The organism is Bradyrhizobium sp. 137, from assembly GCF_023074095.1.
Taxonomy (GTDB): Bacteria; Pseudomonadota; Alphaproteobacteria; order Rhizobiales; family Xanthobacteraceae; genus Bradyrhizobium.
The window spans coordinates 1-201,463 of the sequence record NZ_JADPKU010000061.1 but is presented as its reverse complement, the minus strand read 5'-3'; the positions used below and the strand labels follow the sequence as shown (position 1 = coordinate 201,463).

Genomic DNA, 201,463 nt, shown 5'->3' with positions numbered 1-201,463 from the left:
ATCCATCGGCCGCTCCTTCCAACTCAGGAGCCACCTTCAGAATCGATTTCTGCCCAATTCGCAATGCCTTACAGAGAACGCTCACATGCGATTCCCCTGCCCTCAAGGGGCGGGCGGGAGCGTGCGGCACGCGCGGTGCTTCAACAAAAGAGTTTCGTGAAATCTTTGCGCGGACCGACTAATCTTGTTCCATGCGATATCGATCCATCCTTGCCGCCCTCGCTCTCGCCAGCACCCTCCCCGCCTCAGCCGAGACCGCAGCCCCGGTCGAGCTGCGCATCCTCGCGATCAACGATTTCCACGGCAATCTGCGGCCTTCGCCAGGGGGCATTCGCATCAATGATCCCGAGGACAAGGCCAGGAAGGTGATGGTGGCGGCCGGCGGCGCCGAATACATGGCGACGCTGGTGAAGCAGCTGCGCGATGGGCACAGGAACACGATCTTCGTCGCCGCAGGCGATCTGATCGGCGCGAGCCCGTTCCTGTCGGCGATGTTTCACGACGAGCCTTCAATCGAGTCGCTCTCGAAGATGGGTCTTGCGATCAGTTCGATCGGCAATCACGAATTCGACGAGGGCAAGGCCGAGCTCTTGCGGATGCAGAACGGCGGCTGCCATCCGGTCGACGGCTGCCAGGGGCCGCATCCCTTCACGGGCGCCAAATTCCACTATCTCGCGGCCTCGACCATCGAGACCGCCACCGGCAACAGCGTGCTGCCGCCGTACGAGATCAGGGAGTTCGACGGCGTCCCCGTCGGCTTCATCGGACTGACGCTGAAGGGCACCGCCGGCATCGTCTCGCCCGCCGGCATCGCCGGTCTCGAATTTCGCGACGAAGCCGAGACAGTCAATGCGCTCGTGCCGCAATTGAAGGCGCGTGGGGTGGAAGCGATCGTCGTGCTGATCCACGAAGGCGGCGAGCCCACCGGCGACTACAACGAATGTCCCGGCATCTCGGGTCCGATCGTCGACATCGTGAAGAAATTCGACCGGGCCGTCGACATCGTCGTCAGCGGCCACACCCACCGCGCCTATGTCTGCGATATCGATGGACGCCTCGTCACCAGCGGCGACAAATACGGCACGCTGGTCACCGCGATTGATCTCAAGCTCGATCCCGCAAGCCGGGATATCGTCAGCGCCAGGGCCGAGAACGTCATCGTCGCCAATGCCTCGCTTGCGGAAGATCCGGACCAGACCGCGCTGATCGAGGCGTACGACAAGCTGTCGGCGCCGATCGCCAACCGGCCGGCCGGATCGGTGACGCAGACGCTGTCGCGCATTCCGAATGAGGCCGGCGAAAGCGCGCTCGGCGACGTCATTGCCGATGCGCAATTGCTTGCAACCCGCGATGCCAAGGAGGGCGGCGCCGTGATCGCGCTCACCAATCCCGGCGGCATCCGCACCGACATCGTTCCCAAGGAGAACGGCGCGATCACATTCGGCGATGTCTTCGCCAGCCAGCCGTTTCGCAACCGCCTCGTCACCATGACGCTCACGGGCCGCCAGCTCAAGGACTTGCTCGAGCAGCAATGGTTGGACCCGAAGCGGCCACGGATCCTCCAAGTGTCGAACGGGTTCAGCTATGCCTGGGATGCGGCGAAGCCATTCGGCGAGCGCGTGATCGCCGACAGGATGAGTCTTGGCGGCAAGCCGATCGAAGCTGGAAGCGGCTACCGCGTCACCCTCAATGATTACCTCGCCGTCGGCGGCGACGGCTTTACCGTCGCCAAACAGGGCACCGCGCCACAATATGGCGGTTACGACGCCGACGCGCTGTTCGCGTTCTTCCGAGCGCATGGGCCGATTGGACCGCTGCCGCCTACCCGCATCCTGCGCCTGAATTGATCCGGATCGAACGGGCCGGCCCGGGACCGCCCTTTGCCATTGCCGCCCAAACGCCTAGATTTGGGTTTTGCATTTGCGTTTTGGCGCCGGATGCGCCAAGCGACGCCAAGAGCCCGCATCCCATGAGGCCGACCTGATGAGCACGCTTCTCCTCTCCCACAAGGCCTGCCTCGACCACGTCACTCCGCCGGGACATCCTGAAAGGCCGGATCGCCTGCGCGCGGTGGAGGAAGCGCTGTCGCACGAGCGTTTCCAGTTTCTGGTGCGCGACCAGGCTCCGGAGGGCGATCTCGATCTGGTCACGCTGTGCCACAACGAGCATTACGTCACCGAGTTGCGCCACATCGCGCCGACCAGCGGCCAGGTCTACATCGACGGCGACACCTCGATGTCGCCGGGCACCTGGGAAGCGGTGATGCGCGGCGTCGGCGGCGCGGTCGCGGCAACCGAAGCGGTGATGACGGGCGAGCATCGCAACGCCTTCGTCGCGGTGCGGCCGCCCGGACATCACGCCGAGATCGGCAAGCCAATGGGCTTCTGCTTCTTCGACAATGTCGCTATCGCGGCGCGCCATGCGCAGCGCAAATACGGCATCAAGCGCGCAGCGATCGTCGATTTCGACGTGCATCACGGCAACGGCACGCAGGACATATTCTGGTCGGACCCGACCGTGATGTACTGCTCGACGCACCAGATGCCGCTGTTCCCGGGTACCGGCGCCAAGGGCGAGCGCGGCGACCACGACACCATCGTCAATGCGCCACTCGCGTCGGAGGACGGCGGGCCGGAATTCCGTTCCGCGTTCGAGCATCTGATCCTGCCGCAGCTCGAAAAATTCAGCCCCGAGCTGCTCATCATCTCAGCAGGTTTCGACGCGCATTACCGCGACCCGCTCGCCTCGCTGAACCTGCGCGCCGAGGACTATGCCTGGGTGACCCGCAAGCTGATGGACCTCGCCGACAAGACCGCAGGAGGCCGCATTGTTTCGGTGCTCGAGGGCGGCTATGACCTGCAAGGACTGAAAGAATCTGTTACGGCGCATGTCGGCGCCCTGATGGGCGCGTGACGCACCCGCCACATTAAGCCCGCAAAATTCTGCTTTTTCTCATGTGAAGCGAACCGGGCAATCGGAAACGGATATGGCCGAAAATACCCAAATCGACGTCTCCAGGCTCACCTTCGAGCGCGCGATCGAGGAACTCGAAACGATCGTGAAGCGGCTCGAAGACGGCAAGGTGCCGCTCGAGGAATCCGTGACGATCTATGAGCGCGGCGAGGCCCTGAAGCGCCGCTGCGAGGATCTACTGCGGCAGGCCGAGGCGCGCGTCGACAAGATCACCACCGATGCCAGCGGCCAGGCCACCGGCGCCGCGCCGCTCGACGTCCAGTAAGCTAAAGGCCTCCCCTCGGTTTCTGACCGCGGTTGGCCCTGTAATAGGGCAGGTTTGGAGCGTAGCTGCACCTTTCGTGATCGCACCCTCGCCGTCCATGAACGTGACGGCTCCAGCCGGTGCGGCCGGTACCCGAATCCGGGTCCTGAGAGACCAAAAAAGACCCGATTCTTGCCAAAAAAGCCCGCGAAGGATCCGGCAGGCCCGGAACCCTGCGTCAAGGGCCGCAGTTAACCACTCCGGCCCGCCGGTTGCACCTGCATACCCCCAATCGGCCCAGCGGGTTGGCTTTGGCCCAAGGTTTGGTGTAAAGCTGCGCGGAGTGTGGCTTTTTGTAAGCCTTGCGTGGGCATCGATTACCGACGACAAGAGCTTCAAACTGCTAAAGAATTGGCTGGGACGGGCGAAGCCGATCTAAGTGACAGGGATCACAGAGACTGAACCGGAGCGCACTTAAGCTTACCTAAGCTGAAGACGGGGCCTTGCCCCATGCAGGTGGCTCCGACGGTTTGAGGACTCGCGCTGCGCCGATATTGAGCAAACCCATCGCGCACCGGAATGATCTTCCGGCGCTGACAAATTGGAAATGGCCGTGAACGCATACAGTAAAACGCCGCTTCTCGACACCATCCGGACGCCGGAAGACCTGCGCAAGCTGAAGATCGAGCAGGTTCGCCAGGTCGCCGACGAGCTGCGGCAGGAGACCATCGATGCCGTCTCGGTGACCGGCGGTCACTTCGGCGCGGGTCTCGGCGTCGTCGAACTCACGACCGCGATCCATTACGTCTTCGATACGCCGCGCGACCGGCTGATCTGGGACGTCGGCCATCAGGCCTATCCGCACAAGATCCTCACCGGCCGGCGCGACCGCATCCGCACGCTGCGCACCGGCGGCGGCCTGTCCGGCTTCACCAAGCGCAGCGAGAGCGATTACGATCCGTTCGGCGCGGCGCATTCCTCGACCTCGATCTCGGCCGGCCTCGGCATGGCCGTGGCGCGCGATCTCTCCGGCGGCAAGAACAACGTGATCGCCGTGATCGGTGACGGCGCGATGTCGGCGGGCATGGCCTACGAGGCCATGAACAATGCCGGTGCGATGAACTCGCGCCTGATCGTCATCCTCAACGACAACGACATGTCGATCGCGCCGCCGGTCGGCGCCATGAGCGCCTATCTGTCGCGCCTGTACTCCGGCAAAACCTATCGCACGCTGCGCGATGCGGCCAAGCAGATCAACAAGCGCCTGCCCAAGATCATTGCCAACCGCGCCAACCGTGTCGAGGAGTACTCCCGCGGCTTCATGATGGATGGCGGCACGCTGTTCGAGGAGCTCGGCTTCTATTACGTCGGTCCGATCGACGGTCACAATCTCGATCACCTTCTGCCCGTGCTGAAGAACGTGCGCGACATGGAGGAAGGACCGATCCTGGTCCACGTCGTGACGCAGAAGGGCAAGGGCTATGGCCCGGCGGAAGCGTCCGCCGACAAGTACCACGCCGTCGTCAAGTTCGACGTCGCGACCGGCACGCAGGCCAAAGCCAAGCCGAACGCGCCGGCCTACCAGAACGTGTTCGGGCAGAGCCTCGTCAAGGAAGCGCAGAAGGACGACAAGATTGTCGCCATCACGGCGGCCATGCCGTCGGGCACCGGCGTCGACATCTTCAACAAGGCGTTCCCCGACCGCACCTTCGACGTTGGCATCGCCGAGCAGCACGCGGTGACGTTCGCCGCCGGTCTTGCGACCGAAGGCTACAAGCCGTTCTGCGCGATCTACTCGACCTTCCTCCAGCGCGGCTACGACCAGATCGTGCACGACGTCGCAATTCAGAGCCTGCCCGTCCGCTTCGCCATCGACCGCGCAGGCCTGGTCGGCGCCGACGGCGCGACGCATGCCGGCTCGTTCGACAACGCCTATCTCGGCTGCCTGCCGAACATGGTGATCATGGCGGCGGCGGACGAGGCCGAGCTCGTGCATATGGTGGCGACGCAGGTCGCGATCGACGACCGTCCGAGCTCGTTGCGCTATCCGCGCGGCGAAGGCCGCGGCATCGAGATGCCCGAGGTCGGCATTCCGCTCGAAATCGGCAAGGGCCGCATGATCCGCCAGGGCAGCAAGATCGCCCTGCTCTCCTTCGGCACGCGCCTCGCCGAGTGCGAGAAGGCGGCCGACGAGCTCGCAGCCCACGGCCTGTCGACCTCGATTGCGGATGCGCGCTTCATGAAGCCGCTTGACACCGAGCTGGTGCTCAAGCTCGCCCGCGACCATGAGATCCTGATCACGATCGAAGAAGGCTCGATCGGCGGCTTCGGCTCGCATGTCGCGCAGTTCCTGACCGATCAGGGCGTGCTGGACACCGGCATGGTCAAGTTCCGCTCGATGGTGCTGCCCGACGTGTTCCTGGATCACGATACGCCCGCCGCGATGTACGCCCGCGCCGGTCTCGACGCCAAGGGCATCGTCGCCAAGGTGTTCGAAGCGCTCGGCAAGGACGTCAAGGCCGAGACGGTCAAGCTGGCTTGATGCTCACCTCTCCCGCTTGCGGGAGAGGTCGACGCGTCGGGTGAGGGCTCTTTCCTCTCGGGGGTTCTCGATCGAAGACACCCTCTCCCCAACCCTCCCCGCAAGCGGGGGAGGGAGCAGAGCACGCCCCGCGGCTCGGGTCTCGATCCACGATTTTCGGGCTTTATCTCCCATGAAAATCTATCTTGCAGGCCCCGACGTATTCCTGCCGGACGCGATCGAGATCGGCCGCCGCAAGATCGATATCTGCACGGCTCACGGTCTCACCGGCCTCTATCCGCTCGACAACGCGATCGACCTCACCGCGCCCGACGCTTCGCGGCAGATCTTTTGTGGCAACGAGGCGATGATGAACGAGGCCGACGCCATCATCGCCAATCTCACGCCGTTCCGCGGCGCAGGCGCCGATCCCGGCACCGTCTACGAGCTGGGCTACATGGCCGGGCGGCGTAAACTCTGCCTCGCCTATTCCAATGACGGCGCCGCCTATGCCGACCGCGTCGGCCGTTTCATGGACGTCGCCTCCGAGGACGGAAGGCTGGTGGATGCGCAGGGACTGACGGTCGAGGATTTCGGCCTCATCGACAACCTCATGATGATCCATGCGCTGGAGCGGCATGGCTGCCCGCTGGTGACGCCGGCCGAGATGCCAATCGATGTCTGGCACGATCTCGCCGCGTTCGAGACTTGCGTCCGGATGGCGGCTGCGCGATTGATCGCTACATAAGCAGCTCAGTCGTGCCCATGAGAGCGTAATGTCTACTCCCCGCAAGCGCGCGGACGTATTGCTGGTCGAGCGCGGCTTGTTCGAAAGCCGGGCGCGGGCGCGCGCGGCGATCGAGGCCGGGCTGGTCACGGCCGACGACAAGCAGGTGACCAAACCATCGGAGACGATCCCCGAGGACGCGGTGATCCAGGCCGAGCCGGCCCACCCCTATGTTTCCCGCGGCGGCGTCAAGCTCGCCGGCGCGCTGGAGCATTACCCGATTGAAATCGAGGACCATGTCTGCCTCGACGTCGGCGCCTCCACCGGCGGCTTCACCGAGGTGCTGTTGGCGAACGGGGCCAGCCTGGTGTTCGCCATCGACGTCGGCACCAGCCAGTTGCATCCCTCGCTGCGCGATCATCCAAAGATCGTGTCGATGGAGGAGACCGACATTCGGTCCTACGAAGGCAAGCGCCTGCCCGCGCGGCCCGATATCGTCGTCATCGACGTCAGCTTCATTTCGCTCAAGGCGGTGCTGCCGGTGGCGCTGTCGCTGGCAGCGGCGCCCATGAGCCTGCTGGCGCTGATCAAGCCGCAATTCGAGGCCGACCGGAAGCACAACAAGAAAGGCATCATCCGCGACACCGCCGTGCACCGGGAGATCTGTGACGACATCGCAGCGTTTGCGGCCTCGCTCGGCTGCATCGACATCGAGGTGTTTCCGTCATCGATCACGGGCGGTGACGGCAACATCGAATTCTTCCTGGGCGCGCGGCGTGGTTGAGCGCCTGACAATCGATCATGTCGGCCATCGCGGCGACGGCGTCTCGCTGGCGACGGGCGAAGCGATCTATGTGCCCTATACGCTTCGAGGCGAGACCGTCGAGGTCGATCACGCGGCAGGCCATCATCCCGATCGCCGCAAGCTGCTCGCGGTGGACGTCGCAAGCCCCGAGCGCATCGAGCCGTTCTGTCCGCATTTCGGCGTCTGCGGCGGCTGCGCCATCCAGCATTGGGCGGCTGAGCCCTATCGCGCCTGGAAGCGCGGCATCGTGGTCGAGACGCTGGCGCAGGCCGGCGTGGATTGCGAAGTGGCGCCGCTGGTCGATGCGCACGGCGCCGGGCGCAGACGCATCACGCTGCACGGCCGGTTCGGCACGCATGACATCCTCAAGGTCGGCTTTTCCGCGACGAGTTCGCACGACGTCATTCCGATCCATCGCTGCCCCATCCTCGATCCCGCGCTCGCCGGCGCGCTCGATGCCGCCTGGGCGCTCGCCGAGCCGCTGACGTCCAAGATGCCGGTGACGAAACCGCTCGACATCCAGGTCACCGCCACGGCCAACGGCCTCGATGTCGACGTGCGCGGCTCCGGCCCGCTGCCGACGCCGCTGGTCACGGCGCTGTCGCGCGTCGCCGAGCAGCACCGCTTGGCACGGCTGACCCGGCATGGCGAGCTGGTGCTGCAACGCCTGCCGCCGACGGTGAAGATGGGCCGCGCGGAGGTGACGCTGCCGCCGGGCTCGTTCCTGCAGGCGACGGTGGCGGGCGAAGAGACGCTGGCCGCGCTCGTCGCCGAGCGCGTCGGCAAGGCCAAGGAGGTTCTCGACCTCTTCTGCGGCGTCGGCCCGTTTGCGCTCAGGCTGGCCGAGAAGGCCCGCGTCACCGCTTATGACAGCGACGCCGGCGCGATCGCTGCGCTCGCGAAAGCTGCGCGCACGCCCGGCCTGAAGCCAATCAAAGCCCAGCCACGCGACCTGTTCCGCCGCGCCCTAGTACCGCAGGAGCTGCGCGACTTCGACGCGGTGGTGTTCGACCCACCGCGCCAGGGCGCGCAGGCCCAGGCGCTGAAGCTCGCCGCAAGCAAGGTGCCCATCGTGATCGCCGTGTCCTGCAACGTCGCGACCTTTGCCCGCGATGCGCGACTGCTGATCGACGGCGGCTACCGGCTGGACGCGGTGGTGCCGGTCGACCAGTTCCGGCACACGCCGCATGTGGAGCTGGTTGCGCGGTTTACGCGCTAAAGCGCAATGAGAGCAGGATGAATCGCCGCGCTTTAGGTCTTGTTTTGAGCATGATCTTTTCGGAAAACCGCTGCGCACTTTTCCGGATCATGCTCTAGCGCCGCAGGCCGCCCAATGCGGGCGACTCGCCGGGCAGCATCGAGGAGTTGATGTCGCTGTCCATGCGTCCCGATTGCTGCTGGCTGAAACCGGCGCCGAACGACAGGCTGAGATTGGGGGTCGGCTTGAACTCGACACCCGCGAACGCACCATAACCGGGTGCGGCGTTGGAGGTGAGCGGCGCCAGCGAGCTGCCGATGCCGTTGCCGTACTTCAACGTGTCGAAACCGGCGAAGAACGTGACAGGCAAACCACCTGCCGCTTTGGTGGCGTAGCCGAACTGCGTGCTGTCATAGGACAGCGCGCTGAAATTGCCGGCCGAGCCGGCCTGGTTGAAGCCGCTCAAACCAAAATTGCCGCGCTCGCTGCCAACAAAGAAACCATTCGCATAGCTGGTGCGCCACCCCGCATCGCCGGCATTGAAGCTTGAGAAGCCGCCGTAAGTATCGGAGCTCTGGCCGGCACCTCCACTGAGGCCGAAAGGCCCGCCGGGGATCCAATATCTCAGCGGCGCAACTTGCGCATGAGCCGGTGCGCCGGTCAGGCAGAGCACTGCGAGAGTTGCAAGTGCACATGAAGCTGCGAGGTTGAACATTCAGATGACCGTCAAGAGTTTTGCAAATTATACTCGTCGAACATGACCAATGCCAGCGGAGCGATCCGGCCGACGTCACGGCGCGGGGCTCCCGGAGAGTTGCACCTGATGTTCCCCGATCCCTTGCGCACCCCGCCTAACACCCATTCTTGCGGAGGTACCGGGCGTTCAGGCCGTGGTGCTCGGCGACTCACGCGCGTGGGGTAACGTGCATCCCTCCTCCGACTACGACGTCGGGCTATGCCGAGCTCGCGGCCGCACGTACGCACGTAACGAGCGGACCCACGTCGCGGGATGCCTCTACAGGATGAGGCGCAAGGGGGCTTGAGGGCGTTCGTGGAGCGGCCACCGAAATGGTGAGAGGCAGCTTTCAGGCGGTCTTGTCGACCGAAGACGAGGAGTCCGCCGGCGGATATTTCGTCACCGGCACCATGAAAGATTTTGTGCCGACCTGATAGATGACCTTGCCATTCTGTCCGTCGTCGGTTGCGATCTGCGCCTGCCCGAACATGATGACGTTCTTGTAGACGGTGCCGGTGCCCTGGCGGGTGACGCCGTCGGTGGTGACGCTGACCTGGGCTTCCTTGCCGTTGACCGAGAGCACCTTGAAGCTCGCGCTCTTGCCGTTATCGCTGGAATAGCCGCCCCAGCTTCCCATGAGGCGGCTGTCGGAAGCCGGCGGTTCCTGCTTCTCGAGATTGGCGGTCTGCTTGCCAGCGCCGCCCGCCGAGAACAACAGCACCATGCTCTTACCGTCCTTGGTGCCCACCGTGACCCCGCCAAAGGTGATCAGCGAGCCATTGACCTCGGCAAAGCCCCGCTCGGTATGCCCGTTATGGGTGTACTCGACCTGCGCCCGGGCACCGCGGATGTTCACGACCTTGAAGCCGACGGGCTGGTTGTTGCCGACCCAATTGCCCTTCCATTCACCGAGCAACTTGCTCTGGTGAAAGACCCGCTCATTGGCGGGCGAAATCTGGCTGCTGCTCGACGTGACGATGGCCATGGTCTGCTCGGTGGACGGGTTCGACGAACCCGCTCTCGATCGCGCCCGACAGCAGGGTCAAAACAGCAATCGGGAACGAACTGAAACAATCGGATTAGGGCCATGTGCCGGTTAACGAGCGGTTAAATTCAACCGTCGGGTGGGATGAGGCGAAAGGTCCCAATCGCGCTATTAGCGGCCCCAGCGGTCCGACCAGATCTTCTCGCCGATCATGCAATTGACGCGCGGCTCCTTGTCCGCAACCCGCATCACGGGGCGCTCCGGCCTGCGGCCGGCGACCTCCATCAGCAGCTTGGTGCGGATCGCTTCCTTGAACTTGTCGCGGTCCTTGATCGTGATGACGAAAGAGCCGGGACCGCCGATGACGCAGTCCTCGTAGTAGAAGTCGAGATTGTCGATATCCATGGTCGAATAGGATGGCTCCTTGACCATGATCGGCAGACCGTTGATGACGATGCCCTTCTCCAGCGCGGCATCGCGCGCCACCGTGACCGGGCCGCCATTGTTGTTGGGGCCGTCGCCGGAAATGTCGATCACGCGACGCAAACCCCGGTAGGGATCCTCGTCGAACAGCGGCATCGCGAACGTGATCGCGCCGGAGATCGAGGTGCGCGAGGCGCGCCGGATCGGCGTCTTCATGATCTCGGCGGCGACCGCATCCGCGGTCTCGGGGCCGTCGACCAGCCGCCAGGGGATGATGATCTTCTGGTCGCTGGAAGCGGCCCACTCGAAATAGGTCACGGCGATGCGGCCGTTCGGACCGAGCTTCAGTGCCTGGAGGAATTCCTTCGACTGGATTGCCTGCGCGTAGCCTTCGCGCTGGATCGCGAGCTCGTCCATGTCCATGGAGTAGGACACGTCGACGGCGAGGATCAGTTCGACGTCGACCGCCTGCGCATCCTTGTCGGCAACCGGCCGCTGCGCCTGGGTCTCGGGCAGCTCGAATTTTGGTCCTGGCGCCGCGATGCCCGCGACGTCCCCTCCGGCAAGCACGCCGGTCACCAGTACAGCCCCGATCGAGAACAGCAAGCGCATCGCACCAGTCTCCCGTCGTATGACGCGATGGTGACATGCAATCGCCTTGCCGCAAAGTGCGAAGATCGCTTGCGCTTCACATTCGAGTTAGGATCGGCCCAACGCAAAGCTGCCGCGCTGTTGCCGCGCTCGCGCCGCCGGAACACCAGCGATCACATACGCACCGCATTCCGGGGCGCCTCGCAGAGCCGAGCCCGGAATGTCGAGATTCCGGGGTCTCGCTCGCGAGCCTTGGTTCGCGAGCCTTGGAATGACAGGTGTAATGATGTGGTGTGTGGGGGCACTTCCCCGCCCACTTGTCCGGCGCAATTTCCATGCTAGGCTGGACGCACAGATGGGGATGGAGTCCCCCGACAACCGCCCGGCGGTCGATGATCGTAGTGGGCTGATGACTCCTGCTTGAGGTGGGGCAATCTTTAGGCCTCCGCCTTTGGTGGGAGCATGGACCAACCCGCCGATGGCGGGTTTTTTGTTGTCTGGTGACGAAGGCCATCAAGCCAGGGCAGGAGAAGGCGAAGACGTGACGACGACGACACCGAATGCCGCGCGCGCCTCACTGCCCAGGGGAATCTGGGTGCTCGGCTTCGTCTCGATGCTGATGGACATCTCCTCCGAGATGATCCATGCGCTGCTGCCGGTCTATCTCGTCACCGTGCTCGGCGCCTCCACGCTCACGGTCGGTTTCATCGAGGGCATTGCCGAGGCGACCGCCTCGATCACGAAAATCTTCTCCGGCGCCCTGTCGGACTGGCTCGGTCGGCGCAAGCTGCTCGCCGCGCTCGGCTATGGGCTAGCCGCCTTCACCAAACCGCTGTTTCCGCTCGCGTCGAGCGTCGGGTGGCTGGTGGCGGCGCGCTTCATCGATCGCGTCGGCAAGGGCATTCGCGGCGCGCCGCGCGATGCCCTGATCGCCGACATCGCTCCCATCGGCCTGCGCGGCGCGAGCTTTGGCCTGCGACAATCGCTCGACACGATCGGTGCCTTCGTCGGGCCGCTCGCGGCCATCGGCCTGATGTGGTGGACGGCGGACAATTTTACGATCGTGTTCTGGGTTGCGGTGCTGCCGGCCTTCCTGTCCTTTGGACTGATCGCACTTGTCGTGCACGAGCCGGCGGATCCGAGCCGGGAGCCTGCGAAGAACCCGCTCAATCTTGCCGCAATGCGGCAGCTCGGATCGGTCTACTGGCGCGTCGTCGCGGTCGGCATCGTCTTCACGCTCGCGCGCTTCAGCGAGGCCTTCCTGATCCTGCGCGCACAGAACATCGGGCTCAATGCGATGTGGGTGCCGGCGGTGCTGGTGCTGATGAACGTCGCTTATGCGCTTTCGGCCTATCCGGCCGGCGTGCTGTCGGACCGGATCAACCGGACCGGCCTGCTCGCGCTCGGCCTGGTCCTCCTTGCCGGCGCCGACCTCGCGCTGGCACTGCTCCCGAGCCTTGCAGGCCTCGCGCTCGGCGTCGTGCTGTGGGGGCTGCATATGGGATTGACGCAAGGCCTGCTCTCGGCCCTCGTCGCCGACGCCGCGCCGCCGAGCTTGCGCGGCACCGCGTTCGGCTATTTCAACCTGTTCACGGGTCTGGCCCTGCTGGCCGCGAGCGTGATCGCCGGCGCGTTGTGGGATGCCTATGGTCCGGCAGGCACGTTTCTGGCAGGGCTCGGCTTTGCGCTGATCTCGCTCATAGGACTGCTTGCCGTCGGCAACGGTCTGGCAACGGAGCAAATCTGATGACGAGGAGCTTTTCGTCGTGCTGAGTGGAGTGCTTGCGATCATGATCGGGAGCGTGCTCGGCGGCTGCGCGCGCTATTTCGTGTCCGGCGCGATCGCGCGGCGGCTGGGCGAGACGTTTCCTTGGGGTACCATGACGATCAACGTCACCGGCGCCTTCCTGATCGGCATTTTTGGCGCGCTCGCGGCCCATCCCGGCTCGGTGTTCGCCACGCCCAACCCTTGGCTGTTCGCGGTGACCGGCTTTCTCGGCTGCTACACCACAGTGTCCTCGTTCAGCCTGCAAACCCTGACGCTGGCGCGGAGCGGCGAGCCAATGCACGCACTCGGCAATGTCGTGTTCTCGGTCGGGCTGTGCCTCGCCGCCGTTAGTTGCGGCTTTCTCCTTGCGGACAGTCTTGGAGGATAGCAACACATGACCGTCCCCTCCTCCGCCGATCGCTGGCGTAGCGCGATACTCTACGCCTGGGTTGCCGCCGGCAGCATCGTCGGCGGACTGACCCGCTATCTGGTCGGTCTCGCGCTCGACATCGGGCCGGGCTTTCCCTTCGCCACGCTGTTCATCAATGCGACGGGCTCCCTGATCATCGGCTTCTACGCGACGCTGACCGGCCCCGATGGCCGCATGCTGGCGCGGCCCGAGCACCGACAGTTCGTCATGACCGGGTTCTGCGGCGGCTACACCACTTTCTCGGCGTTCAGCCTGGAGACCTTCCGCTTGGCCCACGGCGGCATGAAATACACGGCACTTGCCTATGTCGCGGCGTCCGTCGTCTGCTGGCTGGTGTCGGCATGGCTCGGGCATATGATGGCGAGCCGCACCAACCGCTTGACAAGGAGCTGACCATGCAAGTCCCCGCTCAGGCAGTTTCGCTCCGGATCTTCATCGGCGAGAGCGACCATTTCGACGGCAAGCCGCTCTATGAAGCGATCGTGATGACGGCGCGCGAGCGGCACCTCGCCGGCGCCACCGTGCTGCGCGGTCCGATGGGCTTCGGCAAATCGAGCCGGCTGCACACGTCGAAGATCCTGCGACTTTCCGAAGACCTGCCGCTGCTGATCGAGATCGTCGACAGCGAGGACAACATCAACGCATTCCTGCCCATCCTCGATGGCATGATGTCGAGCGGCCTGATCACCTTGGAGAAGGTGCAGGTCCTGCAATATGGTGCGAAGGTCGCGAGCTGATCGCTCCAGCAGGAACCCGAGCCCGCCGAGTCCGGGAGGCGGAATGAACGACACCGTTACCACACCGAAAACCAGGACGAAGACCAAGGTCGAGCGACCACGGCTGCACAAGGTCATCCTGATCAACGATGACTACACGCCGCGCGAATTCGTCACGATGGTGCTCAAGGCCGAATTCCGCATGACCGAGGATCAGGCCTACAAGGTGATGATCACCGCCCACAAGCTGGGCGCCTGCGTCGTCGCAGTGTTCACCAGGGACGTCGCCGAGACCAAGGCGAAGCGCGCCACCGATGCCGGACGCGCCAAGGGCTATCCGCTGCTGTTCACGACGGAGCCGGAGGAATAAGGCTCAGCTCACCAGCGCATGCGTTTCTTCTGCCAACCCGTACACGCGCTGCGCCTTTGAAAATCCTGCGATCGGAAATTCGCCGAGCTCGTGCCAGTCGTGGCGGCAGACATTGGCAAAACCCTCCGAGGCGACGACGGTCCGCCCCAGCCGGCCCGTGATCTTCTCAAGCCGGGCCGCGAGATTGACGGCGGGGCCAATGCAGGTGAAGTCCAGCCGGTTGCCGCCGCCGATATTGCCGTAGAGGATGTTGCCGACGTGCAGCGCGACGCCGAAACGGAAGCGCTCGACGGCGTCGCCGACCGGAAACGCGAGCGACTCCACGCTGGCGCGCGCTTCGCGCGCGGCCTCCAGCACGCGCGCGCAGACATGGGCAGCGTCGCCGACATATTCATCGATCGGAAACACCGCGAGCAGGCCGTCGCCCATGAATTTCAGCACCTCGCCGCCATGGCCCCGGATCGCGGTGACCTGGCAGTCGAAATAATGGTTGAGGATCGCGACCACCGTCTCGGCCGGCAGCCGGTCCGACAGCGCGGTGAAGCCGCGCAGGTCCGACAGCCAGATCACCGCCTGCATGATGTCGGTGTGGCCACGGCGAATCTGGCCTCCGAGAATGCGCGCGCCGGCGCGGTTGCCGACATAGGTGTCGAGCAGCATCTCGGCGGTGCGCCGCAGGCTGATGATCTCGCTGACGCGCGCCAGCGGCGCTATGATGGTTCGGATCGCCGCGATGTCGTCGTCGCTGAAGCCGCCGGGATGCTGCGTGATCCAGCTCGTCGCGTGGATGGAGCCATCGAGAAACGGCACCGGCACCGCGATGTAGTCGGTCGCGCCTTCGGCACGCATGTCGTCGAGGAACGGAAATCGCTTGCTGTCGGGATCGCTCGCCCGTCCCCTGACCTCCAGCCCCTGCTCGAAGACGATGCGGAGCGGGCTGCGGGCGAATTCTGGCGTGTCCAGAATATCGAAATCGACGCTGCCGATTTCGACCTCCTCGCCCTGCCGCCATATGAAGTTGCGACCGAAGATTTCCGGATGCAGCGTGCGGATGAAGATACCGAAGCGCCACAGCGGCAGACCGGCCGCGACCAGACGTTCGCAGAAATCGGCGATCATCTCGGCCGGCTCTTGCGACGACCAAGCACCGTCGATCAGCCAGTTGGTAATGCGCTGGAGCTCGGAGCTGTTCATGTCCGCATTTGCGGACGAAGTTGTGGGCCCGTCAAGCTGCGCGGAGAGCTAGTGCTGCGACACCAACGCCGGCGGCGGCGTTCACCTCTACCCGTCGGGGAGAGGTAAAAAACTAGCGTCCCACCTGCCCGCGATCGCGCAAAAAGTGATCGGCCAGCACGCAGGCCATCATGGCCTCACCGACGGGCACGGCACGGATGCCGACGCAAGGGTCGTGGCGGCCCTTCGTGAAGATCTCGGTATCAGCGCCCTTGCGATCGACCGTGAGACGCGGCTGGAGGATCGACGAGGTCGGCTTCACCGCGAAGCGCACCACCACCGGCTGTCCGGTGGAAATGCCGCCCAGAACGCCGCCGGCATGGTTGGAGAGAAAGCGCGTGCCGTCGTTGCCGGTGCGCATCTCGTCGGCGTTCTCCTCGCCGGTCAATTCGGCCGCGCCAAAGCCGGCGCCGATCTCGACGCCCTTCACGGCGTTGATGGTCATCATCGCGGCCGCCAGATCGGAGTCGAGCTTGGCATAGATGGGCGCGCCAAGGCCCGCCGGCACGCCTTCGGCGACAACCTCGATCACCGCGCCGATCGAGGAGCCGCTCTTGCGGATGCCGTCAAGATAGGTCTCGAAAAAGGCGGCCTTGTCCTTGTCGGGACAGAAGAACGGATTTTTCCCGATCTCGTCCCAGTCCCATTTGGTGCGGTCGATCTTGTGCGGGCCCATCTGCACCAGCGCGCCGCGCACCTTGACGTCGGGCAGCACTCTTCGCGCGATCGCACCGGCGGCAACGCGCGTCGCGGTCTCGCGCGCCGAGGAGCGCCCGCCGCCGCGATAGTCGCGCAGGCCGTACTTCGCCTCATAGGTGAAGTCGGCATGACCGGGCCGAAACTTGTCCTTGATCTCGGAATAGTCCTTCGAGCGCTGGTCGGTGTTCTCGATCAGGAGCCCGATCGGGGTGCCCGTCGTCACCTGCACGCCGGTCTCCGGATGCGCCATCACGCCGGACAGGATTTTCACCTGGTCCGGCTCCTGGCGCTGGGTGGTGAAGCGCGACTGGCCCGGCCGGCGGCGGTCGAGGTCGCCCTGGATGTCGCTCTCGCTGAGCGGGATCATGGGGGGACAGCCGTCGACCACGCAGCCGATCGCCACCCCGTGGCTCTCGCCGAAGGTGGTGACACGGAACATGTGGCCGAAGGTGTTGAAGGACATGCTTGGCTGTCGCCTGTGCTTAGTTTTTATATAAACGTTGTATGTCAACGTCGTAGCCCCGAGGGCCACGGCATTCAACCCTAGTTCCGTTATTCCGGGGCAATGCAGAGCATCGAACCCGGAATCTCGAGATTCCGGGTTCGCCCTTCGGGCGCCCCGGAATGACGAAAATCTCGCCTAACTGAACTTCTCCAGCCGGCCGTCGCGGAACACGTAGACGGCGCCCTGCTGGATATAGAGATCGGCCGCGCTGGCGGGGGTCTCGATGCCCAAAGCCACCATCAGGGCCCGGCAGGTGCCGCCATGAGCGACCGCGACGGTATCGACCAGAAGCGACTCGTACCAATCGAGGACGCGCAGCTGTACGGCCGCATAGGTCTCGCCGTCAGCGGGCGCGACCGTCCATTTGTCGGCGAGGCGCCTTGCATAGACATCGGGATCGGAGGCCTCGCTTTCGGCCAGTGTCAGCCCCTCCCACGTGCCGTAGCCAATCTCCCGCAGGCGGTCGTCGAGCGAGTAATCGGTGAGCGGCAATTCAAGCTTGCGGCGGACCAGTTCCATGGTCTGGCGCGCACGCCCGAGCGGGCTCGAGACGTAGGGCAGCGCCGACTTGTCCTTGCCGTCGCGCCTGAACAGATCGGCCAGAACGTCAGCCGCGTGCACGGCCTGGCTGCGGCCACGTGCGTTCAGCGGGACGTCCTGGGTGCCCTGAAGCCGCCCGAGCGCGTTCCACTCGGTCTCGCCGTGGCGAAGAAAGTAGATCGTAGGCACGGGCATTGCCGCTGAAAGTTAGTCCTTGCCACCCAGCGAGATATCAGGCGCGTCCGGGCGCTTCATGCCGAGCACGTGATAGCCGGAATCGACGTGGTGAACCTCGCCGGTCACGCCGCGCGATAAGTCGGAGAGGAAATACAGCGCGCTGCCACCGACGTCTTCGGTCGAAACGTTGCGCCGCATCGGTGCGTTGTACTCGTTCCACTTCAGGATATAGCGGAAATCGCCGATGCCGGACGCGGCGAGCGTCTTGATGGGACCTGCCGAGATCGCGTTGACGCGGATGTTCTTCTCGCCGAGATCGGCGGCGAGATAGCGCACGCTGGCTTCCAGCGCGGCCTTGGCCACGCCCATGACGTTGTAATGCGGCATCCATTTCTCGGCACCGTAATAGCTGAGCGTGATGAGCGAGCCGCCGTCCGTCATCAGCTTCTCGGCGCGCTGCGCCACCGCGGTGAATGAGTAGCAGGAGATCAGCATCGACTTCGAAAAATTCTCCTGCGTGGTGTCGACATAGCGGCCGTCGAGCTGCTCGCCATAGGCGATCGCGTGCACCAGGAAGTCGATCTTGCCCCATTTCTCCTTCAGCACCGCGAAGGCGGCGTCGATGGTGGCAGCGTCGGTGACGTCGCAATGGCCGAGCACGAGACCGCCGACCTCCGCGGCGAGCGGCTCGACGCGCTTCTTCAGCGCATCGCCCTGATAGGTGAAGGCGAGCTCGGCACCGGCCGCGCGGCATGCCTTGGCGATGCCCCAGGCGATCGAGCGATTGTTGGCAACGCCGAGGATCACGCCCCGTTTGCCCTGCATCAGACCTGAATTCTGCGCCATTTCTCAACGTCCCATCGAGCGGGTTAAGGTCTGGAGGTACACCAGCCCTCCTTCGCGGTACAGTCCTAATACACGGCGTTTACGCTGTTTCGAGCGCCGGAATAGCCGTTTCATTCGGGTGTTATGATCGTTGAGGCGCTCGCGCCGGACACCGGGACGTGAAAACCGCAATGAATGCGTTTCGCCAGAGTGTGGAAGCCATGATCCCGGCGTTGCGCCGCTATGCCCGCGCGCTCACGCGCGACGGGGATGCGGCCGACGATCTGGTGCAGGATACGTTGGTGCGCGCGCTGCGCTCCGAGCGCTTGTTCCTCGGAGGCGACGTCAGGAGCTGGCTCTACACGATCCTGACCAACCTCAACAAGAACCGGCGGCGCTCACTGGCGAGGCGTCCGCAATTGATGCCGCTGACGGACAACAACCCGGACGCCAGCGGGACCGAGGCCGAAGGGCGCGATATCGAGAAGGCGCTGGCCACCCTCGTCGAGGAGCAGCGTTCGGTGCTGCTGCTGGTGATGCTGGAGGGCATGAGCTATCGCGAGGTCGCCGACATCCAGGGCGTGCCGATCGGCACCGTGATGTCGCGCCTGGCGCGCGCCCGCGCCCACGTCAAAGCCTCGCTGAACGGCGAGCGCCCGGCGCTCAGGCGGGTGAAATGATGGCAGAGTTGATGCATCGCGTGTTGTCCGCCCACATGCCGATGGAGCGAGCGACTTTGAGCCACGAAGAACATTTTGGGCCCCAGAGCCAGAGACAACCGATATGAACGATCGCAAGATCCCGGTGACCGAAGACGAGCTGCACGCCTATGTCGACGGCGAGCTGCCGGCCGAACGTCGCGCCGATGTCGAGGCCTGGCTTGCCGCCAACCCTGACGAGGCCGAGCGTGTGCAGTCGTGGCGCGCCATGGCCGAGATGCTGCACGCCCGCTACGATTCCGTCGCCCACGAGCCGGTGCCGGCACGGCTGGAGCTTGAGCGGCTGGAGCGCCGCCCCCGGCAATGGCTCTATGGCGCCGCCGCGGCTGTGCTGGTTGCCTTCGTTGCCGGCGGCATGGCCGGGTGGGTGGCGCATGGCGCCGCCAACGCGCCCTCGACTTTCCAGAGCTTCACGGCCGACGCGCTCGACGCCCACCGCCTCTACGTCGTCGAGGTCCGCCACCCTGTCGAGGTCGGCGGCAACGAGCGTGACCACCTCCAGGCTTGGCTGACACGGCGCTGCGGCTGGACTGTGTTCGCTCCGAACCTGGAGGCGAGCGGGCTGAAGCTCGTCGGCGGCCGGCTCTTGCCGGGCCCGAACGGTCCGGCGTCGTTCCTGATGTATGAAGGCGCCTCGGGCGAGCGGTACACGATCTACGCCGCCAAGACCGAGAACGGCGCGACGCAGATGCGCTATGCCAAGACGGATAAGGACGGTGCGCTGTTCTGGGCCGAACGTGGGGTTGGCTACGTCGTCAGCGGCGGTACCGACCGTGACCGGCTGACCAAGGTGGCCCAGGCCGTGTACGACCAAGCCGAGAAGAACGGCAGGTAGACAACCCGAGCAAACGGGTGCCTCGATTCCGTCATTGAAAATTTGGAATCACGACATCGGCGCGTCTCATTATCGCACCGGATGATCACGCGAAAATGCGCAGCGTTCGATCCGCCGATCGACGCGGGCGGCCTCGATTGGGGTTTTTGGTACCGCGCTGGTCCCCCTCTCGAGGCCGCACCTTTTTGTCGGCTGCCCCGCCGGACAGCTGACACGTCTCAAACATCTGCGTCGAAGCGCGACTACGCTTCAGGCGTCTGTTGAGCATCATCCTTTCGGGAAGAGAATGCTCCGATCGTCGAGGCGGGCTCGGATAGCGCCCTGTCGTTCGCGCATGACCTTTTCAGAAAACCGCTGCGCCGTTTTCCGGATCATGCGTTAGCCGAGTCCGCTCCGTGGATTGTAGGGGTGTTGGTCTCGCCACTTTTCCATCAATGCTTCAAGCTCAGCGTCGTTCCCGTCCGGTAGCATAATCCTGATTGTCACCAAGAGATCCCCGGTTCCACCCGCCTTCGGCAGTCCTTTGCCCTTGAGGCGGAAGGTCCGGCCGCTGGAGGTGTTTTTCGGCACCGAGAGCTCCACGGCGTTGCCGAGCGTGGGCACGCGGACCTTGGCGCCGAGCACCGCCTCGTACAGCGTGACCGGCAGATCGATGCGCAAGTCGGCGCCTTCGACCTTGAAGTAGGGGTGGGGCGCGATGTTGATGGTGATCAGGAGATCGCCGGGCGGATGGCCTTGCGCGCTTTCGCCCTGCCCCCGCAGCCGGATCTGCTGGCCTTCGGTGACGCCAGCCGGAATCTTGACATTAAGCTCCTTGCCCGTGGGCAGCCGGACGCGCTTCTCGCCGCCCTTGACCGCCTCTTCCAGCGAGACGGACATGGCAACGTTCACGTCGAGATCGAGCCCGATCCCGCCGGTGTCGAAGTCGAACTGGGCGGCCCCAGCCCCAGGGCGCGCGCCACGCATCCCGCCGCCGAACATGCTGTTGAGGATATCCTCGAACGCACCGCCGCCCGGGGCGCCACCCGGACCGCCGCTCCGGAATGTATAGCTCTCGAAACCGCCGGGCCCTGCGCGGCCGCGCGGCCCGCCGCCACCCGGAAAGCCCTGGAAGCGCGGCTTGCCCTCGGCGTCGATCTCGCCGCGGTCGAACTGCTTGCGCTTGTCCTCGTCGCCCAGAATCTCGTTGGCCGAATTGATCTCGGCGAAGCGCTCGGCAGCCTTCGGGTCACCCTTGTTGCTGTCGGGATGATGCTTCTTGGCAAGCTTGCGATAGGCGCTCTTGATGGCGGCAGCGTTGGCGCTCCGCGGCACCCCCAAGACCTCATAGGGGTCGCGCATCCGTCACGTCTCCTTCAAGAAATCAAATTGTTCAAAGGGCTCCCTGCCCCATCTGGCAGTCATGTGGGGAGAGAGTGGCATTTTTGCAACTAGGGGCGTGTGCCGACCCTAGATGATTCGAGCATGATCTTAGCGGAAGACCGGTTCCCACATTTCGCGAGCGCGGCCCTTCGGGTCCCGATCATGCTCAGCTCCGCCACGGCTTTAGCGTATGAATCTCCCAACGGCCACGGCTGCTTTGGCAGCCGGCGCCCTGGAGCCAGCTTTCGGTATTGCCGTTGACATAGCTCGCCAGAAAGTCGCGGCACTTGCGGCCGTCTTCGGCGGCATAGGATTGCGCGATCGGGGTGACCGAGCCGCGCGCGCCGGTCTCCGGGTTCTCCCAGTGCTGGCTCGAATCCTTGTCGCCCTTGCTGAGGACGTCCGAGGCGGCGTTGCGGGCGAAGGCGAGATCAGTCTCGGTCGGCGGGGCGTCCTTCGCTGGCCGCGCGATCGATCCAGTCAGGTCGCTGTCGTCGGCCTTGGCATAGGCGCTGCTGTCGTTGCGCGAAAAGCTGCAGCCGCCGGCACCAAGGCCGATCAGAAGCAGCGTCATGACGAAGCCGGACGGTCGGATCGTCGATAGGCCAACGCGTCGCCATGCCCTATATAGGGCGGTAGCGGACAACAGCGCGTTTTGGGCCGCGGGACGCAACTCGGACTCCAGACATGACCGACACGACCTCGATGAAACACCAGACACCCTTAACATCCGGTGATTTCACCACCGCCGACGAGCCATTTGCGTTGTTCGAGGCCTGGCTGAACGAGGCGATCAAGAGCGAGCCGAACGATCCGAACGCGATGGCGCTCGCGACCGTGGACGCGGACGGGCTTCCGGATGTGCGCATGGTGTTGATGAAGGGCTTCGATACCGAGGGTTTCGTCTTCTACAGCCATATCGCAAGCCAGAAGGGCCGCGAACTCGCCGCAAATCCTAAGGCAGCGTTACTTTTCCACTGGAAGTCGCTGCGCCGTCAGGTCCGCATCCGCGGCAACGTGACGCCGGTGACCGACGCCGAGGCCGATGCCTATTTCGCCACCCGCCCCAAGCAGGCGCAGATCGGCGCCTGGGCGAGCAAGCAGTCCGAGCCGCTGGAGAGCCGCTTCGCGTTCGAACAGGCCATCGCAAAAGTCGCGGCCAAATACGTCATCGGCGAGGTGCCGCGGCCGCCGGGCTGGAGCGGCTGGCGCATCGCGCCGATGCGGATCGAGTTTTGGCACGACCGCCCATTCCGGCTGCACGACCGCATCGAATTTCGCCGTGACGCAGCCGGCCGACCGTGGTCCAAGATGCGGATGTATCCTTGAGCCTTGTCTTCAGCTTTCCGACCTGAAAGATGTCCATGCCGCATTCATCCAATGTGCCGCGTCGTACGCTGCTCCTGACCGGAGCCAGCCGCGGCATCGGTCACGCCACCGTGATCCGGTTCTCCTCGGCCGGCTGGCGCGTCATCACCTGCTCACGGCATCCTTTCCCGGAAGACTGCCCGTGGGACGCAGGCCCCGAGGACCACATCCAAGTCGACCTCGGCGATCCCGAGGATACCGCGCGCGCGATCACCGAGATCCGGCGCCGGCTCGAGGGCGGCACGCTGCATGCGCTGGTCAACAACGCCGCGATCTCGCCGAAGGGCCCGGGTGGCGCGCGGCTCGGCTCGGTCGACACCGACCTCGATACCTGGACGCACGTCTTCAACGTCAACTTTTTCGCGCCGATCATGATGGCGCGTGGACTGATCGAAGAGCTGAAGGCGGCAAAGGGATCAGTCGTCAACGTCACCTCGATCGCGGGCTCGCGCGTCCATCCTTTCGCCGGCGCCGCCTACGCGACGTCCAAGGCCGCGCTCGCGTCTCTGACGCGCGAGATGGCTTCCGACTTCGGCCGCATCGGCGTGCGCGTCAACGCGATCGCGCCGGGTGAGATCGACACCTCGATTCTGTCACCCGGCACCGAGAAGATCGTCGAGCAGCAGATCCCGATGCACCGGCTCGGCACCCCTGACGAGGTTGCCAAGATCATCTACGTGCTGTGCACGGAGACCAGTTCCTACGTCAACGGCGCCGAGATCCACATCAACGGCGGCCAGCACGTGTGATTGCTTTTGCCAATGATTGGGCTGTTAGCTGCTTAGGGAAGCAAGGCGATCCAGACAACGCCGCCGCAAGACCTGGATCGCCCTTCCTTCCGTTCCTCAATCGAGTCGAATCCGACGCGACCTCTCGCGCGGCCGCGGAGCGGCCGCGTTGAATGCTGTCGAGCAGTCGTCGTCGTTCTCGCCGTCGAGCAGCGGAGCACCACAGTGCCGGCACATGCGTGCCGACAACGACGGCGCCTTGCCGCTCGTCACGACCTGTCGATAGTTCGCCAGATCGATGACGTTGCGGGGCGTCGTTATGTGTTTTTCAACCATGGCTGTTCCTCGCGGCTAACACGCTGCTTATCGCAGACAAGTTTCGCGCAAACGTTCAGCCCACCGCTCAAATTTTACCGGAGGAATTGGGGCACAGAGCACAGGTCACCGCACCGCCTCAATCCCGCTCTATTCTGCGACACGATCGACCATGTCTGTGCGACTGGCGTAAGGTCTCAGTAGGGATCTTTGCTTGAGCATGATCTATTCGGAAAACCGCCGCACAGTTTGCGCTAACGCGGCCCTCCGGGTCCGGATCATGCTCCTACAGCCACTTCTTCCACTTGAAGATCCAGTACGGGACGATCGCCGCGATCAACATCATCACCAGCGCCATCGGATAGCCGTGGACCCATTCGAGTTCCGGCATGATCTTGAAATTCATGCCGTAGATCGAGGCGATCAGCGTCGGCGGCATCAGGACGACGGCCATGACCGAGAACAGCTTGATGATGTTGTTCTGCTCGAGATTGACGACGCCGAGCATGGCGTCGAGCACGAAAGTGATCTTGTTGGAGAGATAGGATGCGTGATCGGTCAGCGAGGCCACGTCGCGCTGCATGGTCTTGAGCTGCTCGCGCATGTCCTTCGACCATTTCACGCCTTCGACCACTGCGGACAAGAAGGTCACGACGCGGCCGATCGACACCAGGCTCTCGCGAACCTTCGAGGTCAGATCGCCCTTGCGGCCGATCGAGATCAGGATCTGGGAATATCGCTTGGCCTGGCCGTGGCGCTCGCTCTCGGGCTCGAAGATGTCGTGCGAGACCTGGTCGATCTCGGCGCCGCAGCGCTCCAGAATGTCGGCGCAGCGGTCGATCACCGCGTCCAGGAGCTCCATCAGCACCATCTCGCCGGTGATCGCCGGCGTGCAGGAGCGGGCGAGTTTGGCCTCGACCAGGGCGAACGGCTTCGGCAAGTCATAGCGCACCGTCACCAGGCGGTGGTCGCCGAGAATGAAGGTCACTGCCGTGGTCCGGGGCATGTCGGTATCGGAGTGGCACATCAGCGTCGCAGTCATGTAGCGCGCGCCGTTCTCGATATAGAGCCGGCTGGAGATCTCGATCTCCTGCATGTCTTCGCGGGTCGGGATCGCGATGCCCGCCAGCCGCTCCACCGCCTTGTCCTCGGCCGCACTCGGGTTGACGAGGTCGATCCAGACCGCGCTCTCCGGCAGCGCAGTGAGATCCTCGATGACGGCCTTCTTGAGGGAGGCCTCGGAGGGAACAAACACCGAAAACATGACAACTCCAGAGAACCTGCGACAGAATGACAGCCACGCCCTTAGCGCGATTCTGACAAGTTCATGATGACAGCCGGATTAACGGAGCGTTGGTATGTGTGGCGGGGCTCCGGCTCAACTGTGGCACGGAATCGACAGTCCGGCGCCCTTTGCCGCAAAACCCACACAGGACCGTAAAACTTGCGGCAGAAAAGCCACAGCTTGGCTCTTGCAGCGCGGGATAACGGCTTCTGTGCTGGAATTGTGGCAGATTTCAACCATAATGGGATTAGCGGAGTCGAGGAATTTGGGCGCCAAACTCAGGCCTTCCGCACGGTATTGTTTTGATTGGAACCAAACCATGTCGTCGCTAAAAGTTAAATTTGGGATTTTGGCCGTTGGCCTGATGCTGTCGGGCTGCATGCAGGCCACGCATTTCGAGGCGACGGACACGAAGGCCTTCAAACCGAAGGACAAGGAACTCCTCGCCAAGGTCAAATACGAGAACACCCCCGTCGCAGAGCCGTTCCGCCGCGCCATCGTCGAGTATCACCGTAAGGAATCGCCGGGCTCGATCGTGGTCGATTCCGACAATCACTACCTCTACTACGTGCTGGAGGGCGGCAAGGCGATCCGGTACGGCATCACCGTCGGTGAAGAAGCCATGGCTTGGTCGGGCATCGCCAAGGTCGGCAGCATGACCGAGTGGCCGGCCTGGCATCCGACCCCCGGCGAGATTTCGCGCCTGGGCGTGCCGACCTATGTCGCGCCGGGTCCTGACAATCCGATGGGCTCCCGCGCCATGTACCTCTATTCGGGCGGCAAGGACACGCTGTTCCGCATCCACGGCACCAACCAGCCGGAATATATCGGCGCCTCGATCTCGTCGGGCTGCATCCGCCTGACCAATGAGGATGCGATCGATCTCTACAACCGCGTCAAGGTCGGCACCATCGTCGTGGTCCTCGAGCCGAAGCATGGCGACTCGCCGTATAATTCGCGGCTGGCGCTCGGCAGCAGCCAAACTGGCCAGGCTGGCAGCTACTGATCGGCTTCGATCTCTGACATTCAAAAGCGCCGGTTTCACCGGCGTTTTTTTGTTGCCGGCTTGTGCGACCGGGCTTTGTTGCCAGCAGCCGTCGGTTTGTCCGCGGGCGCACCGGGTTTCTCCGCCCCGTCGCCCGCGTCCTCGTTCGCTTCGGGCTTGGCCGCGACCTCGCGCGGCGGCGCCTCCTCGGGACGTTCCGCCGGCAGCAGCGGGGCGACCTGCGGCAAGGGATCCCAGACGTTCCACTGGCAGATCCGATAGTCATTGCGCCGCTGCGCCAAATCGAGATGGATGTGGTCCTCGTGGTACCAGTCCGAGCCCGGGCCGAGCACGGTGGAAAAGCGCGCGCATACGGACTGCAGCACGCGCTCGCGCACCTCGCGCGACATGGTCCGGTCGGTGAGGCCGATCGACTGCCCGTTGGCGAGCTTGATCGCGCGGACGTCGAGCGCATTGGCCTTGCCGTGCTCGGACAGCATCGCGCCGACGACGCGGTTACGGCCGCGGCACTCGAAGCTGTCGAAATTGTCGAGGTCGCTGATGGCAGAGCCGAGGCTCGCGGCGAGCGGCGCCATGTCCTTGCGCACCCAATCGGCGACCGCCGACGCCATGGTGCAACGGAGGATCGCCGCCGGTTTGACCGCCACCTTCCGCTTGTCCGGCAGCACGATGGCCTCCAACCGCACCAGATCCTCGCCGCCGCAGGCGCCGGGGCCGCGGATATCCGGAATGGAGGGCGCGACCGCGATCTCCTCGGTCAGCGCTAGCCGGCAGGCCGAGACCTGCTTCTCGGGCGGCGGCGCAGCTTCGGCCGGCTTGTCGGCGCTTGGCTTGTCGGCAGAGGCCTTGTCTTCCGGCTCCGACGCCCCCTCGTCCGCTGCCTTGGGGGCCTCCTCAGGGCGGGGTCGCGGCAATGGAATCTTGGCGGGACGAGCGGCTGCGCGCGGCCGTGGCGTACCAAGGCCGAAGATATCCAGCGGCGCAGGATATTTCCGCGCCTCCGCCCTCTCGGCGAGCACAAGCGACAGCCCGATCGCAGCGGTAACCATTGCTGCGCCGGCGGACATATAGCCGCGACAAGACCATTTGCGGCGAAAGTCCGGCAGGCTAAAACTCATGACAATTCTTTGGCCCAACGCTGAGAGCGATAACGCGCCCAGCGACTTCTCGGAGGAACGTCAGAATGCTCGGTTTGATGCAAGATTGGCCCCTGCTCTGCCACCGGATCATCGAACACGCTGCCAGGATTCATGGCAAGCAAGAGGTGGTGACGCGCTCGGTCGAAGGACCGATCCATCGCACCAACTACGCCCAAATCCACAAGCGCGCGCTCAAGGTCTCGCAGATGCTGGAGCGCGACGGCATCAAGCTCGGTGACCGCGTCGCCACGATCGCCTGGAACACCTGGCGCCATCTCGAGGTGTGGTACGGCATCATGGGAATCGGCGCCATCTGCCATACCGTCAATCCTCGCCTTTTCCCCGAGCAGATCGCCTGGATCATCAACCATGCGCAGGACCGCATCGTGGTGACCGACATCACCTTCGTTCCGATCCTGGAGAAGATCGGCGACAAACTTCCGAGCGTGGAACACTACGTCGTGCTCACCGACAAAGCGCATATGCCGGAAACCACGCTGAAGAATGTGGTCGCCTACGAGGACTGGATTGCGCAGGCCGACGGCAAATTCAAATGGAAGGACTTTGACGAGAACACGGCAGCCGCAATGTGCTACACGTCGGGCACGACGGGCGACCCGAAGGGTGTGCTGTATTCGCATCGCTCCAACGTGCTGCACGCGCTGATGGCCAACAATGTCGACGCGCTCGGCACCAGCGCGTCCGAGACGATGCTGCCGGTGGTGCCGCTGTTCCACGCCAACAGCTGGGGCATCGCCTTCTCCGCGCCCTCGCAGGGCACCAAGCTGGTGATGCCCGGCGCCAAGCTCGACGGTGCCTCCGTCTACGAACTGCTCTCGACCGAGAAGGTGACGCACACGGCGGGCGTGCCCACTGTGTGGCTGATGCTGCTCCAGCACATGAGCGCCAACAACCTGAAGCTGCCGGACCTGAAGATGGTGATCTGCGGCGGCTCGGCGATGCCGCGCTCGATGATCAAGGCCTTCCTCGACATGGGCTCGAACGTCCGCCACGCCTGGGGCATGACCGAGATGAGCCCGATCGGCAGCGTCGCGGCGCTGAAGCCGCCGTTCCAGAACGCGACCGGCGAGGCGCGGCTCGACGTGCTCCAGATGCAGGGCTACGCGCCATTTGGGGTGCAGATGAAGATCACCGACGATGCCGGCAAGGAACTGCCCTGGGACGCCAAGACCTTCGGCCGCCTCAAGGTCGCCGGCCCGGCCGTTGCCAAGGCCTATTACCGGGTCGACGCCAACATCCTCGACGAGGACGGCTTCTTCGACACCGGCGACGTCTCGACCATCGACGAGGACGGCTACATGCGCATCACCGACCGCTCTAAGGACGTGATCAAGTCCGGCGGCGAGTGGATCTCCTCGATCGAACTCGAAAACCTCGCGGTCGGCCATCCGGCCGTGGCCGAAGCCGCAGTGATCGGCGTGTTCCACCCGAAATGGGACGAGCGGCCGCTCCTGATCGTGCAGCTCAAGCAGGGCCAGCAGGCCACGCGCGAGGACATCCTGAAGTTCATGGACGGCAAGATCGCCAAATGGTGGATGCCCGACGACGTCGCCTTCGTCGACGGCATCCCGCATACCGCGACGGGCAAGATCCTCAAGACGGCGTTGCGCGACCAATTCAAGGATTACCGCTTCCCGAACGCGGCGGCGTAGGACATCACGCGCGTCGGTCCGGGCGGCTCAAGGAGCCGACCCGGAATCTGGAGATTCCGGGTTCGATGCTCCGCATCGCCCCGGAATGACGGGCCGTAACAGTCCGGTCTCCCTTGAATTTGCCCCCGGGCCATGGTCTCAACGGCGCATCGTCGCGCCAGATCCGGCCGGCATCGCCTTCAAAACCCCGGCAGAGCTCATCCGATGGCCCGCAGGTTTTCAGCTCCCTATCAGTCGGAGCCCGTGTCCAGCCTCGCAAGCTGGGCGCGTAATCTGGCCGTGTTCGCGGTGGTGGCGGTGTTGGTCTCGATCATCATCGTCCGCTTCGACTTCCTGGAGATGAAGCCCGCGCTGATGGCCTTCTTCGGCGGGCTCGCGATGGCCGTCCTCTCGATCCTGTTCGGGCTCGCCGGCTTTGCCGCGATCTGGCAGAACGGCTCGCGCGGCATGGCGCGCATCCTGCTCGCTTTCCTGATCGACGGCGCGATCCTCGGTTATCCGGCCTATCTCGGCCTGCAATACCGCAAGCTGCCGGCGATCCACGACATCACCACCAACCCAATCGACCCGCCGCGCTTCGACGCGCTGGCGCCCGTACGCACCGGCGATGGCACCAACACCGCGGTCTATGCCGGCCTCTATTCGGCCGAGCAGCAGCGCCAGTTTTATCCCGACATCGAGCCGATCGAGCTGGAGATCCCGGTGGACCGCGCCTATGCGATCGCGCGTCAGCTCGTCAATAAGCGCAAATGGCTCGTCATCGACGAGCGCGCGCCCCAGCCGCCGCGCCGTATCGGCCGCATCGAGGCAGTCGCGCGCACGCCGATCATGGGGTTCCGCGAGGACGTCTCGATACGGGTCGTGCCTGATGGCGATGATTCGCGTGTCGATATCCGCTCCGCCTCGCGTTATTTCGAGAGCGACCTTGGCAGTAACGCTGCCCGCGTCAAGAAATTCATTGATGATCTCAACACCGCCGCCGATGCCGATGCGCTCAAGCCGGTGAAGAAGACCCCGGTCGCGCCGCCAAAGGCGCCGGCGAAGACGGTGAAGAAGTGACGCGCTAGCGTCATCCCGGCGCGCCGGAAAGCGACGAACCCGGGATCTTGAGATTGTGGTGCGAAATACCCCGGGGTCGATGCTGCGCATCGCCCCGGATGACGAGGCCAGTCTAGCTCGCCATCCGGTACGTGCCGCCGATCACGGGATCGCCGTCCGTCGCAACCACGCCCCGCGCGACCAGGTCCTCCAGGTGCGCCAGCACGGAGTAGCCGGCGGCGGTCGTCAGCCTGGGGTCGATCCCGATATAGATCGCACGCACCATGGTCGGGATGTCGGTCTCGCCCTTGGCGAGGCGATGCAGGATCGAGGCCTCGCGCGCCTTGCGATGACGGATCAGGAAGCGCACGAAGCGCGGGCCGTCCGGAATCTCCGGGCCGTGGCCGGAGAAGTAGAGATCCTCCTCGCGGGACGCGAGACGGTCCAGCGAGTCCATATAGTCGATCATCGAGCCGTCGGGCGGCGCCACGATCGATGTCGACCATCCCATGACGTGATCGCCGACGAAGTTGAATTTCCGCTCGGGCCAGGCAAAGGCGAGATGGTTTGCGGTGTGGCCGGGCGTCGCCACCGCCTCGAGCCGCCAACCGGCGCCTTCGACAACGTCGCCATGGGCGATCCTGACATCAGGCGTGAAATCGCGATCGGCGCCAGATTCCGGATTGTGCTTCTCGCTCTCGAAGCGCGGGCGCGAGGCACGGTGCGGGCCTTCGGCATAAACGGGCGCGCTTGTTACCTGCTTGATCCGTGCGGTGTTGGGCGAGTGGTCGCGGTGGGTGTGGGTGACAAAGATATGGCTGACCGTCTCGCCGCGCACGGCCTCCAGCAGCGCCGCCGCATGCGCCTCGTCGTCCGGGCCGGGGTCGATGATGGCGACGTTGCCCTTGCCCACGATGTAGCTGACGGTGCCGGTGAAGGTGAACGGGCTCGGATTGTTACAGAGCACGCGCCGCACCCCGGGGCGGACCTCCTCGACGATTCCGGGCGTCAGCGGAAAGTTGCGGTTGAACGGGACGTCGTCATTGTCGGACATGGGACTTCCTGTGCACTGCCGAACCCTCGCCGTCATAACCCCGCGAAGGTGGGGTATCCAGTACGCCGCGGCGTCTGTGGCGAAAGGCGCGGTCTCTGGAATACTGGTTCGCCCGCCCCAGTGCGCAACTGCGCACAAGGCGGGCGATGACAGCTGAGCAAGATAATAGCCACGGAAGACGTGGCTAGAAAAACGCCTGAATGCCCGTGATCGCGCGGCCGAGGATCAGGGCGTGGACGTCGTGGGTACCCTCGTAGGTGTTGACCGTCTCGAGGTTCTGGACGTGGCGCATCACGTGGTACTCGATCGAGATGCCGTTGCCGCCGTGCATGTCGCGGGCGGTGCGGGCGATGTCGAGCGCCTTGCCGCAATTGTTGCGCTTCATGATCGAGATCATCTCGGGCGCGAACTTGCCCTCGTCCATCAGGCGGCCGACGCGAAGCGAGCCCTGAAGGCCGAGCGCGATCTCGGTCTCCATGTCGGCGAGCTTCTTCTGCACCAGCTGGGTCGCGGCAAGCGGCTTGCCGAACTGCTTGCGGTCGAGCGTGTACTGGCGGGCGCGGTGCATGCAGTCTTCGGCGGCGCCTAGCGCACCCCAGGAGATGCCGTAACGGGCGCGGTTGAGACAGCCGAACGGGCCCTTCAGGCCGGAGACGTTGGGCAGCAGCGCGTCCTCGGGAACCACGACCCCGTCCATCACGACCTCGCCGGTAATTGAGGCGCGAAGCGACAGCTTGCCGCCGATCTTCGGCGCGGAGAGGCCCTTCATGCCCTTCTCCAGCACGAAGCCGCGGATCTGGTTGTCGTGCGCCGCCGACTTGGCCCACACCACGAATACATCGGCGATCGGCGCGTTCGAGATCCACATCTTGCTGCCGGTGAGGCGATAGCCGTCCGAAACCTTCTCGGCACGGGTCTTCATGCCGGCGGGGTCGGAGCCGGCGTCGGGCTCGGTCAGGCCGAAGCAGCCGACCCACTCGCCGCTGGCGAGCTTCGGCAGGTATTTCTTGCGCTGGTTCTCGTCGCCATAGGCGTAGATCGGATACATCACCAGCGAGGACTGCACCGAGTTCATCGAGCGATAGCCGGAATCGACTCGCTCGATCTCGCGCGCGACGAGGCCATAGGCGACGTAGCTCGCATTAGCGCAGCCATATTCCTCCGGCAGGGTGATGCCGATCAGGCCGAGTTCACCCATTTCGTTGAAGATCTCGCGGTCCGTCTTCTCTTCGAGATAGGCCTGGGAGACACGTGGCAGCAGCTTGTCCTGAGCATAGGCGCGAGCGGTGTCGCGCACCATGCGCTCGTCTTCGGTGAGTTGCTCGTCGAGCAGGAACGGATCGTCCCACTGGAATGAAGCCGCAGCCGGCTTGTCCTTGGCCTGAGGGCGCACGCTCATGAAACGTCCTTTCGCGTCTGGTTCCGTCATAAATTGCCGGACAAATTAGAGCGCCGCGGCAACAAGTGCAATTGCATCCTGGTTTCGATCATTCCGGTGCGAGGCGAAGCGTCGAACCCGGAATCTCCCGCTTCTACGACATCGAGATTCGAGGTCTCGCGCTTTCAGCGCAATCCCGGAATGACACTGCGTGTCAGCTTTCGAGCTGCTCGTTGGCGACGATCTCGATGCCGAAGCCCGACAGGCCTTTGTAGTCGTGCACCGAGGACGTGAGGTGCCGGATCGAAGTGACGCCGAGATCGCGCAGGATCTGCGCGCCGACGCCGACCTCACGCCATTGGCGGTTGCGGTCGGCTTCCGTGGACGACTCGTCCGGCAGCGGCGCGACGGGCACACCGGCTGCGCCGTCGCGCAGGTAAACCAGCACGCCACGGCCGGATTTCTTGAAATGCTCGAGCACTGCCGCCATGCGCTTATGCCCCGTGAAAGTGTCCTTGACGATGTTCGGCTTGTGGAAGCGCGTCAGCACGTTCTTGCCGTCGCCAACGCCATTGTAGACGAAGGCGACGTGGGCGATGGAATCGAACGGCGAGCGGTAGGCATAGCCCTGCAAGGGTCCGATCGGGCTCTCGGTGACGAAGGTCGAGACCCGCTCGATCAGCTTCTCGCGCGCCTGGCGGTAGGCGATCATATCCGCGATGGTGACGTGCTTGAGCTTGTGCTCGGCGGCGAAGCGGGCGACTTGCTCACCCTTCATCACGCTGCCGTCGTCGTTCATGAGCTCGCTGATGACACCCACCGGCGGCAGGCCGGAGAGCTTGCAGAGGTCAACCGCGGCTTCAGTGTGGCCGGAGCGCAGCAGCACGCCGCCGTCCTTGGCAATCAGCGGGAAGATGTGGCCAGGCCGGGCGAAGTCGTTAGCGCCGACATTGGGATTGGCCAGCGCGCGACAGCACGAGGCACGTTCCTCGGCCGAGATGCCGGTGCCGCCATCGGGCTTGTAGTCGATGGAGACCGTGAACGCGGTGGTGTGCGCCGAATCGTTGTGGGCGACCATCGGATCGAGCCGCAGACGGCGCGCGTCCTCGGTGGTCACGGGCGCGCAGACGATGCCGGAGGTGTGGCGGATGATGAACGCCATCTTCTCGGCGGTGCAGAGCGAGGCGGCGACGATCAGATCGCCCTCGCCCTCGCGATCCTCATCATCGGTGACGACGACGAGCTCGCCTCGGGCAAAGGCCTGCAAGACTTCCTGAACGCTGTCGGGCATTTCCCAATCTCTATTGGTTATGGCCGGGAGGCTTAGCCGGACTTGGCCCGGGGCGCTAGTCTCCCCAGCGCAACCACATATGCCGGGCGGCAGGCCTGCCAGGGTAATTCAGGCTTGCAGCGAAGATATCAAGGATATAGGCCGCGAGCGCCGGAGAGGAAGGCCGGCCGGTCAGGGCAGCACTTCGCGCCGCTCGCCGAGCCGTTGATCGAGCTCGGCGCGCTTGTCGGCCAGAAGGCCGGCCTGGGCGGCTTCGATCACCGTGAACAGCTCGTGGGCGTCGCTGAGCCGGGTCACCGTGACATAGCTGGCGCCGGCCTCGTAGAGCTCGCCGACGTCAGCCAGGAGGTCGGCCGTGGCCACGATCAGGGCGGTGGGGTTGAGCGCGCGGACGTGGCGGACCAGCTTCTCGTTGGTGGCGCCTTTCAGCAGCGAATCCGGCACACTGAGGATGATGATCTCGGACTTGCCGATGCCGGCATGGAGGAGCGTGTCGACATTGCTGATGTCGCCATAGATCACGTGCAGTCCCCGCGAGAGCAGGGTCTGGTACACATTCGGGTTGAAATCGACCACCGTGATCTGCTCCAGCAGCACCGGAGCCTGCCGCTCGATCTCGGCTAGCAGCGCGCTCGCCGCACGGAAAAAGCCGAGGATGACGATGCGGCGGGCCTCGCCGTGCCCGCCCTCATGGGCCTCCTCGGCATGGCCACTGCCATGATCGAGGTCGCGCAGGCCAATCCGCTTCAGGGGCCCGATCATCCAGCGGGTGATCTCGTCACTGCGCGTCATCACGAAGGTCGAGAGCACGGCCAGAACCACGAAGGCAAAGGAGGCCGCGTTCGCCGTCTCGGCTGCGATGTGGTGGTCGGCGATGCCGGTCTGGATCACCACCAGCGAGAACTCGGAGATCTGGGCGAGGTTGAGGGCCGGCAACAGGCTGGCGCGCAGCCCCTGTTTCATCAGATAAAGCGGGGTAAAGGTGGTGACGAGGCGGCTCACCACGGTAAACGCCGCGATCATCAAAGCGAGCCCGATCACGGAGAGGCCGGGCACGGGGATGGTCATGCCGAGTGCGACGAAGAACAGGGTGATGAAGAAGTCGCGAAGCGTGGTGACCTTGGCCGTGACGTCGAGCGCATAGGGAAAGGTCGAAAGCGAGACGCCGGCGATCAGGGCGCCCATCTCGCGCGACAGCGACAGCCGCTCCGCCATCTCCGCGACAAGAAAGCACCAGGCCAGCGCGCCGAGCAGGATCAGCTCGGGCCGCCGGGCGATCTGGTGAAACAGGCGCGGCAGCACATAGCGGCTGACCAACAGCGCGGCAGCGACCAGCACCGCGACGCGGCCGATCGAGAGCAGGATGACGCTGACTTGCAGATTAGCCAGGCTCGGCTGCACCGCCAGGAACAGGATGGCGAAGATATCCTGGAGCACCAGCACGCCGAGGGTGATGCGGCCCGGCAGCGTGTCGAGCTCGCGCTTCTCGTAGAGCACCTTGACGATGATGACGGTGCTCGACAACGCGCAAGCGACGCAGAGATAGACCGCATCGAAATGCCCGCCGCCGAGGGACAAGCCAATGCCGACGAAGAACAGAACCCCGAGCAGGCAGCCCCCGAGCAGCTGGCCGCCTGCCGCGAACAGGATCACCTTTCCCGCCCGCACGATCTTCTTCAGGTCGATCTCCAGCCCGATCATGAACAGCATGAAGATCAGGCCGAGCTCCGAGATGACGCTGATCGATTCCTGCGATTTGACCCAGCCGGCGCCGAATGGACCTATGCAGAAGCCGGCGATAAGGTAGGCCAGGATCAGGGGCTGCCGGGAGAAATGGGCGAGCAGGCCCAGCATCCAGGCAAACAGAATACAGAGAGTGATGTCGCGAATGAGCTCGTGCATGCCAAATTGGTCCGTTTTGCCGCACCCTAGAGATGGGTCGCGGTGCGGCAAGCGAGCAATTCGTCACATGCGCGAAGGGCTCTTCGCAGCAATGCTGCTATGCCCCCTCGCCTATGCCGTGCCCGCCGCCGCGCAATCGAAAATCAGTATCGAACAAAGCTTTGCCGATTCGCTCACCGCGCTGCCGAAGGACGAACTCGCCGTATCCGGCGGGTTCTACGTGCCCGCCTATTCCAGCGTCGCGATGAGCCAGGGCAAGCTGCGTGTCGACTTCTCGGTGACGCTGAGCGTGCATAACGCCTCCGAGACCCAGCCGCTGGTGGTCAAACGCATCGCCTATTTCGACACCGCAGGCAAGCAGGTCGAGAGCTATCTGAAGGCGCCGGTCGCCTTGAGACCGCTCGCCACCGTCTCGATCTTCATTCCGACCGACGACGTACGCGGCGGGACCGGAGCCAATTTTCTCGTCGACTGGGCCGCAACAAGCGAGATCGCCGAGCCCGTGGTCGAAGCCTTGATGGTTGGCGGCGTCGCCAATGCGCATTACGCTTTCATCAGCCAGGGACGTCCGACCCGGACGGCCGGCAAGAAGTAAGACAGGCCGGTGCAACGTCGGCCGCCCAACAAGAACAAGACGAGGAACGCCCATGACGTCCAGCTTCGACTTCGCACCCCTGTTTCCCGCGGGGCTGCCTGCCCCCTCCGCGCGCTGGACGGGCCTTGCCAAATACAGCTTCATCGGCGGCAACAACGACTCCGAACAGGTGCCGCTCGAGGGCCTGATCGAGGCGACAAACCTGGCACTACGGCGCGAGGGCCGCTCGCTCGCCACCTATGGGCTGGCGCATGGACCTCAGGGGTATTTGCCCTTGCGCGAATTCCTGGTGACAAAGCTCAAGCGCGATGCCGGCATCACCTGCACGGTCGACGACCTCCTGATCGTCTCCGGCTCGCTTCAGGCGCTCGATCTCGTCAACGCCACGCTGCTAGCGCGCGGCGACACCGTCATTTTCGAGCAGGAGAGCTATCAGGGCTCGCTGACTCGCCTGGCGCGGCTCGGCGTCAACGTGGTGGGCATCCCCCTCGACAAGGACGGCATGCGCATGGACGTGCTGGCCTCCACGCTCGCCGATCTGAAGAACCGCGGCATCCGGCCGAAATACATCTACACGATTCCGACCGTGCAGAACCCGACCGGCAGTATCATGCCGGAGAGCCGACGCGCCGAGCTGCTGCGCCTGTCATCCGAATACGGCGTGCCGATCTTCGAAGACGATTGCTATGCCGACCTCGTCTGGTCCGGGCAGCGGCCGCCGGCGATCCATGCCATGAGCCGAAACGGCGGCGTGATCCATATCGGCTCGTTCTCGAAATCGATCGCGCCGGCGCTGCGCGTCGGCTTCGTCGTAGCGCCCTGGGATGTGATGTCGCGAATGCTGGCGCTGAAGACCGATGCCGGCTCGGGCGCGCTGGAGCAGATGGTGCTCGCGACCTATTGCAAGCCGCACTTCGCGAGCCATGTGCCGGCACTGACGAAAGCGTTGCGCACCAAGCTCGATACGTTAATGGAGGCCCTCAACGAGCAGTTCGGGACGGCGGCCGAGTTCGAGGAGCCCAAGGGCGGCATCTTCCTCTGGGTGAAACTGCCCGACCAGGTCGATACGCTCAAACTGTATCAAGCCGCGCTTGCCGCCGGCGTCTCGATCAATCCGGGGCCGGAATGGTCGACCAACAAGAACCATTCCAGCTCGCGACTAAGGCTCTGCTTTGCGAGCCCCACGCATCAGCAGATCCGTGAGGGTGTCGCCGTACTGGCCGAGGTTTGCCGCAAGGAATTTGGCGTGCCGGCCCGCAGTGCCAACGTCGAGAGGAGGGCCTGATACCACGCCACCTGGGACTGGCCGCCGCGGATGCGGAGGCTAGCCGCAGCAAGAGGCAGCAAGAGGACGACCGAGACGTTGCCCTTACCGGCCTCGATCTGGGCGACGTAGCGCTCGAAAATCCCTTCGCCCCGCAAGATTGACGACTTGATTCAGCATTGGTCTATCCACGTTCGCCTTCGGAAAGTGCATGCTACCCGGAAACGGCCGCCCTCATTGACCCGGATCCGATTCGCGCGCGATCGGCAGCCAGCGTGGGCGGCCGTGAGCGGGATGCTCTTCTTTGGAATTCTACGAGGCGGAGGGCTTGCCAGGACATGACGCGTTGCTTGAGCCGCTGGATCGCGGCTGCGCTGCCGTGGGTCGCACTCGTGTCCGCGGCGCATGCCGAGACGCTTGCGGTAAGGGTCGAACAATGGGGCCTGCTCGGCTCTTGGGCCGTCGACTGCGCGGCTCGGCCCGACCGCGACAAGGGCGCGCTATTGACTTACGAGATCAGGAAGGACGGCCGGGTGATGTACCGGCGCAACTTCGGCGACGCCAAGGACGAGAGCGAGGTCGTCTCCGCTACGGTCAATGCCGAAGGCCTGCTCAGTGTGATGATGTTCTTCCCCTCGCTCCATCAGACGCGCGAATTCGGACTCCTCTTGCAGAAGGATGGCAGCCTGCGCGCGATCTACAATCGCAGCGAGCGCGGCGAGTACACGATCAGAGACGGCAAATACGTCGCGACCGGCGCGCCAACACCGGCACAGCAACGCTGTGATTAACAGCCGTTCAGAATTCTCCCGCCGTTCCTCCGGAACGTTCGCGTGCATGCACGGTTTAGATGTGCATTCGATTGGAGGAGGACATCATGAAGAAGCTTGGTTATGTGGTTGCAGCTCTCGGCGCGATCGTGATCGCAGCGCCGACGCTGGCGAGCGCCGAGACGGTGGTGATCAAGCGCGGTCATCATCATCACGGCCCGTACGGTGCCCGCGCCGAATACGGCATGCATCGTGACCACGGCTTGCATCGCGGCTGGCACCATCGCGGCGACAAGGTCGTCGTGATCAAGCGCAGTCATCGCCATCATCACTGGGACTAAAGCGCAACGCAGCATGGAAATGGCCCCTCGCGGGCCATTTCTTTGCGTTCGAAAGCACTCCAGGGCTAATCCCACGCCGGCGCGAAGCCGGGATTGACGCAGCGCCTGTCCTTCGGCAGTGCGGCGATCTTGTCGCGGTCGGCATCGTCGAGCGTGATCTTCAGGGCATCGAGATTGGCCTGCTGGCTCTCGCGCCGCGACGCCTTCGGGATCGCCACGACGCCGTCTTGATCGAGCAACCATTTCAGCGCCACTTGAGCCGCAGTCGCGTTGTGCTTAACCCCGATCTCGCTCAGCACCGGATCCATTGCGAAGCGCCCCTGCGCCAGCGGGCAATAGGCGACCAGCGGAATGCTCCTGGCATTGAGATAGGTCAGCACCTTCGATTGATCGAGCATGGCGTGATATTCGACCTGGTTGCAGGCGATTGGCGCCTTGATGTCCTCGACGGCAATCTTGAGCAGCGCGGTGGTAAAGTTCGCAACGCCGATCGCCCGCGTCCGCCCCTCCTCCTTGAGCTTCATCAGGGTCTCGAACACCGCGCCCCAATTGGCGAATTTCGACGGCCAGTGCACGAGATAGAGGTCGACATGGTCGAGCCTGAGCTTCTTCAGGCTGGCGTCGAAAGCGCGACGGATCGCCTCCGGTGCCAGATTCTCGTGCCAGACTTTTGTGGTGACGTGCAGTTCGCCGCGCGGCAGGCGGGAAGCGGCGATGGCCGAACCGATCGACTCCTCATTGGCGTACATCTCGGCGGTGTCGATGTGGCGATAGCCAATCGACAGCGCGCTCTCGACCGCGGCGCGGCAGGCATCGCCCTGCATGCGGAAGGTGCCGAGGCCGAGCTTGGGCATGCTGATGCCCTGTGTCTGCAGATGGTGCATGAAACAGACTCCTGACGTAGTTCATCGCGCCAGACGCGCGGTGATAGACTCTTCGCTGATGGAAAGGAAGTGGCGGGAGTAGCGACCATAGCGCGGGAGACGCCGGGCGGCCAATCAAGATCGAGTTAATGGCCTACGAATGCTGCGCCACGACGGCCGGTCGTGGCTGCTGCTGCGGCTGGATATCGACTGACCAGAGATCGCGATTCTCGACGTCCTTCAAGGTCACTCTCATCACACCGCTGCGGCCGTCGATGTCGACCCGGCCGAAGAACTGCAAGCCGAAGCACGGCGCCAGATTCTCGCCCTGCGCAGCGCTACAGCCGTGCTGGTACATTGCGACCGGACCAAAGGTGTCATCGAGTTCGCCCGGGCCCCAGGTGCCGGCATGCAGCGGGCCGGAGACGAACTCCCAGAACGGATCGAAGTCGTGGAATTGCGCCTTGTTAGGATCGTAGTAGTGCGCGGCGGTGTAGTGCATATCGGCAGTGAGCCAGACGATGTTGCGGATTCCGGCGCGCTTGATGAACGCCAGCAGATTGGCGATCTCGTGCTCACGCCGGTCGGGCGGCCCACTGCCGAGCGCAACGGCGTCCAGGCTGATCAGGCCGATCGGCAAATCGGCCGCAATCACCTTCCAGGTCGCGCGTGAGGCAGCGAGCTCGCGCTTCAACCAGGCGAGCTGCTCGGTGCCGAGGATCCAGCCGCGATGGTCGCTTCCCTTATTCCAGGTGCCATCGCGATAACTCCGCATGTCGATCATGAAAACGTCGAGCAGCGGGCCGTAAGCGATCTTGCGATAGACCCGACCCTGCCGCGCGCCAACGTCGCGGATCGGCATGAAATCGAAGAACGCGCGGCGGGCGCGCGCGACCAAGAGCGGCGTGCCGTCGTGCTCGTAACCGGCGGCGTCGTAGCTGCCGGTCGGCGACCAGTCGTTGGTGACCTCGTGATCGTCCCACTGCGCGAACATCGGCACCTCGGCATGGAAGGCGCGAAAGTGTTCGTCGAGGTGGTTGTATTTGTAATTGCCGCGGAACTGCGCCAGCGTGTGCGCGACCTCGGATTTTTCCTTGGTGACGATGTTGCGCCAAATTTCGCGGTTCGGCAGGTTTTGTTCGGCAGGAATGGTGCAGTCCGCATAGATGTGGTCGCCGGAGTGGATGAAGAAATCCGGGCGGTTGTCGAGCATGGTGCGATAGCTGCGATATCCGCCGCGCGAGACGTCGATGCCCCAGCCCTGCCCCGCGGTGTCGCCGGACCACAGGAACGAGATCGACTGGCCCGCGGCCGGTGCGGTGCGAAAATGGCCGACGCGGCTTTCGCCGGCAATCCCGGTCGCGATGTCGTCGAAGCGGACGCGATAGAAGATGTCCTGCCCGGGAGGCAGATCCTTCAGCAGCAGTTTTGAGGTGAAATCGGCCTCGGGCAGCGCATCGCCGGAGGCCAACGCGACGATCGCCTTGAAGCTCTCGAGGGTCGAGCACTCCACCTGCATCCGCGCCGCTCGGTCGGCGCGCGCCCAGATCACGGCGGAGCCGCCAGAGACATCGCCGGACTGGATGCCGCTCGTGATCTGCGGACGGTCGGCAGCGCGACTGAGATGCGGCTTTGCGAGCGTCCCAAGCGAGGCGACGGCGAGACTGGAGGTTGAATGGACCAAAAATTGCCGCCGGGTCCAGGCCCGCGCGGCGCGGAGCGTTGCCATTCAGGAAACCTTCGTCGAATCGCAACGAAAGGTGCCTGCGCTCCTTGACTCTATCCTGACGGTTTCTTGACTTCGCGCCTACGATTTTGCGACGCGCGCATGACGGTTTCGACTGGCAAGCGTAACCACGGTGCAGATGCGCTTCCTCGCCCGCTTGCGGAGGCGAGGTGAAGAGGCAGCAGCGCTGCGACTAACGCTTCCAATTGCAGATGCCGCCGGAGCGGCACGGCCAGGTCTGGATGCGCGTGTCCCTTGCCTGCGCGTCCAGCGGATTGCCGTGGCGATGTGAGAGTTTGGTGCGCGCCGTACCGCGCGGCTGGGCGCTCCGGGCATGCCCGACCTTGGGCTCGGCCACGTGCACGCGTTCGGCGGCAACCTTCTTCGGCACGTCCATCGGCTCGGCGCGCGCCTGCGCCTCGTTGCCGCCGCGTGCCTCCAAAGCGACCGGCGCGAACTGCGTCTCCGGGCCAAGCCGCTTCGGCGACAGTACGGCCTTGGACAGATCGAGACCCAGATATTCGTCAGGCTTGTAGCCGTCAGCATGCGCGAGGTCCGCCCCTGCGAGCACGAGCGCCACGGCAATTGCAAAGGGAACGCTTTTCAGGACCACGAGCACCTCCTGAAATTGATGAAGGGGTAATTTAGCCCTATTTAGGAGGCGCCACGCGCAATTCCAGCGGCCAATTGCCGCCGTGGTTAAGAAGTTTGGCGGAGTCAGGCGACTTTTCGCGTCGTCTCCGTCCCATCCAGGAACCCCATCAGGCGGCTGCGGATGATGGTTTCCGCCTCACTCATGATGCGGTCGACGAGCTCCTTGCAGGAGGGAATGTCGTGGATGAGGCCTGCGACCATGCCGCAGCTCCAGGCGCCCGCGTCCATCTGACCATCCAGCATGATCCTGGGATAGACACCCGCGACCTGGTCGTGAATGTCGTCGATGGTGAGCTTGGTGCCCTTCTCGCGCTCGATCTCGAGCAGGCGATCGACATTGGCGTTCTTCAGGACGCGCTCGGTATTGCGCAGCGCCCGCATGATCAGGCGGGTGTCGAGTTCGGTGGCGGCGACCAGCGCGTTCTTGACGTTCTGATGCACCGGCGCTTCCTTGGTGGCGATGAAGCGCGTGCCCATGTTCATGCCGGCTGCGCCGAGTGATAACGCCGCGACCAGGCTGCGCCCGTCGGCCATGCCGCCAGAGGCGACGAAGGGAATCTTCAACTCTTCCGCCGCGCGCGGCAGCAGGATCATGTTGGGAATGTCGTCCTCGCCGGGATGGCCGCCGCATTCAAAGCCGTCGACGCTGACGGCGTCGCAGCCGATCCGCTCCGCCTTCAGGGAGTGGCGCACCGAGGTGCATTTGTGGATGACCTTGATGCCGGCCGCCTTCAGCGCCGGCATGTATGCTTCCGGGCTGCGGCCCGCGGTCTCCACTGCTTTGATGCCACCTTCGACGATGGCCGCGATGTATTCCGGATAAGGCGGCGCCGAGAAGGTCGGCAGGAAGGTGAGATTCACACCGAACGGCTTGTCCGTCATGTCGCGGCAGCGCGCGATCTCCTTGGCCAGCAGCTCGGGCGTCTTCTGCGTGAGCCCGGTGATGATGCCGAGCCCGCCGGCATTGGAGACGGCGGCGGCCAGCTCGGCAAAGCCGACGAAATGCATGCCGCCCTGGATGATCGGGTGCTCGATGCCGAACAGTTCGGTGATCGCGGTCTTCACGTCAGTTTCCTCCCAGGGCTTTGCTTGATGTCAGGTTCAGTCTAGCCGCAGTCTCGTGCCGCGGTCACCCTTTCTCTCTGAACGGGGCGGAGAGCCCGTCAGTGCCCCCGCGCCGGCGCGCGCAAATCGATCCTGCGGAGCACGGCTGCGGTGGGGATCATCAGCAGGGCGACAATGGCAAGCGTCCAGAACACGTCGATATAGGCGAGGAGGTCGATCTGCTGCTGCAAGGTTTTGCCGACCCATGCGACCGCCTGCGACGCGGCATCGCTTGCATTGGAGCCCTGCGCTTGGAAGTAACGCGTCATGGCGTCGATGGTCTGCTGGTAGCCGAGATCGGACGGCGCGGCATGCTCGATCAGGCGGCTCTGGTGGAATTGCTGGCGCTGCGCCAGAATGGTCTGCGCCAGCGCGACACCCATGGAGCCGCCGATATTGCGGGCGACATTGATCAGCGCCGAGGCCTGGTTGGTCCTGTCCGGCGGGATGCCGTCATAGGAGGCGGTCGTCACCGGCAGGAACAGGAAGGGGAGACCGAGCGCAAGGAAGATGCGCGACAGCGCAGCGTAGCCGTAGGTGATGTCGCCGGTCAGCCCGGTGAGATGCCACATCGAGAACGCGACGATGGCGGCACCACACATGATGAGATATTTCGGCTGCACGATGCCGACGAGGCGGCCGACCACCGGCATCAGCACCAGCGTCGCGACGCCACCGGGCGACAACGCGAGACCGGCCAGCATCGCGGTGTAGTTCAGCTCGGTCTGGAGCAGCTGCGGCAGGAGCTGCGTCGTCGAGATCAGCACCGCGCCGGTGCCGAGCATGACGAGGAAGCAGGCGGCGAACTGACGCCGGCCAAGCAGGCGAAGGTCGACGATGGGCTGCTCCCGCGTCAGCTCCCAGGGAATGAGCGAGAGCAGCGAGACAGTCGCGAGCACCGCGAAGACGACGATCATGTTCGATCCGAACCAGTCATTGCGTTGGCCTTCGTCGAGCACGAATTCGAGCGAGCCGAGCCCGATCGCGACGAGGGCGAAACCGACATAGTCGACACGCAGACCCTTGCTGAGCAGCTTCTCCCTCTCCTCCTCTGCGCCCGACGGCTCTTTGACCAGCGTGCCGACCAGGAACAACGACAGCAATCCCATGGGAACGTTGATCAGGAACACCCAGTGCCAAGTATACGTATCGGTAATCCAGCCGCCGAGCGTCGGCCCGATCACTGGCGCGACCACGACGGCGACGCCGTAGATGGCAAAGGCCTGACCACGCTTATGCGGTGGGAAGGAATCGGCGAGGATCGCCTGCTCGCTGGTCGCCATGCCGCCGCCACCAAGGCCTTGCAAGATCCGGAACAGTACAGCGATTGCAAATTCCAGGCGAAGCCGCACAGGAGCGACGCGATCGAGAACGTCGCGACGCACATCATGTAGAAGCGCTTGCGGCCGATCACGGTCGACAGCCAGCCCGAGATCGACAGCACGATGGCGTTGGCGACGAGATAGCTGGTGATGACGTAGGTGCTCTCGTCGATGCCGACCGCGAGCCCGCCGGCAATGTGGCGCAATGCGACGTTGGCGATGGTGGTGTCGAGCACCTCCATGAAGGTCGCGATCGAGACCACGAAGGCGATCAGATAGGGATTGTGCCCGCCCGCCGCCGACCGCTCCGGCGACCAACCGCCGGCGGCCGCGCCGCCTTGCGCGACGTCCGTCATCGCACCCTGGTCCAGGGCACGACCGACATGCCCGGTCCGACCGGCAGATCGGGCGGCCAGTTGTCGACCACGATCTTTACCGGCACACGCTGCACCACCTTGACGTAGTTGCCGGTGGCATTCTCCGCCGGCAGCAGGCTGAACGCGGTGCCCGAACCCGGTTGCACCGAATCGACGTGGCCGGTCAGCTTGCGGCCGGGATAGGCATCGATGCGTATCTCTACCGGCTGGCCCGACCGCATGTCGTTGAGCTGGGTCTCTTTATAGTTGGCCACGATCCACACCTGGTCGGGCACGAACATCATCAGGCTCTGCCCGGCGGTGACGAATGTGCCCTTCGCGCCGGAGAGCTTGACGACGCGACCGGACTGCGCCGCAACGACGCTGGTATATTGCAGGTTCAGCTTGGCCTGATCGAGCTGCGCCTGCGATTGCCCGAGCTGCGCCTTGGCGCCTTCGAGCTGCGCTTGTAGCGATTTGATGCTCAGTTGCGCGGCCGTCACCGCGGTCTTGGCGCGCTCGGTGTTGGCCTGCTGCGCCTGAAGGTCGGAACGGGTCTGTTGCTGGCGCTGCACGGTTCCGGCTCCCTTTTCGGCCAGATCCTGGGCGCGCGCGAATTCTTCCTGCGAGAACTGGAGTTGCGCCTGAGCCTGTTCGAGCTGCGCCTGGGCCTGCTTGATCTGCTCCTGCTGGGAGTCGATTTGCGCCCCGACATTGGCGATGTTCGCTTTGGCCGCCGCGACCTGCGCATTGGTTTGATCGATGGCGATGCGATAGTCGCGCTCGTCGAGCTTGGCGAGAAGGTCGCCGGCATTGACGTGCTGGTTGTCTGTGACCGGGATGTCGGTCACGTAACCGCCGACCTTCGAAGCCACCGAAAAACTGCGCGCGGCGACGAAAGCGTCGTCGGTGGACTCGTAATGGCGGACCTCAAGCCAGTAGAGCAGACCGCCGACGAGCGCCGCGATCAGTACGATGGCGCCGACAGTTGCTAACAGCCAATGCTGGCGAAGCCTCGCGCGCAACGGCGGCGCCGGTTCGCCCGACTGCTCTTTGACGTCGCGGGATCGATCAGGATTCGTTCTCGGAGCTTCTTTCGTCCGCTGCGGCTGCTCCGCGGACGGCCGACGCTCCCGGGTTTGAGCATCCACGCTGACCACCTTTTGTCGGGACTACCGGCCGCAAGCCAATTGAGCCAAGCTTGCGCGCCGGCAGCCCAACCGCAGCGCCGAAGCATGGTTCCGACTTGCTGGAGCACCGCTGTCATTCGTGAATGCGGTGCTCAGAAAAAGCGCAGCACCGCCGCGCTGCGCTTCTCGATCGCTCTTACGGAAAGTGGACGTTAGTGCGTCTTGGTCTCGTGCCATTTCTCGAGGTCGGGCTTTACTTTGTCCGATCCCTGCTCTTTTTCCGGATTGCCCTTCCAAGGCTTGTCCGTCTGCCTGTGCGAACCCCAGTCGTTCTGAGTCCGGGGATCATCGGTCGGCCGTTCCTTACTCATCGCATCGTCCTTTGCTACGCGAAGGGGACGCCGTAATAGGCATTGATACCGCGTACGGCAGCGTCATCACCCCAGTTCCACTCAGCCTTCTCACCATATTTCGGAGCGCCTTCCAGATCCTTCGCGGTAATCGCGGTAACATAGCCGCCAAGCTCGGTGTCGTATTTCAGGGACTGCCAGGGCAACGGGTAATGATCATTGCCGAGGCCGAGAAATCCGCCGAAGCCAAGCACTGCGTAAGAGACCTTGCCGCTGATCTTGTCGATCATGACGCGTTCGATTGAACCGATCCGGTTTCGATCGGCCCCATAGACCGATGTTCCTTCGACCTTGTCGCTTCCGATCAGCCGGCCCATCTCGTTTTGGTCCAGTTCACCCTGATTCAGCATCGTAATTCTCCACTCAGCCATTTGTGAATCAACGGCGCGAGGTCAGCGATCGTTCCGACGCGGTTCCGCAAGAGCCAAGGAACATCGCCGAAAACAACAGGTTCTCTGAGTCTACCCAGGTCCGAACCGAGAGAGCCGCCCCTAATGTCTCAGACCGTCTCAGACTTCATCGTTCAGCGCCTGCATCAATGGGGCGTGCGTCACATCTTCGGTTACCCCGGAGACGGCATTAACGGCGTGTTCGGCGCCATGAACCGGGCTGAAGGCAAGATCGGCTTCGTGCAGGCGCGGCACGAGGAGATGGCGGCATTCATGGCGACCGCCTACGCGAAATTCTCGGGCCAGCTCGGCGTCTGTATCGCGACCTCGGGGCCCGGCGCTTCGCACCTCGTCACTGGCCTCTACGATGCACTGCTGGATCACCAGCCGGTGCTCGCCATCGTCGGCCAGCAGGCGCGCAATGCGCTGGGTGGGAGCTACCAGCAGGAACTTGACCTGGTGTCGATGTTCAAGGACGTCGCCGGCGCCTATGTCGCACAAGCCTCTTCGCCCGCGCAGGTCCGGCACTTGATCGATCGCGGCGTGCGGATCGCCCTGGCGAGACGAGTCCCGACCGCGATCATCCTGCCAAACGACATCCAGGAGGAGCCTTACGAGGACCCGCCCCGTGCGCACGGCACGTTGCATTCCGGCATCGGCTACAGCGCGCCCAGCATCACGCCGCGTGACGCCGATCTCGACCGCGCGGCGGACATCCTCAATGCCGGCAATAAGGTTGCGATGCTCGTCGGGGCCGGCGCGCTTGGCGCCACCGATGAAGTCATCGCGGTCGCCGACCGGCTATCGGCCGGCTGCGCCAAGGCGCTGCTCGGCAAGGCCGCACTCCCCGACGAGCTGCCATGGGTCACCGGCTCGATCGGCCTGCTCGGCACCGAGCCCAGCTACAACATGATGATGGAATGCGACACGCTGCTGATGATAGGCTCCGCCTTTCCTTACGCCGAATTCCTGCCCAAGGAAGGTGCGGCGCGCGGCGTGCAGATCGATATCGATGCCAGCATGATGTCGATCCGCTTTCCGATGGAGGTCGGTCTCGTCGGCGATGCCGCCGACACATTGCGCGCGTTGCTGCCGCGGCTCGCGCCAAAGAGCGACGGCGCCTGGCGCAAGGCCATCGAGCAGGATGTCGCGACATGGTGGAAAACGCTGGACGACCGCGCGCATCAGCCCGCCGCGCCCGTCAATCCGCAGCTCGTTGCCTGGGAATTGTCTCCGCGCCTGCCCGACCGCGCCATCATCACCAGCGATTCCGGCTCCTGTGCCAACTGGTTTGCGCGCGACCTGAAGATGCGCCGCGGCATGACCGCCTCGCTTTCCGGCGGCCTCGCCTCGATGGGTGCAGCGGTGCCTTACGCGCTCGCCGCCAAATATGCCCATCCGGACCGACCTGTGATCGCATTGGTCGGCGACGGCGCCATGCAGATGAACAACATGGCCGAGTTGATCACGGCCGCGAAATACTGGCGCTCTTGGCGAGATCCGCACTTCATCGTCTGCGTCTTCAATAACGAAGACCTCAACCAGGTCACTTGGGAGCAGCGCATCATCAACGGCGATCCCAAGTTTGAAGCCTCGCAGCGCATTCCTGACGTCTCCTATTCACGCTTCGCTGAGCTGATCGGCCTGCGCGGCATCTTCGTCGACAGTCCCCAGCTGCTCGGCTCGGCCTGGGAGCAGGCGCTGGCGAGCGATATGCCTGTCGTCCTGGAAGTGAAAACCGATCCCGAGGTGCCGCCGCTGCCGCCGCACATCACTTTGCAGCAGGCGAAGAATTTCTCGCTCGCCCTGATGAAGGGCGATCCGAACGAAAGCGGAATGATCAAGGGAGCTGCGCGGCAGGTGTTGGAATCGATTCTGCCCGGAAAGCAATGAGGTGAACCATGAGTGACTTCCGCGATATTCAGCACGGCGTCAACGACCCGGTCGACGGCGTCGACGTGAAGTGGCATTTCAACGACAACCGGACACCGCATGAGCGGGCGCAGCGTCATGCCGACGTGCGCGCCGACGCCACCGCCGCGCCGGCCGAGCCGTTTCTGCCCGAGCGGCTTCGGCGCAAGCCGACCGACCCCATCAACCCGCGCACCGGGCGTAATCCCACGGACTAGTCGTTAGGAACCTCGGCCCTCGCGGCGTGTTGATCGGCGCAACACGGCGCGGCAGGTGGCCGCGCGACAATTGGAGAGACGGACCATGAAACGAACCATCGTCGCCATTGCTTGCGTGCTTCTCGCAGGTCCCGCATTGGCCCAATCGCTGGGCGAGAAGACCGGCGTCAATTCGGCACTCGGCGTCGCGCCGGCAACCGCCGACTTCGTCAAGGAGGTCGCCATCAGCGACATGTTCGAGATCGAGTCGGGCAAGCTCGCTGAGCAGAAGGGCAATGCGCAGGAGAAATCGTTCGCCCAGCAGATGGTGACCGATCACACCAAGACCAGCAGCGAACTGAAGGGACTGGTCGGCAACGGCAAGGTCCAGGCGACGCTGCCGACGGCGCTCGACAGTTCGCACCAAAGCAAGCTCGACAAGCTCAAGAGCGCGACCGGCAAGGACTTCAGTTCCGACTACAATTCCTACCAGGTCAGCGCCCATGAGGACGCCGTCTCCCTGTTCGAGCGGTATGCCAAGGGCGGCGATAATGCCGCGTTGAAGGATTGGGCCGGCAAGACGCTGCCGGCGCTCAAGCACCATCTCGACATGGCCAAGGAGCTCGGTAAGGCGCCGAGCGTCGGTCAGTCCAAGTAGGCAGCGGCCGAGGACGGCGGCTCCGCCGGCGTCCTCGTCTGAGCCACGACGCCATTCTCCGCACGTTGGATCGCAAATGCGGAGATCCTCAGGGCGCAGCAGGACAACACTTCGATATCGCGCCGGCACATTGCCACGCCGCGAGCGGAACGCTCGCGGCGGCTTCGCGCTTCCGCAACGGCGCAAGGAAATACGTCCACAGCTGAGCACGAGTTGATCAATCCCGTCAGCCGCTATCCGAAGCCGCCGAAGAAGCACTCGCAGCCCTGGCCGGGCCCTGCCGGCAACATGGAGCCGCGGCCGGATCATGGCGAGACCAGCTACTAAGGCTCCGGCCGGCTCGGCCGCCACAGGTCGCGCCCGGAGCGATCTGGATGCCGCTCCAGGTCTCCGGCGGCGCCACCATGGAGAAGCTGGAAAGTTCGGCGGCACGACATCCCTCGGTCGTCCCGGTCAGCCGGGCGAGCTAGCCTCGATCTACGTGCAGCTTGCCGCGGCAGACGCAAGCTATGCGACAGGCCATGTCTAGGGCGCCGCGAGGGGGGCTCGGGACAGCCCTGGCAACGGCGCTCGCTGGAACCTTCATTGTCATACAGAATTTACAAAACAGTCATTGAAGGATAGCTCGCCAGACCGATGGCCCTCGTAGAAGTAAAACCCACGCGGATCGATCAGGCGCTCGCACATGAGATTGCGGACCACACCAATTCGAGCATCGAGCAAACCGCGCAGACTTTGACGTGGGCTGCGGACGAGCACGTGATGCTTGCGCTCGCCGCGGCTGGATGGCTCTACGCGCAGCTTCGACGGCCCGAGGCGCGACCTGCTGCAAATCACGTATTGGCAGTTTCCGTGGCCACTGCAGTGCTCCCGCACCTGCTAAAGTCCGTGTTCGATCAGACAAGACCCGATCGCCTGACGCTGCGCGGCCATTTGCACGGTATCCCTATCTCCGGAAAGCCACGTGATGCGTTTCCGTCCGGCCACGCTCTGCACATGGGCGCGCTCGCCTCGGCGGCTGGGCTGCTGGCCCCTGCTCCCCGCCGGCTGGTGCGCTCGCTTGCCGTGGCGCTGTCGTTGACGCGCGTCGCGGTGCTTGCACATTGGGCCAGCGACGTGGTGGCGGGGTTCACCCTCGGAATCGTCGTCGAGCGACTGTTCAGGCCATTTACGTTCGGAAAATCGCAGCGGCAGCGGCATCAAGCCTCGCGAGTAGGGCCATGACGGAATATCTCCTGCGCTTCGTCGCGGGCGGCATCATCGTCTCCGCCTTCGCGATCTTCGGAGACATGCTCAAGCCGAAGAGCTTTGCCGGGCTTCTCGGCGCGGCGCCGTCGGTCGCACTCGCCACGCTTGGCATCGCGGTCGTTCAGCACGGCCCGCAATATGCCGCGGCCGAGAGCTGGACCATGATCTACGGCGCTGTCGCCCTCGGCTGCTACAGCCTCGCCGTCTGCCACCTGCTGATGAGATTTCGTCTCGCGGCGCTCCCGGCCACCATCCTCGCATTTGTGGTTTGGCTCGTGGTCTCCTTCGGTCTGCTCGCGGGTTTCGGAGGCGCCGCCTGATGCTGGTCAAGCTGTCATCATCCGCGCTGAAGCAGACGCATTGGTACGAATACGTGGTGCGCTTCGTGCTGGGCGGCCTCGCGACGGTAGCGGCAGGCCTCATCGGCAGCCATTTTGGCCTCGCGATCGGCGGACTGTTTCTCGCGCTTCCCGCCATCTTCTGTGCCAGCGCGACGCTGATCGAACGCCATGAGCGCCGCGCCAAGGAAAAAGCCGGATTCAGCGGGCGAAGACGCGGGCAGCAGGCCGCAGCGTTGGACGCTGCGGGCGCCGGCCTCGGAAGTATCGGCCTCGCAGCGTTCGCAGCGGCTTTCTACGCCATGGTGTCGGCAAGCATCACCGGGGCATTCGCGGCCGCCATCCTGGCCTGGGTAATGGTGGCCGTGTCGGCATGGTGGTTGAGGCGGAAGCTGCGCACCACCTCAAATCGCCCGCAGCCCGAGCGCGGGCACGATCAACGAGCGGCTGGAGCTTCTTGCCGTAGCATCAGGAAACCGGGTGCTCACGTCCTTAAATAACCTCTGGGGGCTCGGACGCACCGGCTTCTGTGCTTCTGTCTCCAGAAAGCTCGCGGGACAACCTGACTTCGTCCGTCAGGAAATGCGCCAGCGCACAACTGGTCTCAATATCAAATTATTGATTTTTCTGATGTTTATAGCTTCAGGGATGATTTTTCTGACTCTTGTGGAACTCCTACTTAGTTCGCCCATTGAGTAAACTACTCAACTTGCTCAATTTGCATGATCGACCATGAACGATCTTCGCGCCGAACGCCTTCAGGTCATGCTCTCGCCGGAAGAGTTGACTGCTGTTGACGATTTCCGGTTCAAACATCGCATGCCGACGCGAGCGGCAGCGGTCCGCGAACTCCTCAAATTCGGGCTGGCCGCAGCGGATGTCGATGCGGCAGCCGGCGTGAAGTCGAGCAATTTCGGCGTATTCGGCCGCGGACCCGGCGGACATGTTCAGGGCGAGCCGGACGGCGAGACTAACCCGTAGGAACGGTCCACCAAACAAACGACCCCGGCACGGGCGTGCCAGGGCCGTCCTTGGAGATTGCTTCCGGCGCACCGGGGGCATGACAACCGGAAGCAATCCGTCGACTCTTCCCGCGGAGATTCGTTCCTCCCGAGAACTAGCCTGTTGCATCTCCTGAATCGTCAGGCATCGCGCCGGCGCCCGGTGTTTTGCCATTGTCGTTCAGCTTGGGATCGCGTGTCGCTTCCCGCGACGGTGAGCCTTTGGGATCGCTCTTGTGCACGGATTGCGCACGCTGCTTGTCACGCGGCTGCTCCTCCGCCCGCTTGTCCTTGACGATTCCGTGGTCGGAATGGGCCATGATCTGCTCTCGCCTCTCTTGATGTTTCGCAGCGGTTACGCGCGGGCACGTCGATTGTTCCGGGCGGGAGCCCCCGACGCTAACTGCGCGCCGCGTGGACCGCAGCCGATGCATTTTCCAGATGCACCTGCCGCACGGTCGTGACCGTCGCGAAGGCGACCGAAACGCCAAAAGCGACAATCAGTGAAAGAAGAACCAGACGTGGAGCCATTGCGAAACCTCCTTCTGGAATCGAAAAGCAACGCGATCGACTACTCACGGATGATCCTGGATTGGTCTCTTGCATTCCGTGCGCGGTCTCACACGCGGCTTCACCAGGACGAGAGCGTCTACCTATCCAGCTTTTGAGGGATATGGACCCTCACGGGCGGGATTTCTCCATCGAGCCAATCCTGCTCCCTCGCAAGTGCAGTCCAGGCATCCGCCATGCGCGAATAGCGCTTATAAGCGGGTTGCCCTTCCGCGCGCTCGGCGAGCTGAAGACAATTGTCGGCGTTGTCCCTGAAAATGTCAGACTGTTTCATACCGAAGACGTGGGGGCGGAACTCTCGGGTCGCAATGCCCTTACCGGATCGTAACGTTCGGGGAACTTCGCACGTCATCCGTCATTGATACCGATGCGAGCTCTCGTCGCGATAGTCCTGGTGTGCGTCAGCACCGCAGCGCCTGCCGATAGCACTGGCGAGCGACAGCTTGGTGAGCCCACGCCGAGCGCAATCGACGTCATCAGCGGCCTCTACGCCTTCAGCCGCTTCCAGCAGGGTCTGCTTGAGAGCACCGACCTGAAGGGCAACACGGAGGTCAAGAACCTTGCCGCGCTACGCGCCGAAGAAGCGGCCAAGCGCGACAAGGCGCTGAAACAGATCCAAGAGACCATCGGTGCGGAGCCGCGCGTCAGCAAGGCCGCCTCGGCGAGCGCGAGCCTCGTCGAACCCGAAACTTCGGACGGACCAACTTACGTCCGAAGCTTTTATGCCTCGCAGATTCCCGAATATGAAGCGGCCATCAACCTGCTCGAACGCTATCTGAAGGCGCCCGACAATCCTGCGCTTGCAGCGCTGGCGCGCGAGCAGCTCCCGACGCTGCGTGCGCAGGTCAAGGCGGCCGAGCGCACTATGGCGGACAAGTAGCCGTCTTTTATTTGTCGTTCGTATGATGTTGCTGACTCTCCGGCCGCACAGTCCGGTTGCTCTCCGGCATCCTGTCCCGGCCCGCATCGCCATTGTCATCCCTGCCGCCCGAGGTGGACGTGCCGCTCCCGCTCGGGTTGGATCGGGTCGCCGTCCCCGTGGTCGGCGTATCCGCCTGAGGCGTGGCCGAGCTGGCGGCGGGATCGCCCGTCACGGCCCCTCGGCCGCTGGGCGCCCCGCCCTGGGCGAAGGCCGATCCGGCAAGCAACATGACGACGACCACGGCCAATCCAGCTTTCATCTGCGCTCTCCCTGTCTTTGCGGGCTAACCGCAGGGGTGCCGCTCCGTTCCGAAAGGCGTGGTGCGCGAGGCGCTAATCCATGGTGTCCGCCGAGGGCCGAATTCTCGGAATTTTCGTGGAACCGATCCGACTGTTCGCAGTTAATGCTATTGGGCTGAGCAAAGCAGGTTCCATTTTCGGTGCGCCGCAACCTTGGCGCTTGATTTCGAATTTGGCTGACGCTCTATTTTGACCAAACGCGTCTTGCCATAGATTCGGCCGGCGCCTGCGGGGGAATCAGTATGAGCGACCTCGATCCCGGAACTGCATCACGCTCCGGTCGTCGCGTCCCAAAGCCAAAGACCAACGGTACGTCGGATCCGGATTCCCGGGCGGAATTGCTGCTCGCTTTGCAGGCGATGCGCAGCGGCGATTTCTCCGTGCGGATGAGCGGCGATTATCTCGGCATCGACGGCAAGATCGCCGACACTTTTAACGAAATCATCGCCGCCAATCAGCGCATGGCGCAGCAGCTCGAGCTGGTCGGCCAGGTGGTCGGCCGCGAGGGCAAGACCCGCCAGCGCGTGAAATTCGGCCTCGCATCTGGCTCTTGGGCCGACATGGAAGGGTCCGTCAACACGCTGATCGATGACCTGTTGTGGCCGACCCGCGAGGTGACGCGTGCAGTCGCGGCGGTGGCGCAAGGCGATCTGCTCCAGACCGTCAAGCTCGACGTCGACGGCCGCCCCCTGCGCGGCGAGTTCTTGCAGTCGGCGACCATCGTTAACACCATGATCAAGCAGCTCGGCGTGTTCACCTCCGAGGTGACGCGCGTGGCGCGCGAGGTCGGCACCGAAGGCAAGCTCGGCGGCCAGGCTCAGGTGCCCGAGGTGACCGGCGTCTGGAAGGACCTCACCGAGAGCGTCAACTCGATGGCGAATAACCTGACCAACCAGGTTCGCAACATCGCCGAGGTGACGATCGCGGTCGCCAATGGCGACCTGTCGAAGAAGATCACCGTCGACGTCCGCGGCGAAATCCTCCAGCTCAAGGAAGCCATCAACACGATGGTGGATCAGCTCCGCTCCTTCGCCTCCGAAGTGACGCGCGTGGCGCGCGAGGTCGGCACCGACGGCAAGCTCGGCGGCCAGGCGATCGTGCCCGGCGTCGCCGGCACCTGGAAGGACCTCACCGATAGCGTCAACGCGATGTGCGGTAATCTGACCGCCCAGGTGCGCAACATCGCCAACGTGACGACTGCCGTGGCGCGCGGCGACCTGTCGCGCAAGATCACCGTGGATGTGCGCGGCGAGATCCTGGAGCTGAAAGACACCATCAACACCATGGTGGACCAGCTCAATTCGTTCGCCTCCGAAGTGACACGCGTCGCACGCGAGGTCGGTACCGAAGGCAAGCTCGGCGGCCAGGCCCAGGTGCCCGGCGTCGCCGGCACCTGGAAGGACCTCACCGACAACGTCAACTTCATGGCGTCGAACCTGACCGCACAGGTCCGCAACATCGCCGATGTCGCCACCGCGATCGCGAGCGGCGATCTGTCGAAGAAGATCACCGTCAACGTCTCGGGCGAGATCCTTCAGCTGAAGGAGACGCTCAACACGATGGTCGATCAGCTCAACGCCTTCGCCGGCGAAGTGACGCGCGTCGCCCGCGAGGTCGGCACCGAGGGGCGGCTCGGCGGTCAGGCCAACGTGCTCGGCGTCGCCGGCACCTGGAAGGACCTGACCGAGAGCGTCAACTCGATGGCCTCGAACCTGACTGCGCAGGTCCGCAACATCGCGGAGGTGACAACGGCGGTCGCCGGCGGCGACCTGTCGAAGAAGATCACCGTGGACGTGCGCGGCGAGATCCTGGAGCTGAAGGACACCATCAACACCATGGTGGACCAGCTCAACGCCTTCGCCGGTGAGGTGACGCGCGTGGCGCGCGAGGTCGGCACCGAAGGCAAGCTCGGCGGCCAGGCCGTCGTGCGCGGCGTCGGCGGCACCTGGAAAGACCTCACCGATAGCGTCAATTCGATGGCCTCGAACCTGACCGGACAGGTCCGCAACATCGCCGAAGTCGCGACCGCGGTGGCGAAGGGCGATTTGTCGAAGAAGATCACCGTGAACGTATCGGGCGAAATCCTTCAGCTGAAGGAAACGCTCAACACCATGGTGGACCAGCTCAACGCCTTCGCCGGCGAAGTGACGCGCGTCGCCCGCGAGGTCGGCACCGACGGCAAGCTCGGCGGCCAGGCCGGCGTGCCCGGCGTCGCCGGCACCTGGAAGGATCTGACCGATTCCGTGAACTCGATGGCGGGCAATTTGACCGCCCAGGTGCGCAACATCGCCGAAGTCGCGACCGCGATCGCCGGCGGCGATCTCTCGCGCAAGATCACCGTGGACGTGCGCGGCGAGATCCTACAGCTCAAGGACACCCTGAACACGATGGTCGACCAGCTCAACCGCTTCGCGGGCGAGGTGACGCGCGTGGCGCGCGAGGTCGGCACCGAAGGCCGCCTGGGTGGTCAAGCCAACGTGCCCGGCGTCGCCGGCACCTGGAAGGACCTCACCGACAGCGTGAACTCGATGGCGGGCAACCTCACGGCCCAGGTCCGCAACATCGCCGAAGTCACCACCGCCGTGGCGCGAGGCGACTTGTCGCGCAAGATCACGGTGGACGTGAAGGGCGAAATCCTCGAGCTGAAGAACACCATCAATACCATGGTGGACCAGCTCAATGGCTTTGCGGGCGAGGTCACGCGCGTGGCTCGCGAGGTCGGCACCGAAGGCAAGCTCGGCGGTCAGGCCGAAGTACCCGGCGTCGCCGGCACCTGGAAGGACCTCACCGACAACGTCAACTTCATGGCCTCCAACCTGACGGCCCAGGTCCGCAACATCGCCGAGGTCGCGACCGCGATCGCCGGCGGCGACCTTTCGAAGAAGATCACGGTGGATGTGCGCGGCGAAATCCTTCTCTTGAAGGACACGCTGAATACCATGGTCGAGCAGCTCCGCTCCTTCGCCGCCGAAGTCACGCGCGTGGCGCGCGAGGTCGGCACCGAAGGCCGGCTCGGCGGTCAGGCCGTCGTGCCCGGCGTCGGCGGCACCTGGAAGGACCTCACCGACAACGTCAACCTGCTCGCCGCGAACCTCACCACGCAGGTCCGCAACATCGCCGAAGTCACCACGGCGGTCGCGCGCGGCGATCTCTCGCGCAAGATCACGGTCGACGTGAAGGGCGAAATCCTCGAGCTGAAGAACACCATCAACACCATGGTGGACCAGCTCAACGCCTTCGCCGGCGAAGTCACGCGCGTGGCGCGCGAAGTCGGCACTGAAGGCAAGCTCGGCGGACAGGCGCAGGTGCCCGGCGTCGCCGGCACCTGGAAGGATCTCACCGACACCGTAAACTTCATGGCGGCAAACCTGACCGAACAGGTCCGCGGCATCGTCAAGGTCGTCACAGCCGTCGCCAACGGCGATCTGAAGCAGAACCTCACCGTGAAATCGAAGGGCGAGGTCGCGGCGCTCGCCGACACCATCAACAACATGACCGAGACGCTCGCTACCTTCGCCGATCAGGTGACGTCGGTGGCGCGCGAGGTCGGCGTCGAGGGGCGCCTCGGCGGCCAGGCCAACGTGCCCGGCGCCGCCGGCACTTGGAAGGACCTGACCGGCAACGTCAACCTGCTCGCGGCCAACCTGACCTCACAGGTGCGCGCGATCGCGGAAGTCGCGACTGCTGTGACCAAAGGCGACCTGACGCGCTCGATCCAGGTCGACGCCCGCGGCGAAGTCGCTGAGCTGAAAGACAACATCAACACGATGATCACGAATCTCCGTCTGACGACGGACGTGAACACCGAGCAGGACTGGCTGAAGACCAACCTCGCGAAATTCACCAACATGCTCCAGGGCCAGCGTGACCTCACCACCGTCGGCCGGCTTCTGCTCACCGAATTGTCGCCACTGGTGAACGCCCATACTGGCGTGATCTACCAGGTCGAGAACGAGAACGATCCGCAGCTCCTGCTGCTCGCTTCTTACGCCAGCGACGGCGTCTATCCCTATCAGCGCGTGCTTCAGTTCGGCGAAGGCCTGATCGGCCAGTGCGCCCTCGACAAGCGGCCGCGCGTGGTCGCCGACATTCCGCCCGACGTGGTGCCGATCAACTCGGCGCTGCTTCGTGTCGCGCCGAAGAACCTGGTGGTGCTGCCGGTGCTGTTCGAGAGCCAGGTCAAGGCCGTGATCGAACTTGCTTCGCTGACATCGTTCACGACATCGCAGATGACGTTCCTGGAGCAGCTCACCGACTCCATCGGCATCGTGCTCAACTCGATCGAGGCCACGATGCAGACCGAGGGCCTGCTCAAGCAGTCGCAGCAGCTCGCCGGCGAGCTGCAGACGCAGCAGCGCGAATTGCAGCAGACTAACGACCAGCTCGAACAGAAGGCGCAGCAGCTCGCCGAGCGCAACGTTGAGGTCGAGCGCAAGAACCAGGAGATCGAGCAAGCCCGCCGCGCGCTGGAGGAAAAGGCGACCGAGCTCGCACTAACTTCGAAGTACAAGTCCGAATTCCTCGCCAATATGAGCCACGAGCTGCGCACGCCGCTGAACTCGATCCTGATCCTCGGACAGCAGCTCACGGACAATCCGGACGGCAACCTCTCGGCCAAGCAGGTCGAATTCGCCCGCACCATCCACGGCGCCGGCACCGATCTGCTCAATCTCATCAGCGACATTCTCGATCTGTCCAAGATCGAGTCCGGCACGGTGACGGTCGACGCCGAGGAAATCCTGACCGCGAATCTGCTCGAGACCGTGGGCCGGCCGTTCCGGCACGAGGCGGAAAACCGCAATCTGTCGTTCAAGATCGACATCGATCCGAACCTGCCCCGCAGCATCGTCACCGACTCCAAGCGCCTGCAGCAGGTGCTGAAGAACCTGCTCTCCAATGCCTTCAAGTTCACCGCCGAAGGCGAGGTGCGCCTGAAGGTCGCCAGCGCGGTCGGCGGCTGGGGGACGGATCATCCGGTACTGAACTCCGCACCAGCCGTGATCGCGTTCGAGGTGTCCGATACCGGGATCGGCATTCCCCTGGAGAAGCAGAAACTGATCTTCGAAGCGTTCCAACAAGCTGACGCCGGCACCAGCCGCAAATATGGCGGCACGGGCCTCGGGCTTGCGATCAGCCGCGAGCTCGCAAGCCTACTGGGCGGCGAAATCCACCTGCGCAGCTCGCCGGGCAAGGGCTCGTCCTTCACGATTTATCTGCCGCTGAAATATTCCGGCCCGACGCTCGCACCGCGTGCTGCGCCCGCGCCACAGCAACACACCCAGCCGCCGGCGCTACAGCCGGCCGCGCCTGACCAGCAGCGCGTCATCGAGCAGCTTCCCGACGACCGACTCAACATCGAGCCGGGCGACACCATCCTCCTGATTGTGGAGGACGATCCGCACTATGCGCGCGTGCTGGTCGATCTCGCCCGCGACAAGGGCTTCAAGGTCCTGGTTGCGGCCCGCGGCGCCGAAGCGCTGGAGCTCGCCAAACAGTACCAGCCGACGGCCGTCTCCCTCGACGTGTTCCTGCCCGACATGCTGGGCTGGACGGTGCTGAGCCAGCTCAAGCACAATCCGCTGACCCGCCACATTCCCGTCCAGATCATCACGCTCGACGAGGACCGCCAGCACGCGCTGGCGCGGGGGGCCTTCTCCTTCGTCAACAAGCCGACGACGACAGAAGGCGTCTCCGCCGCGCTGACGCAGATCAAGGAATATGCGCGGCCGCGGCGCAAGCGACTCCTGATCGTCGAGGACAACGAGGCCGAACAACTCTCGATCCGCGAGCTGCTGCACCACGACGACATCGAGATCGTGGTTACCGACACCGGTGCCGGCGCGCTCTCGACGCTGCGCGAGCAGCCTTGCGATTGCGTGGTGCTCGACCTGCGGCTGCCGGACATGAGCGGCTTCGAGGTGCTCGACGAGATCCGCAATGACGAGGCGCTGTCGAACATTCCGGTCGTGGTGTTCACCGGCCGCGAGCTCTCGGCGGAGGAGGATGCAGAACTCCACACCATGGCGCGCAGCATCGTGGTCAAGGGCGTGGAATCGCCGGAGCGCCTGCTCGACGAGACCGCGCTGTTCCTGCACCGTGTCATCACGGAACTACCGGTCGAGAAGCAGCGCATGCTGGAGAAGCTGAACAGTTCCGACGAGGACCTGATCGGCAAGACGGCCCTGCTCGTCGACGACGACGCCCGTAACATCTTTGCGCTGTCGAGCGTGTTGGAACGGCGCGGCATGAAGGTGTTGACGGCCACGACCGGCAGCGAGGCGGTCGCGCTGGTCGAATCCAATCCGGAAATCGCCATCGTGCTGATGGACATCATGATGCCGCAGATGGATGGCTATCAGACCATGGGTGTGATCCGCGAGAACCCGGCCTTCGCGCGATTGCCGATCATCGCGCTGACCGCCAAGGCGATGAAGGGTGATCGTGAGAAATGCCTGGAGGCCGGCGCGTCCGACTATCTCGCCAAACCCGTCAACACCGATCAATTGCTGCTTGCGATCCGCATGTGGCTGCACCGCTGAGTTGGATCCGCGAATGGACCACGAAAAGGTCAACATCCTGCTCGTCGACGACCAGCCGGCCAAGCTGCTCGCCTATGAGGTAATCCTGAAGGATCTCGGCGAGAACCTCGTGATCGCCTCGTCCGGCCGCGAGGCGCTGGAGGTTCTGCTCAAGACCGAGATCGCGGTCATCCTGGTCGACGTCTGCATGCCCGAACTCGACGGCTTCGAGCTCGCCGCGATGATCCGCGAGCATCCGCGCTTCCAGAAGACCGCGATGATCTTCATCTCTGCCATTCAGGTGAGCGACATCGACCGGCTGCGGGGCTACGAGATGGGCGCCGTCGACTACGTTCCGGTGCCTGTCGTGCCGGAGGTGCTGCGCGCCAAGATCAAGGTGTTCGCCGAACTCTATCGCAAGACCCGCGAGCTCGAACGACTGAATCAGGAGCTCGAGGACCGCGTCCGCGCGCGCACCGCCGAGCTGGAGAATTCCACCGCCAAGCTTCGCGAGAGCGAGCAGCGGCGCAGCATGGCAATCGCCGCCGGCAAGATGGGCTCTTGGGATTGGGATTGGATCACCGGCGACTGGATGTGGGACGAGGGACAATATCGCATCTTTGGGGTCAGCCCGGAGAGCTTCGAGGTCAACCCGGCCAACGTTCAGGCGCTGTTGCATCCCGATGATGTCGATCAGTTGCGCAAGGCGATCGCCGAGTTCAACAGCGGCACGCGCTCCTATGAAACGGAGTTCCGCATTGTGCGGCCCGATGGCGAGGTACGCTGGTGCGTCGGCACGGCGGCCGCAACGGTAGACCATAGCAGCCGCGTGGTGCGGGTGAGCGGCGTTACGGTGGACATCACCGAACGCAAGCGCGCCGAAGAGCAGCAGAACCTTCTCGCGCGGGAAGTCGATCATCGCGCCAAGAATGCGCTGGCATTGGCGCAATCGATCGTGCGCCTCACCCGTGCCGACGAGGTCAAGGCCTATGTCAATGCCGTCGAGGGACGCATCAATGCGCTCGCGCGCGTGCACACCATCCTGTCGCTGTCGAGCTGGCAGGGAGCCGAGCTCTCCAAGCTGATCGACGAGGAGCTGGCACCCTATTCGCCGAGTGGCCAGATCAGGTTGGCGGGCCCCGAGGTTCAATTGCTGCCGACGACTGCCCAGACACTGGCGCTCGCTCTGCACGAGCTTTTCACCAACTCGGCAAAATATGGCGCGCTTTCGACACGATCCGGGCGGCTCATGATCGGGTGGCAGGTCGAAGACGAACTCCTCACGCTGACCTGGGAGGAATCCGGCGGCCCGCTCGTCAGGACGCCGAAATCCCGAGGCTTCGGAACGCGAAGCCTGCTCGCGAGCGTCGAGTCCCAGCTCGGCGGACGGGCGAAATTCGATTGGCGCGCTGAGGGGCTGTTGTGCCGCCTCGAGGTACCGTTGACACGCAAGCCGGCCACGATAGCACCCAGCAAATTTGATGCCGCCGCCGCGGCCGAGTTGCAGCGCGCATCCGGTTAGAGCGTTTTCCAGCCAAGCGGTAACCGGTTCGCGTCAAGAAAGCGCGTCAAGCCAAGAATCGAGAGCTTCCGTTTCAATCGGAAGGGAGAGCTTTAGCCGGACGCCGTGTTCGTCATGCGCTGCTCCGTCCTTGGGTCGCGCGCGATGCGTCCTTCGAGCCAAGCTTCCGTTCGAGCGAGATCACGCAACGCCTTCGCGTAGCGCCGGGCCGCGCTTCGCTCCGCGCCGCGCGGGAGCTTGCGCGCCTTGCGCAAGATGTCTGCGGCCGCGTTGCGATAGGCCAGCGAGCGGTACAGAAAGACTACCTTGCCCATATCAAATGTCCCGTGTTGATGGCCTCATGTTCGCAAGCCGGGCATGAACGTCGGATGAAGCTGGCGATGAAAATTCCTTCATCCAGATGGAACTAATGACTATCGCGCGCGTTTGGGTGCCAGATCGGGACATGGTTCCATGCGCGCGAAGAAGTCGTCGGGCCTGGTCTCTCCCACCGGCCTCATCAAGCTGATGACACATGCGATGATGGGTGCAGCCCTCGGCCTCGCCTTCAGCCTCACACTCATTCTTTCCAATCCAGCCGTCGCCAATCTGCTGAGTCATGGCGGAAGCCAAGCCGCTCTTGTGTTCGCTCTCGCACTGGGACGACCTTCGCGATCGGCGCGACGCTCACCGGCATCGTGTTCATCCTGGAAGAGAACAAGCAATCTTGAAGCGCGCGTGACGCGTGGAGAAGCTTTGTTGGGGAACTCCTGCGAGGAACGGCAGTTGGCCGCCTGCGTCAATTTAACCCAGGGAGTTCCTCCATATGAAGACAGTCAAGCTCGCCCTCGCCGCAATGTTGGCAACTGGCCTCGCTGCCGCGCCGTTCGCCGCGGAGGCGAAGTCGCACAAGGCCAAACATGGGTCCTCGATGTCATCATCGCAGACCACGGGCGCGAACACCAAGTCCTCCAAAGGTGCCGATCCCTCCGGTCAAGGCGGCTCTGGCCCCGGCTCCGACCAGGGCGGCACCATGACGAACAACAAGGGCGGCATGAGCAACACCAAGTGAACTCTGCGCGGTAACGTGAGAGTCCCGTGTTCAGCGCGGGGCCCTTCACCAAAGCACGATGACGGTTCATCCAGACCCTCGCGCCATAAAGCGCAATGAGATGGATGAATCGTCATTGCGCTTCAGGTTGTTGTTTGAGCATGATCTTTTCGGAAAACCGCTAGACACTTTGCTACTTTAGCGCCACATGCTCGGCGCGCTGACCAGCGTATCGCCCGCCGGCCCGCTTCACCTCCTCCAGGCATAGCGTCGCCGCACAAGGCCTCGCAGCATCGCGGACGCGCGCCGGCACGTCATCACGGCGGACGAGGAACGTTGTCGCAGATCTCGTCCGGCACCGCCCGCACAGCGCGGCCCGTTAGGTGTCCGAGGGCATCGACAATCGGCAGCATGTCGCTTGCGCGCACGCTTAGTGGCCAGCCAACAGGCGCGCCGCCTTGTCGACATTCTTCACGGAGCGAAGACGCATCTGGCCGCGGACGTCAGGCAGGACGTCACCGCCCCCAGCCGCCTTCCATTCATCGATCAGCAGGTTGATTTTCCGGCGCAGATCGATCTGCGCCAGAGCTCGTTCGGTGCAGTCGCAATCGCCGTTGACGAGATCGCGCACAGACGCCTCGACCTCGGCCATTTCCAGCCTCAAGGCGCTGATTTTACGCCGAATTTCGTTAATTCTGTTGTCCATGGCTTGTTAGAACAAAATAAGAACATATAGTCAAGTCATGTTTTCAAACCGGAGGAGCGACATGCAGGTTCAGGCCAAATACGACGCCAGGGTTTTCCTTAGCGAGCAGATGACACGGGCGCAGGGACTGAGATTGAAGCGGCTGAGCGAAGAGGCGTATCAGCCGGCACAATATGCGCGGGATCTGTCCTTCGCCGAGGCTGCGCGGCGCATCCAGGTGCTGGAGGCCGAGATCGAACTGGCGAATTCGTTCTAGGGCTGCCTTGACCGCCGGGAACATTGCACGCGTGCTGTTCGGAACCATGCCGGTGTCGAACGGTTCTTCCTCGGCCAAGGGAGAAAAGGCATGGCACGTAAGGCAAAGAAGCGCCGCTACTCGCGCAGCTCCGGCAGCGATGTCGAAAGCGAGATGCGGCGTTACAAGAAAGGTACCGCGAAGAGTGGACGTGGCGGTCGCGGCGGACGCGTGAAGAGCCGCAAGCAGGCGATTGCGATCGGACTGTCAAAGGCACGCAAGAAGGGCAAGAAAGTCCCGAAGAAAGCCTCCAAGCGGAAGACGTCCAAGAAATCTGCCAAGAAAACTTCCAAGAAATCTTCCAAGAAATCGTCCAGGGCATCGTCAAAGCGCAAATCCACCAAGCGGTCACGCTGACCTCGGTCAGATCATGCTGCCCGGCATGAAGCAGCGGATCGAAATTCCGAACGCAGTCTTCACCGGCCACACCATGGTGCGGCCGGCGCGGTTCGGCTCGGTGATGACGGCTTCATCCGGCACCTCGACCCATTGCCCGTCCAGCCGAACACGGTAATGCCCGTTGTGCGATTCCCAATCGGGATCGGAGACGGCAAAGCCGTCCGCATCCGAGCAGCACGGACCGAGGTGGCTGCGCAGGCTGTCGAACCATGGCTTCAGGGGCGAGTTCGCATAGCGGCCATCGTCGCGCCCGAGCGCGTTTTCTGCCGGCAGGATGAACCACGCGACGAGCAGCGTACTTATCAGTGAGAGCTTCAATCGATCCATGTCGGCACCGATCAAATGCGAACCACCGGCCAGTTCCACAAAGCGGTCAGGGGGTTCGAAGTTCCACACTCGCGAACCGACCCCACGGCTTCATTGCCGCCGAGCAGATGCGCGGCCAGAAAGTCTGATGGCCGAACACGGCTTTTTCGGACGAACCGGGTCACCCTCCCTGCCGTTAACGAGAATGTTATCGGTGGCCTCGTGTGGGATCTTGAGTGCGAATGCGAAAGGCGGCCGGAAGGCCGCCTTTCTGGATTTGTATTGATCGGAGTCAGCCTTACGCGAGCGGCACCGCGACGAATCGGGTGGCATCCGCACTTCTGACCTGCAACAGCACGCTGCGCTTGCCGGACGATTTGGCCTGCGCCAGCTCCGAACGGACTTCGGCGACATTGCTGATAGCCTTGCCACCGACATTGAGGATGACGTCTCCGGTCTGAATGCCGCGCTGCGCGGCCGGCCCCTCCGGATCAACCTCCGTGACGACGACACCCTCCCGGCCGGCGCCCTGCACATCGCCGGCCGGAGCCAGACCAAGCCCAAGGCGCGGCGTGCCGGTGCCCGGCTGCACCTTGCCGTCATAGGCCTTGCCCTGCGCCTGCCGTTCGTTCGGCAACTCGCCAAGCGCCAGCGTCACGGTCTTGCTTTCGCCCTTGTGGAAGATGTCGAGCTTGATTGAGCTGCCGGGCGCCAGGGTGGCGATGGTGCGGGCGAGATCGCGGGAATCCTTGACCGCCGTGCCGTTGACCGCGGTGATAACGTCGCCCGCCTCGATGCCGGCCTTCGCCGCCGGGCTGTCGGGTTGCGGATTGTCGACGATCGCGCCGCGCGCCTCCTTGAGGCCAACGCTGTCGGCAATATCCGACGTCACCGGCTGCACCTGCACGCCGAGCCAGCCGCGGGTAACTGCGCCCTTGTCCTTCAATTGCGCCACCACGAGTTTTGCAGTCGTAGCCGGAATATCGAAGCCGATACCGACCGAGCCGCCTGAGGGCGAGAAGATCGCGGTGTTCACGCCGATCACATTGCCGCTCATATCGAAAGCCGGACCGCCCGAATTGCCCTTGTTGATCGGCGCGTCGATCTGGATGAAGTCGTCATAGGGACCATTGCCGATGTCGCGGCCGCTGGCCGAGACGATACCCGCGGTGACGGTGCCGCCAAGGCCGAAGGGATTGCCGACCGCGACGACCCAATCGCCGATGCGCGGCTTCTGGTCGGAGAATTTGACGAACGGAAAATCTTTCTTGCCGTCGACCTTGATCAGCGCGAGATCGGTCTTCGGATCTGTGCCGACGACCTTCGCGGCGTAGGTCGTGCCGTCGTCCATGGTCACCTGCACGGACTCAGCGTGATCGACAACGTGGTTGTTGGTTACGGCATAACCGTCGGCGGAGATGAAGAAGCCGGAGCCTTCGCCCGTGATCATTTGGCGGCGCTGACGCGGCATGCCGTTCATGCCACCCGGAAAGCGGAAACCGAACTGTCGCGAGAACTGGTCGAGCGGCGAGCCTTCGTCCGAATCCATCCGGTTCTGTTGCAGCATCGCGCTCTTGTCGTTGCTCTGGTCAATTCTGACCCGCACCGAGATGACGGCGGGTTTGACCTTGGCCACGAGATCGCCGAAGCCCGGCGGGGTCGCAGCCGTTTCGGCGGCTTGGGCCGGCGCGACGAAGGAGGTCATCGCGAACGGCAAAGCGCCGGGAGCAGCCGCCAGCACGGCCACGCCAAGCGCGGCTACGCTGCCGAGCGGCGCGAGCCTGCGCGTCCTCAAGATCTTGCGGGAGGGGGGGATGTCGGAATTGACGCGATCGTTCATGTCGAGATGTCCATGTTGAGCAGCTGTCGCCTTGCGCCCAACATGGTCGTTGCCACCTTACGGCGTCCCGTCCACGCGATTAAATCTTGGCAAAGATTTGGGGACCGGCCAGCGGGCAAGACGATCAACGAAGACGATGCTGCCTGCGCGAAGCTTCAGCGACCGATCTGGCAGGACATGTCTGCCGGCTCTCGACCCGCACAGCCGGCCTGCCGGTCGCCCGCGCCGACATTGAGCCGGGCCGGCCCGCGGCTGTCACGCTGCGGCAGGTGGCTTCCAAGCCACGGCTTCAGGGGCGTCCTCGCCGCCTTGTGCATTGCACGCGTCGAAATGCGCCTTGAGCTCGACTTCCGCGAGATATTCGAAATGTTCGGCCTGGCCGAGAAGCTCCCAGTTCTGGAGCGGCCTGTAGGCTGCCTGCTGACGACAGAGGGACGCGAGCGCCCGGTAGCGACGTACGTTCTCCATGAGACCCTCCCTCGCATTCACAGGGCTTATTGCCTCGATTTGCGTCAGGCCGATGGCGGTCATGCAAAAGTTTTGCTGCGCCCGCCGCGCGCCAGCCTCGGTTAGTTCTAGCAAATGCGGAGGGGAGCCAAAGTTCCAGTCGGCGCGGATTCGCACGCTGAATTCTCCCCGCCCGCCAAGGGCCAGGCGTAGAGGCGGCGATCGATGACGTAGTCTACCGGACAGGGCCTCCATCGCTTACGCGCATCCGCTGCGCAGACCTATCTTGCGGCTTTGGAAGCAGGCTGGCGTCGGCGGCGGCGCGAATGGCCGCAATATTGGCCGCGTATTCCGCGGCGCCTTTGCCGCGAAACACCGCGGAACCCGCCACGAGCGTATCGGCGCCCGCGGCGGCCACCGCAGCAGCATTGTCGCGCGTGACACCGCCATCGACCTCGAGCCGGATTGGCCGGTTGCGGATCATGGTCTTGATCCGTGCGATCTTCGCCAACTGGGAGTCGAGGAAGGACTGGCCGCCGAAGCCGGGATTGACCGTCATCACCAGCACGAGGTCAAGACGATCGAGCACATATTCGATGACACTCTCCGCCGTCGCCGGACACAGGCTCACGCCGGCTTTCCTGCCGAGCGCCCGGATCGCCTGAAGCGAACGGTCCAGATGCGGGCCGGCTTCTGCGTGCACCGTAATGACGTCCGCACCGGCCTTCGCGAACGCCTCGAGATAAGGATCAACAGGCGCGATCATGAGATGCACGTCGAAGACCTTCTTCGTCAGCGGCCGGATCGCCTTGATGACGTCGGGGCCAAAGCTGATGTTGGGCACGAAGTGTCCGTCCATGACGTCGCAATGGATCCAGTCGGCCCCCGCCGCATCGATCGCCACGATCTCCTCGCCGAGACGCGCGAAATCCGCCGCCAGGATTGAAGGAGCAACGATCACCTCTCTCGTCATGACCTTGCACTCCGCGCGTCGGCGCCGCCGCTGAAGACGCGGCTCGCCAGGACGTCGATGGGATCGATGGTTTCGAGGTCGGCGATGTCGAGCATGCGGTCGAGATCGGATACCAGGCGATCGGCCTGCCGCAGGCGGATACGGTCGACGGCGTTGCGGATCGACCGCGCGTTGGAGAAGAACGGCTGGGTCCGGCGCAGCGTGATGTATTTTTCGAACGCCTCGCGCGCGGCCGCCGAGAAGCGATAACCGCGCTCCTTCAGCATCAGCTCGGCGATGACGAGCAGCTCGGCTTCAGCATAGTCTGGAAATTCGATGTGGTGCGCGATGCGCGAGCGGAAGCCGGGATTGGAGGCGAAGAAGCTCGTCATCCGCTCGCCATAGCCGGCGAGGATCACGACCAGGTCTTCGCGCTGATTCTCCATCACCTGGAGCAGGATCTCGATCGTCTCCTGGCCGTAGTCACGCTCGTTGTCGGGCCGGTGCAGATAATAGGCCTCGTCGATGAACAGCACGCCGCCCATCGCCTTCTTCAATATCTCCTTGGTCTTCGGAGCGGTGTGGCCGATATACTGGCCGACGAGATCGTCGCGCGTGACCGAGATCACCTGCCCGCGCCGCACGAAGCCGAGGCCATGCAGGATCTTGGCCATGCGCAGCGCTACCGTGGTCTTGCCGGTGCCGGGATTGCCTGTGAACGACATGTGCAGCGTCGGCGGCGCGGAGGCTAATCCCGCGCGCTGCCGGATACGTTCGATCAAAAGCAGCGAGGCGATCTGGCGCACGCGGTTCTTCACCGGCTTCAATCCGACCAGCTCCTGCTCGAGCTGTTGCAGCGTGTCGGTGATCCCGGCCGCTTCAGCTTCCTTCCGGAGATCGAAATTGGTCTCGCTCTGTTCGGTTGTTGCGTGAGGAATATCAAGCATCGGCACCTCGAAGAAAAGAGCTTCGCCGCAGGGGAGCGGCGAAGCAGTGGTCCGCCAAGGAAACGGAGCAGGGAGTGCTCCGCGCGGAGAGGAATGGCTTACACGGACGCCTGCGCGGCTGGCTTTCGTACCGTGGTGTAGCGGATCGCGCGGCCGCCGACCTCGTGCCGCACCAGCTCGAACTCCGCCTCCTGCGCTGGCCGGTTGACGAGGAAGGAGATGCGCACCGATTCCCAGCCATGGCTGGAATCGAAACCGCTGATGCGGATGTAGCGGTCGCCGTACACTCTGCGGCACTCGGCGAGCTCCATCATCACGCCCGCGGCGTCCTGGAGATCGAACATCGGCAGGCCCCACATCTCCCAATAGGTGTTGCGGGGATGCGGATCGTCGGTGAACTCGATGTTCACCGCCCAGCCATTGGCGAGGCAGTACTGCACCTGGCTGTAGATCTGGTCGTCGGTCAGATCGGGCAGGTATGAGAAGCAGCCCTGGGTCAGTTTCATGTGAATCTCCTCAAACGGTTTCCAGCGCCGTCGGCACGAAGTCCGGCGTATCGGTGGATTGATAGTTGAAGGTGACGTCCTTCCAGACTTCGAGCGCGGCCTTCAGCGGCGTGCAGGTCTCGGCCGCCTTGGCGAGGATCTCCGGCCCTTCGTGGACATAGTCGCGGCCCTCGTTGCGGGCGAGGATCATCGCTTCCAGCGCCACGCGATTGGCGGTCGCGCCGGCCGCAATGCCCATGGGATGGCCGATGGTGCCGCCGCCGAATTGCAGCACGACGTCCTCGCCCAAGAGATCGAGCAGCTGGTGCATCTGCCCGGCATGGATGCCGCCGGAGGCCACCGGCATCATCTTGTTCAGGCTCGCCCAGGATTGGTCGAAGAACAGCCCGTGCTCGAGCTTGGTTGGATTGAAGTCCTCGCGGCAGACGTCGTAGTAGCCGCGCGTTGTGTTGGGGTCGCCTTCGAGCTTGCCGACCACCGTGCCGGCATGAATGTGGTCGACACCGGCAAGCCGCATCCATTTGGCGATGACGCGGAACGACACGCCGTGGCTCTTCTGCCGCGTATAGGTCGAGTGGCCGGCGCGATGCAGATGCAGGATCATGTCGTTGCGCCGCGCCCACTTGGCCATCGACTGAATCGCGGTGTAGCCGATCACAAGGTCGATCATGACGATGCACGACCCGAGCTCTTTGGCGAACTCGGCGCGCTCGTACATGTCCTCCATCGTGCCCGCGGTGACGTTCAGGTAGGTGCCCTTGACCTCGCCGGAGGCCGCCTGCGCACGGTTCACCGCCTCCATGCAGTAGAGGAAACGGTCGCGCCAGTGCATGAAGGGCTGCGAGTTGATGTTCTCGTCGTCCTTGGTGAAGTCGAGCCCGCCCTTCAGCGCTTCGTAGACCACGCGGCCGTAATTGCGGCCCGAAAGCCCGAGCTTCGGCTTCACGGTCGCGCCGAGCAGCGGCCGGCCGAACTTGTCGAGCCGCTCGCGCTCGACCACGATGCCGGTCGCCGGTCCCTGGAACGTCTTCACATAAGCGACCGGGAAGCGCATGTCCTCCAGCCGCAGCGCCTTCAGCGGCTTGAAGCCGAACACGTTGCCGATAATCGAGGCCGAGAGGTTGGCGATCGAGCCCGGCTCGAACAGATCGAGGTCATAGGCGATGTAGGCGAAGTAGGAGCCGGGCGAGCCCGGGACCGGATCGACGCGATAGCATTTCGCGCGATATTTCTCCGCGGCTGTCAGCCGATCGGTCCACACCACGGTCCAGGTCGCGGTCGAGGATTCACCGGCGACCGCAGCCGACGCCTCGATCGGGTCGACGCCCTCCTGCGGCGTCACGCGAAACAGCGCGATGACGTCGGTGTCCTTTGGCGTGTAGTCGGGCTCCCAGTAGCCCATGCGCTTATATTCCATCACGCCCGAGCGATATCTTTCCTTGCCGCGGACGGTTCCTGCGTGTGCATTCATGACTTTCTCCTGCTCTTCTCTCTCTGAACGACTAGGCTGCGACCGGTTCGCGGGCGCCAATGCGCGGATCAAGTTCGCCGGCGCGATAGCGCCGCGCCATCTCGCTCATCGGAACCACCTTGATCTTGCTCGCGTGGCCTGCCGTGCCGAACTGCTCGAAGCGCTCGCGGCAAAGCTCGCGCATTGCATCCATCGCCGGCTTGAGGAACTTTCGTGGGTCGAATTCGGAGGGCGCCTGCGCGGCGACCTTGCGGAACACCGCGGTCATTGCGAGACGGCAGTCCGTGTCGATATTGACCTTGCGCACGCCGCTTCCGATGCCGCGTACGATCTCCTCGACCGGCACGCCCCAGGTCTGCGGCATCTCGCCGCCGAACTGATTGAACATGTCCTGCAGCGGCTGCGGCACCGACGACGAGCCGTGCATGACGAGATGCGTGTTCGGCAACCGGCGATGGATCTCCTCGACCACCCGCATCGCCAGGATGTCACCATCTGGCTTGCGGCTGAACTTGTAAGCGCCGTGCGATGTGCCCATCGCGATCGCCAGGGCATCGACCTTCGTCGCGCGGACAAAGTCGACGGCTTGGTCCGGATCGGTCAGCAATTGGTCGTGGCTGACCTTGCCCTCGACGCCGTGGCCGTCCTCCTGCTCGCCGCCGCCATGCTCGAGCGAGCCGAGCACGCCGAGCTCACCTTCGACGGAGGCGCCGACCCAGTGGGCGAGATCGACGACGCGGCGGGTGATCGCGACGTTGTAATCGTACTCGGCCGCAGTCTTTGCGTCGGCTTTCAGTGAGCCGTCCATCATCACCGAAGTGAAGCCGTGGGCGATCGCGGAGGCGCAGGTCGCTTCGTCATTGCCGTGGTCCTGGTGCATGCAGAGCGGGATGTCCGGATAGGTCCGCTCCAGCGCGTCGATCATGTGCGAGAGCATGAGATCGCCGGCGTAGCTGCGCGCACCGCGCGAGGCCTGGATGATGACCGGTGCGTCGACCTCTGCCGCCGCCTGCATGATCGCGATGCCCTGCTCCATGTTGTTGATGTTGAACGCCGGCACCGCGTAGCCGTGGCTGGCGGCGTGATCGAGCAGTTGGCGAAGGGTGATACGAGCCACGATGAATCCTCATTGTCGCTTGCGAGCGATCGCCCGTCGGGCGGCTTCCGCAATGCTTTGCGGTGTGATGCCGAACTCGCGGTACAGTACGGGCGCCGGCGCCGAGGCGCCGAAGCCGCGCATGCCGACGAACTCGCCGTCCATGCCGATCCAGCGCGGCCAGTCGCCCGCTACGGCCGCCTCGATCCCGACACGCGGCGCAGTGCCGAGCACGGTGGCGCGGTAATCGTCCGATTGTTGCTCGAACAGTGCGAAGCAGGGTGCGGACACGACGGCGGCACGGATGTGCTCGGTCGCGAGCAGGCGCGCCGCCTCCAGCGCGATCGACACTTCCGAGCCGGTTGCGATCAACGTCACGTCGCGGCCGCCGTCAGGCGACACGACGAGATAGGCGCCGCGCGCGACGCGGTTTCTGCCGCGAGCATCGCTGCGGAAGGTCGGCAAGGCCTGACGCGACAGGCACAACACGGACGGACGGCTCTCGGAATTGAGTGCGCAGTCCCAGGCCTCCAGCATCTCCACCGCGTCGGCGGGACGGAACACCAGAAGGTTCGGAATCACCCGCAGCGCGGCGAGATGCTCGACCGGCTGGTGCGTCGGGCCGTCCTCGCCGAGGCCGATGGAGTCGTGGGTCATCACATGGATGACGCGCAGCCGCATCAGGGCCGCAAGGCGAATCGCCGGCCGGCTGTAGTCGGAGAAGGCGAGGAAGGTACCGCCGTAGGGGATGAAGCCGCCATGCAGCGCGAGGCCATTCATCGCGGCGGCCATGCCGTGCTCGCGAATGCCGTAATGGATGTAATCGCCAGTGAACGTCCCACGCGTGACGGGAGCCTGCACCTTGGCGTGTGTCAGGTTCGAATGCGTCAGGTCGGCCGAGCCGCCGACGAAACCGGGAATCGTCCCGGCGACGCCCTCGAGCACCTGTTGCGAGGCCTGGCGCGTCGCGATCTTCGGGCGCTCGCTGGCGAAGCGCTCGCGCAACGTCGCCGCAGCCAGCGCATAGGCGCCGGGCAAGGTGACGGCCTTGCCCTCGATGAACAGGTCGCGCTGCTCGGGCGTCGCACGTTCATAACGATCGAGCCAGGCGAGACGATCGACCTGCCCGCGCTGTCCGATCATCCGCCACGCCTTCAGGATCGGAAGTGGCACCACGAAGGGCTGATAATCCCAGCCCAGCATCCGGCGCGCAGCGGCCGTCTGCTCGGTTCCGAGCGGCGCACCATGCGCCTTCTCAGTGCCCTGGCGGTCCGGCGCGCCATAGCCGATGATGGTGCGGCAGGCGATCAGCGACGGTTTTGTCGTCTCACGCTCTTGCGCAATCGCCTGCGCAACGGCTTCGGGATCGTGGCCGTTAACGCGGCGCACCGACCAGCCGGAGGCGGCGAAGCGCGCGAGCTGGTCGTCGGAGGTTGCCAGCGAGGTCGGCCCGTCGATGGAGATTCCGTTGTCGTCGAACAGCACGATCAAGCGGCCGAGCTGGAGATGGCCGGCGAGCGAAATCGCCTCCTGGCTGATACCCTCCATCAGGCAGCCGTCACCGGCGATCACATAGGTGAAGTGATCGACGAGGCCATCGCCATGCCGCGCATTGGCCATGCGCTCGGCGAGCGCCATGCCGACAGCCGTCGCGATCCCCTGCCCGAGCGGTCCAGTCGTGGTCTCGACGCCCGGAGTGTGGCCGTATTCGGGATGGCCCGGTGTCTTCGAGCCCCATTGCCGGAACGCCTTGATGTCATCGAGGCTGACATCACCGCCGGTCAAATGCAGCAGCGCATAGAGCAGCATCGAGCCGTGCCCGGCCGACAGCACGAAGCGGTCGCGGTCGGGCCAGTTCGGGTGCGCCGAGTCGAATTTGAGAAAGCGTGAGAACAGCACCGTCGCGACGTCGGCCATACCCATGGGCAGGCCGGGATGGCCGGACTGCGCGGTCTCGATGGCGTCGACCGCGAGGAAGCGGACGGCGTTGGCGAGATCGTTGTGCGTGACTGCCGTAAGGTCGGCTTCGGCATGAACCGAGATGTTCATCGGGCCCTCCCGTTATCGTCGTTGCTTCACTTCAGGTTTCGCTTGCGTTCGATGAGCTGCATGATCAGCGGCGTCAGGATCAGCTGCATCGCGAGATCGAGTTTCGCGCCGGGGCAGACGATCGAATTCGCGCGCGACATCCAGCTTTGCGGCAACATCGACAGCAGGTAGGGGAAGTCGATGCCCCGCGGATTCTTGAAGCGGATCACGACCATCGATTCGTCTGGCGTCGGGATCCAGCGCGCGATGAACGGATTAGAGGTGTCCACCGTCGGCACGCGCTGGAAGTTCATGTCGGTCTCGGTGAATTGCGGGCAGATGTAATGGATGTAATCGGGCATGCGCCGCAGGATGGTGTCGGTGACGGCCTCGGTCGAATAACCGCGCGCGCTGCGATCGCGGTGCAGCTTCTGGATCCATTCGAGATTGATCACGGGCACGACGCCGATCTTGAGGTCGGCATAGCGCGCGACATTCACCTTATCCGTGACGACGGCGCCGTGCAGGCCCTCGTAGAATAGCAGGTCCGAATTCTCCGGTAGCCGCTCCCAATCGGTGAAGGTGCCGGGAGGTGCGCCATGCAACGCGGATTCCTCGGCATCGTGGACATAGTGACGCGTTACCGCCGTGCCGGTCTCGCCATAGTCGCGGAACGCGCGCTCCAGCTCCTCGAACAGGTTGGTCTCGGGGCTGAAATGGCTGAAGTGCTTGTTGCCGCGCTCGGCCTCGTTCGCCATCTGCGCGCGCATCTCGGCGCGGTCGTAGCGATGGAACGCGTCGCCCTCGATGTAGACGGCGTTGACTTTCTCGCGGAAGAATATCTGCTCGAAGGTCTTCTTGACCGAGGTGGTGCCGGCGCCGGAGGAGCCGGTGATGGAGATAATGGGATGCTTCCTGGACATGGGACGCCTCGCTCAGAGCCGGAAGAATCCGCGTCGCGCGAACAGCGGCGCGGAGACGCTGGCGACCAGCAGCGGATCGCAATGCAATTCCTCGACCCGCCGCACCTCATTGCTCGAGCCCATGATCAGCGGCACGCGCTGGTGCAGGCTTTGCGCAGACAGCTCGAGGATGCGCTCGCGCCCGGTCGAGGCCGAGCCGCCGGCCTGCTCGATGATCATGGCGATCGGATGCGCTTCGTAGGTCAGGCGCAGGCGGCCGTCGCCATAGCCGGGACGCGCGTCCGAGGGATAAAGGAACACACCGCCGCGGGTGAGGATGCGATAGGCTTCCGCGACCAGCGAGCCGATCCAGCGCATGTTGAAATCGTGGTTGGCGGGGCCTTCGACACCGGCGAGGCATTCGTCGATGAAAGCGCGCACTGGCGGATCCCAGTGCCGGCGATTGGACGCGTTGATCGCGAACTCGTCGCAAGCCTCGGAGATCTGCACGCCGCTGCGCGCGAGGCGGAAGCAGCCGGACTTGCGATCGAGGGTGAAGATATCGACGCCGTCGCCGAGCGTCAGCACCAGCGAGGTCTGCGGGCCGTAGGTGGCGAAGCCCGCCGCAAGCTGGGCCGAGCCGCGCTGATGGAAGGCGAGTGAGGGATCATCGGGTGCCGGCAGGATCGAGAAGATCGTGCCGACGGTCATGTTGATGTCGATGTTGGAGGAGCCGTCGAGCGGATCGATCGCGACGCAGATGCGGCCGTCACGGTCGACAATCTGGGCCTCGCGCATCTCCTCCGACGCCAGGGCAGCGAGCGGCAGCCTGCTGAGGCAGCGGCGCAGGATCGCATCGGCCTGAACGTCGAGATCGCGCTGGAGGTCGCCGTCGCTGTTGCGGCCCGTGGTCAGGCCCGAGGCGTCGGCGAGATCGCCGGAGGCGATGAGATCGGCGATCTCGATCGCCGCTGCCGCGATGGCGTCGACTGCGGCCGCCACGGCGAGCGCATGCAGCGCGGTCTCAGAGTACCGTTGAAGGTGGTCGTCCAACCTCAGTTGCCCGGTCATCTGCGTCCATCCCCTTGCTGGCGCCGCATCTATCTCCCTCCCCGTGGAGGTCGGTGCGGTCAGTCCCAGCACGATGAGATTGACAGGGACGGCTTAATAAGGAAAATTTCTATTCATAATGAGCTCAAAAGAATTTTCTTATAATGGCCCCGGCCACGGGGCGTCCCAGCTCCGGCATCTGACGATCCGGCAGCTGCGCTCGCTTGCGGCGGTTTCGGCCAAGGGCAGCGTGACGGCGGCGTCCGGCCATCTCGGGCTGACGCAGCCCGCCGTGACCCAGCAGCTTCGGCAGCTTCAGGACCTCGCCGGCCTGCCGCTGGTGCAGCGGACCGGTGACGGCATGCTGCTGACGGAGGCCGGCAAGGAGGTGCTGGCGCTGGCCGAACGGGTCGAGGCCGCGATCGTGGATTGCCAGGGCGCGCTCGACCTGCTGGCGGGACGGACCGGCGGCACGGTGCAGCTCGGCGCGGTCTCGACCGCAAAGTACTTCGTGCCGCACGCGATCGCGGCGTTCTCCAAGCGCTATCCCAAGATCGAGATCAAGCTCACCATCGGCAATCGCGAGGAGATCCGCGAGGCCATGCACGGCTACGACCTCGATTTCGCCGTGATGGGTCGGCCACCGGCGGACGTCACCGTCGACGTCCGTCAGCTCGGGCGCAATCCGCACATCATCGTCGCGCGGAAGGGGCACTGGCTGGAGAAGGATTCCGGCCTCAACCTGACCGATCTCGTGCACGAGACCTTCCTCACCCGCGAACCGGGCTCGGGTACGCGGACGCTGATGGAAGGCATGTTCCAGAAGTCGGATCTCGAGCCGATCATCGGCATGGAGATGAGCAGCAACGAGACCATCAAGCAGGCGGTGATCGCCGGGCTCGGCATCGCCTTCATCTCGGCGCACACCGTGGCGCATGAGCTCGCCGAGGGCCGGCTGATCGTGCTCGACGTCGCCGGCCTGCCGATCGTGCGGCAATGGTACGTGATCCGCCGCAGCGACAAGGTGCTGCTGCCGCCGGCGCAGGCGATGTTCGATTTTCTGGGTTCGGAGGGATCGAACTATCTGCCCGACGTGCCCGAACTCGGCGGGGGATAGGCCGCCGAAGTTCAGCCCATCAGCTTCATCGCGATCGTCGCGGCCAGGATCACGATGATCTGGAGCAGACGCTCCGTCGTGAAGATGCGGTTGAAGGTGGTCATCGCGTGCCCCGGCCGACGTGAAGAATCTCGTTGAGCCGTTGCTAGCACAGGCGCTTGCCGAGACAACTCCGTAATTGCACCGTGATGTCCCGTGCACGATCCGACGATCGCACCTTCGGCAAGCTGGATCGGGGCCGTGCCGATGGTTGACGATCAGGCCGCGAGCGGGACGGCGTAGTCTGCGCGCGCCGCGAAATAGGCTTCCAGCTCCAGTAGCGCCCGCGCTTCCCACTCCCTCGCCTGCTCCAGCAACGACCAGCTCTGGCCCGGGCGGAATGCAGCGGTCTGGCGGTAGAGCGATGCGATGCCGCGGTAGCGGCGCACGTTCTCCAAGATGGCGTGACCGGTTATTTGGCCGTTCATGTCCGAAAACTCCCTCGTCATTCCCGCGGGAGAAATTGCGGCCAAATCTTTTTCGAAAAGTTAGCGGCGCGCGGCAAGCTCGCGGATGGTTGCCGAACTGTTGCGCGCGCGCAACGCGCGTGCACAGTCGATCTATTGCGGATTCGTTGCCGTGCTCTCGCCCGGGCGCTTCAGCCCGCCGCGGCTGACGATCGCCATCGTCTCGCGGCAGAGATCGGCGAGGCCGATCACCAGCACGGCCAGCAGGCAGAACAGGTTGATAGAATCGGCATTCGCGCTGGTCAGCGAATTGAACTCGAAAAAGGGCGGCATGAACGCCCACCATACCAGCGGAATGGTCAGCAGCGCGGCGAGCGCCGCCGCCGGCACGCCCGCGACAAGCCCGAGCAGGAAAAGGCCGGGCAGGAATGCAGCGAAATAGAGTTTTGCGCCGAGCGCGACACAGATTCCCTGAAGCACCGCCGACATCGCCACGACGACAAGCCCCAGCAGAAACGCCTGCCACGACCATGGCCGTACCCGCGGTACGCCAAACAGTCCCGTATGCCTCATCAGCCTCCCCCTGCCGCCTGTTAACCAGGTCCGCTTGCGACCAAAGTACTACAGCGGCGAGCGGACCGCGAGGCGGAAATTGCGGCCTCGCGGGGTTGGTAAATGGGCCGCAACGCATAATTGCGGCCATGCCGGCGGCTATTCGGTCGCCGCATAGAGCAGGCCAGCGACGGGCAGGGCAAGGCCAATGGCCGATGCCAGGGTCCAGCCGCCCTGTGCGAAGGCGAAGGCGCCGAGCGCGGAGCCGGCAGCACCTGCGGCGAAGAACGTCGCCATATAGAGCCCGTTAAGGCGGCTGCGGTGCTCGTGCCCGAGCACGAAAATGGCACGGAAGCCGAGCACGACATTGCCCTGCACGCCGATATCGATGGCGATCGCGGCCACCACCAGGCAGGCGAGGTTCAGCACCGATCCGGCCGCGCCGATCTGCGTGATCAGGAATCCGGCGGCTGCGAGCAGCATCGCCACCAGCGTCGCGAGGCGGCTATGGCCGCGGTCGGCGAGCCGTCCTGCGATCGGGGCCGCGAACACGCCGGCAACGCCTGCGAGCGCGAACAGCGCGATGCCGCGCTGGGTGAAGCCGAATGCGCTCGCGAGCTGGAGCGGCGCTACCGTCCAGAACAGCGTGAAGCAGCCGAACAGACTCGCCTGGTAGAGCGCACGGCGGCGCAGCAGCGGCGTGGTGCGCACCAGCTGCGGCATCGACAGCAGCAGCGCGCCATAGTGCATGCGCGCCACCGGCTTGCGCTGCGGCAGCGTCAACCAGAGCACGGCTGCGAGCACGATCATCAGCCCGGCCGAGCCGAAGAACACTGCGTGCCACGACAGCGCCGCCGTGACGAAGCTCGACACCGGGCGCGCCAGCATGATGCCGAGCATCAGGCCGGTCGAGACATTGCCGACGACGCGGCCGCGGATGGCCTCGGGCGCCAGATGCGCGGCATAGGGAATGATGATCTGCACCGCGACCGAGCCGAGCCCGATGAACAGCGCGGCGATCAGGAACGGCAGCGCGTGGGTGGCGAACGCCGCGGCGAGCAGGGCCGCCGCCCCAAGCGCGATGACCGAGCAGATCAGCGTGCGGTTCTCGACGAGGTCGCCGAGCGGTACGATGAAGAGAAGCCCGATGCCGTAGCCGATCTGCGTCATGGTGACGATCAGCCCGCTAGCTGCATGCGACAGGCCGAGCGCGGCGCTGATCGGCGCGATCAGCGGCTGGGCGTAATAGATGTTGGCGGCGACCATGCCACAGGCCGCGGCAAGCACGAAGGTCAGGCGCTGCGACACCGCATCCGGTCCGGGCGCGGTCTCGATCGTGGCATTCATCGTCATTCGTTAGACTCCAGGAATAGGGAATGACTATTCCCTATTATGACAAAAAATTCAGGCGAGCAGTTTCATCGCGACGGCGACGAGGCGCGTCCCGTCGAGCGGCAGGCGTGCCTTGCCGGCGACGCGCATGCCTTGCGTGATGCAGATCATCAGCCGCGCGGTGTCGTTGGCATCGACGTGACGGGGAATCGACCCATCGGCCTGCCCCTGGCGAATGAGGCCGGCGATGAAGCTTTCGTTCGTTTTGAGCTGCGCATTGACGCGGGCGCTGACCACGGGATCGAGCGCGGACAGTTCGACCGCGCTGCCGACGACCAGGCAGCCGCGCTGCCCCTCGGTGCCCTGGGAATGCTCGACATAGGACAAGAGCACGTTGCGGATTTGCTCGCGGCCGTTTGCACCGCACGCCGCTGCGCTGCGCGTCTGCTCCTGGCGCAGCGTGGTGTAGCGTTCGAAGGCGGCGAGAAACACGGCATGCTTGTCGCGAAACGCCTTGTAGACGCTCCCCGTAGCCAGCCGCATCGCCGCGGTGAGATCGCCGATCGAGGTCGCATGATAACCGCGCTCGCGAAACACGCGCACGGCCCTGTCGAGCGCGGTATTCATGTCGAACTCCCGGGGACGGCCGGGCGGACGGGTGGGCTGAGATCGGCGGGCAGCCTTTTGCATTGCGGGATAATAGGGAATGATTGTTTCCGAATAAAGACACTTGGTTGTGAATGGGAATGGATAAAGGTTGGCTGATGGATAGCGGAAACTTAGGAGATCGCGTCCCGGACAAGCTGCAACGCGCAAGCGTTGCGGCGCAGAGCAGGCACCCAGAAAGCGACACGGCAAAATGCGGAAAGATGGGCCCCGGCTCTGCAGCGCATCGCTAAAGGGCGCTGCGCTGCGTCCGGGGCACGAGAGGAGAGTGAGGCATGATCTCTCCACACGTCATTGCGAGCGCAGCGAAGCAATCCAGAATCCCGCCGCGGAAAGACTCTGGATTGCTTCGCTGCGCTCGCAATGACGGAGCAAGGTGAACCGACGTCGTTTTCAAACTCGCAGTTTACTCGCAGACACGCCTTCGCATTCTCGCGGCGCGTTTCGCCCGAGCTTTGCTTCGTCGCTCCACCCTCAAAGCCGGGAGGGCGCAGGGAAGGCCGGGTGCCGGCTGGCACCCACGGTCCGCTGTGCGAAAGGCACACGCAGAAAACTGCACAGCGGCATACAGGTGAAGCCCAACACACGGCCTTCCCTGCGCAGTGGTTTGACGGCTTATGCCGCGCTCTCCTGGGAGCCGAGTTCGTTCTGGCCTCCCTCGCCCTCGTAGAAGTCACGGACACCGCGCCGGTTGACGCCAATGCCGCATCCGCAAGAGCTTGACCGTAGCAACGACGGCCAGGACCACACGGTTTTGCCGTACGCGCGGCTCGCCTGCGCCACAGGGTTCGACGGCGTTGTGCACCTTGCCATCGACATGCTGGCGCGACGAACCTGACAGCGCCGTCCGTCCTGCGCGAAGCTTAAGGGTTCACGGAGAGCAATCCGCCCTGCCCTTGGCCTTTCGCGCCCGACGCTGCCGCGTCCACCGCAAGCCCGGCTCCGCGATCATCACGACACATGATCGCCCCTCTCGGATGAGCCGGGATGGGCGATACATACGTTATTTCCGAATTTCGGTAAAGTGGAATATTTTTGCGCGAGGGAATTGACAGACGGGCGACACAGGCGCGGCTGGAGCGGAAGCGCAAACCGGGAGTGTGCGCGCAAGCAGACCCCGGGTTACGCTGCGTTCCATCGGGCTATGAGGAGCTACGCTGCAAGTGAGTGCGGGCGACCCTTGCCAGCTGCGATCGTTGCGAATTTGCAACGGTTCCCCACGGTCTGAAGCCGGCCAAAAGAAACTCCCATTACGGCCACGAACCGCTCTCACAACGCCGTGAGACTAGCAGGGGAACTACGATGCGTGCACAGCGCGTTTGGAAAGTGAATGGGGCCGCCAGCATCGGGCAACTCCAATCGAGACTGGATGACCTGAACAAGCGGCTTGGCCAGCTCGAAGGCCAGCATCCCGAGGGCTGGAAGATCGAAGAACTGAGATCGAGCGCGCTCAGCCTGTCGCGCGAAATCGACGACATCCGCTGCGCCGAGGCGACGGCCGCGCTGAGCGAGCTGCTGCGCAAGTAATCAGGCCTATCGCGATTCGCTCGCCGAACAAGGAACCAACCTCGCGCACCACCATTTCCATGCTGAGCATGGAGCAAGACCATGACGGGCATCGCGCGCCTCGCACCGTGAGGGATTTCGCATGACGTCCGACCCCGAGGAGTCGGTGAGGCTGCAAGGCTATGGCGAGATGACGTTGCGCACCGCGATCGCGACGCTGATGGCGCTGGCGCCGCGCGAGCGATCCGACGCTGCCATCTTCCGCATCCGCGACGGCTCGCGCCTTGCCAGGCGCGAGATCACCGACCTCGCCTCGGAATTGGGCATGGCGCCGCTCGCCGACGTCAGGTCTCCAAGACTCGTCCCGGAGCAGCACTGGCAGGACATCGTCCGCGGCATGGTGCGCGAGGCGCCGCTGCCATCGCTGATGGTGGCGTTCTTGGTCGGCATGCTTGTGGCGCGGCGGTGAAGCTCACGCGGCGGCGCGGACCGATTTCGCGCGTTGCTCGAGCGCATTGATCGTCGACACGAGATTCTCACGTCGCGCGCGAAGGTTTGTCGCGAGCAGCGGATAGGACGGGTCCTTCACGTCAAACACTCCGGCCTTGGCCTCTTCTTCGAGGATGTCGGAATTCATGAGCTGAACGCGCCACCACAAATCCGCAATCAGCGCGCTGAGCCGAAGCTCTCCAGTGGAGCCAAAACGGGACACTTCTTTCATTGTTTGCCTCACCCTGAAACAGTCCCTCCGCTGGGGACTGCCGATGGTCCTGACTGAGCAAACAGAGTGCCAGGGCTGCGGGCCAGTCAGATGCGCCGACCTGCACAACTTCGTGGCCTGCCCAGGGTCGACCGCAACCGCCATGACCGTAAGGCGCGTTGGTCGGCGCGAGCCATGCCGCCCCGACAGACGTCCCTGCTAGGCCAAATCCATCGTGGACCCGCCGCGAAAATCGTTGCAAAAAGGCGCTCCCGAGGCGCCGGCGGCCGGTCTGTCAAGCCTTTAGGAATACGTCGACTTTTGGAAGAATGGTCGGAGTGGCAGGATTCGAACCTGCGACCCCTGCGTCCCGAACGCAGTGCTCTACCGGGCTGAGCCACACTCCGACAAGAAGGCGGCTTATAGCGTTGGGTTTGGCGCACCGCAAGCGGCCGAGTTGAGGAATTTTATCCCTGTGAAAACGCGTCTTGAAACGCTGATTTTGCCGGCCGGAGAGGCTGCCGCCGCGGCCGCGGCCCGGGCGCTCGCGGCCGGCGGGCTGGTCGCGTTTCCGACCGAGACGGTCTATGGGCTCGGGGCGGATGCCGCCAATGCCGCTGCGATCGCCCATCTCTACGCCGCCAAGGGGCGGCCTGCGTTCAATCCGCTGATCGCCCATGTCGCCGACGTTGCCGCCGCAAAGCGGATCGGCCGGCTCGATGCGCGCGCCCTCAAGCTTGCGGAGGCGTTCTGGCCGGGGCCGCTGACCCTGGTGGTGCCGAAGACGGATAACTGCCCGGTGGCAGAGCTCGCCACCGCCGGCCTCGATACGGTCGCGATTCGCATCCCCGCCCATCCGGTGGCGCAGGCGATCCTGCACGCCTTTGGCGGGGCGGTGGTGGCGCCGTCCGCAAACATCTCGGGCCATGTCTCGCCGACGCTGGCCGACCATGTCAAAAGCGACCTTGCAGGGCGGATCGACCTGATCGTCGACGGCGGGCCAGTCGAGGTCGGCGTCGAGTCGACGATTGTCGGCTGCTTCGAGAGCTTGATGCTGCTCCGCCCCGGCGGGCTGTCGCGCGAGCGTATCGAGGCCGTGCTCGGCGCACCCTTGGCGCGGCCACCCGCGGAGACCGAGAGCGGGGACAGCCAGCCGCTGGCGCCAGGCATGCTGGCTTCGCATTACGCGCCGCGCGCCCATGTACGGCTCAATGCGTACGAGGTCGCACCGGGCGAAGCGCTGCTGGCATTCGGCCCGGGGCGCCTGCCCGGCGTTGAAGCCGCCGCCGCTATCATGAACTTGTCGCCCGCCGGCGATCTCGATGAAGCCGCTGCCAATCTGTTCGGCTATCTTCGCAGCCTCGATGCGAAGGGGCCGCGGGCGATCGCGGTGATGACGATTCCCGAAGAGGGACTTGGCGAAGCGATCAACGACCGGCTGCGCCGGGCGGCGGTTGCCCGATAGCGCATGATCCGGACTCTAAGGGACGCGTTAGCGAAAAGTGTGCGGCGGTTTTCCGATCAGATCATGCGCAAGGTATAAGTAGCGGAATGAAGGACGACCACATGAACATCAACACATCCGCCACCCCGCCGCTTGCGCCCGAGTTGATCGAACAATTCCGCAAGATCGTCGGCGAGCGCCACGCGATCACCGATGCCGCCGACATCGAGGCTTACGTCACCGAGGAACGCAATTTGTTTCACGGCCGCTCGCCGCTGGTGCTGCGTCCGGGCTCGACGGCGGAAGTCTCGGAGATCTGCAAGCTCGCCTCCGCGCACAGGATCGCGCTGGTGCCGCAGGGCGGCAATACCGGCCTCGTCGGCGGGCAGACGCCGCACAATGGCGAAGTGGTGGTGTCGCTGCGGCGGCTCGACAAGATCCGCGAGGTCGACACCGCCTCCAACATCATGACCTGCGAGGCCGGCGTCGTGCTGCAAATCGCGCAGCAGAAGGCGGCGGAGGTCGACCGGCTGTTTCCGCTCTCGTTAGGTGCCGAAGGCAGCTGCACCATCGGCGGCAATCTCTCGACCAATGCCGGCGGCACCGCCGCGCTCGCCTATGGCGTCGCGCGCGAGATGGCGCTGGGGCTCGAAGTGGTGCTGGCCGACGGGCGCGTGCTGAACGTGCTGTCGAAGCTGAAGAAGGACAACACCGGCTACAATCTGCACAACCTCTTCATCGGCGCGGAAGGCACGCTCGGCATCGTCACGGCGGCGACTTTAAAATTGTTTCCGAAGCCGCGGGCGGTCGAGACCGCCTTCGTCGGGCTGAAGTCGCCGGCCGCGGCGCTCAAACTGCTGACGATCGCGCAAGGCGAGGCCGCGAATGCGCTGACCAGCTTCGAGCTGCTGTCGCAGATGGCGGTCGACTTCTCCATCCGCCACGGCGTCGACGTGCGCGATCCGCTCGCAGAAAAGCATCCCTGGTACGTGCTGATGGAATTGTCTTCGCCGGGCGAGGATGCCCGCACGCCGCTGGAGACGATCCTGACCCGCGCCATGGAAGAGGAGATCGTCGACAACGCCGTGATCGCGGCCAATCTCACCCAGCGTGCCGGCTTCTGGAAGCTGCGCGATGAGATGTCGGCGGCGCAGAAGCCGGAAGGCGGCTCGATCAAGCACGACATCTCCGTCCCCGTCGCGGCCGTGCCCGCCTTCATCGCCGAGGCCGATGCCGCGGTGGTGAAGCTGATCCCCGGCGCGCGGCCGGTGCCGTTCGGTCACCTCGGCGACGGCAATCTGCACTACAACGTGAGCCAGCCGGTCGGCGCCAACACGGCAGACTTTCTGGCCCGCTGGCACGAGATGAACGCGGTGGTGTTCGAGATCGTGCTGCGCATGGGCGGCTCGATCTCGGCGGAGCACGGCATCGGCGTGCTCAAGCGCGACGAACTGCCCGAGGTGAAGGACAAGACCGCGATCGAGCTGATGCGCTCGATCAAGGCGATGCTCGATCCGCTGGGAATCATGAATCCGGGGAAGGTGCTGTGAGCGCTCTTGCGATCGACGCCATCGAGGACGCCGATGTCGAGCCCGTCGTGGCGCTGTGGCAGCGCTGCGGCCTGACCCGGCCGTGGAACGACCCGCGTGCCGACATCGCACTGGCGCGCCGCCGTGACAATTCCACGGTGCTGGTCGGCCGCGAGGGCGGCGCGATCGTCGCCACAATCATGGTCGGCCGTGACGGTCATCGCGGCTGGGTCTATTACGTCGCGGTCGATCCTGATTGCCGCAAGCGCGGTTACGGCCGCATCATCATGGCAGCGGCCGAGGACTGGCTGCGCGCGGCCGGAATTCTCAAGCTCCAGCTCCTGGTCCGGCGCGAGAACGCGCAGGCCAATGCGTTCTACCAGTCACTGGGCTTTACGGAATCCACCTCGGTGATGTTCCAGAAGTGGCTCGACGGCCGCGAGACGACTCCAAGCAACTAAGACCGAGCCATGACCATTTCCGACCGTGTCCGCATCAAGGACGTCCGCGTGCTCTCGGACAACTGGACGCCGCTGAAGAACACCACGTTCGAGTACCGGCGCGCCAATGGCGAGTGGCAGACGCAGCACCGGGAGACCTATGAGCGCGACAACGCCGCGGCCGTGCTGCCGTATAATCGGGCGCGGCGCACCGTGATCCTGGTGCGCCAGTTCCGCCTGCCGGCGTTCATTCGCGGCTACGACGATCTGCTGATCGAAGCCGCCGCCGGCGTGCTGGATGACGCCGCCCCCGAGGTGCGCATTCGCGCCGAGGCCGAGGAGGAAACCGGCTATCGCCTGCACGATGTCCACAAGGTGTTCGAGGCCTTCATGAGCCCGGGCGCCATCACCGAGAAGCTCCATTTCTTCGTCGCCGAATACGAGCCGGAGATGCGGGTCAGCGACGGTGGCGGCCTCGCGCACGAGGGCGAGGACATCGAGGTGCTGGAGCTTGCCATCGACGAAGCGCTGGCGATGATCGCCGACGGCCGCATCATCGACGCCAAGGCGATCATGCTGCTGCAATATGTGGCGTTGCACGTGTTCAGGTGAGCTTGCGGCCGGCTTCTTCCCTTCTCCCCTTGTGCGAGAAGGTGGCGCGAAGCGCCGGATGAGGGGTATGCTTCCCCGAACTCCTGAGGGAGTTGGACTCGCGGAGAGATACCCCTCATCCGTCTCGCCGCGACGCGGCGAGCCACCCTCTCCCACAAGGGGAGAGGGAAGAGCGCGGCTCGCTCTATCGAGCCTGCAATTCTGTCCCGCGTCCTGCTCGCCCCCGTTGAGCGCCCCCAAATCTATCTCTAGTCTGGCCCCTAACCAAGAACCAGGAGATGCGCCCATGTCCGCTCCGCGCGACGACGAATTCGGCTTTGCGCCCGACTACGATTCTCCCGTCCCCTACATGCAGCGCACGCGCGACTATTACGCGGCGATCGGCTACACCACGCCGTATCGCTGGGCGCATTACACGGAGGCACCGTTCCAGCCGCTGAAGAAACCATTGGCGCAGTCGCGCGTGACGATCATCACCACGGCCGCACCGTTCGACCCGAGCAAGGGCGACCAGGGGCCGGGCGCGGCGTATAATGGCGGCGCGAAGTTTTACCAGGTCTATGACGGCGATACGTCGAAGCAGCACGATCTGCGCATCTCGCACATCGGCTACGACCGCAAGCACACCAGCGCGACCGACAGCGGCACCTGGTTTCCGCTGCCGCAGCTGCTGAAGGCCAGCGCCGCTGGCCGCATCGGCGAGGTCGCCCCGCGCTTCTTCGGCGCGCCGACCAACCGCAGCCATCGCGTCACGCTCGAGACCGACGCGCCGGAGATCCTGGCGCGCTGCCTCGCGGACGCGGTTGACGTCGCGCTGCTGGTGCCGAACTGCCCGGTCTGCCACCAGACCACCGCGCTGGTGGCGCGGCACCTGGAGCGGAACGGCATTGCCACCGTGATCATGGGCTGCGCCAAGGACATCGTCGAGCACGCCGCCGTGCCGCGCTTCCTCTTCTCGGATTTCCCGCTCGGCAATTCCGCCGGCAAGCCGCATGACATCGCCTCGCAGGCGCAGACGCTGGAGCTGGCGCTGCGGCTGCTGGAGACCGCCAGCGGCCCGCAGACGACGATGCAATCGCCGCTGCGCTGGAGCGAGGATGCCTCCTGGAAGCTCGACTACAACAACGTGGCGCAGCTTTCGCCGGAAGAGCTGGCGCGCCGCCGCGCCGAATTCGACAAGCAGAAGGAGATCGCGCGCGGCAACCGCGCCGCCTGACATCCTCCAATAAACGAAGACAAAAGGGAGAGCGACGTAATGCGACCGTTCGAGGGCGTGAAGATCCTGGACTTCACGCAAGTGCTGGCCGGCCCCTATGCGAGCTATCAGCTCGCGCTACTTGGCGCCGACGTCATCAAGGTCGAGCGGCGCGAGGGCGAGGACATGCGCCGCACGCCGCTCAGCCGCGAATGGGCCGAGCGCGGGCTGGCGCCGGCGTTCCAGGCCATCAACGGCAACAAACGCAGCCTGACGCTGGACCTGCAAAAGCCCGAGGCGAGCGCGATCGTGAAGAAGCTCGCGAGCCAGGTCGACGTCGTCATGGAAAATTTCCGTCCCGGCGTGATGGACAAGCTCGGCATCGGCTACGAGGCTCTATCCGCCATCAATCCGAAGCTGATCTATTGCGCGGTGTCAGGCTTCGGCCAGACCGGGCCGGACCGCCTACGGCCCGGCTATGACGGCAAGATGCAGGCGCTGTCCGGCATCATGGCGATCACCGGCCATCCCGAGACCGGACCGACGCGCGCGGGCTTTGCGGTATGCGACGTGCTGTCGGGCGCGACCGCGGCGTTCGGCGTGTCGAGCGCACTGTATCAGCGCGACCGCACCGGCAAGGGCCAGCTCATCGACGTCTCCATGCTGGAGGCGACGCTGGCGTTCCTCTCGGGCCAGATCGCGGATTGGTCCGTTGCCAGCCATCGTCAAACGCTCTCGGGCAACCAGGCGGTGAGCCGCAGGACCACGGCCAACCTGTTCAAATGCGGCGATGGTCACATCCTGCTCGCCGTCAACAACGAGAAGCAGTACCGCGCGCTCATGGTTGCGCTCGGCCGCGAGGACACGATGAGCGATCCGCGCTTCGCCGACTGGTTCTCCCGCAACGAGAACGAGGGCGCGCTTCGCGCCATCATCGAGGCCGCGCTGGCGGCACGGCCGGCGCGCGAATGGGAGACTATCCTGGAAGATGCCGGCGCACCCTGCGCCAGCATCTGGAAGGTCGAGGAGGTGATCGACCACCCGCAAATCAAGGCGCGCGGCGCGATCCAGGAGCTGGACACGCCTTATGGCCGCCTGCGCTTTGCCGGCAGCGGATTCAAGCTCGCCCATGGCGGCGGCAAGCTGGACCGCATGGCGCCGGAGCTTGGGGCGGATACGGACGCTGTGCTGGGCGAGCTGGGGTTCGATGCGGCGGAGATCGCGGAGCTGAGGGCGAAGGAGATTGTGTAAGCCGCGACATATGCCGCTGCCGTAGGGAGTGGGCAAAGGCGCAACGCGCCGTGCCCACCACCTGTCGATTTCTTGGCGCACGATGGTGGGCATGCTTCGCTTCGCCCACCCTACGGCATCGGCGATCAGAATAACGACCCCTGCCCGTCATCCACCGACCCAACCGCCGCCTTCCGCACTCCCTTCTTCGGCTTCACGACGTCCGCCTCCATCTCCTCGGCGCTGATCGGCAACAGCAACTGCTCGTCGTCATTGGCGACGCGGTTGACGCGGGTGGAGACCGGGTGCCAGGCGAATTCGCCAATGCGCGGAGCGGTCATCAGCGGCAGGATCGCATCGATCTCGTCGCTGCGGCAATCGAGCCAGCGCTCGAAATCGCGCGGGCTGATGGTGACGGGCACGCGGTCATGCAGCCCCGCGAGATCTTCGCCGGCCGCTGCCGTGACGATGGCGACCGTGTCGAGCTCCTCGCCATTCGGCCCGATCCAGGTCTCGAACAAAGCGGCAAAGCCGAGCGGCGCGCCATCGGCGCGATGGATGAAGAAGGGCTGCTTGCGGCCGCCCTCCACCTTCCACTCGAAATAGCCGTCCGCCGGGATCAGGCCGCGCCGGCGGCGAATCGCGTGTCTGAAGGCGGGCTTCTCCAGCACCGTCTCGCAGCGGGCGTTGATCAGGAGCGTAAACCCGCGAGGATCCTTGACCCAGCCCGGCAAAAACCCCCAACGCATCAGGCGGAAATGGCGCGCGCCGTTCTCGATCCATACGACCGGAATCGGCTGCGTCGGAGCCACGTTGTACCGGGGCGGAAAATTCGGCTGCTCGACATAGCCGAACAATTGCCGCAAAGCCGCGGGGGCCGAAGTTATGACAAAGCGTCCACACATCCCAGGGGGTCTATATAGGGTCCGTTCAGGTCCTTTTAACCCCGAACGTTAACACTGCGGCGAATGAGCTCAACGGCCTCCCAGCCCGCGCGGACGCATGTACAGACGGGCCCCGAGGCCGCCGCCTGGGCCGAGCGGCTGCGCGTCGCCAACATCAACCCGCGGACGGGGCTTGCCACCGACTATCTCAACCATTTCAATGAAGCCGTGATGCTGCTGGAAATGGTCCCTGACATGCCGGAATGCGCGGAAGATTTTCTGACCTGGACGCCGCTGTCCTATGCCGAGCATTTCACGGCGTCGAATTTTAAGGCGCGCGACCTCGCCATCGAGGCTTATGAGAAGGCGGATCCCAAGGTGCGGGCCCAGTTCGACCACATCACGGACACCATGACCTCGATCCTGACCGCGGTCGGCTCGGCCATGCGCGAGGTCGACAAGGACACGACGCGCGTTCGGCTCGCCGAGCAGGCCACGGCATGGGTCAAGCCGCTGATCGCGGCCTGCGGCGGCATCATCAATGGCGGCGCGGAAGCCGACATCGACAACATCATGGCGAACTGAACCGTGGCTTCCGCGGTCCAGCTGTCCCATCCCCAGATCGCGGTCAGTGCCGCGATTTTTCGCGACGGCAAGGTGCTTCTGACCCGCCGCGCCCGTTCGCCCGCAAAGGGGTTCTATTCGCTGCCCGGGGGTCGGGTCGAGTTCGGCGAATCGCTGCACCAGGCCCTGCTGCGCGAAGTCGACGAGGAGACCGGGCTTGCCATCGACATCATTGGCCTCGCCGGCTGGCGCGAGGTGCTGCCGGCGGCAGCCGGAGCCGGTCATTACCTGATCATGTCCTTTGCCGCCCGCTGGGTGGCCAAGGAACCGGCTCTGAACGACGAGCTCGACGACTACCGCTGGATCGCCCCGGATGCCATCGCCGGCCTCGGCGAGCTCAAGCTGACCGGGGGACTGGAGGAGGTCATCCAGTCCGCCGCACGCCTGATCGGAGACTGACGCCCCGCCTTGCGTGCAACGCCCCGAGGAGGCATACACCCCGCCAATGTCCATGCGACTTCTGGCCATTTTCGCCCTGATTCTCGCTTGCGCCTCTGCGCCCGGCCGGGCTCAGGACGTGGCGGCGCCGTTTGACGGCGATTTGCAGCGGCTGGCGGAGATCCTCGGCGGGCTGCATTATCTGCGCGGCATCTGCGGGTCCAACGAGGGCAACAAATGGCGCAGCGAGATGCAGGCGCTGATCGATGCCGAAACCCCCTCCGGCGAGCGCCGCACCCGCATGATCGCCGCCTTCAACCGCGGCTATAACGGCTTTCAGCAGACCTACCGGAGCTGCACGCCCGCGGCGACGGTGGCGATCCGCCGCTATATCGAGGAAGGCTCGAAGATCTCGCGCGATCTCACGGCGCGTTACGCGAACTGAGCTCTCCGTCCGGTTCGCACTGCGCGCGGCCGGAAATGACCCGGATGGAACTCTGTCATCGACTTTGTTCACAGGCGTTAACCGTTCTTAAAGATGTGGCCTAGCGGTCGTTAACGCCCGTGCTACACCTCTCGCACAGCGCATCGCCGTGGATCGCGCCCCAGCCCTGACCGAGTTTCATGAGCCAGCCGATTTCCTACGCCCCCGCCCGCGCGCCGCTGCCCGATCACGAGCAGAAGCAGGCTGCGCTGAGCTATCTCAACGAGGCCTGGGCCGAGGCGCGCCATGACGGCGTCGACGGCGATTGCCTGGCGCAGGCGAGCCTGTTCGCGGCGTTTGCCGAGCTCGTCGGCACCTATGGCGAGGACGCGGTGGCGAAGTTCGTCGAGGGCTTTCCTGGCCGCATTCGCAACGGCGAGTTCTCGGTCGGAATCTCCAGACAATAACTCCTGTTCCAAAAATGGCCCCGCCACGGACGGGGCCAGTTGACGGATGAATGACTTTGCGACGTGCTCGCGAAGTCTGCTGCGGATTTATCGCACAGAAGCGATTGAGCGCGGACGAGCTTAGTCTGACGATGACCGTGAGACATTCCCGATGCGATCGGGAATGCGCTCCTGGCGTCAGGGCTCGACTTTCAGAGTCGCCTTCATATTGGGATGATAGCGACAATAGTAATCGACCGTTCCCGCTTTCTTCACCACGAACGTCGCGGACTTCTTCGGCGGCAGAGCGACGTCGAAATCGCCGTTGGTCGCGGTGGCTGTGTGTGCGAAGATGTCCTTGTTGATCCACTCAACGATGTCACCGACTTTGGCCGACATTTCGGCCGGTGAGATCACGAGATTATCCATCGTGATTTGAATGGTCGCCGCACGCGCCGGGACGACCATGGACAGGAACATGACCGCAAGCGCGATCGAAGCGAGGCGTCCCGGCTTCATCGCACTCTCCTATTTTAGCTCGGCCGCGACGTGCTCGGCGTGCTGTTGATGACCCTGGAAGATCTTCAGGCCGGTCTGCAACAGGCTCTTCAGCTCGTTATTGCTCGCGGACGGAATGAGCTGGGTCTCCAGCGCGCCGTTGACCGCCTTGTGGTAGGCGACCTCGTTCTGGACATAGGCCTTGTCGAAGGCGGCGCCGCTCAGCTTGTCGAGCTCAGCCAGCTTGTCGCTCGCCTGCTTGGACAGCGCGCGGCTGGTGTCGTTGTCTTCAGGCGTGACGTTCAGCTTCTTGACCAGCGCGAGCGCCTGCTTGTTGACGGCCTCATGGTCGCGCACCATGTCCTCAGCAAACGCCTTGACGTCCTTGTTCTTGGCCTTCTTCATCGCGTGCTTCGCTGCGTTGATGTCGATCACGCCCGCGGTGTAGGCAATATGGGCGATCTGCGGATCGGTAGGCTTGTCGGCTGCACTCGCGCCTTGCAGCAGCGCAGGACTGGACAGCAGAACGGCTGCGGCGATCGCCGCGCTCGGTCGGAAGAACATGGCTTGATACTCCTGTGGTGCCGGACGTTTGGGCCGGCGCGTTGCTTCACAGGAATTGGATGGATATTTCGCGCAAACGTTCCCGAAAACTTTAGCCGCTGAAGCCGAGCCGCTTCAGCACTGATACGGTCAAGCGCTCACATCGCCATCCCGCGAACGGGAACGCATTCATCACCACTGGCCCGATCTCCTTCTCGACATTCTCGCGCAGCATGGTGCGGGCGCGGTGCAGTCGCGTCTTCACGGTTTCGGGCTTTACGCCGAGCAAATCGGCGGTCTCCTCGATGGTCATCCCCTCCATGACCCGGGCAACGAAGACCATGCGGAAGACATCCGGCAACTCGTCAATTGCGCGTTCGACCACGCGCTGGATTTCACGTTGGGCCATGGTCCTTTCCGGATCGCCTGCGGGAGAAACGGGAAACTTGATGATCTGCGCATCCAGCGCGGCATCATCTGGTATTGCGCCGAGCTCGACATCGGGCTTTCGGCTGCGCACCCGGCCGAGCGCCTCGTTGATGGCGATGCGCGACAGCCAGGTCGACAACCCGGCCTCGCCCCGAAAACCGTCGAGGTGGGTGAAGGCACGGACATACGTCTCCTGCACCACATCCTCGGCCTCGCTGTCGCTGCGCAGGATGCCGCGCGCGAGGCGGTAGAGCCTGCGGTTGTTGGCCTGCATGATCTCGCGCAAGGCGGCCTCGTCGCGACCCCTCGCCCGGTCGATCAGCTCTGCTTCCGCGGTTCTGACGCCGGCGGATAGGCCGGCTGCGGTCGGTTGCATTGCGGTTACCCATCTCCGTTCGATCTGGCTATTGGATGCAGCCTCTGAGGAAAGGTTCCCGAGTTTCTTAGGCGCCACTGGAGGCGAGAAGATAAGAAGCGCCTTCCTTAGTCCGTCTCGATCGGCAGGGCGGGATCCCTCGCCCATTCGCCCATCGAGGCGTCATAGAGCGTGAGCTTGTCGTAGCCGAGCTGGGTCAGCAGGAACAGGTCGATCGTCGCCGAGATGCCGCCGCCGCAATACAGGATCACATTCTTATCGCGCGTAACGCCTTGGGCGGTGAATTTGGCCTCGGCATCGGCCAGTGTCGTCAGCGTTTTGTCGGCATTGGTGAGCGTCGCGGCGGGAACGTTGACGCTGCCGGGAACGCGGCCTGGCCGGCCGTAGCGGCTCGGCTCGAGACCGCGGTGAAACTGCGGACCGAGCGCGTTGACGATCACCGTCGCGGGATCGCCGATCCGCGCCTTCACGATGTTCTTGTCGACGAAGTAGCCTGGGCGAGGTGCAGCCTGGAACGTCGTGGCCGGATAGCCCTTCGGTGCGCCCGATACGACCGGCCGCCCCTCGTCCTTCCATTTGTCGAAACCGCCGTCGAGCACAAGCGCATCGACGCCGAGCGAGCGCAGCATCCACCAGAACCGCGTCGACCACATCATCGTGCCGATACTGTAGAGCACGATGGTTTTGTTCGCGTCGAGTCCATGGCGGCCGAAGGCGGCCTCCAGCTGGGCCAGATCCGGCATCATGAAAAACTGTTGCGCGGAGGCGTCGGAGAACTCGCCTTGCAGATCGAGGAAATCGGCGCCCGGAATGTGGCCGGCCGCAAACGTCTTGTCGCCCGGCACCGCGCGATAAGGCAGGTCGCTGCCCGGTGGCACCGGCTCGTTGTAGGTCGTGCAGTCGTAGAGGCGAAGCTTGGGATTGTCGAGGATGGCTGCGAGTTGCTCGGTGGTGATGAGGGGTGTCCGCGGGGACATTACTCTCTCCCAATTGAACTTGCGCTTCCGGGCACTCTGTCATTGGCCGCGAAGGCGGGCAATCCAGTATTCCCGAGGCGGCAATCGTATCAGCCAAGTATCGCCGCGGAGTACTGGATGCCACGCCTTCGCGTGGCATGACAGCGGAAGGAGAGGCTTGACCGAGCTCTCTACGCCCTCAAGGTCTCCAGAAACCGCACCGGCTCGCCTTGCGAGGCCGTCACCAGCTCGCCTTGCCACATCACGCGGCGGCCGCGGATGAAGGTGCCGACGGGCCAGCCGGTGACGCGCAACCCGTCGTAGGGGGTCCAGCCGGCTTTGGACGCCACCCACTCGTTGGTGATTGTCTCGCTGCGCTTCAAGTCGACGATGGTGAAATCGGCATCGTAGCCGGCGGCGATGCGGCCCTTGCAGGCCATGTTGTAGAGCCGCGCGGGACCGGCGCTGGTGAGATCGACGAACCTCGCCAGCGACAGCCGGCCGGCATTGACGTGATCGAGCATAATAGGCACCAGCGTCTGCACGCCGGTCATGCCGGAGGGCGATGCCGGATAAGCCTTCTGCTTCTCTTCCAGCGTATGCGGGGCGTGGTCGGAGCCGAGCACATCGATGATGCCCTGCTCGATGCCGCGCCAGATGCCCGCGCGGTGATCTGCCCCGCGCACCGGAGGATTCATCTGCGCCAGCGTGCCGAGCCGCTCGTAGCATTCCGGCGCGACCAGCGTGAGATGATGCGGCGTCGCCTCGCAGGAGGCGACGTCCTTGTGATCGCGCAGGAACTCGATCTCTTCCTTGGTCGAGATGTGCAGCACGTGGATGCGCTTGCCGGTCTCGTGCGCGAGCTTGACGAGGCGCTGCGTCGCCATCAGCGCCGCGGTCTCGTCGCGCCAGATCGGATGCGAGCGCGCGTCGCCCTCGATGCGCAACGACTTGCGGTCGTTGAGGCGATACTCGTCCTCGGCGTGGAACGCGGCGCGGCGACGGATGACCTGAAAGATGCCGCGGAGGCTCTCGTCGTCCTCCACCAGCAGCGCGCCGGTTGAGGAGCCGATGAACACCTTGACGCCCGCGCAGCCGGGCGCGCGCTCAAGCACCGGCAGGTCCTGTACGTTCTCGCGGGTGCCGCCGATGAAGAAGGCGAAATCGCAATGCATGCGGTGATGGGCCCGCTTCACCTTGTCGGTGAATTCGGCTTCCGTTACCGTCAACGGAGAGGTGTTCGGCATCTCGAACACGGCGGTGACGCCGCCCATCACGGCGCTGCGCGAACCCGTCTCAAGGTCTTCCTTGTGGGTCAGCCCGGGCTCGCGGAAATGCACCTGCGTGTCCATCACGCCGGGCAGGATGTGCAGGCCCTGGCAGTCGATCACCTCCGCGGCGCTGCCTTGCGACAACGCGCCGATCTCGGCGATGCGGCCGCCCGTGATGCCGATGTCGCGCAAGCCCTCGCCGTCCTGGTTGACGACGGTGCCGCCTTTGAGGATCACGTCGAAACGCTGGGTCATGGCTAAGGGCCTCTCTCATCCCCAAGCGCAGGGCTCGAGGTCTTGTCGTTTGTGGCTTGCGGGCTTACGTTCCGCAGCAACATGTCGCAAGAGATTTTCGTATGAAATCAGCGTTTCTTCCCGACCGGGGCGTGGTCAAGGTCGCGGGCGAGGATGCGCGCAACTTCCTCAACGGCCTCGTCACCACCGATGTCGACAGGCTCAAGCCGGGCCTGGGGCGATTCGGTGCGCTGCTGACGCCGCAGGGCAAGATCATCGTCGATTTCCTGATCACGGAGGTGCCCGCCGGCCATGGCGGCGGGTTCCTGATCGATTGCCCTAAAGCGCTGGCCGAAGGCCTCGCCACCAAGCTGAAATTCTACAAGCTGCGCGCCAAGGTCACGGTGGAAAACCTCTCCGATGCGCTGGGCGTGCTCGCGGCGTGGGACGGCCAGCCTGCCGCTCAGCCCGACCTCGGCTTCGCCGATCCGCGCCATAGCGAGCTCGGCTATCGCATCCTGATCCCCGAGGATCTCAAGCAGAAGCTGTCCGATCTCATCGGCGCCGAGCTCGTCGATGCCAGCGAATACGACGCCTACCGTATCGCGCTCGGCGTGCCGCGCGGCGGGCTGGACTTCATGTACAGCGACGCGTTCCCACACGAGACCAACATGGACCGGCTTGCCGGCATTGATTTCGACAAGGGCTGCTACGTCGGCCAGGAGGTCGTCTCGCGCATGCAGCATCGCGGCACCGCGCGAACCCGCAGCGTAAAAGTGTTGCTCGAGGGCCCCTCGCCCGAGATTGGCGCCACCATTCTCGCCGGCGACAAGCCGGTCGGCACTATCGGCTCGACCGCCGGCGGCAAAGGCATCGCGCTGGTGCGCGTCGACCGAGTCGCCGATGCGCTCGATGCGGGCCAGCCCCTCACCGCGGGCGGCCTCGCGCTGACACTCGCCGAACCCGACATCGTGCGCATTCCAACGAAACAACCCATCGCATGAGCCGCGCCCCTCGCCTGCATCCCGACGGCCTGACACGCTGCCCCTGGCCCGGCGAAGATCCACTCTATGTCGCCTATCACGACACCGAATGGGGCGTGCCGGAATATGACGACCGCGCACTCTACGAAAAGCTGATGCTCGACGGCTTCCAGGCCGGCCTCTCCTGGATCACGATCCTGCGCAAGCGCGACAATTTCCGCAAAGCCTTCGATGATTTCCAGCCGGAGAAGATCGCGCGCTACACGCCCAAGAAGGTGCACGCGCTGATGAACGACGCCGGAATCGTCCGCAACAAGGCCAAGATCGACGGAGCGATCCTGAGCGCAAAGTCCTATCTCGAGATCATGGAGAAGGGGCCGGGCTTCTCGAAGCTCCTCTGGGACTTCATGGACGGAGAGCCCAAGGTCAACCATTTCAAGACCACCGCGAGCGTACCGGCCTCAACGCCGCTGTCGGTGCAGATCTCCAAGGAGCTGTCCGCGCGCGGCTTCAAGTTCGTCGGCCCGACCATCGTCTATGCCTTCATGCAGGCGACCGGCATGGTCAACGACCATCTGGTCGACTGCCATTGTCATGCAAGCTGCGGCAAGACGCAGCGCAAGCCGCGCCTCAAGGTCAAATGACGGCGAAGAAGACCGCGCGCGATGCGCAGTCCCGCGCCTGGCAGCGCATGCTGTCGGGACGGCGGCTCGACCTGCTCGATCCCTCCCCGCTCGATGTCGAGATCGCCGACATCGCGCATGGACTGGCGCGGGTGGCGCGCTGGAACGGGCAGACCGTTGGCGCCCATATCTTCTCGGTCGCGCAGCACACGCTACTGGTGGAGACGGTGATGCGGCACGAGATGCCGCGCGTGGATCAACGCATACGGCTGGCCGCGTTGCTGCATGACGCGCCCGAATATGTGATCGGCGACATGATCTCGCCGTTCAAGGCTGTGCTCGACGGCCATTACAAGGCGGTCGAAAAGCGCCTGCTCGGCGCCATCCACATCCGCTTCGGCTTGCCGCCGGTGCTGCCAGAGGAAATCACGCAAGCCATCAAAGCCGCCGATCGCGGCGCGGCCTATCTGGAGGCAACCGAGCTCGCCGGCTTCAGCGAAAACGAGGCAAGGCGCCTGTTCGGCCGCGATCCGGGCCTGCCCGACGGCGTCCAGCGCGACTATCTCACGCCCTGGACTGCGGCACGGGCCGAGAAGCAGTTTTTGGAGCGGTTCAACGCGGTGTTTGCGTAACACCATCCCTTCGTAGGGTAGGCAAAGCGACTTGTCCGCCGTAGCCCGCAGAGCGAAGGCGGGAGCGTGCCCACCAGCAAGGCGAGATGTACGCAGCGCGAAACGGTGGGCACGGCGCGATGTGCCTTTGCCCACCCTACGGCCGCTCGCTATAATCGGCGCCAAAAAGGTCCGCCATGATCCACGTCTGTTCCCTCGCCGCGCTTCCCGAAACCGTCCGCCTCACCGGCGCCAGCCACGTGCTGACGGTGATGGCCAATGTCGAGCAGGTGGCGCGGCCCGTGTCCGTGCTGCCGGCCAATCATCTCAAGGTGTCGATGGACGACATCATCGAGGAGATGGACGGCTTCGTCGCACCGTCAGAGACGCATATCGAGCAGGTGTTGACCTTCGTGCGCGGCTGGGACCGTAGCGCGCCGCTGGTGGTGCATTGCTACGCCGGCATCAGCCGCTCCACGGCGAGCGCGTTTGCAGCGGTATGCGCACTCAATCCGAACCGCGATGAGATCGAGATCGCCAGGAAGATCCGCGCAGCCTCGCCCATCGCCTCGCCGAACCGGCGCATCGTCGGCCTCGCCGACCGTGCATTGGGACGCGACGGCCGCATGCTGCGCGCGCTCGACGAGATGGGCCCGGGCGCGATGATGGTCGAGGGCCGTCCCTTCGTGATCGAGCTCGAATGAGGCGAGAGTCGAATAGCAGCGGCTATGGGACTGCGCCCCCTCTCCCGCTTGCGGGGGAGGGTTGGGGAGAGGGTGCTTCCGCATCGGGGTTCTCCCGGCTTGGAGAGAGCCCTCACCCGCGCCTTTGGCTCGACCTCTCCCGCAAGCGGGAGAGGTGCAGCGAGCTCGCGGCGAGATTTGTTCAATGAGCCGACATATCTTTTTCGCAACAGCCGCGACATCAGCCGCATGAGCGAGACGCTCCTGACGCCGATCGAGATTGGCCTGACCGCGGCCATCGTCGCGATCGAGGACCACGAGCCGCTGATCCTCACCGCGCGCGGCGGTGATGGGCTTGCCGGCCTGCCGTTCGGGCCGTTCGATGCGCTCGCCCATCGCACCTTCGAGATCGGCCTGCGCGCCTGGGTCGAGCAACAGACGGGCCTGCGGCTCGGCTATGTCGAGCAGCTCTACACCTTCGGCGATCGCGGCCGTCATGCCGGTGCCGGCGACACCGGCCCGCATATGGTGTCGATCGGCTATCTCGCGCTGACGCGCGCCGCCAGCGGCGAGCTCGCCGCGACCGGCGCGAGCTTCGAGCCATGGTATCGCTTCTTCCCCTGGGAAGACTGGCGCGAGCAGCCGCCAGAGATCATCGCCCGCGACATCATCCCGGCGCTGACGAAATGGGCCGAGGAGGAGACGCCGCAGACGACGCGGGCGCTGCCGCGAAAGGATCGCGTGCGGTTCTATTTCGGTCTCGACGGTGCGCCCTGGGACGAGGAGCGCGTGCTCGATCGCTATGAGCTCCTGTACGAGGCCGGGATGATCGAGGAGGCGCGGCGCGACGGCAGGCCTGCGGCATTAGCGCGCAAGAGGCTTCCCGCGCTTGGGACCTCGATGCGGTTCGATCACCGGCGCATCCTCGCCACAGCCATCGCGCGGCTACGCGCAAAACTGAAGTATCGTCCTGTTGTTTTTGAACTTTTGCCCGCCGAATTCACACTTACGGAATTGCAGCATACGGTGGAGGCCATCTCCGGCCGGCACCTGCACAAACAGAATTTCCGCCGCCTCGTCGAAATGGAAGCCCTGGTCGAACCGACCGGGGCGATGTCGACACAGACCGGGGGACGCCCGGCGGCACTCTATCGCTTCCGCCGCGAAGTACTCCAGGAGCGGCCCGCGCCGGGCTTGCGCGTACGCTCCCGGCGCTAGATTAAGAATTTGCGATCGGCCCTGCCCGCCGGTTGCCTGGAGGCTTCATGTTCGACGGCCCGTTTGACGTCTTTGCGTTGATCCTTGCGATCGCCGCCTTCCTGATCGCGATCAAGGCCTCCAGTCAGGCGGCTGAGCTGCGCCGCCGGCTGAGCTCGCTCGAAGAGATGTTTGACGCGCAGCGGAAAGTTAAGCCGCCGCCACTTACGCCGACTTGGGAGCAGGCGCCCGCAACCGCGACGGCCGCCGCGGAGCCGCCGCCGCTTGCGCCGGAAGCCGAGCAGGCGCCCCCGGCCCTCGCCGAACCCGTTTCGCCGCCGCCGCTCGGAACGAGCACCGAGGCCGATGCACCGCCACCCCTGCCTGCACCCGCACCCGGCTTCGAGGAGCGACTCGGCACGCGCTGGGTGGTGTGGATCGGCGGGCTTGCGCTCGCGCTCGGCGGCTTCTTCATGGTGCGCTATTCGATCGAGGCCGGCCTCGTCGGGCCCGGCGTGCGCGTGTTCCTCGGCGGCCTGTTCGCGCTGGCGCTGCTCGGTGCCGGCGAATGGACACGGCGCAAGGAGAGCATCTCCAGCATCGCGGCGCTGCCGATCGCCAACATCCCCGCGATCCTCACCGCGGCCGGCACGGCGGTGGCGTTCGCGACCATCTATGCAGCCTACGCGCTCTACGGCTTCCTGGTGCCCGCCACCGCCTTCGTGCTGCTCGGCCTCGTCGCGCTCGGCACGCTGGCCGCCGCGCTGCTCCACGGGCCCGCGCTCGCCGGCCTCGGCGTCGTCGGCGCGTTCGTGACGCCGGTCCTCGTCTCCAGCGGCAAGCCGGACTATTGGGCGCTCTACATCTATCTTGCCATCGTCACCGCAGCGAGCTTCGGCCTTGCCCGCATCCGGCTATGGCGCTGGCTCGCGGTGACTACGATCGTCTTCGCGGTGCTCTGGACCTTCATGGGGCTCGAGCTCGAGCTGCAGGTGGCCCCGCACGCCTTCCACGTCATTGCGGGCTTCACGCTCGCTGCGCTTCTCGTCGTCTGCGGTTTCATGTTCGGCCCGACCATCGAGGACGGCGAGATCGAGCCAGTGTCGTCGAGCTCGCTCGGCGCCTATCTGTTCGCGGCAATGATCATCGTGCTGTCGAGCGCGCATGCCGATCTGGCGCTCATTGCCTTCACCCTGCTGGTCGCAGGGACGCTGTTTGTCGCCTGGCGCGCGCCGGCGGCAACGGGTGCACTGGGCGCGGCTGCGGCGACCGTCTTCATCGTGTTCGCGGAATGGGCGGTGCGGGCCAATCCCGACATGCTGGTGCTGCCGGGCGGCCCCATGGCCGGCATCGGTCCTGTCCCCACCGATAGTTCGGTGACACTGCATCTGGTCACGGCCGCGATCTTCGCCGCGGGCTTCGGCATCGCAGGCTTCCTCGCGCAGGGCCGGTCCAATTCGGCGATCATCCCGGTGGTGTGGTCGGCAAGTGCGGTCGCGACGCCGATCGCGATCCTGGTTGCGCTCTTCGCCCGCATCGCCCATCTCGACCGCTCGATCCCGTTTGCGATCCTCGCCGTGCTGCTCGCTGCCGCCTTTGGTGCTGCGACCGAATCGCTGACGCGGCGCGAGACCCGGCCGGGCGCCATGATCTCGACGGCGCTGTTCGCGACCGGTACGCTCGGCGCGCTCGCGCTGGCGCTGACCTTCGCGCTCGAGAAGGGCTGGCTCACCATCGCGCTCGCGCTGATGTCGCTCGGCACTGCCTGGATCTCGATGCAGCGGTCGATCCCGTTCCTGCGCTGGCTCGCCGCCGTCTTCGCCGGCATCGTCACGGCACGCATCGTCTATGATCCCTGCATCGTCGGCGATGCCGTCGGCACCACGCCGATTCTGAACTGGCTGTTGTGGGGCTATGGCCTGCCGGCGCTGTCGTTCTGGGGCGCGAGCATGTTCCTGCGCCGCCGTGCCGACGATGCGCCGCTGCGCATGGTCGAGGCTGCGGCCGTCCTGTTCACCGCGCTGCTCGCCTTCATGGAAATCCGGCACCTTGCGACCGGCGGCCGCATGACCTCGCCGCCTTCGCTGCTGGAATTCTCGCTGCAAGTCTGCGTCACGCTCGCGATGGCGATCGGGCTGGAGCGCCTGCGGCTGCGCAGCCACAGCATCGTGCACAATGTCGGCGCGGTCGCGCTCACCGCGATCGCCGGGCTCATCAGCGTGTTCGGCCTGCTGATCCTGGAGAACCCGCTGCTGCTCTCCAGCGTCAATGTCGGCGGCCTCGTGTTCAACCTGCTGCTGCTCGGCTATGCGCTCCCCGCGGTGCTGATGCTGCTGTTGTCCTATGCGGTGGCGGGCCATCGCCCCGCCGCCTATGCCAATACGATTGCGGGCGGGGCACTTGTGTTCGCGCTCACCTACGTGACGCTGGAGATCCGCCGCTTCTATCACGGCCCGGTCCTGCTCTATGGCGGCACCACGGGCGCGGAGCAATACACCTATTCGATCGGCTGGCTCGCCTTCGGCGTGGTGCTGCTCGGCGTCGGCATCCTGGTCAATTCGGAGCGGGCGCGGCTCGCCTCTGCCGCCGTCATCGCGCTGACGATCCTGAAGGCCTTCGTCATCGATATGTCGACGCTGACAGGCGTCTACCGCGCGCTGTCGTTCATGTGCCTCGGCGTCGTGCTGGTCGCGATCGGCTGGCTCTACCAGCGCATCCTATTCCGGCGGCAAACGCCGCCGGCTCCGCAGACGAGCGCGTAGGGATCAGTGGAGGTCCCCTCACCTGGATCGCATCTTCGATGCGATCCGACCTCTCCCTTCGGGAGAGGTGAGCCAAGAGCCTGCGCCGCTTTTAGGCCGCGCGGACCGACTCCAGGAACTGCGCGACTTCGACCCTCAGACGGGTGCTGTCGGTCGCCAGTGATTTCGCCGCCGACAGCACTTCAGTCGAGGCCGAGCCGGTTTCGATCGCCCCGCGCTGCACGTTGGTGATGTTCGACGATACTTCCTGGGTGCCGAGCGAAGCCTGCTGGACGTTGCGCGATATCTCCTGCGTGGCCGCGCCCTGTTCTTCGACCGCGGCGGCGATCGCAGCGGAGACTTCGGACAGACGCTCGATGGTGCCGCCGATCTCCTGGATGGCGCTGACGGATTCCTGCGTGGCGGCCTGAATCCCTGCGACCTGCGCACCGATCTCGCCGGTGGCTTTCGCGGTCTGCTCGGCGAGCGCCTTCACTTCCGAGGCAACGACGGCGAAGCCGCGGCCGGCCTCGCCGGCGCGTGCGGCCTCGATGGTGGCGTTCAGCGCCAACAGGTTGGTCTGGCCCGCGATGGTGTTGATGAGCTCGACGACGTCGCCGATGCGCGAGGCCGCCTGAGACAGCGCGTTGACGCGCTCGTTGGTCCGCGCCGCCTGCTCGACGGCTTCTGCGGCCATCCGCGCCGAGTCCTGCACGCGGCGGCTGATCTCGGTGATGGAGGAGGACAGCTCCTCCGAGGCGGAAGCAACCGCCTGGACGTTGGTGGAGGCTTCCTCCGAGGCGGCGGCGACGACGGTCGCGAGCTCCTGGCCGCGCTGGGCGGTGCCGGTCAGCGTCGCTGCCGATGCTTCGAGCTCGGTCGAGGCTGATGACACGGTCTCGACCACCTCGCCGATCATGGCCTCGAAATTGCGCGTGATGGCATCGACGCGGCGGCCGCGCTCGATCTTGGCTTCGGCATCGCGCGCCGCTGCCTGGTCGGCGGCTTTCTTGGCGATCAGCGCCTCCTTGAAGATCTGGAGCGCATCGGCCATGGCGCCGATCTCGGTCTTGTCGCCGCGATGCGGCACGTCGGCCGAGAGGTCGCCCTGGCCGAGCGACTGCATCGGACGGATGATCGAAGCAATGCCACGAGAGACGTCGCGCACGAGATAATACGCGGCGCCGATCGCGATCACGACCGAAAACACAATGATGCCGACCAGGACGCGGAAGATCGTGGCGTAACTGTCGGACGCCTGCTTGGTCTCCAGCTCGGCGCCCTGATTGTTCAACTCGATACCCTTCTGGAGCAGCGGATCGGCGGCCTGGGCCATTTTCGCGACCTTGGTCTGCAACAGCTCGTTGGCATCGGTCGGGAAGCGGCCGACGCTCTTGCGCGACAGCGCCATCACCTCCTGAACGCCATTCAGATACTCGGCCCACGCCTTCGCCCATTGTTCGTAGAGCGCGCGCTCCTCGGCGGCAGTGATCAGCGGCTCGTAGACCTTGCGGGTCTTCTCGATGCGTTCGCGGAGCGAGGCGAGGCGCTTCTCTGCGGCATCCTTGCCTTCAGCACTATCCTGCATCAGGTGCAAACGAAGTGCGACGCGCAGCTCGTTAATGTCGGCGCGCATCGAGCCGAGCGCACGCACGCTGGGGAGCCAGCTCTGCGCAATCTCGACGGTGTGGGCGTTGATGTTCTGCATCGTGCCGATCGCCGTCACGCCGACACCGGCGAGCGAGAGCACGAGGACTGACAACACGGTCAGCAGCTTGAAGACGATCGACAACTTCGACATCACAACAAATCCCAACGATGCCTGGCAACGCGCACATCACCTGCGCCACAGGCGTCACGACGGACGACCGGGCCGAGGTCAGTTCAACAATGCTGGCTGGTTCTTATCCCGTAAGATTGCGCTCTATCCTCGCAAGCAGGCGTTAACATCGTCCTACGTAAAACTACCGGGCGGGCGGACATTCGTTGTTTTCTGCAATCATCCGCTGCACCTGCACGGATCTCGCGCTGCACCGCGCTTGATGGAGCAACATCTCCAAGGCTAACGGTCGCAGGGCGAAATACGCACGCGCGCGACCGCCGCAGGTTCGCGCGCGGCGGCTGCAAGCGATGCCTATTGAACGTCGTCAGCCGGCGCGCACAGAGCCGAGAAACTTGCCGACTTCGAGCTTGAGACGGTTGCTGTCGCCGGACAGCATTTGCGCGGCAGACAGGATCTGAGAAGACACCGAGCCGGTCTCGCTTGCGGCGCGCTGCACGTCGGTGATGTTGGACGACACCTGATGAGTGCCTGCCGCCGCCTGCTGCACGTTGCGAGAAATTTCCTACGTCGCGGCGCCCTGCTCTTCCACGGCGGCCGCAATCGTCGAGGAGATTTCCGACAGCTTCTCGATGGTATCGCTGATGGCCTTGATGGTACCGACCGAATGTTCGGTCGCGGACTGGATGCTGGCTATCTGCTGCCCGATCTCGCCAGTCGCCTTCGCAGTCTGCTCGGCGAGCGCCTTGACCTCGGAGGCAACCACTGCAAATCCCTTGCCGGCTTCGCCAGCGCGGGCCGCCTCGATTGTGGCGTTGAGTGCGAGCAGATTGGTCTGGCCCGCGATCGTATTGATCAGTTCGACCAAGAAGGTCTCGTCATAGTTGTAAATTGCAACCTGAAGTCGGAGCCTAGGAAGCTTTGCATCCGACGGTCTCTCCAACAAGGCTGACGCGAAAGACCGGCTGCTTGTTCTCGTCGAGCAGCTCCATGCGCCACTCGGCATTCGGCTTCAGGCCGCGGGCGATGCCGCCGAGCAGATTGGCACAAACCTCAGTCATCTCAGTCCAGGCCGCTGCGCGGTCCTCGAACTCGTACGGCTGATCGGCGGCGCCGGAATAGCGACCGGTGCTGATGCGGAAGAAGTACAGCGACATCGTTGAACCCCTTGCGTCGGGGCGTCCCCCGGCCGTACGCAAACTGGGACGCGAACAGCTACCAAGGCATGAAAGCCGCCGTCCGTATGACTACGGCGCGGCGGCTTCGTGCTCGATCGATTCTTCAACGAAAAACTGTGCGGCTGTCCTGTGCAGCCAACTCACTGCGTCGAGCGGCGCAGCTCCAGCGGAGCCTCGGCCTTCGCGGGTTCCGACTTGGCTTCCGACTTCACCGGCTCGAGGCGACCGCTCTCGACACGCGGCGTCTCGACCCGCGCGGCGACTTCGGTGTTGGGTGCAGCGATCGAACCGGTCCGCTCCGAGCTGCGCAACGAGCGCGGACGCGCGGCGGCGCGCGCCATTAGCATCTGATTGCCGCCCTGATGGTGGAAGTCGCAATAGGCGAAGCCCATGCCTGACACCGAGCCGCGGAAGCTGCGATCATCGGTCTTTTCCAGGTTGAAGCAGGGCTCGAACGGAATCCCCTTGATCGAGGCGCAGACGTTCTGGCCGCGGATTTGGAGCGTATTGCCGGGCAGACGAAGATGCTTCACCGGGCCCGCGCCCGAGAATTGCACCGCGCCGGCGGCACCGAGGTCGTCGAGGATGCGGCCCGCACCGCGGGTGCCGTCGAAACAGGTGAAGGCGAACACCTTGCCGGCGACGAAACGGCGCGCCTCGTCAGCATTCATGCTCCCGGCAATGGCCGGCGCAAACGTCGCTGCCGCCGTGACAGCCCCCAACACAATACGCGCAAGCATGCTCAACTCCGAACCAACCCCCGCAGCGGGCGATGCCTTATCTCTCTTTACCCGCTGCTTACCATACCAACCATGGCAACATTGGAGCAGCTTGGTTGGTAAAGTCTGAACGCCGTCAGACAATTTTTACCACGATGCGGCCGCGAACCGCGCCGGCCAGAATTTTCGCGCCCCAGTCGGGCACCTCGGCGAGGGGAATTTCCTGAGTGATTTCAGCTAGTTTTGTCCGGTCCAGATCGGACGCCAGGCGCTGCCAAGCGGCTTTCCGCGGCTCGATCGGGCACATCACCGAATCGATGCCGAGAAGGCACACTCCGCGCAAAATGAACGGCGCGACAGAAGATGGCAGGTCCATGCCGGCCGCCAGGCCGCACGCCGCGATCGCTCCACCGTATTTCGTCATCGACAGGAGGTTGGCGAGCGTGGTCGAGCCGACGCTGTCGACGCCACCCGCCCAGCGCTCCTTGGCCAGAGGCTTCGCCGGCGCCGACAATTCGTTGCGGTCGATCACTTCGGCTGCGCCCAGATGCTTCAGATAATCTGCTTCCGCGGCGCGACCGGTCGAGGCGATGACGTGATAGCCGAGCTTCGACAGCACGGCGGTCGCAACCGAGCCGACGCCGCCGGCGGCGCCCGTCACCACCACCGGACCACTCTTTGGCGAGAGGCCCTGTTTCTCCAGGGCGATCACGGACAGCATCGCTGTGAAGCCGGCGGTGCCGATCGCCATGGCGTCGCGCGCCGACAGGCCCTGCGGCAGCGCCACCAGCCAGTCGCCCTTCACCCGCGCCTTCTCGGCATAGGCGCCGAGATGGGTTTCGCCCATGCCCCAGCCGGTGCAGACCACCTTGTCGCCCGCCTTCCACTGCGGATGCGAGGACGCTTCGATCGTGCCGGCGAAATCGATGCCGGCGATCATTGGGAAGCGCCGCACCACCGGCGCCTTGCCGGTAAGTGCGAGGCCGTCCTTGTAGTTCAGCGTCGACCATTCCACACGCACGGTGACGTCGCCGTCCATCAGCTCGGCTTCATCGAACTGCGTCAGCTGCGCGGTGGTGCCCTTGTCCGCCTTGTCGATCCGGATCGCCTTGAACGTGGCCACGACTAAACTCCCTGACTTGTTTGTCGAGGATGTTTAGCCGATCAGGCCGGCTGCGCAACCGCCCGTGTCACCGGTTTCTCCACGATCGGAAGATTGATCAGTGCAGAAAGCACGCCGAACACGATCGAGAGCCACCAGATCGGCGTATAGGAACCGAAGCGCTCGAACACGATGCCGCCGAGCCAGACACCGAGGAAGCCGCCGACCTGATGGCTGACGAAGGCAAAGCCATAGAGCGTTGCGAGCCAGCGCGTGCCGAACATCAGCGCCACCAGCGCCGAGGTCGGCGGCACCGTCGACAGCCAGGTCAGGCCGGAGATCGCACCGAACGCGATCGCCGAGAACGGCGTGATCGGGAACGAGATGAAGGCAAGGGTCGCGAGCGCGCGAGTGAAGTAGATGGTCGAGAGGATGTAGCGTTTGGGCAGATAGTTCTGGAGGTAGCCGACGCTGAGCGAGCCCACGATGTTGAACAGGCCGATCGCCGCGATGACCCAGCCGCCGGTTTGCGCCGAGATGCCACGATCGACCAGGAAGGCCGGCAGATGCACGGTGATGAAGGCGAGCTGGAAACCGCAGGTGAAGAAGCCGAGCACCAAGAGCACGTAGGAGCGGTGACCGAAGGCTTCCGCCAGCGCCTTGGTGAAGGTCTGCTCATCCGCAGGCGCCGCGGTTGCCGTGCTTGCGACCGGCGGCGTCGAGAGCGCCAGCGACAGCGGGATGATCAGCAGCATCAGGAAGCCGAACACGGAGAGCGCCTGCTGCCAGCCGAAATTGTCGATCAGCGCGACGCCGATCGGCGCGAACAGGAATTGCCCGAACGATCCCGCCGCGGTGCCGGCGCCGAGCGCAAGGCCGCGCTTCTCGGCCGGCAGCAGCTTGCTGAAGGCCGACAGCACCAGGTTGAACGAGCAGCCGGCAAGACCGAAGCCGACCATCACGCCGGCGCCGATGTTGAGTGACAGCGGCGTCGAGGAGTAGCGCATCAGGAGCAGGCCGCCGGCATAGAGCAGAGCGCCGACACACATCACCCGGAACAGGCCAAAGCGATCCGCCACCGCCCCGGCGAGAGGCTGACCCAAGCCCCACAGCAGATTCTGCACGGCGATCGCGAGGCCGAACACGTCGCGGCCCCAGGTGAACTCATGGCTCATCGGCTGCACGAAGAAGCCAAGCGCCGAGCGCGGACCGAAGCCGAGCATGCCGATGGCGCAGCCGCAGAGAATGATCACAGCCGGGGTGCGCCAGTTCGAGGAACGTGAGGCCGGAGCGAGCTCGCCGATCTGTGTCGACATGGTGGTCCTCGTCTGTCGTTGGCGGTTCTGCAAATCGGCAGCCGCGAATGAGCCCGGTTTAATGCACCTGCATGAAAATCCCAAGTCAAAAACGATTGCATTCCACGGGGAGCTGCCACCGGAGCATTGCAATTCACGCGGCCTCGCCTGACGGGCACTTGACGGGAATGTGTGCGGCAGCGCCTAGGCGTCTTCGGTAAAGCATGCTATTCTTGATTTACTCAGTTTGAGCATATAAGAGGCTCCGGCCACTCGGCCGGACTATTCAGGACCTGTATATACTCAAATTGAGTATAAACAATGCGAGGGAGGCTTCGATGCCGATCATTGGAATTTACGGCCCCGACGATTTCGCCAACCGGCCGCCCGGCCAAATCAATGGCCAAATCAATGGCCATCAAGTCCATGACCATGTCGTCAGCTCCCCTCCCGCCGCGCCGAGCCGGCCGGGGCTTGCGCTGCCGATGCCCTCGCTGGACTGGACGCCGGAGGTCGAGCGCGCCACGGCATCCCTGTATGAGCGCGTGAAGCAGGTGATCCCGCCGATCGAATGGCCGCTGATGGCGCCGACAATCAAGGCGATCAACGAGCTGAAGGCGGCGCGGGGCGCGGTGATCCTCGCGCACAACTACCAGGCCCCGGAAATCTTTCACTGCGTCGCCGACATCGGCGGCGATTCGCTCCAGCTCGCGGTCGAAGCCACCAAGGTGAAGGCCGGCATCATCGTCCAGTGCGGCGTGCACTTCATGGCGGAGACGTCAAAACTGCTCAACCCGGACAAGACGGTGCTGATTCCGGACTCGCGCGCAGGCTGCTCACTGGCCGCCAGCATCACCGGCGCAGACGTTCGCCTGCTGCGCGAGAAATTCCCTGGCGTGCCGGTCGTTGCCTACGTCAACACCTCGGCCGAGGTGAAGGCCGAGGTCGACATTTGCTGCACCTCGTCGAACGCGGTGCAGGTGGTCGAGAGCCTGAATGCGCCTAGCGTGATCTTCCTGCCCGACCGCTATCTCGCCACCTACGTGGCCTCGAAGACCGACGTGAAGATTATTGCCTGGAAGGGCGCCTGCGAAGTGCACGAGCGCTTCACGGGTGAAGAGCTGCGCAGTCTTCGCGATGACGATCCCTCGGTGCAGATCATCGCGCATCCCGAATGCCCGCCGGACGTGTTGGCGGAGGCCGACTTCACCGGCTCGACCGCGCACATGATCAGCTGGGTGCGCAACAAGCGGCCGCGGCGGCTGGTGATGATCACGGAATGCTCGATGGCCGACAATGTGCGGGCCGAGCTGCCCGACGTGGAGATGCTGCGCCCCTGCAATCTCTGCCCGCACATGAAGCGCATCACGCTTGCCAATATCCTGGAGAGCCTGCTGACGCTCCGCGAGGAAGTGACGATCGATCCCGCGCTCGCGGAGCGCGCACGGCGCTCGGTCGAGCGGATGATCAATTTGAAGAATTGAGAGCGAGAAGCAGCAACACACCCGTCGTCTGAGACAAGCGCGCGCAGATCCGGGACCGACAGGACGCGAGTATTGGCACGCTGGTGGTCCCGGCCTGCTGCAACAACAACAGCAATGGGTTCTGGCTTTGGCCAGGACGACAATGAAGAAACCATGCAAGACAGAATCGAAAATCTCACCCGCACCACCGACGACGTGGTCATCGTCGGCGGCGGTCTTGCCGGATTGTTCTGCGCGCTGAAGCTCGCGCCGCGGCCCATGACGCTGATCTCGGCTGCGCCGCTGGGACAGGGCGCATCCTCCGCGTGGGCACAAGGCGGCATCGCGGCGGCAGTGGCCGAAGCCGATAGTCCGGAAGCGCATACCGCGGATACGATTGCCGTCGGGGGCGGTCTCGTCGATAAAGCCGTTGCACTTGGGATGGCGCGGGAGGCGGCGCCGCGAATCCATGATCTTCTCGCCTTTGGTGTCCCATTCGATCGCGACCTGGAAGGAAAGCTCGCCGTCGGACGCGAAGCCGCACATTCGGCCCGGCGCATCGTACATGTGCGCGGCGACGGAGCCGGTGCCGCGATCATCGCGGCCTTGAGCGAAGCTGTGCGCCGCACGCCGTCGATCCGTATCATCGAAGGTCTGGTCGCCGAAGCATTGTTGACCGAGCACGGTGCCGTCACGGGCATTCAATTGCGCGAGGCCGGCCATCCCTGTGCACGGCCGATCACCCTCGCCTCGCGCGCGATCGTGCTGGCCACCGGCGGCCTTGGGCATCTCTATGCCGTCACCACCAATCCGCTCGAGGCCAGCGGCTCGGGCCTTGCGATCGCCGCTCGCGCCGGTGCGGTGATCGCCGATCCGGAATTCGTGCAATTCCATCCGACCGCCATCAGGGTCGGGCGCGATCCGGCGCCGCTTGCGACCGAGGCGCTGCGCGGCGAAGGCGCGACGCTCATCAACGGCAATGGCGAGCGTTTTATGGCGGCGCGCCATCCGCTCGCCGAGCTCGCACCGCGCGACATCGTCGCCCGCGGCGTCTTTGCCGAAATCGCGGCCGGACGCGGTGCCTTCCTCGATGCGCGGCAGGCGCTGGGTGCGCCCTTCGCCGACAAATTTCCGACCGTGCATGCAAGCTGCCTCGCCGCCGGAATTGATCCCGCGGCAGAGGCCATCCCGATCGCGCCGGCCGCGCACTATCACATGGGCGGCATCGCGGTGGACGCGCGCGGCCGCAGCTCGATCGACGGGCTCTGGGCCGGCGGCGAAGTGGCCTGCACCGGCGCGCATGGCGCCAACCGGCTCGCTTCCAATTCGTTGCTGGAGGCCGTGGTCTACGCCGCGCGCATCGCCGAGGACATCGCCGGCTGCGCCGTCCCCGCGCCCGCCCGGCTTCCGGACGCATTGGTGATGCCGCGCGGCGGCGCGCCGGAGGCTACGGCCGTGAAGCGGCTGCGAGCCATGATGAACACACGCGTCGGCGTCATCCGCGACGCCGACGGATTGGCGGAGGCCGTCCGCAGCTTCGCCGCGCTTGAACGCGAGGCCGGCAACATCGCGCTGCGCAACATGGCGACCTCCGCGCTGCTCGTAGCCGCTGCTGCCTGGAGCCGGCGCGAGAGCCGCGGCGCGCATTTCCGCGCCGACCATCCGGCGGATGTCCCTGCCCTGGCGCAACGAACGATGACCACGCTCGACGCTGTGCGCGAAGTGGCCGACGGCCTCGCCGATCGCCCGATGCCACCCACCGCGCAACCCATCATGGCCTGACGGAGCTCTCATGATCACCGCAACCTCGCTGCTCTATCCCGACGCCTTTCTCTCGCCCCTCGCAATTGACGAGGCCGTGCAGCGCGCACTCGACGAAGATCTCGGTCGCGCCGGCGACGTCACCTCGCTGGCAACGATTCCGGAAGCAACGACGGCGCAGGCGATCCTGGTCGCCCGCCAGTCCGGCGTGATCGCCGGATTGCCGCTGGCGCTGGCGACGCTGCAAAAGCTCTCGCCCGACATCGACGTGCGTGCGCATGTCCGCGACGCGGCACGGGTTGCCCGGGGGCAGCAGGTGTTGACGATCTCAGGGCCCGCGCGCGCCATTCTCACGTCGGAGCGGACCGCACTGAACTTCGTCGGCCGCCTGTCGGGTATCGCGACGCTGACGGCCGACTATGTCGCGCGCACCGAAGGCACGCGGATGCGCATCTGCTGCACGCGAAAGACCACGCCGGGATTGCGGGCGCTGGAAAAGTACGCCGTGCGCTGCGGCGGCGGTTTCAATCACCGCTTCGGCCTCGACGATGCGATCCTGATCAAGGACAATCACATCGCGGTCGCCGGCGGCATCCGCCCCGTGCTGGAGCGCGCCCGCGCTCATGCCGGCCATCTCGTCAAGATCGAGATCGAGGTGGACACGCTTGCGCAACTGCGCGAGGTACTGGCCACCGGAATGGCCGACGCGGTGCTGCTCGACAACATGGATACCGCGACGTTGCGCGAGGCGGCGCGGATCAACGAGGGCCGCCTCAAGCTGGAAGCGTCCGGCGGCGTCACACTGGACTCGATCGCGGCGATCGCCGCCACCGGCGTCGACTACGCCTCGGCCGGCGCGCTGACGCACTCGGCGCCGAATTTCGACTGTGCGCTGGATATCGAGGCGTGATGGTCCTTGCCTCTCCCCGCAAGCGGGCGAGGCAAGAAAACTACCGCCGCTCGCCCATCTCCGCGGAACTCTTGGCTTCCTGCGCAAGCGCGGCGGAAAGCGCTGCGGTCTGCGCGGGCGTGCCCCAGCTTGGCTCCTCGCTGCCATCGCCCCAGGCGCGCGGACGGTAGAAGGTGTGCACGCCGGTCTTGTACATCTTCTTCATCTCGGCGACCCAGGACGGGCGCACCCAATAGGCATGGTAGTGCGTGGACTTGCCGACCTCGGGCAGCCAGATCTGGCCATCGAGCATCGCCTTCGAAATCTTCTTGGCGCGCTCCCACATCTCGGGCTCGCGGATCACGTCGGCGTTGTTGTCGCAGGCGAAGGTGAACTGGCAGGCGAGGTGGCGGTACTTGTTCTGATAGACCACGCCGCACACGGTGTCGGGATATTTTCCCGAGAACACGCGGTTCATCACGACCTGCGCGACCGCCATCTGGCCGCGCACGGCCTCGCCGCGCGATTCGAAATAGACCGCTTCGGCGAGACACTTCTCGGACTTGGCGCGCGACTTGTCGTCGAGCGCGAGCCGCTCCGCGGGCGATCTGGCGCGCTGGTTGTCGGCGTTGACCTCGCCCTTCGGGGCGACGCTCTCGCCGCTCTCGATGTCCTTGGCGATCTCGGCTGTCGGCGGCGACAGCGAGGCCGTCACCTTCATATCGGGATCAGGCATTACGATCAGCGGCTCGGCCCCGGGCTGCCAGCTCTCGATGCTCTCGAGACTACCGCCGAGCGAGGAGCTGCCGAAGAACAGGTTCGACGTCTTGACGCTGAAGGGATCGCGCGCCGGGGCGGCCGGCGCCGTGGCCCGCTTCAGCGCTTCCAGCGGCTGCACCGCGATCGCGCGCGCGGCATCGCTCGCCTGCGGCGCATTGGTATATTGCGGCAGCGGCGGTGCACGGAGCGCTTCCTGGAGCTCGGGATCGAGCGCGGCCGCGGACTCCGGCGACATCGGCGGCGGTAACGCGGCGGTCTTGGCACCGAATACCGAGCTGTTCGAGGTCGCGGGATTTTCCTGCGCGGGCACTGCCGGCGGCGCAGCGGCCTCGGGAGGTGTCGTCGGGGTCATGATCGCGAGGCGATCACCCTTCATCGAGCGATCGACCTTTGGAAAATCGGCGGCCTGGTAGTGCGGCGGCGTCTGCAGCGCCGGATTGCGGCTGATCGCACCCGTGACGTCGCGACCATCGATGCTGGCGAGGCGAACCATTGCGCTCTGCGGAACCGAGGTGCCGATCGGCCGGGAAAAACTGTAGGTGGCGAGCTGGATCGAGGACGCCGCGGAATACACCTGCTTCTGCCAACGCTCGGCGACGCCCGGTTGGCGCGCCAGCAGCGAGGCAATGTCCTGATAGCCGGTCTCTCTCGGCATCAATGCGAAGATGCAGAGACCGATGCCGAAGGACGCGAACCGCGCGCCCTTCGGATGGTTACGCAACAGTGACATCGATACGCTCACGCTACGCTTACGCCAGTTCCGATCGAACGTCAGTACATCCGTGCAATTCGATCTTGATTGTAAGTATCCAATTTAGGTTGCCGGTGCGTTAATCGACGTGGCGCGCACGGCACACTCAAGCAAACACGGGTGTTTTCACGGGGCGATCGCGCGCGGTGGTAAATGCGTCGTCACGTCAGGGGGTAAACAACCGGTCAACGCGAATGGTGAAGGAACTCTTGCGCACATGTATCAATACGGGACGCGCGATCATTATGCTGTTTGGCGTTTGCGCAAAGCGTTCCCCATCACGGGTGTCATGCTTCGCGAAAGCGGGGCATCCAGTACGCCGCGTCGTCTCGATTCATCACGACCGTCTCGGCGTATTGGATCGCCCGGTCAAGCCGGGCGATGACAGGGAGTGCGGCGAACGCGTCCCGCAAGCTCGTCATTGCGAGCGCAGCGAAGCAATCCAGTCTGCCTCCGGGGAAAGATTCTGGATTGCTTCGCTGCGCTCGCAATGACGGTAGGGATACAGCATCACGCAAAGAGGCGGGGTTGGGGCCCCCGCCTCTTTCATTCCAGCATATCGATGCTGCTTACGCCTGGCTCGCGATTGCCTTGCCGAGCGCGGCTTGCGCCGCAGCCAGGCGGGCGATCGGCACGCGGTAGGGCGAGCAGGAGACGTAGTCGAGGCCGATCGTGTGGCAGAAGGCGACGGAGGCGGGATCGCCGCCGTGCTCGCCGCAGATGCCGACCTTGAGCGAGGCCCGCGTCTTGCGGCCGCGCGCGACGCCGATCTTGACGAGCTCACCGACGCCCTCTTGATCAAGCGCGATGAAGGGATCGACCGAGAGGATGCCCTTCGCCACGTAGGGACCGAGGAAGCTCGCCGCGTCGTCGCGGCTGATGCCGTACGTCGTCTGCGTGAGATCGTTGGTGCCGAACGAGAAGAACTCGGCGCTTTCCGCGATCTCGGCCGCGAGCAGACAGGCGCGCGGCAGCTCGATCATGGTGCCGACTTGATAGGCGATCTTCGTATTGGTCTCGCGCATCACCGCCTGCGCAGTCGCATCGATCCGCGCCTTGACGAGGTCGAGCTCGGCCTTTGTCGCAATCAGCGGGACCATCACCTCGAGACCGACGGCCTTGCCGGTGCGCTTCTGCGCCTCGACCGCGGCCTCGAAGATTGCGCGCGCCTGCATCTCGGCGATTTCAGGATAGGCGATCGCGATGCGGCAGCCGCGGAAGCCGAGCATCGGATTGAACTCCGAGAGCTCGCGGGCGCGGTCGGCCAGGCGCCGCGGATCAGTGTTCATGGCGCGCGCCACTTCCTCGACCTCGGCATGGGTGTGCGGCAGGAACTCGTGCAGCGGCGGATCAAGCAGGCGGACCGTGACGGGAAGACCCTTCATGATCTCGAACAGCTCGACGAAGTCGGCGCGCTGCATCGGCAGCAGCTTGGCGAGCGCGGCACGGCGTGCCTGCTCGTCTTCGGAGAGGATCATTTCGCGCACCGTGCGGATGCGCGTCTCCTCGAAGAACATGTGCTCGGTGCGGCACAGGCCGATGCCCTCGGCGCCGAACTTGATCGCGGTGCGGGCATCCTCGGGCGTATCGGCATTGACGCGCACGCCGATCTTGCGGACCTGGTCGGCCCAGTTCATCAACGTGCCGAACTCGCCGGACAGCTCCGGCTCGATCATCGGCATGCGGCCGGCGAGCACCTGGCCGAGCGAACCATCAATGGTGATGACGTCGCCGGTCTTGAAGGTGCGCGAGCCGATGCTCATGGTACCGCGGCCGTAATCGACGCGGATGGTGCCGCAGCCGGAGACGCAGGGCTTGCCCATGCCGCGCGCGACCACCGCCGCGTGCGAGGTCATGCCGCCGCGCGTGGTCAAGATGCCTTCGGCGGCGTGCATGCCGTGGATGTCTTCCGGGCTGGTCTCGATCCGGACCAGGATCACCTTGCGTCCATCGGCCTGGAGCTTGGCCGCCTCGTCCGAGGAGAACACGATCTCGCCGGAGGCTGCTCCCGGCGAGGCCGGCAGGCCGGTCGCGATCACGTCGCGCTTGGCGTTGGGATCGATGGTCGGATGCAACAGCTGATCGAGCGAGGCTGGATCGATCCGGGTCACCGCTTCCTTTTTCGAAATCAGGCCTTCATTGGCCAGCTCGACCGCGATGCGCAGCGCCGCTTTCGCAGTGCGCTTGCCGCTGCGGGTCTGGAGCATCCAGAGCTTGCCCTGCTCGACCGTGAACTCCATGTCCTGCATGTCGCGGTAGTGCTTCTCGAGCAGCGTGTAGATCCGCGTCAGCTCCTTGAAGGCCTCCGGCATCGCCGATTCCATCGACGCCCTGTCGGAGCCCGATTCCTTCCGCGCCTCCTCGGTGATGTCCTGCGGCGTGCGGATACCCGCCACCACGTCCTCGCCTTGCGCGTTGATCAGGAATTCGCCGTAGAGCTTGCTTTCGCCGGTCGAGGGATTGCGCGTGAAGGCAACGCCGGTCGCGGAGGTATCGCCCATGTTGCCGAACACCATGGCCTGCACGTTGACCGCGGTGCCCCAGGATTCCGGAATGTCGTGCAGCTTGCGGTAGGTCACCGCGCGCGCGTTCATCCAGGAGGAAAACACCGCACCGATCGCGCCCCAGAGCTGGTCGTGCGGATCCTGCGGGAATTCCTTGCCAGTCTCGCGCGCGACCGCGTCCTTGTACTTGCCGACCAGCTCGACCCAGTCGTCCGCGGACAGATCGGTATCGAGCGTGTAACCCTGGCTGTCCTTGAAGGTGTCGAGGATTTCCTCGAAATGATGATGCTCGAAGCCGAGCACCACGTCCGAATACATGGTGATGAAGCGGCGATAGCTGTCATAGGCAAAGCGGCGGTCACCCGACAACTCGGCCAGCGCTTCCACGGTCTGGTCGTTGAGGCCGAGATTGAGCACGGTGTCCATCATGCCCGGCATCGAGGCGCGCGCGCCGGAACGCACGGAGACGAGCAGCGGGTTCTTGATGTCGCCGAACACCTTGCCGGTCAACTTGCCGACATGCTCCAGCGCCTTCTCAACCTGCGACTGCAGTTCCTTCGGATAGGTCTTGTCGTGTGCGTAGAAGTAGGTGCAGACCGAGGTCGGGATGGTGAAGCCCGGAGGTACCGGCAGGCCCAGATTGGCCATCTCGGCAAGGTTGGCGCCCTTGCCGCCGAGCAGGTCACGCATTTCCGAGCGGCCTTCGGCCTTGCCGTCACCGAATGTGAACACCCATTTGCCGGCCTTGGCCGCTGCTGGCGCCGCCTTGGCGGAGGTAGCCTTCTTGGGTGCGGGCTTTGCAGCGACCTTCGGCAGAGCCGCCTTGGTCACAGCCTTTGCCGCCGGCTTGGCAGCGGGCTTTGCAACGGGCTTGGCGACCGGCTTCGGCGTGCTCTTGGCCAGCGCCTTGCGGGCCCGCGGCGCGGCCTTTGCGGCAGTGGAGGACTTTGATTTCGCTGGGATTTTCGCTGGCACTTTCTTGGGCTTCGAGGCGGCTTTGGCCATAGCTTGCACACAACCTGCGAGAGGAATGGGAAATCGCGGGCCTTACACCACTTTGGGCGGGCCCGCGCAAGTCGGAGAGTTCCGAAAAGTGAACGCCTAGAAGCGGAGCCACTTCAGGAGCCCAAGCCCGATCGCGCCATTCACGATGAGAAAGATCGCGACGATAAGATTCAGGAGTCGCGGCATGATCAGGATGAGCACGCCCGCAATCAACGACAGGATCGGCGAAATGTGGGCGACGGTGATGTGCATGAATTATCTTTCTGTGGAGGTGGACGAATCGCGGGCGGATCATAGCGGCCCCGGTTCCGCGAGTAGAGACGCGGAAAGCCAATGCGAGTTCCCGGCTTCTCGAAAACTGCCCGAAATTGCCGCGGATACGGCAGGCCTTTTCCCGGAACATTGCGAAGTCGCATGCATTGGCCACCGGTTGCGCCACTGGCGCTTGCCAAACATCACATCGAAGGAGTTGCCCATGCGGAACAGGATTCTTGCCCTTGCAGCGCTGGGCGTTGCGATCGGCTCGCCCCTTGCGGCACAGGCGCAAAGCGATGTCACGGTGGGACGCGCGCCTACCGTGGTCGACAGTGCCCCCAGCATTGCCGTCGACCAGCGGCCGGCCTTCCGCGACTATGTCGTCGAACAACGTGTGCCGCCCTTCCGCATCCCGGATCGCGTGGTGGTGGGCGCCACCTTACCCGAGAGCGGCGTCACGTATTATGACGTGCCGCAGCGTTTCGGCGCCACCACCTATCGCTACACCGTCGTGAACGGCGAGACCGTGCTGGTCGAACCGCGCTCGCGTCGCATCGTCGAGGTGCTGGACTGAGACTGAGATCGACTACCTGAGATCGACTAGATGTCCGGCGCGCCACATCAGGCTGGCGCGAGCAGTGTTAAATCGGACATCAGGCCCCGCCCGGTCCTCCCCCCGCCGGGCGGGGCACTTTTTTGCGGGCTCCTGTTGCGCTCGTGTCCCGAGCAAGCGAAGCGCGACCCGGACCCGGAAGCCCCAAGCGCGCGGCGACATGGGGCCGGCTCTGCAGCGCATCACTCCGCGAAGGGCGGCGCGCTGCGCAGCGTCCGGGCACGAGCCTCAATCCTGAATCTTCGAGAAATCCGCCACCGCCCGTGTGGCGCTGCGAATCTCGTTCAGCAGCTTCAACCGATTCTCGCGCACCTTCGCATCGTCGTCATTGACGCGAACCTTGTCGAAGAACGAATCCACAGGCGGACGCAATTTCGCCAGAGTGCTCATGGCCGCGGCAAAGTCTTCCTTGGCGACGGCGGCGCTCGCTTCCGCCTTGACCTCGCCGATCGCTTTCGCCAGCGCCTTCTCTTCATCGAGGCTGTAGAGCGCAGCATCCGGCGCGCCGTCGAACGTACGCTTGTCCTTCTTCTCCTCGATCGAGAGGATGTTGCTGGCGCGCTTGGTGCCGGCCAGCAGGTTCTTGCCGTCGTCAGTGTCGAGAAACCTGCCCAGCGCCTCGACTCGGCGCACGATCATCAGAAGATCGTCCTGGCCGCCGAGCGCGAACACGGCATCGACGAGATCGTGACGCGCGCCCTGCTCGCGGAGCTGGACCTTGAGGCGGTCGGCGAAGAAGGCGAGCAGGTCTATCGGAAGCTTTTGCGCATCGGCCGGCTTAACCGACAAACCGGCGAGTGCGGACGCCGCCACCTTCATGACCGACAAACGCAGCGCGTTCTCGGCAATCAACCGGATCACCCCGAGGGCAGCTCTCCGCAGCGCATACGGATCCTTGCTCCCCGTCGGCTTCTCGTCGATGGCCCAAAAGCCAACGAGCGTATCGAGCTTATCGGCGAGCGCCACAGCAACGCTGACCGGATCGGACGGTACGCGATCGGCAGGTCCTTGCGGCTTGTAGTGCTCCTCGCAGGCGGCCGCGACCGAAGCGTCCTCGCCCTGCGCCAACGCATAATACTTGCCCATCAATCCCTGCACCTCGGGGAATTCGCCGACGACTTCGGTCAGCAGATCCGCCTTGGCCAGATGCGCGGCGCGCGTTGCCTTGCCAACGTCGGCGCCGACCAGCGGCGCGATCTCGGCCGCCAGGCGCTCGATGCGCTTGATTCGCGCGGCCTGCGTGCCGAGCTTCTCGTGGAACACGATCTGCTCGAATTTCGGCAGCCGCTCCTCGAGCTTGGTCTTCAGATCCGTTTCATAGAAGAACTTCGCATCACTGAGCCGCGCGCGGATGACCCGCTCGTTGCCGGCGATGATGGTCTTGCCGCCGTCGGTCGCCTCGATGTTGGCAACGAGGATGAACTTATTGGCGAGCTCGCCCGTCTTGGGATCGCGCACCACGAAGCACTTCTGGTTGTTGCGGATCGTGGCGCGGATGACTTCCGCGGGCGTCGTCAAGAATTCCGGCTCGAACGAGCCCATCAGCACGACCGGCCATTCGACGAGGCCGGCGACCTCGTCGAGCAGGTTCTGGTCCTCGACGAGCTCGAACCCTTGCGCGAAGGCGAGCTGCTTGGCGTCGGTGAGGATCGCATCCTTGCGGCGCTCAGGGTCGAGCACGACTTTTGCGGCGAGAAGTTTAGCCTCGTAGTCCTCGAAACGACGCACGGAAATCGCCGCAGGTGCGAGGAAGCGATGGCCGTAAGTGGTTTGGCCGGCCTCGATGCCGTCCACCGAGAACTTCACGACGTCGGGCTGTTCCGTCTCGAGCCCGAAAGTCGCGGTGATTGCGTGCAGCGGACGCACCCAGTTCAGCGATCCGGGTTTGCCGGAGCGCGCGCCCCAGCGCATCGCTTTCGGCCAGGGGAAGGTGCGGATGATCACCGGCAGGATTTCCGCGAGCACGTCGATCGCGGCGCTGCCGGGCTTCTCGATCAGCGCAATATAGAAGTCGCCCTTCGGATCCCGTTGGATTTTGGCTTCGTCGAGCGAATTCAAACCGGTCGCTTTCAGAAAGCCCTGCACGGCCGCATCGGGTGCGCCGATCTTCGGTCCGCGGCGTTCGGTCTTGAGGTCAGGCTGGCGCGCAGGGATGCCGTGCACGGTGAGCGCGAGGCGGCGCGGCGTCGCGAAAGCCCTTGCGCCCTCGTAGACGAGGCCTTCGGCGACCAGCCTGTCGGTGACCATGCGGCGCAGATCGTCGGCCGCCTTGGCCTGCATGCGCGCGGGGATTTCTTCCGAGAACAGTTCAAGCAAAAGATCGGGCATCAGGCCGCTCCGCCCGCTTCAGTATGGATCCAGGCTTCGCCACAGGCCTTGGCCAGCTCGCGCACGCGCAGAATGTAGCTCTGCCGCTCGGTCACGGAGATCACGCCGCGCGCATCGAGCAGATTGAAGACGTGGCTCGCCCTGATGCACTGGTCATAGGCCGGCAGTGCCATCAGATGCTGCCTGCTGTTGTCGCCTTCGCGCCAGCCGGCGTCGAGATATTTCCTGCAGGCCGCTTCGGCCATCCTGAACTGCTCGAACAGCATCGCGGTGTCGGCATGTTCAAAGTTGTGCCGCGAATATTCCTGCTCGGCTTGCAGGAAGACGTCGCCATAGGTGACCCTGGCGTCGCCATCGCGGCCGTTGAAGTTGAGGTCGTAGACGCGATCGACGCCCTGCACATACATCGCGAGGCGCTCGAGCCCGTAGGTGAGCTCGCCCGCCACCGGCGCGCATTCGAAGCCCGCGACCTGCTGGAAATAGGTGAACTGGCTGACTTCCATACCGTCGCACCAGCATTCCCACCCGAGGCCCCAGGCGCCCAGCGTCGGGCTCTCCCAATCGTCCTCGACGAAGCGGATGTCGTGCACGGCGGAATCGATGCCGATCGCGGCGAGCGACTTCAGGTACAGCTCCTGAAGGTTCGGCGGCGACGGCTTCATGATCACCTGGAACTGGTAGTAGTGCTGCATCCGGTTCGGGTTCTCGCCGTAGCGACCGTCCTTGGGCCGGCGCGAGGGCTGCACATAGGCCGCGTTCCACGGCTTTGGCCCGAGCGCGCGCAGGGTGGTCGCCGGATGAAAGGTGCCCGCGCCCATCTCCATGTCGTAGGGCTGCAGGATCACGCAGCCCTGCTCGGCCCAGAACCGCTGGAGCGCGAGGATGAAGCCCTGGAACGAGCGTTCCGGGCGCATATGGGCGGGCAAGGAGGCGTCCATCGTCAGATCAGGCTCTCGCGGGGGGGTTTTGAATCGCGCGGGACCGTATCGGCGGCGGGGATGGGAATCAAGGCGAAGGGGGCGGGAAAGCAGCCCAGTTCTCCGTCATAGCCGAGCTGTCCCTGCCATCCACGAATGTTTGGCGCGGCACGAAGAACGTGGATGCCCGGGAGAAGCCCGGGCATGACGAATGGCGCAACTACCCCGGGCGGTAAGCTCCGGTCACGGGGTCACGTTTCAGCGTCTGGATGTCCCCCATATGGGCGGCTTCGGTGACGCGCGACAAGCGCATCTCCTCCAGCTCCTGGTTGATCCGGACAGCGGTCTTGTAGGCCCAGCGGACCACGGCAAGCCCGCCCAGCACGCCCGCGAAAGCGACGAACGGCGGCATCGGTCGATCCTTGTCTAGTGCTCAGCCCCCACGCGCATTGTTGCGCAGATGGACCTGCGCCGCAATCGGAGGGCAGAGGGGCCAAATGGCGCGGGAGTGCGAGCCCTAGAACCCGAATTTCGCCCAAATCGCCCGCGTCTCGACCGCCGAGATCAGCTCATCAGGCAGACCGGCCATTGTTTCCAGCGCCGAAAGCTGACCCGCCCCGGGCGATTTCCGGCCCAGAAGACCGGACAACAGACCGGTCGGCTGCGCGATCACAGGGGTGAGAACCTTCTCGCCGTAGCGGGCACGAAGAGTTGAGCGGAGATCGCCGATGCTGTCGGCGAGCCCTAGCGCGACCGCGCTCTCGCCCGCCCAATATTCGCCCGTGAACAGGGTGTCGTCGGTGCCCCTCAGGCGTCCGCCGCGGCTGTCCTTTACCAGGGCAATGAAGATCTGGTGGATCTCACGCTGGATCGCCTTCAGCTTCGCCACGTCATCAGGATTTTCCGGGAGGAACGGATCGAGCATCGCCTTATGGGCCCCGGCGGTGTAGAGGCGCCGCTCGACGCCGAGCCGCTTGATAGCCTCCTGGAAACCAAAACTGCCACCGACCACGCCGATCGAACCGAGGATCGAAGAGGGATCGCAGATGATCTCATCGCCGGCACAGGCGATCATGTAGCCGCCTGAGGCGGCGACGTCCTCGACGAAGACCAGCACGGGCAGCTTCTTCTCCGCCGCGAGCTGCTTGATGCGCAGGTAGATCTGGCGCGACTGCACCGGCGAGCCGCCAGGCGAATTGATCACCAAGGCCACCGCCTTGGCGTTGCGATGTGAAAACGCCCGCTCCAGCACGCGCGCTACGCCCGCGAGCGTCATGCCGGGGCGCAGCGGCGTCACTGCGCCGATCACGCCGGACAGCCGCACCACGGGCACAATTGGCGTGCCGGGCCGGAAACGCGCCGGCAGATATTGCATGAGCTTGTCGGCCAGGCCGGAACTCTCACGATCGTTCAAATGTTCGGCCATGCCGTTACCTCTGTTTAACCATTTTTTATCACGCGACTGTCATTGGAAGTGCCTGGAACGTGTTTTGCAGATTTCCCGTTGGGAGGCTGCAATGAGGCAGCGGAGAACGCCATGAAAATCTATTTGCTGATGCTGCTGATCGGTGCGCTGTTCATGGCGATCCGCCTGACGACGCCGCAGGAACAGCAGTCGGAATCGCTTCCGCAATAAGCAATCACGGCTCCGCCAGCGGCAAGACCGCCCTCCCCTCCAGAATCTCCTTCACCTCTTTTTCAGGCACGCCCGACTCGTCGTTGAGCATGAGCCCCGGCAGCACTCGCGCCGGCGCCCGGCCGCCTTTCACCGCGCGCACCAGCACCCGGATCGCGGGCCGTCCCGCCTCGCCGTGAACCGGCAGGATCGAGAGACTGCCGAAGCCCCGTGACAGCGCTGCCAGGACGTCGGCGATCCCATCTGCACGCCAGATCAACGTCAGCACGCCGTTCGATCGGAGGATGCGCCGCGCCGCATACACCCATGCATTCAGTGTCTCGTCCCTCGCGACATGGGCGGTGTGACGCGCCTGGTCCGGCGAGCCGCGATGCCGAACCGGATCGTTGAAAGGCGGGTTCATCAGCACCACGTCGACGCTGTCGGGCACGAGCCCATTTGCCGCAAACGCCTGTGCATCGGCAGTGACGTCGAGCACGATCGTCTCGGCGGCAATTCCATTCGCCGCCGCATTGGACCGCGCAAGCTCTGCCAGCACCGGATCGATCTCGACCAGGCCGAGCCGCAATCCAGCCACGCGCCTGGCAAGCGCGAGGCCCGCCGTACCGATGCCGGCGCCGAGATCGATCACGCGATCGCCCGCCTTGGCCGCGGTCGCCGCCGCAAGCAGGATGGCGTCGTGTCCGGCGCGATGGCCGGATCGCTTCTGCTTCAGGCGCAACTGCCCGCCGAGAAAGGTGTCCTCGGTGATATCAGCTGCGGCCTCAATCATCGCCGCGCAATTCGTGGCTGAGCCCGGCCGCGGTGAGAAGCTGGCGGGCCTCGAGGGCGTCATCCTCATGGACCAGGATCCGCCGCGGCAAAATGCCGAGCGAGCCCTCGATGATGCTCATGTTCTGGTCAAGCACCAGATGATGGATATTGGCACCGTCGAGCAGCGCGCCGATCGCTGACACCAGCACCATGTCGTTGGTCCGAACCAGTTCACGCAAACGCAGGTCTCCTGCCTGAAAAAGAGGGAAGCGGCAAATGTCAATGGTTCCGCGGCACTTGCCGCATCCGCCACCAGTTTCTATTGTCTTTCCATCAGAATAGCCCTTCCGGGGCAAATATTGGAGACCGGCGTGGCCGTCATCGTACCTTTCGAAACTCCCGGCGCGTCGATCGAAGAGCTGGTTGCCCTTGTCGCCGGTGACATGGAGCGCGTCAACGCCACGATTCTGTCGCGGACCGGTTCGGATGTGACCATGATCCCGGAGGTCGCCAATCATTTGATCTCCTCCGGGGGAAAACGCCTGCGGCCGATGCTGACGCTCGCCATGGCCAACCTCGCCGGCTACACCGGCGACGGCCACATCAAGCTCGCCGCCTCCGTCGAGTTCATGCATACCGCGACCCTGCTCCACGACGACGTCGTCGACGAAAGCGAGATGCGCCGAGGCAAGCTGTCGGCGCGCATGCTCTGGGGCAACGAGGCGAGCGTGCTGGTCGGCGACTTCCTGCTCGGCCAAGCCTTCCGCATGATGGTCGAGGTCGGCTCGCTGCGCGCGCTGGACATCCTCTCTGCGGCCGCCGCGACCATCGCCGAGGGCGAGGTGATGCAGCTCGCCGCGGCCAAGAACACCGCGACCACCGAGGACGAATATCTCGCCGTGATCCGCGGCAAGACGGCCGAGCTGTTCGCCGCCGCCTGCGAGGTCGGCCCCGTGATCGCCAACCGCCCGAAGGCGGAGCAGACCGCCTGCCGCTCGGTCGGCATGAATCTCGGCATCGCCTTCCAGCTCGTCGACGACGTGCTCGACTATGGCGGCAAGAGCGCCAAGCTCGGCAAGAACACCGGCGACGATTTCCGCGAAGGCAAGATCACGCTGCCGGTGGTGCTCGCCTTCCGCCGCGGCAACGACACCGAGCGCGCCTTCTGGATTCGGGCACTGGAGCGCGGCGACATCGGCGATTCCGATCTCGACCACGCCATCGGCCTGATGAACAAGCACCGCGCGCTGGAGGACACGCTGAGCCGCGCCCAGCACTACGGCGCCATGGCCGTGGACGCGCTGGCACTGTTCCCGTCCTCGCCGATGAAGAGCGCGCTGGAACAGGTCGTGGCGTTCTGTCTGGCGCGATCACATTAAGCGTGACAGCCTGACGCGCTTTCCACTCGTCATTGCGAACTCAGCGAAGCAATCCGAAATCCTTCCGCGGTGGCGATCTGGATTGCTTCGCTCCGCTCCCAATGACGGAGCGTTAGGCAGCATCGCACTCCCTCCCGTGTCCCGGACGCGCTGCAACGCTCTTCGCGGGGCCGCGCAGAGCCGGGACTCACGCGGCACGCGCAGCTAGATGGGTCCCGGCTCCGCAGCGCACCGCCAAGAGGCGCTGCGCTGCGTCCGAAGCACGAGCGCGGTCCGGCAAGTGCCCACCGCACATTCCTACCAGACGCGCTGTCTCCCCCACCGAACCATCATATCACTTACACTGCTCGCGCCTGCTGCTGCCCGCTCCAGTCACTTGCTTTTTGCAAGTCACTCACTTACCTTCCTGCCATGCAGCCCAAATCTTCCTCCATCCTGGAATGCCCTGTCGGCCGCGCCGTGCAGACGGTTGGCGAATGGTGGAGCATTTTGATCCTGCGCGATGCCTTTCAGGGCGCGACGAAATTCGACGAGTTTTCGCAAAGCCTCGGGATCGCGCCGAACATCCTGTCGCGGCGGCTCGCCCATCTCACCGAGAACGGCATGTTTGTTCGCCGCCGCTATCATGAGCGGCCGCCGCGCTACGAATATGCGCTGACGGACAAGGCGCGGGATTTCTTTCCCGTGATCGTGGCGCTGCTCGCCTGGGGCAACAAGCATCTCGCTCCAGAGGGCGAAGCCATCCGGCTGGCGAGCCGCGACGAGATCCGCCCGTTCGATCCTGTCGTCGTCGATGCCGCCGACCTGCGTCCGATCACGCTCACCAATGCAGTCGTCATCGCAGGTCCACGCGCCAGCCGCGGGATGCGCAAACGACTCGCTTCACTCAAGGCCATGAACCCGGCCGTCGCGCCGTCTGGAGACTGACATGCGTCGTATCGTCGTGACGGGAATGGGCGCGGTGTCGCCGCTTGGCTGCGGTGTCGAGCGGTCTTGGCGCCGGCTGCTGGCCAGTCAAAGCGGGCTGCGCCCTCTGCCCGAATGGGCGCAGGTACTGCCGGCGCACATCGCCGGACTCGTGCCCGACAAGGGCGATGACGCCGAAGCCGGCTTCGATCCCGCACAGGCGGCTGCGCCAAAAGACCAGCGCAAGATGGACCGCTTCATCCTGTTCGCGCTGCTCGCCACCGCAGAAGCAGTGTCGCAAGCCAAATGGATGCCGCAGGACGCCGCGGCGCTGGCGCGGACTGCGACGATCATCGCTTCCGGCGTCGGCGGCTTTCCGGCGATCGCAGAGGCGGTGCGCATCACGGAGCAGCGCGGCGCGCGCCGGCTCTCGCCCTTCACGATCCCCTCGTTCCTCGCCAATCTCGCCGCTGGCCACGTCTCGATCAGATACGGCTACAAGGGACCGCTGGGCACGCCCGTCACCGCCTGCGCGGCCGGGGTCCAGGCGATCGGCGATGCCGCGCGCATGATTCGCGCCGACGAGATCGACGTCGCAATCTGCGGCGGTGCGGAGGCCTGTATCGATATCGTCAGCCTCGGTGGCTTTGCTGCGGCACGTGCGCTGTCGAGCGGCTTCAACGATGAGCCTGCACGCGCCTCGCGCCCGTTCGATCGCGACCGCGACGGTTTTGTGATGGGCGAAGGCGCCGGCATCCTAGTGATCGAGGAACTGGAGCATGCGCTGGCGCGCGGCGCGGCGCCGATCGCGGAGATCGTCGGCTATGGCACGACGGCGGATGCCTATCACATGACCTCAGGGCCGCCCGACGGTGATGGCGCCCGCCGCGCCATGGAGATCGCGCTTCGGCAGGCGAACCTTGCGCCCTCGGATGTGCAGCACCTCAACGCCCATGCGACATCGACGCCCGCCGGCGACGAGAGCGAGCTTGGCGCCATCGCCGCGCTGTTCGGCCGTGACCGCGGCATTGCCGTGAGCGCGACCAAATCGGCCACCGGCCATCTGCTCGGCGCCGCCGGCGGGTTGGAGGCGATCTTCACCGTGCTGGCTTTACGCGACCAGATCGCGCCGCCGACGCTTAATCTCGAAAACCCGGATCCTGGCGCTGACGGCATCGACATCGTCGCCGGCGCAGCGCGGCCGATGCCGATCCAGAGCGCCATCTCGAACGGCTTCGGATTTGGCGGGGTCAATGCCAGCGTGATCTTCCGCCGGATGGGCTAAACGAGGGGCCTTGCAATCGCGTCAGGCTTCGCTACCAAAACACAATGATCACGACGAATTTCTGGCTGTTCCTGGTGGCAGCTTGTCTCATTGCCGCCGTTCCCGGCCCCGGCATCTTCTATGTCGCGGCACGGACATTATCGGAGGGACGCGTCAGCGGTTTCGCATCGACTGCGGGCACGGCGCTGGGCGGACTGGTTCATGTGGTGGCGGGCAGCCTCGGCATCTCCGCGATCATCCTGGCCAGCGCCGAACTGTTCGCCGCAGTGAAATTTATCGGCGCGCTCTATCTGGTCTGGCTCGGTATCAAGACTTTTCGCAGCGCCGGCCGGGCACCGTCTCTCGAGAGCGAGCCCATCGGCGACAATCGCGCCTTTCGCGACGGCGTGCTGGTGGAGGCGCTGAACCCGAAGACCGCCGCGTTCTTCCTCACCTTCATTCCGCAGTTCCTCGATCCCGCGGGATCGAACCCCGCGCTGCAATTCGTCCTCCTCGGCGCAATCTCGGTGACGCTGAACACGCTCGCCGATGCGGTGGTGGTGCTGATGGCAGCAGCGACGCGCAAGCAGCTGATCGGACGGCCGCATCTGATGCGGCGCCTCACGCAGGGCTCGGGCGTCTTCATCGCCGGCCTCGGCCTGTCGCTCGCGCTGGCCCGGCGGCCGGCAAATGGCTAGCGCCCCGCAAAGCCGGTTCTATGAATCGCACGGCCTCCGGCTACATTTTGCCGATTGGGGCAACGAAAACGCGCCCACCGCCGTCCTGGTTCACGGCGGCCGCGATCATTGCCGGAGCTGGGACGTCATCGCTCGATCGCTGCAGCCGCATTTCCACGTGCTCGCACCCGACCTGCGCGGACACGGCGATTCCGATTGGACCCGAGGCGGCAGCTACGCGCTGACGGAATATGTCTACGATCTTGCCCAGCTTGTCCGCATCATTGCTGCGCCGCAGGTGACGCTCATCGGCCATTCGATGGGCGGCATGGTCAGTCTGATCTTTTCGGGCTCATTCCCCGAGCTGGTCTCCAAGCTCGTCGTCCTTGACGGCGTGACCATGTTGCCGGACACGCCGAAGCCGCCGGTGCATGAGCGCATCGGCAAATGGGTGGCGCAGCTCGACAAGCTGCACGACCGCACGCCGCGCCGCTATTCGACGCTCGAGGCCGCAGCCGCGCAGATGATGCTTCACAACAAGCGGCTGTCCCGCGACCTCGCGCTGCATCTCGCCACCCATGGCGCGCGGCAGAACGAGGACGGCACCTATAGCTGGAAGTTCGATCCCTACCAGCGCGCCAGTGCGCCGCACCGGCTCTGGCCAGACGACCACGTCGAACTCTGGGCGCGCATCGCCTGCCCGACGCTGCTGCTCAATGCCGGCGAAAGTTTTCTGGTCGGCGCAAAGGCAGCGGGCCTGGAGAGGTATTTCCAGAACGCGCGCGTCGAGACCATCGCCGGGGCGGGACACTGGCTGCAGCATGACAAGCCGCAAGAGGTGCTGGCTAAGATCCGGCGGTTTCTCGGGCTCGACAAGCAAAGTGCGGATTAGCTCACAACGTAGCCTTCATGAGCGCAACGACATGCAGGGCGCGGCAAGAAAGAATCCCGGATCGCATCGCTCATCCGGGCTGCGCAGCGTCTCCGCGGAAATACTAGCTCAACGTCCCCGCATGCACCCACCAGCCGGGATGATCGCGCCGGATCCTTTCGGCGGCGGCATGGGCGTCGGTGGGCGCGCCGTAGATCGCAAAGCACGTCGCGCCGGAGCCGGACATGCGGGCGAGCTTGACGCCGGCAGAGGCACGCAAGGCTTGCAGGACCTTGCCGATCACCGGCTCGATGCGCATTGCGGGCGCTTCGAGGTCGTTGGGGACAGTTTCGAGAACGTCGACCCAGTCAGCGATCGAGGCCCCCTCCTCCGGCCAGGCCGGAGCGCGGATGACGTCGGTGACGCCGACCAGGAGCTCGCCATTGCGCAGGCCCAGCGCCTGGAACACGTCCTTGGTCGCGACCGGCACCCGCGGATTGACCATGACGCAGGGCATGTTCGGCAGCGCGAGCGGCAGCAGTTGCTCGCCGACTCCGGTCATGTCGCAGGCCCGCGAGAGCAGGCACACCGGCACGTCGGCGCCAGTTGCGAGCGCGACGTTCTGGAGACGGGGATCATCGAGCGACAAATCGTTGAGACGGGCCAAGAGCCGAAGCGCCGCCGCGGCATCCGCCGAGCCACCGCCGATGCCGGCCGCGACGGGGAGCACCTTGTCGAGCACGAAGGCGCCCAGCTTCAGGCCCGGTACGGCCTCAGCCAGAAGCTTGGCGGCCTTGAGCACGAGATTGTCGGCGTTATCGCCGCAGGCTGTGGCCAGCGGTCCGGTGGTTGTGAGCTTCAACTCGCCGCCGGGCTCCAGCGTCAGCCGGTCGGCGCAGTCGGCAAACGCAACCACGCTTTCGAGATCATGATAGCCGTCGGCACGACGGCCGACGACGCGAAGGCTCAGATTGACCTTCGCCCGCCCCAGTTCAATCAACGCCGACATCGGCGACACGCCCCCAGAACCTACGTCTTTCCTTCACATGATCTTGCCGAAAAAGCGCTACACGATTTCCGGATCACGCGCTCAGCTCAGCCGCCCTTGCCGTCGTCCTTCTTCTTCTCGGCCTGCGCCGCCGAAGAGTTCGAATTGTCGTCCGGCAGACCGTTGGCGATCTTGGCCTCGATCTTCGGCAGTTCTTCCGGCTCGGGCTTGAGATCGCGCGCATGCGACCACTGGAATTTTGCTTCCAGCGTGCGGCCGACGCGCCAGTAGGCGTCGCCGAGGTGATCGTTGATGGTGGGATCCTCGGGCTTGAGATCGATCGCGCGTTCGAGGTTCTTCACCGCCTCCTCGTAATTGCCGATGCGGTAATAGGCCCAGCCGAGGGAGTCCACGATATAGCCGTCGTCGGGACGCTGCTCGACGGCGCGCTTGATCATCTTCATGCCTTCGTCGAGATTCACGCCCTGGTCAATCCAGGAATAGCCGAGATAGTTGAGGACGTGCGGCTGGTCGGGCTGGAGCTCTAGCGCCTTCTTCATGTCGGCTTCGGCCTTGGCCCACTGCTTGGAGCGCTCCTCGCAGATGCCGCGATAGTAATACCAGACGCTGTTGGCCTTGTCGTTGCCGGGCGGCAGCACCTCGATCCCTTGCGAATAGGTCGCGCCGCAGTCGCCGAACCGCTTGCGGCCACGCTCGATATTGCCGAGCGCCATGATGGCTTCGAGGTCCTTGGAATCCTCCGACGTGACGCCCTTGAGGATCTTGATCGCCTCGTCGGTGCGGTCGGCGGAATCAAGGTCGATGGCGAGCTGGATCTGCGCGTTGCGCTTGAGCGGCGAGGACGAGGGCACGCGCTCATAGACCTTGATCGCCATCTGCGGCCGCTTCACCGATTCATAGAGGTCGGCGAGCGAGAGCAGCGCCAGCGGATGGCTGGGCTGGAGGTAGAGCGAGAGCTGGAGATAGACCAGCGCCAGATCCTCGCCGCCGCGGCGGGTCAGCGTGGCGCCGATGCCGTAGAGCGCTTCGGCGGCGCCGGCTTGCGCGGAATCGACGAGCGGCGGCATCTTCTTGCCCGCCTTGGTCTCGCGCAGGCCTTCCAAGATCAGCGGATGACGGGCGAGCTTCTTGTCGAAAGCCTGGTAGACGGTAGTCGCCGCGGCGGAATCCTTGTTGCGCGACAGCCAGCGCGCATAGGCCTCGGTGATGCGCAGCATGGAATCGTCGAGCTTGTAGGCGCGCTCGAAGCGGGTGCCGGCGTCCTTCTCCTTGCCGGAGAGCTCGAGGATCATGCCGGCGTGCAGATCCTTGAACAGCGGATACCATTCCGGACCGGCCAGCTTGTCGATGGTGGCGACACCGCCCTTGGCATCGCCCGCACCATAGGCGGCCCAGCCCGACAACAGCGTGGCGACGAGATCAGTGATCGGACCTCGGATCGACTGGTTGATGTTGGTTTGCGCCGCCGCGTACTTCTTCAGCTTGAGATCGTGAACGCCGACGACGAGCCGCGCGACGCGGTTGGTCTTGTCGATGGTGAGGATGCGCTCGGCGAGTTTGACCGCCTCGTCGATGTCGCCGTCGGCGACCGAGGAGATGAAGGCACGGTCGAGCAGTTCGTTGTTCTTCGGATCGGTGCGCAGGGCCGAGCGGTAGAACGCCGCGGCCGAGGTCGCGTCGCGCTCGACGCTGGCGTGGCGGGCGGCGAGATAGCTGCCGGCGCCGGTGAGCGACTTCAGATCGTTCCGGGTCGGAAACTGCGCCGCCGTGTTCTCCGGGTGATCCGGCGTCTGCGCCAGGACCGCGCCGGGGACCGCCATGATCGCGGTGCCCATGAAGGCGATGGCGGCAGCAGTCCAGCGGTTGAAACGATTTGAAAACATCAGGGCTCGCCTTGAGTTGGTAGTGCCTGGGTTTGCAGCAGAGGCCGTATCGCATGCGAACGCGGCCGGTGGCATCGGGACCCGGAACCGTCAGGCCAGACAATGCCGCTTTTGGCGCCTCGCCGCAAGGATTCGGACCGGCGATCCCCGCCGCACGTCCCAACGCGGCCAAGTGAATCCGCCAACAGCGCCCCAAGACGCCGCTACTATGGCCTTATCGTGGCCGCCAGCCGCTCCGGCGGCCCCCGGTCTCACGCGAACGTGCGTCACATTGCCGGGGTGGCGTAACCCCGGCCACATCGGGCCTGGATACGTGATCCCGGCTTACATTGCCTCGTAATTCGGGCCGCCACCGCCTTCCGGGGGAACCCAGGTAATGTTGCCGTTGGGGTCCTTCACGTCGCAGGTTTTGCAGTGGACGCAATTCTGGGCATTGATCTGGAAACGCGGGCCAGACCCCTCCTCAATCCACTCATAGACGCCGGCCGGGCAATAGCGGCTCGAGGGACCGGCGAACACGTCGTGCTCCGAGGTCTTCTGGAGGTTCATGTCAGCGACCTTGAGATGGACCGGCTGGTCCTCCTCGTGATTGGTGTTGGACAAGAACACCGAGGACAGCTTGTCGAAGGTGATCTTGCCATCCGGCTTCGGATAGTTCTTCGGTGCATGCTGCTTGGCCGGATCGAGCGTGGCGCGGTCATGCTTGAGATGCGATTGCGTGCCGAACAGCGAGGCCCCGAACAGCGTGTTGCACCACATGTCGAAGCCGCCCAGCGCGACGCCGAGCACGGTGCCGAACTTCGACCACAGCGGCTTGACGTTGCGGACCAGGAACAAATCCTTGCCGACCGACGAGGAACGCCAGGCGTTCTCGTATTCCACGAGCTCGTCATTGGCGCGCTCGGCGGCGATCGCCGCAGCGACGTGCTCGGCGGCGAGCATGCCGGTGCCCATCGCATTGTGCACACCCTTGATGCGCGGCACGTTGACGAAACCGGCCGCGCAGCCGATCAGCGCGCCGCCGGGGAAGCTCAGCTTCGGCACCGACTGGTAGCCGCCCTCGGTGATGGCGCGCGCCCCGTAAGCGAGCCGCTTGGCGCCTTCGAAAGTGCCGCGGATCGAGGGATGGGTCTTGAAGCGCTGGAATTCGTCGAATGGGGACAGATAGGGATCGTCGTAATTCAAATGTACGACGAAGCCGACGGCGACGAGATTGTCGTCGTAATGATAGAGGAATGAGCCACCGCCGGTCTTCATATCGAGCGGCCAGCCGAAGGAATGCTGGATCAAGCCCTTCTGGTGCTTGGCGGGATCGATCTGCCAGACCTCCTTGAGCCCGATGCCGAACTTGGGCGGTTCGGCCTTGGCGTCGAGTGCGAATTTGTTGATGAGCTGCTTGGTCAGGCTGCCGCGCGCGCCTTCGGCGAACAGCGTGTACTTGCCGAGCAATTCCATGCCGCGGGTGAAGGAGTCCTTCGGCTTGCCGTCCCGGCCGATGCCCATGTCGCCGGTGGCGATGCCCTTAACCTTGGCCTCCTCGTCATAGAGCACTTCGGCCGCCGCAAAGCCCGGATAGATTTCGACGCCGAGCGCCTCGGCCTTGCGCGCCAGCCAGCGGCAGACATTGCCGAGCGAGCCGATGTAGCAATGATGATTGTCCATCAGCGGCGGCATCATGAAGTTCGGCAGCTTGATCGCGCCGCCGGCCGTCATCCAGTAGAAGCGGTCGTCCTTCACCTGGGTTTTCAGCGGGCAGTCGGAATCCTCGCGCCAGTCCGGAACGAGCTTGTCGAGCCCGGCCGGGTCGATCACGGCGCCGGAGAGAATGTGCGCGCCGACCTCGGAGCCCTTCTCCACCACGACGACGTTGAGATCGGCGTTGAGCTGCTTCAGCCGGATCGCAGCCGACAGGCCCGAGGGGCCGGCGCCGACGATGACGACGTCGAATTCCATGGATTCGCGAGGAGGGAGTTCTTCGGTGCTCATCTGATCTCAGCCCTTGAGACGGTCCTTGGTCGATTGCGCCCTCTTGTTTCCGATTTTTCCGGGTAGGACAACCTCGGAAATACGTTTCGCCGGGGTGCAAGACCGCCCAAGCTGATATAAAAGTCAGACTTTCCCATGATCCCCGAACCCGCACCCACCATCCGCGAGCTTCTCGCCTTCTATCTGGAGGCCGGTGTCGACTGCGCGCTCGCCGAGGAACCGATCGACCGCCTGGCGGAATTAGAAGCCCCGCCACCGGCTCCGCCCGTGGCACCGCCGGTCGAGCCATCGCGGCCGGTCGCCGCGCCGACGCTAATGCGCGGCGAGGCAGCCCTTGCCCCCGACGTCGCGATTGCTTCGGCACGCGAGGCCGCGCGCACGGCGCCGACGCTGGATGCACTGCGCGAACTGATGCAGAGCTTCGAGGGCTGCGCGCTGAAGCACACCGCGACGCGGCTGGTGTTCGCCGACGGCAATCCTAAGGCGCGCATCATGTTCGTCGGTGAGGCGCCCGGGCGCGACGAGGACATCGAGGGACTGCCCTTCGTCGGGCGCAGCGGCAAGCTGCTCGATCTCATGATCGGCGCGATCGGGCTCAACCGCACCACCGCCTATATCGCCAACGTCATTCCCTGGCGGCCGCCCGGCAATCGGACGCCGACGCCGCAGGAGACGCAGATCTGCCTGCCCTTCATCCAGCGTCAGATCGAACTGGTCAATCCGGATGTGCTGGTGACGCTCGGCAATCCCTCGACGCAGACGCTGCTCGGAACGCGCGAAGGCATCATGCGCACCCGCGGCCGCTGGTTCGACTACGACACCGGCCAGCGCACCATCCGCGCGCTGCCGACATTTCACCCGGCGTACCTGCTGCGCTCGCCGTCCTACAAGCGGCTGGCTTGGCAGGATCTGCGCGCGGTTGCGAAGGTGCTGGCGGGGTCGTGAGGGACGGGACACTCTCCTTCGTCATTGCAACGGAGAGAGCGCTACGTCCCCTTCGGCCGCACGATGGCCCAGCCGATGCGCAAAAGCTGCTGGCGGCCGGTTACCAGCCATTCGAAGGCGCGCGGGACTTCCGGGACGATGTTGGGAAATCGTTTGAGGATCTCCGGCGGCGGGGTGCCGGCGGTGTCGGAGGCGCGCCAGACCACGACGCCGCCGGTCTCGCTGAACTTGGCCTGATTCATCCACGGCGTGCGCGCAGGATCGGCATCGATGAAGAGATGCGGCCGGCCGGAATGCAGCGCGATCAGGCTCGCAAGCTGGGTCTCGCCGGCGACCGCGCGCAGGCGATGATTGGTGCGGCGGGCGAAGCTCTCGTCGAAGAAATCCGAGATCGCGCGCGCCGGCATCGAGGTCGCGATCTCGCCGGTGCCGGTCCAAGGCATGATCAGGACGGCGAGCACGACGCCGATGGCGGGCGCGATGATTGCGGCGGCCCAGACCATGCGCAGCATCCGCGCGCGGCGCATCGCGATGAGATCCCCTGCGGCGGCCACCACGGCAAGCCCGGACATGACCAGCATGACGGCGGCGCCGCCGACGACGGATTCGAGCCCGAGCAGGCCGGAGATCAGCACCGCGCCGAGTGGCGGCGCCAGCGCGAAGAAATAGACGAAGTTGCTCGCGAGCGGCTCGACCGGCGGGCGATAGATGATCGGCGGCTCCTCGCCCTTGCCGGCGAACATCCCGGTATTCAGGAAGGTCAGCGCCGGAATCGCCGCCGCCCCAAGCGCGAGCCCGCCGAGCAGCCAGGCTGCGTGCAGGACGCGGGCGTTGAGCTCCGAAACTTGCGGCAAGACCGGCATCGTCAATGTCTCGGCGCGCATCAGCCAAATCGCATAGGGCAGCGCCAGCACGGCGACGACGATCAGCGCGAATAGCGGATCGAGCCCGCGCAGCGTCCTGCGGCCTCCCGCCGTCGAGATCGCGAAGACGACGATCAGGAGGAGGAGGAAGATCGCGGCGGGCGTCGTGAGCAACAACAGGCCGGCCTCGATCGACCAGACGAACCAGGCATTGCCGCGGCGCTGGCCGATGATCTGCCAGGAGTGCAGCAGCAGCAGCGCCCAGAGCGGCCGTGCCAGCACCAAGGGTCCGAAGTCGAGCGCGGACGAGGAGAAGGCTAGCACGGTCACGGTCAGCAGCACGGCGAGCACCGCCTGCTGTGAGCCGACGACGGCACGAGACAGATGAAAGAGCGCGATGAAGGTCGCGATCTCGCAGAGCTCAGCGAGGACATACACGCCGAACATGTGACCGCCGGCGGCGCGATAGGCCATGTCGGCGAGCCAGACAGGCAGCGGCGGGCCGAGATCGGTGCCGACCTGGTACTCGCGGCCGAAGGCCAGCAGCGTCGCCAGACTGCCGGGCGGGCTGCGGTAGAACACCAGCGCCACGAACAGCCACATCGCCGCCTGGAGCAGCACGGCGATCCACACGATCAGCCGCGGCCGGGCGCGAATGAGCTCGATGACCAGCGAGGTAAACCGCATGCAACGTCCGAAAGATGCAGCCAACCCGTCCAGCCGGCCCTGTTCGCTCACACCTGTTTTGATAAAGGGCGCTGCGCGTCGTGGCAACCGCCGCAAGTCGTCATGCCGGGCTTGACGGATGGGGGAGGCTGCGGAGGAAACACCTAGAGATTCGCAGACGCGTCGATCTCGATTTGGGCTTCCACCTGCACCTCGACCTCCGCGACAGAGAACAGATCCTGCGCCGGCTCGACGGTCCAGGGCATGTGCTTGGCGCGGGCGGCGGCGACGGGGGCGAAGAAGCTGCGGTGGTGGATGGAGGGGCCGAGGCGATCCAGGGCGTCGAGATGCTCGGGGACAGCGTAGCCCTTGTGCTGCTCGAAGCCGTAGCCGGGGCAGTCCTGCGCCAGCGCGCACATCAGCCGGTCCCGCGTCACCTTGGCAACGATGGAGGCGGCCGCGATTGACAGCACGATGCCGTCACCGCCGATCACGGCCTCGCAGTCGCATTCCGTATCGAGCCGGTCGCGGCCGTCGACGAAGACGTGGCGCGGCGCCTCGGGCAGCGCCACCACCGCGCGCTTCAGCGCCCATAGCGAAGCACGCAGGATGTTGTCGCGGTCGATCCGCGCGGGCGAAGCCACGGCGACCGAGACCTGCGCGGTGGCGCAGATCTTGTCGAACAGTTTTTCGCGCTCTTCGGCGGTCAGGCGCTTGGAATCATCGATGCCACGGGGAATGCGGTCGGGATCGAGGATCACGGCCGCCGCCACCACGGGGCCGGCGAGCGGTCCGCGACCGGCCTCGTCGCAGCCTGCGACCGGCCAGACGCCGCGCTTGATCAGCGCGCGCTCACGACGGAAGCTCGGCGGGGCCACGGCAATGATGCCTTTCCGGCCGGCGCTTTTGCCGGTTAAAGCCTGAACCTCCGACGCCTTAGTTTCCGACGACTTGGCTTGCGGCGGCTTGCCTTCCAACGTGTTGGCAGGCGCAGCCTTCTTCGCACCGTCTTTTTTTTGGCGTGTCTTTGGCCAGCTTCTTGGCGGACTTGTCCCGAATCATGGTGGGGATCGTGCGCAAGCGGCTTCGCCAGCGCAACCTGGAACCCGAGACAATTCCCGTTATTCAGGTGAGCCGCCCTATTCCGCCAAATGCACCCGTCGGTCCTCGCCCACCTCGATCCCGGGTGCGACCACGACCTCCCAAGGATGGCCATCGGGATCGGTGAAATAGCCGGAATAGCCGCCGTAATCAGTCTCGTGCGCCGCTTTCAGCAGCGCTGCACCCTTGTCGACAGCGAAAGCCAGCACCGTATCGACCTCCTCGCGCGTCCGGCAGTTCCAGGCGAGCGTCATCCCGCGAAATGCCGGCGGTCTTGGATTGTCCGGCAACCCGGCGTCGGCGGCGAGCTGATCCCAGGGATACAAGGCGAGCACCGGACCACCGGTGTCGTAGAATGCGACCGCCTCACCGGTCGCCTTGAGCAGGCGCGAGAAACCGAGCGCCTCGTAAAAGGCAATGCTGGCGCGGATGTTGCTGACACCGAGCGTGACTACGGTCAGCCGCGGCACCGGCACGGTGGTTTCCTCACTCATGTTACGCCTCGTCCACTTCGCGATCAGAACAGGCTGAGCTGATCGCCGTTCCGCTTCGGCCGCGCGAAGTGATCGGTGGTCAGCTTGGAGCGCCGCTTGTTGAGGCCGAGCCTGTCGCAGGCGATCTCGAAGCGACGGCCGATGGTCCAGGCCATCGGGCCGGTCCCCTTCATCCGCTCGCCCCATTTCGCATCGTAGTCGCGGCCGCCGCGCATGTCGCGGATCAGCGTGAAGACGTGGCGGTAGCGGTCTGGATAGTTCGCCATCAGCCATTCGCGAAACAGATCGCGGACCTCGAGCGGCAGCCGCAGCAGCACGTAGGAGGCTTCCTTGACGCCGGCATGGGCTGCGGCATCAAGAATGCGCTCGATCTCGGAATCGTTCAGCGCGGGGATCACGGGCGCGACCATCACGGTGGTCGGAATGCCCGCCTCCGAGAGCTGCTTGAGCGCTTCCAGTCGCTTCGGCGGCGTCGCCGCCCGCGGCTCCATGGTGCGCGCGAGCCTCGGATCGAGCGAGGTGACGGAGATCGCGACCTTGGCGAGGTTGCGCTTGGCCATCCGCGCGAGAATGTCGATATCGCGCACCACCAGGACCGATTTGGTGACGATGCCGACGGGATGCCCGGCGCGCTCCAGCACCTCTAGGATGCCTCGCATGATCTTTCGCTCGCGCTCGATCGGCTGATAGGGATCGGTGTTGGTGCCGATCGCGATCATCCGCGGCTCGTAGCCGCTGGCAGCGAGTTCCTTCTCGAGCAGCGCCGCCGCCTCGGGCTTGGCAAACAGTTTGGACTCGAAGTCGAGCCCGGGAGACAGGCCGAGATAGGCGTGCGTCGGCCGCGCGAAGCAATAGACGCAGCCGTGCTCGCAGCCGCGATAGGGGTTGATCGAGCGGTCGAAACCGATGTCGGGGGAATCGTTGCGGGTGATCACCTTGCGTGAGGTGTCGATCCCGACCGTGGTCTTGAACGGCGGCAGTTCCTCCAGGCTCTGCCAGCCATCGTCGAAGGCGACGCGGGCCTCGGCCTCGTAACGGCCGCTGGCGTTGGACTGGACGCCCCGCCCTCGCCTGCGTGCGCGATCGATGGCGACGCCAAGCTCGGGAAAATCGACAGGAAAATCAGAAGGCGCACCCGCCGGCTCGGAGGGCGCCGTTGGCGGGTGCTTGAGGGCACGAGAAGATGCTCGACTCATGAACCCAACATAGCACGCGCCCAGAACAAATCAAGAACAAGAGCAAAAACGCGGAAACAACCCCATGCACAGTAGCGCTGCCCAAACTTCGGGCGCGCGCCCTTGACCTCACGCAACACCGGCGGGGCGGCGATCCCGTTTCATGGCGAAGGGATCAATCGCGCCGGAACAATGTTGATGACGATCGCTGGGTGAAGGTCGGCAAGAACATGACAAATCAACGACAATTGCGCGCCGCGAGCAGCGAACTCGATCTCCTCGATCGCTACTGGCGTGCCGCCAACTATCTCTCGGTCGGGCAAATCTATCTCCTCGACAATCCGCTGTTGCGCGAACCGCTACGGCCCGAGCACATCAAGCCGCGCCTGCTCGGCCATTGGGGCACGACGCCCGGCCTGAACTTCATCTATGCTCACCTCAACCGCGTCATCCGTGCGCTCGACCTCAACGTGATCTACGTCTGCGGTCCCGGCCATGGCGGCCCGGGCATGGTTGCCAACACCTATCTGGAAGGCAGCTACAGCGAGATCTATCCCGACATCGCGCGCGATACTGAGGGATTGCGCAAGCTGTTCAGGCAGTTCTCCTTCCCCGGCGGCATTCCGAGCCACGCGGCGCCGGAAACGCCGGGCTCGATCCACGAGGGCGGCGAGCTCGGCTATGCGCTGGTGCACGCCTATGGCGCGGCATTCGACAATCCCGACCTCATCGTCGCCTGCGTCGTCGGCGACGGCGAGGCCGAAACCGGCCCGCTGGCGGCGTCGTGGCACTCGAACAAGTTCTTGAACCCGGCCCATGACGGCGCGGTGCTGCCGATCCTGCACCTCAACGGCTACAAGATCGCCAACCCCACCGTGCTCGGGCGGATGCGCAACGAAGAGATCCGCGACCTCTTCCGCGGGCTCGGCCATGAGCCGCTGTTCGTCGAAGGCGACGATCCCAAATTGATGCACCAGGCCATGGCGGATGCGCTCGACGTCGCGCTCGTCAGCATCCGCTCGATCCAGCAGCACGCCCGCGATGGGCGCAAAAGCGTCGAGCGACCGCGCTGGCCGATGATCGTGCTGCGCAGCCCCAAGGGCTGGACCGGCCCGAAGGAGGTTGACGGCAAGAAGGTCGAAGGTTTTTGGCGCGCGCATCAGGTGCCCGTTGCGAGTTGCCGCGAGAATCCGGCGCATCTGAAGGTGCTCGAAGACTGGATGCGCAGCTATGAGCCGGACAAGTTGTTCGACCCCAGCGGGGCGCTGATTCCCGAGCTTCAGGCGCTCGCGCCCGAAGGCCAGCGGCGAATGGGGACCAATCCGCATGCCAATGGCGGACTGTTGAAGAAGGAGCTGAAGCTGCCGGACTTCCGCAGCTTCGCTGTCGAGGTACCGCAGCCCGGCGGTGTCGTGGCGGAAGCCACACGCGAGCTCGGCAAATTCCTGCGCGACGTCGTTCGCCTCAACGCCGAGGCGCGCAATTTCCGCATCATGGGCCCGGACGAGACGGCATCAAACCGGTTAGACGCGGTGTTCGAGGCAACCGAACGCGTCTGGATGGAGCCAACCGAATCTTACGACGTGCATCTCGCGCAGGACGGCCGCGTCATGGAGGTCCTGAGCGAGCATCTCTGTCAAGGCTGGCTCGAAGGCTATCTGCTCACCGGCAGGCACGGCTTCTTCTCCTGCTACGAGGCCTTCATCCACATCGTCGATTCCATGTTCAACCAGCACGCCAAATGGCTGAAGGTGACGCGCGATCTGCCATGGCGCCGCCCGATCGCCTCGCTCAACTATCTCTTGACCTCGCATGTCTGGCGCCAGGACCACAACGGCTTCAGCCATCAGGATCCTGGTTTCGTCGATCTCGTCGCCAACAAGAAGGCTGACATCGTCCGCATCTATTTCCCGCCTGATACCAACACGCTGTTGTGGATCGTCGATCATTGCCTGCGCACCTACAACCGCATCAACGTCATCGTCGCGGGCAAGCAGCCGGCGCCGCAATGGCTGTCGATGCAGGAGGCGGCTACGCATTGCGACGCCGGCATCGGCATCTGGACCTGGGCGGGCACGGAGGAGGCAAACGCAGAGCCCGACGTCGTGATGGCCTGCGCCGGCGACGTGCCGACACTGGAGACGCTCGCCGCCGTCGACCTGCTGCGCAAGGCGCTGCCCGAATTGAAGATCCGCGTCGTCAACGTCGTCGACCTCATGACGCTGCAACCTCGGGCGCAGCATCCGCACGGCCTCTCCGACCGCGACTTCGACAGCCTGTTCACATCGGACAAGCCGGTGATCTTCGCCTATCACGGCTATCCTTATCTCATTCACCGGCTGACTTATAACCGCACCAATCATACCGGCATGCATGTGCGCGGATTTGCCGAGGAAGGCACCACGACGACGCCGTTCGACATGGTCGTGCTCAACGGGCTCGACCGCTACCATCTCGCGATCGAGGCGATCGAGCGCGTGCCGGGGCTTGCGACCAGGGCTGCGCAGGTCAAGCAACAGTTCCGCGACAAGCTGATCGAACATTCCCGCTACGTCCGCGAGCATGGCGAGGACATGCCTGAGGTCCGCGAGTGGGTCTGGCCGAACAGCGCCGGCGGCAACACGCCAGCCGAAGCCGGCGACTGAAGCCATGTCGGACACTGTCCTTGTGCTCAACTCCGGATCGTCGAGCATCAAGTTCGGGCTGTTCGAGTTGGCGGCGTCCGGCCCCGGCCTGCTCTGCAACGGCTTGCTCGACGAGCACGAAGCAACGCCCCGCCTCGTGGTGAAGCGCCCGGCGGGCGAGAAGCTGTTCGAGACGCGAAGGGACGCGTCGGATACGGACAGCGGTCATCTGTTCGCCGACGTGCTGACCTTCGTAGACCAGCATTTCGGCGAGCATCGCCTGCGCGCCATCGGCCACCGCATCGTCCACGGCGGGCCGGACTACTCCGGACCCGTCGCGCTGACGGACGACGTCTATGCCAAGCTGGAGGCGCTGACCCCGCTGGCCCCGCTGCACCAGCCGCGTTGCCTGGAGCCGATCCGCATCATCCAGGCGACCCGCCCCGGTCTGACGCAGATCGCCTGTTTCGATACCGCCTTCCACCACAGCCTGTCGCCGCCCGCGCGCCGCTTCGCCATTCCGAGGCGCTATGAGGAGCGCGGCGTGCGGCGCTACGGGTTTCACGGCCTCTCCTTCGAATATGTCGCGGGCCGCCTCGCGGCAATCGCGCCGCAGCTCATCGCAAAGCGCACCGTCATCGCCCATCTCGGCAATGGCGCGAGCCTGTGCGCGCTGCACGAGGGCCGCAGCATCGACACCACGATGGGGCTGACGCCGCTCGACGGCCTCGTGATGGGCACGCGCTGCGGCACGATCGATCCCGGCGTGCTGCTCTATCTGCAACAGCACGAGAACATGCCGGCCGACGACCTTCAGCATTTGCTCTATCATGAGTCAGGCCTGCTCGGCGTCTCCGGCATCTCCGCGGACATGCGCACGCTGCTCGCGAGCAGCGAGGCCGCGGCGCGGGAGGCGGTCGATCTCTTCGTGCTCCGCGCGACGCAGCAGATCGTCATGCTGGCGACTACGCTTGGAGGGTTGGACTGCCTGATCTTCACCGGCGGCATCGGCGAGCATGCGAAGGAAATCCGGTTCGCAATTGGTGAACGCCTCGCCTGGCTCGGCATGCGGATCGATGCCGGTGCGAATGATGCCGCGCGCGAGCGCATCAGCCGGGGCGATAGCGCTATTGAGGTGTTCATCATTCCAACGAATGAGGAACTCACGATCGCGCGGCATTGTGCGGCGGCGCTGCAGATAATAGAGGGCGCATCGGATTAGCCCTTGATGACCGTCAATCCGTCGTTGCGAGCGAAGCGAAGCAATCCAGACTGGCTCTTCGGCGGGACACTGGATTGCTTCGCTTCGCTCGCAATGACGAAGAATGCGGTAAAGCAGCGCATCACAACGCACCGGCGAGCGTGGGGAGAACCCCTCACCCAAGTGAGTTTGCAAGTGAGCTTGCAAGTGAGCTGTGCCGACCAGCGGCGCTGCCCTCTCTCACAAGATGAGAGGGCGCAGTCACGCGCATCTCGCTCTCATTTCTAATGCGTCCCCGACCAGATCTGGAAGCACCCGATCGCGACCTCGATCACGATCAGCACCACCACCGCAATTTCGAGGCGGAGCGAGCGCTGGGTGTCGATGATGTCGGTCAGCGCGTTGGCGGTCTCCGACACCGCCGTGAGCTTGCGCTCGAGTGTGTCGAGGCGCTCCTTCAGCTCATACTCGTCCTCAAGACGGGCATAGAGCCGGTCGAGCTCGGGCTTCTCCCAGAGCACGTCGGGTTTTTCGGCGACGGCAACACGGCCCGCGACACGCTGCTGGACGAGAAGCGCGTTGCCGATCAGCCGCAATATACCTTTGCGCCGGCGCGGTGTACGGCCGCGCTCGGCGAGCTCCCGCGCAAACGGCTCGATCACGTCGAAGACCGCGGCGACGCGCCGCTCGTCGCGGGCCAGCGACGTGCTCTTGGCGAGCGCATCCGCGATCAGGAGTAGCCGGTCGTCGGAAAATTTGGCGAGGCAAATCGGTCCGCCGGGCTGGATCGCCTCGGCATTTTCGTCCTTGCAGAGCTGCGCCTGCGCGGTCTCTTCCTCATACGGACTGAACTCGCCGATCACCCGCGGCTTCAGGCTGTCGATCAGCACCTTCTCCTCGGAGGGCAGAAGTCCGATCAGCACCACGACGCCATAGCGGAAGATCACGACAAGCCCGGCATGGACGCGAAAGGCGGCCGGCGTCGAGGACACCAGTGTGCCGATCTCGAGGCCGGAGGCATTGATGCGGTCGCCCAGCATCAGGGCGCGAACCCGCAGGGTCGGCGCGGCGTCCTGCTTCGGCGTTGCTGCCGTCGTGTTGACAGCGAGTTGATCGGCGTTCATGCGAAGCCTCCGTCAGCACCCAATCGGCACCCAAGTCGCACATCTTTCCCGTTCGGCGGCTGGTTGCAGCCGATCCTCAACTGGACGATTGCGAACTGCCCTGCGCGGCGCAATATCGCTCCGGGTTAATACGGCCCGGATGAGCTTGTGCCGAAACATTCAACAATAATACCATCCCGCACGCGACACATTTGGGCGGTGGCGGGTTTACCATTGCATGCCGAAACCCGCCGAAAAGTTGCACTCGGCAACGCCACGTGTTTATGACAACATCATGAACAGCTACGCTTCTTCCGAAGTGCAGATATTAAAGCTTCAATCATGCTGAGCGTCATCATTCCGACCGAAGGCGTCGAGCAGACGGCAGTCGCAACGCTGGCCGCGCTCGTCCCCGGCGCCGCGGCCGGCGTCATCCGGGAAGTGCTCCTGGTCGATGGCACCGGCAACGGTGTCATCGAGCGCGTCGCCGATGTCGCAGGTTGCCGCTTCATCGGCTTCGAGGGATCTTCGCAAGGCGCCGCGCGCGCCGCCGGCGCCCTCCAGGCCCGGTCGCCATGGCTGATGTTCCTCCCCGCCGGCGCGGTGCTGGAAACCGGCTGGATCGAGGAGACCACCCAGTTCATCCAGGCCGTCTCGAGCAGCGGCCGCGATCGCGCGGCGGTGTTTCGCTATGCGCGCTCGCCCTACGCCGATACCGGGCTCCGCGACATTTTCCGCGCCGTGGCGCGCAAGCTCGTCGGGCCGCTCGGCGATCAGGGGCTTTTGATCGCACGTGATCACTACGACCGGATCGGCGGCTACTCGCCGCAGGCCCGCCGTTCCGAGGCACGGCTACTCCGGCGGCTCGGCCGCTCGTCCCGGACCATGCTGCGCAGCCGGATCGTCATGGTCGGCTGAAGCCACCCGATACTTGTCAAAGTCAAACAATTGTTTGACAATGGCAAGTATCGAGGTGACCCATGTCAATTGCCGCTACCGACGACCACATTGCAGCGGTCCGCGCCTTCAACCGCTTCTATACCCGCAAGCTTGGTGTGCTCGACCAGCACCTTGGAAAAAGCCCATTTTCGCTCAGCGAGGCCCGGGTACTCTATGAACTCGCGCATCGCGACGACCTGGCGGCCAAAGAGATCGGAAACGAGCTTGGTCTCGATCCCGGCTATCTCAGCCGCATCATACAAAGCTTCGACGAAAAGGGGCTGATCACGCGAAAGCCCCTGCCCGCAGATCGCAGGCAATACCAGCTCAGCCTCACCGCCAAAGGGCGCCAGGCCTTCGCCAAGCTGAACCTGAGCTCGCAAAATGAGGTCGCCGCAATGCTGGCTCAGGTTTCGGCCAGCGATGCAGCGCGTCTTACGCAGGCCATGGCGACCATTGAGGCCGTGCTGGAGCAACGTCGAAGCCAGCCCGCGCCTTTCATGCTGCGCAGCCATCGCGTCGGTGACATGGGCTGGGTCATCTCCCGGCAGGCCGCCGCCTATGCCGCGGACTATAATTGGGACATCAGCTACGAGGCGCTGGTCGCCGAGATCTGCGCAGAGTTCATCAAGAACTACGACGCCGCGCGCGAGCACTGCTGGATCGCGGAGGTGGGTGGCGAGCCGGTCGGCTCAATCTTTCTGGTCAAGGCCACCGATGAGATCGCCAAGCTGCGCCTGTTGCAGGTGGAGAAGAAGGCGCGAGGGCTCGGCGTCGGCCGCGCGCTGGTCGAACAATGCATCCAAGGCGCGCGCGAGAGGGGCTATAGCAAGATGACACTGTGGACGCAGAGCATCCTCGTGGCCGCGCGGAGCATCTATCAAAGTGCAGGCTTCAAGCTCGTGAAGGAAGAGAAGCACCACAGCTTCGGTGCCGATCTGGTCGGCGAGACGTGGGAGCTGGATCTATAACGCTCTTGCAGCAAGCGAGGTGCGCATAAATGATGCCCTCGCCCCTTGCGGGAGAGGGCATGTCAACTGTCAGACACGGGCTCGCTTGGGTGAGGGGTATCTCTCTGGGCACGCCGTGCGGAAAGATACCCCTCATCCGGCGCTTCGCGCCACCTTCTCCCACAAGGGGAGAAGGGAAGAAAGTATGGCTACACCGTCGCTCCCTGCGCTTTCGGCCGGCGCAAGTGCTCGTCCAACCGCGGCATGATCTCAACGAAATTGCAGGGACGCGTGCGGTAGTCGAGCTGCGCGGCAAGGATGCCGTCCCAGCCGTCGCGGCAGGCGCCGGGGGAGCCGGGCAGGCAAAAGATGTAGGTCGCCCCCGCAACGCCCGCAGTAGCGCGGCTCTGGATCGTCGACGCACCGATCTTGGCATGGCTCAGCATGTGGAATGCGATCGAGAAGCCGTCCATGCGCTTCTCGAACAACGGCTCGATCGCCTCCGGCGTGACGTCGCGCCCGGTGAATCCGGTGCCGCCGGTGGTGATGACGACGTCTATGCCGGCATCCGCAATCCAGCCGCGGACCACGCTGCGGATCGCCTCGATGTCGTCGGTGACGATCTCGCGCGCGGCGAGCTGATGGCCGGCGGCGGTAAGGCGCTCGGCGAGCGTCTGGCCCGACTTGTCGTCGGCGAGGGCGCGCGTGTCGGACACGGTGAGCACCGCGATGTTGAGCGGGATGAACTGTTTTGTTTCGTCGATGGAGGCCATTCTTCACTCTCGCTCGTCGTTCCGGGGCTCGCGGAGCGAGAACCCGGAACCTCGCGCCGCAACTTCTGGATTCCGGGTTCGCGCTACGCGCGCCCCGGAATGACGGCTTACAACGCGCCGGCACCGAACGTGTTGCAGGCCTGCACCGTGCCCTGCTGGTAGCCGGTCATGAACCATTGCTTGCGTTGCGCCGCCGAGCCGTGGGTGAAGGAATCTGGCACGACGCGGCCCGTCGCCTGGCGCTGCAGCGTATCGTCGCCGATTGCGCTCGCCGTGGTCAGCGCGGCGTCGATGTCGCCGGGCTCGAGGAAGTTCGGACGCTTCTTGGCCTCGCGGTTGACCCAGACGCCGGACAGGCAGTCGGCCTGCAATTCCACCTTCACCTGAAGCGCATTCGCCTCGGCCTTGCTGCCGGCCTGCTGCTGCAGCCGCGTCACGCGCGGGATGATGCCGAGCAGGTTCTGGATGTGATGGCCGGCCTCGTGCGCGATGATGTAGGCGGTGGTGAAGTTACAGGCGGACTTGCCGGAGCAGCCGCGGAAGCGCGTCTCGACCTCGCGGAAGAAGCCGGTGTCGAGGAAGATGGTGCGATCCGGCGGGCAATAGAACGGCCCCATCGCCGATTGCGCCATGCCGCAGCGGCCGCCATTGGTGGCATTGCGGAACAGCACGATCTTCGGGCCGGTGTAGGACTGGCCGGAGGCCTGGAAGATCTCGCTCCAGCGATCGTCGATCTCGCCGAGGATGCCGGAGATCATGCTGCCCATCTCGTCGGTCGGCGCGCCGCGCTTGCCGGAGGACGCCTGGCGGTCGGTCTGGTAGGTCGGTGCATGGCCGCCGCCGGTGAGGATCTCGGCGCCGCCGATCAGGATGCGCGGGTCGATACCGAAGGCATAACCGACCAAGCCGAGGATGATGATGGTGCCGATGCCGAGCCCGCCGCCGCCCATCGGCAGCCCGAACCCGCCTCCTCCGCCGCCAAACCCACCACCCTCGTCGCGACGATCCTCGATGTCGTCGCTGCGGCGGAAGTCGTCGTAACGCATGGCGGCTTTCCCCTGGGGGTCCCTGATTCGAGTTCGGCGGCGCGCATGACCGCTGAAGCTCAACGCGCCACACACGTAAAATTTCCGTTGCTTTTATCAATATCGTGGCCGGCAAAAATTGCCTAGTGCGACACCATGCCGATGCCAGCAAATTTTTCCGAGCCTCGAGCAACTTTTTCCGAGAGAAATTTGGAGCCTTCCTGGAGCCTCGACTGCTTCCGCGACGCGAAGAAGCGCGAATTGCACTGTAAAACAGGGGGAATGCGCGCGACGTCCCGCACACAATTCGCGATGCGGAGGCTGCTCACGAAAGCGGCGGGTTAAGTCGATTTTTACTTTGCCGCTTCAATGTAACGGTCAGTCGGTTGTTTGGTCCCGCGTCGCCGACAGCGTCGCCTGAGTCAGAGTTCTTGAGTCATGGTAGAGTCGCGTCGCGGGGCGTCTGCAAGGGCGCCCCGCACAAATTTTGAGTCCCCTTCGCATCGTATCATCCTCGGTGATTGCGTCGCCGAGATGTCGAAGCTTCAGGCCGGTTCGGTCGACCTCGTGTTTGCCGATCCGCCCTACAATCTTCAACTTAAGGGCGATCTCAAGCGCCCTGACGAATCCCATGTCGATGCCGTCGACGACGACTGGGACAAGTTCGATTCGTTCTCCGCCTATGACGATTTCACCCGCGCCTGGCTGCTTGCCGCCCGCCGCGCGATGAAGCCGTCGGCGACAATCTGGGTGATCGGCTCCTACCACAACATCTTCCGCGTCGGCGCCATCATGCAGGATCTCGGCTTCTGGCTCCTCAACGACATCGTCTGGCGCAAGACCAACCCGATGCCGAATTTCCGCGGCCGCCGTTTCACCAACGCGCACGAGACCATGATCTGGGCCGCGCGCGACGAGAAGGCCAAGGGCTACACGTTCAACTACGAGGCCCTGAAAGCTGCGAACGAGGACGTGCAGGCGCGTTCCGACTGGCTGATTCCGCTCTGCACCGGCGAGGAGCGCCTCAAGGGCGCCGACGGCAAGAAAGTTCATCCGACGCAGAAGCCGGAAGGCCTGCTCGCGCGTGTGCTGCTGTCCTCCTCCAGGCCCGGCGATCTCGTGATCGATCCCTTCAACGGCACCGGCACCACCGGCGCGGTCGCAAAACGTCTCGGCCGCTCCTATATCGGGTTCGAACGCGACAAGACCTATGCAGAGGCGGCCGAAGCCCGCATCGCGGCCGTCGAGCCGCTGCCGGAAGAGAGCCTGGCCCCGTTCATGACCGCGCGCGAAGCGCCGCGGGTGGCGTTCTCCGAGCTGATCGAGCGCGGCATGATCATGCCCGGCACGAAGCTGTTCGACGCCAAGAAGAAGCTCGGCGCTCTCGTGCGCGCCGACGGCGCCATCATGTTAGGGGACAAGGTCGGCTCGATCCACCGCATCGGCGCCGTGGCGCAAGGCTCGGCCGCGTGCAACGGCTGGACTTTCTGGCACGTCGAGACCAAGAAGGGCCTCAAGCTGATCGACGAGCTCCGCGCCGAGATCCGCGCCGGCATGGCGGCGGAGTAGTTTCCCCTCTCGATGGTCATTCCGGGGCGCGCCTCTTGGCGCGAACCCGGAATCCATTGGCCCCCGTGCCCCCGTTGTACGATGGATTCCCGGCCCGCGCTTCGCGCCCCTCGGCATGACGAGCGTAGTTGAACGCGCCCGCTGTCAGGACTAGGATCAGCACATCGCACCCCGTCCTGGTCCGGATCCCATGCGACGACAGTCCGAGACATTGCTGCTGGTGCCGCTGCTGCCGATCTTCCTGCTCGGCATGTTTCCGATGTTCCTGATCGCGCTCTTGGGATTTTTCGGCCTCGCCTTGTTCGGCGTGCTCGTGGTCTGCGTCGGGCTTGCCAGCAGCAACGAGGCCCACGACAATTTCAACCATGATGTCATCGTGCATGGCTACGCGCGCGGATCGGAGCGCAAGGCGCGGGCCTCCGACATGCATCTCGCGACCAAGCTCGGGCTGCGCCTAGAAGCGGTCGGCGCGGCGATGGTCATTACGGCGGCGATCGGTCTTTGTTACGCCGGCTGATCTGCGCCGCGCGCAGATACCGCCCGGCAAACTCGCCGGTTGCGCATCCGCATGGTTCGGGTCAGACAAAGCGGCCTCGCGGCAATGATGCGGCGCCGCTCTCGGCAACGAACCCCTGGGGAGATGATCGATGCTCAAATTCTACTTCAACGGATCGCCGAACCCGACCAAGGTCGCGCTGTTCCTCGAGGAGGCCGGACTGCCGTTCGAGCCCATCGCGATCGACACCCGCAAGGGCGAGCAATTCACGCCGGAATTTCTCAAGATCAATCCGAATGCCAAGGTGCCGGCGATCGACGACGGCGGCACCATCGTTTTCGACAGCAACGCCATCCTGCTCTATCTCGCCGAGAAGACCGGCAAATTCCTGCCCGCCAATCGCGCCGAACTCCTGTCCTGGCTGATGTTCGTGGCAACCGGTGTCGGCCCCTATTCGGGCCAGGCCGTGCACTTCAAGCATTTTGCGCCGAAGGACCAGAACCACGACTACGCCCACAACCGCTACCAGTATGAGACCGATCGCCACTACAGGGTTGTCGACGCTCACCTCAAAGACCGTCGCTACATGGCCGGCGACGACTATTCGATCGTCGACATGGCGCTGTGGGGCTGGGCGCGGATGGTGCCGTTCAAGCTTGGCGACGACGCCTTTGCGCGATACCCGAATGTGAAGCGGCTGGTGGACGAGATCTCAGCGCGCCCCGCGGCTGCGCGTGCCATCGCGTTGAAGGACAAGTTCACCTTCAAGGCCGAGATGGACGACGAGGCCCGCGCCAACATGTTCAAGCACATGACGGCGAAAGTGGCCTGATCGCGCCGCGCCGGTCCATGAGGCCACGCGCATGCGCGTGGCCTCGTGCTTTTGCGACTCAGGCGGCGTGGACCGAGTTCAGGAACCTGGCGACCTCGACCTTCAAGCGGTTGCTGTCCGCCGATAGCGAGCGCGCCGCCGAGAGCACCTGCGAGGAGGCCGAACCGGTCTCGGACGCCCCGCGCTGCACGTCGCCGATATTGGTCGAGACGCGCTGGGTCCCGTGCGCGGCCTGCTGCACGTTGCGGGAGATTTCCTGCGTGGCGGCGCCCTGCTCTTCCACGGCGGCGGCGACCGCCGAGGAAATCTCCGACAGCCGCTCGATGGTGCCGCTGATCTCCCTGATGGCGCCGACCGATTGCTCGGTAGCGCCCTGGATGTTGGCAATCTGCTGGCCGATCTCGCCGGTCGCCCTCGCCGTCTGCTCCGCGAGCGCCTTGACCTCGGACGCGACGACGGCAAAGCCGCGGCCGGCCTCGCCCGCGCGCGCAGCCTCTATGGTGGCGTTGAGTGCGAGGAGATTGGTTTGCCCGGCGATCGTGCTGATCAGCTCGACGACATCGCCGATCCGAGCGGCCGCCTTGGAGAGCTCGCCGACACGGTCATTGGTCCTGCTCGCCTGACCCACGGCCTCACCCGCGATGCGGGCGGATTCCTGCACCTGGCGGGCGATCTCGCTGACCGACGAGGACAGCTCCTCGGTGGCGGAGGCGACCGCCTGCACGTTGGCGGTGGCTTCCTGCGATGCGGACGCCACTTCAGTCGACAGATCCTGGGCGCGCGAGGCGGTCGTGGTCAGCGTGCCGGCGGACGCTTCCAGCTCGTTCGACGCCGATGACACTGTGTTGACGATCTCGCCGACGGCCCGCTCGAACTGGTCGGCAAGCCTGACCATGTCTTTCTTGCGGTTTTCGGCCTGCCGCGCCTCGAGTTCGGCCTGCTCTGCGCGCATGCGCTCGGTGTCGATCATGTTGTCCTTGAATACCTGGATCGCTTTGGCCATGTCGCCGATCTCGTCCGCCTTGCCGCTCCCGGGAATGTCGACATCGAGATTGCCGCCGGCCAGCCGCCCCATCGCGCGCGTCATCGAGGTGAGGGGCCCGACGATGCTGCGGGCGATCAGGAAGGCGACGATGCCGCCGAACAGGATGGCGAGGCCGCCGGCGATCTCCTGAATGGTCGTCGTGCCGGCGATCACAGCTTCGGCATGGTTACGCGATTCCTGATAGTCTTTCTTCAGCGTCGCTTCCGCGGCCTTGAGCCTGGCGATACTATCGACGATGAGGGGCGCGAGATTCTTGTGATAGATCTCGTCGGCCTGAAGCATCGCGGCCGATGTCGTCTCGAACGCGGATTTGTAGATTCCGAGCGAGGTCTTCACCGGCGCGAGCGTGGCGCGCAAGTCCGTCGCCTGTGGGCTTTTCTCGATCGCCGCGAGCCGTTGCGCTGCCCTGTCCACGCTCGCCCTGAAATTCGCCGGCCCCTGCGCGTCACGCACGGCCAGAAAACGCCAGTTTGCGACCCGGACAAGGAGGATTCTGGATTCGAGGTCCGCGACCAGCGCTGCGGTGTCCTCGTCGGCCGAGGCGCGCGCCGCATCGACCAGCTTGCCCATCTTGACGGCCAGCTCCTCCCCGCTCGGCAGCAGCGTCGCCTTGCCCGTTCTTGCCTCGTTGACGGCGTCTCCGAGATTGTCACGCAGCCGTCGCATTTTGGCGATGTCGTCGATGAGGCCGTTGTAGAGCGCTCGCCGCTCCTCCGAGCGCGTTCCCTTCGCCCCGACCTGCAACAGCTCGGTCGCCGCGGTCTCCCGCTCTTGCGCCTCCTTCATCGCCGGCTCGTTGGCGTCGTAGACGTAACGCAGATTGGCGCGCTGAATCGCCTGAAGATGGGCCGATATCTCCAGCACCCGCGCCGTGCTGTCCGAGAGCGCGGATTGTCTTGCGACCTGATCCTGCACCGCCCGCAAATTCCAGACGGCGACCACCGCCATCACCAGACCGACCGCCACAAGGGCCATGAAGCCTGCGTACAGGCGTCCCCTGATCCGCAAACGAAACTTCGGCATTCCCACTGTCCACCCAGATGCATTTCACTTCGAGCGGCCGAACAATTCCGGCGATCGTCACCGGCCACCCTGGCAGCCGCGCGTCGCGTCTTTGCGACTCACGCTGCACCGCGACACAATGGGGGACACTCGTTAATTGAACCTTCCAATTTTTCACGCCGAGCCGCGGCAACGCCGACGCAACTGCCGATTTTGTCGGCAGTTGCGCAAGGTTCTGGCGTGCGTCCCGCACCGGCTTGCAGATCGCTGCATGGGATGCCCTGGACGCGCTCTCTCTATTTCCGCCGGACAGGCTTCTTCAGCTCGTAGGCGATCTCTGCCCGGGTTATCCCACAGTCCTGAAGCTCCCGTTCGGTCATGGCGGCGAGCTGAGATCGTGCCTGAGACCGCTCGCGCCTGAGGCGGGCCATTTCGACCAGCGCCTGCCAGGTCTGCACGATCGTTATCGGCTGTGGCGGACGACATCGGCCGGCGGAGGTGACGCGGCTCAATCCACTCAGCTCGCCGCCCTCATGCCCGCTTGGGGAAAAGGACCGAGCGCCTTCTCGGTCAGGACTGAGTCGCAATATTCCCGGATCTCCTTGATCTTGCCGTCCTCCAGGCGAAACACGAGACAATAGTCGTTGTCGTAACGGACACCTTCGGGCGTGACGTTGTCGCCCTTGGCTTCCACCACGACGATATCGCCATCGGCAATGAAGCGGTGGGCGACCGTGCGCGTGCGGTCACGCAGGCGGGTGCGGACATAGCCGTGCAGATCGTTGAGGATCGCCTCCTTGCCTGCGAAGGTGCGCGACCAGGAATATTGCCCGGTCACGACCCATTTGGCGTCGTCGGCAAGGCTCGCGGCGAACAGCGCGCGGTCGCGCGCTGCGGGATCAGGGTTGGCGGCGGCGGCAAAGATATCCTGCATCAGTTTCTTGTTAGCGCTCGCGCTCATGGCGGCATCTCCTTGTGGTGACATCGGGGAAGATCATCGCCGGCCGAATACAATTCTTCAAATCGATAGCTAATATGATATCTATTCACCTCATGAATTTGAATTCGCTTGACCTCAACCTCCTGACCGCTCTCGATGCATTGCTGCGCGAGGCCAATGTCAGCCGCGCCGCACTCCGGATCGGCCTGTCGCAACCGGCGGCGAGCCATGCGCTCCAGCGCCTGCGTGACATCTTTGGCGATCCGCTTTTGGTGCGTACCGGCGCGCGCATGGAGCTGACACTACGGGCCGAGGCGCTCCGCGCACCGCTGGCCCACGCGCTCGACCAGGTGCGTGGATTGTTCGTGCCTGAGGACTTCGACGCGGCGCGTAGCGAACGGCAATTTCGCCTGATGATGCCGGACCTTGCGGTCGAGCTGTTGATGCCGCCGCTGATGGAGAAGGTGACGCGCCTTGCGCCCAATGTCCGCATCGAAATCGTGCCATGGCGGGGACCTGCGATCTTCCACGCCGAGTTCGCCCGCACCATCGACCTCGTGATCTCGATCGGCAACGCCTTCAAGGGATTTCACCGCCAGCTGCTTTACACCGACAGCGATGCGCTGGCGGTGCGGCGCGGCCATCCCATGGGGGCGAAGCTGAAGCGCCGCTCGGCGTTCCTAGCTGCGCGTCATGTCGGCGTGATCATCCGCGGCCAGAGCGAGGATCTGATCGATACCTGGCTGCGCAGCAAAGGCATCGAGCGGCACGTCTCGCTGGTCGTGCCTGGATACCTCGAAGCCCTGCACGTCGCCGCCCGCACCGACCTCGTCGCCTTCGTGCCGCGCCGGCTGATCGCGGCGCTGTCGAGCCAGCTCGGCCTCGTCACGGTGACGCCGCCGCTCGACCCCGGCATCGACGAGCAGTTCATGTTCCATCCGACCCGCGCGCAGATGGACCCGGGATCGGTCTGGCTGCGGCGGCTGATGCTGGACACCGGACGGGAGTTGGAGAAAGCCAAGCGCAAGCTCCCGTAGGGTCGGCAAAGCGAAGGTGCCCACCATCTCGCGGCTTGGAAATGGGTGGGCACGGCACTTCGCGCCTTTGCCCACCCAACAAGGCCGCTTATGCCTTCTGCGCCTCCATTACCTTGCGCACGGCGGGGCGGTCGGACATGCGCTTGAAGTGATCCGCGATCTTCGGCGTCGCGTTGATGTCGACGCTGTCGCCTTCGAGCCAGGTCGAGAGGGTGTAGAGATAGGGATCGCAGATCGTGTACTGCTCGCCCATCACCCAAGGGCCCCGAAACATCTTCTGCTCGATCAGGGAGAAGCAGGCGCCCATGGTCTTCGGGACCATCGCCTTCATGTCGGCGAACGAGCTCTCCTGCGTCGCCCAGCGCGGACCGCGCATCTTGTGGGCATGGTTGATGTGTACGGTCGAGCAGAGATAGGAGTTGAACGACTGCACCTGGGCGAAGTCGAATGGATCGTCGAGCGGCGCGAGCTTCGCCTTGGGGAAGGTCTGCGCGAGGTAGGCCAGCATCGCCGGCGTCTCGGTCAGGACGCCGCGATCGGTCACCAGCGCCGGCACGCGGCCCTTCGGATTGATGGCGAGATAGTCCGGGCTGTTCTGCTGGTTATCTTTGAAGCTCAGCCGTTCGGCCGTGTAGTCGGCGCCGGCCTCCTCTAAGGTGATGTAGGTGGCGAGCGCGCAGGTGCCAGTGGCGTAGTAGAGCTTGAGCATGTCGGACCTCGTGGGAAAGCTGGAAATTAACGGCTGCCGGCCCCCACGTCCATAGCACGATACCCTCTTCGCAGTTGCCCACCGCCGCCCGCCTGTGCCAAGACGCCGGCAACAGGAGGGGGTTTGTCATGACGGTACTCATCGCCGGTGGCGGCATCGGCGGGCTGACGCTTGCGCTCAGCCTGCACGGAATCGGCGTTCCCGTAAAAGTGTTCGAGAGCGTCGCGGAATTGAAGCCGCTCGGCGTCGGCATCAACGTGCTGCCGCATGCGGTGCGCGAGCTGATCGAGCTCGGACTGATGGAAAAGCTCGACGCCAGCGGCGTGCGCACCCGCGAGCTCGCCTATTTTTCCAAGCATGGCAAGCCGATCTGGAGCGAGCCGCGCGGGCTAGAGGCCGGCTACAAATGGCCGCAATTCTCGATCCATCGCGGCACGCTCCAGCAGCTCCTGCTCGACACTGCGGTCGAGCGGCTCGGCCGCGAGAACATTCTCACCAGCCATCATCTGACCGGCTGGACCGAGACGGCGGGTGGCGTGCGCGCCGACTTCATCGACAGGGCGACCGGCAAAGCCGCAGGCAGCTACGACGGCGCGATCCTAATCGCCGCCGATGGCATCCATTCCGCCGCGCGCGAAAAGCTCTATCCGAACGAAGGTCCGCCGATCTGGAACGGCCGCATTCTCTGGCGGGGCGTCACGCCGGCGAAGGCCTTCCTCACCGGCCGCACCATGATCATGGCCGGCCATGAGATCCTGAAATTCGTCTGCTACCCGATCTCGAAAGAGCCGGATGCGGCGGGCAATCACCTCATCAACTGGGTCGCCGAGCGCCACATGCCGCCGACCTATCAATGGCGCCGCGAGGACTATAACCGCACGGCTCGGCTGGAGGAATTTCTGCCCTGGTTCGAGAGCTGGCGGTTCGACTGGCTCGACGTGCCCGGCCTGATCAAGAACTGCCCGCACGCCTACGAATATCCGCTGGTCGACCGTGATCCGGTGTCGCAATGGACGTTCGGCCGTGTCACGCTGATGGGCGATGCCGCTCATCCCATGTATCCGATCGGATCGAACGGCGCCTCGCAGGCGATCCTCGATGCCCGCGTCATCACGCGTGAAATCCTGGCGCATGGACCGACGCAGGCAGCGCTGCTCGCCTATGAGGCCGAGCGCAGGCCCGCGACCACCGACCTCGTCCTGCTCAACCGCAAGAACGGCCCCGAGCAGGTGATGCAGCTGGTCGAGGAGCGCGCGCCCGACGGCTTTGAGGTCGTCACCGACGTGCTGTCGCAGCAGGAGCTGGAAGACATCGCCGCCAACTACAAGCGCGTCGCGGGTTTCCAGGTCGAGGCGCTGAACGCCAAGCCGGCAATCGTGAGCAAGGACGCGAAGCGGGTCGGTATGCGCTAGCTCAAAGCGAGTGCGCATGAGTGTGCCCTCGCCCCGTGTGGGAGAGGGCAACTCGCCGGTAGACACAGACTCACTTGGGTGAGGGGTTCTCTCCGCGCGTTCACGCGATTTGAGTTCGCGGAGAGATACCCCTCATCCGGCGCCAAAGCCGAAGCTTCGCTTCGGCGTCTTTTAAGGACGGCCGCCGGAGGCGGCCTTTGCCACCCTCTCCCACAAGGGGAGAAGGGAAGTGGAGCGCGTGGCTACCGTCTTACCGCACCACCCTTGCCGCCTCCAGCAGCCGCTCGGTCGCACTTGCCGTCGCCAGCACCGTGCCGTCCTCGGCCATCAGCTTGCCTTCGACGAAGGCGATGGTCTTGCCGAGCTGCGTCACCTGGGCCTCGCCGACGATCGGGCCGGGCTTTGCCGGCGACAGAAAATTCACGGTCATGCTGATGGTGGTGGTGTAGAGCCGGCCCTCGCTCATCACCAGCACGGCGGGGCCCATCGTGTCGTCGAGCATGGCCGAGAGCATGCCGCCCTGGATGAAGCCTGCTGGATTGCAGAACTCCGGCTTGCCCTCGAAGCCGAGCTTGATCCAGCCCTCCTGCGGGCGGGCATCGAGCAGGCGCCAGCCCAATAGCTCGGCGCAGGGCGGTCTTCGAAAGTTGTCCAGCGCAGTCTTGACCATGCGAACCTCCGTTGCCGCCGCTGGATAACGCAGGTCTGCTGCCAGCATGATGTCAGCAGAGTGGGCGCTAGAGATCCAATCCATGCGCGATGACCTTGCGCATGACGTTGGGCAGCGCTTCGCCGGCAAGCGTGGCGATCGGCACCCACCGCATGCCCTCGGGCGCGCGCGTGCGGGCTTCCACCTTCGCCGTATAGACCACCAGCTCCAGCGGAAAATGCGTGAAGACGTGGGTGACGACGCCCATCTTGCGCTGCCAGCGCGTCAGCCCCTTCAGCTCCGGCGCCTGCTGCTTCGCCGTCGTATCGTCCTGGCCGGCGAGCCAATCCGAGCACGGCACCTCGGTCATGCCGCCGAGCAGGCCCTTTTCCCGCCGGCTGCGGACGAGCAGTTCATCGCCCCGGGTGACGACGAAGGCGGCACCGCGCCGCAACGTTCCGCTCTTCTTCGGCGCCTTGCGCGGAAATGTTTCCTGCGTCCCCCGCGCTCGTGCTACGCAATCCTCGTTGAGCGGACACAGCGAGCAGGCCGGCTTCTTCGGCGTGCAGATCGAGGCACCCAGGTCCATCAGCGCCTGTGCGCTGTCGCCGGCGCGAGAGTCTGCGAGCAGCGTCGTTGCCAGTTGCTGGATCAGCGGCTTGGCCTGCGGCAGCTCCTCCTCGACCGCGAACAGGCGCGAGACCACCCGCTCGATATTGCCGTCGACCGGCATGGTGCGGCGGTCGAACGCGATCGCCGCAATTGCAGCTGCCGTGTACGGCCCGATTCCGGGCAGCGCACGCAGGCCCTCCTCGGTGTCGGGAAAGACGCCGCCATGCTCGCGCGTCACCGCGGCCGCACAGGCGTAGAGGTTGCGCGCGCGCGAATAGTAACCGAGCCCGGCCCACATCCGCAGCACGTCGTCGAGCGAAGCCCGGCCGAGCGCCGTGACGTCCGGCCAGCGCGCCACGAATTTCTCGAAATAGGGCCCGACTGCCTTCACCGTGGTCTGCTGGAGCATGATCTCCGACAGCCAGACGCGGTAAGGGTCTGATGCCTCGCCGGGCGCCGCGCGCCAAGGCAGACGGCGGCGGTGGCGGTCATACCAGTGAAGGAGCGCCAAAGGACGAACCAGATGTTCCGGTTGGACTGGTTCCGATTTCGTCTTGCGGGCCGATTTGGGGGGCATGCTCGCACTGTAACGATGTGGGGCCGGTCTCTCCATGTCCTGCCCGCGCTTGTCGCGGGCATCCACGTCTTTCTTCCTTCGCGGCAAGGCGTGGCTGGCCGGAAGAAAGCCCGGCCATGACGGCAGCAGTTCCTCGCGCGACGGGCACAGTGCTATAAGGTCGCCATGTCCAAATTCCCGCCCAAACCCGGCCCCATTAGCGCAAAGCCGCTTTCGCTCCTGCTGAACGACGTCTTCGCCGAGGCGTATGCCAAGCAGGGCTTTGCGGCGCGCGAGCTGGTGACGCGGTGGGCGCAGATTGCGGGGCCGGAGATCGCGGCCCATGCCGAGCCGCTGAAGATGCAATGGCCGAGGCCGGTGGAGGGCCAGCCGCAGGAGCCGGCGACGCTGGTGCTGCGGGTCGAGGGGCCGATGGCGCTGGAGATCCAGCACTCCGCCGACGTGATCCTGGAACGGGTCAACCGCTTCTTCGGCTGGAGCGCGGTCGGCAAGCTGGCCTTCCGTCAGGCCCCCCTGTCGCGCACCCGGCGGCCGGCTCGGCCGGGCCCGCCCGATCCCAAATCGGTGGCCAAGGTGGCGGAGAGCTTGGGCGACATCGAAGATGAACAGCTCAAGACGGCGCTGGCGCGGCTCGGAGCCGCCATCAAGCGAAATTGAGCCTCATTCCCTAGCTAATCTGGACCCCGACTTGTCGCTCGCCATTGCCTCAGTCGACGTTTCAAGCTAGCGACAGGCCGCCCGGGCGGGAACTCGATAGAGCCCTCGGGCGACACTTTGCCAATCCGGGAGCCGACCGTGATCATCACCCGCCGCGCCTTCACAACGATGCTGTCGCTGACCGGGCTTGCCGCGCTCGCCGGGTTCTCGCCGCTGCGGTTGGTGTCCGAGGCCATGGCCCAGTCCGCCGCTGATGTGGCGAAGCCCGTGTCGCTTCCCGACATGGCGCTCGGCCCGAACGATGCCGCGGTCACCATCATCGAATACGCCTCGATGACCTGCCCGCATTGCGCGGCCTTCAACGAGCAGGTGTTCCCCAAGATCAAGAAGGAATACATCGACACCGGCAAGGTGCGTTACATCTTCCGCGAGTTCCCACTCGACATCAAAGCCGCCGCAGGCTCGATGCTGTCGCGCTGCATCGCCAATGGCGACGCGCCGAAATATTTTGCGGTCACGGACATGCTGTTCCGCCAGCAGAACGACTGGGTGGTGAAGAACACCACCGAGACCCTGACACGGATCGGCAAGCAGGCCGGCCTCACCCAGCAGCAGGTCGAGGCCTGCCTGAAGGACCAGGCGCTGCTCGACAAGATCGCCGCCGACCAGAAATACGCCAGCGACGTTCTGAAGGTGGATTCGACGCCGACGTTCTTCATCAACGGCGAGAAGATCAAGGGCGAGGCCTCATTCGAGGAGTTCGCCAAGAAGATCAATGCGCTGCTGAAGAGCTGATTCGCACGCCACAATTCTGATTCGCGCATCTAAAGCCGTATCATTCCTGGCATAAATCCCTTGGGAAAAGCGGCTTTCGCCGGTTGCCCTCGCGGCGCACCGCGGCCATTGTCCGCCGCACGAGCCGCCTCGCGCGACTCGCCCAGACAGCGACAATGCCTTCCATGATATTGTCCCGGCAGGGGATTCGCGCCTGCCAACAGAGATGCGTGTTTATGAAAATCACCCGCCTGCGCCTTCACGGCTTCAAGTCCTTCGTTGAGCCCACGGACTTCGTTATCGAGCCCGGCCTGACCGGCGTGGTCGGCCCCAACGGCTGCGGCAAGTCGAATCTGGTCGAGGCGCTGCGCTGGGCGATGGGCGAGACATCATACAAGTCGCTGCGCGCCGCCGACATGGACGCCGTGATCTTCGCCGGCTCCGGCAACCGCCCGGCGCGCAACCACGCCGAAGTGACGATGACGATCGACAATGCCGACCGCACCGCGCCGGCGGCGATGAACGACAGCCAGCTTCTCGAAATCTCCCGGCGCATCGAGCGTGAGGCCGGCTCGGTCTATCGCATCAACGGCCGCGACGTGCGCGCTCGCGACGTGCAGATCCTATTCGCCGACGCCGCCACCGGTGCGCGCTCGCCGGCGCTCGTCCACCAGGGCAAGATCGGCGAAATCATCCAGGCCAAGCCCGAGCAGCGCCGCCGCGTGCTGGAAGACGCCGCCGGCGTCGCCGGTCTGCACGCCCGCCGTCACGAGGCCGAACTGCGGCTGAAGGCGGCCGAAACCAACCTCACCCGCGTCGAGGACGTGATCGGCCAGCTCTCCGGCCAGATGGAAGGCCTGAAGAAGCAGGCCCGCCAGGCGGTGCGCTACCGCGAGGTCGCGGCCAAGGTGCGCAAGGCCGAGGCCACGCTGTATCACCTGCGCTGGCTCGGCGCCCATGCCGACGTCAACGAGTCCGGGCAGACGCACGATCTCGCGGTCCGCGAGATGGCCGAGCGCACCCAGCACCAGGCCGAAGCCGCCCGCATCCAGGCCATCCGCGCCGCCGAGATGCCGGCGCTGCGCGATGCGGAAGCGCGCGCCGCGGCCGGGCTGCAGCGCCTCACCAATGCCCGCGAGCAGCTCGACCGTGAGGAAGAACGTGCCAAGGAGCGCGTCGCCGAGCTCGAACGCCGTCTCGCCCAGTTCGAGGGCGACATCTCGCGCGCCCAGCAGCAGACCATGGACGCCGACGTGGCGCTGCAGCGGCTCGACGCCGAAGACGCCGAGCTGAAGGAAGAGATCAAGTCGCGCGTCGAGAAGCGCTCCGGTGTCGACGAGCGCGTCGCGGAAGCCGAGGCGGTGCTGACCGAAACCGAGCAGCGCTTCGCCGAACTCACCACCGCGCTCGCCGACCTCACCGCCAAGCGCAACCAGTTAGAGGCCAACGTCCGCACCCATCGCGACAAGCTCGCCCGGCTCGACCAGGAGATCGCGAATGTCGCGGCGGAAGAGCAGAAGCTTGCGCAGGAGACCGGCGGCTTCGGCGATCTCGACGAGCTGACCGCTCTGGTCGAGATCGCAGAGCAGACGCTGGCCGCTTCGGAAGCCGCAGCGCAGGCAAGCGAAGCCGCGCATGTCGCCGCGCGCCAGACGCTGGAATCCTCGCGCTCGCCGCTGGTCGAAGCCGACAAGCGCGTGCAGCGGCTCGAGACCGAGGCGCGCACGATCTCCAAGATCGTCAACGGCGAGACCAAGAACCTGTGGCCGCCGATCATCGACGGCATCACCGTCGACAAGGGATTTGAAAAGGCGATCGGCGCCGCGCTCGGCGACGATCTCGACGCGCCGGTCGATCCCTCGGCGCCGATGCGCTGGACCAATGCCGGCGTCACCGACGGCGATCCGGAGCTGCCCGAAGGCGTCGTTCCGCTCGCCAACCACGTGCAGGCGCCGGCTGAGCTGGCCCGCCGCCTGGCGCAGATCGGCGTGGTGCCGCGCGAGCGCGGCGCCGAGCTGGTCTCGCAGCTCAAGACCGGCCAGCGGCTGGTCTCGCCCGAGGGCGATGTCTGGCGCTGGGACGGCTTTGTCGCCGCAGCTCATGCCCCGACGGGTGCCGCGCGGCGCCTCGCGGAGCGCGCCCGCCTTGTCGACATCGAGAACGAGCTGGAGCAGGCCCGCATCGACGCGCAGATCAAGCGCCAGGCGCTCGAGAATGCCGAGTCCGAGTTGCAGATGGCGGCCAGCACCGAAGGCGCCAGCCGCGAAGCCTGGCGTGCCGCGCAGCGCGAGCTCAACGTCGCGCGCGAGCGCCATGCCACCGCCGAGCGCGAGATCAGCCGCCATGCCGCGCGCAAGGCGACGCTGTCGGAAGCGCACAGCCGCCTCGCCGCCGACCGCGCCGAGGCCGAGGCCGCTTACGAATACGCCGAAGCCGGCATCGGCGAGCTGCCGTCGAGCGAGGACACCGAGACCCGTCTCGCCGCCGTCCGCAGCGACATCGAGGGGCATCGCCGCATGGCCGCCCAGGTCCGCGCCGAGGCGCAGGCACTGGCGCGCGAAGCCGAGCTCGCCGACCGCCGCGTGCAGGCGATCCTCGCCGAACGCACCGAGTGGCAGAACCGCAAGGAGAGCGCGGCCTCCCACATCGACACCATCCAGGCCCGCATCGCCGAACTGACGATCGAGCGCGGCGAGCTCGAAAACGCACCGGCATTGTTCGCCGAGAAGCGCAGCGCGCTAATCACCGAAATCGAATACGCCGAGAACGACCGCCGCATGGCTGCCGACGCGCTCGCCGCCGCCGAAACCGCAATGGCGGAGACCGACCGCGTCGCGAAGCTGACGTTAGAGGCGCTCTCCAGCGCCCGCGAGGCCACCGCGCGCGCCGAGGAGCGCATGGAAGGCGCGCGGCGCCGGCTCGAGGACATCGAGCGCGAGATCCGCGACATGCTCGAAGTCGAGCCGCAGGCCGTCGCCGGCCTCGCCGAGATCGAGCCCGGTGCCGAGCTGCCGCCGCTGCACGACATCGAGGAAGAGCTCGAAAAGATGCGCCGCGACCGCGAGCGCCTCGGCGCAGTCAACCTGCGCGCCGAGGAAGAGCTGCGCGAGGTCGAGGCCCAGCACACCGGCCTCGTCACCGAGCGTGACGACCTGGTTGAGGCCATCAAGCGGCTGCGCCAGGGCATCCAGAGCCTCAACAAGGAGGCGCGCGAGCGGCTCCTGACCTCGTTCGAGGTCGTCAACAGCCACTTCAAGCGCCTGTTCGTCGAACTGTTCGGCGGTGGCGAGGCGGCGCTGCATCTGATCGAGAGCGACGACCCGCTCGAAGCCGGTCTCGAAATTATCGCCAAGCCGCCGGGCAAGAAGCCGCAGACGCTGTCGCTGCTCTCGGGCGGTGAGCAGGCGCTGACCGCGATGGCGCTGATCTTCGCGGTGTTCCTCACCAATCCCTCGCCGATCTGCGTGCTGGACGAAGTCGACGCGCCGCTCGACGACCACAATGTCGAGCGCTACTGCAACCTGTTGCACGAGATGACCGGCTCGACCGACACCCGCTTCATCATCATCACGCACAACCCGATCACGATGGCGCGCATGAACCGGCTGTTCGGCGTCACCATGGCCGAGCGCGGCGTCTCGCAGCTGGTGTCGGTGAGCCTGCAAGAGGCGGTGGATATTCTCGACCAGAACGTGGCGTGACGCGCGATCCCTCCATACCCATTGACGTCATCATCCGCGCAGGCGGATGATCCAGTACGCCGCGGCTTCTCGGCTTGACGGCACCCTCTCGGAGTACTGGATGCCCCGCCTACGCGGGGCATGACCGCGGATGATAATCTCACCCACCCTTCCCGCTGAACTCAAGGCGGCCCTCGATGCCAGGCTCCAGGGCTTTTCGCGCACCGAGGCAGCACAGCGCTCGCAAAAGATATCCAACACCTATCGCTCAGGTGGCGGCTCGGGCACGATCAAGTCGGAAGCCGATGCGCTTGCCTACGCGCTGGCGCGCATGCCGGCGACGTATGCGGCGGTGGCCGCAAGCCTGAATGCGCTGACCGCGATCGCACCGGACCTCGCTCCGGAAAGCCTGCTCGACGTCGGCGCAGGTCCAGGCACCGCGAGCTGGGCCGCCGCAGAGGCGTTTGCCTCGCTTCAGGATTTTACCCTGCTCGACGCCAACGCCACTCTCAGCCGGCTCGCGCTCGAACTGGCGCGCGACAGCTCGCGCCTGGCGGACTGCCGCTATCTGCCGGGCGACGCAGGCGCGAACCTCGCCGAGGTCTCGCAAGCCGATCTCGTCGTTGCGAGCTACGTCATCGGCGAGCTCAACGAAGGCGACCAGCGCAAGCTCGCGGCGGCCATGTGGACCAAAGCGCGGCACGCGCTGGTGGTGATCGAGCCCGGCACGCCCGCCGGCTACACGCGCATTCTCGAGCTGCGCCAGCAACTGATCGCGGCAGGCGCCTACGTCGCCGCACCCTGTCCGCACGACAAGCCGTGCCCGCTCATCGCGCCCGATTGGTGCCATTTCAGCCAGCGCCTGCCGCGCTCGCAGACGCACCGCCAGATCAAGGGCGCCGAGGTGCCGTTCGAAGACGAGCGCTTCATCTACGTCGCGCTGACCCGCACGCCGCCTGCGCCGCGCGCCTCGCGCGTGCTGGCGCCACCGGACGTCGGCAAGGCCGAGATCACGGCAAAGCTCTGCACCGAGACTGGGGTCGCGCTGACGAAAGTCCCACGACGCGACAAACCCGCCTATGCGCAGGCCCGGCGCTGGCGCTGGGGCGATGCGATCATGTGCGAAAGTTAACCTCGATCGCCCCTCTGGCCTTGAACTCGGATGGTTCCTCATCCGACCAAGCCTTACCTCCCCGCGCCGGGGCTCTCGCCCTGCGCCAATTTGGTCTAGGCTGCGCCCGCCTTCTTCCCCTCTCCAGGAGTTCTCCATGTCGACCGGCTGGATCGTTCTCGGCGTCATCGTCGTCCTCGTGCTGCTCGCCTTCAGCGCCTACAACCGCCTGGTGGCGCTGAGCCAGCGCGTCGGCCAGGCCTTTGCCGACATCGACGTGCAGCTCAAGCAACGGCACGACCTGATCCCGAACCTGATCGAGACCGTGAAGGGCTACGCCTCGCACGAGCGCGGCACGCTCGACGACGTCATCAAGGCGCGCAATTCAGCGATGTCGGCGCAGGGACCGGCGCAGGTATCCGCGGCCGAGAACCAGCTCTCCGGCGCACTCGGCCGGCTGATCGCGCTGTCGGAGGCCTATCCCGACCTCAAGGCAAACGCAAATTTCCAGCAGCTCGCCAGCGAGCTCTCCGACCTCGAGAACAAGATCGCGGCGAGCCGACGCTTCTTCAACAACGCGGTCCAGGAATACAACACCGGCATCCAGCAGATGCCCGCCGCTTTGTTCGCCGGCATCTTCGGCTTCACCCGGAAGGAGTTCTTCGATCTCGGCGCCAGCCGCACCGAAGTCGAAATCGCGCCGCAGGTGAAGTTCTGATTACCTAACATGTCCATTGCTTTTCTCCGTCATTCCGGGGCGTCGCAAAGCGACGAACTATGGTGCGCGGTTGCGCACCTGAGAATCTCGAGGTTCCGGGTTCACGCCTGCGGCGTGCCCCGGAACGACGGACTTTGACGAAGACGCATCATGGCGGCGTATGGTCTCTACACGCACATCGCCTCGAACAAGTTTCGTTCGATGCTGCTGCTCGCCGGCCTGTTCATGCTGGTCTACGTGCTGGTCTATGCGGGCGCGCTGATTGCCGAGGTCGTCATCAACGGCAATGGCACGGTGGCCTACTATCTGAGCCGCGCCTTCGCCGACCTGCTCAAAGCCGCACCTTTCGCGACGATTGCGGCGATCGCCTGGATCGCGATCGCCTATTTCTTCCACCAGTCGATGATCGACGTCGTCACCGGCGGCCACGACGTCGCCCGGCAGGAGCAGCCGCGGCTCTACAACCTGCTCGAAAACCTCTGCATCTCGCGCGGCATCACCATGCCGAAGCTCAAGATCATGGAGAGCCCGGCGCTGAACGCGTTCGCAACCGGCCTCAATCCGCGACAATATTCGATCACCGTCACCAGCGGTCTCCTCGATGCGCTGAACGACAAGGAGATCGAGGCAGTGCTGGGCCACGAGCTGACCCACATCAAGAACGGCGACGTGCAGCTCATGGTCGTCGCCGTCATCATCGCCGGCGTGGTCGGCTTCTTCGGGGAATTGTTCTTCCGCCTGTTCACGAATCTCAACTGGAGCTCCGGCTCGGGCGGCTCGTGGTCCTCGGGCTCCTCTTCGTCGTCGCGGTCGTCCTCGTCGTCGAGCGACAGCAAGAGCTCCGGCGGTGGTGCAATCATCGTCATCATCATTGCGATCGTGCTGCTCGTGGTGGCCTGGCTGCTGTCGCAGGTGGTCAAGCTCGCGCTGTCGCGGTCACGCGAATATCTCGCCGACGCCGGCTCGGTCGAGCTGACGAAAGACCCCGACGCGATGATCTCGGCGCTGCGCAAGATCGAGAATCGCGGCGAATTGCCCGGCGCGACCTCGGCCGTGATGGAGCTCTGCATCGACAATCCGCGCGAGGGCTTTGCCGATCTGTTTGCAACCCACCCTTCGGTGCAGTCGCGGGTCGACGCGCTGGTCAAGTTTGCCGGGGGGCGCGACCCCGGTCCAATGCCGACGCTTACTGACGAGACGAAAGAGCCGGGGGCGCAAGCCGGCCAGCAGGATGCCCCACCGCCGCTGCGCCATGGCCCGTGGGACGATGCCGACGGATCGGAGAGCCCGCCGCCCGTGCCCGCAGCCAGTCCCTCCGGAACCGCAGGCAGCAACCCGGCGGGCAATCCCATGGGGAATTCTATGGGTCCTTGGGGCCGTCATTGAGCACCTGATTCCCGCCATGCGCGGCGAGTTTCTCCGCGATTGGGAAAAACCTCGGGATTTGCCGTAACTGGGGCCTCCGGAATTGAATTCTCCCTTGTTTCTGCCATGTTCGCGCCCAACAGCAGACTCGGGACATCGATTTGGGGCCCGGCCGATTGCGACCTCGCGATCGGGGGCGCGTTAGGGGACAGCAATGGCAAAGCCGGCAGTGGTTGTGGTGGGCGCAGACAAGGGCGGGGTCGGCAAGACCACGGTGTCGCGTACCTTGCTCGATTATTTTTCCGCCAACAACGTGCCGACGCGGGCGTTCGACACGGAGTCGCCGCGCGGAACCCTGAAGCGCTTCCACCCCGACATCACCGAGATCGTCGACATGACGACGACGTCGGATCAGATGAAGATTTTCGATACGCTCAACGCGGTGAGCCCGTCGGTGACCGTGATCGACGTCCGCGCCGGCCTGCTCTCGCCAGCGCTGGCCTCGCTCCGCGACATCGGCTTCCTCGACGCAGCCAAGGCCGGCCAGATTACCTTTGCCGTGTTCCACATCCTCGGGCCCTCGATCGCCTCGCTGGAGGAGATTGCGGAGACCGCGGGCTTCATGGGCGGCGCGAAATATTTCCTGGTGAAGAACTTCATCAACGACACCCAGTTCTTCCAGTGGGACCAGGCGACCTACAATTCCTACTTCCACCGCATCAAGGACGCGACCGAGCTGACCATCCCCAAGCTCAACGAAATGGCCTATGAGCAGGTCGAGGTCTCCTCCGTTCCGTTTCTGAAGTTCGTCGCCAACAAGGGCCTCAACGACGACGCCGCGAACTACTCGTTCGTGCTGCGCGGCTATGTCCGGCACTGGCTGGCAAATGTCTGGAGCGAGTTCGACCGGATCCGGCTGACCGACATCGTCGGTTCGAAATCCGCCACCCGCAACAGCGAAAAATAGTTGCGCAAGCGAGGCTGATACGGCTGGATTGGGCGGCGAGTTCGCTCAGATAATAGTTCGTGATGCCCGCGACACCCGTCTACATCATATGCTCGCCCCGCCCGCAGGTCGGTAAGACCCTGCTGGCGCGGCTGCTCGCCGAATTCCTGCTGCTCAAGAACGGTAACGTCGCGGCCTTTGACGTCAACCTGAAGGAGCCGTCGCTGCTCGATTACTTGCCTGCTGTCACCGAGACCGCGGACGTGATCGACACCTACGGCAAGATGCAGCTGATGGACCGCGTCATCGTCGATGACGGCCTTGCCAAGGTGATCGACCTCGGCTTCCACGCCTTCGACGAGTTCTTCAAAATGACCGAGGAGATCGGCCTGCTCAAGGAGGCGGCCCGCCGCCACGTCGCGCCTCAGATCCTGTTCGTCGCCGATACCGACCGCGCCTCGGCGCGGGGCCATGAGATGCTGCGCGGGCAAATCCCGCGCATAAACCTGATCACGGTGGACAACGAATATATCGTGCGCGGCGAGCTGCCGCCCGCGATGGCCGGCGGCCGGCTGTTCCGACTGCCGGCGCTGCCGGGCTTCCTCAAGACCTATATCGACCGGCTGAACTTCTCCTTCACCGGCTATTTGCGCCAGGAAAAGGACGCCTCGACCGAGCTGCACCAGTGGACCCGGCGGAATTACATTACGTTCCGCGAACTCGAACTCAGCTTGATCCTGCAGCGGTCGTAGCCTGGAATCACCAAGCCTAATATTGCTCAATGTCCCTCGAACGTCATCAGCGTGCGCACCGGCACGTCCATGGCGCGCAGCTTGGCAGCGCCGCCGAGCTCGGGCAGGTCGATAATGAAGCAGGCGGCGACGACATTGGCGCCGATCTGGCGCAACAGCTTCACCGCGCCTTCCGCGGTGCCGCCGGTGGCAATGAGGTCGTCGACCAGGATCACGCGCTCGCCGGGCTGGATCGCGTCAACATGCATTTCCATCTCGTCGATGCCATATTCGAGGGAGTAAGCGATGCGCACGGTGGTATGCGGCAGCTTGCCCTTTTTCCGGATCGGCACGAATCCGGCCGAGAGCTGATGCGCCACTGCGCCGCCGATGATGAAGCCGCGCGCCTCCATGCCGGCAACCTTGTCGATCTTGTTGCCGGCCCAGGGATTGACGAGCTCGTCGACCGCGCGGCGGAACGCGCGCGCGTCCGCGAGCAGCGTGGTGATGTCACGGAACATGATCCCTGGCTTCGGATAGTCCGGGATGGTGCGGACGCTCGCCTTCAGATCGTGGTCAAAGGTCATCGGTGTCTCACATCTCAGTTGTCATTCCGGGGCGCGCAAAGCGCGAACCCGGAATCTCGAGATTCCGGGTTCGGCTCTTCGAGCCGCCCCGGAATGACGAATATGAAATATCCTGCACTCAATTCGCTCCCGCATCGAGCCGGAACGCATTCTCGACAATTCGCAAACCCACCTCCCCACCGAGCGACATCAGCGATTCCGGGTGGAATTGCACGCCGGCGACCGGCAGGGTCTTATGCTCGAGCGCCATGGCAACGCCGTCCTCAGTGCTGGCGGTCACGCTCAGAACTTCAGGCATGCTGTCGCGCTCGACAAATAGCGAGTGATAGCGGCCAATGACGATCTCGTTCGGCAGATTGCGCATCAGCCGCCCGCCGCGCACCTGCACCCGCGAGGGCCGGCCGTGGGCGGGATGGGTGAGTTGCCCGAGTTCGCCGCCAAAATATTCGCCGATCGCCTGCACGCCGAGGCAGACGCCGAACACCGGCAGCTTCTTCTCCAGCGCCGCATCGATGGTCTTCTTGATTGCGAAATCCTCCGGCCTGCCGGGGCCGGGCGACAGCACCAGCAAGTCCCACCTCTTCTGCTTGAGCATGTCGAGCGCATGCACATAGCGGACCACGGTGACGCTGGCGCCGACCTGGCGGAAATAGTCGGCGAGCATGTGCACGAAGCTGTCGTCGTGATCGATCAGCAGCACCTGCTTGCCCGAGCCGGTCGCATCGGGCGCGAAGGTCGAGAGCGGCTTCGGCGGATCGCCGCGCAGCGCCTGGAACAGCGCGGCGGCCTTGACCTGGCACTCGCGATCTTCGGCGGCGGGATCGGAATCGAACAGGCAGGTCGCGCCGACGCGCACCTCGGCGAGGCCATCCTTCATGCGGATGGTGCGGATGGTGAGGCCGGTGTTGATGCTGCCGTCGAAATTCACCGCGCCGATCGCGCCGGCATACCAGCGCCGCGGCGAGCGTTCGTGATCTTCTACGAACTGCATCGCCCAGAGCTTTGGCGCGCCGGTCACGGTCACCGCCCAGGCGTGGGTGAGGAAGGCATCGAGAGCGTCGAAGCCGGGACGCAGCATGCCCTCAACGTGGTCGACGGTGTGGAACAGCTTTGAGTAGGTCTCGATCTGCCGCCGCGCCAGCACCTTGATCGTGCCGGGCACGCAGACGCGCGCCTTGTCGTTGCGGTCGACGTCGGTGCACATGTTGAGCTCGAACTCGTCCTTCTCCGAGTTCAGGAGCTGGCGGATCTGCTCGGCGTCGCCGATCGCATCGAGCCCGCGCGCGATCGTGCCTGATATCGGGCAGGTCTCGACGCGGCGTCCGTCCGAGCGCACGAACATCTCCGGCGAGGCCGACACCAGGAATTCGCCCTCTCCGAGATTCATCAGCGCGCCGTAAGGCGACGGGTTAATGACGCAGAGGCGCTGGAACACTTCGGCCGGCGAGCGGTCGCAGGGCTCGGCGAAGAGCTGCCCCGGCACCGCCTCGAACAGATCGCCACGGGCGAAGGCTGCGCGCGCCGTCTCGACCGTGGCCTGATATTCGCCGGGGGCGTGATCGGCAAATCCTTGCCGCGGCGTCTTCAGATACGGGTTGTCGGCGGTCTCGCGCGGCAGGCCTTCGGTAGACTTGCCCTTCCAGGCGAAATCGTAAGTGAGCACCACGCCGCGGCCGGTGGCGCGGTCATAGGCCAGCAGGCGATCGGGCACGTAGAGCACGATGTCGCGCTGGTCGCTTTCGCGCGGCCGCTTCTGCACGAGGTCCTCGATCTGGAACACGAGGTCGTAGGCGAACGCGCCGAACAGGCCGAGCAGCCCGTCGTCATTGGCGGAGAAGGCGGCGACGAGATCGCGCACCAGCGACATCACGCTGGCACGCCGGGTACGTTGGTCCTCCTCGACCGGGGCGTCGCCACGGATGATGTGGCCGGCAAGGCGCGTCGCCGTCTTCTCCGAGATCACCACGCAGGGCTCGCGCAGGACCTCAGCGAGGAAGGCGATCAGCACCCGGCCGCGGCCGTTCAGCGCCTCCAGCTTGAAATTGACACCGACGGTCTCGAGCTTCAGCGGCGGGTCGGAGAAGCCGAGATCGAAGCTCTCGTAGCGGCCAGGCACGGTCGTGCCCGAGGACAGCACCACGCCGCGGCGACGGTCGAGCAGGCTGACGAGATCGTCGAGCCGGCTCGCGCCGCCGGTGAACTGCTCGGTCATGCGCGTGATCGCAAGACCTGCACGGGTCACGTAGTCACTTCTGGGCGGGAGGGCAAAGACTGTCCTGTTCATGTGGTCCTCTTACGAGACTTGCCGAGGGAACGCCACACAGGACAAACGATCAGGCCGCCGCACTGCGTGGGCGACCTCAGACGATTTAGGAAAGGAAAATCGCACCGGCCACCTCGTTAGGAGGTGCGCCACCAGAGACGGGCTGCGCGGACGGCGGTGCTCATGGGGTCGATACTCACCATGGCGCGGGGGCGCCGTCAAGGGCGGTCACGTAGTGGCCGCCTGATGGTCAGCGCTGTGGGATACGGGGCGCTCCGACTTCGGCCTCCGCCGTCATCCTGCCGAAGGGCCGGGATCGATAGCCACATGAATTAGTTTGACGAAGACTAGTGGTTACAAGCTCGCGCCATAACCCCTCCTGGGTTATGCGTCCCGGCCTTCGCCGGGACATCGAAAATGTGGCGCGACTGATGGCGCTCCACCTACCCCAGATGTTTTCGGAAAAACTCCGTCGCCCTGCCCCAGGCGAGCTCGGCAGCTTCGCGGTCGTGCACGGACTGGCGCTGCTCGTTGACGAAGGCGTGCTCGGCGTCATAGCGGAACAGCTCCAGCGACTTGCCGGCGGCCTTCATGGCCTTCTCGAATCCATTGACCAGCTCCGGCGTGCACCAATCGTCCTTGTTGGCGAAGTGGGCCTGGAGCGGGATTTTGACGTCGGCGGGCTTGGCCGCCTGCTCCGGCGGGATGCCGTAGAACACGACGCCGGCCGCGAGCTCCGGGATCTTGGTCGCGCCGATGATGGTGACGGCGCCGCCGAGGCAGAAGCCTGTTAGCCCGACCTTGGCGCCGTTGCGCGCCAGATATTGCGCGGCGCCGCGCACCGTCTGCGTGGTCGCGTCCATGAAGTCGAGCGAGTTCATCTCGTTGTTGGCGCTGTCCGTGTCGTGATAGGGCACCACCTTGCCGTTGTAGAGATCGGGCGCCAGCGCATCGAAGCCGGCGAGCGCGAAGCGGTCGCACAGGCCCTTGATCTGGTCCGACAGGCCCCACCATTCCTGGATCACGACCACGCCCGGCGCGTTGCCGCGCGCGGCATTGGCGAGATAGCCCGAGGCGTCCTTGCCGTCCGGGCGCTTGAAGGTGATGGTGGTTCCCATGGTGTCCTCCGACGCGTTTTTCTGAGGGAGCGATTGGCGGTATTTTGGCCGCTGAGAGCGCGCGGCGCAATCCACACTCACGTCATTCCGGGGCGCGCGTAGCGCGAGCCCTTGACCATCCAAAAAAAGCCCCCTCGCGGGGGGCTTCTTCTCCCGTTTCGGCTCGCGCCGCTCAGTGCGAGTCGGCCCAGACCTTTTTCTTGGTGAAGTACATCAGGATCGCGAAGATGATCAGGAACACGAACACCTGGAAACCGAGGCGCTTGCGCGCTTCCATGTGCGGCTCGGCGGTCCACATCAGGAACGTGGTGACGTCCTTGGCATATTGCGCCACGGTGGTCGGCGAGCCGTCGTCATAGGAGACCTGGCCATCGCTGAGCGGCTTCGGCATCTTGATGGCGTGGCCGGGGAAGTACTTGTTGTAATAGGAGCCTTCCGGGAGGGTGACGCCCTCGGGGGCCTTGTCCTCGAAGCCCTGAAGCACGGCCGCGACATAATCCGGACCCTGCTCCTGGTACTGGGTGAAGAAGTCAACGATGAACCAGGGGAAGCCGCGCTTGTAAGAACGCGCCTTGGTGATCAGGGACAGGTCCGGGGGCGCCGCGCCGCCATTCGCGGCACGCGCCGCCTGCTCGTTCGGGAATGGCGAGGGGAAATAGTCCGCCGGCCGGCCTGCACGCTCGAACATGTCACCGGCATCGTTCGGGCCATCCTTGACCTTGTACTCGGAAGCAAACGCCGAGGCCTGCGCCACCGAATAGCCGGGCCCACCGGGCTCGGCGAGGTTGCGGAAGGCGACGTAGGACAGGCCGTGGCAGCTGGCGCAGACCTCCTTATAGACCTTCAGGCCGCGCTGGAGCGCGCCGCGGTCGAACTTACCGAAGGGGCCCGAGAACGACCATTTGATTGACGGCGGCTGGTCGCCACCCTCGGACGCTTTCGCGCTGTCGATCGAGCCCGCGAACAACGAACCGGCGAGCGCCAGCATTATCGCGGTCGACACCATCGGGGTCGACCTGCTCCCGGTTTTGGCCAACACCGCATCCGAGATCGAATTCGGTACCGGTCGCGGCTTTTCGATGCGCGCGAGCAGCGGCAGCACGATCAGGAAGTAGGCGAAGTAGCAGAACGTCAGGACCCGGCCGGCAACGACGTAAATGCCCTCCGGCGGCTGCGCGCCGAGATAGCCGAGCAGGATACAGACCGCAACGAAGATCCAGAAGAACTGCTTGGCCAGCGGACGGTACTTCGATGATTTCGTCCTGGCGCTATCGAGCCAGGGCAGGAAGCACAGGATGATGATCGCCCCGAACATCGCGATGACCCCCGCGAGCTTGTTCGGTATCGAGCGCAGGATCGCGTAGAACGGCAGGTAATACCATTCCGGCACGATGTGCGGCGGCGTCACGCCCGGGTTCGCCGGGATGTAGTTGTCGGCGTCGCCGAGATAGTTCGGCATGTAGAAGATGAACCAGGCGTAGAGCAGCATGAAGCAGGTGACGCCGAACATGTCCTTGATGGTCGCGTGCGGCGTGAACGGCACCGTGTCCTTTTCCGTCTTCGGCTCGACGCCGTCGGGGTTGTTCTGTCCGGCGACGTGCAGCGCCCAGACGTGGAGCACGACGACGCCCGCGATCAGGAACGGCAGCAGATAGTGCAGCGAGAAGAAGCGGTTCAGCGTCGGGTTGCCGACCGAATAGCCGCCCCATAACAGCGTCACGATGCTCTCGCCGACATAGGGAATGGCCGAGAACAGATTGGTGATGACGGTGGCGCCCCAGAAGCTCATCTGGCCCCAAGGCAGCACGTAGCCCATGAAACCCGTGGCCATCATCAGCAGGTAGATAATGACGCCGAGGATCCACAGCACCTCGCGCGGCTCCTTGTACGACCCGTAGTAAAGGCCACGGAACATGTGGACGTAGACGGCGACAAAGAACATCGAGGCGCCGACCGCGTGCATGTTGCGCAGCAGCCAGCCGTAATTGACGTCACGGACGATCAGCTCGACCGACTTGAAGGCGAGATCGGCATGCGGCGTGTAGTGCATCGCCAGGATCACACCGGTGAGGATTTGCATCCCCAGCATGAAGGAGAGGATGGCGCCGAAGGTCCACCAATAGTTCAGGTTGCGCGGGGTGGGATAGGCGACGAAGGAGGAATGGATGAGACCAAAGATCGGCAGACGCCGCTCGATCCATTGCAGGGCCGGATTGCTCGGCTGGTAGTCGGATGGTCCGCTCATGATGCGATCCTGAGGAAATAGTACGACGAGACGGCACGAAGCTTCGGATGTCGGTCCGAGGCTCAGCCGATCTGGATTTTGGTGTCGGAAACGAACTGGTACGGCGGCACCGGCAGGTTCGCGGGCGCGGGCCCCTGGCGGATGCGGCCGGACGAATCGTACTGCGACCCATGGCAGGGGCAGAAGAAGCCGTCGTAGCTGCCTTCATGAGCGATCGGGATGCAACCGAGATGGGTGCAGATGCCGATCACGACCAGCCACTGCTCGTGGCCGGACTTGACCCGAGCCTCGTCGCTCTGCGGATCGGGCAGGCTCGCCACGTTTACGGCGCGCGCTTCGTCGATCTGCTTCTTGGTGCGGTGGCTGATGTAGATCGGTTTGCCGCGCCAGAACACCTTGATGTCCTGGCCTTCGGCGATCGGGCTGAGATCGATCTCGATTGGCGCACCGGCGGCGATGGTCGAGGCATCCGGATTCATTTGCGAGATGAAGGGCCAGAGCGCGGCCGCGCCCCCTACTGCTGCGGCGGCCCCCGTTGCAACGAATAAGAAATCACGGCGTGTCGGATGGTCCGCCGAAGACGCTGTCGTCACGATTCCAACCCTTTCTTCTTATGCGGCCGGTGGAACCGCTCCGGGGGGCGCCCATGAGGTCCCCGGAAAGGCTGCCGGCGCCCGCGGCCCCCCCGCGGCGGCAGAACTTTGCGTGCTCGCACCTAAACAGGTGAAACAGCAGTCCAGAATCGTTCTATTGGCACCCTTGCCGGGCGAGCGCAAGCCCGCTATCGGCGCGGGAGCGTGCAATGCACGAATTCCCGGACGAGCGATGTTTTATTGAGACATTTCCGGCCGCAACCAGCCCCGCACAGCCCATGCAGATAGCTCTTTTCCAGCCCGACATTCCCCAGAACACCGGCACGATTCTCAGGCTCTGCGCCTGTCTGAACGTGGCCGCGCATATCATCGAGCCGGCTGGGTTCCCCGCTTCCGATCGGACGTTCCGCCGGGCGGGAATGGACTACCTCGACCATGTCAGCATCGTCAGGCACGATTCCTGGGCGAGGTTCGAGGACTGGCGTGCGGCACAAGGCTGTCGCCTGCTGCTGTTCACCACCAAAGGTGCGACCGACTACCGTGATTTTCGTTACCAGACGTCGGACATCCTGCTATTCGGGCGCGAGAGCGCCGGCGTCACCGACGCGGTGCTCGAGGCCGCGGATGCGCGGCTGGTGATTCCGATCAAGGCCGGCCTGCGGTCGCTCAATGTGGCCATGAGTGCGGCGATGGCCGCCGGCGAGGCGCTGCGTCAGCTCCGGACCCCTGAAGGCCCAAACGATTGAGGAGAGAGACTTGAGTTACGCGGTCAAGGAAATCTTCCTGACCCTGCAAGGCGAAGGCGCCCATGCCGGGCGCGCCTCCGTGTTCTGCCGCTTTGCCGGTTGCAACCTCTGGAGCGGCCGCGAGGCGGATCGCAACGAGGCGACCTGCAAATTTTGCGACACGGATTTCGTCGGCACCGACGGCACGCTCGGCGGCCGCTATGGCTCGGCCGCGGAACTCGCCGACACCATCGCCGCGCAATGGATCGCATCGGCCGACAACCGCTACGTGGTGCTGACCGGCGGCGAGCCGCTGCTCCAGGTCGATGCCGCGCTGGTCGACGCGCTGCACGCCCGCGGCTTCGAGATCGGCGTCGAGACCAACGGCACGATTGCAGCCCCCGAGGGGCTGGACTGGATCTGCGTCAGCCCCAAGGGCGGCAGCGAGCTCGTTTTGCGGCGCGGCCATGAGCTGAAGCTGGTCTATCCGCAGGTGCTCGCCCCGCCCGAGACCTTCGAGGGCCTCGCCTTCGAGCGCTTCTCGCTCCAACCGATGGACGGACCCGAGGTCGCCGAGAACACCGCACGCGCGATCGACTATTGCCTGCGCCATCCGCAATGGCGGCTCAGCGTGCAGACGCATAAGTCGCTCGGCATCAGATAGGTTTGGTAGACGGACAGATGCAAAGCTCACCCGCGTCAGCATCCACGGCGACAATTGCAACGAGAGCCGCACCTGTTTGGCGTCCGCAAGGGCTGACGAAATGACCGCGATAATGGATCCGACCCTGATCGAAGACCGCAAGGCCCGCGCGCGCGCGTGGTTCGAAGCCTTGCGCGACGACATCTGCGCGAGCTTCGAACAGCTGGAAGAGGACGTCCCGCCAAGCCTCTATCCGGGCGAAGCCGGCCGTTTCAAGCGCACCCCCTGGCAGCGCACCGATCATTCCGGCGCGGCCGGAGGTGGCGGCGTGATGTCGATGATGCATGGCCGTCTGTTCGAGAAGATCGGCGTGCATTGCTCGACGGTGCATGGCGAATTCGCCCCTGAATTTCGTGCTCAAATCCCCGGCGCCGCGGAGGATCCAAAATTCTGGGCCTCCGGCATCTCGCTGATCGCGCATCTGCGCAATCCGCACGTGCCCGCCGTGCACATGAACACGCGCTTCGTCGTCACCACCAAAGCCTGGTTTGGCGGCGGCGCGGACCTGACGCCGGTGCTGGAGCGCCGGCGCACGCAGGACGATGCCGACAGCATCGCCTTTCACGCCGCGATGAAACAGGCCTGCAACCAGCACAGCAGCGTCGCCGATTACGACAAGTACAAGAAGTGGTGCGACGAATATTTCTACCTGCCCCACCGGAAGGAGGCGCGCGGCATCGGCGGCATCTTCTACGACTGGCACGACAGCGGCGACTGGGACGCCGACCTCGCCTTTACCCAGGATGTCGGCCGCGCCTTCCTGCAGATCTATCCCGAACTGATCCGGCGCAATTTCGCGACAGCCTGGACCGCTGCGGATCGCGAGGAGCAATTGATCCGGCGCGGTCGCTATGTCGAGTTCAACCTGCTCTACGACCGCGGCACCATTTTCGGGCTCAAGACCGGCGGCAACGTGGATTCGATCCTTTCGTCGCTGCCGCCGGAAGTGAAATGGCCATGAAGCTTGCAATGCCGCCGCTCCCTCGCGCCATGCTGATCGACATGGACGACACCATCCTGTCGGCCTATGGCCGGCCTGAGATCGCCTGGAATACGATCACGGCCGAGTTCGCCGAAGAACTCGCGCCGCTGCCGCCGCCGCTGGTGGCGACCGCGGTGCTGACGTTCGCGCGAAACTTCTGGGCCAACGCGGAAGCCGCATGGCGGCTGAAGCTTGCCGAGGCCCGCCACCTCACGGTCAAGGGCGGCTTTGCCGCGCTCGCGGCCGCCGGCCATCGCGCCCTGCCCGACGACCTCGCCATTCGCCTCGCCGACCGTTTCACCGCCTATCGCGAGGAGGAGATGTTCGTCTTTCCCGGTGCGCATGCGGCGATCGACCAGTTGAAGGCGCTCGGCATCAAGCTCGCGCTGGTGACCAACGGCGCCGCCGACACCCAGCGCGCCAAGGTCGAGCGCTTCGAGCTCGCGCACCGCTTCCACCACATCCAGATCGAGGGCGAGCACGGCTTCGGCAAGCCCGAGGAGCGCGCCTATCTGCATGCGATGGAGGCGCTCGGCGTCACCGCGAAGGACACCTGGATGATCGGCGACAATCTGGAATGGGAAGTCGTGACGCCGCAGCGCCTCGGCATCTATTCGATCTGGATCGACGTGCATGGCGACGGCCTGCCCGAAGGCTCGATCGTCCGACCCGACCGCATCATCCGTTCGCTGACCGAGCTCCTGCCGGAGTAACCAAAGGCGAAAACAAAAATATCGAAAAACAACCCCATGCACAGTAGGCGCTGCTGCGAATTCAAGGACTTACGGCAAACGCAAACTCAACTTTCGATTTTTACGAAATCCTTTTGACACGCCGGGCAAAACAGGGGCATGATGGCATCGTCGCGGCCTTTGCGATGAAGGGCCCCTAGCCAGCGGCCCCGGCATCTGAGCGTTTCTGCACGGCACGCGCGGTCTCATCCGCCGTTTTCCGGATGTCATGACAAATTGCTAGCCTCGCGTCCGGGTCGATCAACTCGAAAGGACAATCCATGGAATTGAAAGCCGGCGATGTCGTGATGCTGAAATCCGGCGGTCAGCCGCTAACGGTTGCGGAGGTGAAGGAGAACGACGTGCTCTGCCTCTGGATGGGCATGGAAGGCGATCTGTTCCGCGAGACGCTGCCGCTGGCCACGCTCGTGCAGGTGGAAGAGGAAGAGAACGGCGAAGACGACGAGGATGAAGACGAGGACGACGAGGAATAAGCACACCTAAGAGCGCGCGCTGGTCAGATGCGAGTGCTCGTCGTTGGCCTCGCGCTTTTGGATAGGACTTCGACCAATTTCTCGACAAGCTCCGAATGGAGGAAGATTGGAGAGGCCGGGGGCCTATGCATTCCCAATTTCGAGCAACAAAGCGTGCCGCAATCGGCCGACGTTTAAATCGCAGCGCCCGTTAAAGGCGCGCTCGATATTTAAATTTTGTTTCCAATTCGTTTGGAGCTGATCAAACCGAAACCATCGCCAGCGTGGTCCCCCGGACTGGCACGATGGACTTATAAGCATGCGGCAGTGCTCGCTATTCTAACTTGCCATCCTAAGGTTATACAATTAAACTGCAAAAAATATACTGCATTTAAAAGATGCGGGCGGCGAGATGCCGAGCCTGTTTAATGAAGGAGGGCTGATCATGGCCATTAAAAAGAATGTCGTTTTGAGAGGCGCGGCAGCTCCGACAGAGGTGACGGTTCCAACCTTCTCCTTCGGCCCCAACGATTCCCTCGCACAGTTGATCGTCGACGCGTGGGTCGAAGACGATTTCCGAAATTCGTTGCTGGAACGGGAGGCGGACAACACTACCGTGACAGCCGCCGCCGCGAACCGAGCCAAAGTCGCACTCGCGGCGCGAGGTATCTATCTGAACCGCGCGGTCATCATCACGGAAGAAGAGCACGATAGTCACTACACGATGCAAAACCCTGATGAAGTCGTTTTTGTGCTGCCGAACAAAAGCCGCGTGACCCCTCGACCCGGCCAGTCACTTCTGGAAACGGCTCGCTTGCTGATGTCTTGTACACCCAACGGTATCTAGCGCTGTTACCGTTCGGTTCGAGGGGCGGCGCGCTCCGTCTCCAGCTTGAAGCTGTCCGAAGTGGCAACGGCAGACAGACGGTCCTGCTGAGCACTGCAGGTTGGGAGGTTTCTAATGACGCGGTTGAGGACGGAGTGGGTCAACGTCACGGGTGATATTTCAATCATTGCTCGCGACTCCGGACAGGTTTGGTTCCACACGACGGGTGGGACGAAAGGGAATGTAGATCCATTCGCGATGCCGATGATGGGCATGGGTACGGCGGGCAGCACGATCGGGCTGCTCGACGGCGCGATCAATCTCGGATTTGCCGCGATTGAAAAACGCCTCGCGCGTCCGGAGCAGACGCTCACCGGCTATGTAGTGGCCCTGGTCGGCGCCTATCACACCTCTGTCGATACGCCTCGAAATCTGCGGCGCGCCGCCAGCCGCTTCGAGGAGCTGGGCAGGCCCGAGGTCGCTGCCTACCTTGAAGAACGTGCACGCGAGGAGTCTGGTCACGATCGCCTCGCGCTCAAGGACCTGCGCGCGCTCGGTTTACCAGCCGAGCGACTCGTCACCAATTTCATCCCGCAGGGGATCAAGCCGCTCTGCAAGCGCTTTGATGACCTTTGCTCGCAGGACTACCCGATCGGCTGTATAGGGTACTCCTACTGCCTGGAGCGCATCGCCGCGCTCAAGCAGGAGGCGGACGTCGAGAAGGTCCAGGCGCTGTGTCCGGACGGCGTCGATGCGACCCGCTTCCTCAGAAGCCACAGCTCTCTCGGGAGTGAGGCCACACACGTCAAAGATACCATCGAGTTCGTCGCGTCCCTTCCTGCGAATGACCGTATCGCAGTCGTTCAGGAGACGTATGAATCGGCCCTGATCCTGGCGGAAGGCTATAATCACGAACTCCATAAATCCGAAGCCGAAATGGTCGACGAGCTTCGACAGGCGATCGGAGAAGCGCTCCCATACGGTCTCAGTTCAGGGCCTTCAGAAGACGAAGATTGCAGCGCTCGCCCCGCGGCTTGAGCGGAACAGCGCGACATCATCGCGGTTTTGCTGGGCCTGAACGCGCAACCACGCACTGTTCCGGCGCCTCCGTGGTGAGATAGAATAAGGGGTCCTACGGCGGTTAAGAGGAGGACCTCTTCGATGACGAGGACAAACACCGACTTAGCCGAGTGGCTGGCCAGACACGGTCTAGGCGAGTACGCCCAAGCCTTCGCGGAAAACAACATCGAGTATTCCGTCCTTCCGGACCTGACGGAAAATGATCTCAAGCAAATTGGAGTTTCGTCCTTAGGCCACCGCAAGAAGCTGCTTAGGGCGATTGAAGCCTTGACCGCTTCAGGCCAGCTCGGCGGCGCAACGCTTGTGGGTTCAAGAGTGGCTGCGGCGTCGCCCTCCGTTGCGCAGCATCGCGAACCTGAATTCCGTCAGATCACGGTGCTGTTCAGCGACCTTGTGGCTTCTACACAGCTCTCGGAGAAGCTGGACCCTGAGGATCTCCAAAAACTCATCGACGCATACCGTGAGGAATGCAGCACCGCGATCGGGCGGTATGGCGGTGAGGTGGCCCGCTATTTCGGCGATGGCGTCATGGCATTTTTCGGCTGGCCCTCCGCTCACGAGGATGACGCCATTCGTGCTGTTCACGCCGCACTGGAGATCGCGTCCGGGGTCCCGAAGATTTCAGGTCCGGTTCCTCTGTCTTGTCGAGTGGGTGTTTGCTCTGGACCGGTTGTTGTCGGTGACATTGGAGACAGCGGCAGGTGGTCGATGGACGCGGTGGGGGAGACGCCGAACATTGCGGCGCGCCTGCAGGCCCTTGCCGCTCCAGATACGGTACTCATCTCAGAGACAACGAGGCGTCTCATATCGGCGGCTTTTGATTTTCAGGACCTGGGGATCCAGGAACTCAAGGGTGTGACTCAGCCCGTTCATTTGTATCGCGTGCTGGCGGCTAAATACACGGTCAGCCGCTTCGAGGCTGCGCATGCGGGCTCTCTAACTCCGCTCATTGGACGCTCAAGCGAACTGAGCCTGCTGCTCGACAGGTGGCAGAAGGTCAAGGAGGGTGATGGCCAAGTCATACTCCTCTCGGGCATCCCGGGAGTCGGAAAGTCGAGGCTGCTCCACGAGTTGAAATCGCATATTCAGCAGGAACCGCATATTTTGCTGCATCATCAGTGCTCGCCCTACCACAATCAGAGCGCGTTCTTCCCCGTCATCGAGCAGATCCAACATTTGGCCCAAATAACAGCGCGCGAGCCTGATGCAGACAAGCTCGCCAAGCTCAGGGCTTACCTTCCCGATAATTCCACCGGGCCGGTCCTGCTGGTCGCCAGACTGCTATCCATCCCCGTGCATGATCACCTCCAACTATCCGGCCTGACCCCGCAGCAAATAAAGAACAGAACCATAAGCACGCTTGTCGATATGCTGTTGGCGTTCTCCGTCCAAGGGCCGACGCTCTGCATCTTTGAGGATGCACACTGGCTCGATCCGTCGACGGTTGAGCTGCTTGACTTGATTATCAGCCGGATCGGCCACGCCCGCGTGCTGCTTGTCGTGTCCTGCCGGCCGGAGTTCCGCCCTGCGTGGATCACTCATGCGAATATCTCCGTGCACTCGCTGACTCGACTATCGCAGGCGGAAGTGAAGGCGATGATTCGAGGTCTGTTGAGGGGCGGGAGAATGCCTCAACCGCTGCTGGACCAGATTATCGAAAAAGCCGATGGCGTCCCGCTGTACATCGAGGAACTGACAAACAGTATGTTGAGCGCACCTGTACTCGGTCGAGGTGCGTCCGAGCGGACGGCACAAGCTGCATTGCTCAGGGTTCCGGACACGCTGAGTGACGCATTGATGGAGCGGCTCGACCGCGTTGCGCCAAGTCGCAAACTTGCAATGATTGCGGCGGTGATTGGGCGCGAGTTCTCCTATGATCTCTTGTCGGCTGTATCGCAACTCGACGAAGATAAAATGCTGACAGCACTCTCGCTGCTCGAACAGGCTGACATCGTATATCGAGTCGACATTTCGCCTTCCCTCCGGTTCGCGTTCAAACATGTGTTGCTGCGCGATGCGATCTACGATTCCCTGCTCAGGAGCAAAAAACAGCAGATCCACGCCGAGATCGCCACAGTCCTGGAGCATCAGTTTCCGGAGCTTGCGGAAAATCAGACCGAAGTCCTGGCGTATCATCATCAGGAAGCAGGCAATCACAGTGCAGCTATCCGTTATTGGTTCAAATCCGGGCAGCGCGCACTCGCGCACTCCGCCAACATCGAAGCGATTGCCAGTTTTCGAAGTGCGCTTGAGCTTCTGAAAACGCTGCCCGAAACCCCCGAGCGGACCAAACAAGAGACCGAGGTTCAATTGGCGCTGGGGATACCGCTTATCGCCGTCAAAGGATATGCCTCCACGGAAACACGCGAAGCGTTTTCCAGAGCCCGCGCATTATGCCTGCGTCTCGGCGACATCCCTGAATATTTCCAGGCCCTGTTTGGGTTGTGGGGACACTCATGGATGGGTGGAAGGAATGATGAGGCCCTCAGCATGGCCGATGAGTTTCTGTTGCGGTCACGAGACTTGTCTGACCCCGTGCTGGCGATGGTGGCTCACAGAGTGATGGGCAGCACGTTGTTGACCATCGGGGACTTCCAATCCTCAGCGAACCATTTCGAAGAGACGATCAGGCTCTCGATCAGCGAAGGAAGACAGCCTCTTCATCAGCTTTACGTGGTGGAGCCTCAAGCGGCTTCACTGCTGCTTCAGTCCTGGGACTTGTGGTTTCTCGGCTATCCCGATCGAGCCCTTTCGCGCGTATCAGAAGCGCTCGCCCTGGCTCAGGGTCTTGCTCACCCGTACACAGTGGCATTTGCTCATTACATGACCTCTGTCGTGCACCTGCTGCGCGGGGACGCCGCTCGCGCTCTCGAAAACGCACAGAACAGCTTCGAAATGTCACAAGAACAGCGGTTTTCGCTGTACGCGATTTTATCGAGAATTTCTCGAGGCCGGGCTATCGGCGAGCTTGGCCGGATCGAGGAGGCCCGATCCGACATCGCACTGGGAATCGATGAAGCGCGACGCAACGGTGTCGGTTTCATGCTGCCAATGATGAATAGCTGGCTGGCAGAGATTGACGCCAAGGTCGGCGAGAATGAACGCGCACTATCATTGATCGAGGGGCTTCTGGCCGGCGTAGGTGATGTGACAGGCAGGGCATGGGAGTCGGAATTGCACCGGCAAAAAGCCCAAATTCTCCTATCGCTCGACCCATCGAAAGTCGGCGACGCCGAGTCTCATCTTAGGAGATCCATTGAAGTGGCGCGTGGTCAAAGCGCCAAATCCTTGGAGTTGCGCGCCGCCACAAGCCTCGCAGAACTCTGGCGGAGGCAAGGAAGGATTGATGAGGCGCGCACGCTGCTAGAACCGATCTGCGATTGGTTTGACGAAGGAACCGAAACGGCCGACCTCAAGCGTGCGCGCGATTGTCGGCGTGCACTGCATTGATCCCGCCGCTCACAGCGCGTTGCGGTGGTCGAGTGCATCCGCTCTATGCGGACCCTATTGCAATTGCGCCCCCGCCAGCAAACGCATTGCCCTGGATTCGCAACAAAGATGCCCGCCCCCCGCGCGCCAAACCTCCGATATCTCTAGGAGTCAAACAGGAAGTGACAGCCGACAGGACCCTTTTCCGGCGACCCGCTCTGAGCGGACATAATGGCGCTGGTTCGGCAGGTTAGCTCGGCCAAGAGCCGCCTCGCCAAATGCAGTTTGTCCCTTCCCGGCTCCGGGGGCATGCCCGAGACGTATCAGCATCGATATTCTGGTGTTAGATTTCCTGCTCCTACCGAATAGGAGGACGACATGCCCGATAGCGTCTACAAGGTCATTGAACTGGTCGGTACCAGCACCGACTCCTGGGAGAAGGCGGCCGCCAATGCGGTCGAGCAAGCTGCAAAATCTCTCCGAGATCTTCGCATTGCAGAGGTCGTCAAGCTCGACATGCAGCTGGATGACAAGGGAAAAGTCGAGGCTTATCGCGCCAAGCTCAACGTATCGTTCAAGTTCGAGGGCTCCTGAGCCTCAGCACCTCGCCCCCACTCGCGGGGCGAGGATGGCTCATTGGAAAAGGCGCGTCGCCCAGTCCGCCCAACCGGACGCTGTGGCCCGTCCCGGAAGTCGGCCCTAGTCCGACCGGGGCCGATATGCTTTGATGCGAGGGGGCGTGTAGCGCGTGGTGGCCCCATGTACATGGTCATTCGCAAGTACACCAAGGTTCGCTCGGTGGCGGACGCCGCTCGTCGCGCCAAGAGCGGCGTAGGTGAGATCCTAAGGCAATCGCACGGATTCAGATCTTACCATGTGCTGGATGCGGGCGACGGCGTTGGTATCGCCGTGATGATATTTGACGACCGGGAGAGCGCCAACGCAGCTAACGCCAAGATACTGGCGTTTGTGCAGGCGAGTCTGCATGATCTCGATCTTGGGGTTCCCGAAGTCACCACCGGCGAGGTCTTGGTGAACATCGAGTCTGATGGGTCTTCGGGCATAAAGTAGCGGCAAACATCACCAGTTGCGTGGCGGATGCCGCCCCCTGCTCTGGTCATTGACCTGGTGTCACCCTCGGGCTTGCAACGATCGCACCCTGAACATCCGGGTGCCGCCCGTCAGGAATATTCGACTGCGCGTGCTTTTCGAGGAGCAGCAACGACATGAAGCAACACACCTCCGAAGCATTTTCCACCACAGCGATCGGCTGGACACCGCTGATGCTTATGGGCATCGCGATGCCGCCTCGGGATCCCGACGAGGAGGATGAGGAGGACGAAGACGACGATGAAGAAGATGACGCTGACGAACCAGCAGTCGTGCGCGAGCCGGACGATGACTAGACTAGCCTGCATCTGGCAGTCGGCGCTATAGTATCTCCCATGGGCTGGGATGCGAAAGACATAGCGCTGCTCAAAAGGCTCTGGTCCGCAGGACAGAGCGCGGCGCAGATTGCGCGCCGTCTCGGGTGCAGCCGTAACGCAGTCTGCGGCATGCTGACCCGTCTGAGCCTGAAGCGCGGCCGCAAGCCGCCTACGGCACGGCCCAAGATAAGGCCGCCCCCGAAGCTGAGGCCGACATCATCGGCAGCCTGCGCCCGTCCAGTCGCACAGAAGGTGTCGTCGAGTACGGCAAAGAGGCCGCAGCCCAAGGAACTCAGCAAGCAGCAGCTTTACGCCATTCTGGCTGAGGCGGTCAGAAACACCGGCTAAGAACTCACATGAATGTCGATGCGCTCCCGTCAGTGCCTGGCGCAGTTCGACGGGTTCGGCTGTCGTGTACCCTCCCAAGGCTCATGTGCTTCGGGTCAGAAATCTCGGTTTGAGATCACAACAGTAAGGTCGTATCTGGCTCCGGTAGTAGGTCTTGCGCTGAGCTATCGACCTATTCAGCTGTGGACGCAGAAGCGGTCACCGCGCAGCGGGTTATTCGGGCAAGCCCGCTTTCCGAAGCCCCTCTCGCCAACGCACCGTCTACCCGCGCGATTGTTTCAGCCCTGTTACGAACCAGGATCGTACTTGGCGCTTCTCGGCTCACGGCGGAGAAGGCCGGAAGACGCCATACGCATCGCACGCACCGCCTGCCTCCTCGGAGCGACCAGGGCTAGGTTTTTACAGCGGATATGAGCCGTGGTTCGGTTGGTGATCGAGCTGCGACACGATGTTCTAAGGTAGGAACGCCCCCGTGGCGGCCGAGTTAAGAGGGCAAAACCACCTATCAAGGAGGCAAAGTCATGGCCCGCGCAACAGCTCATCCGGATCATCACTGCATCTCAAGCGAGGACATTCAAGGAACCGAGGTTTATGGAGCAGATGGGACGAATATCGGTGAGATTGATCACCTCATCATCGACAAGGTGTCAGGCCGAGTGGCTTATGCAGTCATGAGCTTCGGCGGATTTGCTGGCTTGGGTCACAGCCACTACCCCATTCCCTGGAGTGCTCTGACCTATGACACGTCGCTTGGCGGTTTTCGAACCAACATCACCGAGCAACAGCTGAGGGACGCGCCTGAGTTCAGCGATGATTCCTGGCAGGATCGAGACTGGGAAACACGAACCCACCGGTATTATGGGACACCCACCTACTGGGAAGGACGAGGTGGCCTGTAACGCCAGGCGGCGCATCAGAACATTTCCAATCGTGAGTGCCGGCTGAATTGATCGGCGGGCGCTCATGGGTGGAAGCGTCAGATCGTCGCCCATTCCCAGTTCGTCGCCGTAGTAAATGACCGATGTACCAGGAAGACTGAACGGTAGGCTGGATGCCAGCTCGATGCGGCGGCGATCGTTTCCGAACATGCAGGCGAGCCGCCGCCGAATTCCCCCTCCGTAAAGCTGCATTTTGCGGGTTGGAGCGACGCCACAAGTGGGCGCGTCCCCGACCGCAACCACGAGCGTCGGCCGAGCACAGCAATTGTGGCGACACCCAAAGGAGCGAGTATCCGAAGGCCAGAGCAGGTCCGGGAAGATAGGCTACTCTCCAGAGGCACGAGCTCCACGCCGTGGCGCGACGAACCTTATCGGAAGGCGCCAATGTCTCGGTTGGGCCATAAGCCGCCGATGATGGCCAAGCGGGGCGACTTTCGGTTTGGGCTCGGAAGCCGACTTTTGTGAGTACACGCTCGGAGGAAGTTCGATCCCCGGTCCATGCACCAATCCCCGGTGAGCGGCGTCATCTACGCGACGAGCTGCCTTGCAGCGGCAGAGATCATCACCAGTCCGCCCGTGATCACCGCCACGTCGAGGATCGCGGTGTGGATGTGGATCGGCATCCGCTCGACGAAGGCTTTTGCGAGGAACGCACCGGGAATCGCAATCGCGCCGACCAGCAGCGCAAAGGCGAGCACCTGCGCGGTCACCGCGCCGGCAAGGCCGAACACCGAGATCTTGATCAGGCCGGTGCCGAGCGAGATCATCGCATCGGTCGCGATCACCGCGGCGCCTTCGAGGCCTGCGGCCACCAGCAGCGAGAGCAGGATCACGCCGGAGCCCGAGGTGCCGCCGACCAGCACGCCGTAGCCGACCGAACCGGCCGCAAGGCCGGTATCGCCGATCCTGAGCTCGCGACGGCGCAGCACGCGGCGCAGCGGTACGCTCAGGATCAGCATGGTGCCGATCACGAGCGCCGCGCCCGCATTGGTCAGACGCGTGTAACCGTAGGCGCCGAGCGCGGTCGTCAGCGCCGCGCAGGCGAGCACGTCCATCGCTCGACGTTCGGTCTCCCTCAAACAGCCGAAATGGCAACGCCGCGCGCGTTGGGCAGTTTAGGGCCACAACAGACCTCAGCCAAGAGAGCTTGCCACTGGGCTTTGTTGTCCGCAGATGGAGGCTTTGCTGCCTACGTGGTAGAGTTGCCTATGGTTCGCAAAAAGCAGCAAGCCCCGTTGGCATTTAAGAACACATCCAAGCTTGGGGACTGGCTTGAGAAGCACCATGGCACTGCGACCGAACTCTGGGTGCGGATCTTCAAATCAGACATGGGCGTGCCGTCTGTGACGTGGAACGATTGCGTTATTGAGTCCATCCGCGTCGGTTGGATCGATGGCCAGATGAAACCTTTCGACGACACGTCGTACTTGCAACGACTTACCCCGAGGAAGGTGAATTCCAATTGGTCGGCCAAGAACTGCCGTCACGCAACAACCCTGATCGCTGAAGGGCGGATGCTTCCCGCTGGATTGGCTCAGGTCGAAGCGGCCAAGTCGGATGGACGATGGGATACCGCATACGCGGGCTCAGCGGACATGACTATCCCGCAAGACTTTCTCGATGCCTTGGAGGACATGCCCGCGGCGAAAGCGTTCTTCGCGACGCTCGATCGCAGAAATCTCTATTCAATCTACTATCGCCTTCATACAGCGAGGAAGCCCGAGACGCGCGCCAGACGGATCGCGCAAATTGTTGCGAAACTGGATCGTGGCGATAAGTTTCACTGACCCATGCAGCCTCTCGGAGAGAGTAAGCCATAGCGGGCAGATGATCGGCTGCACTGTGCCGCTTGTGAAGCAAAACCGGCCGTCGCTCCACCATTTCGATCCGGCATCACCCCGACTCATGCACCGCATCAATTAACAGCCGGGTCAGCGGCGGCAAGCGGACCGGCAGACATGGTGAGGACCGGCGCTTACCGAAGAATTGAGAAGATCGTGCCGCCTATTTCCGATTAAACACCTCCGTACACCACGCCTGCTGATCTTCGGGCTTGCCCACAAAAGCACACTCAAATGGGCCGCCGGTTATTCCGGAAAGTTTTCCAGTTCCCTTGACGGTGTTCTCGCCTTTTGCCTTACCGTCAGTAACCGTGATGGTAAACGGCCCCTTTAGTTGGTCATCGCCGGTGCCCCAAGTGAGTTCGCCCTCACCCTTACCGGTCTCTTGTGTAAGACTATACGTCCCAGAAGCAGGTGCCATGTGCAGAGGACCGCTGCCAGCGTCGTTGAAGGTGATCCCCCACAGGGTCCCGTAGGCAACTCCTTTGTCTACGCGTTCTTGGATCAATTTCCACCCGCTGTGGACTTTGATCGTGCCCGCGTCCTCAGCCCATGCCGGCAGTACCAAACCGGCGGCGAACATCGACGCAAAAAGGATTTTACGCATCTTGGAGTCTCCTCTTTGGGTTCGTGTGTCGAGGGATGTCCCGCCAAGTGCTGGATAAGTCCAGTTCGCGTTCGTGGGGGGAGCTAACCATTATGAGGTACCAAGACGCGCAGGCGGTAAGCTTGCCCCGCGAGGTCTGAACAGGGTTAAAAGCTGCGGTCAGCACGTTCATCGCTCGATGTTCGGTCTCCCTCGATCAGCCGACATGGCAACGGCTCGCGCGTTGGGCAGCTTAGGGCCAGGAAGAGATATGGCTCTGGCACGTTGGTGCGGCAGATAACCGGCAACGCCCGCGGCATTCGTTTTCAACTCAGAAGGCAGCTCCGGCCAGCAAAAAAACGCCGCCAAGCGCGACCATCACGAGTCCGGGCCAGTTCGATTTGACGCCGAAGCCGCTACCGGGCCTTTCAGGCTCCAGCGTGTCACGCCCGGAGCGAAGCCATTTCCCACCGCTGAATCGGCCTCGCCAGATGGGCTGAAATGCCATTTGGAGTACGCCGCCGAAAACAAGGAGCACACCAAGCCATATGAGAGTCATGCTCATCTCCTCTACCCGCGAACGCCGCTAGATTGCTGCGCCGAGAACCGTGGCCCATCCAGCGTCTGCCGCTGCTCTCGGAATCAGACGACTCTGAAAGCCGCCGGACGCACCGGCGTGCCGCACCTAGGCCGAGGAACGCACTCACCGAAGCTCAGGCTACGTCTAGGCGTCCGTCATCGGGATCCCGGGGGCATCGTGTCGGGCATGATCGCGAAGACATGCCGGTCGATCTTAGCTGGAACCAGCTCGGAGGGTGGGGTCATGTTGTTGCTCCTCAGATGTGGCCCTTGAGCACTCTACCCCTTTTCGGCGGGGCAGACACGAAATTGGCGGCCAGCGCGCCGGTTATCTCTATCAGACGCGCTAGTCCTCGCATTCGAGGTGATCCGCGGTCCAGGCGCGGCAATTGGGCCGGGGGTCATCTACGCGACGAGCTGCCTTGCAGCGGCAGAGATCATCACCAGCCCGCCCGTGATCACCGCGACGTCCAAGATCGCGGTGTGGATGTACACCGGCATCCGCTCGACGAAGGCTTTTGCGAGGAACGCACCGGGGATCGCAATCGCGCCAATCAGCAGCGCAAGCGCGAGCACCTGCGCGGTCACCGCGCCGGCAAGGCCGAACACCGAGATCTTGATCAGGCCGGTGCCGAGCGAGATCATCGCATCGGTCGCGATCACGGCTCCGCCTTCGAGGCCGGCGGCCATCAGCAGCGACAGCAGGATCACGCCGGAGCCCGAGGTGCCGCCGACCAGCACGCCGTAACCGATGGAGCCGGCGGCAAGGCCGGTGTCGCCGATCCTGACCTCGCGGCGGCGCAGCACGCGGCGCAGCGGCACGCTCAGCATAAGCATGGTGCCGATCACGAGCGCCGCGCCCGCATTGGTCAGACGCGTGTAACCGTAGGCGCCGAGCGCGGTTGTCAGCGCCGCGCAGGCGAGCACGATCAGAGCGCGGCGGCGGTCGGCATAGCGCAAGTAAGCTATCGCGCGGCTGAGATTGGTGAAGATGGCGGAGATCGCGATGATCGGCACCACCGGCTCGGCGCCGACCATCGGCACCAGCACCAGCGGCATCAAAGCGCCGGTGCCGTAGCCGGCAAGACCACCGATGATCGAAGCCAACAACGCCATCGTTGCTACCAGCAGGAGCTGATAAATCGGGATGTCGGCGAAGCCTGAAACGATGGTCACGTTCTCTCGTCGCGGCGGACGCGGGCGGCAGCTTGGTCGGCGATGGCACCGAGCGCGGCTTGCTCTAGTGGAAAATCCGCCGCAAGCCAAGCGTCCTCGGCGAGCGTCAAGACATGTCCGAGCGCAGGTCCTTCCGCCATGCCGCGCGCGATGAAATCGGCCGCCTTCAACGGAAATTTCGGCGCAGTCCAGCGCTGCGGCAGCTCGGCGAGCGCACGCCAGCGCGACGATCCGACGTCGCCACCGGCCCGGGCCCAGGCCAGCAACACGCGTTCCTGATAGCGCTCTGCGCCGAGCCGGTAGAGCAGCCGCCGCGCCTTCGGCTCGTTCTTGGCGGCCAAGCGCCACCAGCGATGCCCCATCGAATCCAGCGCCTTGGTCTCGCTATTGGAGAGCCGCAGGCGCGCGGCGATGCGCTTGGCATCTTCGGTCACCGCGACCGTCAGCGCGGCCAGGCGCCGCGTGCTGCTTGCGGTGAGGCCGAGCTCGCGCTCGATTGCGATCATCGCCGACAGCGGCCCCGTATAGACCACGCCTCCGGTCAGCGCCTGCAGCAATCCGCCCTCCGCCATGGCCAGCACGGCCGCGGATGCACCGCCGGCGACCAGCAGCTTCAGCATCTCCATGCGCACCCGCTCGGCCGAGAGGTTCGCAAGGCCCGCACGTGCCCGGATACAGGCGAGATAGCCGTCGCGGTCTGGCTCGCCGGCGCCAAAGGCAGCGTGGATGCGGAAGAAACGCAGGATGCGCAAGTAATCCTCGGCGATGCGCTGGCCGGGATCGCCGATGAAGCGCACGCGGCGCGCTCTGGCATCCGCAATTCCGCCCACGTAATCGTGCACGACGCCGCTCGCATCGACGGACAGGCCGTTCATGGTGAAGTCGCGCCGCTCGGCATCCTTCACCCAGTCGCGGCCGAACGCGACCTTGGCCTTGCGGCCGAAAGTTTCGGTGTCCTCGCGCAGCGTCGTCACTTCATAGGGATGCCCGTCGATGACGAGCGTGACGGTGCCGTGGTCGATCCCGGTCGGCACGCTCTTGATGCCGGCGGCCTTGGCACGCCGCATCACTTCGTCCGGCAACGCGGTGGTCGCGATGTCGATGTCACCGGGTGAGAGACCGAGCAGCGCGTTGCGCACCGCGCCGCCGACCACCCGCGCCTCCTCGCCGTTCGCGCCCAGCAATTGCAGGACGCGCGCGGTCCCGCCTGCGGTCAGCCAGGGCGCATTGGCGAGTAACGGCTCCGCGCTCATCGTCCAGCCCTTATTTTTCCGTGCCCGGCACGAACTTGCCGTTCTCGATATGCGCGGGAACGTAGGTCGAGTCCGGTCCGGCGCCGGAGAAATGTGCAAGGCCGACCAGCCCCGCGATCACCAGCGCGATCGCCACCAGGGCGAGGCGCGCAACGATGGTGACCGGCCAGGACGATCGCGCGAACAGGCCGGATCGGGTGGCGGCCAGGAACAGCGCATAGATGGCAAAGGGAATAAGGAAGATTCCGATCTCGGTCAGAACCGTCCGGATCATGACGAATAGATCCGCTCATACAGCACACGCAGCATTCCCGCCGTTGCACCCCAGATGTAGCGTTCCGCGAATGGCATCGCGTAATAGGAACGCTCCATGCCGCGGAATTCCTTGCTGTGCACCTGATGGTTCACCGGGTTCATCAGGAAAGATAGCGGCACTTCGAATGCGTCATCAACCTCTGAATGGTTGATCGTGAGCTCGAAGCCCGGCCGCACCCTGGCCACTGTCGGCAGGATACGGAAGCCGAACGCGGTCCCGTAGAGGTCGAGATAGCCGATCGGCTCGACGAAGTCGCGCGACAGCCCAACCTCCTCCTCGGCCTCGCGCAGCGCCGCATCGAGCGGCGAGGAGTCGGTCGCGTCGATCTTGCCGCCAGGAAAGGCGATCTGGCCGGCATGGTCGTTCAGATGCGCCGAGCGCTGCGTCAGCAGGATGGTCGGCTCGGGATGGTCGACCACTGCGATCAGGACCGCCGCCGGCCGTACCGGCTGCTCGCGCGCGATGATCTCGAGCATCCTGTCGGTGCCGGGATCGCCCGAGGCGGGAATGATGTTCGGATCATAGAGACCGGGCGGGACGTCGAAATCAAGCTTGGCCCTGGAGCGGGCGAAGAAATCCGCCGCGCTGAGCGCGACCGGATCGTTCTTCAGGATAGGTTTGTTCAAAGCGCGGCCCTCACCTGCTCAGCGTCGGCCATGGCGAAGAATTCGCCGGCCGACTCGACGCCGAACATCGGCTGGCCATCGACCATCCGCTCCTCGCCCATGTCAACCAGATCGTAATAGAGCGCGCGGGTGACCTTGGCCCAGAGATCGGCGCGGACGTGCAAGTATGGCGTCAGCCCGCCGTCCCTCGCCTGCTCGAAACGCAGCCGGTGCGCGGCGTCGCAGGTCACCCAGTCGTCGACATTGGTGCGGAAGCGCAGCACGCGATGGCCACCCTCGCGCTCCTTGAGCATCTCGACCGCCATGAACGGCGCGTCGTCGACGCGAATGCCGACCTTCTCCACCGGCGTGACCAAAAAATGCTTGTCGCCCTCGCGCTTGAGAATGGTCGAGAACAGGCGGACCAGCGCGTGACGCCCGATTGGCGTCCCCATGTAGAACCAAGTACCATCAGAGCCGATTCGGATATCGAGATCGCCGCAAAACGGCGGATTCCACAGATGCACCGGAGGCAGCCCCTTCGTGGCACCTTCGGCATTGGCAGCACTTTTGGCGGCGGCAGTCAGCCCTTCAAGGCCGCGATCGGCACTCTGCCCTTGGTTCGCCATGGTTTGCCCTGACTTTGTCCTTGGCACGATTGGTGCAGGTCTACGTTGTATTCGGGTGTGCGGTTCCACTCCGGATTAATCCGATGTGCGAGGTCGCCACTTCGTGATGCCGTACATAACCCGAAGCCGATAAGGTGGGGATAGGTTAATTCAACGAATACATGGCCTTCCTGCAAGTCTAGCATAGGCCCATGATCCGGCGTGATGACCTGACGCGATGTGCCGAGGTGACGACGCAGGCAAGCCGCGTGACAGGCTGAAGGAGCGAGCGAATGGCGGAAAGTGTCGAGAAACTCGAAGACGGAATCGTCCGTTCGGCCGAGCAGGTATCTAGCCAGATTCGCGCGGCGAAGGAGGCGATCGCGTCGGTCATCTTCGGCCAGGATCGCGTGATCGAGAACACGCTGGTTACGATCCTCTCCGGCGGTCATGCGCTGCTGATCGGCGTGCCCGGCCTCGCCAAGACCAAGCTGGTCGAGACGCTCGGCGTCACACTGGGCCTCGACGCCAAGCGCATCCAGTTCACGCCCGATTTGATGCCGTCGGACATTCTCGGCGCCGAGGTGTTAGATGAGAGCACCGCGGGCAAGCGGGCCTTCCGCTTTATTGCCGGTCCGGTGTTCGCGCAGCTGCTGATGGCCGACGAGATCAACCGCGCCAGCCCGCGCACGCAGTCGGCGCTGCTGCAGGCGATGCAGGAGCAGCACATCACGGTTGCGGGTGCGCGCCATGACCTGCCCAAGCCCTTCCACGTGCTCGCCACGCAAAACCCGCTGGAGCAGGAAGGCACCTATCCGCTGCCCGAGGCGCAGCTCGACCGCTTCCTGATGGAGATCGACGTCGACTATCCCGATCGCGATGCCGAGCGCCGCATCCTGTTCGAGACCACAGGCGCCGAGGAGACGCTGGCCAGGGGCTCGATGAGCGCCGATGCGCTGATCGTCGCGCAGCGGCTGATCCGGCGCCTGCCGGTCGGCGATTCCGTGGTGGAGGCGATCCTGTCGCTGGTGCGTTCGGCCCGTCCGGGCGTGGAGAGCGGCGAGGCCGGCAAGTTCATCGCCTGGGGCCCCGGCCCGCGCGCCAGCCAATCGCTGATGCTGGCCGTGCGCGCGCGTGCGCTGATCGACGGCCGTCTCGCGCCTTCGATCGATGACGTGCTCGACCTCGCCGAGCCCGTGCTGAAGCACCGCATGGCGCTGACCTTCCAGGCGCGCGCCGAAGGCCGCACGATTCCGGACGTGATCCGGCAATTGAAGACACGGATTGGTTGATGGCGGCAGAGAACGGGCACACAGCGAGGGAGATCATCGCGATCCGACGTGCCGATGGCGAAAGCCGTACGCTCGCCGCTTCGCTGCCGCGCCTGGTGCTCGAGGCCCGCCGTATCGCCGCCAACGTCATCCACGGCCTGCACGGCCGACGGCGTGCCGGCTCCGGCGAAAGCTTCTGGCAATACCGCCGCTTCGTCTCGGGCGAGCCGTCGCAGAACGTCGACTGGCGCCGCTCGGCCCGTGACGACCATCTTTACGTCCGCGAGCAGGAATGGGAAGCCGCGCACACGGTTTGGATCTGGCCCGACCGCTCGCCCTCGATGGCCTTCGCGTCGAAGACCGCGCGCGAGTCCAAGCTCGAACGCACGCTGATCGTCGCCTTCGCCCTGGCCGAGCTGCTCGTCTCCGGCGGCGAACGCGTCGGCATTCCCGGACTGATGGCGCCGACCGCGAGCCGCAGTGTGATCGACAAGATGGCGCAAGCGATGCTGCATGACGACGCCGAACGCCTCAGCCTGCCGCCGTCCTTCGTGCCGTCGGCGCTCGCCGAGACGATCGTGCTGTCGGATTTCTGGTCGCCGATCTCCGAGATCAGGACGACGCTCACAGGGCTGTCCGGCTCCGGCGCGCATGGCACATTGGTGCAAATCGTCGATCCCGCCGAGGAGTCGTTTCCGTACTCCGGCCGCGTCGAGTTCGTCGAGCCGGAAGGCTTTGGCGTGATCACCGCCGGCCGCGCCGAGAGCTGGGCACAGCATTACACCGCGCGGCTCGCGCTGCACCGCGACCAGATCCGCGCCGAGACCAACAAGCTCGACTGGCTGTTCACCACGCACGCGACCGACCGCTCGGCCGCCGAACTGCTGCTGTTCCTGCATGCCGGCATGCAGGTGAGCAAGTCGGGCGCCCGCATCGCGACGATCAAGGCGGGGCCGGCCGCATGATGGGATTGCCGCTCGCCTTCACCGAACCGCTGCTTCTGATCGGCCTCGTCAGCCTGCCCGTGCTGTGGTGGCTGCTGCGAGTGATGCCGCCGCGGCCGCGGCGCATCGAGTTTCCGCCGACGCGGCTGTTGTTCGACATCGCGCCGCGCGAAGAGACGCCCTCGCGGACGCCATGGTGGCTGACTGCGTTGCGGCTCCTAGCTGCGGCGCTCGTCATTTTCGCCGCCGCCGGCCCGATCTGGAATCCGCAAACGGGCGCCGCCGGCAGCAAGGCGCCGCTGATGATCATGTTCGACGATGGCTGGAGCGCGGCGTCGCACTGGGACATCAGGATCAGGGCCGCCGATGAGCTGATCGCCAACGCCGACAACGATCGCCGCGCTATCGCGCTGGTGCCGCTGTCGGAGCCGAACCGCGACATCACCCTGATGCCGGCGGGTGCGGCGCGCGTGGCGCTGCGCCAGCTCGCCCCGAAGCCTTATTCGATCGATCGCGTCGAGACCCTGGCGGCAATCGACCGTTTCCTGAAAACGACCGGCGACTGCGAGGTCGCGTGGTTGTCTGACGGCGTCGACACCGGCCGCGGCGAAGAATTCGTGGCCGGCCTCGGCAAGACTGTCGGCGATCGCAACCTGACTGTGTTCGAAGGCGGTACCTCTGCGCCGCTGGCGCTGGTCGCGGCCGAGAACGCCGCTGCCAGGATGACGGTGAAGGTGCTGCGCACCGACAGCGGCATCGCCGTCGGCACCGTGCGCGCGCTGGACCAGAAGGCCTCGCCGATCGGAGAAGCCCGTTATTCGTTCGGCCCGCAGGACAAGGAAACCGACGCAGCGTTCGATCTGCCGGTCGAGCTGCGCAACGACATCACGCGGCTCGAAATATCCGGCGAGCGCTCCGCCGGCGCAGTGCAGCTGCTCGACAAGCGCTGGCGCCGCCGCGCCATCGGCATCGTCTCGGGTTCGACCAGCGAAACCGCGCAGCCGCTGCTGGCGCCGACCTTCTACCTCACCCGCGCGCTGGCGCCGTTCGCAGACGTGCGGCTCGCCGACAAGGGCTCGCCGCAGCAGGGCATCACCCAATTCCTCGACCAGAAGCTGCCGATGATCATCCTGGCCGATGTCGGCACCATCGCGCCCGAGCTGCGGGAGCGCCTCAACGCCTGGATCGACCAGGGCGGCGTGCTGGTGCGGTTCGCGGGCCCCCGCCTGGCGCAGGCCGAAGACGATCTCGTGCCGGTCAAGCTGCGCAAGGGCGGGCGCACGCTCGGCGGCAGCCTGACCTGGGAGAAGCCGCAGCATCTCGCCTCCTTCGCCGCCGACGGGCCGTTTGCCGGCGTCGTGGTCCCCAAGGACGTCACCGTGAGCCGCCAGGTGCTGGCCGAGCCCGACGCAGTGCTCGCTACCAAGAGCTGGGCTTCGCTGGAGGACGGCACGCCGCTGGTGACCGGCGAGCATCGCGGCAAGGGCCTCGTCAGCCTGTTCCACGTCAGCGCCGACATGCGCTGGTCGGATCTGCCGATGTCAGGCACTTTCGTCGAAATGCTGCGGCGTGTCGTCGACATGTCCGGCTACACCGCCAAGCCCGGCGCCGGGGTCGCAGCCGAGACCACCGCCGAGACGGTGGCGCCGCTGCACATCCTCGACGGCTTCGGCGCCTTCGGCCCGCCGCCGGCCACCGCAAAACCGCTGCCCGCGGATTATCGCGACCGCGCCACACCCGATCATCCGCCGGGCTTCTACGGTCCGGCCGAAGGACCGCTCGCCGTGAACACGCTTGCCGCCGCCGACCGTATCGCCGCCCTGAACACCGCGAGCCTGCGCGCCCGGCACGCCACCTATACCAACGCCGAGCCGCGCGATTTGCGCGGCTGGCTGCTGTCAACGGCGCTTGCCCTGTTCCTGATCGACGCGGTCATCGTCACTCTGCTCGGCGGCGGCATCGCCGCGCTGCTGCGCCGCCGCGCCGCGCCAGCGATGATCGTGCTCGGTATCGTGCTTGCAGCGCTCGCGTCGCTCTCGCCGGCGCCCTCGCGCGCCGACGGCATCACGGACGAGTTCGCGATGAAGGCGGTGTCGCAGACCCGCCTCGCCTATGTCGTGACAGGCAATGCCGACGTCGATTCCATCGTCAAGGCGGGGATGAACGGGCTGACGCTGTTCCTGGCGCAGCGCACTGCGCTTGAGGCCGGCGATCCCGTCGGCGTCAATCCCGCGCGCGACGAACTCGCCTTCTTCCCGCTGATCTACTGGCCGATCGTGCCCGGTGCGCCCAAGCCGCCGCAGGATGCCATCAACAAGATCGACGCCTACATGAAGCAGGGCGGCACCGTGCTGTTCGACACCCGCGATGCGATCGAAGCACCGCCCGGCGCGAACGGTACCGCGCAGACCCCGGCCATGCAGACGCTGCGCGAGATCCTGTCCTCGCTCGACGTGCCCGAGCTCGAGCCCGTGCCGCGCGAGCACGTGCTGACCAAGACCTTCTACCTGCTGCGCGACTTTCCCGGCCGCTTCGTCACCGGCCAGACCTGGGTCGAGACCCTTCCGCGCGACGAGGACGAGGACAGCGCGCAGCGCCCGGCGCGCGGCGGCGACGGCGTCTCGCCGATCATCATCACCTCGAACGACCTTGCCGGCGCCTGGGCGGTGCGGCCCGACGGCCAGGCCATGCTGCCGGTGACCGGCGGCGACACCCGCCAGCGCGAATTCGCCTACCGCGCCGGCGCCAACATCGTGATGTACACCCTGACCGGCAACTACAAGGCCGACCAGGTGCACGCACCGGCGCTGATCGAGCGGCTGGGGCAATAGGACCGATATGAATTACGGCATCGCGTTCACGCCGCTCGTTCCCGCGATCGTTCTCTGGCTCGCCCTGGCCGCGATCGTCGTGGTCGCGCTGGTGCTGCTGCTGGCGCGCGCGCGGGGGGCGGCCGTGCGCGTCGCCGCGTTGGCGCTGTTCCTGCTGGCGCTCGCCAATCCCTCCTTCACCCGGGAGGATCGCGATCCCCTCACCTCGGTCGCCGCGGTTGTCGTTGACAAGAGTCCGAGCCAGAATTTCGGCAACCGCAATCGCGAGGCCGCGCAGGCGCAGGAGGCGCTGGTCGACAGCCTGAAGAAGATCAAGGGCCTCGAAGTCCGCGTCGTCGATGCCGGACAGGCCGACGGCGAGACCGACGGCACGAAACTGTTCGGCGCCCTCGCCTCGGCCTTGTCGGACGTGCCGGTCGACCGCGTCGCCGGCGCGTTCCTGATCACCGACGGCCGGGTCCATGACATTCCGGCGAACGCAACCGCGCTCGGCTTCCAGGCGCCGGTGCATGCGCTGGTGACCGGGCAGAAGGACGAGCGCGACCGCCGCATCGCAATCACGGCGGCGCCGCGCTTCGGCATCGTCGGGCAGACCCAGACCATCAGCTACCGCCTCGACGACCAGGGCGTCACCGGCGAGCGCGCCAAGGTCACGGTCCGCAGAGACGGCGAGGTCATCAACGAGCGCACGCTATCGAGCGGCCAGGCCGCAAGCGTCGACGTCGACATCAAGCATGCCGGCCCGAACATCGTCGAGATCGAGGCTTCGCCCCTCGAACGCGAACTGACGCCGGTGAACAACCGCGCGGTTGTCGCCATCGACGGCGTACGCGACAAGCTGCGCGTGCTCTTGGTCTCGGGCGAGCCGCATTCCGGCGAACGCACCTGGCGCAATCTGCTCAAGTCCGACGCCAGCGTCGATCTCGTGCATTTCACCATCCTGCGTCCACCGGAGAAGCAGGACGGCACGCCGATCAACGAATTGTCGCTGATCGCGTTTCCGACCCGCGAGCTGTTCCAGCAGAAGATCAACGAATTCCAGTTGATCATCTTCGACCGCTACGCTCGCCAGGGCGTGCTGCCGATCGCCTATTTCGACAACATCGCACGTTATGTCCGCTCGGGCGGCGCGGTGCTGGTCTCGGCCGGCCCTGACTACGCCTCCAACACCAGCATCTGGCGCACGCCGCTGGATTCGGTGCTGCCGGCCGAGCCGGTCGGCGTGACGGAAAAGCCGTTCTATGCGCACCTGTCTGACATCGGCAAACGCCATCCGGTCACACGCGGGCTGGAGGGCTCCGCCAGCGAGCCGCCACGCTGGAGCCGATTCTTCCGCACCGTCGACACCCGCAATGCGATCAACCCGCCGGTCATGACCGGCGTCGATGGCAAGCCGCTGTTGTTCCTGTCGCGTTTCGGCGAGGGCCGCGTCGCGCTGCTGCTGTCCGATCACATCTGGCTGTGGGCGCGCGGCTATGAGGGCGGCGGCCCGCATCTCGACCTGCTCAGGCGGATGTCGCACTGGCTGATGAAGCAGCCGGATCTCGACGAAGAAGCGCTGCGCCTTCAGGTGCAGGGCAAGGATCTCGTCGTGGTGCGCCAGACCATGTCAGACAGCGTCCAGCCGGTGAACGTAACCTCGCCGTCGGGCGTGTCGCACGACCTGACGCTCAGCCCTGGCGATCCCGGCGAGTGGCGCGCCAGCCTGCCCGCGAACGAGCTCGGCCTGTGGCAGGCCACCGACGGCACGCTGAAGGCGCTGATCAATGTCGGCCCGACCAATCCGAAGGAGTTTTCGGAAGTCACCTCCACCACCGAAACCCTGAAGCCGCTCACGCAGGCGACCGGCGGCAACGCCGTGCGCGTGGTCGACGGCACCAGCGTCGAGCTGCCGCGCATCCTGCCGGTGCGCTCTGCGAGCGTCTTCCACGGCGACAATTGGATGGGCGTGCGGATGCGCGACGCCAGCGTCGTCAAAGGCGTCGGTGTGCTGCCGATCTTCGCCGGGGTGATCGGCCTGCTGCTGCTGCTCGGCGCCTTCGCCGCGACCTGGGTCCGCGAAGGGCGCTGATCTCCTGGAGCGCGAAAAAATTAGGCTCGGTTGGTGTTCGGGGTTCACCTCTCCCCCGCGGGGAGAGGTGCTTCGAGTGGTCCAAACCGGCTACATGGGTAACAGACTAGACCGGCGACATGGGTAACAGGTCAACTATTCGGCAAGGAGGGCTTGCCGATGGCTTGGAAGGAGACC

General features: G+C 64.5%; 192 protein-coding genes, 1 tRNA gene, 6 pseudogenes and 1 riboswitch. Of the genes and pseudogenes, 102 read left to right on the top strand and 97 right to left on the bottom strand.

Features of this window, described 5'->3' with window-relative positions; all coding sequences use genetic code 11:
• The 8 genes from IVA78_RS19125 to IVA78_RS19090 form a co-directional block, all read left to right on the top strand.
• The coding region (locus tag IVA78_RS19125; protein ID WP_247467017.1) for a hypothetical protein at positions 1-182 on the top strand (182 nt) is incomplete at its 5' end.
• Positions 183-191: 9 nt separating this feature from the next.
• On the top strand, positions 192-1,847 hold the full coding sequence (locus tag IVA78_RS19120) for a bifunctional metallophosphatase/5'-nucleotidase (protein ID WP_247467014.1): 1,656 nt from the start codon (positions 192-194) through the stop codon (positions 1,845-1,847).
• A gap of 136 nt (positions 1,848-1,983) precedes the next feature.
• The gene (locus IVA78_RS19115; protein ID WP_247467011.1) at positions 1,984-2,913 is read left to right on the top strand and encodes a histone deacetylase family protein; all 930 of its coding nucleotides are present in this window, start codon (positions 1,984-1,986) and stop codon (positions 2,911-2,913) included.
• Positions 2,914-2,986: 73 nt separating this feature from the next.
• Positions 2,987-3,238: an exodeoxyribonuclease VII small subunit gene (locus tag IVA78_RS19110; RefSeq protein WP_247467008.1), complete on the top strand. Its 252-nt coding sequence runs from the start codon at positions 2,987-2,989 to the stop codon at positions 3,236-3,238.
• A 592-nt stretch (positions 3,239-3,830) separates the two neighbouring features.
• Complete coding sequence (dxs, locus tag IVA78_RS19105) at positions 3,831-5,759, top strand: 1-deoxy-D-xylulose-5-phosphate synthase (RefSeq protein ID WP_247279195.1); 1,929 nt, start codon at positions 3,831-3,833, stop codon at positions 5,757-5,759.
• A 172-nt stretch (positions 5,760-5,931) separates the two neighbouring features.
• Entirely contained in the window at positions 5,932-6,486 is a 555-nt protein-coding gene (locus tag IVA78_RS19100; RefSeq protein ID WP_247467006.1) for a nucleoside 2-deoxyribosyltransferase, read from the top strand.
• Between the two features lie 28 nt (positions 6,487-6,514).
• Positions 6,515-7,249, top strand: coding sequence for a TlyA family RNA methyltransferase (locus IVA78_RS19095; protein WP_247467003.1), 735 nt, complete (start codon positions 6,515-6,517; stop codon positions 7,247-7,249).
• Positions 7,242-8,489: a methyltransferase gene (locus tag IVA78_RS19090; RefSeq protein ID WP_247467000.1), complete on the top strand. Its 1,248-nt coding sequence runs from the start codon at positions 7,242-7,244 to the stop codon at positions 8,487-8,489. The genes IVA78_RS19095 and IVA78_RS19090 overlap by 8 nt, the downstream gene beginning before the upstream one ends.
• A 94-nt stretch (positions 8,490-8,583) precedes the next feature.
• On the opposite strand, the gene IVA78_RS19085 is transcribed toward IVA78_RS19090, so the two are convergent.
• From IVA78_RS19085 to IVA78_RS19075, 3 genes are all read right to left on the bottom strand, one after another.
• A complete protein-coding gene (locus tag IVA78_RS19085; RefSeq protein ID WP_247415151.1) occupies positions 8,584-9,183 on the bottom strand; it encodes a hypothetical protein in 600 nt (199 codons plus the stop codon).
• Positions 9,184-9,553: 370 nt separating this feature from the next.
• Positions 9,554-10,189: a hypothetical protein gene (locus IVA78_RS19080; protein WP_247466995.1), complete on the bottom strand. Its 636-nt coding sequence runs from the start codon at positions 10,187-10,189 to the stop codon at positions 9,554-9,556.
• A 171-nt stretch (positions 10,190-10,360) separates the two neighbouring features.
• Positions 10,361-11,224, bottom strand: a complete 864-nt coding sequence (locus tag IVA78_RS19075) for a DUF1194 domain-containing protein (protein WP_247466992.1) — start codon at positions 11,222-11,224, stop codon at positions 10,361-10,363.
• Positions 11,225-11,551: 327 nt separating this feature from the next.
• A riboswitch (Fluoride riboswitch) is annotated at positions 11,552-11,629 on the top strand.
• Between the two features lie 115 nt (positions 11,630-11,744).
• Between IVA78_RS19075 and IVA78_RS19070 the strand changes: the two genes are divergently transcribed.
• From IVA78_RS19070 to clpS, 5 genes are read left to right on the top strand one after another with little or no spacing between them, the layout of a single operon-like run.
• Positions 11,745-12,950: an MFS transporter gene (locus tag IVA78_RS19070; protein ID WP_247466990.1), complete on the top strand. Its 1,206-nt coding sequence runs from the start codon at positions 11,745-11,747 to the stop codon at positions 12,948-12,950.
• A gap of 19 nt (positions 12,951-12,969) precedes the next feature.
• Positions 12,970-13,359, top strand: a complete 390-nt coding sequence (crcB, locus tag IVA78_RS19065) for a fluoride efflux transporter CrcB (RefSeq protein WP_247466987.1) — start codon at positions 12,970-12,972, stop codon at positions 13,357-13,359.
• 6 nt (positions 13,360-13,365) lie between these two features.
• Positions 13,366-13,794: a CrcB family protein gene (locus tag IVA78_RS19060; RefSeq protein WP_247466984.1), complete on the top strand. Its 429-nt coding sequence runs from the start codon at positions 13,366-13,368 to the stop codon at positions 13,792-13,794.
• Positions 13,795-13,796: 2 nt separating this feature from the next.
• Positions 13,797-14,138 (top strand): DUF190 domain-containing protein, encoded by a 342-nt coding sequence (locus tag IVA78_RS19055; protein ID WP_247415159.1) that lies wholly within the window; start codon positions 13,797-13,799, stop codon positions 14,136-14,138.
• A 43-nt stretch (positions 14,139-14,181) separates the two neighbouring features.
• Positions 14,182-14,487 (top strand): ATP-dependent Clp protease adapter ClpS, encoded by a 306-nt coding sequence (gene clpS / locus IVA78_RS19050; RefSeq protein ID WP_247466980.1) that lies wholly within the window; start codon positions 14,182-14,184, stop codon positions 14,485-14,487.
• A gap of 3 nt (positions 14,488-14,490) precedes the next feature.
• On the opposite strand, the gene IVA78_RS19045 is transcribed toward clpS, so the two are convergent.
• The 4 genes from IVA78_RS19045 to fabI all read right to left on the bottom strand — a co-directional run bounded on the left by IVA78_RS19045 (position 14,491) and on the right by fabI (position 18,487).
• Positions 14,491-15,681 (bottom strand): adenylate/guanylate cyclase domain-containing protein, encoded by a 1,191-nt coding sequence (locus IVA78_RS19045; RefSeq protein ID WP_247466977.1) that lies wholly within the window; start codon positions 15,679-15,681, stop codon positions 14,491-14,493.
• A 112-nt stretch (positions 15,682-15,793) separates the two neighbouring features.
• A complete protein-coding gene (gene aroC, locus IVA78_RS19040; RefSeq protein ID WP_247466974.1) occupies positions 15,794-16,882 on the bottom strand; it encodes a chorismate synthase in 1,089 nt (362 codons plus the stop codon).
• Between the two features lie 177 nt (positions 16,883-17,059).
• Positions 17,060-17,659 (bottom strand): histidine phosphatase family protein, encoded by a 600-nt coding sequence (locus IVA78_RS19035; RefSeq protein ID WP_247466971.1) that lies wholly within the window; start codon positions 17,657-17,659, stop codon positions 17,060-17,062.
• A gap of 12 nt (positions 17,660-17,671) precedes the next feature.
• Positions 17,672-18,487: an enoyl-ACP reductase FabI gene (fabI, locus tag IVA78_RS19030; RefSeq protein WP_247303219.1), complete on the bottom strand. Its 816-nt coding sequence runs from the start codon at positions 18,485-18,487 to the stop codon at positions 17,672-17,674.
• A 170-nt stretch (positions 18,488-18,657) separates the two neighbouring features.
• On the opposite strand from fabI, the gene IVA78_RS19025 reads away from it, so the two are divergent.
• Together IVA78_RS19025 and IVA78_RS19020 are read left to right on the top strand one after the other, a co-directional pair.
• Positions 18,658-19,146: an RNA polymerase sigma factor gene (locus IVA78_RS19025; protein ID WP_247466969.1), complete on the top strand. Its 489-nt coding sequence runs from the start codon at positions 18,658-18,660 to the stop codon at positions 19,144-19,146.
• Positions 19,147-19,249: 103 nt separating this feature from the next.
• Positions 19,250-20,020, top strand: a complete 771-nt coding sequence (locus IVA78_RS19020) for an anti-sigma factor (protein WP_247415171.1) — start codon at positions 19,250-19,252, stop codon at positions 20,018-20,020.
• A gap of 378 nt (positions 20,021-20,398) precedes the next feature.
• On the opposite strand, the gene IVA78_RS19015 is transcribed toward IVA78_RS19020, so the two are convergent.
• Complete coding sequence (locus tag IVA78_RS19015; RefSeq protein ID WP_247466966.1) at positions 20,399-21,361, bottom strand: J domain-containing protein; 963 nt, start codon at positions 21,359-21,361, stop codon at positions 20,399-20,401.
• A 187-nt stretch (positions 21,362-21,548) separates the two neighbouring features.
• Positions 21,549-21,956 carry an RT0821/Lpp0805 family surface protein gene (locus IVA78_RS19010; RefSeq protein WP_247279177.1) on the bottom strand — a complete coding sequence of 136 codons (408 nt, stop codon included), beginning with the start codon at positions 21,954-21,956 and terminating at the stop codon, positions 21,549-21,551.
• Between the two features lie 113 nt (positions 21,957-22,069).
• Between IVA78_RS19010 and pdxH the strand changes: the two genes are divergently transcribed.
• On the top strand, positions 22,070-22,711 hold the full coding sequence (pdxH, locus tag IVA78_RS19005; RefSeq protein WP_247279176.1) for a pyridoxamine 5'-phosphate oxidase: 642 nt from the start codon (positions 22,070-22,072) through the stop codon (positions 22,709-22,711).
• Between the two features lie 35 nt (positions 22,712-22,746).
• Positions 22,747-23,499, top strand: a complete 753-nt coding sequence (locus tag IVA78_RS19000) for an SDR family oxidoreductase (RefSeq protein ID WP_247415177.1) — start codon at positions 22,747-22,749, stop codon at positions 23,497-23,499.
• Positions 23,500-23,595: 96 nt separating this feature from the next.
• On the opposite strand, the gene IVA78_RS18995 is transcribed toward IVA78_RS19000, so the two are convergent.
• Together IVA78_RS18995 and IVA78_RS18990 are read right to left on the bottom strand one after the other, a co-directional pair.
• Positions 23,596-23,814, bottom strand: a complete 219-nt coding sequence (locus IVA78_RS18995) for a hypothetical protein (protein ID WP_247279174.1) — start codon at positions 23,812-23,814, stop codon at positions 23,596-23,598.
• A gap of 265 nt (positions 23,815-24,079) precedes the next feature.
• Positions 24,080-25,057, bottom strand: a complete 978-nt coding sequence (locus IVA78_RS18990; RefSeq protein ID WP_247450140.1) for a magnesium transporter CorA family protein — start codon at positions 25,055-25,057, stop codon at positions 24,080-24,082.
• A 340-nt stretch (positions 25,058-25,397) separates the two neighbouring features.
• On the opposite strand from IVA78_RS18990, the gene IVA78_RS18985 reads away from it, so the two are divergent.
• Entirely contained in the window at positions 25,398-26,084 is a 687-nt protein-coding gene (locus IVA78_RS18985; protein WP_247279172.1) for a L,D-transpeptidase, read from the top strand.
• Positions 26,085-26,119: 35 nt separating this feature from the next.
• Here IVA78_RS18985 and IVA78_RS18980 read toward each other — a convergent pair whose 3' ends face one another.
• Positions 26,120-27,202, bottom strand: coding sequence for an extensin family protein (locus IVA78_RS18980; RefSeq protein WP_247466962.1), 1,083 nt, complete (start codon positions 27,200-27,202; stop codon positions 26,120-26,122).
• Between the two features lie 65 nt (positions 27,203-27,267).
• On the opposite strand from IVA78_RS18980, the gene IVA78_RS18975 reads away from it, so the two are divergent.
• Both IVA78_RS18975 and IVA78_RS18970 read left to right on the top strand, forming a co-directional pair.
• Positions 27,268-28,896, top strand: a complete 1,629-nt coding sequence (locus tag IVA78_RS18975; RefSeq protein ID WP_247466959.1) for a fatty-acid--CoA ligase — start codon at positions 27,268-27,270, stop codon at positions 28,894-28,896.
• Between the two features lie 204 nt (positions 28,897-29,100).
• Entirely contained in the window at positions 29,101-29,955 is an 855-nt protein-coding gene (locus tag IVA78_RS18970) for a DUF1499 domain-containing protein (RefSeq protein WP_247466957.1), read from the top strand.
• A gap of 112 nt (positions 29,956-30,067) precedes the next feature.
• Here IVA78_RS18970 and IVA78_RS18965 read toward each other — a convergent pair whose 3' ends face one another.
• The 4 genes from IVA78_RS18965 to IVA78_RS18950 form a co-directional block, all read right to left on the bottom strand.
• Positions 30,068-30,988, bottom strand: coding sequence for an MBL fold metallo-hydrolase (locus IVA78_RS18965; protein WP_247466954.1), 921 nt, complete (start codon positions 30,986-30,988; stop codon positions 30,068-30,070).
• 184 nt (positions 30,989-31,172) lie between these two features.
• On the bottom strand, positions 31,173-32,387 hold the full coding sequence (locus tag IVA78_RS18960; protein WP_247466951.1) for an acyl-CoA dehydrogenase: 1,215 nt from the start codon (positions 32,385-32,387) through the stop codon (positions 31,173-31,175).
• A 193-nt stretch (positions 32,388-32,580) separates the two neighbouring features.
• On the bottom strand, positions 32,581-33,657 hold the full coding sequence (gene ribB, locus IVA78_RS18955) for a 3,4-dihydroxy-2-butanone-4-phosphate synthase (protein ID WP_024340298.1): 1,077 nt from the start codon (positions 33,655-33,657) through the stop codon (positions 32,581-32,583).
• Between the two features lie 171 nt (positions 33,658-33,828).
• Positions 33,829-35,559, bottom strand: a complete 1,731-nt coding sequence (locus IVA78_RS18950) for a cation:proton antiporter (RefSeq protein WP_247279165.1) — start codon at positions 35,557-35,559, stop codon at positions 33,829-33,831.
• A gap of 67 nt (positions 35,560-35,626) precedes the next feature.
• Here IVA78_RS18950 and IVA78_RS18945 point away from each other — a divergent pair, with 67 nt between their 5' ends.
• The 4 genes from IVA78_RS18945 (at position 35,627) to IVA78_RS18930 (ending at position 38,529) form a co-directional block, all read left to right on the top strand.
• A complete protein-coding gene (locus tag IVA78_RS18945) occupies positions 35,627-36,154 on the top strand; it encodes a DUF3124 domain-containing protein (RefSeq protein WP_247279164.1) in 528 nt (175 codons plus the stop codon).
• Positions 36,155-36,206: 52 nt separating this feature from the next.
• Positions 36,207-37,439, top strand: coding sequence for a PLP-dependent aminotransferase family protein (locus tag IVA78_RS18940; RefSeq protein WP_247466948.1), 1,233 nt, complete (start codon positions 36,207-36,209; stop codon positions 37,437-37,439).
• Positions 37,440-37,756: 317 nt separating this feature from the next.
• Positions 37,757-38,209, top strand: coding sequence for a hypothetical protein (locus IVA78_RS18935; protein ID WP_247466946.1), 453 nt, complete (start codon positions 37,757-37,759; stop codon positions 38,207-38,209).
• Between the two features lie 86 nt (positions 38,210-38,295).
• Positions 38,296-38,529, top strand: a complete 234-nt coding sequence (locus IVA78_RS18930; protein WP_247466943.1) for a hypothetical protein — start codon at positions 38,296-38,298, stop codon at positions 38,527-38,529.
• Between the two features lie 65 nt (positions 38,530-38,594).
• Here IVA78_RS18930 and IVA78_RS18925 read toward each other — a convergent pair whose 3' ends face one another.
• The 8 genes and pseudogenes from IVA78_RS18925 to IVA78_RS18890 all read right to left on the bottom strand — a co-directional run bounded on the left by IVA78_RS18925 (position 38,595) and on the right by IVA78_RS18890 (position 46,444).
• Complete coding sequence (locus IVA78_RS18925; RefSeq protein ID WP_247466940.1) at positions 38,595-39,413, bottom strand: aldo/keto reductase; 819 nt, start codon at positions 39,411-39,413, stop codon at positions 38,595-38,597.
• A 133-nt stretch (positions 39,414-39,546) separates the two neighbouring features.
• Complete coding sequence (locus IVA78_RS18920) at positions 39,547-41,121, bottom strand: alkaline phosphatase D family protein (RefSeq protein WP_247466935.1); 1,575 nt, start codon at positions 41,119-41,121, stop codon at positions 39,547-39,549.
• A gap of 190 nt (positions 41,122-41,311) precedes the next feature.
• Positions 41,312-41,731: a hypothetical protein gene (locus tag IVA78_RS18915; protein ID WP_247279158.1), complete on the bottom strand. Its 420-nt coding sequence runs from the start codon at positions 41,729-41,731 to the stop codon at positions 41,312-41,314.
• A 104-nt stretch (positions 41,732-41,835) separates the two neighbouring features.
• Positions 41,836-42,837: a nitronate monooxygenase family protein gene (locus IVA78_RS18910; protein WP_247279157.1), complete on the bottom strand. Its 1,002-nt coding sequence runs from the start codon at positions 42,835-42,837 to the stop codon at positions 41,836-41,838.
• Positions 42,838-42,935: 98 nt separating this feature from the next.
• A pseudogene (locus IVA78_RS18905) lies at positions 42,936-44,554 on the bottom strand (DHA2 family efflux MFS transporter permease subunit).
• On the bottom strand, positions 44,551-45,705 hold the full coding sequence (locus IVA78_RS18900; RefSeq protein ID WP_247466932.1) for an HlyD family secretion protein: 1,155 nt from the start codon (positions 45,703-45,705) through the stop codon (positions 44,551-44,553). Before IVA78_RS18900 ends, IVA78_RS18905 begins: the two are co-directional and overlap by 4 nt.
• A 191-nt stretch (positions 45,706-45,896) precedes the next feature.
• Positions 45,897-46,055 (bottom strand): hypothetical protein, encoded by a 159-nt coding sequence (locus IVA78_RS18895; protein ID WP_247279155.1) that lies wholly within the window; start codon positions 46,053-46,055, stop codon positions 45,897-45,899.
• 14 nt (positions 46,056-46,069) lie between these two features.
• A complete protein-coding gene (locus tag IVA78_RS18890; protein ID WP_247279330.1) occupies positions 46,070-46,444 on the bottom strand; it encodes a PRC-barrel domain-containing protein in 375 nt (124 codons plus the stop codon).
• 144 nt (positions 46,445-46,588) lie between these two features.
• Between IVA78_RS18890 and IVA78_RS18885 the strand changes: the two genes are divergently transcribed.
• The 7 genes from IVA78_RS18885 (at position 46,589) to IVA78_RS18855 (ending at position 51,816) form a co-directional block, all read left to right on the top strand.
• A complete protein-coding gene (locus IVA78_RS18885) occupies positions 46,589-48,376 on the top strand; it encodes a thiamine pyrophosphate-requiring protein (protein WP_247466926.1) in 1,788 nt (595 codons plus the stop codon).
• Between the two features lie 8 nt (positions 48,377-48,384).
• Complete coding sequence (locus IVA78_RS18880) at positions 48,385-48,612, top strand: hypothetical protein (RefSeq protein ID WP_130212842.1); 228 nt, start codon at positions 48,385-48,387, stop codon at positions 48,610-48,612.
• 85 nt (positions 48,613-48,697) lie between these two features.
• On the top strand, positions 48,698-49,249 hold the full coding sequence (locus IVA78_RS18875) for a DUF4142 domain-containing protein (protein ID WP_247279153.1): 552 nt from the start codon (positions 48,698-48,700) through the stop codon (positions 49,247-49,249).
• A 636-nt stretch (positions 49,250-49,885) separates the two neighbouring features.
• Entirely contained in the window at positions 49,886-50,473 is a 588-nt protein-coding gene (locus IVA78_RS18870; protein ID WP_247466923.1) for a phosphatase PAP2 family protein, read from the top strand.
• Positions 50,470-50,817, top strand: a complete 348-nt coding sequence (locus IVA78_RS18865; protein WP_247466920.1) for a DUF3147 family protein — start codon at positions 50,470-50,472, stop codon at positions 50,815-50,817. Before IVA78_RS18870 ends, IVA78_RS18865 begins: the two co-directional genes overlap by 4 nt.
• Positions 50,817-51,335, top strand: coding sequence for a DUF3147 family protein (locus tag IVA78_RS18860; RefSeq protein ID WP_247466917.1), 519 nt, complete (start codon positions 50,817-50,819; stop codon positions 51,333-51,335). The genes IVA78_RS18865 and IVA78_RS18860 overlap by 1 nt, the downstream gene beginning before the upstream one ends.
• Positions 51,336-51,567: 232 nt before the next feature.
• Complete coding sequence (locus tag IVA78_RS18855; RefSeq protein WP_247466915.1) at positions 51,568-51,816, top strand: hypothetical protein; 249 nt, start codon at positions 51,568-51,570, stop codon at positions 51,814-51,816.
• 136 nt (positions 51,817-51,952) lie between these two features.
• Here the strand turns inward: IVA78_RS18855 and IVA78_RS18850 are convergent, their stop codons facing one another.
• The 3 genes from IVA78_RS18850 to IVA78_RS18845 all read right to left on the bottom strand — a co-directional run bounded on the left by IVA78_RS18850 (position 51,953) and on the right by IVA78_RS18845 (position 52,680).
• On the bottom strand, positions 51,953-52,156 hold the full coding sequence (locus IVA78_RS18850) for a hypothetical protein (RefSeq protein WP_247279148.1): 204 nt from the start codon (positions 52,154-52,156) through the stop codon (positions 51,953-51,955).
• A 79-nt stretch (positions 52,157-52,235) separates the two neighbouring features.
• On the bottom strand, positions 52,236-52,367 hold the full coding sequence (locus IVA78_RS34420; protein ID WP_256468124.1) for a hypothetical protein: 132 nt from the start codon (positions 52,365-52,367) through the stop codon (positions 52,236-52,238).
• 118 nt (positions 52,368-52,485) lie between these two features.
• On the bottom strand, positions 52,486-52,680 hold the full coding sequence (locus IVA78_RS18845; protein ID WP_247279147.1) for a hypothetical protein: 195 nt from the start codon (positions 52,678-52,680) through the stop codon (positions 52,486-52,488).
• Between the two features lie 93 nt (positions 52,681-52,773).
• Here IVA78_RS18845 and IVA78_RS18840 point away from each other — a divergent pair, with 93 nt between their 5' ends.
• The 3 genes from IVA78_RS18840 (at position 52,774) to IVA78_RS18830 (ending at position 61,667) form a co-directional block, all read left to right on the top strand.
• Complete coding sequence (locus IVA78_RS18840; RefSeq protein ID WP_247466912.1) at positions 52,774-53,286, top strand: DUF4142 domain-containing protein; 513 nt, start codon at positions 52,774-52,776, stop codon at positions 53,284-53,286.
• 583 nt (positions 53,287-53,869) lie between these two features.
• Complete coding sequence (locus tag IVA78_RS18835) at positions 53,870-60,166, top strand: HAMP domain-containing protein (RefSeq protein ID WP_247466908.1); 6,297 nt, start codon at positions 53,870-53,872, stop codon at positions 60,164-60,166.
• A gap of 13 nt (positions 60,167-60,179) precedes the next feature.
• Positions 60,180-61,667, top strand: coding sequence for an HWE histidine kinase domain-containing protein (locus IVA78_RS18830; protein ID WP_247279143.1), 1,488 nt, complete (start codon positions 60,180-60,182; stop codon positions 61,665-61,667).
• 92 nt (positions 61,668-61,759) lie between these two features.
• Here the strand turns inward: IVA78_RS18830 and IVA78_RS18825 are convergent, their stop codons facing one another.
• Positions 61,760-61,981, bottom strand: a complete 222-nt coding sequence (locus IVA78_RS18825) for a hypothetical protein (RefSeq protein WP_247279142.1) — start codon at positions 61,979-61,981, stop codon at positions 61,760-61,762.
• Between the two features lie 139 nt (positions 61,982-62,120).
• Here IVA78_RS18825 and IVA78_RS34605 point away from each other — a divergent pair.
• Together IVA78_RS34605 and IVA78_RS18820 are read left to right on the top strand one after the other, a co-directional pair.
• Positions 62,121-62,377: pseudogene (locus tag IVA78_RS34605) on the top strand (hypothetical protein).
• A 95-nt stretch (positions 62,378-62,472) separates the two neighbouring features.
• Positions 62,473-62,718 (top strand): hypothetical protein, encoded by a 246-nt coding sequence (locus IVA78_RS18820; RefSeq protein WP_247279141.1) that lies wholly within the window; start codon positions 62,473-62,475, stop codon positions 62,716-62,718.
• A gap of 409 nt (positions 62,719-63,127) precedes the next feature.
• On the opposite strand, the gene IVA78_RS18815 is transcribed toward IVA78_RS18820, so the two are convergent.
• Positions 63,128-63,349 carry a hypothetical protein gene (locus IVA78_RS18815; protein WP_247415206.1) on the bottom strand — a complete coding sequence of 74 codons (222 nt, stop codon included), beginning with the start codon at positions 63,347-63,349 and terminating at the stop codon, positions 63,128-63,130.
• A gap of 115 nt (positions 63,350-63,464) precedes the next feature.
• Here IVA78_RS18815 and IVA78_RS18810 point away from each other — a divergent pair, with 115 nt between their 5' ends.
• Entirely contained in the window at positions 63,465-63,659 is a 195-nt protein-coding gene (locus IVA78_RS18810) for a DUF3072 domain-containing protein (RefSeq protein WP_247279139.1), read from the top strand.
• Between the two features lie 90 nt (positions 63,660-63,749).
• The gene (locus tag IVA78_RS18805; protein ID WP_247279138.1) at positions 63,750-64,055 is read left to right on the top strand and encodes a DUF6496 domain-containing protein; all 306 of its coding nucleotides are present in this window, start codon (positions 63,750-63,752) and stop codon (positions 64,053-64,055) included.
• A gap of 6 nt (positions 64,056-64,061) precedes the next feature.
• Here the strand turns inward: IVA78_RS18805 and IVA78_RS18800 are convergent, their stop codons facing one another.
• From IVA78_RS18800 to IVA78_RS18750, 11 genes are all read right to left on the bottom strand, one after another.
• On the bottom strand, positions 64,062-64,424 hold the full coding sequence (locus IVA78_RS18800; RefSeq protein WP_247279137.1) for a hypothetical protein: 363 nt from the start codon (positions 64,422-64,424) through the stop codon (positions 64,062-64,064).
• 277 nt (positions 64,425-64,701) lie between these two features.
• The gene (locus IVA78_RS18795; protein ID WP_247279136.1) at positions 64,702-66,243 is read right to left on the bottom strand and encodes a Do family serine endopeptidase; all 1,542 of its coding nucleotides are present in this window, start codon (positions 66,241-66,243) and stop codon (positions 64,702-64,704) included.
• Positions 66,244-66,498: 255 nt separating this feature from the next.
• Positions 66,499-66,711, bottom strand: a complete 213-nt coding sequence (locus IVA78_RS18790; RefSeq protein WP_247415212.1) for a hypothetical protein — start codon at positions 66,709-66,711, stop codon at positions 66,499-66,501.
• Positions 66,712-66,925: 214 nt separating this feature from the next.
• On the bottom strand, positions 66,926-67,663 hold the full coding sequence (gene rpe, locus IVA78_RS18785) for a ribulose-phosphate 3-epimerase (protein WP_247415214.1): 738 nt from the start codon (positions 67,661-67,663) through the stop codon (positions 66,926-66,928).
• Entirely contained in the window at positions 67,660-68,589 is a 930-nt protein-coding gene (gene cbbX, locus IVA78_RS18780) for a CbbX protein (RefSeq protein ID WP_247279133.1), read from the bottom strand. The genes rpe and cbbX overlap by 4 nt, the downstream gene beginning before the upstream one ends.
• Positions 68,590-68,687: 98 nt before the next feature.
• A complete protein-coding gene (locus IVA78_RS18775) occupies positions 68,688-69,095 on the bottom strand; it encodes a ribulose bisphosphate carboxylase small subunit (RefSeq protein WP_247279132.1) in 408 nt (135 codons plus the stop codon).
• Positions 69,096-69,105: 10 nt separating this feature from the next.
• Positions 69,106-70,566 carry a form I ribulose bisphosphate carboxylase large subunit gene (locus IVA78_RS18770; RefSeq protein ID WP_247415216.1) on the bottom strand — a complete coding sequence of 487 codons (1,461 nt, stop codon included), beginning with the start codon at positions 70,564-70,566 and terminating at the stop codon, positions 69,106-69,108.
• A gap of 31 nt (positions 70,567-70,597) precedes the next feature.
• Positions 70,598-71,683 carry a class II fructose-bisphosphate aldolase gene (gene fba, locus IVA78_RS18765; protein ID WP_247279130.1) on the bottom strand — a complete coding sequence of 362 codons (1,086 nt, stop codon included), beginning with the start codon at positions 71,681-71,683 and terminating at the stop codon, positions 70,598-70,600.
• A gap of 9 nt (positions 71,684-71,692) precedes the next feature.
• Positions 71,693-73,711, bottom strand: a complete 2,019-nt coding sequence (gene tkt, locus IVA78_RS18760; protein WP_247466904.1) for a transketolase — start codon at positions 73,709-73,711, stop codon at positions 71,693-71,695.
• A gap of 26 nt (positions 73,712-73,737) precedes the next feature.
• Positions 73,738-74,613, bottom strand: coding sequence for a phosphoribulokinase (locus IVA78_RS18755; protein WP_247279128.1), 876 nt, complete (start codon positions 74,611-74,613; stop codon positions 73,738-73,740).
• 12 nt (positions 74,614-74,625) lie between these two features.
• The gene (locus tag IVA78_RS18750; protein ID WP_247279127.1) at positions 74,626-75,663 is read right to left on the bottom strand and encodes a class 1 fructose-bisphosphatase; all 1,038 of its coding nucleotides are present in this window, start codon (positions 75,661-75,663) and stop codon (positions 74,626-74,628) included.
• 118 nt (positions 75,664-75,781) lie between these two features.
• Between IVA78_RS18750 and IVA78_RS18745 the strand changes: the two genes are divergently transcribed.
• Positions 75,782-76,759 (top strand): LysR family transcriptional regulator, encoded by a 978-nt coding sequence (locus tag IVA78_RS18745; RefSeq protein ID WP_247279126.1) that lies wholly within the window; start codon positions 75,782-75,784, stop codon positions 76,757-76,759.
• Between the two features lie 257 nt (positions 76,760-77,016).
• Here the strand turns inward: IVA78_RS18745 and IVA78_RS18740 are convergent, their stop codons facing one another.
• The 4 genes from IVA78_RS18740 to IVA78_RS18725 form a co-directional block, all read right to left on the bottom strand.
• Entirely contained in the window at positions 77,017-77,226 is a 210-nt protein-coding gene (locus IVA78_RS18740; protein WP_247280334.1) for a hypothetical protein, read from the bottom strand.
• 132 nt (positions 77,227-77,358) lie between these two features.
• On the bottom strand, positions 77,359-77,778 hold the full coding sequence (locus IVA78_RS18735) for a DUF4118 domain-containing protein (RefSeq protein ID WP_247280333.1): 420 nt from the start codon (positions 77,776-77,778) through the stop codon (positions 77,359-77,361).
• A gap of 138 nt (positions 77,779-77,916) precedes the next feature.
• A complete protein-coding gene (locus IVA78_RS18730) occupies positions 77,917-79,110 on the bottom strand; it encodes an MFS transporter (RefSeq protein WP_247280332.1) in 1,194 nt (397 codons plus the stop codon).
• A gap of 51 nt (positions 79,111-79,161) precedes the next feature.
• Positions 79,162-79,779 carry a TetR/AcrR family transcriptional regulator gene (locus tag IVA78_RS18725; RefSeq protein WP_346015485.1) on the bottom strand — a complete coding sequence of 206 codons (618 nt, stop codon included), beginning with the start codon at positions 79,777-79,779 and terminating at the stop codon, positions 79,162-79,164.
• 1,278 nt (positions 79,780-81,057) lie between these two features.
• Between IVA78_RS18725 and IVA78_RS18720 the strand changes: the two genes are divergently transcribed.
• Together IVA78_RS18720 and IVA78_RS18715 are read left to right on the top strand one after the other, a co-directional pair.
• Positions 81,058-81,282 (top strand): hypothetical protein, encoded by a 225-nt coding sequence (locus IVA78_RS18720; RefSeq protein WP_247280330.1) that lies wholly within the window; start codon positions 81,058-81,060, stop codon positions 81,280-81,282.
• 121 nt (positions 81,283-81,403) lie between these two features.
• Complete coding sequence (locus tag IVA78_RS18715) at positions 81,404-81,730, top strand: hypothetical protein (RefSeq protein WP_247280329.1); 327 nt, start codon at positions 81,404-81,406, stop codon at positions 81,728-81,730.
• A 3-nt stretch (positions 81,731-81,733) separates the two neighbouring features.
• On the opposite strand, the gene IVA78_RS18710 is transcribed toward IVA78_RS18715, so the two are convergent.
• A complete protein-coding gene (locus IVA78_RS18710; protein ID WP_247280328.1) occupies positions 81,734-81,982 on the bottom strand; it encodes a hypothetical protein in 249 nt (82 codons plus the stop codon).
• 309 nt (positions 81,983-82,291) lie between these two features.
• Positions 82,292-82,368 (bottom strand) — tRNA-Pro (locus tag IVA78_RS18705).
• 68 nt (positions 82,369-82,436) lie between these two features.
• Between IVA78_RS18705 and IVA78_RS18700 the strand changes: the two genes are divergently transcribed.
• From IVA78_RS18700 to IVA78_RS18675, 6 genes are all read left to right on the top strand, one after another.
• Positions 82,437-83,426, top strand: coding sequence for an L-threonylcarbamoyladenylate synthase (locus tag IVA78_RS18700; protein ID WP_247280327.1), 990 nt, complete (start codon positions 82,437-82,439; stop codon positions 83,424-83,426).
• Between the two features lie 101 nt (positions 83,427-83,527).
• The gene (locus tag IVA78_RS18695; protein ID WP_247280326.1) at positions 83,528-84,955 is read left to right on the top strand and encodes an FAD-binding oxidoreductase; all 1,428 of its coding nucleotides are present in this window, start codon (positions 83,528-83,530) and stop codon (positions 84,953-84,955) included.
• On the top strand, positions 84,952-85,395 hold the full coding sequence (locus IVA78_RS18690; RefSeq protein ID WP_247466901.1) for a GNAT family acetyltransferase: 444 nt from the start codon (positions 84,952-84,954) through the stop codon (positions 85,393-85,395). The genes IVA78_RS18695 and IVA78_RS18690 overlap by 4 nt, the downstream gene beginning before the upstream one ends.
• A 9-nt stretch (positions 85,396-85,404) precedes the next feature.
• Positions 85,405-85,986 (top strand): NUDIX domain-containing protein, encoded by a 582-nt coding sequence (locus tag IVA78_RS18685; protein ID WP_247280324.1) that lies wholly within the window; start codon positions 85,405-85,407, stop codon positions 85,984-85,986.
• 286 nt (positions 85,987-86,272) lie between these two features.
• Positions 86,273-87,202 (top strand): glycine reductase, encoded by a 930-nt coding sequence (locus IVA78_RS18680; protein WP_247418068.1) that lies wholly within the window; start codon positions 86,273-86,275, stop codon positions 87,200-87,202.
• Between the two features lie 39 nt (positions 87,203-87,241).
• Positions 87,242-88,432 carry a CoA transferase gene (locus IVA78_RS18675; protein WP_247280322.1) on the top strand — a complete coding sequence of 397 codons (1,191 nt, stop codon included), beginning with the start codon at positions 87,242-87,244 and terminating at the stop codon, positions 88,430-88,432.
• A 125-nt stretch (positions 88,433-88,557) separates the two neighbouring features.
• Here the strand turns inward: IVA78_RS18675 and IVA78_RS18670 are convergent, their stop codons facing one another.
• Positions 88,558-89,316, bottom strand: coding sequence for an SOS response-associated peptidase (locus IVA78_RS18670; RefSeq protein WP_247280321.1), 759 nt, complete (start codon positions 89,314-89,316; stop codon positions 88,558-88,560).
• Positions 89,317-89,379: 63 nt separating this feature from the next.
• Between IVA78_RS18670 and IVA78_RS18665 the strand changes: the two genes are divergently transcribed.
• The 4 genes from IVA78_RS18665 (at position 89,380) to IVA78_RS18650 (ending at position 91,188) form a co-directional block, all read left to right on the top strand.
• Complete coding sequence (locus tag IVA78_RS18665) at positions 89,380-89,880, top strand: hypothetical protein (protein WP_247280320.1); 501 nt, start codon at positions 89,380-89,382, stop codon at positions 89,878-89,880.
• A gap of 3 nt (positions 89,881-89,883) precedes the next feature.
• Entirely contained in the window at positions 89,884-90,318 is a 435-nt protein-coding gene (locus IVA78_RS18660; RefSeq protein ID WP_247280319.1) for an NUDIX hydrolase, read from the top strand.
• 46 nt (positions 90,319-90,364) lie between these two features.
• Positions 90,365-90,742 carry a TIGR02301 family protein gene (locus IVA78_RS18655; protein WP_247280318.1) on the top strand — a complete coding sequence of 126 codons (378 nt, stop codon included), beginning with the start codon at positions 90,365-90,367 and terminating at the stop codon, positions 90,740-90,742.
• A 179-nt stretch (positions 90,743-90,921) separates the two neighbouring features.
• Complete coding sequence (locus IVA78_RS18650) at positions 90,922-91,188, top strand: hypothetical protein (RefSeq protein ID WP_024341552.1); 267 nt, start codon at positions 90,922-90,924, stop codon at positions 91,186-91,188.
• A 177-nt stretch (positions 91,189-91,365) separates the two neighbouring features.
• Here IVA78_RS18650 and IVA78_RS18645 read toward each other — a convergent pair whose 3' ends face one another.
• From IVA78_RS18645 to IVA78_RS18625, 5 genes are all read right to left on the bottom strand, one after another.
• Positions 91,366-91,686 (bottom strand): cupredoxin family copper-binding protein, encoded by a 321-nt coding sequence (locus IVA78_RS18645; RefSeq protein WP_247280317.1) that lies wholly within the window; start codon positions 91,684-91,686, stop codon positions 91,366-91,368.
• Positions 91,687-91,695: 9 nt separating this feature from the next.
• Positions 91,696-92,229, bottom strand: a complete 534-nt coding sequence (locus tag IVA78_RS18640) for a DUF4142 domain-containing protein (protein ID WP_247280316.1) — start codon at positions 92,227-92,229, stop codon at positions 91,696-91,698.
• 91 nt (positions 92,230-92,320) lie between these two features.
• A complete protein-coding gene (locus tag IVA78_RS18635) occupies positions 92,321-93,013 on the bottom strand; it encodes an RNA polymerase sigma factor (protein WP_247280315.1) in 693 nt (230 codons plus the stop codon).
• A gap of 107 nt (positions 93,014-93,120) precedes the next feature.
• Positions 93,121-93,990, bottom strand: a complete 870-nt coding sequence (locus tag IVA78_RS18630; protein WP_247280314.1) for a sulfurtransferase — start codon at positions 93,988-93,990, stop codon at positions 93,121-93,123.
• Positions 93,991-94,160: 170 nt separating this feature from the next.
• Entirely contained in the window at positions 94,161-95,495 is a 1,335-nt protein-coding gene (locus IVA78_RS18625) for a dihydroorotase (protein WP_247280313.1), read from the bottom strand.
• 101 nt (positions 95,496-95,596) lie between these two features.
• On the opposite strand from IVA78_RS18625, the gene IVA78_RS18620 reads away from it, so the two are divergent.
• The 6 genes from IVA78_RS18620 to IVA78_RS18595 all read left to right on the top strand — a co-directional run bounded on the left by IVA78_RS18620 (position 95,597) and on the right by IVA78_RS18595 (position 102,333).
• Positions 95,597-96,478: a folate-binding protein gene (locus IVA78_RS18620; RefSeq protein ID WP_247280312.1), complete on the top strand. Its 882-nt coding sequence runs from the start codon at positions 95,597-95,599 to the stop codon at positions 96,476-96,478.
• A complete protein-coding gene (locus IVA78_RS18615) occupies positions 96,475-97,101 on the top strand; it encodes a DNA-3-methyladenine glycosylase I (RefSeq protein ID WP_247280311.1) in 627 nt (208 codons plus the stop codon). Before IVA78_RS18620 ends, IVA78_RS18615 begins: the two co-directional genes overlap by 4 nt.
• Positions 97,098-97,712, top strand: coding sequence for an HD family hydrolase (locus IVA78_RS18610; RefSeq protein WP_247280310.1), 615 nt, complete (start codon positions 97,098-97,100; stop codon positions 97,710-97,712). Before IVA78_RS18615 ends, IVA78_RS18610 begins: the two co-directional genes overlap by 4 nt.
• A 176-nt stretch (positions 97,713-97,888) precedes the next feature.
• Complete coding sequence (locus IVA78_RS18605; protein ID WP_247280309.1) at positions 97,889-98,395, top strand: protein tyrosine phosphatase; 507 nt, start codon at positions 97,889-97,891, stop codon at positions 98,393-98,395.
• A 228-nt stretch (positions 98,396-98,623) separates the two neighbouring features.
• Positions 98,624-99,592, top strand: a complete 969-nt coding sequence (locus tag IVA78_RS18600; protein ID WP_247280308.1) for an NAD regulator — start codon at positions 98,624-98,626, stop codon at positions 99,590-99,592.
• A 47-nt stretch (positions 99,593-99,639) separates the two neighbouring features.
• Positions 99,640-102,333: a DUF2339 domain-containing protein gene (locus tag IVA78_RS18595; protein WP_247280307.1), complete on the top strand. Its 2,694-nt coding sequence runs from the start codon at positions 99,640-99,642 to the stop codon at positions 102,331-102,333.
• A gap of 91 nt (positions 102,334-102,424) precedes the next feature.
• Here the strand turns inward: IVA78_RS18595 and IVA78_RS18590 are convergent, their stop codons facing one another.
• The 6 genes and pseudogenes from IVA78_RS18590 to IVA78_RS18565 form a co-directional block, all read right to left on the bottom strand.
• Positions 102,425-104,113 (bottom strand): methyl-accepting chemotaxis protein, encoded by a 1,689-nt coding sequence (locus tag IVA78_RS18590; RefSeq protein WP_247280306.1) that lies wholly within the window; start codon positions 104,111-104,113, stop codon positions 102,425-102,427.
• A gap of 346 nt (positions 104,114-104,459) precedes the next feature.
• Positions 104,460-104,960 (bottom strand): annotated as a pseudogene (locus IVA78_RS18585) (methyl-accepting chemotaxis protein); the annotation flags it as partial.
• 43 nt (positions 104,961-105,003) lie between these two features.
• The gene (locus IVA78_RS18580) at positions 105,004-105,249 is read right to left on the bottom strand and encodes a hypothetical protein (RefSeq protein ID WP_247280305.1); all 246 of its coding nucleotides are present in this window, start codon (positions 105,247-105,249) and stop codon (positions 105,004-105,006) included.
• Positions 105,250-105,410: 161 nt separating this feature from the next.
• A complete protein-coding gene (locus IVA78_RS18575; protein WP_247280304.1) occupies positions 105,411-106,010 on the bottom strand; it encodes a hypothetical protein in 600 nt (199 codons plus the stop codon).
• Positions 106,011-106,125: 115 nt separating this feature from the next.
• On the bottom strand, positions 106,126-107,112 hold the full coding sequence (locus IVA78_RS18570) for an MDR family oxidoreductase (RefSeq protein ID WP_247280303.1): 987 nt from the start codon (positions 107,110-107,112) through the stop codon (positions 106,126-106,128).
• Positions 107,113-107,153: 41 nt separating this feature from the next.
• The gene (locus IVA78_RS18565) at positions 107,154-108,407 is read right to left on the bottom strand and encodes an MFS transporter (RefSeq protein WP_247418045.1); all 1,254 of its coding nucleotides are present in this window, start codon (positions 108,405-108,407) and stop codon (positions 107,154-107,156) included.
• 317 nt (positions 108,408-108,724) lie between these two features.
• Here IVA78_RS18565 and nadA point away from each other — a divergent pair, with 317 nt between their 5' ends.
• From nadA to nadC, 3 genes are all read left to right on the top strand, one after another.
• On the top strand, positions 108,725-109,870 hold the full coding sequence (gene nadA / locus IVA78_RS18560) for a quinolinate synthase NadA (protein WP_247280301.1): 1,146 nt from the start codon (positions 108,725-108,727) through the stop codon (positions 109,868-109,870).
• 153 nt (positions 109,871-110,023) lie between these two features.
• A complete protein-coding gene (locus IVA78_RS18555; protein WP_247466898.1) occupies positions 110,024-111,631 on the top strand; it encodes an L-aspartate oxidase in 1,608 nt (535 codons plus the stop codon).
• A gap of 10 nt (positions 111,632-111,641) precedes the next feature.
• Positions 111,642-112,520 carry a carboxylating nicotinate-nucleotide diphosphorylase gene (gene nadC, locus IVA78_RS18550; protein ID WP_247280299.1) on the top strand — a complete coding sequence of 293 codons (879 nt, stop codon included), beginning with the start codon at positions 111,642-111,644 and terminating at the stop codon, positions 112,518-112,520.
• 40 nt (positions 112,521-112,560) lie between these two features.
• Here nadC and IVA78_RS18545 read toward each other — a convergent pair whose 3' ends face one another.
• The 3 genes from IVA78_RS18545 to IVA78_RS18535 form a co-directional block, all read right to left on the bottom strand.
• Positions 112,561-114,009 (bottom strand): cell wall hydrolase, encoded by a 1,449-nt coding sequence (locus IVA78_RS18545; RefSeq protein ID WP_247280298.1) that lies wholly within the window; start codon positions 114,007-114,009, stop codon positions 112,561-112,563.
• Positions 114,010-114,599: 590 nt separating this feature from the next.
• Complete coding sequence (gene ppdK, locus IVA78_RS18540) at positions 114,600-117,539, bottom strand: pyruvate, phosphate dikinase (RefSeq protein WP_247466894.1); 2,940 nt, start codon at positions 117,537-117,539, stop codon at positions 114,600-114,602.
• 96 nt (positions 117,540-117,635) lie between these two features.
• On the bottom strand, positions 117,636-117,791 hold the full coding sequence (locus IVA78_RS18535; RefSeq protein ID WP_008562090.1) for a DUF3096 domain-containing protein: 156 nt from the start codon (positions 117,789-117,791) through the stop codon (positions 117,636-117,638).
• Between the two features lie 223 nt (positions 117,792-118,014).
• On the opposite strand from IVA78_RS18535, the gene IVA78_RS18530 reads away from it, so the two are divergent.
• Positions 118,015-118,368, top strand: a complete 354-nt coding sequence (locus IVA78_RS18530; RefSeq protein WP_247279670.1) for a DUF1236 domain-containing protein — start codon at positions 118,015-118,017, stop codon at positions 118,366-118,368.
• Between the two features lie 267 nt (positions 118,369-118,635).
• Here IVA78_RS18530 and glyS read toward each other — a convergent pair whose 3' ends face one another.
• From glyS to IVA78_RS18500, 6 genes are all read right to left on the bottom strand, one after another.
• Positions 118,636-120,735 carry a glycine--tRNA ligase subunit beta gene (gene glyS / locus IVA78_RS18525; RefSeq protein ID WP_247279669.1) on the bottom strand — a complete coding sequence of 700 codons (2,100 nt, stop codon included), beginning with the start codon at positions 120,733-120,735 and terminating at the stop codon, positions 118,636-118,638.
• Entirely contained in the window at positions 120,735-121,673 is a 939-nt protein-coding gene (locus IVA78_RS18520; RefSeq protein WP_247279668.1) for a glycine--tRNA ligase subunit alpha, read from the bottom strand. The genes glyS and IVA78_RS18520 overlap by 1 nt, the downstream gene beginning before the upstream one ends.
• Before the next feature lie 199 nt (positions 121,674-121,872).
• On the bottom strand, positions 121,873-122,064 hold the full coding sequence (locus IVA78_RS18515) for a hypothetical protein (RefSeq protein ID WP_247279667.1): 192 nt from the start codon (positions 122,062-122,064) through the stop codon (positions 121,873-121,875).
• A 105-nt stretch (positions 122,065-122,169) separates the two neighbouring features.
• Positions 122,170-123,078, bottom strand: a complete 909-nt coding sequence (locus IVA78_RS18510) for a S49 family peptidase (RefSeq protein ID WP_247279666.1) — start codon at positions 123,076-123,078, stop codon at positions 122,170-122,172.
• A gap of 214 nt (positions 123,079-123,292) precedes the next feature.
• Complete coding sequence (locus tag IVA78_RS18505) at positions 123,293-124,060, bottom strand: methyltransferase (protein WP_247279665.1); 768 nt, start codon at positions 124,058-124,060, stop codon at positions 123,293-123,295.
• Complete coding sequence (locus tag IVA78_RS18500; protein ID WP_247279664.1) at positions 124,053-124,280, bottom strand: DUF2007 domain-containing protein; 228 nt, start codon at positions 124,278-124,280, stop codon at positions 124,053-124,055. The genes IVA78_RS18505 and IVA78_RS18500 overlap by 8 nt, the downstream gene beginning before the upstream one ends.
• Positions 124,281-124,412: 132 nt before the next feature.
• Between IVA78_RS18500 and IVA78_RS18495 the strand changes: the two genes are divergently transcribed.
• The 5 genes from IVA78_RS18495 (at position 124,413) to IVA78_RS18475 (ending at position 129,159) form a co-directional block, all read left to right on the top strand.
• A complete protein-coding gene (locus IVA78_RS18495; protein ID WP_247279663.1) occupies positions 124,413-125,420 on the top strand; it encodes a polyprenyl synthetase family protein in 1,008 nt (335 codons plus the stop codon).
• Between the two features lie 411 nt (positions 125,421-125,831).
• A complete protein-coding gene (locus IVA78_RS18490) occupies positions 125,832-126,347 on the top strand; it encodes a helix-turn-helix domain-containing protein (protein ID WP_247279662.1) in 516 nt (171 codons plus the stop codon).
• A 1-nt stretch (position 126,348) separates the two neighbouring features.
• Complete coding sequence (gene fabF, locus IVA78_RS18485; protein WP_247279661.1) at positions 126,349-127,611, top strand: beta-ketoacyl-ACP synthase II; 1,263 nt, start codon at positions 126,349-126,351, stop codon at positions 127,609-127,611.
• A 44-nt stretch (positions 127,612-127,655) separates the two neighbouring features.
• Positions 127,656-128,288, top strand: coding sequence for a LysE family translocator (locus IVA78_RS18480; protein WP_247279660.1), 633 nt, complete (start codon positions 127,656-127,658; stop codon positions 128,286-128,288).
• On the top strand, positions 128,281-129,159 hold the full coding sequence (locus IVA78_RS18475; RefSeq protein WP_247279659.1) for an alpha/beta hydrolase: 879 nt from the start codon (positions 128,281-128,283) through the stop codon (positions 129,157-129,159). Before IVA78_RS18480 ends, IVA78_RS18475 begins: the two co-directional genes overlap by 8 nt.
• A 103-nt stretch (positions 129,160-129,262) precedes the next feature.
• Here the strand turns inward: IVA78_RS18475 and IVA78_RS18470 are convergent, their stop codons facing one another.
• The 3 genes from IVA78_RS18470 to IVA78_RS18460 all read right to left on the bottom strand — a co-directional run bounded on the left by IVA78_RS18470 (position 129,263) and on the right by IVA78_RS18460 (position 134,016).
• Complete coding sequence (locus IVA78_RS18470) at positions 129,263-130,147, bottom strand: 4-(cytidine 5'-diphospho)-2-C-methyl-D-erythritol kinase (protein WP_247279658.1); 885 nt, start codon at positions 130,145-130,147, stop codon at positions 129,263-129,265.
• Positions 130,148-130,233: 86 nt separating this feature from the next.
• The gene (locus tag IVA78_RS18465; RefSeq protein ID WP_247279657.1) at positions 130,234-132,030 is read right to left on the bottom strand and encodes a tetratricopeptide repeat protein; all 1,797 of its coding nucleotides are present in this window, start codon (positions 132,028-132,030) and stop codon (positions 130,234-130,236) included.
• Between the two features lie 324 nt (positions 132,031-132,354).
• On the bottom strand, positions 132,355-134,016 hold the full coding sequence (locus tag IVA78_RS18460; protein WP_247279656.1) for an electron transfer flavoprotein-ubiquinone oxidoreductase: 1,662 nt from the start codon (positions 134,014-134,016) through the stop codon (positions 132,355-132,357).
• Positions 134,017-134,151: 135 nt separating this feature from the next.
• Between IVA78_RS18460 and IVA78_RS18455 the strand changes: the two genes are divergently transcribed.
• Entirely contained in the window at positions 134,152-134,961 is an 810-nt protein-coding gene (locus tag IVA78_RS18455; protein ID WP_247279655.1) for a uracil-DNA glycosylase, read from the top strand.
• A gap of 41 nt (positions 134,962-135,002) precedes the next feature.
• Here IVA78_RS18455 and IVA78_RS18450 read toward each other — a convergent pair whose 3' ends face one another.
• The 4 genes and pseudogenes from IVA78_RS18450 to IVA78_RS18435 all read right to left on the bottom strand — a co-directional run bounded on the left by IVA78_RS18450 (position 135,003) and on the right by IVA78_RS18435 (position 139,281).
• On the bottom strand, positions 135,003-136,511 hold the full coding sequence (locus tag IVA78_RS18450; RefSeq protein WP_247466891.1) for a glycosyltransferase family 39 protein: 1,509 nt from the start codon (positions 136,509-136,511) through the stop codon (positions 135,003-135,005).
• A 143-nt stretch (positions 136,512-136,654) separates the two neighbouring features.
• Positions 136,655-137,588: pseudogene (locus tag IVA78_RS18445) on the bottom strand (ribonuclease HII).
• 41 nt (positions 137,589-137,629) lie between these two features.
• Entirely contained in the window at positions 137,630-138,085 is a 456-nt protein-coding gene (locus IVA78_RS18440; RefSeq protein WP_247279652.1) for a VOC family protein, read from the bottom strand.
• A gap of 23 nt (positions 138,086-138,108) precedes the next feature.
• The gene (locus tag IVA78_RS18435) at positions 138,109-139,281 is read right to left on the bottom strand and encodes a PA0069 family radical SAM protein (protein WP_247466888.1); all 1,173 of its coding nucleotides are present in this window, start codon (positions 139,279-139,281) and stop codon (positions 138,109-138,111) included.
• A 209-nt stretch (positions 139,282-139,490) separates the two neighbouring features.
• Here IVA78_RS18435 and IVA78_RS18430 point away from each other — a divergent pair, with 209 nt between their 5' ends.
• Together IVA78_RS18430 and IVA78_RS18425 are read left to right on the top strand one after the other, a co-directional pair.
• Positions 139,491-141,905 carry a phosphoketolase family protein gene (locus tag IVA78_RS18430; protein WP_247418011.1) on the top strand — a complete coding sequence of 805 codons (2,415 nt, stop codon included), beginning with the start codon at positions 139,491-139,493 and terminating at the stop codon, positions 141,903-141,905.
• A 4-nt stretch (positions 141,906-141,909) separates the two neighbouring features.
• Positions 141,910-143,106, top strand: coding sequence for an acetate/propionate family kinase (locus IVA78_RS18425; RefSeq protein ID WP_247279649.1), 1,197 nt, complete (start codon positions 141,910-141,912; stop codon positions 143,104-143,106).
• A gap of 263 nt (positions 143,107-143,369) precedes the next feature.
• Here IVA78_RS18425 and IVA78_RS18420 read toward each other — a convergent pair whose 3' ends face one another.
• Positions 143,370-144,209 (bottom strand): RMD1 family protein, encoded by an 840-nt coding sequence (locus IVA78_RS18420; protein WP_247279648.1) that lies wholly within the window; start codon positions 144,207-144,209, stop codon positions 143,370-143,372.
• Positions 144,210-144,530: 321 nt separating this feature from the next.
• Between IVA78_RS18420 and IVA78_RS18415 the strand changes: the two genes are divergently transcribed.
• Positions 144,531-145,106, top strand: coding sequence for a glycosyl transferase (locus tag IVA78_RS18415; protein ID WP_247279647.1), 576 nt, complete (start codon positions 144,531-144,533; stop codon positions 145,104-145,106).
• Positions 145,107-145,168: 62 nt separating this feature from the next.
• Positions 145,169-146,098, top strand: a complete 930-nt coding sequence (locus IVA78_RS18410) for a helix-turn-helix domain-containing GNAT family N-acetyltransferase (protein WP_247279646.1) — start codon at positions 145,169-145,171, stop codon at positions 146,096-146,098.
• A gap of 188 nt (positions 146,099-146,286) precedes the next feature.
• Here IVA78_RS18410 and moaB read toward each other — a convergent pair whose 3' ends face one another.
• Positions 146,287-146,850 (bottom strand): molybdenum cofactor biosynthesis protein B, encoded by a 564-nt coding sequence (gene moaB / locus IVA78_RS18405; protein WP_247279645.1) that lies wholly within the window; start codon positions 146,848-146,850, stop codon positions 146,287-146,289.
• Between the two features lie 107 nt (positions 146,851-146,957).
• The gene (locus IVA78_RS18400; RefSeq protein WP_247279644.1) at positions 146,958-147,896 is read right to left on the bottom strand and encodes a neutral zinc metallopeptidase; all 939 of its coding nucleotides are present in this window, start codon (positions 147,894-147,896) and stop codon (positions 146,958-146,960) included.
• Positions 147,897-148,313: 417 nt separating this feature from the next.
• Between IVA78_RS18400 and IVA78_RS18395 the strand changes: the two genes are divergently transcribed.
• The 3 genes from IVA78_RS18395 to IVA78_RS18385 all read left to right on the top strand — a co-directional run bounded on the left by IVA78_RS18395 (position 148,314) and on the right by IVA78_RS18385 (position 150,772).
• A complete protein-coding gene (locus IVA78_RS18395; protein WP_276017351.1) occupies positions 148,314-149,444 on the top strand; it encodes a site-specific DNA-methyltransferase in 1,131 nt (376 codons plus the stop codon).
• A gap of 190 nt (positions 149,445-149,634) precedes the next feature.
• On the top strand, positions 149,635-149,961 hold the full coding sequence (locus IVA78_RS18390) for a hypothetical protein (protein WP_247466881.1): 327 nt from the start codon (positions 149,635-149,637) through the stop codon (positions 149,959-149,961).
• A gap of 130 nt (positions 149,962-150,091) precedes the next feature.
• Positions 150,092-150,772, top strand: coding sequence for a glutathione S-transferase family protein (locus tag IVA78_RS18385; protein WP_247279641.1), 681 nt, complete (start codon positions 150,092-150,094; stop codon positions 150,770-150,772).
• A 58-nt stretch (positions 150,773-150,830) separates the two neighbouring features.
• Here the strand turns inward: IVA78_RS18385 and IVA78_RS18380 are convergent, their stop codons facing one another.
• From IVA78_RS18380 to IVA78_RS18370, 3 genes are all read right to left on the bottom strand, one after another.
• A complete protein-coding gene (locus IVA78_RS18380) occupies positions 150,831-152,840 on the bottom strand; it encodes a methyl-accepting chemotaxis protein (RefSeq protein WP_247279640.1) in 2,010 nt (669 codons plus the stop codon).
• Between the two features lie 275 nt (positions 152,841-153,115).
• Positions 153,116-153,250, bottom strand: a complete 135-nt coding sequence (locus tag IVA78_RS18375; RefSeq protein WP_247279679.1) for a DUF1127 domain-containing protein — start codon at positions 153,248-153,250, stop codon at positions 153,116-153,118.
• An 86-nt stretch (positions 153,251-153,336) separates the two neighbouring features.
• Positions 153,337-153,780, bottom strand: coding sequence for a nuclear transport factor 2 family protein (locus IVA78_RS18370; protein WP_247279639.1), 444 nt, complete (start codon positions 153,778-153,780; stop codon positions 153,337-153,339).
• Between the two features lie 92 nt (positions 153,781-153,872).
• Here IVA78_RS18370 and IVA78_RS18365 point away from each other — a divergent pair, with 92 nt between their 5' ends.
• Entirely contained in the window at positions 153,873-154,796 is a 924-nt protein-coding gene (locus IVA78_RS18365) for a LysR family transcriptional regulator (protein WP_247418007.1), read from the top strand.
• Positions 154,797-154,884: 88 nt separating this feature from the next.
• Here IVA78_RS18365 and IVA78_RS18360 read toward each other — a convergent pair whose 3' ends face one another.
• Positions 154,885-155,505 (bottom strand): glutathione S-transferase family protein, encoded by a 621-nt coding sequence (locus tag IVA78_RS18360; RefSeq protein ID WP_247279638.1) that lies wholly within the window; start codon positions 155,503-155,505, stop codon positions 154,885-154,887.
• Between the two features lie 128 nt (positions 155,506-155,633).
• Here IVA78_RS18360 and IVA78_RS18355 point away from each other — a divergent pair, with 128 nt between their 5' ends.
• The gene (locus IVA78_RS18355) at positions 155,634-156,917 is read left to right on the top strand and encodes a flavin-dependent oxidoreductase (RefSeq protein WP_247279637.1); all 1,284 of its coding nucleotides are present in this window, start codon (positions 155,634-155,636) and stop codon (positions 156,915-156,917) included.
• Between the two features lie 250 nt (positions 156,918-157,167).
• Here IVA78_RS18355 and IVA78_RS18350 read toward each other — a convergent pair whose 3' ends face one another.
• Both IVA78_RS18350 and mutY read right to left on the bottom strand, forming a co-directional pair.
• On the bottom strand, positions 157,168-157,587 hold the full coding sequence (locus tag IVA78_RS18350; protein ID WP_247279636.1) for a PaaI family thioesterase: 420 nt from the start codon (positions 157,585-157,587) through the stop codon (positions 157,168-157,170).
• 67 nt (positions 157,588-157,654) lie between these two features.
• Positions 157,655-158,755 (bottom strand): A/G-specific adenine glycosylase, encoded by a 1,101-nt coding sequence (gene mutY, locus IVA78_RS18345; protein ID WP_247466878.1) that lies wholly within the window; start codon positions 158,753-158,755, stop codon positions 157,655-157,657.
• A 165-nt stretch (positions 158,756-158,920) separates the two neighbouring features.
• Between mutY and IVA78_RS18340 the strand changes: the two genes are divergently transcribed.
• From IVA78_RS18340 to IVA78_RS18305, 8 genes are all read left to right on the top strand, one after another.
• Positions 158,921-159,412: a DciA family protein gene (locus IVA78_RS18340; protein ID WP_247300892.1), complete on the top strand. Its 492-nt coding sequence runs from the start codon at positions 158,921-158,923 to the stop codon at positions 159,410-159,412.
• 138 nt (positions 159,413-159,550) lie between these two features.
• Positions 159,551-160,207 (top strand): DsbA family protein, encoded by a 657-nt coding sequence (locus tag IVA78_RS18335; RefSeq protein WP_247466875.1) that lies wholly within the window; start codon positions 159,551-159,553, stop codon positions 160,205-160,207.
• 215 nt (positions 160,208-160,422) lie between these two features.
• Positions 160,423-163,887: a chromosome segregation protein SMC gene (smc, locus tag IVA78_RS18330; RefSeq protein ID WP_247466872.1), complete on the top strand. Its 3,465-nt coding sequence runs from the start codon at positions 160,423-160,425 to the stop codon at positions 163,885-163,887.
• 130 nt (positions 163,888-164,017) lie between these two features.
• The gene (locus tag IVA78_RS18325; RefSeq protein ID WP_247466869.1) at positions 164,018-164,998 is read left to right on the top strand and encodes a small ribosomal subunit Rsm22 family protein; all 981 of its coding nucleotides are present in this window, start codon (positions 164,018-164,020) and stop codon (positions 164,996-164,998) included.
• Between the two features lie 136 nt (positions 164,999-165,134).
• On the top strand, positions 165,135-165,695 hold the full coding sequence (locus IVA78_RS18320; RefSeq protein WP_247466867.1) for a LemA family protein: 561 nt from the start codon (positions 165,135-165,137) through the stop codon (positions 165,693-165,695).
• A 150-nt stretch (positions 165,696-165,845) separates the two neighbouring features.
• Entirely contained in the window at positions 165,846-167,081 is a 1,236-nt protein-coding gene (locus IVA78_RS18315) for a M48 family metallopeptidase (RefSeq protein ID WP_247466864.1), read from the top strand.
• Between the two features lie 193 nt (positions 167,082-167,274).
• A complete protein-coding gene (locus IVA78_RS18310) occupies positions 167,275-168,027 on the top strand; it encodes a hypothetical protein (protein WP_247279628.1) in 753 nt (250 codons plus the stop codon).
• Between the two features lie 62 nt (positions 168,028-168,089).
• Positions 168,090-168,758, top strand: coding sequence for a hypothetical protein (locus tag IVA78_RS18305; RefSeq protein ID WP_247466861.1), 669 nt, complete (start codon positions 168,090-168,092; stop codon positions 168,756-168,758).
• A gap of 26 nt (positions 168,759-168,784) precedes the next feature.
• Here IVA78_RS18305 and IVA78_RS18300 read toward each other — a convergent pair whose 3' ends face one another.
• The 5 genes from IVA78_RS18300 to petA form a co-directional block, all read right to left on the bottom strand.
• Complete coding sequence (locus IVA78_RS18300) at positions 168,785-169,324, bottom strand: adenine phosphoribosyltransferase (protein WP_011085277.1); 540 nt, start codon at positions 169,322-169,324, stop codon at positions 168,785-168,787.
• A 118-nt stretch (positions 169,325-169,442) separates the two neighbouring features.
• Positions 169,443-171,608: an anthranilate synthase component I gene (locus IVA78_RS18295; protein WP_247466858.1), complete on the bottom strand. Its 2,166-nt coding sequence runs from the start codon at positions 171,606-171,608 to the stop codon at positions 169,443-169,445.
• 422 nt (positions 171,609-172,030) lie between these two features.
• On the bottom strand, positions 172,031-172,705 hold the full coding sequence (locus IVA78_RS18290) for a dienelactone hydrolase family protein (protein WP_247466855.1): 675 nt from the start codon (positions 172,703-172,705) through the stop codon (positions 172,031-172,033).
• Positions 172,706-172,877: 172 nt separating this feature from the next.
• Positions 172,878-174,950, bottom strand: a complete 2,073-nt coding sequence (gene fbcH / locus IVA78_RS18285; RefSeq protein WP_247418003.1) for a cytochrome b/c1 — start codon at positions 174,948-174,950, stop codon at positions 172,878-172,880.
• A 62-nt stretch (positions 174,951-175,012) separates the two neighbouring features.
• Positions 175,013-175,543 carry a ubiquinol-cytochrome c reductase iron-sulfur subunit gene (petA, locus tag IVA78_RS18280; protein WP_247466852.1) on the bottom strand — a complete coding sequence of 177 codons (531 nt, stop codon included), beginning with the start codon at positions 175,541-175,543 and terminating at the stop codon, positions 175,013-175,015.
• A gap of 278 nt (positions 175,544-175,821) precedes the next feature.
• Here petA and IVA78_RS18275 point away from each other — a divergent pair, with 278 nt between their 5' ends.
• From IVA78_RS18275 to IVA78_RS18215, 13 genes are all read left to right on the top strand, one after another.
• Complete coding sequence (locus tag IVA78_RS18275; protein WP_247279678.1) at positions 175,822-176,289, top strand: tRNA (cytidine(34)-2'-O)-methyltransferase; 468 nt, start codon at positions 175,822-175,824, stop codon at positions 176,287-176,289.
• A gap of 10 nt (positions 176,290-176,299) precedes the next feature.
• Positions 176,300-176,932 carry a 7-carboxy-7-deazaguanine synthase gene (gene queE, locus IVA78_RS18270; protein ID WP_247279623.1) on the top strand — a complete coding sequence of 211 codons (633 nt, stop codon included), beginning with the start codon at positions 176,300-176,302 and terminating at the stop codon, positions 176,930-176,932.
• A 112-nt stretch (positions 176,933-177,044) separates the two neighbouring features.
• On the top strand, positions 177,045-177,932 hold the full coding sequence (hemF, locus tag IVA78_RS18265; RefSeq protein ID WP_247279677.1) for an oxygen-dependent coproporphyrinogen oxidase: 888 nt from the start codon (positions 177,045-177,047) through the stop codon (positions 177,930-177,932).
• Positions 177,923-178,666, top strand: coding sequence for an HAD family hydrolase (locus IVA78_RS18260; RefSeq protein WP_247279622.1), 744 nt, complete (start codon positions 177,923-177,925; stop codon positions 178,664-178,666). Before hemF ends, IVA78_RS18260 begins: the two co-directional genes overlap by 10 nt.
• 299 nt (positions 178,667-178,965) lie before the next feature.
• Complete coding sequence (locus tag IVA78_RS18255; RefSeq protein WP_247279621.1) at positions 178,966-179,178, top strand: DUF2158 domain-containing protein; 213 nt, start codon at positions 178,966-178,968, stop codon at positions 179,176-179,178.
• Positions 179,179-179,602: 424 nt separating this feature from the next.
• Entirely contained in the window at positions 179,603-180,004 is a 402-nt protein-coding gene (locus IVA78_RS18250; RefSeq protein ID WP_247279620.1) for a hypothetical protein, read from the top strand.
• A gap of 114 nt (positions 180,005-180,118) precedes the next feature.
• On the top strand, positions 180,119-181,021 hold the full coding sequence (locus IVA78_RS18245) for a hypothetical protein (protein WP_247279619.1): 903 nt from the start codon (positions 180,119-180,121) through the stop codon (positions 181,019-181,021).
• 123 nt (positions 181,022-181,144) lie between these two features.
• Positions 181,145-184,513 carry an adenylate/guanylate cyclase domain-containing protein gene (locus IVA78_RS18240; RefSeq protein ID WP_247466850.1) on the top strand — a complete coding sequence of 1,123 codons (3,369 nt, stop codon included), beginning with the start codon at positions 181,145-181,147 and terminating at the stop codon, positions 184,511-184,513.
• Positions 184,514-184,870: 357 nt separating this feature from the next.
• Positions 184,871-185,086 (top strand): dodecin family protein, encoded by a 216-nt coding sequence (locus IVA78_RS18235; RefSeq protein ID WP_027529685.1) that lies wholly within the window; start codon positions 184,871-184,873, stop codon positions 185,084-185,086.
• A 165-nt stretch (positions 185,087-185,251) separates the two neighbouring features.
• On the top strand, positions 185,252-185,563 hold the full coding sequence (locus IVA78_RS18230; protein ID WP_247279617.1) for a hypothetical protein: 312 nt from the start codon (positions 185,252-185,254) through the stop codon (positions 185,561-185,563).
• Positions 185,564-185,718: 155 nt separating this feature from the next.
• Positions 185,719-185,898, top strand: coding sequence for a hypothetical protein (locus tag IVA78_RS18225; protein ID WP_247279616.1), 180 nt, complete (start codon positions 185,719-185,721; stop codon positions 185,896-185,898).
• A gap of 39 nt (positions 185,899-185,937) precedes the next feature.
• A complete protein-coding gene (locus tag IVA78_RS18220; RefSeq protein ID WP_247279615.1) occupies positions 185,938-186,267 on the top strand; it encodes a GcrA family cell cycle regulator in 330 nt (109 codons plus the stop codon).
• 521 nt (positions 186,268-186,788) lie between these two features.
• Positions 186,789-187,166, top strand: coding sequence for a PRC-barrel domain-containing protein (locus tag IVA78_RS18215; protein ID WP_247466847.1), 378 nt, complete (start codon positions 186,789-186,791; stop codon positions 187,164-187,166).
• A 69-nt stretch (positions 187,167-187,235) separates the two neighbouring features.
• On the opposite strand, the pseudogene IVA78_RS18210 reads toward IVA78_RS18215, so the two are convergent.
• Together IVA78_RS18210 and IVA78_RS18205 are read right to left on the bottom strand one after the other, a co-directional pair.
• Positions 187,236-187,409, bottom strand: a pseudogene (locus IVA78_RS18210) (alpha-amylase family glycosyl hydrolase); the annotation flags it as partial.
• Between the two features lie 323 nt (positions 187,410-187,732).
• Positions 187,733-188,269 (bottom strand): annotated as a pseudogene (locus IVA78_RS18205) (sulfite exporter TauE/SafE family protein); the annotation flags it as partial.
• 144 nt (positions 188,270-188,413) lie between these two features.
• On the opposite strand from IVA78_RS18205, the gene IVA78_RS18200 reads away from it, so the two are divergent.
• Positions 188,414-188,992, top strand: a complete 579-nt coding sequence (locus IVA78_RS18200; RefSeq protein WP_247466844.1) for a YdeI/OmpD-associated family protein — start codon at positions 188,414-188,416, stop codon at positions 188,990-188,992.
• A 217-nt stretch (positions 188,993-189,209) separates the two neighbouring features.
• Here the strand turns inward: IVA78_RS18200 and IVA78_RS18195 are convergent, their stop codons facing one another.
• The 7 genes from IVA78_RS18195 to IVA78_RS18165 form a co-directional block, all read right to left on the bottom strand.
• The gene (locus IVA78_RS18195; RefSeq protein WP_247466841.1) at positions 189,210-189,653 is read right to left on the bottom strand and encodes a hypothetical protein; all 444 of its coding nucleotides are present in this window, start codon (positions 189,651-189,653) and stop codon (positions 189,210-189,212) included.
• A 310-nt stretch (positions 189,654-189,963) separates the two neighbouring features.
• The gene (locus IVA78_RS18190) at positions 189,964-190,191 is read right to left on the bottom strand and encodes a hypothetical protein (RefSeq protein WP_247279609.1); all 228 of its coding nucleotides are present in this window, start codon (positions 190,189-190,191) and stop codon (positions 189,964-189,966) included.
• 425 nt (positions 190,192-190,616) lie between these two features.
• Positions 190,617-191,387, bottom strand: coding sequence for a sulfite exporter TauE/SafE family protein (locus IVA78_RS18185; RefSeq protein WP_247466838.1), 771 nt, complete (start codon positions 191,385-191,387; stop codon positions 190,617-190,619).
• Positions 191,384-192,640, bottom strand: a complete 1,257-nt coding sequence (locus IVA78_RS18180) for a CCA tRNA nucleotidyltransferase (protein WP_247466836.1) — start codon at positions 192,638-192,640, stop codon at positions 191,384-191,386. Before IVA78_RS18180 ends, IVA78_RS18185 begins: the two co-directional genes overlap by 4 nt.
• A 10-nt stretch (positions 192,641-192,650) precedes the next feature.
• Positions 192,651-192,914, bottom strand: coding sequence for a DUF6111 family protein (locus IVA78_RS18175; protein ID WP_247279605.1), 264 nt, complete (start codon positions 192,912-192,914; stop codon positions 192,651-192,653).
• Positions 192,911-193,582, bottom strand: coding sequence for a CoA pyrophosphatase (locus IVA78_RS18170; protein WP_247466833.1), 672 nt, complete (start codon positions 193,580-193,582; stop codon positions 192,911-192,913). Before IVA78_RS18170 ends, IVA78_RS18175 begins: the two co-directional genes overlap by 4 nt.
• Positions 193,579-194,190 (bottom strand): DUF1285 domain-containing protein, encoded by a 612-nt coding sequence (locus tag IVA78_RS18165; RefSeq protein ID WP_247279603.1) that lies wholly within the window; start codon positions 194,188-194,190, stop codon positions 193,579-193,581. Before IVA78_RS18165 ends, IVA78_RS18170 begins: the two co-directional genes overlap by 4 nt.
• A gap of 272 nt (positions 194,191-194,462) precedes the next feature.
• On the opposite strand from IVA78_RS18165, the gene IVA78_RS18160 reads away from it, so the two are divergent.
• Genes IVA78_RS18160 through IVA78_RS18145 form a run of 4 tightly spaced genes read left to right on the top strand, consistent with a single transcriptional unit; the run spans position 194,463 to position 201,286 of the window.
• Positions 194,463-195,461, top strand: coding sequence for a MoxR family ATPase (locus tag IVA78_RS18160; protein WP_247279602.1), 999 nt, complete (start codon positions 194,463-194,465; stop codon positions 195,459-195,461).
• Positions 195,461-196,405, top strand: coding sequence for a DUF58 domain-containing protein (locus IVA78_RS18155; protein ID WP_247466830.1), 945 nt, complete (start codon positions 195,461-195,463; stop codon positions 196,403-196,405). Before IVA78_RS18160 ends, IVA78_RS18155 begins: the two co-directional genes overlap by 1 nt.
• Positions 196,402-199,215, top strand: a complete 2,814-nt coding sequence (locus tag IVA78_RS18150; protein ID WP_247466828.1) for a DUF4159 domain-containing protein — start codon at positions 196,402-196,404, stop codon at positions 199,213-199,215. The genes IVA78_RS18155 and IVA78_RS18150 overlap by 4 nt, the downstream gene beginning before the upstream one ends.
• Before the next feature lie 7 nt (positions 199,216-199,222).
• Positions 199,223-201,286, top strand: coding sequence for a hypothetical protein (locus IVA78_RS18145; protein ID WP_247466825.1), 2,064 nt, complete (start codon positions 199,223-199,225; stop codon positions 201,284-201,286).
• Positions 201,287-201,463: the final 177 nt, after the last annotated feature.

Coding starts and splice junctions, on each gene's coding strand:
- IVA78_RS19120 (WP_247467014.1), top strand. CDS start 192: ATGCGATATCGATCCATCCTTGCCGCCCTCGCTCTCGCCAGCACCCTC.
- IVA78_RS19115 (WP_247467011.1), top strand. CDS start 1,984: ATGAGCACGCTTCTCCTCTCCCACAAGGCCTGCCTCGACCACGTCACT.
- IVA78_RS19110 (WP_247467008.1), top strand. CDS start 2,987: ATGGCCGAAAATACCCAAATCGACGTCTCCAGGCTCACCTTCGAGCGC.
- IVA78_RS19100 (WP_247467006.1), top strand. CDS start 5,932: ATGAAAATCTATCTTGCAGGCCCCGACGTATTCCTGCCGGACGCGATC.
- IVA78_RS19095 (WP_247467003.1), top strand. CDS start 6,515: ATGTCTACTCCCCGCAAGCGCGCGGACGTATTGCTGGTCGAGCGCGGC.
- IVA78_RS19085 (WP_247415151.1), bottom strand. CDS start 9,183: ATGTTCAACCTCGCAGCTTCATGTGCACTTGCAACTCTCGCAGTGCTC.
- IVA78_RS19080 (WP_247466995.1), bottom strand. CDS start 10,189: ATGGCCATCGTCACGTCGAGCAGCAGCCAGATTTCGCCCGCCAATGAG.
- IVA78_RS19075 (WP_247466992.1), bottom strand. CDS start 11,224: ATGCGCTTGCTGTTCTCGATCGGGGCTGTACTGGTGACCGGCGTGCTT.
- IVA78_RS19060 (WP_247466984.1), top strand. CDS start 13,366: ATGACCGTCCCCTCCTCCGCCGATCGCTGGCGTAGCGCGATACTCTAC.
- IVA78_RS19055 (WP_247415159.1), top strand. CDS start 13,797: ATGCAAGTCCCCGCTCAGGCAGTTTCGCTCCGGATCTTCATCGGCGAG.
- clpS (WP_247466980.1), top strand. CDS start 14,182: ATGAACGACACCGTTACCACACCGAAAACCAGGACGAAGACCAAGGTC.
- IVA78_RS19045 (WP_247466977.1), bottom strand. CDS start 15,681: ATGAACAGCTCCGAGCTCCAGCGCATTACCAACTGGCTGATCGACGGT.
- aroC (WP_247466974.1), bottom strand. CDS start 16,882: ATGTCCTTCAACACCTTCGGCCACATGTTCCGTGTCACCACCTTCGGC.
- IVA78_RS19035 (WP_247466971.1), bottom strand. CDS start 17,659: ATGCCCGTGCCTACGATCTACTTTCTTCGCCACGGCGAGACCGAGTGG.
- fabI (WP_247303219.1), bottom strand. CDS start 18,487: ATGGCGCAGAATTCAGGTCTGATGCAGGGCAAACGGGGCGTGATCCTC.
- IVA78_RS19025 (WP_247466969.1), top strand. CDS start 18,658: ATGAATGCGTTTCGCCAGAGTGTGGAAGCCATGATCCCGGCGTTGCGC.
- IVA78_RS19020 (WP_247415171.1), top strand. CDS start 19,250: ATGAACGATCGCAAGATCCCGGTGACCGAAGACGAGCTGCACGCCTAT.
- IVA78_RS19015 (WP_247466966.1), bottom strand. CDS start 21,361: ATGCGCGACCCCTATGAGGTCTTGGGGGTGCCGCGGAGCGCCAACGCT.
- IVA78_RS19010 (WP_247279177.1), bottom strand. CDS start 21,956: ATGACGCTGCTTCTGATCGGCCTTGGTGCCGGCGGCTGCAGCTTTTCG.
- pdxH (WP_247279176.1), top strand. CDS start 22,070: ATGACCGACACGACCTCGATGAAACACCAGACACCCTTAACATCCGGT.
- IVA78_RS19000 (WP_247415177.1), top strand. CDS start 22,747: ATGCCGCATTCATCCAATGTGCCGCGTCGTACGCTGCTCCTGACCGGA.
- IVA78_RS18995 (WP_247279174.1), bottom strand. CDS start 23,814: ATGGTTGAAAAACACATAACGACGCCCCGCAACGTCATCGATCTGGCG.
- IVA78_RS18990 (WP_247450140.1), bottom strand. CDS start 25,057: ATGTTTTCGGTGTTTGTTCCCTCCGAGGCCTCCCTCAAGAAGGCCGTC.
- IVA78_RS18985 (WP_247279172.1), top strand. CDS start 25,398: ATGTCGTCGCTAAAAGTTAAATTTGGGATTTTGGCCGTTGGCCTGATG.
- IVA78_RS18980 (WP_247466962.1), bottom strand. CDS start 27,202: ATGAGTTTTAGCCTGCCGGACTTTCGCCGCAAATGGTCTTGTCGCGGC.
- IVA78_RS18975 (WP_247466959.1), top strand. CDS start 27,268: ATGCTCGGTTTGATGCAAGATTGGCCCCTGCTCTGCCACCGGATCATC.
- IVA78_RS18970 (WP_247466957.1), top strand. CDS start 29,101: ATGGCCCGCAGGTTTTCAGCTCCCTATCAGTCGGAGCCCGTGTCCAGC.
- IVA78_RS18965 (WP_247466954.1), bottom strand. CDS start 30,988: ATGTCCGACAATGACGACGTCCCGTTCAACCGCAACTTTCCGCTGACG.
- IVA78_RS18960 (WP_247466951.1), bottom strand. CDS start 32,387: ATGAGCGTGCGCCCTCAGGCCAAGGACAAGCCGGCTGCGGCTTCATTC.
- ribB (WP_024340298.1), bottom strand. CDS start 33,657: ATGCCCGACAGCGTTCAGGAAGTCTTGCAGGCCTTTGCCCGAGGCGAG.
- IVA78_RS18950 (WP_247279165.1), bottom strand. CDS start 35,559: ATGCACGAGCTCATTCGCGACATCACTCTCTGTATTCTGTTTGCCTGG.
- IVA78_RS18945 (WP_247279164.1), top strand. CDS start 35,627: ATGCGCGAAGGGCTCTTCGCAGCAATGCTGCTATGCCCCCTCGCCTAT.
- IVA78_RS18940 (WP_247466948.1), top strand. CDS start 36,207: ATGACGTCCAGCTTCGACTTCGCACCCCTGTTTCCCGCGGGGCTGCCT.
- IVA78_RS18935 (WP_247466946.1), top strand. CDS start 37,757: ATGACGCGTTGCTTGAGCCGCTGGATCGCGGCTGCGCTGCCGTGGGTC.
- IVA78_RS18930 (WP_247466943.1), top strand. CDS start 38,296: ATGAAGAAGCTTGGTTATGTGGTTGCAGCTCTCGGCGCGATCGTGATC.
- IVA78_RS18925 (WP_247466940.1), bottom strand. CDS start 39,413: ATGCACCATCTGCAGACACAGGGCATCAGCATGCCCAAGCTCGGCCTC.
- IVA78_RS18920 (WP_247466935.1), bottom strand. CDS start 41,121: ATGGCAACGCTCCGCGCCGCGCGGGCCTGGACCCGGCGGCAATTTTTG.
- IVA78_RS18895 (WP_247279155.1), bottom strand. CDS start 46,055: ATGAGTAAGGAACGGCCGACCGATGATCCCCGGACTCAGAACGACTGG.
- IVA78_RS18890 (WP_247279330.1), bottom strand. CDS start 46,444: ATGCTGAATCAGGGTGAACTGGACCAAAACGAGATGGGCCGGCTGATC.
- IVA78_RS18885 (WP_247466926.1), top strand. CDS start 46,589: ATGTCTCAGACCGTCTCAGACTTCATCGTTCAGCGCCTGCATCAATGG.
- IVA78_RS18880 (WP_130212842.1), top strand. CDS start 48,385: ATGAGTGACTTCCGCGATATTCAGCACGGCGTCAACGACCCGGTCGAC.
- IVA78_RS18875 (WP_247279153.1), top strand. CDS start 48,698: ATGAAACGAACCATCGTCGCCATTGCTTGCGTGCTTCTCGCAGGTCCC.
- IVA78_RS18870 (WP_247466923.1), top strand. CDS start 49,886: ATGGCCCTCGTAGAAGTAAAACCCACGCGGATCGATCAGGCGCTCGCA.
- IVA78_RS18865 (WP_247466920.1), top strand. CDS start 50,470: ATGACGGAATATCTCCTGCGCTTCGTCGCGGGCGGCATCATCGTCTCC.
- IVA78_RS18860 (WP_247466917.1), top strand. CDS start 50,817: ATGCTGGTCAAGCTGTCATCATCCGCGCTGAAGCAGACGCATTGGTAC.
- IVA78_RS18855 (WP_247466915.1), top strand. CDS start 51,568: ATGAACGATCTTCGCGCCGAACGCCTTCAGGTCATGCTCTCGCCGGAA.
- IVA78_RS18850 (WP_247279148.1), bottom strand. CDS start 52,156: ATGGCCCATTCCGACCACGGAATCGTCAAGGACAAGCGGGCGGAGGAG.
- IVA78_RS34420 (WP_256468124.1), bottom strand. CDS start 52,367: ATGGCTCCACGTCTGGTTCTTCTTTCACTGATTGTCGCTTTTGGCGTT.
- IVA78_RS18845 (WP_247279147.1), bottom strand. CDS start 52,680: ATGAAACAGTCTGACATTTTCAGGGACAACGCCGACAATTGTCTTCAG.
- IVA78_RS18840 (WP_247466912.1), top strand. CDS start 52,774: ATGCGAGCTCTCGTCGCGATAGTCCTGGTGTGCGTCAGCACCGCAGCG.
- IVA78_RS18835 (WP_247466908.1), top strand. CDS start 53,870: ATGAGCGACCTCGATCCCGGAACTGCATCACGCTCCGGTCGTCGCGTC.
- IVA78_RS18830 (WP_247279143.1), top strand. CDS start 60,180: ATGGACCACGAAAAGGTCAACATCCTGCTCGTCGACGACCAGCCGGCC.
- IVA78_RS18825 (WP_247279142.1), bottom strand. CDS start 61,981: ATGGGCAAGGTAGTCTTTCTGTACCGCTCGCTGGCCTATCGCAACGCG.
- IVA78_RS18820 (WP_247279141.1), top strand. CDS start 62,473: ATGAAGACAGTCAAGCTCGCCCTCGCCGCAATGTTGGCAACTGGCCTC.
- IVA78_RS18815 (WP_247415206.1), bottom strand. CDS start 63,349: ATGGCCGAGGTCGAGGCGTCTGTGCGCGATCTCGTCAACGGCGATTGC.
- IVA78_RS18810 (WP_247279139.1), top strand. CDS start 63,465: ATGCAGGTTCAGGCCAAATACGACGCCAGGGTTTTCCTTAGCGAGCAG.
- IVA78_RS18805 (WP_247279138.1), top strand. CDS start 63,750: ATGGCACGTAAGGCAAAGAAGCGCCGCTACTCGCGCAGCTCCGGCAGC.
- IVA78_RS18800 (WP_247279137.1), bottom strand. CDS start 64,424: ATGGATCGATTGAAGCTCTCACTGATAAGTACGCTGCTCGTCGCGTGG.
- IVA78_RS18795 (WP_247279136.1), bottom strand. CDS start 66,243: ATGAACGATCGCGTCAATTCCGACATCCCCCCCTCCCGCAAGATCTTG.
- IVA78_RS18790 (WP_247415212.1), bottom strand. CDS start 66,711: ATGGAGAACGTACGTCGCTACCGGGCGCTCGCGTCCCTCTGTCGTCAG.
- rpe (WP_247415214.1), bottom strand. CDS start 67,663: ATGACGAGAGAGGTGATCGTTGCTCCTTCAATCCTGGCGGCGGATTTC.
- cbbX (WP_247279133.1), bottom strand. CDS start 68,589: ATGCTTGATATTCCTCACGCAACAACCGAACAGAGCGAGACCAATTTC.
- IVA78_RS18775 (WP_247279132.1), bottom strand. CDS start 69,095: ATGAAACTGACCCAGGGCTGCTTCTCATACCTGCCCGATCTGACCGAC.
- IVA78_RS18770 (WP_247415216.1), bottom strand. CDS start 70,566: ATGAATGCACACGCAGGAACCGTCCGCGGCAAGGAAAGATATCGCTCG.
- tkt (WP_247466904.1), bottom strand. CDS start 73,711: ATGAACATCTCGGTTCATGCCGAAGCCGACCTTACGGCAGTCACGCAC.
- IVA78_RS18755 (WP_247279128.1), bottom strand. CDS start 74,613: ATGTCCAGGAAGCATCCCATTATCTCCATCACCGGCTCCTCCGGCGCC.
- IVA78_RS18750 (WP_247279127.1), bottom strand. CDS start 75,663: ATGACCGGGCAACTGAGGTTGGACGACCACCTTCAACGGTACTCTGAG.
- IVA78_RS18745 (WP_247279126.1), top strand. CDS start 75,782: ATGAGCTCAAAAGAATTTTCTTATAATGGCCCCGGCCACGGGGCGTCC.
- IVA78_RS18740 (WP_247280334.1), bottom strand. CDS start 77,226: ATGAACGGCCAAATAACCGGTCACGCCATCTTGGAGAACGTGCGCCGC.
- IVA78_RS18735 (WP_247280333.1), bottom strand. CDS start 77,778: ATGAGGCATACGGGACTGTTTGGCGTACCGCGGGTACGGCCATGGTCG.
- IVA78_RS18730 (WP_247280332.1), bottom strand. CDS start 79,110: ATGACGATGAATGCCACGATCGAGACCGCGCCCGGACCGGATGCGGTG.
- IVA78_RS18725 (WP_346015485.1), bottom strand. CDS start 79,779: ATGCAAAAGGCTGCCCGCCGATCTCAGCCCACCCGTCCGCCCGGCCGT.
- IVA78_RS18720 (WP_247280330.1), top strand. CDS start 81,058: ATGCGTGCACAGCGCGTTTGGAAAGTGAATGGGGCCGCCAGCATCGGG.
- IVA78_RS18715 (WP_247280329.1), top strand. CDS start 81,404: ATGACGTCCGACCCCGAGGAGTCGGTGAGGCTGCAAGGCTATGGCGAG.
- IVA78_RS18710 (WP_247280328.1), bottom strand. CDS start 81,982: ATGAAAGAAGTGTCCCGTTTTGGCTCCACTGGAGAGCTTCGGCTCAGC.
- IVA78_RS18695 (WP_247280326.1), top strand. CDS start 83,528: ATGAACATCAACACATCCGCCACCCCGCCGCTTGCGCCCGAGTTGATC.
- IVA78_RS18685 (WP_247280324.1), top strand. CDS start 85,405: ATGACCATTTCCGACCGTGTCCGCATCAAGGACGTCCGCGTGCTCTCG.
- IVA78_RS18680 (WP_247418068.1), top strand. CDS start 86,273: ATGTCCGCTCCGCGCGACGACGAATTCGGCTTTGCGCCCGACTACGAT.
- IVA78_RS18675 (WP_247280322.1), top strand. CDS start 87,242: ATGCGACCGTTCGAGGGCGTGAAGATCCTGGACTTCACGCAAGTGCTG.
- IVA78_RS18670 (WP_247280321.1), bottom strand. CDS start 89,316: ATGTGTGGACGCTTTGTCATAACTTCGGCCCCCGCGGCTTTGCGGCAA.
- IVA78_RS18665 (WP_247280320.1), top strand. CDS start 89,380: ATGAGCTCAACGGCCTCCCAGCCCGCGCGGACGCATGTACAGACGGGC.
- IVA78_RS18655 (WP_247280318.1), top strand. CDS start 90,365: ATGTCCATGCGACTTCTGGCCATTTTCGCCCTGATTCTCGCTTGCGCC.
- IVA78_RS18650 (WP_024341552.1), top strand. CDS start 90,922: ATGAGCCAGCCGATTTCCTACGCCCCCGCCCGCGCGCCGCTGCCCGAT.
- IVA78_RS18645 (WP_247280317.1), bottom strand. CDS start 91,686: ATGAAGCCGGGACGCCTCGCTTCGATCGCGCTTGCGGTCATGTTCCTG.
- IVA78_RS18640 (WP_247280316.1), bottom strand. CDS start 92,229: ATGTTCTTCCGACCGAGCGCGGCGATCGCCGCAGCCGTTCTGCTGTCC.
- IVA78_RS18635 (WP_247280315.1), bottom strand. CDS start 93,013: ATGCAACCGACCGCAGCCGGCCTATCCGCCGGCGTCAGAACCGCGGAA.
- IVA78_RS18630 (WP_247280314.1), bottom strand. CDS start 93,990: ATGTCCCCGCGGACACCCCTCATCACCACCGAGCAACTCGCAGCCATC.
- IVA78_RS18625 (WP_247280313.1), bottom strand. CDS start 95,495: ATGACCCAGCGTTTCGACGTGATCCTCAAAGGCGGCACCGTCGTCAAC.
- IVA78_RS18620 (WP_247280312.1), top strand. CDS start 95,597: ATGAAATCAGCGTTTCTTCCCGACCGGGGCGTGGTCAAGGTCGCGGGC.
- IVA78_RS18615 (WP_247280311.1), top strand. CDS start 96,475: ATGAGCCGCGCCCCTCGCCTGCATCCCGACGGCCTGACACGCTGCCCC.
- IVA78_RS18610 (WP_247280310.1), top strand. CDS start 97,098: ATGACGGCGAAGAAGACCGCGCGCGATGCGCAGTCCCGCGCCTGGCAG.
- IVA78_RS18605 (WP_247280309.1), top strand. CDS start 97,889: ATGATCCACGTCTGTTCCCTCGCCGCGCTTCCCGAAACCGTCCGCCTC.
- IVA78_RS18600 (WP_247280308.1), top strand. CDS start 98,624: ATGAGCGAGACGCTCCTGACGCCGATCGAGATTGGCCTGACCGCGGCC.
- IVA78_RS18595 (WP_247280307.1), top strand. CDS start 99,640: ATGTTCGACGGCCCGTTTGACGTCTTTGCGTTGATCCTTGCGATCGCC.
- IVA78_RS18590 (WP_247280306.1), bottom strand. CDS start 104,113: ATGTCGAAGTTGTCGATCGTCTTCAAGCTGCTGACCGTGTTGTCAGTC.
- IVA78_RS18580 (WP_247280305.1), bottom strand. CDS start 105,249: ATGTCGCTGTACTTCTTCCGCATCAGCACCGGTCGCTATTCCGGCGCC.
- IVA78_RS18575 (WP_247280304.1), bottom strand. CDS start 106,010: ATGCTTGCGCGTATTGTGTTGGGGGCTGTCACGGCGGCAGCGACGTTT.
- IVA78_RS18565 (WP_247418045.1), bottom strand. CDS start 108,407: ATGTCGACACAGATCGGCGAGCTCGCTCCGGCCTCACGTTCCTCGAAC.
- nadA (WP_247280301.1), top strand. CDS start 108,725: ATGCCGATCATTGGAATTTACGGCCCCGACGATTTCGCCAACCGGCCG.
- IVA78_RS18555 (WP_247466898.1), top strand. CDS start 110,024: ATGCAAGACAGAATCGAAAATCTCACCCGCACCACCGACGACGTGGTC.
- nadC (WP_247280299.1), top strand. CDS start 111,642: ATGATCACCGCAACCTCGCTGCTCTATCCCGACGCCTTTCTCTCGCCC.
- IVA78_RS18545 (WP_247280298.1), bottom strand. CDS start 114,009: ATGTCACTGTTGCGTAACCATCCGAAGGGCGCGCGGTTCGCGTCCTTC.
- ppdK (WP_247466894.1), bottom strand. CDS start 117,539: ATGGCCAAAGCCGCCTCGAAGCCCAAGAAAGTGCCAGCGAAAATCCCA.
- IVA78_RS18535 (WP_008562090.1), bottom strand. CDS start 117,791: ATGCACATCACCGTCGCCCACATTTCGCCGATCCTGTCGTTGATTGCG.
- IVA78_RS18530 (WP_247279670.1), top strand. CDS start 118,015: ATGCGGAACAGGATTCTTGCCCTTGCAGCGCTGGGCGTTGCGATCGGC.
- glyS (WP_247279669.1), bottom strand. CDS start 120,735: ATGCCCGATCTTTTGCTTGAACTGTTCTCGGAAGAAATCCCCGCGCGC.
- IVA78_RS18520 (WP_247279668.1), bottom strand. CDS start 121,673: ATGGACGCCTCCTTGCCCGCCCATATGCGCCCGGAACGCTCGTTCCAG.
- IVA78_RS18515 (WP_247279667.1), bottom strand. CDS start 122,064: ATGCCGCCGTTCGTCGCTTTCGCGGGCGTGCTGGGCGGGCTTGCCGTG.
- IVA78_RS18510 (WP_247279666.1), bottom strand. CDS start 123,078: ATGGCCGAACATTTGAACGATCGTGAGAGTTCCGGCCTGGCCGACAAG.
- IVA78_RS18505 (WP_247279665.1), bottom strand. CDS start 124,060: ATGATTGAGGCCGCAGCTGATATCACCGAGGACACCTTTCTCGGCGGG.
- IVA78_RS18490 (WP_247279662.1), top strand. CDS start 125,832: ATGCAGCCCAAATCTTCCTCCATCCTGGAATGCCCTGTCGGCCGCGCC.
- fabF (WP_247279661.1), top strand. CDS start 126,349: ATGCGTCGTATCGTCGTGACGGGAATGGGCGCGGTGTCGCCGCTTGGC.
- IVA78_RS18480 (WP_247279660.1), top strand. CDS start 127,656: ATGATCACGACGAATTTCTGGCTGTTCCTGGTGGCAGCTTGTCTCATT.
- IVA78_RS18475 (WP_247279659.1), top strand. CDS start 128,281: ATGGCTAGCGCCCCGCAAAGCCGGTTCTATGAATCGCACGGCCTCCGG.
- IVA78_RS18470 (WP_247279658.1), bottom strand. CDS start 130,147: ATGTCGGCGTTGATTGAACTGGGGCGGGCGAAGGTCAATCTGAGCCTT.
- IVA78_RS18465 (WP_247279657.1), bottom strand. CDS start 132,030: ATGTTTTCAAATCGTTTCAACCGCTGGACTGCTGCCGCCATCGCCTTC.
- IVA78_RS18460 (WP_247279656.1), bottom strand. CDS start 134,016: ATGAGCACCGAAGAACTCCCTCCTCGCGAATCCATGGAATTCGACGTC.
- IVA78_RS18455 (WP_247279655.1), top strand. CDS start 134,152: ATGATCCCCGAACCCGCACCCACCATCCGCGAGCTTCTCGCCTTCTAT.
- IVA78_RS18450 (WP_247466891.1), bottom strand. CDS start 136,511: ATGCGGTTTACCTCGCTGGTCATCGAGCTCATTCGCGCCCGGCCGCGG.
- IVA78_RS18440 (WP_247279652.1), bottom strand. CDS start 138,085: ATGAGTGAGGAAACCACCGTGCCGGTGCCGCGGCTGACCGTAGTCACG.
- IVA78_RS18435 (WP_247466888.1), bottom strand. CDS start 139,281: ATGAGTCGAGCATCTTCTCGTGCCCTCAAGCACCCGCCAACGGCGCCC.
- IVA78_RS18430 (WP_247418011.1), top strand. CDS start 139,491: ATGACAAATCAACGACAATTGCGCGCCGCGAGCAGCGAACTCGATCTC.
- IVA78_RS18425 (WP_247279649.1), top strand. CDS start 141,910: ATGTCGGACACTGTCCTTGTGCTCAACTCCGGATCGTCGAGCATCAAG.
- IVA78_RS18420 (WP_247279648.1), bottom strand. CDS start 144,209: ATGAACGCCGATCAACTCGCTGTCAACACGACGGCAGCAACGCCGAAG.
- IVA78_RS18415 (WP_247279647.1), top strand. CDS start 144,531: ATGCTGAGCGTCATCATTCCGACCGAAGGCGTCGAGCAGACGGCAGTC.
- IVA78_RS18410 (WP_247279646.1), top strand. CDS start 145,169: ATGTCAATTGCCGCTACCGACGACCACATTGCAGCGGTCCGCGCCTTC.
- moaB (WP_247279645.1), bottom strand. CDS start 146,850: ATGGCCTCCATCGACGAAACAAAACAGTTCATCCCGCTCAACATCGCG.
- IVA78_RS18400 (WP_247279644.1), bottom strand. CDS start 147,896: ATGCGTTACGACGACTTCCGCCGCAGCGACGACATCGAGGATCGTCGC.
- IVA78_RS18395 (WP_276017351.1), top strand. CDS start 148,314: ATGGTAGAGTCGCGTCGCGGGGCGTCTGCAAGGGCGCCCCGCACAAAT.
- IVA78_RS18390 (WP_247466881.1), top strand. CDS start 149,635: ATGCGACGACAGTCCGAGACATTGCTGCTGGTGCCGCTGCTGCCGATC.
- IVA78_RS18385 (WP_247279641.1), top strand. CDS start 150,092: ATGCTCAAATTCTACTTCAACGGATCGCCGAACCCGACCAAGGTCGCG.
- IVA78_RS18380 (WP_247279640.1), bottom strand. CDS start 152,840: ATGCCGAAGTTTCGTTTGCGGATCAGGGGACGCCTGTACGCAGGCTTC.
- IVA78_RS18375 (WP_247279679.1), bottom strand. CDS start 153,250: ATGGCCCGCCTCAGGCGCGAGCGGTCTCAGGCACGATCTCAGCTCGCC.
- IVA78_RS18370 (WP_247279639.1), bottom strand. CDS start 153,780: ATGAGCGCGAGCGCTAACAAGAAACTGATGCAGGATATCTTTGCCGCC.
- IVA78_RS18365 (WP_247418007.1), top strand. CDS start 153,873: ATGAATTTGAATTCGCTTGACCTCAACCTCCTGACCGCTCTCGATGCA.
- IVA78_RS18360 (WP_247279638.1), bottom strand. CDS start 155,505: ATGCTCAAGCTCTACTACGCCACTGGCACCTGCGCGCTCGCCACCTAC.
- IVA78_RS18355 (WP_247279637.1), top strand. CDS start 155,634: ATGACGGTACTCATCGCCGGTGGCGGCATCGGCGGGCTGACGCTTGCG.
- IVA78_RS18350 (WP_247279636.1), bottom strand. CDS start 157,587: ATGGTCAAGACTGCGCTGGACAACTTTCGAAGACCGCCCTGCGCCGAG.
- mutY (WP_247466878.1), bottom strand. CDS start 158,755: ATGCCCCCCAAATCGGCCCGCAAGACGAAATCGGAACCAGTCCAACCG.
- IVA78_RS18340 (WP_247300892.1), top strand. CDS start 158,921: ATGTCCAAATTCCCGCCCAAACCCGGCCCCATTAGCGCAAAGCCGCTT.
- smc (WP_247466872.1), top strand. CDS start 160,423: ATGAAAATCACCCGCCTGCGCCTTCACGGCTTCAAGTCCTTCGTTGAG.
- IVA78_RS18325 (WP_247466869.1), top strand. CDS start 164,018: ATGATAATCTCACCCACCCTTCCCGCTGAACTCAAGGCGGCCCTCGAT.
- IVA78_RS18320 (WP_247466867.1), top strand. CDS start 165,135: ATGTCGACCGGCTGGATCGTTCTCGGCGTCATCGTCGTCCTCGTGCTG.
- IVA78_RS18315 (WP_247466864.1), top strand. CDS start 165,846: ATGGCGGCGTATGGTCTCTACACGCACATCGCCTCGAACAAGTTTCGT.
- IVA78_RS18310 (WP_247279628.1), top strand. CDS start 167,275: ATGGCAAAGCCGGCAGTGGTTGTGGTGGGCGCAGACAAGGGCGGGGTC.
- IVA78_RS18305 (WP_247466861.1), top strand. CDS start 168,090: ATGCCCGCGACACCCGTCTACATCATATGCTCGCCCCGCCCGCAGGTC.
- IVA78_RS18300 (WP_011085277.1), bottom strand. CDS start 169,324: ATGACCTTTGACCACGATCTGAAGGCGAGCGTCCGCACCATCCCGGAC.
- IVA78_RS18295 (WP_247466858.1), bottom strand. CDS start 171,608: ATGAACAGGACAGTCTTTGCCCTCCCGCCCAGAAGTGACTACGTGACC.
- IVA78_RS18290 (WP_247466855.1), bottom strand. CDS start 172,705: ATGGGAACCACCATCACCTTCAAGCGCCCGGACGGCAAGGACGCCTCG.
- fbcH (WP_247418003.1), bottom strand. CDS start 174,950: ATGAGCGGACCATCCGACTACCAGCCGAGCAATCCGGCCCTGCAATGG.
- IVA78_RS18275 (WP_247279678.1), top strand. CDS start 175,822: ATGCAGATAGCTCTTTTCCAGCCCGACATTCCCCAGAACACCGGCACG.
- hemF (WP_247279677.1), top strand. CDS start 177,045: ATGGATCCGACCCTGATCGAAGACCGCAAGGCCCGCGCGCGCGCGTGG.
- IVA78_RS18260 (WP_247279622.1), top strand. CDS start 177,923: ATGGCCATGAAGCTTGCAATGCCGCCGCTCCCTCGCGCCATGCTGATC.
- IVA78_RS18255 (WP_247279621.1), top strand. CDS start 178,966: ATGGAATTGAAAGCCGGCGATGTCGTGATGCTGAAATCCGGCGGTCAG.
- IVA78_RS18250 (WP_247279620.1), top strand. CDS start 179,603: ATGGCCATTAAAAAGAATGTCGTTTTGAGAGGCGCGGCAGCTCCGACA.
- IVA78_RS18245 (WP_247279619.1), top strand. CDS start 180,119: ATGACGCGGTTGAGGACGGAGTGGGTCAACGTCACGGGTGATATTTCA.
- IVA78_RS18240 (WP_247466850.1), top strand. CDS start 181,145: ATGACGAGGACAAACACCGACTTAGCCGAGTGGCTGGCCAGACACGGT.
- IVA78_RS18235 (WP_027529685.1), top strand. CDS start 184,871: ATGCCCGATAGCGTCTACAAGGTCATTGAACTGGTCGGTACCAGCACC.
- IVA78_RS18230 (WP_247279617.1), top strand. CDS start 185,252: ATGTACATGGTCATTCGCAAGTACACCAAGGTTCGCTCGGTGGCGGAC.
- IVA78_RS18225 (WP_247279616.1), top strand. CDS start 185,719: ATGAAGCAACACACCTCCGAAGCATTTTCCACCACAGCGATCGGCTGG.
- IVA78_RS18220 (WP_247279615.1), top strand. CDS start 185,938: ATGGGCTGGGATGCGAAAGACATAGCGCTGCTCAAAAGGCTCTGGTCC.
- IVA78_RS18215 (WP_247466847.1), top strand. CDS start 186,789: ATGGCCCGCGCAACAGCTCATCCGGATCATCACTGCATCTCAAGCGAG.
- IVA78_RS18200 (WP_247466844.1), top strand. CDS start 188,414: ATGGTTCGCAAAAAGCAGCAAGCCCCGTTGGCATTTAAGAACACATCC.
- IVA78_RS18195 (WP_247466841.1), bottom strand. CDS start 189,653: ATGCGTAAAATCCTTTTTGCGTCGATGTTCGCCGCCGGTTTGGTACTG.
- IVA78_RS18190 (WP_247279609.1), bottom strand. CDS start 190,191: ATGACTCTCATATGGCTTGGTGTGCTCCTTGTTTTCGGCGGCGTACTC.
- IVA78_RS18180 (WP_247466836.1), bottom strand. CDS start 192,640: ATGAGCGCGGAGCCGTTACTCGCCAATGCGCCCTGGCTGACCGCAGGC.
- IVA78_RS18175 (WP_247279605.1), bottom strand. CDS start 192,914: ATGATCCGGACGGTTCTGACCGAGATCGGAATCTTCCTTATTCCCTTT.
- IVA78_RS18165 (WP_247279603.1), bottom strand. CDS start 194,190: ATGGCGAACCAAGGGCAGAGTGCCGATCGCGGCCTTGAAGGGCTGACT.
- IVA78_RS18160 (WP_247279602.1), top strand. CDS start 194,463: ATGGCGGAAAGTGTCGAGAAACTCGAAGACGGAATCGTCCGTTCGGCC.
- IVA78_RS18155 (WP_247466830.1), top strand. CDS start 195,461: ATGGCGGCAGAGAACGGGCACACAGCGAGGGAGATCATCGCGATCCGA.
- IVA78_RS18150 (WP_247466828.1), top strand. CDS start 196,402: ATGATGGGATTGCCGCTCGCCTTCACCGAACCGCTGCTTCTGATCGGC.
- IVA78_RS18145 (WP_247466825.1), top strand. CDS start 199,223: ATGAATTACGGCATCGCGTTCACGCCGCTCGTTCCCGCGATCGTTCTC.